Annotated in this window: 218 protein-coding genes, 14 tRNA genes and 1 riboswitch (2 of these 233 cut by a window edge); of the genes, 145 read left to right on the top strand and 87 right to left on the bottom strand. The window is 66.1% G+C overall.

The genetic code is table 11. The features are described 5' to 3' along the window. The 3 genes in view from nth to MRBLST15_RS06295 are tightly spaced (at most 4 nt apart) and all read right to left on the bottom strand, a layout consistent with a single transcriptional unit that may run on beyond the window. Positions 1-441, bottom strand: the 5' portion of a protein-coding gene (gene nth, locus MRBLST15_RS06305; RefSeq protein WP_099819987.1) for an endonuclease III. 249 nt of this gene lie to the left of the window's left edge; the window shows 441 of its 690 coding nt (coding positions 1-441); the start codon lies at positions 439-441; its stop codon lies beyond the left edge, outside the window. Then, positions 441-794: a hypothetical protein gene (locus MRBLST15_RS06300; protein ID WP_367785482.1), complete on the bottom strand. Its 354-nt coding sequence runs from the start codon at positions 792-794 to the stop codon at positions 441-443. Before MRBLST15_RS06300 ends, nth begins: the two co-directional genes overlap by 1 nt. Positions 795-798: 4 nt before the next feature. Next, complete coding sequence (locus tag MRBLST15_RS06295; RefSeq protein ID WP_367785481.1) at positions 799-1593, bottom strand: enoyl-CoA hydratase/isomerase family protein; 795 nt, start codon at positions 1591-1593, stop codon at positions 799-801. A gap of 166 nt (positions 1594-1759) precedes the next feature. On the opposite strand from MRBLST15_RS06295, the gene MRBLST15_RS06290 reads away from it, so the two are divergent. The 3 genes from MRBLST15_RS06290 to MRBLST15_RS06280 all read left to right on the top strand — a co-directional run bounded on the left by MRBLST15_RS06290 (position 1760) and on the right by MRBLST15_RS06280 (position 4292). Continuing rightward, positions 1760-2461, top strand: a complete 702-nt coding sequence (locus MRBLST15_RS06290; RefSeq protein WP_089239934.1) for an FKBP-type peptidyl-prolyl cis-trans isomerase N-terminal domain-containing protein — start codon at positions 1760-1762, stop codon at positions 2459-2461. 128 nt (positions 2462-2589) lie between these two features. Beyond that, positions 2590-3393 carry a CoA pyrophosphatase gene (locus MRBLST15_RS06285; RefSeq protein WP_099819990.1) on the top strand — a complete coding sequence of 268 codons (804 nt, stop codon included), beginning with the start codon at positions 2590-2592 and terminating at the stop codon, positions 3391-3393. Next, positions 3390-4292 carry a sulfurtransferase gene (locus tag MRBLST15_RS06280; RefSeq protein ID WP_367785480.1) on the top strand — a complete coding sequence of 301 codons (903 nt, stop codon included), beginning with the start codon at positions 3390-3392 and terminating at the stop codon, positions 4290-4292. The genes MRBLST15_RS06285 and MRBLST15_RS06280 overlap by 4 nt, the downstream gene beginning before the upstream one ends. Before the next feature lie 216 nt (positions 4293-4508). On the opposite strand, the gene MRBLST15_RS06275 is transcribed toward MRBLST15_RS06280, so the two are convergent. Further along, positions 4509-5075: an N-acetylmuramoyl-L-alanine amidase gene (locus MRBLST15_RS06275; protein ID WP_265953833.1), complete on the bottom strand. Its 567-nt coding sequence runs from the start codon at positions 5073-5075 to the stop codon at positions 4509-4511. 72 nt (positions 5076-5147) lie between these two features. Here MRBLST15_RS06275 and MRBLST15_RS06270 point away from each other — a divergent pair, with 72 nt between their 5' ends. Together MRBLST15_RS06270 and rlmKL are read left to right on the top strand one after the other, a co-directional pair. After that, a complete protein-coding gene (locus MRBLST15_RS06270) occupies positions 5148-5675 on the top strand; it encodes a hypothetical protein (RefSeq protein WP_100464402.1) in 528 nt (175 codons plus the stop codon). 144 nt (positions 5676-5819) lie between these two features. After that, positions 5820-7958 (top strand): bifunctional 23S rRNA (guanine(2069)-N(7))-methyltransferase RlmK/23S rRNA (guanine(2445)-N(2))-methyltransferase RlmL, encoded by a 2139-nt coding sequence (gene rlmKL, locus MRBLST15_RS06265; RefSeq protein WP_367785479.1) that lies wholly within the window; start codon positions 5820-5822, stop codon positions 7956-7958. Between the two features lie 62 nt (positions 7959-8020). Here the strand turns inward: rlmKL and MRBLST15_RS06260 are convergent, their stop codons facing one another. The 7 genes from MRBLST15_RS06260 to MRBLST15_RS06230 all read right to left on the bottom strand — a co-directional run bounded on the left by MRBLST15_RS06260 (position 8021) and on the right by MRBLST15_RS06230 (position 16803). Further along, a complete protein-coding gene (locus MRBLST15_RS06260; RefSeq protein WP_312705568.1) occupies positions 8021-8350 on the bottom strand; it encodes a DUF3325 domain-containing protein in 330 nt (109 codons plus the stop codon). Next, positions 8347-9975 carry a PepSY-associated TM helix domain-containing protein gene (locus MRBLST15_RS06255; protein ID WP_367785478.1) on the bottom strand — a complete coding sequence of 543 codons (1629 nt, stop codon included), beginning with the start codon at positions 9973-9975 and terminating at the stop codon, positions 8347-8349. Before MRBLST15_RS06255 ends, MRBLST15_RS06260 begins: the two co-directional genes overlap by 4 nt. After that, a complete protein-coding gene (locus MRBLST15_RS06250) occupies positions 9972-10292 on the bottom strand; it encodes a DUF3649 domain-containing protein (RefSeq protein WP_025875358.1) in 321 nt (106 codons plus the stop codon). The genes MRBLST15_RS06255 and MRBLST15_RS06250 overlap by 4 nt, the downstream gene beginning before the upstream one ends. A 106-nt stretch (positions 10293-10398) precedes the next feature. Beyond that, on the bottom strand, positions 10399-12627 hold the full coding sequence (locus MRBLST15_RS06245) for a TonB-dependent siderophore receptor (protein WP_367785477.1): 2229 nt from the start codon (positions 12625-12627) through the stop codon (positions 10399-10401). 505 nt (positions 12628-13132) lie between these two features. Continuing rightward, the gene (locus tag MRBLST15_RS06240) at positions 13133-14419 is read right to left on the bottom strand and encodes a DUF445 domain-containing protein (RefSeq protein ID WP_367785476.1); all 1287 of its coding nucleotides are present in this window, start codon (positions 14417-14419) and stop codon (positions 13133-13135) included. 83 nt (positions 14420-14502) lie between these two features. After that, entirely contained in the window at positions 14503-15387 is an 885-nt protein-coding gene (locus MRBLST15_RS06235; protein ID WP_099819997.1) for a plasmid replication/partition related protein, read from the bottom strand. Between the two features lie 63 nt (positions 15388-15450). Further along, entirely contained in the window at positions 15451-16803 is a 1353-nt protein-coding gene (locus MRBLST15_RS06230; protein WP_367785475.1) for an aspartate aminotransferase family protein, read from the bottom strand. A gap of 159 nt (positions 16804-16962) precedes the next feature. On the opposite strand from MRBLST15_RS06230, the gene MRBLST15_RS06225 reads away from it, so the two are divergent. Together MRBLST15_RS06225 and MRBLST15_RS06220 are read left to right on the top strand one after the other, a co-directional pair. Then, the gene (locus MRBLST15_RS06225) at positions 16963-18459 is read left to right on the top strand and encodes an aldehyde dehydrogenase (protein WP_367785474.1); all 1497 of its coding nucleotides are present in this window, start codon (positions 16963-16965) and stop codon (positions 18457-18459) included. A 215-nt stretch (positions 18460-18674) separates the two neighbouring features. Continuing rightward, positions 18675-19955: an MFS transporter gene (locus MRBLST15_RS06220; RefSeq protein ID WP_346558380.1), complete on the top strand. Its 1281-nt coding sequence runs from the start codon at positions 18675-18677 to the stop codon at positions 19953-19955. On the opposite strand, the gene MRBLST15_RS06215 is transcribed toward MRBLST15_RS06220, so the two are convergent. The 3 genes from MRBLST15_RS06215 to MRBLST15_RS06205 all read right to left on the bottom strand — a co-directional run bounded on the left by MRBLST15_RS06215 (position 19956) and on the right by MRBLST15_RS06205 (position 23478). Beyond that, the gene (locus tag MRBLST15_RS06215; protein ID WP_025875341.1) at positions 19956-20417 is read right to left on the bottom strand and encodes a bacteriohemerythrin; all 462 of its coding nucleotides are present in this window, start codon (positions 20415-20417) and stop codon (positions 19956-19958) included. 85 nt (positions 20418-20502) lie between these two features. Further along, positions 20503-21846: a diguanylate cyclase gene (locus MRBLST15_RS06210; RefSeq protein ID WP_265952115.1), complete on the bottom strand. Its 1344-nt coding sequence runs from the start codon at positions 21844-21846 to the stop codon at positions 20503-20505. A gap of 96 nt (positions 21847-21942) precedes the next feature. Further along, positions 21943-23478, bottom strand: a complete 1536-nt coding sequence (locus MRBLST15_RS06205) for an MASE1 domain-containing protein (RefSeq protein WP_414716138.1) — start codon at positions 23476-23478, stop codon at positions 21943-21945. Positions 23479-23747: 269 nt separating this feature from the next. Between MRBLST15_RS06205 and MRBLST15_RS06200 the strand changes: the two genes are divergently transcribed. Further along, positions 23748-24185: a hypothetical protein gene (locus tag MRBLST15_RS06200; RefSeq protein WP_265952114.1), complete on the top strand. Its 438-nt coding sequence runs from the start codon at positions 23748-23750 to the stop codon at positions 24183-24185. Between the two features lie 117 nt (positions 24186-24302). Here MRBLST15_RS06200 and MRBLST15_RS06195 read toward each other — a convergent pair whose 3' ends face one another. Together MRBLST15_RS06195 and MRBLST15_RS06190 are read right to left on the bottom strand one after the other, a co-directional pair. Beyond that, positions 24303-25913 (bottom strand): MASE1 domain-containing protein, encoded by a 1611-nt coding sequence (locus MRBLST15_RS06195; RefSeq protein WP_265952110.1) that lies wholly within the window; start codon positions 25911-25913, stop codon positions 24303-24305. 198 nt (positions 25914-26111) lie between these two features. Beyond that, positions 26112-27389, bottom strand: coding sequence for an NAD(P)/FAD-dependent oxidoreductase (locus MRBLST15_RS06190; protein ID WP_414716139.1), 1278 nt, complete (start codon positions 27387-27389; stop codon positions 26112-26114). 161 nt (positions 27390-27550) lie between these two features. On the opposite strand from MRBLST15_RS06190, the gene MRBLST15_RS06185 reads away from it, so the two are divergent. From MRBLST15_RS06185 to MRBLST15_RS06155, 7 genes are all read left to right on the top strand, one after another. Beyond that, positions 27551-28312 carry a gamma-glutamyl-gamma-aminobutyrate hydrolase family protein gene (locus tag MRBLST15_RS06185; protein ID WP_265952109.1) on the top strand — a complete coding sequence of 254 codons (762 nt, stop codon included), beginning with the start codon at positions 27551-27553 and terminating at the stop codon, positions 28310-28312. Then, positions 28309-29703, top strand: coding sequence for a glutamine synthetase family protein (locus MRBLST15_RS06180; RefSeq protein WP_265952108.1), 1395 nt, complete (start codon positions 28309-28311; stop codon positions 29701-29703). The genes MRBLST15_RS06185 and MRBLST15_RS06180 overlap by 4 nt, the downstream gene beginning before the upstream one ends. A 91-nt stretch (positions 29704-29794) precedes the next feature. Beyond that, positions 29795-30904 (top strand): polyamine ABC transporter substrate-binding protein, encoded by a 1110-nt coding sequence (locus MRBLST15_RS06175; RefSeq protein WP_367785472.1) that lies wholly within the window; start codon positions 29795-29797, stop codon positions 30902-30904. 188 nt (positions 30905-31092) lie between these two features. Next, positions 31093-32229, top strand: a complete 1137-nt coding sequence (locus MRBLST15_RS06170; RefSeq protein WP_265952106.1) for an ABC transporter ATP-binding protein — start codon at positions 31093-31095, stop codon at positions 32227-32229. Beyond that, complete coding sequence (locus tag MRBLST15_RS06165) at positions 32226-33158, top strand: ABC transporter permease subunit (protein ID WP_265952105.1); 933 nt, start codon at positions 32226-32228, stop codon at positions 33156-33158. Before MRBLST15_RS06170 ends, MRBLST15_RS06165 begins: the two co-directional genes overlap by 4 nt. Next, the gene (locus MRBLST15_RS06160; RefSeq protein WP_025875316.1) at positions 33155-33997 is read left to right on the top strand and encodes an ABC transporter permease subunit; all 843 of its coding nucleotides are present in this window, start codon (positions 33155-33157) and stop codon (positions 33995-33997) included. Before MRBLST15_RS06165 ends, MRBLST15_RS06160 begins: the two co-directional genes overlap by 4 nt. A 62-nt stretch (positions 33998-34059) precedes the next feature. Beyond that, positions 34060-35424, top strand: coding sequence for an NAD-dependent succinate-semialdehyde dehydrogenase (locus MRBLST15_RS06155; protein ID WP_312705579.1), 1365 nt, complete (start codon positions 34060-34062; stop codon positions 35422-35424). Between the two features lie 88 nt (positions 35425-35512). On the opposite strand, the gene MRBLST15_RS06150 is transcribed toward MRBLST15_RS06155, so the two are convergent. The 6 genes from MRBLST15_RS06150 to MRBLST15_RS06125 all read right to left on the bottom strand — a co-directional run bounded on the left by MRBLST15_RS06150 (position 35513) and on the right by MRBLST15_RS06125 (position 40875). Further along, positions 35513-36547 carry a magnesium and cobalt transport protein CorA gene (locus MRBLST15_RS06150; RefSeq protein WP_089239983.1) on the bottom strand — a complete coding sequence of 345 codons (1035 nt, stop codon included), beginning with the start codon at positions 36545-36547 and terminating at the stop codon, positions 35513-35515. Positions 36548-36553: 6 nt separating this feature from the next. Next, a complete protein-coding gene (locus MRBLST15_RS06145; protein ID WP_312705580.1) occupies positions 36554-37795 on the bottom strand; it encodes a DUF4105 domain-containing protein in 1242 nt (413 codons plus the stop codon). Beyond that, complete coding sequence (locus MRBLST15_RS06140; protein WP_265952102.1) at positions 37792-38673, bottom strand: HlyC/CorC family transporter; 882 nt, start codon at positions 38671-38673, stop codon at positions 37792-37794. Before MRBLST15_RS06140 ends, MRBLST15_RS06145 begins: the two co-directional genes overlap by 4 nt. Positions 38674-38737: 64 nt before the next feature. Continuing rightward, positions 38738-39289 carry a hypothetical protein gene (locus MRBLST15_RS06135; RefSeq protein ID WP_312705581.1) on the bottom strand — a complete coding sequence of 184 codons (552 nt, stop codon included), beginning with the start codon at positions 39287-39289 and terminating at the stop codon, positions 38738-38740. Between the two features lie 117 nt (positions 39290-39406). Beyond that, positions 39407-39892, bottom strand: coding sequence for an rRNA maturation RNase YbeY (gene ybeY / locus MRBLST15_RS06130; RefSeq protein ID WP_265952100.1), 486 nt, complete (start codon positions 39890-39892; stop codon positions 39407-39409). Continuing rightward, entirely contained in the window at positions 39889-40875 is a 987-nt protein-coding gene (locus MRBLST15_RS06125) for a PhoH family protein (RefSeq protein WP_100552067.1), read from the bottom strand. Before MRBLST15_RS06125 ends, ybeY begins: the two co-directional genes overlap by 4 nt. Before the next feature lie 364 nt (positions 40876-41239). Here MRBLST15_RS06125 and MRBLST15_RS06120 point away from each other — a divergent pair, with 364 nt between their 5' ends. The 3 genes from MRBLST15_RS06120 to MRBLST15_RS06110 are packed head-to-tail and all read left to right on the top strand — an operon-like array spanning position 41240 to position 44249. Continuing rightward, positions 41240-42196, top strand: coding sequence for an HlyD family secretion protein (locus MRBLST15_RS06120; protein ID WP_367785471.1), 957 nt, complete (start codon positions 41240-41242; stop codon positions 42194-42196). Between the two features lie 20 nt (positions 42197-42216). Further along, entirely contained in the window at positions 42217-43140 is a 924-nt protein-coding gene (locus MRBLST15_RS06115) for an ABC transporter ATP-binding protein (RefSeq protein WP_265952097.1), read from the top strand. Continuing rightward, positions 43137-44249: an ABC transporter permease gene (locus tag MRBLST15_RS06110; protein ID WP_367785470.1), complete on the top strand. Its 1113-nt coding sequence runs from the start codon at positions 43137-43139 to the stop codon at positions 44247-44249. The genes MRBLST15_RS06115 and MRBLST15_RS06110 overlap by 4 nt, the downstream gene beginning before the upstream one ends. A gap of 99 nt (positions 44250-44348) precedes the next feature. Here the strand turns inward: MRBLST15_RS06110 and miaB are convergent, their stop codons facing one another. After that, a complete protein-coding gene (gene miaB / locus MRBLST15_RS06105; protein ID WP_265952095.1) occupies positions 44349-45767 on the bottom strand; it encodes a tRNA (N6-isopentenyl adenosine(37)-C2)-methylthiotransferase MiaB in 1419 nt (472 codons plus the stop codon). Positions 45768-45924: 157 nt separating this feature from the next. After that, positions 45925-46545, bottom strand: coding sequence for a glutathione S-transferase family protein (locus MRBLST15_RS06100; protein ID WP_367785469.1), 621 nt, complete (start codon positions 46543-46545; stop codon positions 45925-45927). 80 nt (positions 46546-46625) lie between these two features. On the opposite strand from MRBLST15_RS06100, the gene MRBLST15_RS06095 reads away from it, so the two are divergent. From MRBLST15_RS06095 to MRBLST15_RS06065, 7 genes are all read left to right on the top strand, one after another. Continuing rightward, positions 46626-47594: a helix-turn-helix transcriptional regulator gene (locus MRBLST15_RS06095; RefSeq protein WP_367785468.1), complete on the top strand. Its 969-nt coding sequence runs from the start codon at positions 46626-46628 to the stop codon at positions 47592-47594. A gap of 46 nt (positions 47595-47640) precedes the next feature. After that, the gene (locus tag MRBLST15_RS06090; protein WP_265952091.1) at positions 47641-48576 is read left to right on the top strand and encodes a lytic transglycosylase domain-containing protein; all 936 of its coding nucleotides are present in this window, start codon (positions 47641-47643) and stop codon (positions 48574-48576) included. Between the two features lie 195 nt (positions 48577-48771). Beyond that, complete coding sequence (gene petA / locus MRBLST15_RS06085) at positions 48772-49392, top strand: ubiquinol-cytochrome c reductase iron-sulfur subunit (protein WP_025875286.1); 621 nt, start codon at positions 48772-48774, stop codon at positions 49390-49392. After that, positions 49392-50651: a cytochrome b gene (locus MRBLST15_RS06080; RefSeq protein ID WP_025875284.1), complete on the top strand. Its 1260-nt coding sequence runs from the start codon at positions 49392-49394 to the stop codon at positions 50649-50651. Before petA ends, MRBLST15_RS06080 begins: the two co-directional genes overlap by 1 nt. Beyond that, positions 50644-51393: a cytochrome c1 gene (locus tag MRBLST15_RS06075; protein ID WP_099820023.1), complete on the top strand. Its 750-nt coding sequence runs from the start codon at positions 50644-50646 to the stop codon at positions 51391-51393. Before MRBLST15_RS06080 ends, MRBLST15_RS06075 begins: the two co-directional genes overlap by 8 nt. Positions 51394-51527: 134 nt before the next feature. After that, positions 51528-52163 (top strand): glutathione S-transferase N-terminal domain-containing protein, encoded by a 636-nt coding sequence (locus MRBLST15_RS06070; protein WP_089240017.1) that lies wholly within the window; start codon positions 51528-51530, stop codon positions 52161-52163. 84 nt (positions 52164-52247) lie between these two features. Next, positions 52248-52703 carry a ClpXP protease specificity-enhancing factor gene (locus MRBLST15_RS06065; RefSeq protein ID WP_265952088.1) on the top strand — a complete coding sequence of 152 codons (456 nt, stop codon included), beginning with the start codon at positions 52248-52250 and terminating at the stop codon, positions 52701-52703. 38 nt (positions 52704-52741) lie between these two features. Here MRBLST15_RS06065 and MRBLST15_RS06060 read toward each other — a convergent pair whose 3' ends face one another. The 4 genes from MRBLST15_RS06060 to MRBLST15_RS06045 form a co-directional block, all read right to left on the bottom strand. Continuing rightward, a complete protein-coding gene (locus MRBLST15_RS06060; RefSeq protein WP_099820025.1) occupies positions 52742-53092 on the bottom strand; it encodes a DUF3301 domain-containing protein in 351 nt (116 codons plus the stop codon). Positions 53093-53161: 69 nt separating this feature from the next. After that, the gene (locus tag MRBLST15_RS06055; RefSeq protein ID WP_367785467.1) at positions 53162-54142 is read right to left on the bottom strand and encodes a DUF2272 domain-containing protein; all 981 of its coding nucleotides are present in this window, start codon (positions 54140-54142) and stop codon (positions 53162-53164) included. A 124-nt stretch (positions 54143-54266) separates the two neighbouring features. Then, positions 54267-55118, bottom strand: coding sequence for a carboxylating nicotinate-nucleotide diphosphorylase (gene nadC, locus MRBLST15_RS06050; RefSeq protein ID WP_265952085.1), 852 nt, complete (start codon positions 55116-55118; stop codon positions 54267-54269). Further along, positions 55115-55384: a Trm112 family protein gene (locus MRBLST15_RS06045; protein WP_089240025.1), complete on the bottom strand. Its 270-nt coding sequence runs from the start codon at positions 55382-55384 to the stop codon at positions 55115-55117. Before MRBLST15_RS06045 ends, nadC begins: the two co-directional genes overlap by 4 nt. Before the next feature lie 58 nt (positions 55385-55442). Here MRBLST15_RS06045 and purE point away from each other — a divergent pair, with 58 nt between their 5' ends. Continuing rightward, the gene (purE, locus tag MRBLST15_RS06040; RefSeq protein WP_025875268.1) at positions 55443-55946 is read left to right on the top strand and encodes a 5-(carboxyamino)imidazole ribonucleotide mutase; all 504 of its coding nucleotides are present in this window, start codon (positions 55443-55445) and stop codon (positions 55944-55946) included. Beyond that, entirely contained in the window at positions 55943-57091 is a 1149-nt protein-coding gene (locus MRBLST15_RS06035; protein ID WP_367785466.1) for a 5-(carboxyamino)imidazole ribonucleotide synthase, read from the top strand. The genes purE and MRBLST15_RS06035 overlap by 4 nt, the downstream gene beginning before the upstream one ends. 172 nt (positions 57092-57263) lie before the next feature. Here the strand turns inward: MRBLST15_RS06035 and MRBLST15_RS06030 are convergent, their stop codons facing one another. Beyond that, positions 57264-57842 (bottom strand): superoxide dismutase, encoded by a 579-nt coding sequence (locus MRBLST15_RS06030; RefSeq protein WP_312705713.1) that lies wholly within the window; start codon positions 57840-57842, stop codon positions 57264-57266. 119 nt (positions 57843-57961) lie between these two features. Between MRBLST15_RS06030 and grxD the strand changes: the two genes are divergently transcribed. The 11 genes from grxD (at position 57962) to MRBLST15_RS05975 (ending at position 71310) form a co-directional block, all read left to right on the top strand. Next, positions 57962-58282, top strand: a complete 321-nt coding sequence (gene grxD / locus MRBLST15_RS06025; RefSeq protein ID WP_025875264.1) for a Grx4 family monothiol glutaredoxin — start codon at positions 57962-57964, stop codon at positions 58280-58282. After that, positions 58279-59076 (top strand): SDR family NAD(P)-dependent oxidoreductase, encoded by a 798-nt coding sequence (locus MRBLST15_RS06020; RefSeq protein ID WP_265954329.1) that lies wholly within the window; start codon positions 58279-58281, stop codon positions 59074-59076. The genes grxD and MRBLST15_RS06020 overlap by 4 nt, the downstream gene beginning before the upstream one ends. A 225-nt stretch (positions 59077-59301) precedes the next feature. Next, a complete protein-coding gene (locus tag MRBLST15_RS06015; protein WP_265954327.1) occupies positions 59302-62496 on the top strand; it encodes a TonB-dependent receptor in 3195 nt (1064 codons plus the stop codon). A 255-nt stretch (positions 62497-62751) separates the two neighbouring features. Next, the gene (gene ppnN / locus MRBLST15_RS06010) at positions 62752-64140 is read left to right on the top strand and encodes a nucleotide 5'-monophosphate nucleosidase PpnN (RefSeq protein ID WP_367785465.1); all 1389 of its coding nucleotides are present in this window, start codon (positions 62752-62754) and stop codon (positions 64138-64140) included. A 173-nt stretch (positions 64141-64313) separates the two neighbouring features. Continuing rightward, on the top strand, positions 64314-64844 hold the full coding sequence (locus MRBLST15_RS06005) for a GspH/FimT family pseudopilin (RefSeq protein WP_265954334.1): 531 nt from the start codon (positions 64314-64316) through the stop codon (positions 64842-64844). Then, positions 64841-65320, top strand: coding sequence for a type IV pilus modification protein PilV (pilV, locus tag MRBLST15_RS06000; protein ID WP_265954324.1), 480 nt, complete (start codon positions 64841-64843; stop codon positions 65318-65320). The genes MRBLST15_RS06005 and pilV overlap by 4 nt, the downstream gene beginning before the upstream one ends. After that, complete coding sequence (locus tag MRBLST15_RS05995) at positions 65317-66468, top strand: PilW family protein (protein ID WP_367785464.1); 1152 nt, start codon at positions 65317-65319, stop codon at positions 66466-66468. Before pilV ends, MRBLST15_RS05995 begins: the two co-directional genes overlap by 4 nt. A gap of 2 nt (positions 66469-66470) precedes the next feature. Next, a complete protein-coding gene (locus MRBLST15_RS05990; RefSeq protein ID WP_367785463.1) occupies positions 66471-67004 on the top strand; it encodes a pilus assembly PilX family protein in 534 nt (177 codons plus the stop codon). 10 nt (positions 67005-67014) lie between these two features. Beyond that, positions 67015-70740: a pilus assembly protein gene (locus tag MRBLST15_RS05985; RefSeq protein ID WP_367785462.1), complete on the top strand. Its 3726-nt coding sequence runs from the start codon at positions 67015-67017 to the stop codon at positions 70738-70740. After that, positions 70737-71177, top strand: coding sequence for a type IV pilin protein (locus MRBLST15_RS05980; protein WP_367785461.1), 441 nt, complete (start codon positions 70737-70739; stop codon positions 71175-71177). The genes MRBLST15_RS05985 and MRBLST15_RS05980 overlap by 4 nt, the downstream gene beginning before the upstream one ends. 56 nt (positions 71178-71233) lie before the next feature. After that, a tRNA-Asn gene (locus tag MRBLST15_RS05975) sits at positions 71234-71310 on the top strand. 62 nt (positions 71311-71372) lie between these two features. Here the strand turns inward: MRBLST15_RS05975 and MRBLST15_RS05970 are convergent. Then, complete coding sequence (locus MRBLST15_RS05970) at positions 71373-71906, bottom strand: GspH/FimT family protein (protein WP_367785460.1); 534 nt, start codon at positions 71904-71906, stop codon at positions 71373-71375. A 150-nt stretch (positions 71907-72056) separates the two neighbouring features. On the opposite strand from MRBLST15_RS05970, the gene uvrB reads away from it, so the two are divergent. The 3 genes from uvrB to MRBLST15_RS05955 all read left to right on the top strand — a co-directional run bounded on the left by uvrB (position 72057) and on the right by MRBLST15_RS05955 (position 74435). Next, entirely contained in the window at positions 72057-74081 is a 2025-nt protein-coding gene (gene uvrB, locus MRBLST15_RS05965; protein WP_312705720.1) for an excinuclease ABC subunit UvrB, read from the top strand. A 107-nt stretch (positions 74082-74188) separates the two neighbouring features. After that, a tRNA-Val gene (locus MRBLST15_RS05960) sits at positions 74189-74263 on the top strand. Between the two features lie 97 nt (positions 74264-74360). Next, positions 74361-74435, top strand: a tRNA-Val gene (locus MRBLST15_RS05955). 112 nt (positions 74436-74547) lie between these two features. Here MRBLST15_RS05955 and MRBLST15_RS05950 read toward each other — a convergent pair. From MRBLST15_RS05950 to MRBLST15_RS05930, 5 genes are all read right to left on the bottom strand, one after another. Beyond that, complete coding sequence (locus tag MRBLST15_RS05950) at positions 74548-75075, bottom strand: hypothetical protein (RefSeq protein WP_367785459.1); 528 nt, start codon at positions 75073-75075, stop codon at positions 74548-74550. Positions 75076-75128: 53 nt separating this feature from the next. Then, a complete protein-coding gene (locus MRBLST15_RS05945; RefSeq protein ID WP_265951740.1) occupies positions 75129-75326 on the bottom strand; it encodes a hypothetical protein in 198 nt (65 codons plus the stop codon). A 31-nt stretch (positions 75327-75357) separates the two neighbouring features. After that, complete coding sequence (locus MRBLST15_RS05940; protein WP_312705721.1) at positions 75358-75549, bottom strand: hypothetical protein; 192 nt, start codon at positions 75547-75549, stop codon at positions 75358-75360. Between the two features lie 65 nt (positions 75550-75614). After that, a complete protein-coding gene (locus MRBLST15_RS05935; protein ID WP_025875233.1) occupies positions 75615-75809 on the bottom strand; it encodes a hypothetical protein in 195 nt (64 codons plus the stop codon). Positions 75810-75820: 11 nt separating this feature from the next. Beyond that, complete coding sequence (locus tag MRBLST15_RS05930) at positions 75821-76390, bottom strand: TlpA family protein disulfide reductase (RefSeq protein WP_265951744.1); 570 nt, start codon at positions 76388-76390, stop codon at positions 75821-75823. 107 nt (positions 76391-76497) lie between these two features. Between MRBLST15_RS05930 and MRBLST15_RS05925 the strand changes: the two genes are divergently transcribed. Next, positions 76498-76638: a hypothetical protein gene (locus tag MRBLST15_RS05925; RefSeq protein WP_165780968.1), complete on the top strand. Its 141-nt coding sequence runs from the start codon at positions 76498-76500 to the stop codon at positions 76636-76638. 8 nt (positions 76639-76646) lie between these two features. Here the strand turns inward: MRBLST15_RS05925 and MRBLST15_RS05920 are convergent, their stop codons facing one another. Next, a complete protein-coding gene (locus MRBLST15_RS05920; protein WP_265951746.1) occupies positions 76647-76934 on the bottom strand; it encodes a hypothetical protein in 288 nt (95 codons plus the stop codon). A 39-nt stretch (positions 76935-76973) separates the two neighbouring features. Then, complete coding sequence (locus MRBLST15_RS05915; RefSeq protein ID WP_089240063.1) at positions 76974-77741, bottom strand: MipA/OmpV family protein; 768 nt, start codon at positions 77739-77741, stop codon at positions 76974-76976. 144 nt (positions 77742-77885) lie between these two features. Here MRBLST15_RS05915 and MRBLST15_RS05910 point away from each other — a divergent pair, with 144 nt between their 5' ends. The 12 genes from MRBLST15_RS05910 to pgsA all read left to right on the top strand — a co-directional run bounded on the left by MRBLST15_RS05910 (position 77886) and on the right by pgsA (position 91480). Then, entirely contained in the window at positions 77886-78557 is a 672-nt protein-coding gene (locus tag MRBLST15_RS05910; protein ID WP_025875225.1) for a response regulator transcription factor, read from the top strand. 1 nt (position 78558) lies between these two features. Continuing rightward, complete coding sequence (locus MRBLST15_RS05905) at positions 78559-79902, top strand: sensor histidine kinase (RefSeq protein WP_089240065.1); 1344 nt, start codon at positions 78559-78561, stop codon at positions 79900-79902. A 70-nt stretch (positions 79903-79972) separates the two neighbouring features. Beyond that, positions 79973-82396, top strand: a complete 2424-nt coding sequence (locus MRBLST15_RS05900; protein ID WP_367785458.1) for a DNA internalization-related competence protein ComEC/Rec2 — start codon at positions 79973-79975, stop codon at positions 82394-82396. A gap of 3 nt (positions 82397-82399) precedes the next feature. After that, positions 82400-83062: a MotA/TolQ/ExbB proton channel family protein gene (locus MRBLST15_RS05895; RefSeq protein WP_367785457.1), complete on the top strand. Its 663-nt coding sequence runs from the start codon at positions 82400-82402 to the stop codon at positions 83060-83062. Positions 83063-83065: 3 nt separating this feature from the next. Further along, entirely contained in the window at positions 83066-83488 is a 423-nt protein-coding gene (locus MRBLST15_RS05890) for an ExbD/TolR family protein (RefSeq protein WP_025875217.1), read from the top strand. Beyond that, positions 83485-85233 (top strand): lipid A export permease/ATP-binding protein MsbA, encoded by a 1749-nt coding sequence (msbA, locus tag MRBLST15_RS05885; RefSeq protein ID WP_099820048.1) that lies wholly within the window; start codon positions 83485-83487, stop codon positions 85231-85233. Before MRBLST15_RS05890 ends, msbA begins: the two co-directional genes overlap by 4 nt. Next, positions 85233-86252, top strand: a complete 1020-nt coding sequence (lpxK, locus tag MRBLST15_RS05880; RefSeq protein WP_367785456.1) for a tetraacyldisaccharide 4'-kinase — start codon at positions 85233-85235, stop codon at positions 86250-86252. The genes msbA and lpxK overlap by 1 nt, the downstream gene beginning before the upstream one ends. Positions 86253-86327: 75 nt before the next feature. After that, positions 86328-87101: a 3-deoxy-manno-octulosonate cytidylyltransferase gene (kdsB, locus tag MRBLST15_RS05875; protein WP_367785455.1), complete on the top strand. Its 774-nt coding sequence runs from the start codon at positions 86328-86330 to the stop codon at positions 87099-87101. Next, positions 87098-87586, top strand: coding sequence for a low molecular weight protein-tyrosine-phosphatase (locus MRBLST15_RS05870; RefSeq protein ID WP_367785454.1), 489 nt, complete (start codon positions 87098-87100; stop codon positions 87584-87586). The genes kdsB and MRBLST15_RS05870 overlap by 4 nt, the downstream gene beginning before the upstream one ends. Then, positions 87583-88995: a hypothetical protein gene (locus tag MRBLST15_RS05865; RefSeq protein WP_367785453.1), complete on the top strand. Its 1413-nt coding sequence runs from the start codon at positions 87583-87585 to the stop codon at positions 88993-88995. The genes MRBLST15_RS05870 and MRBLST15_RS05865 overlap by 4 nt, the downstream gene beginning before the upstream one ends. Beyond that, positions 88992-90836, top strand: a complete 1845-nt coding sequence (gene uvrC / locus MRBLST15_RS05860) for an excinuclease ABC subunit UvrC (protein WP_367785452.1) — start codon at positions 88992-88994, stop codon at positions 90834-90836. The genes MRBLST15_RS05865 and uvrC overlap by 4 nt, the downstream gene beginning before the upstream one ends. A gap of 17 nt (positions 90837-90853) precedes the next feature. Continuing rightward, positions 90854-91480 (top strand): CDP-diacylglycerol--glycerol-3-phosphate 3-phosphatidyltransferase, encoded by a 627-nt coding sequence (gene pgsA, locus MRBLST15_RS05855; RefSeq protein WP_099820053.1) that lies wholly within the window; start codon positions 90854-90856, stop codon positions 91478-91480. A gap of 75 nt (positions 91481-91555) precedes the next feature. Here pgsA and MRBLST15_RS21085 read toward each other — a convergent pair whose 3' ends face one another. After that, the gene (locus MRBLST15_RS21085) at positions 91556-91879 is read right to left on the bottom strand and encodes a DUF7710 domain-containing protein (protein WP_422664275.1); all 324 of its coding nucleotides are present in this window, start codon (positions 91877-91879) and stop codon (positions 91556-91558) included. Between the two features lie 75 nt (positions 91880-91954). On the opposite strand from MRBLST15_RS21085, the gene MRBLST15_RS05850 reads away from it, so the two are divergent. The 3 genes from MRBLST15_RS05850 (at position 91955) to MRBLST15_RS05840 (ending at position 93456) form a co-directional block, all read left to right on the top strand. Beyond that, positions 91955-92030, top strand: a tRNA-Gly gene (locus MRBLST15_RS05850). 138 nt (positions 92031-92168) lie between these two features. Continuing rightward, on the top strand, positions 92169-93275 hold the full coding sequence (locus MRBLST15_RS05845; RefSeq protein WP_367785451.1) for an NAD(P)/FAD-dependent oxidoreductase: 1107 nt from the start codon (positions 92169-92171) through the stop codon (positions 93273-93275). A gap of 105 nt (positions 93276-93380) precedes the next feature. Further along, positions 93381-93456 (top strand) — tRNA-Gly (locus MRBLST15_RS05840). Positions 93457-93523: 67 nt separating this feature from the next. On the opposite strand, the gene MRBLST15_RS05835 is transcribed toward MRBLST15_RS05840, so the two are convergent. After that, on the bottom strand, positions 93524-93871 hold the full coding sequence (locus MRBLST15_RS05835; protein WP_367785450.1) for a hypothetical protein: 348 nt from the start codon (positions 93869-93871) through the stop codon (positions 93524-93526). A gap of 332 nt (positions 93872-94203) precedes the next feature. On the opposite strand from MRBLST15_RS05835, the gene MRBLST15_RS05830 reads away from it, so the two are divergent. The 4 genes from MRBLST15_RS05830 to MRBLST15_RS05815 are packed head-to-tail and all read left to right on the top strand — an operon-like array spanning position 94204 to position 98315. Then, positions 94204-95532 (top strand): TolC family protein, encoded by a 1329-nt coding sequence (locus MRBLST15_RS05830; protein WP_367785449.1) that lies wholly within the window; start codon positions 94204-94206, stop codon positions 95530-95532. After that, entirely contained in the window at positions 95529-96668 is a 1140-nt protein-coding gene (locus tag MRBLST15_RS05825; RefSeq protein WP_367785448.1) for an ABC transporter permease, read from the top strand. Before MRBLST15_RS05830 ends, MRBLST15_RS05825 begins: the two co-directional genes overlap by 4 nt. A 10-nt stretch (positions 96669-96678) precedes the next feature. Beyond that, entirely contained in the window at positions 96679-97407 is a 729-nt protein-coding gene (locus MRBLST15_RS05820; RefSeq protein ID WP_367785447.1) for an ABC transporter ATP-binding protein, read from the top strand. Then, positions 97404-98315 (top strand): HlyD family secretion protein, encoded by a 912-nt coding sequence (locus tag MRBLST15_RS05815; protein WP_367785446.1) that lies wholly within the window; start codon positions 97404-97406, stop codon positions 98313-98315. The genes MRBLST15_RS05820 and MRBLST15_RS05815 overlap by 4 nt, the downstream gene beginning before the upstream one ends. A 12-nt stretch (positions 98316-98327) precedes the next feature. On the opposite strand, the gene MRBLST15_RS05810 is transcribed toward MRBLST15_RS05815, so the two are convergent. Then, positions 98328-98783: a hypothetical protein gene (locus tag MRBLST15_RS05810; protein WP_265951760.1), complete on the bottom strand. Its 456-nt coding sequence runs from the start codon at positions 98781-98783 to the stop codon at positions 98328-98330. 74 nt (positions 98784-98857) lie between these two features. Between MRBLST15_RS05810 and MRBLST15_RS05805 the strand changes: the two genes are divergently transcribed. The 4 genes from MRBLST15_RS05805 to MRBLST15_RS05790 all read left to right on the top strand — a co-directional run bounded on the left by MRBLST15_RS05805 (position 98858) and on the right by MRBLST15_RS05790 (position 100002). Next, positions 98858-98933, top strand: a tRNA-Gly gene (locus MRBLST15_RS05805). Between the two features lie 154 nt (positions 98934-99087). Continuing rightward, positions 99088-99163: transfer RNA gene (locus tag MRBLST15_RS05800), tRNA-Gly, on the top strand. Between the two features lie 66 nt (positions 99164-99229). Next, positions 99230-99303, top strand: a tRNA-Cys gene (locus MRBLST15_RS05795). 165 nt (positions 99304-99468) lie between these two features. Further along, positions 99469-100002 carry a DUF998 domain-containing protein gene (locus MRBLST15_RS05790; RefSeq protein ID WP_367785445.1) on the top strand — a complete coding sequence of 178 codons (534 nt, stop codon included), beginning with the start codon at positions 99469-99471 and terminating at the stop codon, positions 100000-100002. Positions 100003-100048: 46 nt separating this feature from the next. On the opposite strand, the gene MRBLST15_RS05785 is transcribed toward MRBLST15_RS05790, so the two are convergent. Beyond that, the gene (locus MRBLST15_RS05785; RefSeq protein WP_414716140.1) at positions 100049-100690 is read right to left on the bottom strand and encodes a flavin reductase family protein; all 642 of its coding nucleotides are present in this window, start codon (positions 100688-100690) and stop codon (positions 100049-100051) included. 105 nt (positions 100691-100795) lie between these two features. Here MRBLST15_RS05785 and MRBLST15_RS05780 point away from each other — a divergent pair, with 105 nt between their 5' ends. After that, positions 100796-101500, top strand: coding sequence for an ArsR/SmtB family transcription factor (locus tag MRBLST15_RS05780; RefSeq protein WP_367785444.1), 705 nt, complete (start codon positions 100796-100798; stop codon positions 101498-101500). A 133-nt stretch (positions 101501-101633) separates the two neighbouring features. Continuing rightward, positions 101634-101903, top strand: a complete 270-nt coding sequence (locus tag MRBLST15_RS05775) for a hypothetical protein (RefSeq protein WP_089240177.1) — start codon at positions 101634-101636, stop codon at positions 101901-101903. A gap of 106 nt (positions 101904-102009) precedes the next feature. Here MRBLST15_RS05775 and MRBLST15_RS05770 read toward each other — a convergent pair whose 3' ends face one another. Both MRBLST15_RS05770 and MRBLST15_RS05765 read right to left on the bottom strand, forming a co-directional pair. Then, positions 102010-102210, bottom strand: coding sequence for a hypothetical protein (locus MRBLST15_RS05770; protein ID WP_265951764.1), 201 nt, complete (start codon positions 102208-102210; stop codon positions 102010-102012). Positions 102211-102299: 89 nt separating this feature from the next. Further along, positions 102300-103391 carry an alpha/beta hydrolase gene (locus tag MRBLST15_RS05765; protein WP_367785443.1) on the bottom strand — a complete coding sequence of 364 codons (1092 nt, stop codon included), beginning with the start codon at positions 103389-103391 and terminating at the stop codon, positions 102300-102302. Positions 103392-103573: 182 nt separating this feature from the next. On the opposite strand from MRBLST15_RS05765, the gene MRBLST15_RS05760 reads away from it, so the two are divergent. Continuing rightward, positions 103574-104407, top strand: coding sequence for an AraC family transcriptional regulator (locus MRBLST15_RS05760; RefSeq protein ID WP_367785442.1), 834 nt, complete (start codon positions 103574-103576; stop codon positions 104405-104407). 3 nt (positions 104408-104410) lie between these two features. Here MRBLST15_RS05760 and crcB read toward each other — a convergent pair whose 3' ends face one another. Together crcB and MRBLST15_RS05750 are read right to left on the bottom strand one after the other, a co-directional pair. Continuing rightward, positions 104411-104803 carry a fluoride efflux transporter CrcB gene (gene crcB, locus MRBLST15_RS05755; protein ID WP_367785441.1) on the bottom strand — a complete coding sequence of 131 codons (393 nt, stop codon included), beginning with the start codon at positions 104801-104803 and terminating at the stop codon, positions 104411-104413. 81 nt (positions 104804-104884) lie between these two features. Then, positions 104885-104948, bottom strand: a riboswitch (Fluoride riboswitch). A gap of 22 nt (positions 104949-104970) precedes the next feature. Beyond that, complete coding sequence (locus tag MRBLST15_RS05750; RefSeq protein ID WP_223880016.1) at positions 104971-105411, bottom strand: helix-turn-helix domain-containing protein; 441 nt, start codon at positions 105409-105411, stop codon at positions 104971-104973. A gap of 78 nt (positions 105412-105489) precedes the next feature. Between MRBLST15_RS05750 and MRBLST15_RS05745 the strand changes: the two genes are divergently transcribed. Further along, a complete protein-coding gene (locus MRBLST15_RS05745) occupies positions 105490-105699 on the top strand; it encodes a hypothetical protein (RefSeq protein WP_108266613.1) in 210 nt (69 codons plus the stop codon). Between the two features lie 351 nt (positions 105700-106050). Further along, entirely contained in the window at positions 106051-106287 is a 237-nt protein-coding gene (locus tag MRBLST15_RS05740) for a hypothetical protein (protein ID WP_025875165.1), read from the top strand. A gap of 1 nt (position 106288) precedes the next feature. Here the strand turns inward: MRBLST15_RS05740 and MRBLST15_RS05735 are convergent, their stop codons facing one another. Together MRBLST15_RS05735 and MRBLST15_RS05730 are read right to left on the bottom strand one after the other, a co-directional pair. After that, complete coding sequence (locus MRBLST15_RS05735; RefSeq protein WP_367785440.1) at positions 106289-107338, bottom strand: 4Fe-4S dicluster domain-containing protein; 1050 nt, start codon at positions 107336-107338, stop codon at positions 106289-106291. Further along, positions 107335-107619 carry a hypothetical protein gene (locus MRBLST15_RS05730; RefSeq protein WP_089240191.1) on the bottom strand — a complete coding sequence of 95 codons (285 nt, stop codon included), beginning with the start codon at positions 107617-107619 and terminating at the stop codon, positions 107335-107337. Before MRBLST15_RS05730 ends, MRBLST15_RS05735 begins: the two co-directional genes overlap by 4 nt. 180 nt (positions 107620-107799) lie before the next feature. On the opposite strand from MRBLST15_RS05730, the gene MRBLST15_RS05725 reads away from it, so the two are divergent. Next, on the top strand, positions 107800-108240 hold the full coding sequence (locus MRBLST15_RS05725) for a group III truncated hemoglobin (RefSeq protein WP_312705047.1): 441 nt from the start codon (positions 107800-107802) through the stop codon (positions 108238-108240). A 44-nt stretch (positions 108241-108284) separates the two neighbouring features. Then, entirely contained in the window at positions 108285-109694 is a 1410-nt protein-coding gene (gene hemN / locus MRBLST15_RS05720; RefSeq protein ID WP_312705048.1) for an oxygen-independent coproporphyrinogen III oxidase, read from the top strand. 9 nt (positions 109695-109703) lie between these two features. Here the strand turns inward: hemN and MRBLST15_RS05715 are convergent, their stop codons facing one another. Next, a complete protein-coding gene (locus MRBLST15_RS05715) occupies positions 109704-110183 on the bottom strand; it encodes a hypothetical protein (RefSeq protein ID WP_265951770.1) in 480 nt (159 codons plus the stop codon). Positions 110184-110362: 179 nt separating this feature from the next. After that, positions 110363-110449 (bottom strand) — tRNA-Leu (locus MRBLST15_RS05710). A 232-nt stretch (positions 110450-110681) separates the two neighbouring features. On the opposite strand from MRBLST15_RS05710, the gene MRBLST15_RS05705 reads away from it, so the two are divergent. The 5 genes from MRBLST15_RS05705 (at position 110682) to MRBLST15_RS05685 (ending at position 115672) form a co-directional block, all read left to right on the top strand. Further along, complete coding sequence (locus MRBLST15_RS05705; protein ID WP_367785439.1) at positions 110682-111590, top strand: TraB/GumN family protein; 909 nt, start codon at positions 110682-110684, stop codon at positions 111588-111590. A gap of 58 nt (positions 111591-111648) precedes the next feature. Continuing rightward, positions 111649-112101, top strand: a complete 453-nt coding sequence (locus MRBLST15_RS05700) for a BLUF domain-containing protein (RefSeq protein WP_265951772.1) — start codon at positions 111649-111651, stop codon at positions 112099-112101. Positions 112102-112212: 111 nt separating this feature from the next. Beyond that, positions 112213-113499, top strand: a complete 1287-nt coding sequence (locus MRBLST15_RS05695; RefSeq protein WP_265951773.1) for a nucleotide sugar dehydrogenase — start codon at positions 112213-112215, stop codon at positions 113497-113499. Positions 113500-113544: 45 nt separating this feature from the next. Then, a complete protein-coding gene (locus MRBLST15_RS05690; RefSeq protein ID WP_099820075.1) occupies positions 113545-115167 on the top strand; it encodes an FMN-binding glutamate synthase family protein in 1623 nt (540 codons plus the stop codon). A gap of 43 nt (positions 115168-115210) precedes the next feature. Beyond that, positions 115211-115672: a GNAT family N-acetyltransferase gene (locus MRBLST15_RS05685; RefSeq protein WP_180167596.1), complete on the top strand. Its 462-nt coding sequence runs from the start codon at positions 115211-115213 to the stop codon at positions 115670-115672. Between the two features lie 25 nt (positions 115673-115697). Here the strand turns inward: MRBLST15_RS05685 and MRBLST15_RS05680 are convergent, their stop codons facing one another. Beyond that, positions 115698-116945 (bottom strand): TIGR03862 family flavoprotein, encoded by a 1248-nt coding sequence (locus tag MRBLST15_RS05680; RefSeq protein ID WP_312705052.1) that lies wholly within the window; start codon positions 116943-116945, stop codon positions 115698-115700. Beyond that, positions 116932-117366 (bottom strand): FKBP-type peptidyl-prolyl cis-trans isomerase, encoded by a 435-nt coding sequence (locus tag MRBLST15_RS05675; RefSeq protein ID WP_099820078.1) that lies wholly within the window; start codon positions 117364-117366, stop codon positions 116932-116934. Before MRBLST15_RS05675 ends, MRBLST15_RS05680 begins: the two co-directional genes overlap by 14 nt. Before the next feature lie 68 nt (positions 117367-117434). On the opposite strand from MRBLST15_RS05675, the gene MRBLST15_RS05670 reads away from it, so the two are divergent. The 4 genes from MRBLST15_RS05670 (at position 117435) to MRBLST15_RS05655 (ending at position 120604) form a co-directional block, all read left to right on the top strand. Beyond that, positions 117435-117800: a DUF6164 family protein gene (locus MRBLST15_RS05670; RefSeq protein ID WP_312705053.1), complete on the top strand. Its 366-nt coding sequence runs from the start codon at positions 117435-117437 to the stop codon at positions 117798-117800. Positions 117801-118085: 285 nt separating this feature from the next. Then, on the top strand, positions 118086-118853 hold the full coding sequence (locus tag MRBLST15_RS05665; protein ID WP_367785438.1) for a sulfurtransferase: 768 nt from the start codon (positions 118086-118088) through the stop codon (positions 118851-118853). Between the two features lie 191 nt (positions 118854-119044). Continuing rightward, the gene (locus MRBLST15_RS05660; RefSeq protein ID WP_265953510.1) at positions 119045-120040 is read left to right on the top strand and encodes an LLM class flavin-dependent oxidoreductase; all 996 of its coding nucleotides are present in this window, start codon (positions 119045-119047) and stop codon (positions 120038-120040) included. A 66-nt stretch (positions 120041-120106) separates the two neighbouring features. Then, a complete protein-coding gene (locus tag MRBLST15_RS05655; protein WP_100464687.1) occupies positions 120107-120604 on the top strand; it encodes a pyridoxamine 5'-phosphate oxidase family protein in 498 nt (165 codons plus the stop codon). A gap of 127 nt (positions 120605-120731) precedes the next feature. On the opposite strand, the gene MRBLST15_RS05650 is transcribed toward MRBLST15_RS05655, so the two are convergent. Both MRBLST15_RS05650 and MRBLST15_RS05645 read right to left on the bottom strand, forming a co-directional pair. Continuing rightward, positions 120732-121385, bottom strand: a complete 654-nt coding sequence (locus MRBLST15_RS05650; protein WP_265953509.1) for an exopolysaccharide biosynthesis protein — start codon at positions 121383-121385, stop codon at positions 120732-120734. After that, a complete protein-coding gene (locus MRBLST15_RS05645) occupies positions 121369-122688 on the bottom strand; it encodes a hemolysin family protein (RefSeq protein WP_049464874.1) in 1320 nt (439 codons plus the stop codon). Before MRBLST15_RS05645 ends, MRBLST15_RS05650 begins: the two co-directional genes overlap by 17 nt. A gap of 277 nt (positions 122689-122965) precedes the next feature. Between MRBLST15_RS05645 and MRBLST15_RS05640 the strand changes: the two genes are divergently transcribed. Together MRBLST15_RS05640 and MRBLST15_RS05635 are read left to right on the top strand one after the other, a co-directional pair. Next, positions 122966-123592, top strand: coding sequence for a DUF47 domain-containing protein (locus tag MRBLST15_RS05640; RefSeq protein WP_025878890.1), 627 nt, complete (start codon positions 122966-122968; stop codon positions 123590-123592). Between the two features lie 13 nt (positions 123593-123605). Beyond that, positions 123606-124727 carry an inorganic phosphate transporter gene (locus tag MRBLST15_RS05635; RefSeq protein ID WP_265953508.1) on the top strand — a complete coding sequence of 374 codons (1122 nt, stop codon included), beginning with the start codon at positions 123606-123608 and terminating at the stop codon, positions 124725-124727. A gap of 403 nt (positions 124728-125130) precedes the next feature. On the opposite strand, the gene MRBLST15_RS05630 is transcribed toward MRBLST15_RS05635, so the two are convergent. From MRBLST15_RS05630 to parE, 3 genes are all read right to left on the bottom strand, one after another. Then, positions 125131-126627: a S10 family peptidase gene (locus MRBLST15_RS05630; RefSeq protein WP_367785437.1), complete on the bottom strand. Its 1497-nt coding sequence runs from the start codon at positions 126625-126627 to the stop codon at positions 125131-125133. A gap of 98 nt (positions 126628-126725) precedes the next feature. Next, entirely contained in the window at positions 126726-127304 is a 579-nt protein-coding gene (locus tag MRBLST15_RS05625) for a GNAT family N-acetyltransferase (RefSeq protein ID WP_367785436.1), read from the bottom strand. 200 nt (positions 127305-127504) lie between these two features. After that, positions 127505-129394, bottom strand: a complete 1890-nt coding sequence (gene parE / locus MRBLST15_RS05620; RefSeq protein WP_367785435.1) for a DNA topoisomerase IV subunit B — start codon at positions 129392-129394, stop codon at positions 127505-127507. Positions 129395-129554: 160 nt separating this feature from the next. On the opposite strand from parE, the gene MRBLST15_RS05615 reads away from it, so the two are divergent. The 10 genes from MRBLST15_RS05615 (at position 129555) to truD (ending at position 137449) form a co-directional block, all read left to right on the top strand. After that, complete coding sequence (locus MRBLST15_RS05615) at positions 129555-129788, top strand: hypothetical protein (protein WP_089240228.1); 234 nt, start codon at positions 129555-129557, stop codon at positions 129786-129788. Between the two features lie 401 nt (positions 129789-130189). After that, a complete protein-coding gene (locus MRBLST15_RS05610; protein WP_100464696.1) occupies positions 130190-131854 on the top strand; it encodes a CTP synthase in 1665 nt (554 codons plus the stop codon). An 88-nt stretch (positions 131855-131942) separates the two neighbouring features. Beyond that, positions 131943-132773 (top strand): 3-deoxy-8-phosphooctulonate synthase, encoded by an 831-nt coding sequence (kdsA, locus tag MRBLST15_RS05605; RefSeq protein ID WP_265953504.1) that lies wholly within the window; start codon positions 131943-131945, stop codon positions 132771-132773. Continuing rightward, the gene (locus tag MRBLST15_RS05600; protein WP_367785434.1) at positions 132770-133117 is read left to right on the top strand and encodes a hypothetical protein; all 348 of its coding nucleotides are present in this window, start codon (positions 132770-132772) and stop codon (positions 133115-133117) included. Before kdsA ends, MRBLST15_RS05600 begins: the two co-directional genes overlap by 4 nt. Then, positions 133117-133449, top strand: a complete 333-nt coding sequence (locus tag MRBLST15_RS05595; protein ID WP_367785433.1) for a hypothetical protein — start codon at positions 133117-133119, stop codon at positions 133447-133449. The genes MRBLST15_RS05600 and MRBLST15_RS05595 overlap by 1 nt, the downstream gene beginning before the upstream one ends. A gap of 97 nt (positions 133450-133546) precedes the next feature. Then, complete coding sequence (gene eno / locus MRBLST15_RS05590; protein ID WP_176021100.1) at positions 133547-134839, top strand: phosphopyruvate hydratase; 1293 nt, start codon at positions 133547-133549, stop codon at positions 134837-134839. A gap of 4 nt (positions 134840-134843) precedes the next feature. Then, the gene (gene ftsB, locus MRBLST15_RS05585) at positions 134844-135194 is read left to right on the top strand and encodes a cell division protein FtsB (RefSeq protein WP_099842249.1); all 351 of its coding nucleotides are present in this window, start codon (positions 134844-134846) and stop codon (positions 135192-135194) included. Then, entirely contained in the window at positions 135191-135889 is a 699-nt protein-coding gene (ispD, locus tag MRBLST15_RS05580) for a 2-C-methyl-D-erythritol 4-phosphate cytidylyltransferase (protein WP_100464707.1), read from the top strand. Before ftsB ends, ispD begins: the two co-directional genes overlap by 4 nt. A 34-nt stretch (positions 135890-135923) precedes the next feature. After that, entirely contained in the window at positions 135924-136421 is a 498-nt protein-coding gene (gene ispF, locus MRBLST15_RS05575; protein WP_265953501.1) for a 2-C-methyl-D-erythritol 2,4-cyclodiphosphate synthase, read from the top strand. Beyond that, a complete protein-coding gene (gene truD / locus MRBLST15_RS05570; RefSeq protein ID WP_367785432.1) occupies positions 136418-137449 on the top strand; it encodes a tRNA pseudouridine(13) synthase TruD in 1032 nt (343 codons plus the stop codon). The genes ispF and truD overlap by 4 nt, the downstream gene beginning before the upstream one ends. A gap of 143 nt (positions 137450-137592) precedes the next feature. On the opposite strand, the gene MRBLST15_RS05565 is transcribed toward truD, so the two are convergent. Next, entirely contained in the window at positions 137593-138132 is a 540-nt protein-coding gene (locus MRBLST15_RS05565; RefSeq protein ID WP_099820096.1) for a Smr/MutS family protein, read from the bottom strand. A gap of 209 nt (positions 138133-138341) precedes the next feature. On the opposite strand from MRBLST15_RS05565, the gene surE reads away from it, so the two are divergent. Genes surE through MRBLST15_RS05545 form a run of 4 tightly spaced genes read left to right on the top strand, consistent with a single transcriptional unit; the run spans position 138342 to position 141211 of the window. Further along, complete coding sequence (surE, locus tag MRBLST15_RS05560; protein WP_089240247.1) at positions 138342-139121, top strand: 5'/3'-nucleotidase SurE; 780 nt, start codon at positions 138342-138344, stop codon at positions 139119-139121. Continuing rightward, positions 139118-139795, top strand: coding sequence for a protein-L-isoaspartate(D-aspartate) O-methyltransferase (locus MRBLST15_RS05555; protein WP_367785431.1), 678 nt, complete (start codon positions 139118-139120; stop codon positions 139793-139795). The genes surE and MRBLST15_RS05555 overlap by 4 nt, the downstream gene beginning before the upstream one ends. Before the next feature lie 19 nt (positions 139796-139814). Further along, positions 139815-140429, top strand: coding sequence for a YqaA family protein (locus tag MRBLST15_RS05550; protein ID WP_180167583.1), 615 nt, complete (start codon positions 139815-139817; stop codon positions 140427-140429). Beyond that, positions 140426-141211 carry a peptidoglycan DD-metalloendopeptidase family protein gene (locus tag MRBLST15_RS05545; protein ID WP_312705064.1) on the top strand — a complete coding sequence of 262 codons (786 nt, stop codon included), beginning with the start codon at positions 140426-140428 and terminating at the stop codon, positions 141209-141211. The genes MRBLST15_RS05550 and MRBLST15_RS05545 overlap by 4 nt, the downstream gene beginning before the upstream one ends. 319 nt (positions 141212-141530) lie before the next feature. Here the strand turns inward: MRBLST15_RS05545 and MRBLST15_RS05540 are convergent, their stop codons facing one another. After that, positions 141531-141905: an Mth938-like domain-containing protein gene (locus MRBLST15_RS05540; RefSeq protein WP_265955983.1), complete on the bottom strand. Its 375-nt coding sequence runs from the start codon at positions 141903-141905 to the stop codon at positions 141531-141533. Between the two features lie 12 nt (positions 141906-141917). Beyond that, positions 141918-142223, bottom strand: a complete 306-nt coding sequence (gene yhbY, locus MRBLST15_RS05535; protein WP_025878910.1) for a ribosome assembly RNA-binding protein YhbY — start codon at positions 142221-142223, stop codon at positions 141918-141920. 64 nt (positions 142224-142287) lie between these two features. Here yhbY and rlmE point away from each other — a divergent pair, with 64 nt between their 5' ends. From rlmE to MRBLST15_RS05460, 15 genes are all read left to right on the top strand, one after another. Beyond that, positions 142288-142920, top strand: coding sequence for a 23S rRNA (uridine(2552)-2'-O)-methyltransferase RlmE (rlmE, locus tag MRBLST15_RS05530; protein ID WP_100464728.1), 633 nt, complete (start codon positions 142288-142290; stop codon positions 142918-142920). Between the two features lie 66 nt (positions 142921-142986). Beyond that, positions 142987-144924, top strand: a complete 1938-nt coding sequence (gene ftsH / locus MRBLST15_RS05525) for an ATP-dependent zinc metalloprotease FtsH (RefSeq protein ID WP_162292006.1) — start codon at positions 142987-142989, stop codon at positions 144922-144924. Positions 144925-145022: 98 nt separating this feature from the next. After that, positions 145023-145208: a hypothetical protein gene (locus tag MRBLST15_RS05520; protein WP_100464731.1), complete on the top strand. Its 186-nt coding sequence runs from the start codon at positions 145023-145025 to the stop codon at positions 145206-145208. A 643-nt stretch (positions 145209-145851) separates the two neighbouring features. Continuing rightward, positions 145852-146748 carry a dihydropteroate synthase gene (gene folP, locus MRBLST15_RS05515; protein WP_312705065.1) on the top strand — a complete coding sequence of 299 codons (897 nt, stop codon included), beginning with the start codon at positions 145852-145854 and terminating at the stop codon, positions 146746-146748. Next, entirely contained in the window at positions 146748-147701 is a 954-nt protein-coding gene (gene miaA / locus MRBLST15_RS05510; protein WP_367785430.1) for a tRNA (adenosine(37)-N6)-dimethylallyltransferase MiaA, read from the top strand. Before folP ends, miaA begins: the two co-directional genes overlap by 1 nt. A gap of 95 nt (positions 147702-147796) precedes the next feature. Then, positions 147797-148072: an RNA chaperone Hfq gene (hfq, locus tag MRBLST15_RS05505; RefSeq protein ID WP_025878916.1), complete on the top strand. Its 276-nt coding sequence runs from the start codon at positions 147797-147799 to the stop codon at positions 148070-148072. 14 nt (positions 148073-148086) lie between these two features. Next, on the top strand, positions 148087-149397 hold the full coding sequence (gene hflX / locus MRBLST15_RS05500; RefSeq protein WP_100464744.1) for a ribosome rescue GTPase HflX: 1311 nt from the start codon (positions 148087-148089) through the stop codon (positions 149395-149397). Between the two features lie 103 nt (positions 149398-149500). After that, positions 149501-149995: a CinA family protein gene (locus MRBLST15_RS05495; RefSeq protein WP_025878918.1), complete on the top strand. Its 495-nt coding sequence runs from the start codon at positions 149501-149503 to the stop codon at positions 149993-149995. Positions 149996-150030: 35 nt separating this feature from the next. Then, positions 150031-151713, top strand: coding sequence for a 2-polyprenylphenol 6-hydroxylase (gene ubiB / locus MRBLST15_RS05490; protein WP_205405303.1), 1683 nt, complete (start codon positions 150031-150033; stop codon positions 151711-151713). Between the two features lie 114 nt (positions 151714-151827). Beyond that, complete coding sequence (lexA, locus tag MRBLST15_RS05485; protein ID WP_089240271.1) at positions 151828-152463, top strand: transcriptional repressor LexA; 636 nt, start codon at positions 151828-151830, stop codon at positions 152461-152463. 201 nt (positions 152464-152664) lie between these two features. Then, complete coding sequence (gene recA, locus MRBLST15_RS05480; RefSeq protein ID WP_025878921.1) at positions 152665-153702, top strand: recombinase RecA; 1038 nt, start codon at positions 152665-152667, stop codon at positions 153700-153702. A 109-nt stretch (positions 153703-153811) separates the two neighbouring features. Then, positions 153812-154303 carry a recombination regulator RecX gene (gene recX / locus MRBLST15_RS05475; protein WP_265952285.1) on the top strand — a complete coding sequence of 164 codons (492 nt, stop codon included), beginning with the start codon at positions 153812-153814 and terminating at the stop codon, positions 154301-154303. A gap of 105 nt (positions 154304-154408) precedes the next feature. Further along, entirely contained in the window at positions 154409-157057 is a 2649-nt protein-coding gene (gene alaS / locus MRBLST15_RS05470; protein WP_367785429.1) for an alanine--tRNA ligase, read from the top strand. A gap of 148 nt (positions 157058-157205) precedes the next feature. Further along, positions 157206-157409, top strand: coding sequence for a carbon storage regulator CsrA (csrA, locus tag MRBLST15_RS05465; protein WP_025878924.1), 204 nt, complete (start codon positions 157206-157208; stop codon positions 157407-157409). Positions 157410-157487: 78 nt separating this feature from the next. Then, a tRNA-Ser gene (locus MRBLST15_RS05460) sits at positions 157488-157580 on the top strand. A gap of 57 nt (positions 157581-157637) precedes the next feature. Here the strand turns inward: MRBLST15_RS05460 and MRBLST15_RS05455 are convergent. Next, positions 157638-159968, bottom strand: a complete 2331-nt coding sequence (locus MRBLST15_RS05455) for a TonB-dependent receptor (RefSeq protein WP_367785428.1) — start codon at positions 159966-159968, stop codon at positions 157638-157640. A 178-nt stretch (positions 159969-160146) separates the two neighbouring features. Here MRBLST15_RS05455 and MRBLST15_RS05450 point away from each other — a divergent pair, with 178 nt between their 5' ends. Beyond that, positions 160147-160629, top strand: coding sequence for a LuxR family transcriptional regulator (locus MRBLST15_RS05450; RefSeq protein WP_367785427.1), 483 nt, complete (start codon positions 160147-160149; stop codon positions 160627-160629). Positions 160630-160686: 57 nt separating this feature from the next. On the opposite strand, the gene aceE is transcribed toward MRBLST15_RS05450, so the two are convergent. Next, positions 160687-163359, bottom strand: coding sequence for a pyruvate dehydrogenase (acetyl-transferring), homodimeric type (gene aceE, locus MRBLST15_RS05445; RefSeq protein WP_367785426.1), 2673 nt, complete (start codon positions 163357-163359; stop codon positions 160687-160689). A 271-nt stretch (positions 163360-163630) separates the two neighbouring features. Between aceE and MRBLST15_RS05440 the strand changes: the two genes are divergently transcribed. From MRBLST15_RS05440 to MRBLST15_RS05425, 4 genes are all read left to right on the top strand, one after another. Further along, complete coding sequence (locus tag MRBLST15_RS05440) at positions 163631-164146, top strand: RNA polymerase sigma factor (RefSeq protein ID WP_367785425.1); 516 nt, start codon at positions 163631-163633, stop codon at positions 164144-164146. Continuing rightward, positions 164143-165180 (top strand): FecR family protein, encoded by a 1038-nt coding sequence (locus tag MRBLST15_RS05435; protein ID WP_367785424.1) that lies wholly within the window; start codon positions 164143-164145, stop codon positions 165178-165180. The genes MRBLST15_RS05440 and MRBLST15_RS05435 overlap by 4 nt, the downstream gene beginning before the upstream one ends. Before the next feature lie 141 nt (positions 165181-165321). Further along, positions 165322-168255 (top strand): TonB-dependent receptor, encoded by a 2934-nt coding sequence (locus MRBLST15_RS05430; protein WP_367785423.1) that lies wholly within the window; start codon positions 165322-165324, stop codon positions 168253-168255. An 11-nt stretch (positions 168256-168266) separates the two neighbouring features. After that, entirely contained in the window at positions 168267-169862 is a 1596-nt protein-coding gene (locus MRBLST15_RS05425) for an alkaline phosphatase D family protein (RefSeq protein WP_367785422.1), read from the top strand. Between the two features lie 55 nt (positions 169863-169917). Here the strand turns inward: MRBLST15_RS05425 and MRBLST15_RS05420 are convergent, their stop codons facing one another. The 4 genes from MRBLST15_RS05420 to MRBLST15_RS05405 form a co-directional block, all read right to left on the bottom strand. Next, positions 169918-172026 (bottom strand): phosphocholine-specific phospholipase C, encoded by a 2109-nt coding sequence (locus MRBLST15_RS05420; RefSeq protein ID WP_367785421.1) that lies wholly within the window; start codon positions 172024-172026, stop codon positions 169918-169920. Positions 172027-172036: 10 nt separating this feature from the next. After that, positions 172037-174415: a TonB-dependent receptor domain-containing protein gene (locus tag MRBLST15_RS05415; protein WP_367785420.1), complete on the bottom strand. Its 2379-nt coding sequence runs from the start codon at positions 174413-174415 to the stop codon at positions 172037-172039. 118 nt (positions 174416-174533) lie between these two features. Then, the gene (locus MRBLST15_RS05410; RefSeq protein WP_312705078.1) at positions 174534-175460 is read right to left on the bottom strand and encodes a c-type cytochrome; all 927 of its coding nucleotides are present in this window, start codon (positions 175458-175460) and stop codon (positions 174534-174536) included. After that, positions 175457-176803 carry a c-type cytochrome gene (locus tag MRBLST15_RS05405; protein WP_367785419.1) on the bottom strand — a complete coding sequence of 449 codons (1347 nt, stop codon included), beginning with the start codon at positions 176801-176803 and terminating at the stop codon, positions 175457-175459. The genes MRBLST15_RS05410 and MRBLST15_RS05405 overlap by 4 nt, the downstream gene beginning before the upstream one ends. 183 nt (positions 176804-176986) lie before the next feature. Between MRBLST15_RS05405 and MRBLST15_RS05400 the strand changes: the two genes are divergently transcribed. After that, the gene (locus MRBLST15_RS05400; protein WP_346579841.1) at positions 176987-178138 is read left to right on the top strand and encodes an alpha/beta hydrolase; all 1152 of its coding nucleotides are present in this window, start codon (positions 176987-176989) and stop codon (positions 178136-178138) included. A gap of 4 nt (positions 178139-178142) precedes the next feature. Here the strand turns inward: MRBLST15_RS05400 and MRBLST15_RS05395 are convergent, their stop codons facing one another. After that, positions 178143-179282 (bottom strand): MFS transporter, encoded by a 1140-nt coding sequence (locus tag MRBLST15_RS05395; RefSeq protein WP_367785418.1) that lies wholly within the window; start codon positions 179280-179282, stop codon positions 178143-178145. Between the two features lie 186 nt (positions 179283-179468). Here MRBLST15_RS05395 and MRBLST15_RS05390 point away from each other — a divergent pair, with 186 nt between their 5' ends. Both MRBLST15_RS05390 and MRBLST15_RS05385 read left to right on the top strand, forming a co-directional pair. Then, positions 179469-180164 carry an alpha/beta hydrolase gene (locus tag MRBLST15_RS05390; protein WP_367785417.1) on the top strand — a complete coding sequence of 232 codons (696 nt, stop codon included), beginning with the start codon at positions 179469-179471 and terminating at the stop codon, positions 180162-180164. Positions 180165-180324: 160 nt separating this feature from the next. Then, on the top strand, positions 180325-182520 hold the full coding sequence (locus tag MRBLST15_RS05385) for a TonB-dependent siderophore receptor (protein ID WP_367785416.1): 2196 nt from the start codon (positions 180325-180327) through the stop codon (positions 182518-182520). A 54-nt stretch (positions 182521-182574) separates the two neighbouring features. On the opposite strand, the gene MRBLST15_RS05380 is transcribed toward MRBLST15_RS05385, so the two are convergent. Then, entirely contained in the window at positions 182575-183276 is a 702-nt protein-coding gene (locus MRBLST15_RS05380; RefSeq protein WP_089240307.1) for a pirin family protein, read from the bottom strand. 140 nt (positions 183277-183416) lie between these two features. On the opposite strand from MRBLST15_RS05380, the gene MRBLST15_RS05375 reads away from it, so the two are divergent. Further along, positions 183417-184337, top strand: a complete 921-nt coding sequence (locus MRBLST15_RS05375) for a LysR family transcriptional regulator (RefSeq protein ID WP_176021068.1) — start codon at positions 183417-183419, stop codon at positions 184335-184337. 599 nt (positions 184338-184936) lie between these two features. On the opposite strand, the gene MRBLST15_RS05370 is transcribed toward MRBLST15_RS05375, so the two are convergent. The 10 genes from MRBLST15_RS05370 to MRBLST15_RS05325 form a co-directional block, all read right to left on the bottom strand. Further along, a tRNA-Arg gene (locus MRBLST15_RS05370) sits at positions 184937-185013 on the bottom strand. A gap of 32 nt (positions 185014-185045) precedes the next feature. Beyond that, positions 185046-185122 (bottom strand) — tRNA-Arg (locus tag MRBLST15_RS05365). Positions 185123-185191: 69 nt separating this feature from the next. Then, positions 185192-185268, bottom strand: a tRNA-Arg gene (locus MRBLST15_RS05360). Continuing rightward, positions 185259-186185, bottom strand: coding sequence for an alpha/beta fold hydrolase (locus tag MRBLST15_RS05355; RefSeq protein WP_265953235.1), 927 nt, complete (start codon positions 186183-186185; stop codon positions 185259-185261). The genes MRBLST15_RS05360 and MRBLST15_RS05355 overlap by 10 nt, the downstream gene beginning before the upstream one ends. Continuing rightward, positions 186182-186991 carry a bifunctional hydroxymethylpyrimidine kinase/phosphomethylpyrimidine kinase gene (thiD, locus tag MRBLST15_RS05350; RefSeq protein ID WP_265953234.1) on the bottom strand — a complete coding sequence of 270 codons (810 nt, stop codon included), beginning with the start codon at positions 186989-186991 and terminating at the stop codon, positions 186182-186184. Before thiD ends, MRBLST15_RS05355 begins: the two co-directional genes overlap by 4 nt. A 324-nt stretch (positions 186992-187315) precedes the next feature. Continuing rightward, positions 187316-187984, bottom strand: coding sequence for a YoaK family protein (locus MRBLST15_RS05345; protein ID WP_367785415.1), 669 nt, complete (start codon positions 187982-187984; stop codon positions 187316-187318). Between the two features lie 9 nt (positions 187985-187993). After that, positions 187994-188500: a hypothetical protein gene (locus MRBLST15_RS05340; protein WP_312705859.1), complete on the bottom strand. Its 507-nt coding sequence runs from the start codon at positions 188498-188500 to the stop codon at positions 187994-187996. Further along, entirely contained in the window at positions 188497-189897 is a 1401-nt protein-coding gene (locus MRBLST15_RS05335) for a PhoH family protein (protein WP_025879446.1), read from the bottom strand. Before MRBLST15_RS05335 ends, MRBLST15_RS05340 begins: the two co-directional genes overlap by 4 nt. 84 nt (positions 189898-189981) lie before the next feature. Further along, complete coding sequence (locus tag MRBLST15_RS05330) at positions 189982-190461, bottom strand: peroxiredoxin (RefSeq protein ID WP_312705858.1); 480 nt, start codon at positions 190459-190461, stop codon at positions 189982-189984. 91 nt (positions 190462-190552) lie between these two features. Next, entirely contained in the window at positions 190553-191113 is a 561-nt protein-coding gene (locus MRBLST15_RS05325; protein WP_025879444.1) for a glycine cleavage system protein R, read from the bottom strand. A 164-nt stretch (positions 191114-191277) separates the two neighbouring features. On the opposite strand from MRBLST15_RS05325, the gene dapA reads away from it, so the two are divergent. Beyond that, the gene (gene dapA / locus MRBLST15_RS05320; RefSeq protein WP_100464829.1) at positions 191278-192171 is read left to right on the top strand and encodes a 4-hydroxy-tetrahydrodipicolinate synthase; all 894 of its coding nucleotides are present in this window, start codon (positions 191278-191280) and stop codon (positions 192169-192171) included. A gap of 32 nt (positions 192172-192203) precedes the next feature. Further along, the gene (locus MRBLST15_RS05315; RefSeq protein WP_100464832.1) at positions 192204-192719 is read left to right on the top strand and encodes a hypothetical protein; all 516 of its coding nucleotides are present in this window, start codon (positions 192204-192206) and stop codon (positions 192717-192719) included. Positions 192720-192948: 229 nt separating this feature from the next. Here MRBLST15_RS05315 and fdxA read toward each other — a convergent pair whose 3' ends face one another. Beyond that, a complete protein-coding gene (gene fdxA / locus MRBLST15_RS05310; RefSeq protein WP_005409054.1) occupies positions 192949-193272 on the bottom strand; it encodes a ferredoxin FdxA in 324 nt (107 codons plus the stop codon). Positions 193273-193458: 186 nt separating this feature from the next. On the opposite strand from fdxA, the gene MRBLST15_RS05305 reads away from it, so the two are divergent. Continuing rightward, the gene (locus MRBLST15_RS05305; protein WP_367785414.1) at positions 193459-194883 is read left to right on the top strand and encodes a sugar porter family MFS transporter; all 1425 of its coding nucleotides are present in this window, start codon (positions 193459-193461) and stop codon (positions 194881-194883) included. A gap of 531 nt (positions 194884-195414) precedes the next feature. Here MRBLST15_RS05305 and MRBLST15_RS05300 read toward each other — a convergent pair. Continuing rightward, positions 195415-195489, bottom strand: a tRNA-Glu gene (locus MRBLST15_RS05300). 49 nt (positions 195490-195538) lie between these two features. Here MRBLST15_RS05300 and pcnB point away from each other — a divergent pair. From pcnB to pgi, 7 genes are all read left to right on the top strand, one after another. After that, a complete protein-coding gene (pcnB, locus tag MRBLST15_RS05295) occupies positions 195539-196918 on the top strand; it encodes a polynucleotide adenylyltransferase PcnB (protein ID WP_100464839.1) in 1380 nt (459 codons plus the stop codon). Between the two features lie 3 nt (positions 196919-196921). Continuing rightward, positions 196922-197407, top strand: a complete 486-nt coding sequence (gene folK / locus MRBLST15_RS05290) for a 2-amino-4-hydroxy-6-hydroxymethyldihydropteridine diphosphokinase (RefSeq protein WP_312705856.1) — start codon at positions 196922-196924, stop codon at positions 197405-197407. Between the two features lie 34 nt (positions 197408-197441). Next, positions 197442-198257 (top strand): 3-methyl-2-oxobutanoate hydroxymethyltransferase, encoded by an 816-nt coding sequence (panB, locus tag MRBLST15_RS05285; protein ID WP_025878796.1) that lies wholly within the window; start codon positions 197442-197444, stop codon positions 198255-198257. After that, entirely contained in the window at positions 198254-199093 is an 840-nt protein-coding gene (panC, locus tag MRBLST15_RS05280) for a pantoate--beta-alanine ligase (protein WP_367785413.1), read from the top strand. Before panB ends, panC begins: the two co-directional genes overlap by 4 nt. Positions 199094-199159: 66 nt before the next feature. Next, complete coding sequence (locus MRBLST15_RS05275) at positions 199160-199654, top strand: hypothetical protein (protein ID WP_265953228.1); 495 nt, start codon at positions 199160-199162, stop codon at positions 199652-199654. Between the two features lie 87 nt (positions 199655-199741). Next, positions 199742-200122, top strand: coding sequence for an aspartate 1-decarboxylase (panD, locus tag MRBLST15_RS05270; protein ID WP_004153087.1), 381 nt, complete (start codon positions 199742-199744; stop codon positions 200120-200122). Then, positions 200119-201633, top strand: a complete 1515-nt coding sequence (gene pgi / locus MRBLST15_RS05265; protein WP_367785412.1) for a glucose-6-phosphate isomerase — start codon at positions 200119-200121, stop codon at positions 201631-201633. The genes panD and pgi overlap by 4 nt, the downstream gene beginning before the upstream one ends. A 90-nt stretch (positions 201634-201723) precedes the next feature. On the opposite strand, the gene MRBLST15_RS05260 is transcribed toward pgi, so the two are convergent. Then, complete coding sequence (locus MRBLST15_RS05260; protein ID WP_032952096.1) at positions 201724-202293, bottom strand: response regulator transcription factor; 570 nt, start codon at positions 202291-202293, stop codon at positions 201724-201726. Further along, positions 202290-203510, bottom strand: a complete 1221-nt coding sequence (locus MRBLST15_RS05255) for an ATP-binding protein (RefSeq protein ID WP_093819996.1) — start codon at positions 203508-203510, stop codon at positions 202290-202292. Before MRBLST15_RS05255 ends, MRBLST15_RS05260 begins: the two co-directional genes overlap by 4 nt. A gap of 114 nt (positions 203511-203624) precedes the next feature. Between MRBLST15_RS05255 and ispG the strand changes: the two genes are divergently transcribed. The 3 genes from ispG (at position 203625) to MRBLST15_RS05240 (ending at position 206470) form a co-directional block, all read left to right on the top strand. Further along, complete coding sequence (gene ispG, locus MRBLST15_RS05250) at positions 203625-204890, top strand: flavodoxin-dependent (E)-4-hydroxy-3-methylbut-2-enyl-diphosphate synthase (protein ID WP_099820139.1); 1266 nt, start codon at positions 203625-203627, stop codon at positions 204888-204890. Continuing rightward, positions 204871-205620 (top strand): phosphatase PAP2 family protein, encoded by a 750-nt coding sequence (locus tag MRBLST15_RS05245; RefSeq protein ID WP_312705852.1) that lies wholly within the window; start codon positions 204871-204873, stop codon positions 205618-205620. The genes ispG and MRBLST15_RS05245 overlap by 20 nt, the downstream gene beginning before the upstream one ends. Positions 205621-205822: 202 nt before the next feature. Beyond that, the gene (locus MRBLST15_RS05240; protein ID WP_025878804.1) at positions 205823-206470 is read left to right on the top strand and encodes a response regulator; all 648 of its coding nucleotides are present in this window, start codon (positions 205823-205825) and stop codon (positions 206468-206470) included. 283 nt (positions 206471-206753) lie between these two features. On the opposite strand, the gene MRBLST15_RS05235 is transcribed toward MRBLST15_RS05240, so the two are convergent. The 5 genes from MRBLST15_RS05235 to zwf form a co-directional block, all read right to left on the bottom strand. After that, the gene (locus tag MRBLST15_RS05235; RefSeq protein WP_099820140.1) at positions 206754-207413 is read right to left on the bottom strand and encodes a bifunctional 4-hydroxy-2-oxoglutarate aldolase/2-dehydro-3-deoxy-phosphogluconate aldolase; all 660 of its coding nucleotides are present in this window, start codon (positions 207411-207413) and stop codon (positions 206754-206756) included. Between the two features lie 235 nt (positions 207414-207648). Continuing rightward, positions 207649-209565: a phosphogluconate dehydratase gene (gene edd / locus MRBLST15_RS05230; RefSeq protein ID WP_100464861.1), complete on the bottom strand. Its 1917-nt coding sequence runs from the start codon at positions 209563-209565 to the stop codon at positions 207649-207651. Positions 209566-209623: 58 nt separating this feature from the next. Next, positions 209624-210346 (bottom strand): 6-phosphogluconolactonase, encoded by a 723-nt coding sequence (pgl, locus tag MRBLST15_RS05225; protein ID WP_265955935.1) that lies wholly within the window; start codon positions 210344-210346, stop codon positions 209624-209626. Then, on the bottom strand, positions 210343-211350 hold the full coding sequence (gene glk / locus MRBLST15_RS05220; protein ID WP_025878808.1) for a glucokinase: 1008 nt from the start codon (positions 211348-211350) through the stop codon (positions 210343-210345). The genes pgl and glk overlap by 4 nt, the downstream gene beginning before the upstream one ends. After that, on the bottom strand, positions 211347-212783 hold the full coding sequence (gene zwf / locus MRBLST15_RS05215) for a glucose-6-phosphate dehydrogenase (protein ID WP_089240355.1): 1437 nt from the start codon (positions 212781-212783) through the stop codon (positions 211347-211349). Before zwf ends, glk begins: the two co-directional genes overlap by 4 nt. Positions 212784-213135: 352 nt before the next feature. Here zwf and MRBLST15_RS05210 point away from each other — a divergent pair, with 352 nt between their 5' ends. Beyond that, on the top strand, positions 213136-214218 hold the full coding sequence (locus MRBLST15_RS05210; protein WP_367785411.1) for an ABC transporter ATP-binding protein: 1083 nt from the start codon (positions 213136-213138) through the stop codon (positions 214216-214218). A 127-nt stretch (positions 214219-214345) separates the two neighbouring features. Here MRBLST15_RS05210 and MRBLST15_RS05205 read toward each other — a convergent pair whose 3' ends face one another. Beyond that, positions 214346-215221, bottom strand: coding sequence for a YgfZ/GcvT domain-containing protein (locus MRBLST15_RS05205; protein WP_367785410.1), 876 nt, complete (start codon positions 215219-215221; stop codon positions 214346-214348). A 39-nt stretch (positions 215222-215260) separates the two neighbouring features. On the opposite strand from MRBLST15_RS05205, the gene MRBLST15_RS05200 reads away from it, so the two are divergent. From MRBLST15_RS05200 to MRBLST15_RS05155, 10 genes are all read left to right on the top strand, one after another. Continuing rightward, positions 215261-215434, top strand: a complete 174-nt coding sequence (locus tag MRBLST15_RS05200; RefSeq protein WP_080149151.1) for a DUF1674 domain-containing protein — start codon at positions 215261-215263, stop codon at positions 215432-215434. A gap of 56 nt (positions 215435-215490) precedes the next feature. Then, a complete protein-coding gene (gene sdhC / locus MRBLST15_RS05195) occupies positions 215491-215883 on the top strand; it encodes a succinate dehydrogenase, cytochrome b556 subunit (RefSeq protein ID WP_089240360.1) in 393 nt (130 codons plus the stop codon). Further along, entirely contained in the window at positions 215880-216266 is a 387-nt protein-coding gene (gene sdhD, locus MRBLST15_RS05190; RefSeq protein ID WP_025878813.1) for a succinate dehydrogenase, hydrophobic membrane anchor protein, read from the top strand. Before sdhC ends, sdhD begins: the two co-directional genes overlap by 4 nt. Before the next feature lie 31 nt (positions 216267-216297). Next, positions 216298-218088, top strand: coding sequence for a succinate dehydrogenase flavoprotein subunit (gene sdhA / locus MRBLST15_RS05185; protein ID WP_025878814.1), 1791 nt, complete (start codon positions 216298-216300; stop codon positions 218086-218088). Positions 218089-218154: 66 nt separating this feature from the next. After that, a complete protein-coding gene (locus MRBLST15_RS05180; protein WP_025878815.1) occupies positions 218155-218940 on the top strand; it encodes a succinate dehydrogenase iron-sulfur subunit in 786 nt (261 codons plus the stop codon). Between the two features lie 97 nt (positions 218941-219037). After that, positions 219038-219286 (top strand): succinate dehydrogenase assembly factor 2, encoded by a 249-nt coding sequence (locus MRBLST15_RS05175; RefSeq protein WP_089240366.1) that lies wholly within the window; start codon positions 219038-219040, stop codon positions 219284-219286. After that, positions 219237-219674, top strand: a complete 438-nt coding sequence (locus MRBLST15_RS05170; RefSeq protein WP_367785409.1) for a hypothetical protein — start codon at positions 219237-219239, stop codon at positions 219672-219674. The genes MRBLST15_RS05175 and MRBLST15_RS05170 overlap by 50 nt, the downstream gene beginning before the upstream one ends. A gap of 35 nt (positions 219675-219709) precedes the next feature. After that, the gene (locus tag MRBLST15_RS05165) at positions 219710-220951 is read left to right on the top strand and encodes a lipoprotein-releasing ABC transporter permease subunit (protein ID WP_025878818.1); all 1242 of its coding nucleotides are present in this window, start codon (positions 219710-219712) and stop codon (positions 220949-220951) included. Next, entirely contained in the window at positions 220944-221657 is a 714-nt protein-coding gene (gene lolD, locus MRBLST15_RS05160) for a lipoprotein-releasing ABC transporter ATP-binding protein LolD (protein ID WP_265954553.1), read from the top strand. Before MRBLST15_RS05165 ends, lolD begins: the two co-directional genes overlap by 8 nt. A 196-nt stretch (positions 221658-221853) precedes the next feature. Further along, positions 221854-222118, top strand: partial view of a DUF6491 family protein gene (locus MRBLST15_RS05155; protein ID WP_265954551.1) — the 5' portion only. It continues 185 nt past the right edge of the window; only the first 265 of its 450 coding nucleotides appear in the window; it begins with the start codon at positions 221854-221856; the stop codon falls past the right edge of the window.

The following is a 222118-nucleotide window of genomic DNA, read 5'->3' as shown; positions in this document are numbered from 1 at the left end:
GAAAGCGGTATTGAGCACCACGTTGGCGGTCTTGCGACCGACACCGGGTAGTGCTTCCAGTGCATCGCGATCACGTGGCACTTCGCCGCCGTGCTTCTCCAGCAGCAGCGCGCAGGTGGCGATCACGTTCTTTGCCTTTGCGTTGAACAGGCCGATGGTGGCGATGTACTTCTTCAGTCCCTCTTCGCCCAGGGCGAGGATCTTCGCCGGCGTGTTGGCAACCGGGAACAGGCGACGGGTGGCCTTGTTGACGCCGACGTCGGTGGCCTGCGCCGACAGTGCGACCGCCACCAGCAGTTCGAACGGCGAACTGTATTCAAGCTCGGTCTTCGGATGCGGGTTGAGTTCGCGCAGGCGGGTGAACATTTCCACCACGTCGGCGCGCGGCATCGTACCGCCGCGGCGCGCAGGTGCGCGCGCGGTCTTCTTCGCTGTCGCCATTACTGCTCCTTGCCGGCGGCGCGGGCCTTGGCCCGGGCGAGGATGGCGGCCGCTGCGGCGGGCAGGGCGGGTTTGGCGTCCGGCGCCGGCGCGGGCGTGCGACGTGCATCACGCTCGGCCTCGCGTCGGGCCAGGCGCACCGCACGTGCGCGGAAACGTTCGCGCGCGGCCCATGCACGCTGCAGTTGCAGCTGCATCTGGCAGAGGCGGTCCGGCAGGTCCGGATGGTCGGGCAGCAGCCGGTCATCGCCAGCGCGCACGAGGTAGTCCATCAGTCCAGCCTGCAGCGCGCCATCAGGATCGTCTGCCTGGACCCGGGCGAACAGCAGCACGGGGTTGGGTCGGGATGCCATGGCGTCAGCGGTTCTGGAAGGCGGGAGGACGGCGCTGCAGGAAGGCGCTGGTGCCCTCGCGCATGTCTTCGGTGGCGAACAGCAGGCCGAACTGCGCACTTTCGTATTCCAGGCCGGTCTCCAGGCTGCATTCGCCGCCCACGTGCACCGCGTCGAGCAGGCCACGCAACGCCAGCGGCGCCGACTGTGCCAGCTGCCGGGCGAGGGCCTGCACGCGGGCGTCGAGCTCGGCGGCGGGCACCACCTCGTTGACGATGCCCAGGGCCAGCGCACGCGCGGCGTCGATCGGGGTACCCAGCAGGCACAGCTCCAGCGTGGCCGCGCGTCCACACAGGCGCAGCAGGCGCTGGCTGCCGCCGAATCCGGGAATCAGGCCGAGATTGATCTCCGGCTGGCCGACCTTGGCCGAATCGGCCGCGATGCGCAGGTGGCAGGCCATGGCCAGCTCCAGCCCGCCGCCCAGCGCAAAACCGTTCACGCGGGCGATCACCGGCTTGGGCATGCGTTCGATGCGGCGCATCAGGGCCTGGCCGAGCAGGGAGAAGTCACGTCCCTGAACCGCGCTCAATGTGTTCATTTCCGCGATGTCGGCCCCGGCCACGAAGGCCTTGGGGCCGGCGCCGGTCAGTACCACCACCCGTACCGCCGGATCGGCGGCCGCGTCGCTGAACGCCCCGGCCAGAGCCTGCAGGGTCGCGGCATTGAGGGCGTTGAGCTTGTCCGGACGCTGCACGGTAATGGTGCGGATGGCGCCGTCGTCGCTGACGCCGACCGGGTGGGGAGTGAGGGCCTCGGCCACGGGAAACTCCTGGAACGTTAAAAAAAAGTGAGATTGAACTCTGTAAACGCAGACAGGTCATAGCCTGCGTGGTGAGTAGCGGTTACACGTTGTGGCCGTTATCCTAACCCGTCGCCTCAGGGCGGCGCAGAACGTCCCTGAGTTACCACCCCTGGAGAACTGTTTGATGAAGTTGCGTTCTATCGCGGTCGCCGTCGCGGCCCTGGCCCTGACGGGCAATGCCTTCGCCCAGGACATCGCGTCCGAGAAGGGCAAGCTGAGCTACTACTTCGGTTACGACTACGGCAACAACCTGGCGGAGCTGACCGGTCGCGGTGAGCAGCTGGACATCAACTCGGTGGTGAAGGGTCTGCAGGACGCCTACGCCAAGAAGCAGCCGGCGATCACCGCCGAGCAGCTGAAGCCGGCCGTTGAAGCGTTCCAGAAGCGCGAGCAGGGCCGTGCCCAGGCCGCCAAGGCCGAGTACGAAAAGGCTGCTGCCGACAACAAGACCAAGAGCGATCAGTTCATGGCGCAGAACAAGGCAAAGGCGGGCGTGCAGACCCTGCCGAGCGGCGTTCAGTACCGTGTGATCGAAGCCGGCAAGGGTGCCAAGCCGACCCAGGCCAGCACCGTGCAGCTTGAAGTGGCTGGTCCGTTCCCGTACGGCCAGCGTCCGACCGAGGCTCGTCCGGCCCAGCAGATTCCGTCGATCAAGGTCAGCGAAGTCGAAATGAAGGCCATGCGCGAGACCCTGCTGCAGATGCCGGCTGGTTCGAAGTGGGAAGTGTCCCTGCCGCCGGATCAGGCCTATGGCGCCGACCCGCGCACCCCGTTCCCGCCGAACGTGGCTGTGCAGTTCGAGATCAAGCTGATCAGCGTCAAGTAATAAGAAACAGCGTCAACATCAACGCGCCGGTGATCCCACCGGCGCGTTTTTGTTTCTGCGGTACGTAGCAGCCGTGCGGGCCCATCCCAAATCCGGCCCATTCGCGCTACTGTTGACCGGTGCAAATAATGGAAGAAACGGCGCGTGCTGTCGCAAGCCCCTGCATCAACGTGTGCAAGCTGGATCGCAACCGGCTGTGCGCCGGCTGCGGGCGGCATATCGACGAAATCGCAGGGTGGTCGTCGATGAGCGACAGCGAGCGCACCCACATCCTGCAGCGCGTGCTGCCATTGCGACAACAGCTGCAGCAGTCGCTGCGAGGCTCGTTGGCCGATCATGAGCGCCTGCTGCGCGCGCTGCATCCGCTGGCCGAACCGCCGGCAGGTGACGGCTGGAACCGCAGTGAACTGGATGATCTGCTGCCCCCGGGCCCACCGGTCGAGGCGGCGGTGCTGGCCGGCATCGTGCCGCGCGCCAATGGTGCGCAGGTGATCCTGACCCGGCGTACCGAAACCCTGCGGCAACATGGTGGCCAGGTCGGTTTTCCCGGTGGCCGTACCGAGCCGGATGATCGTGATGCGCTGGCCGCCGCACTGCGCGAAAGCCAGGAAGAAATCGCATTGGCGCCGACGCAGGTGCAGGCACTGGGTTATCTCGATCCGTTCGTGACCATCACCGGCTACCGCGTCACCCCGGTGGTGGCGGTGATCGATCCGGATTTCGTGGCGGTACCGCAGCCCAGCGAAGTGGCCGAGGTGTTCGAAGTGCCGCTGGACTATCTGATGGCCGCCGACAACCTGCGCCAGGTCGAAATCAACCATCGCGGCCGCGTCCGCCATGTCCTCGAATACGGCTGGCCCGGCCAGCGCATCTGGGGCGCCACTGCGGCCATCCTGTACAACCTGCGTCGCCGCCTGGAGCAAGTGCAATGAAGCCGATCGATCCGCCGTGGACCACCCTCGTCGATGTTGCGACCCTGGCTGCGGTGCTGGGCGATGGGGTACGCGTGGTCGATGCCCGCGCGACCGCAAGCACTGCCGTACGCGTGGTCGATGCACGTGCATCGCTCGCCGATCCGCAGGCGGGCAATGGCCTCCATGCGCAGGGACACATTCCCGGTGCGGTGCATGCCGATCTCAACCGCGACCTGTCCGACCTGACGCGGGTCGGACATGGGCGCCACCCGTTGCCGGACAGCGATGCGTTCGCCACACGGCTGGGGCAATGGGGCATCGGCCCCGACACGCAGGTGGTGGTGTATGACGGCAGCGATGGCAGCATGGCCGCTGCGCGACTGTGGTGGCTGCTGCGCCTGATCGGGCACACGAAGGTGGCCGTGCTCAATGGCGGCATCGCCGCCTGGCAGGCCGCCGGCCAACCGCTGGCGACCGGCAGCAGCGAAGCCGCGGGGTTGCCGGCGTACCCGGGACGTTTCGATACCAGCCAGGTTGCCAGCGCGGACGAGATCGAATCGCGCCTCAAGCATGCACAGGGCTGGCTGGTCGATGCCCGCGCAGGCGAGCGTTTCCGTGGCGAAGTGGAGCCGCTGGACCCGGTGGCCGGCCATGTGCCGGGGGCAGTCAATCGACCGTTCGCGCTGAACGTGCTGGACGGTCGCCTGCGTGATGCACAGGAACTGCGCGCCGAACTTCAGGGCGTGATCGGCAACCAGGATCCTGAGCGCGTGGTGCTGATGTGCGGTTCGGGCGTGACCGCCTGCCATCTGCTGCTGGCGATGGAAAGTGCTGGCCTGTCCGGTGCGCGCATCTACGCCGATTCCTGGAGTGGCTGGGTCAGCGACAGCAGCCGTCCGGTGGCTACCGGCGCCTGAGCGAAGCGGGCAGATCGATTTGACGTTCATCCACGCATGGCGTGGATCTACTGGCTACCGGTTCATATCCGGGGCAGAGCCCCCTGAGTCAGGGGGCGGCCGCGAAGCGGCGGGGGTGTGGGAGCTGGTAAGTGGGGCCCGCGGTTCGCGCAGCGAAGCGTGGGAGCGACAGCGCGCATGCGATGGCGTGTACCCAGGGCGCAGCCCTGCCGCCTCTCAACCCAGCGGCTGCAGCGGCACCTTGGCCAGGATCCGCTGCCACGGAAACAACGGGCCGGGGTCGCGCTTGCGGGCCACGGTCACGGCCGGGTCGTCACTGGCAGGCACCTGCTCCAGATCCAGCTGGTCGTGGCCGGCAATCTGCCGCAGCGACGGATACTGCAGCACCAGCGCCTGCAGCAACCGCTCCAACGCCAGCAGCTGCGCTTCGGCATACGGCTCGTCCATCGCCTGGTGGCGGCTGTCGAGCCAGTGCGGGTAGCGCCCCGAATTGACCAGTTCGATGCCCACCGAATCGGCATTCATGCCGCGCACGTGGTGGGCGATGCGCTCCGGCGCCACGTACTGCACCACGCTGCCGTCGCGGTCGATGTAGAAATGCCCGCTGTTGCCGGCGCCGCTGTCGTACAGCACGCGCTCGCCGTACTCCCGGGCAGTCGCCAGGTCGGGCAGTTCGGTGCAGTGGATCACCACCATCGCCAGGCTGGATGGGTCGCGCACGGGCAGGCGGTCGTGGTAGGGCAGCGGCTGCAGCTGCAGGCCGGGCAGGAGCGGGTTGGGCATGCGGCGATGCTAGCATTGCCGAATGAAACTGCCTTCCTTTCTGCTGTCGGTCCGCTCCGTGGGAGCGCACGCATGAGCCGCGGTCACTGCATCCTGTCGCACGGTTTCGAGAGCGGTCCGGAGGCGACCAAGGTCACCGCCCTGGCCGAGGTCGCCGAGCGCCTGGGCTGGACCCATGAGCGCCCCGATTACACCGACCTGGACGCGATGAGCGAGGTCAGCCGCGTTGGCGATGTACGCACCCGCCTGCAACGTCTGATCGAGCGCACGGCCGCTGCTGCCGCGCAGGGGCCGGTGGTGCTGGCCGGCTCCAGTCTGGGCGCCTACATCTCGGCCATCGCCTCGCTGCAGGTGCCGGTGGCCGGCCTGTTCCTGATGGTGCCGCCCACCACCATGGGCCCGATGCCGGCGCTGGATGCCGCGCCGGTGCCGACCACGGTGGTGCAGGCGTGGCATGACGAGGTGGTACCGGCCGCCGGGGTCATCGCCTGGGCGCAGGCGCGCTCGGCGCAGCTGCTGCTGGTGGACGACGGCCATCGCCTGGAACATCACGTGGAAGCCTCCGCGCAGGCCTTCGAGCGCCTGCTGCGGCAGCTGTGAAGCCCGGGCGCACGGCGCGCCCGCCCGCATTGACTACAATGGCAGCCCCGCCGCCCCCGGCGCGGGCCTGCCGGCCGTGCCTACGGCCCTCCCTTCCGAATGGCCCGGCTCCCTGCCGTGCCTGACCACCTGCGAACCGATCCCGTGAAATTTTTTGTCTCCTGCGCCAAGGGCCTGGAATACCTGCTTGCCGATGAGCTGTCGGCCCTCGGCCTGGAAAAGGCCACTGCCACCATCGCCGGCGTCAACGCCGAGGGCGAACTGGAGCAGGCGCTGCGGATCGTCATGTGGTCGCGGCTGGCCAGCCGCGTGCTGTGGCCGATCGACGAATTCGAATGCCCGGACGAGCAGGCGCTGTATGACGGCGTGCGCGCGCTGCCGTGGCACGAGCACATCAAGCCGGAGATGACCCTGGCGGTGGACGCGCACGTGTCCGGCGACAAGATCACCCATGCCCGTTTCGCCGCGCAGCGGATCAAGGACGCCATCGTCGATCGCATGCGTGACGAAGGGCTCGAGCGCCCCTCGGTCAACACCGATCTGCCGGACGTGCGCGTCAACCTGTCGCTGCGCAAGGGCCGCGCCTCGCTGTCGATCGACCTCGGTGGTGGCCCGCTGCACCGCCGCGGCTGGCGTGGTGCTGCCCATGACGCGCCGTTGAAGGAAAACCTGGCTGCCGCGCTGCTGATGCGCGCGCAGTGGCCGCGCCTGCACGCTGCCGGTGGCGGCCTGCTGGATCCGATGTGCGGCAGCGGTACCCTGCTGATCGAAGGCGCGCTGATGGCCGCCGACGTCGCTCCCGGACTGATGCGCCATGGCAGCCTGCCGCCGAGCCGCTGGCTGGGCTTCGACAAGGCGGCCTGGAAAACCATCCAGAGCGAAGCGCGTGATCGCGAAGCGGCCGGCCTGGCTGCGCTGAAGCCGGTCGTCCACGGTAGCGACATCGACCCGGTGGCGATCCAGGCGGCGCGCGAGAACGCGGAAGTTGCCGGCGTCGCCCATGCCATCCGCTTCACCCGCGCCGATGTGGCCGACCTGCCCACCCCGGAGCAGGAGATCGGCGCGGTGGTCTGCAACCCACCGTATGACGAACGCCTGGCCGCCGATCCGGCGCTGTACCGCAAGCTCGGCAATGCCCTGCAGAAGGCGGTGCCGCAGTGGCGCGCCAGCCTGCTGTGCGGCAATGACGAACTGGCCTTCGCTACCGGCCTGCGTGCGGGCAAGAAGTACCAGATGTTCAATGGCGCGCTGGAATGTGCACTGATCGTCTGCGATCCGATCGCGGTGCCGGGTCGCGATCCGGCACAGGTGCGCGAGCTGAGCGAAGGCGCGCAGATGGTGGCCAACCGCCTGCGCAAGAACCTGAAGAAGTTCAAGAGCTGGCGCGCACGCGAAGGCATCACCTGCTTCCGTGCCTACGATGCCGACCTGCCGGAATACGCAGCGGCCATCGACGTGTACGAAGAGGATGGCGGTCAGCGCCGCACCTTCCTGCACGTGCAGGAATACGCCGCACCGGCTGCGATTCCGGAAAACGACGTGCGCCGGCGTCGCAACGAACTGCTGGCTGCTGCGCGTGAAGTGTTCGGCGTGCCGCCGGAGCAGGTCTCGATGAAGTCGCGCGAACGTGGCAAGGGCGGCAGCAAGTACGGCCGTTTCGAGCAGCGTGATGAGTTCCTCGTGGTACGCGAGAACAACGCGCTGCTGCAGGTAAACCTGTTCGATTACCTCGATACCGGCCTGTTCCTCGACCATCGCCCGCTGCGTCGCCTGATGGCCGAGCAGGCGCGCGGCAAGCGCTTCCTCAACCTGTTCTGCTACACCGGCGTGGCCAGCGTGCAGGCGGCGGTGGCCGGTGCGGCCAGCACCACCAGCGTCGACCTGTCGGCGACCTACCTGCAGTGGTGCTACGACAACCTGGCCTTGAACGGGCAGGGCGGCAACCAGCACCTGCTGGTGCAGGCCGATGCGATGGCATGGCTGGAAGGCGATCGCGGGCAGTACGACGTGATCTTCTGCGACCCGCCGACGTTCTCCAACTCGGCCCGCGCCGAGGACTTCGACGTGCAGCGCGAACAGGTGAAGATGCTGCGTGCCGCCGTCGCGCGACTGGCGCCGGGTGGCGTGCTGTACTTCTCCAACAACTTCCGCCGCTTCAAGCTGGAAGAGAACGCCATCGCCGAATTCGCGCAGTGCCGCGAGATCAGCGCCAGCACCATCGGCCCTGATTTCGAGCGCAATGCACGCATCCATCGTGCGTGGGAGCTGAAGCGCCTGGCGTGAACCGACGTCCGGGGTCGGAGCCCTTGCGCTTCGCGCAAGGGCTCCGACCCCGGTGGCTTCGGCTACACCAACGCCACCACCAGCCCGATCACCGGCAGCGCGACCGCCAGCGGTGCGATCCATTTCGGCCGGTACGGATACAGCGCGAACGCCAGCACGATTCCACCCAGCGTAAGCGCGCCGAGCCACAGCACCGGGCCCATCGCCCATCCGTGGTCGACCACGCACAGCGCGAACGCTACGGTCAGCAGCAGCCAGCCCAGCACCCGCCATTGCGTGCGCCTTACCGGTGAAGCTGCTGCCTTGCCATGCAGTTCCTGCTGGTGCTTTTCCATCGCCATCGACAGCGCGGTGAACGCGGTGAACGACAACCCCAGTACCAGCAGCATCATGCGCTGGCCTCCGCTTCCACTGCATCGGCCGGTGTCTTGGTCGCTGCCGCGGCCGCCGCGCGCTTCTTCTTCTCGGCCGCAGTCAGCGGTGGCGTCCAGCGCTGCATGCGCCAGCCGCACAGGGCCAGCATCGCGCCGAAGGCGATCATCGACAGGTCGAAACCGGCCAATGCCCAGTCACCATTGAACAGGGTCACGCCCAGGTGCGCGTGGGTGGTCAGCGCGTTCACCAGCGGGATCAGCGCGAACGCAGCCGCGCCGATGTACAGCTGCCACGCCCACATCATCCGCTTGGGCCAGATGAAGGCCGCCAGCAACGAGGCGCCCCACGCGTAGAAGAACACGTTCGCCTCGGCGTTGGAGCGCTCGGCCAGGCCCAGCGGCAGCAGCCGGTTGCCCCAGAAGTAGGCGGCAAAGGCGATCGGCAGGCCCGCCACGGCGCCGATGTTCAGTGCATCGACCAGGCGCAGGCCAAAGCCGGTGCGACCGCTCTTGGCATGTTTCGGACGCTCCTTCACCGCCCACAGCACCACGCCGCTGGCCACCATCAGGCAGCCGGTCAGGCCAGACAGGAAGAACAGGGCGCGCACGCCCCAGTCGGCGAAGCGAGCCAGATGCAGGCCATACAGCACGCCACGGGTGGCGGTGGCGCCACCGGAAGGCGGGGTTTCCTGCAGCAGCGCGCCAGTGACCATGTCATAGCGCAGCGCGGGCGTGTCGATGGACAAGCGCTTGCCGTCGCGCTGGCGGATGTCGATCACCGCATTGGCGGCACCGGGATTGGCAACGCTGAAACCGGCGACCTCGGTGCCGTGCCAATGCGTGCGGGCACTGTCCAGCAGCTGCCGCAGCGGCAGCGGGGCTGCCTTGCCTTCGGCGGGCGCGGTGACCTCGGGCAGGCCACCAAAGGCCTCCGAATAGAACGCGTCCTGATCGGTGCCGTAGGCCACGTTCACTCCCCACGGCAGGTACATGATCATCAACGTGACGATGCCGGTGTAGGTGATCATTGCGTGGTAGGGCAGGGCCATCACCGCGCTGACGTTGTGTAAGTCCAGCCAGGAGCGCAGGCCCTTGTCCTTCCGGAAGGTGAAGAAGTCCTTGAAGATCTTCTTGTGGGTGATCACGCCGGTGATGATCGCCACCAGCATGAACATCGCGCAGAAGCCCACCAGGTAGCGCGCCCACAGCACGGGAATGTAGTGCAGGTCGAAATGCAGGCGGTAGAAGAAGTCGCCGCCACGGGTCTCGCGGGCCTTCAGTTCGGTGCCGGTGTTCGGGTCCAGGGTCGCATCACCGAAGGCGCCGCGTCGGCCTTTGGCGGGGTCCGCCAGCTCGGCTGGCAACCGCCAGAACATCTGCATGGCTGGATTGCGCGGCTGCGGCAGGGTGACGAACCAGCTCTCGGCCTGTGGTGCATTGGCCAGCAGGTAGTCGGCCGCACGCTGCGCCGCTTGGTCGGTGCTGACCGTGCTGCGCGGCAGTTCCGGGCGCATCCAGCGGCTGATTTCCTCGCGGTAGTAGCTGGCGGTGCCGGCCATGAAGATCAGCAGCAGCAGCCAGCCGACCAGCAGGCCGGTCCAGGTGTGCAGCCAGGCCATGGATTGGCGGAATCCATTCTTCATGCCCACGCTCCCAGCAGGCGCGAAATGCCGGCCATCAGCAGGGTGGGGGCGAGAATGCCGACCCAGGCGCGCAGCGCACTGCGGGTGGCGAACGCCCACAGCGCCGCGCAGGCGGCGACCAGGATCGCCAGCAGCATGCCGGTCAGCACGGCCTGGCCGCGCGCGCCCGGCAGCGCCAGCGCGCAGAACACGGTGGTCATCGAGGCAAGCGCGTAGCCGCCGAAGATGGCCGCAAGGGATCGGGACAGCACGCCCCATCGCGGGTTGGCGAAGAAGGTGCTGAGGCGGGGGCTGGCGGTTGCGGGCGAGCGGTCCACGGCGGTCCTGCAGGTTGAATGAAAGAGGACCGGCGCACCGAAGCGCGCCGGGGTTGGCCATCCGTGGCCGTGGCCGGTCGCAGAACCGGCGCCATCCATCAGATCGTCAGAGCTTCCAGCGCAGCGTCATCATCACGTTGCGCGGTTCGCCCCAGTACACGCCGTCGTAGAAACCGACGCGGTTGTAGTACTTCTTGTCCAGCAGGTTGTTCACGCTCACCTGGGCGCTGAAGTTCTCGTTGAAGCGATAGCCGGCCGACAGGTTGAGCAGGTAGATGTCACCCTGTTCGATCGCCACGCGGTCGCGCTTGCCGCTGACCAGGAAGTCCTCGCGCGGCTTGTTGCTCAGGCTCCAGATGCCGCTCTGCCAGGTTGCGCCGCCTCCGATCCAGAAGCGGCCTTCGGCACCACCCGGGCGCCAGCTGGCGTTGAGGCGGAACAGATCGACCGGAACGGTGGTGTTCTGGCGCACGCCCAGCGCATTGCGGCTGACGGTGTGGGTGAACCCGGTCGACAGGTTCCAGTGCTCGCCCAGGCTGCCCTGTGCTTCGATTTCCCAGCCCTTCACCTTGTTGCCCTTGCCGGTGGAGCGGTAAGCACTGATGCCACCGGGCAACGAGTTTTCCGGTACCGAATCATCGAGCTCGGCGACGTTGTCCTTCTCGCCCTTGAATACCGCGACCGAGGTGTTGAGCAGGCCATCGAAGAACTCGGCCTTGAGCCCGGCTTCCCACATGTCACCGACGACCGGTTCGAGATAGTTGTTGGCCTTGTCGCGGTAGTTCTGCGGTTGGAAGATGTCGGTGTAGCTGACGTAGCCGCTGAAGTAACGGTTGAAGTCGTAGATGAAGCCCGCGTACGGGGTGAGCGAGTCGTCCGGCTTGTAGCCACCGCGGGTGGTACCGGTCAGGCGGCCGGCGGCGTCGTGGGTGTAGTTCCAGCTGCGCGTTTCCCAGCTGCCGTAGCGGGCGCCGAGCACGGCGGTCAGCGGCTCGGCCAGCTGCAGGCGTGCGGCCAGGTAGGCGGCACGCTGGCGCAGTTCGTCTTCCGAGGCGAGATAGCCCAGGCGGGTGGCCTGCAGCGGCGCGACGTTGCCGTTCCAGCTGCGCCAGTCCGGCACACGTTCGTAGTTGGCCGGATAAGCGGCGGTTTCACTCGCAGGCACTTCGCCCTTGCGCACCGACTGGCCGAAGCCGAACACCAGTTCGTGTTCGCGGCCGAACAACTGGAACGGACCGCCGACGTTGAAGTCGAACACCTGCATGTCGCCGTTTTCACCGAAGCTGCCGACGAAGGCCGAGATGCCACTGCCGTCGGCACGCGGATAACCGGACGCGCCGTACCAGACCGCGCCGTCGGTCTCGCGCTTGGAGCGGGTGTAAGCGAATTTCGCGGCCCAGCCATGGCCCAGCTGCTGTTCGAGGCGGGCGAACGCGCTCTTTTCGACGATCGGCCAGCTGCTCCAGCGCGCCGACAGGTTGGTCGAGCGCGGGAGGTTGGCCGGCTTGCCATCGGCGCCCCAGTACGGCACCACGCCCCAGGTCACGCCGGTGGTGCGCGGCGACTGGTACTCGTAGCCGGCTTCCAGCAATGTGGTGTCGGTGATGTCGGCCTGGACGATGCCGTAGAAAACGTCCTTGTCCAGCTTGTAGACATCGCGGAAGGAATCGCTCTGCTGTTTGGCCGCGACCACGCGGGCACGGATGCGGCCATCCAGGGCGATCGGACCGCCGAGGTCGGCTTCCAGGCGCTGGTTGCCCCAGCGCCCGAGCGTAAGGTTGGCGCTCATCTGGAACGTATCGGTGGGGCGCTTGCGGACGAAGTTGATGGTGCCCGACGGATCGCCGGCACCGGTGGTCAGGCCGGTGGCGCCACGCACTACTTCGATGCGGTCGTAGATCACACTGTCGGTGTTGGTCTTGATGTAGCCACCGAAGGTGTTGAGCATGCCATCGACCTGGAAATTGGTGATGTTGTACCCGCGCGAGACGTAGTTGATGCGTTCGCTGTCGGTGACTGACACCGCCACGCCGGTGACCTGGCCCATCACGTCGGACAGCGAGAACAGGCCCATGTCGTCCAGCCGCTGCCGGGTCACCACGGTCATCGACTGCGGGGTGTGGCGCAGCGACAGGCCGAGCTTGGTTGCGGTGCTGGCCCGCTTGACGGTGTAGCTGTCGGCAATGTCGCCATCGGCGGTTACCTGGACGGTGTCCAGGGTGCGCGCGGACGGGTCGGCAGAACCTTCCTCAGCGTGTGCCAACGGTGCGATCAACAGTGCGGTCACGGCCAGGGCCAGCAGGGTTGGGCGGGGAGTAGTCAGGAGCGATGCCATCGGTGCGATTCCATGCAGGACAAAAAACAGGCGATGGCAAACGCACCCATGGCAGCCATGCGCTCCGCGCACGTCGCCCAGCGTGATTCCCATCGACGGTGCGCCACCTGCGGCAGGCAGGCGACCCAGTGGTCGGGGGATGTACACGGGCGAAGGGGCGGGTGGGCGCGTGCTTCCGTGCCCCGCTTGGCTAAGCGTACAACCGATCAGTAAATGATAGGCATTCGCATTTCGTTAAGCAAGTGTGACAGCCCATTCGTCCCCCGAATGATGTGGTTCCAATGCAGTTGGTGCCGTTGACCAGACAGCTGTCGGAGGCGGGGTGGGTCCGGTTGCGGGGGCGTGAGCTCCATGGATGGCGCGCCCGAGCCTACAAGGACGTATTCACGGCGTCCCCCGGCACCGGACCCACCCCGCCATCTCACGGAATCCGGCTGTTGCTGTTTGCTTCGGCTGTTGATGTTGCCGCTGCGGGTGCCGGGCGCAGCCCGGCCGGCAACCCATCTCAGAACCGGAACAGCACCGTGGCGGCATGCAGCAGCAGCCCGATCAATCCGCCCACCAGGGTGCCGTTGAAGCGGATGAACTGCAGGTCGCGGCCCACGCTCAGTTCCAGCTGCTCGACCAGGTGGCGCTCGTCCCAGCTCTTCACGGTCTGCGCGATGTGGGTGGTGACACCCTCGCGCAGGCGCCCGGTGAGGCGCTGTGCGCCTTCCAGCAGGTGCTGGTTCAACGCCTCGCGCAACGCCGGGTCCGATTGCAGGCTGTCGCCCAGCGAGGCCAGGCTGCGCTGCACATGGCCGACCAGGGCCGAATCCTCGCGCTGCAGATCGCCGCGCAGGCTGGCCTGGATGCGCGACCACAGGCCCTGTACGTACTCCTGCAGGGCAGGGTGGTCGATCATTTCCTGCTTGAGCTGCTCGATGCGCTCGGCCAGTGCCGGGTCTTCGCGCAGGCGCTGCACGTAGTTGCCCAGCCATTGCTCGTAATCCTGGCGCAGCGGATGCTGCGGCTCGGCCAATACCTGCTGCAGTTCTTCCAGCACCGCCCGGGCCAGGCGTTCGGCAAGGCTGTCGCCGATCTCATCGATCGGCTTGACCCAGTTCACCGTGCTCGACAGCGTCGGCCATTCGCGCTGGATGTAGCGCACGATCAGCTGCGAGGCGCGTTCCTTCACTTCCGGCTGCTCCAGCCAGCGCCCCAGGCGTTGCAGGCCCTCGTCCAGCACCCGCTGGTGGCGGCCATCGGCGGTCAGCAGGGCCAGCAGTTCGCCGGCGGTGGCCGCTGCGTTCCACTGTCGCAGCTGCTGCACCACGAAGGCGTGCAGCTGCCGCCGCACCGCAGCTTCATCGAAGAAGTCCAGCGCCTGCAGTGCCCAGCCGCGGGCCATGTCGGCCAGCATCCGGGAACGCGCGGGATCGGCCAGCCAGCTGCCGAGGCGGCTGGCCGGGTCGAACACCTGCAACTTGGCCAGCAGCACCGTCGGTTCCAGGAACTGGTCGCGCACGAACAGCGCCAGGCTGTCGCCGATGCGTTCCTTGCTGCGCGGAATGATCGCCGTATGTGGAATCGGCAGGCCCATCGGCCGCCGGAACAGGGCGACCACCGCGAACCAGTCCGCGAGTGCGCCGACTGCGGCGGCCTCGCAGAAGGCCGAGACCCAGGCCCAGATACCGCGCTCACCCTGCCAGTGGCTGACTGCGAAGCCAGCCAGCATGAACAGCAACAGGCCAAGGGCGAGGGCTTTCAGGCGCCGCAGCTGAGCGCGGCGCGGATCGATGGCAGACGTCATGCCCGGAGTCTACCCGCAGGCCGGTGACGCCTACCTGTAGAGCCGAGCCCATGCTCGGCTCTACAGCGGCGTGACGCGATCGGTTACAACGCTTCCAGCTGCTTGCGCAGGTGGGCCAGCTGTGCGCGCAGGGTGTCGTTCTCGCGGGTCAGGTTCACCACGCGACGGCGCAGCGCCGGGGCATCCTCGCCCAGCTGCTCCAGCGCAGCCAGTACCTCGGCATCGCGGCTGGCGATCTCATCCTCGTTGGCTTCTTCGAAGTCCATTTCCGGCGACTCCGTTTCCGGCTTCGGCGCGCGCGGCTTGCGCTTGGACTCACGCACGCGCTTTGCAGCCTGCTTCAATTCATCCTTGCCACCGGCGGCAGCGGCGCGCTGCTCTTCTTCCGGCAGGTCGGCCACGGCAGCGGCGGCGCTGATCGAGATCATGCCGGCCTTCACCGCTTCCACCACCTCGGCCGCGGCCTGGGCGTGGATGCGTTCGATCATGCCGACCTGGCTGGTGCTCAGCTTGGCTTCGCGGGCCAGTTCGGCACGGCTGATCTTCGGTGCCGGCTCCCACGGCGGGCTGTCCTCGCCGGCCTCGTCGGCAGGCTCAGCGGTGCCATCGCTTTCGCGCTGCAGCTGCGCCTGTTCGACCTGCTTGCGCGCGGACAGGATGTCGCGCTTGCGCAGGGCCAATACGCCGCGCTGGAAATCGGAGACGCTGCGCCGGCCCAGGTGCTGCTCGATCATCCACAGGTGCACGTCTTCCATGCTCTGGAAGCGGGTGTTCTGCACGGTATTGAACGGCAGGCCATGCTTCTGGCAGATGCCGTAACGGTTGTGTCCATCCACCAGCACCTCGCCCCACAGCACCAGCGCATCGCGGCAGCCTTCGGCGAGGATGCTGCGCTCCAGCGCCTCGTGTTCGTCCGCGGTGAGCGGGTCGATGTAGGCCTTGAGTTCTTCTTTGACGACGATGTTCATGGGCACGGCAACGGGCAGGAGCGGAACCGCCCATTGTACCCGCTCGCCACCGCCGCCCCGGCCTCAGGCGGTGGCCCGGATCATCTCGCCCAGGGTGCTGGTGATCTGGTCGATCTGTGCCTTGTCCACGATCAGCGGCGGTGACAACGCGATGATGTCGCCGGTGCAGCGCACCAGCAGGCGCCCGTCGTGGAAGCAGCGACGGAACACCTCGTAACCACGGCTGCCGGGGGCGTCCTTGCGCGGCGCCAGCTCCACCGCACCGACCAGGCCGAAGTTGCGGATGTCGATCACGTTCGGCAGCCCCTGCAGGGCATGCAGGCGCTCCTGCCAGTAGTCGCCCAGCTCGATCGCGCGCTCGAACAGGCGTTCCTCGGCGTAGACGTCCAGCGTGGCCAGCGCCGCCGCGCACGCCAACGGGTGGCCCGAATAGGTATAGCCATGGAACAGCTCGATGGCCTGTGGCGGACCCTGCATGAAGCTGGCATGCACGCTGTCGCCGACCAGTACGCCACCCAGCGGCACCGCGCCGTTGCTGGCGCCCTTGGCGAAGGTCAGCAGGTCCGGGATGACCCCGAAGCGTTGCGCGGCGAACGCCATGCCGACCCGGCCGAACCCGGTGATGACTTCATCGAACACCAGCAGGATGCCGTGCTGGTCGCAGATCTCGCGCAGGCGCTGCAGATACCCCGGTGCCGGCAGGATCACACCCGCCGATCCAGCGATGGGCTCGACGAACACGGCGGCAATGGTGGAGGGATCGTGCAGGGCGATCAGCCGTTCCAGATCGTCGGCCAGCTCGGCGCCCTGGCGCGGCAGGCCCTTGCTGAAGGCATTGCGTGACAGGTCCAGCGTATGCCGCAGGTAGTCCACGCCGCCCAGCTGCAGGCCGAACTGGCGGCGGTTGTTGGGCAGCCCGCCCAATGCCATGCCGCCGAAGCCGACCCCGTGGTAGGCCTTCTCGCGGCTGATGAAACGCGTGCGTTGGCCTTCGCCACGCAGGCGGTGGTGGGCCAGCACGATCTTCATCGCCGAATCCACTGCCTCCGAGCCGGAGCTGGTGAAGAACACGTGGTTGAGCCCCGCCGGGGCCAGCGCCGCCAGTCGCTGCGCCAGGGCGAAGGCCGGCGGCGAACCCATCTGGAAGGCGGGCGAGTAATCGAGCGTGGCGGCCTGCTCGGCGATTGCGTCGACGATGCGCCGGCGCGCGTGCCCTGCATTGCAGCACCACAGGCCCGCCGTGCCATCAAGGATGGCGCGTCCATCGACGTCCTCGTAGTGCATGCCCTCGGCACGTACCAGCATGCGCGGCGCGCCCTTGTACTGGCGGTTGGCAGTGAACGGCATCCAGTACGCGTCCAGTGAATCGGGGCGCTGGGTGGCCAGGTCGTACAGGTCGCTTGCAGGGGTTTTCATGCCGGCTCCGTCGGGTCCGATGGTTGTGACTCTAGCGCAGCCGCGTCACGGATCTGTCGGCAGGCATGGCCCGGCGCTACCGGGATATGGATATGCACGTCACGGCCCGGTAGCAGCCGCGTCGGTATAACGGCGGACAGTCGATACGCGGAGGACCCCATGACTCACTTCCCCGACCGCAGCCACTGGCAGGCCCTGTCCAGCCGCGTGGCGATTCCCGGGCAAGCGTTCATCGATGGCCGCTATGTGGATGCCGCCAGCGGCGCGCGCTTTGACTGCATCAGCCCGATCGACGGGCGCGTACTGGGCGCAGTGGCCGACTGTGATGCGCAGGACGTGGACCGTGCGGTGGCCTCGGCGCGCCGCGCGTTCGAGGCAGGCCACTGGTCGCAGGCCAGCCCCGCCCATCGCAAGCGCGTGCTGCTGGCACTGGCCGCGCTGGTGGAGACGCATGCCGATGAACTGGCCCTGCTGGAAACGCTGGACATGGGCAAGCCGATCCGCGATGCGCGCCGCATCGACCTGCCCGGCGTGGTGCGCTGCCTGACCTGGACCGCCGAGGCGGTGGACAAGCTGTACGGTGAAATCGCGCCGACCGGCCCGCACGAGCTGGGCCTGGTGACACGCGAGGCCGCGGGCGTGGTGGCGGCCATCGTGCCGTGGAATTTTCCGCTGCTGATGGCCTGCTGGAAGATCGCGCCGGCCTTGGCGATGGGAAATTCGGTGGTGCTCAAGCCCTCCGAGCGCTCGCCGCTGAGTGCGTTGCGGCTGGCCGCACTGGCGGCCGAAGCGGGATTGCCCGAGGGCGTACTGAACGTGCTGCCGGGCCACGGCTCACGCGTGGGTGAGCCGCTGGCCCTGCACATGGAGGTGGACGTGCTGGCCTTCACCGGCTCCACCGCGACCGGCGCGAAGCTGCTGGAGTACGCCGGTCGTTCCAACCTCAAGCGGGTGTGGCTGGAATGCGGTGGCAAGAGCCCGCACGTGGTGTTCGCCGATGCGCCGGACCTGGATGCGGCGGCCAAGGGCGTAGCGCAGGGCATCTTCTTCAACCAGGGGGAGGTCTGCACGGCCGGTTCGCGGTTGCTGGTGCAGCGTTCGATCCGCGATGACTTCGTGCACCAGGTGATCGCGTACGGCCAGCGCATGCAGCCCCGCCATCCGCTGGAGGCAGATGCACCGATGGGGGCGCTGGTCGATGCCGCGCACGTGGACAAGGTGCTGGCCGACATCGCCCGCGCCGAAGCCGATGGCGCGCGGCTGCTGCTGGGCGGCCAGCGTGCCGAGGTGGAGGCGGGCGGTTGTTATGTGCAGCCGACGGTGTTCGACCAGGTGCGGCCGGAGCAGGCGCTGGCCCGCGAGGAAGTGTTCGGCCCGGTGCTGGCCGTGCTTGGCTTCGACGACGAAGCCGAGGCCGTGCGCGTGGCCAACGACAGCCGCTACGGGCTGGCCGCCGGCCTGTGGACGCGGGATCTCGGTCGCGCCCATCGCGTGGCCCGCCAGCTGCGTGCGGGCAGCGTGTGGGTGAACGGCTGGGACGGCGGTGACATGACGGTGCCATTCGGTGGCTACAAGCAGTCCGGCAACGGCCGCGACAAATCGCTGCATGCCTTCGACAAGTATAGCGAGATGAAGGCCACCTGGATCCAGTTGTAGCGTCGAGCCGCGCCCGGCTGCCTTTGGTAGACGCCAACCTTGGTTGGCGCCGGGCAGATTCATCCACGCATGGCGTGGATCTACTGTAGAGGCGGCATGGTGGGATTCATCCACGCAGAAAGAATTCGTTGGCGTCGGTGTCGCCTGAAACCATTGCCCCGGGGGGACCGTCAAGCGTGGCAGAATCGGTCGATCCGCCGTTACCCGCCTTGCCGATGTCGACGATCGCCGCTGCCGCGCCACCCGTGAATTCTCCCCGCCGTGTCCTGCTGGCCAGCCTGATCGGCACCACCATCGAGTTCTTCGACTTCTACATCTACGCCACCGCCGCGGTGTTGGTGTTCCCGCACCTGTTCTTCCCGGAAAGCAGCGACCAGGCCGCATTGCTGCAGTCCCTGGCGACCTTCGCGGTGGCCTTCATCGCGCGCCCGGTCGGCTCGGCGGTGTTCGGCCACTTCGGTGACCGCATCGGCCGCAAGGCCACCCTGGTGGCCGCGCTGCTGACCATGGGCCTGTCCACGGTCGCCATCGGCCTGTTGCCGACCCACGCGCAGATCGGCCTGTGGGCGCCGGCGCTGCTGGCCCTGTGCCGCTTCGGTCAGGGTCTGGGCCTGGGAGGCGAGTGGGGTGGGGCGGTGCTGCTTGCCACCGAGAACGCGCCGCCGGGCAAGCGCGCCTGGTACGGCATGTTCCCGCAGTTGGGTGCACCGATCGGCTTCCTGCTGTCAGCAGGCATCTTCCTGCTGCTCGGTCGCTGCCTGGGCCAGGACGATTTCCTGCAATGGGGCTGGCGCATTCCGTTCGTGGCCAGCGCGTTGCTGGTCGGCCTGGGCCTGTGGGTGCGCCTGAACATCCACGAGACGCCGGATTTCAAGCGCGCGCTGGAGCGCAAGGCGCCGGTGCGGCTGCCAATGTGGACCGTGCTGCGCGATCATCCGCTGCCGATGCTGCTGGGCACGCTGGGCGCGTTCGCCACCTTCGTGCTGTTCTACCTGATGACGGTGTTCAGCCTCGGCCACGGCACCGCCGTGCTCGGCTACAGCCGCGAGCAGTTCCTGCTGATGCAGATGGTGGCGATGCTGTTCTTCGCCGCCGGCATCCCGTTGTCGGCACGTTACGGCGACCGCTGGGGAACGCGCCGCACGATGGCCATTGCCAGTCTGCTGATCATCGGCTTCGGTGTGCTGTTCGCCCCGTTGTTCCAGCCCGGCAGCCCGTGGCTGGTGCTGACATTCCTGTGCCTGGGCCTGTTCCTGATGGGGCTGACCTACGGCCCCTGCGGCACCTTCCTCGCCGAGATCTACCCGGTGGAAGTGCGCTACACCGGTGCTTCGCTGTCGTTCAACCTGGCGGGCATTCTTGGGGCCGCCCCGGCGCCGTACCTGGCCACCTGGCTGGCCGAGCGTTATGGGCTGGTCGCGGTCGGCTACTACCTGTGCCTGACCGCAGTGATCACCCTGTGCGCGCTGCTCGCCCTGCAGCGCCGCCAGCGCTGATCAGCCGAAGAAGCGCTTGAGCGTGCGGCCCAGCCAGCCGCCGCTCTGGTGTTCGCGGGCAAACTGGTTCAGATGCTGCTTGACCTGTTCGGCATAGGCCTGGTCGTCGCCGCGGATGTGGTTGAACAACCAGCGCGAGAGCATGGTGCGCAGCTCGTCGCTGATGTCCTCACCGGCCTGGAAGCGCATGCGGTATTCCGATACCCGCTTGATGAAGACCTCATGCACGCGCTTGTGCGCGGCGCAGAACGGATAGCCCGCTTCTTCCATCAGCTCTTCTTCGAATGCGAAGTGGGACATGGTGTAGTCCACCACCTCGTCGATCACTTCGCCCACCGCGGCCCGCTGCAGGCTGGTCTGCGCCACGTGCAGGTGGTTGAGCATTTCGATGATGCGGCGGTGTTGTTGATCGATCACATCGATGCCGATGTTCAGATCGTCCTGCCAGACCAGTAGTGCCATCCCCGGCTCCCCTTCATGCGTATGTCGGGGCCGACTGTAGAGCCGCCGCGCCGGGGCGGCGTTGATCTGGATCAAGGCATGCCGGTCAGGACAGCGCAGCCTCGCGCGGGCGCAGCGGGCTGGCCACGGTGGTGCAGCTGACCCGGTTGCGGCCTCCAGCCTTGGCCAGGTACAGCTGGCGATCGGCCTCGGAAATCAGCCGATGCAGGGCATCGCGCTGCGGCCGCAGGCAGCACAGGCCGATGCTGACCGTCATGCGCAGGGTGGCGCTGCCGATGTCCACTTCCAGCGCGGCGATGCGCTGGCGCAGCTCCTCGAAATAGAGCAGCGCTTCGTCCTGTTCCATGTCCGGCACCAGCAGGCAGAATTCCTCGCCGCCGAAGCGCGCGATCAGGTCCTGGCTGCGCGCGTGGTCGCCAACGGCACGGGCGACCGCGCGCAGTGCATCGTCACCGGCCTCGTGGCCGTGGGTGTCGTTGATGTGCTTGAAATGATCGATGTCGATCATCGCCACCGCCACGCACTGGCCGTGCAGCTGCAGCTGCGGCAGCTGGCGCTGGCTCTGTTCCAGGAAGCAGCGGCGGTTGGGCAGGCCGGTGAGGAAATCGCGGGTGGCCAGGTCCTGCAGCGTGCCGATCAGCTCCAGCTGGTCCACATTCTGCGACACACGGCAGAAGAACTCTTCGCGCGAGAAGGGCTTGCGCAGGAAGTCATTGGCGCCGTTCTTCAGGAAGCGCGGGATCAACGACGCATCGGTATTGCCGGAAATGCCGATCACCGCCACCTTGTCGCGCGAACGCAGGGTGCGCAGGCGGCGGGTGAACTCCACGCCCTGCATGCCCGGCATTTCCTGGTCGACCACGGCCAGGCGGATCGCCGGGTGCGCCTCGATCGCCGCCAGGCCTTCGCTGCCATCCGCTGCTTCGTACACCTCGTGACCGTACATGCGCAGCAGGGCGGCGGCATAGCCACGCGCGGACGGCGAGTCGTCCACAACAAGCGCGGCAATGCGCCGGTTGCGCTCCAGGCGCTGCACCAGCCAGACCAGATAGTCGATGCTGCCCGGGGTGTTCTTCAGTACGTAGTCGATGATCTGCTGCTGCAGCACGCGCTTGCGCAGATCCTCGTCATACACGCCGCTGACCACCACGGTCGGCAGGTCGCGCTTGAGGAAGAACTCGACCACCGCGTCGCGGTCGCCATCGGCCAGCACCAGCCCGGTCAGGACCAGGAACCAGCCGCCTTCTTCAGTGAGCAGGCGATCGGCTTCGGCCAGCGAGCTGGCCACCACCACCGGCAGCTCCAGTCGCTGTTCGATGGCTTCGCGCAGCATGCCGGTGAAGGCGCGCGAGTTTTCCACCAGCAGGATCCGCTGAGGCAGGGGATCGGTCAGGTCGCCTTCCAGAGCGGCCTGCGACAGGACGGGCATGATGCGGTGGCTCATGTGGGAAAGTCTTGGCACGGATAGCGGCGGTTTCGGGTGTAACTTTAGCCGGGCAGGGCACTTGGCCCGACGGACATCGGTTCAGGCCGGCTGTATGATCGCTGTTCGAAGCTGCGAGGAGGGTTCGTGCAGCACTAGACGAAGCCGGTTGCTGCGGCAATGCACCGAGCCACCATAGGCCAGTATCCGACCGGCCAGACGTTCGACGGCCTGGTGGGTTGTCCGGGTCGACAGCACGCAGCGCCGGTCGAGCAGCGAGACCACTACCACGATGCCACGGCGACTTCCTGAGTTGCCGCACCGGGCCGCTACGCAGACCTGCCCGGATTCCAGTTCCAGCAGCAGTGCGACCGCCTCGATCAGGGTGCGGTAGATGGCCAACTGCAGATCCACGGTCAGCAGGCAAGGGTTGCCCGCCAGTCTGGGCGGAGTCACGCGGTGCGTGTTGCTCCAGTTTTTGCATGCACCGCCGGCCTGCAGCGCGACATACAGCCCGACCTGTTCCAGCCCAGTGGGATAGACCAGGCTGGCCTGTTCACGGAACAGCCGTGAATGCACGGACGACGCATGTTGCAGGCTGTTTGCCACCGCATGGTGGCCTTGGGAGTTGAGCCAGTTGACCATCTCGTCGAGTGAACTGTCCATGCCCTCGCTCAGATGCTTGAGGTGGATGGCTCGTTCACGCAGCTCACGCTCGCTGGTCTGGTGGGAGCTGCGCGCCAAGCGCAACGTGGTTTCCTCTGCCAGACCACGGGATCTTGCGCGCTGATGGTGATAGCTGATGCTGGATCCCAGCGCGAGCAGGGCGACACTCATCACCGCCATGTTCTGTTGGGTAGCGAACGTGCCCAGGTCGAAGGAGGAGGGTAGGCCGGTGCTGGGCGTTGCGGCATGAAGCGGGAGGTTCAACAGCGGAATTGCGATGGCTGCACCGCGCCAGCCATGCATGAAGGTCAGGGCGATGGCGGGCAGGGCCGCTATCAGTACAAGGTGTGTGCGGGCGGTATGGGCGCTGGTGCCTGTCAGCTGCATACCCAGCCCCAGTATCAGCATCAACAGGATCGCTACAGAGGTAGGCGCGACAAAGCGGGGGCGCCAGCTGGGATCTGCGTGCCGCAGGGTCCACAGGAAGGCCAGCGGGACCAGGGTGATGATGGCTGCGAAGTGGCCGAAGATCGTTCGATCGACCGCGTCCAGCAGGTTGCTCGGCGGCGGATTGGACCAGAGGACATATGAAATGCCCAGATTGAGACCCGGGACCAACAGCGCTGTGCATAGCGACAACGACAGCAGCCAGAGGCCGGTGGCTGCCTCGGATGGTGTTCTCATCCGATGCAGATAGATCACCAGCATCGCCATCGGCATCAGCAGCGTCGACGCCAGGATGACCCAGTCCAGGCCGTAGGTATCGATCATGGGAAGGCGCAGCTTGGCGAAGTAGATGTACTCGCCGAGTAGTAGATAGGGCCACAGGCGCGTCGGGACGATCAGCAGCGCAGCCGCCCGGATACCCGCTGGCAGGAAGAACTGGTCCAGCGAGAACTGGCGTGAGATGAGGCAGCTGGCTGCGTAGACGGCGGCCAGCGCAAGTCCGACCGGCCGGAGGCGGAAGCTCATCTCGAAGGCATTCTTCAATCGGTCCAAAAACCCCACCTTGCCATCGCTCAGCTACCGCTGGCCCGGGAATTGACACTATCCACGGATGAGTGCGGACGCAATCGGCACCCCATGTTCTTCTGCAAAGGACATGGCACGCGGACATAGGGTGCACATATGGGACTAAATCGTCCGGATTATCCAGCCATCACTGCGTTGCTGCGGGAAGACGTTACTATCGTTGCGAAGTTGTTTGCTCTCACCCCGACCAGGAGGTCATTGTGCGATCCATGTTTTTTGGTGTTGTAACCACTGCAGCAGTGTTCGTCGCAGCTCCGGTATTCGCGAGTGATAGAGGAGGCGGTGACTACCACGGCAAGCCCTTGGCAAGCGCCGCAGTCTCGACCGCAGGGCTCGGTGAGACCGATCCCGCCGCTGCAGACATCAGCGCCGATCCCGCTTGGCAGGTGTACGCATTCCAGCGCGATGGCGTGGTCTATCTGCAGGTCAACGATTTGGCCGGGCAGGTAAAGGTGATCATCGGCAACGCCGGTGATGCTTACTTTGCGTTGCCCGCGGGCAAGTCTGCGGCGCGTGTTTCGCTTCCCGGTCAGCGACTCACTGTTCCGGCTTCGGCACGGCGTTTTGAGGTCTATCGTGCGCAGGATGTGGTACTGGTGCGCTACGCGAGCACCGATGGCGACATCTGGTCCGTTGAAGCACCGTAGTACTCGTGCTTCAGGATCCTGGACGTGCAGGCGGCTAAAGCCGCTTGCACGTTTCCGCTCCAATACCGGTGGCGGTACATGCCTGCTACGGAATCAGAAGCCGGAGGGTGCTGTCATTCACGCCTTCGCGCGTGAGGCATCCGCTTCGAATCCCGAAAGGCTGTTTCTTCCATTTGGCGAGAAAACATCCAGAGGGGCGGCCGTGCCCGTTTCCTTCATTGCCAGCACGATGCGATTCCGGGTGCATTTCAGCGCGCCCCCGTAGGCGAGCGTTCTCCCGGCCAAACGTTCCATGGCTGCGGCGACAGTCGCATCGGAGAGGGTTCGTTGTTGATCCAGCAGTGAAACCGTCATCAGGATTCCACGATGCGAACCGATCCGTCCGCAGCGTGCCCGTACGTGGATCTGCCCTGCTTCACCCTGGATCAGCAATGACACCGCGTCGATCACCGTGCGGTAGGCGGCCAGTTGCAGACCGACACTGAGTTGGCAGGGGTCGCCGAGCAACGCCGGATTGGCGACACGGGCCGTCTTCTCCCACGCTTCGCGAACTCCTCCTGCTCTCAAGGCAACGTAGAGTCCGAGGTGCTCCAGAGCAGTCGGGTAGATCATGCTTGTCTGCTCGCGGAGCTGGCGCGAATGGATCGATGCCACATGCACAAGGCTTTCCGCAATCGCAAGATGGCCCTGTGCTGATAGCCAGTTGATCACCTCGTCAAGCGCGTGATCAATGCCATCACCCAGCTTCCGTAGATGCAACGCACGTTCGCGAAGGTCAAGTTCACTGGCAACATGTGAGCTCCGCGCGAGTCTTATGGCATTTCTCTCCCCGACCTCCCGGAGTCGGTAGCGCCGATAATAGTGGGTGATCCGGGAGCCAAGTATGAGCAGCGCTGCGCCGGTGACGGCCATGATCTGCTGGGTAGCGAATGACGCAGGGTCGAACGACTCCGGGTGAGTGGCGGGCGTAGTCAGGCCGATGATCATGTTCAGGGTGGGCACGCCGATGGCGGCGCCCCGCCATCCATACACGCATGTCAGAAGGACCGCAGGAAGTGCCATGAGAAGTTGCAGAGACACTTTCGTCGTCACTGCATCAGCAGGCACATCCGCAGCTGACAGGCCGAACACGACCATCAGTGCAAGAGCCCCAGCCATCTGTGCGACGTCACGCTTCCGGACCTGCACTTCGGCCTTCCCTCGCGACCAGAGCAGCACAAGTGGTGCGAACGTCAGGATGCCGATGAAGTCTCCCACCACCAAGCGGACGATGCCGGTCAACAGCGGGAAATCAGGTGGTGTTGGCCAGAGGAAATTTGCAAGAAGAAGGTTGATCAGCGTGACGGATACTGCGGCGAATGCAGCAACCGATATGAGCCAGGCATTCTTTACTGCCGAGATCACGTTGCGGTGAAGATAGACGATCGTCATGACGACCGGCATCTGGAACGCCGAGCCAAGAATGACCCACGTCAACCCGTACCGATCAATCATCGGCACACGCATCTGCGCGAAATAGGCGTACTCACCGAGCAGCAGATAGGGCCAAAGCCGAGGCGGGCAGAGCAGTACCGCGGCAACACGTACGCCGGCGGGAAGATAGAACTGATCAAGCGAGAGCTGCCGTGTGGCCCAGCAGGCAATCGCGTACAGCACAGCCAAGGCAAGTCCTGCCGGATGGATGCGCAACTTCAGCTGCAGGCCTTCATTCCACCAGTTCAATCGCACTACCCCTTCACAGTACGTTCCCTGTCAGCATCCATTCGCCGCGGGACCCGGTTCTCACCGACGGTATCGACACGCGTTCCATTATGCAATCGCCTCAGCCTTCGGCCCGGCAAGTGAGGAAGTCATCACAGGAATACCGACGGCGACGAGTTTCACAGTTTTCGGGGGGCGGTAGATTCAGCTCGGTTTCCGATCAGCTCACCACAACGCATCGCGCAGCTTGTACCAGGACATCGCCGCCACCAGCAGCGGCATGCGCAGCAGCCGTCCGCCGGCGAAGGGCGCATGTTGCAGGCGCTGGAACACGTCCAGACGCTCGCTCTGGCCCGAAATCGCGGCGGCAATGACCTCGCCGGCCAGCCCGGCCGCTGCCACACCGTGGCCGGAGAAGCCCTGCGCGAAGTACAGATTTCCGTCCAGCCGGCCCCAATGCGGGGCACGGTTGCGGGTGATGTCCACATAACCGCCCCAGACCTGCTGCAGCGGGATGTCGGCCAACTGCGGGAACACCTGGTGCATGCGCCGCTGCATCACCCGCTGCAGGCCCGGCGGTGGCAGCGCGGAATAGCTGGCACGGCCGCCGAACAACAGGCGGTGGTCATGGCTGAGCCGGAAATAGTCCAGCGCCCAGGCGGTATCGGAGACCGCCATGTTGTTGCCGATCAGGGCCTGTGCGCGCGCGGCACCCAGCGGCGCGCTGGCGCCGATATAGGTGCCGACCGGCATGATGCGCCGTTCCAGTTCAGGCACCAGCCCCTGCAGCAGGGCGTTGCCGGCCACCACCAGCTGGGGCGCGCGCACGCTGCCATGGTCGGTATGCAGCACCGCGTGTACACCACGTTGGATGCGCGTCACCGGCGATGCTTCGTGGATGACCACTCCAGCCGCGCGCGCGGCATCGGCCAACCCGCGGGCGTAGGCCAGCGGATGCAGGTGCGCGCTGAGCGGGTCGAACATCGCTGCGCGGTAGCGCGGGCTGTCCAGCTGCGCGCGAAGGGTGTCGCGCTCCCACCACTGCATCGGGTAGTCGTAGTGCTGCTGCAGATGCTCGCAGTTGGCGCGCAGGTCCTGCTCGTGGCGTGCGCGGATGGCGACGCTGGCGTGGCCCTGCACCCAATGGCAATCGATGCCATGCCGGTCGATGCGCGCGCGCATCGCCTGTACCGCGTCACGCGACCAGTCGAACAGGTGGCGTGCATCGTCCCGGCCGAGCTGGCGTTCCAGCTCGTCCACTTCACATCCGTAGCCGACCAGTGCCTGGCCACCATTGCGGCCAGAGGCTCCCCAGCCGATCCGCTGCGCTTCCAGCACCACCACCCGCTGGCCGCGCCGGGCCAGTTCCAGTGCGGCGGTGAGGCCGGTGTAACCGGCGCCCAGTATCGCGACATCGGCCAGCAGTTCACCGCGCAGAGGCGGCAGCGCGGCCGGCTCGGGCAGGCTGCTGGCGTACCAGCTGGGCGGGAAGGCGGCGCTCACCGGCGGCCTCGCAGAAGCGGGAAAGGGCGTCGGAGCGGGGGAGGACGGTCGGGCTTCACGCCGATAGTCTGGCCCAAGCGAAGCGCCCGTGGTGTGACGGCAGCGGCTTGCCGTTGCCAGTGCAGGGCGGGTAACGTGATTGCACGCCAAGGAGTTTTCCCATGCGCCGCCTGCCCTGGGTGGGCCTGCCCACCGACAGCACCGTGCTCGGCCATCATCGTTTCGCGGTGGCCGGGGAAAAATATGTACGTGCATTGGTTGATGCTGCGCAGGTAACACCACTGGTGCTGCCGAGCCTGCAGCCGCCGCTGCCCGCACGCGACTGGTTGCAGGGCCTGGATGGCCTGCTGTTGACCGGCGCGGTCAGCAACATCGAGCCGCAGCACTACGAGGGCGGCCGCAGCTGGGAGGGCAACCTGCACGACCCGGCCCGCGATGCCACGGCGTTCGCCCTGCTGCACGATGCGCTGGCGATGGATCTGCCGGTGCTGGCGATCTGCCGCGGCTTCCAGGAATTGAACGTGGCGCTTGGCGGCACGCTTCATCCGCAGGTGCATGCTGTGCCTGGCCTGAGCGATCATCGCGAAGATCCGCAGGCGCCGGTGGAAGTCCAGTATGGGCCGGCGCATGGAATCACCCTGGCCGATGGTGGTTGGCTGGCACAGTGGTCTGCCGGCGATAGGGCGCAGGTCAATTCGGTGCACGGGCAGGGCATTGCGAGGTTGGCCGACGGCCTGCAGATCGAGGCCAGGGCCGATGATGGCCTGGTTGAAGCGGCACGCAGCCAGCGCCATCGATTCGTGCTCGGCGTACAGTGGCACCCGGAGTGGCGGGTCATGCAGACGCCGTTCTATCACGCTATTTTCCGTGCGTTCGGCCAAGCTTGCCGGCAGCACCAACAGAATCGACTGGAATCCCCATGAGTTCGCGAACGCGCCCGCGCAAGACGGCTACGCCCACGCCCCCGCAGGAAAGCAGCCTGCTGCGCTGGCTGAAGGAGCGGCGCATCACCGAGGTCGAATGCCTGGTTCCGGACATCACCGGCAATGCGCGCGGCAAGATCATCCCGGCCGACAAGTTCTCGCACGATTACGGCACGCGCCTGCCGGAGGGCATCTTCGCGACCACGGTCACCGGCGAATTCCCGGACGACTACTACGACCTGACTTCGCCGTCGGACTCGGACATGATCCTGCGCCCCGACCCGGACACCGTGCGCATGGTGCCGTGGGCAACCGACCCGACCGCACAGGTCATCCACGACTGCTACACCAAGAACGGCGAGCCGCACGAACTGGCGCCGCGCAACGTGCTGCGCCGGGTGCTGGATGCCTACACCGAGCTCGGACTGCGGCCGGTGGTCGCGCCCGAGCTGGAGTTCTTCCTGGTGCAGAAGAACACCGATCCGGATTTCCCGCTGCTGCCCCCTGCAGGCCGCTCGGGTCGCCCGGAAACGGCGCGGCAGTCGTACTCGATCGACGCGGTCAACGAGTTCGATCCGATCCTCGACCTGATGTACGACTACTGCGATGCGATGAAGCTGGACGTGGACACGCTGATCCACGAATCCGGCGCGGCGCAGCTGGAGGTCAACTTCACCCATGCCAATGCGATGGATCTGGCCGATCAGGTGTTCCTGTTCAAGCGCACCATGCGCGAGTCGGCGATGCGCCACGGGGTGTATGCCACCTTCCTGGCCAAGCCGATGGAGAACGAGCCGGGCAGTGCGATGCACATCCACCAGAGCCTGCTGCGCATCAGCGATGGTCAGAATGTTTTCACCGGCGAGCACGGTGGTGAGGATTTCAGCCCGCTGTTCGCCCACTACCTGGCCGGCCTGCAGAAGTACGTGCCGATGGCCATGGCGTTCTTCGCGCCGAACGTGAATTCCTACCGGCGCCTGGTGTTCGGCGAAGTCTCACCGAGCAACGTGCACTGGGGCTTCGACAACCGCACCTGCGGGCTGCGGGTGCCGCTGGATACGCCGGAGAACATGCGGGTGGAAAGCCGCTTTGCCGGTTCCGATGCCAACCCCTATCTGGCGATGGCCGCAACCCTGGCCTGTGGCCTGCTCGGCATCCGCGAGCGCCTGGCGCCGGACGCGCCGGTGACCGGCAGCGCCAAGGAGCTGGGCTATGACCTGCCGCGTTCGCTGGGTGAAGCACTGGACGGGCTGGAGCAGTGCAGCGAGCTGCAGGCACTGCTCGGCGAGCGCTTCTGCCGCGCCTACACCTCGGTCAAGCGCAAGGAATACGAGACCTTCTTCCGCGTGATCAGTTCGTGGGAACGCGAGTTCCTGCTGCTGAACGTGTGAAGGCCGCGAATAGAAAAATCCGCCGCCGGGGGGTAGGCTGGCACCCGTCGCCGGCCCGGCCGGCCCCCCTTTCCGCATTCTGGAGCACCCGATGAAGCTGCGTATCCTCACGCTCGGCCTGGCCTCCGCCATGCTTTCCGCCTGTGGCGGCGGCAACGGCGGCGGACAGGACAGCCAGGTCCTGAACGTCTACAACTACAGCGACTACATCGCCGAAGACACCATCCCGAACTTCGAAAAGCAGAGCGGGATCAAGGTCACCTACGATGTGTTCGACAGTGACGAGATGGTCGAGACCAAGCTGCTGGCCGGCAACAGCGGCTACGACGTGGTGGTGCCGACGCTGAACTTCTTCGGCCGGCAGATCCAGGCCGGTGTGTTCCTGCCGCTGGACAAGTCGAAGATCCCGAACCTGGCCAACCTCGACCCGGCGGTGATGAAGCGCATCGCCACCCAGGATCCGGACAACCAGTACGGCGTGCCGTACATGATCGGCACCACCGGCATCGGCTACAACGTGGACATGCTGAAGGAGCGTTTCGGTGGCAGCGCCGACATCGCCAACAGCTGGGACCTGGTGTTCAAGCCGGAAAACATCAGCAAGATGAAGGACTGCGGCGTAACCATCCTGGACACGCCGGCGGACATGATTCCGATCGCGCTGCACTACCTGGGCCTGGATCCGCACAGCGGCGATCCGGCCGACCTGCAGAAGGCGGCCGACCTGCTGAAGTCGGTCCGCCCCTACGTGCAGAACTTCCACTCCTCGCAGTACGTCGGCTCGCTGGCCAACGGTGGCACCTGCCTGGTGGTGGGCTGGTCGGGTGACATCATCCAGGCCCGCGACCGCGCGGCCGAAGCCAGCAATGGCGTGCACGTGGCCTATTCGATCCCCAAGGAAGGCGCGCCGCAGTGGTTCGACATGCTGGCGATTCCGAAGGATGCCAAGCATCCGGAAGCGGCCTACGCGTTCATCAACTACCTGCTTGAACCGAAGGTGGCTGCGGCCAACACCAACTTCATCCACTACGGTAACCCGGTACCGACCGCGACCCCGCTGGTGGACGAGGCGATCCGCACCGACCCGACCATCTACCCGCCGGCCGACGTGGCCGCGAAGATGTTCACCTATTCGATCAACACGCCGGAGACCGACAAGCTCTACACCCGGCTGTGGACCGAGGTGAAGACCGGCAGGTAAGGGCTGGCTGGCAGGTGGGTGCCGACCGTTGGTCGGCACGCTTTCCCGGCAGGGCCGACCAACGGTCGGCCCCCACCAGATCTGCAGATCCCCCGGCCCGGCGGGTGCCGCCCGTCGGCCGGCACGCACTTGCGGCCCCTGGCCGTTAGAATGGCGGCCGCTGTCCACCGCCCGCTCCCGGAGCCCCCATGCCCGTTGAAGCCCAGCCGGTAGCCACCGTCGTCGACACGACCGGTGTGCCCGGCTATCTCTCCATTCGTGATCTGCGCAAGGAATTCGACGGTTTTGTCGCCGTCGACGACGTCAATCTCGACGTCCGCAAGGGCGAGATATTCGCCCTGCTCGGCGGCTCGGGCAGCGGCAAATCAACCCTGTTGCGCTGCCTCGGTGGCTTCGAGACGCCCACCAAGGGCAGCATCACCGTCGATGGCCAGCGGATGGACGCGCTGCCGCCGTACCAGCGGCCGGTCAACATGATGTTCCAGTCCTACGCCCTGTTCCCGCACATGACGGTCGAGCAGAACATCGCCTTCGGCCTGAAGCAGGATGGGCTGGGCAAGGACGCGATCAGCAAGCGTGTCGGCGAGATGCTGGACCTGGTGCAGATGGGCCATCTGGGCAAGCGCAAGCCGCACCAGCTGTCCGGCGGCCAGCAGCAGCGCGTGGCGCTGGCGCGGTCGCTGGCCAAGGGGCCCAAGCTGCTGTTGCTGGACGAGCCGATGGGCGCGCTGGACAAGAAGCTGCGCTCGCAGATGCAGCTGGAGCTGGTCAGCATCATCGAATCCTCGGGCGTGACCTGCGTGATGGTTACCCACGACCAGGAAGAGGCGATGACCATGGCCACCCGCATCGCGGTGATGGACGCCGGCTGGATCCAGCAGGTCGGCAAGCCCGACGAGGTCTACGAGCAGCCGGCCAACCGCTTCGTCGCCGAGTTCATCGGTTCGGTCAACCTGTTCGACGGGGTGATCGACGAGGACCTGCCCGAATACGTGACCGTGCGCTCGCCGCTGTTCCCGGCGCCGGTCTACATCGCTCACGGCATCACCTGCTATGAAGGGCAGCCGGTCGCGTTCGCGCTGCGCCCGGAGAAGGTGATGATCGGCAAGGACGAGCCGGAAGGGCACACCAACAAGGCGCAGGGCGTGATCGAGGACATCGCCTACTTCGGCAGCCATTCGGTCTACCACGTGCGCCTGCCCAGCGGTGCCAAGGTGCTGGCCAATTTCGCCAACTCGCAGCGCTGGGCCAGCGATGGCCTGACCTGGGGCGACGAGGTGTGGGTGCACTGGCGTGACAACGACGGCGTGGTGCTGACCTCATGAGCACGGCGGGCCTGAAGCGCTGGCTGCCGGGCACGCGTGCCACGGTGATCGGCATTCCGTACCTGTGGCTGCTGCTGTTCTTCGCGGTGCCGTTCCTGATCGTGCTGATGATCAGTTTCTCGCACAGCCGGGTCGGCTCGCCGCCGTACACCTGGCTGCTGCAGTATGTCGATGGTGGGCTCTCGCTCAAGCTCAACCTCGAGAACTACCTGGCGCTGTTCCGTGATTCGATCTATGCCCAGGCGTTCCTGAGCTCGATCAAGATCGCCGCGATCTCGACCTTCCTCACGTTGCTGATCGGCTATCCGATGGCCTATGCCATCGCCCGCCTGTCGCCGGCCGCGCGCAACGTGGCGATGATGCTGGTGGTGCTGCCGTCGTGGACTTCGTTCCTGATCCGCGTCTATGCCTGGAAAGCGATCCTGGACCGCAACGGCCTGCTCGACCAGTTCCTGCAGTACACCGGCCTGCAGACGCTGATGACCAGCATGGGCCTGCCCAAGCTGCAGCTGATCGATACCCCGACCGCCGCCTATATCGGCATCGTGTACTGCTATCTGCCGTTCATGGTGCTGCCGCTGTACGCCAACCTGGTCAAGCATGACCACCGCCTGCTGGAAGCGGCCTACGACCTCGGTGCCAAGCCGTGGCAGGCGTTCCTGCGCATCACCCTGCCGCTGTCCAGGGCAGGCATCATCGCTGGCTGCATGCTGGTGATGATTCCAGCGATCGGCGAATTCGTGATCCCGGAAATGCTCGGTGGCTCGGAAACGCTGATGGTCGGTCGCCAGCTCTGGAACGAGTTCTTCAACAACCGCAACTGGCCGGGCGCCTCGGCGATGGCAGTGGCGATGATCCTGCTGCTGCTGGTGCCGATCCTGCTGTTCAACCGGTCCCAGCAGCGACTGCTGGAAGGGAAGCAGGCATGAGCCCGCGTTCTGCCAAGGGTCTGGGGCTGGGAGTGCTGCTGCTCGGCTTCGCCTTCCTGTACCTGCCGATCCTGCTGTTGATGTTCTATTCCTTCAACAGCTCGCGGTTGGCCATGGTCTGGGCCGGATTTTCCACCCGCGCCTACAGCGACCTGTTTGCCGATCGCGCGCTGATGGATGCGATGTGGACCAGCCTGGTGGTCGCGTTCTGGACCGCCTGTACCGCCACCGTGCTCGGCACGCTGGCGGCAATGGTGATGACCCGCTTCAAGCGCTTCCGCGGCAAGCCATTCTTCGGTGCGCTGGTGACCGCGCCGCTGGTGATGCCGGACGTGATCCTCGGCTTCTCGCTGATGGCACTGCTGGCCTCGATGGGCGCGATTCCGGGCTTCCCGGCGCGCGGCCTGGCCACCATCTGGATCGCCCACGTCACCTTCACCCTGTGCTTCGTCACCGTGGTGGTGTCCTCGCGCCTGCAGGAAATGGACCTGTCGCTGGAAGAAGCGGCGATGGATCTGGGCGCGAGCCGGCTGACCGTGTTCACCCGCATCACCCTGCCGATCATCGCCCCGGCGCTGGTGGCCGGCTGGCTGCTCGCCTTCACCCTGTCGCTGGACGACGTGGTGGTGGCCAGCTTCGTCGCCACGCCGGGCTCGACCACGCTGCCGATGAAGGTGTTCGCCTCGGTGCGCATGGGCATCAGCCCGAAGATCAATGCGCTGGCCACGCTGCTGGTGTCGGCGGTGTCGATTGCGGCGGTGATCGGCTGGTACATCAATGCGCGTGCCGAGAAGCGACGCCAGCGCGACCTGCAGCTGGCACGCCAGGACAACGGCTGAGCGGCAACATCCGGCTCACGGCCGCCGGCGCACAATGGGGGTCACCCTGATGGAGACCCCCAATGACCGTCGAGATCATCAACCCGGCGACTGGCCAGGTGACCTACCGCCATGAGCTGATGGACGCCGCTGCCATCGAGCAGCGCCTGCAGGCGGCAGCTGATGCGTTCCCGCGCTGGGCCGAGCGCTCGCTGCAGGAACGTGGCGCGATCCTCAAGCAGATCGCTGGCCAGCTGCGTGCGCGCCGCGACGATCTGCAGCAGGCCATGACCAGCGAAATGGGCAAGCTGAAGGCCGAGGCGCTGGCTGAGGTGGAAAAGTGCGCGAGCACCTGTGAGTTCTATGCCGACCACGCCGCCGACTACCTGAAGCCGCAACTGATCGATACCGAGGCACAGCGCAGCTATGTGCGCTATGAGCCGATCGGCTGCGTGTTCGCGGTGATGCCATGGAATTTCCCGATCTGGCAGGTGTTCCGCTTCCTTGCTCCGGCGTTCATGGCCGGCAACGTGGCGCTGCTCAAGCACGCCAGCAACGTGCCGCAGTGCGCCGACCTGATCCTGGCGGTGTGCCGCGATGGCGGCCTGCCTGATGGCGTGTTCGATGTGCTGCACATCGACAACGACCAGGCCGCCGAGGTGCTGCGCGATGCACGGGTGAAAGCCGTGACCCTGACCGGCAGCGAGCGGGCAGGGCGCTCGATCGCGTCCAACGCCGGCAGCCAGTTGAAAAAGTCGGTGATGGAGCTGGGCGGCAGCGACGCGTTCGTGGTGCTCGATGATGCCGACCTGGACAAGGCGGTGGCCGCCGCGGTGAAGTCGCGCTTCGACAACAGTGGCCAGACCTGCATTGCCGCCAAGCGGTTCATCGTGGTGGACGCGGTGGCCGATGAATTCACGCGGCGCTTCGTCGAGGCCGCAGGCGAGCGCCAGTACGGCGACCCCAACGAGCGCGGCACTACGTTGGCGCCGATGGCCCGCGCCGACCTGCGTGACGAACTGCACAAGCAGGTGCAGGCCAGCGTCGCCAAAGGCGCCCGCGTGCTGATCGGCGGCGAACCGGTGGCAGGCAGCCACGCCGGCTATCCGGCCAGCGTGCTCGACCAGGTGGGGCCGGGCATGCCGGCCTATGACGAAGAACTGTTCGGGCCGGTCGCCGCCGTCATCCGGGTCAAGGATGAAGCCGAGGCACTGCGCGTGGCCAACGACACCCGCTTCGGCCTCGGCGGCAGCGTGTGGACGCGCGACCCGGTACGCGGTGAGTCCTTCGCCCAGCGCATGGAATGCGGCGCGGCCTTCGTCAACGCCATCGTCAAGAGCGATGCGCGGCTGCCGTTCGGCGGCAGCAAGGAATCAGGTTTCGGCCGCGAACTGGCCGACCACGGCATCCATGAGTTCATGAACATCAAGACCATCTACGTGGCTTGATGCACCTGCCTGTGTAGAGCCGAGCCCATGCTCGGCTGCTCTTTGCCGGGAACAGCCGAGCGTGGGCTCGGCTCTACGAAAAAGCGGGTTACAGCCACTTCACCCGCTTGAACAGCCGGTACAGTCCCACGCAGATGCCGCCGACGCCGACGATCATCAGCGGGTAGGCCCACGGCTGGTTCAATTCCGGCATGTGGCTGAAATTCATGCCATACCAGCTGGTGATCAAGGTCGGCGCGGCCAGCAGCGCGGCCCATGCACCCAGCCGCTTCACCGTCTCGCCCTGCGCCAGCGTCACCAGTGACAGGTTCACGCTCAGGGCGGTGCCCAGCATCTCGCGCAGGGTGTCGATCACATCGCTGATGCGTACCGCATGGTCGTGCACGTCGCGGATATACAGCTTCACTTCGTCAGGGAACAGTTCGCCCTGGTAGCGGCGCAGCTGCGCCAGCACATCCTGCAGTGGCGCCACCGCCATCCGCATCTTGTTCAACTCGCGCTTGAGCTCATACAGGCGCACCACCGTGCTGCGCTTGTAGCTGTCGGCGAAGATGTCCTTCTCCAGCAGCTCCAGGGTGTCGCGGAAGCGGTTGGTGATGGGCAGGTAGTTGTCCACCACGAAGTCGGCCACGGCGTACAGGCAGTACGACGGCCCCATCTTCAGCAGTTGCGGCTCGCGCTCGACGCGCGCACGCACTGGCGCGTACGACAGCGAGGCGCCATGGCGCACGGTCACCAGGAACCGTGGGCCGAGGAAGGCATGGGTCTCGCCGTACTGGATGCGCTCGTCGACCATCTGCGCGGTGGTCACCACCACGAACAGCGAGTTGCCGTAGGCCTCCACCTTGGGGCGCTGGTGCGCGTTGCGCGCATCCTCGACCGCCAGGTCGTGCAGGCAGAATTCTTCCTGCAGCTTCAGCAGTACGTCTTCGTTCGGGTCGTACAGGCCGACCCAGACGAAACCGTTGTTGCTGGCGATGACATCGCTGATGGCATCCAAACTGATGTCGTGGCGTTTGCCGTCGTCATCGTAGTGGACGCAGTTGATGACGCAGGTGGGATTGGCTGCGGCGGAGGCGGCAGCAGGGGCGGGCAATGAGGCGGGCAATGACATGCCCGCCATCGTGCGTCAGTGCTGCGTTTCCGACAAGTGAGGACGGCGCCCCAGCACCCAGGCCAATGCAGCGTGGACCGGCAGCAGCAGCACGATCCACTGCACGTTGTACTGCGCCTGCAGGCTCAGCCAATGCAGCACCAGCGCGGCCACGGCCTGTACCGCCACCAGCCACAGCACGATCCTGAACATGCGGCCGGGCACGCGCCGCCGCAGCAGGCTGATCGCCCCCGGCAGCAACAGCAGGCACAGCGGCGAAAGCAGCAGCAGGTTGCGGTTGGCCCAGGCGGCGTAGTGCGTGCTGAAGCCCCACAGGAACACCAGCAGGCCACCGGCGATCGTGCACAGCAGCCACAGCGGCAAGGCCAGGCCGGCCAGCAGGCGAGGACGGTTGCGCAGCGCCAGCACGCCCGCCGCAATCACCAGGCCACACAGCAGCCACGGCCACCAGCGGCGCGCGAACTCCTTCGGCTCGGGATCGATACGGTGCGGCAGCAGTTCCTGCTCGGACTGCACCAGCGGGCGGCCGTCGCTGTTGCGGGCTTGGCGCAGGGCGTCGGCCAGGCGCATCGGAACGAAGGCTTCCTGCCAGCGCGACAGCGGCTGGTCGGCAAACGGCCCCAGCCCGATATCGAAGCCCAGCCACATCCACGGGGCCGGCGACGCCAAGCGCACCGACTCGCTGCGATAGGTGTTGCCGCGTGAGCGGCCCGACAGTTGTGAATGCAACCCGCCGCCCAGTGCCTTGTCCAGCGTGTCGCGCACCATCGTCGCGCAGTTGGCGGTGTAGTAATCGTAGTGGTAGCGCGCGTTTTCCGGCTTGGCCCGTTCGGCCAGGTCGGCGGCCAGCGAGCGTGCCTGGTCCGGGGTGATATCCAGCCACTGTACGCTGGCACCGCGGCCGGTCTCGTCGTAGTACGACAGGTCCTGCTGCAGTGGCAGCGCCACCAGGTAATACATCATGTCGCCACGTACGAAGCGGCCGATGAAATCCTGTTCGGACGGATCGAAGTAGCCGAAGTTGTACGAGATCGCCTCGCCGCTCACCGGGTCCAGCACGACGATGGCATCGTGGCCGAAGCGCTCGAAGAACACGGTGCCCGGCTGCATGGTGACCACGCCGACACGCGGGGCGGGGGCATCACTGGCCGTCGAAACGGTCGGCGCCGCCGCCTGCGCGAACGCAGCCAGTGGCAGGGCAGTGGCCAGCAGGCACAACGCCAGCCACAGGGTCAGGATCAGGCCACGGTGTTTCAAGCGTCGTCCTGCGCGTCCGGTGCCAGCACCGTTACATGGAAGGCCTGGACCCGGCGCGCATCGGCGCGGGCGACACGGAACATGAAACGGTCCAGCGCCAGTTCGTCACCGACTTCCGGCAGATGGCCGACGGCTTCGGTCACCAGGCCGCCGATGGTGTCGTAGTCCTCATCGGAGAAGGAGGCGCCGAAGCGCTCGTTGAAATCACCGATCGGCGTGAGGGCATCCACCACGTACTGGCCATCGGCCTGGATGGCGATCTGCGCCGAGAAATCCTCGGCTTCGTCGTGCTCGTCGTCGATGTCGCCGACGATCTGCTCCAGCACGTCTTCGATGGTGACCAGGCCGGCGACACCGCCGTACTCGTCCACCACGATCGCCATGTGGTTGCGCGACAGGCGGAACTCCTTCAACAGCACGTTGAGCTTCTTCGCTTCCGGAATCAGCACCGCCGGGCGCAGCAGTTCACGTACGTTGCCCGGCCCATTGTCGGCAACCACGCCGCGCAGCAGGTCCTTGGCCAGCAGCACGCCGAGGATGTCGTCCTTGTTCTCGCCATGCACCGGGAAGCGCGAATGGCCAGACTCGACCACCTGCTTCATCAGCTCCAGGAAGGGCGCCTCCACCGGCAGCGAGACCATCTGCGAACGCGAGATCATCACGTCGCCCACGGTCAGCTCGGCTACCGAAATGGCGCCTTCCATCATCTTCAGGGTATCGGCGGCGATCAACCCTTCTTCCTGCGCGGTGTGCAGGACAGCGACCAGCTCGTCGCGGGTGTGGGGTTCGCCGGAAAAAGCAGACGTCAGGCGTTCAAGCCAGCCGCGCTTCTTTTCACTGTGCTCCACGGAGGAGCTACTACTGTCGTCTTCTGACATCTCTGGAAAAAAGGCACCCGGCAGGCCGGGCGATGGCCCAAGTCTAGCAGGATGTGGGGGCCTGTCAGTGACCCTCGCCAGCCGGGGCGGCGGCCGGGCCTTCGTCCTCGGCTGGCAGGTCCAGGCTGTAGGTGCAGCCGGCCAGGGTCTTGCCAGGGTGGGTGGCGACGGTGGACACACTGAGGATGATCGACTCGATCTGCGCCTCCCCGGTCTTCGGGTCGGTCACATCGCGGCTGACCAGCTCGCGCCCGGCCATGAACTTGCCGTCCTGGTCGTAGCCGGTCTCCAGCGCCAGCTGCCTGGCCAGCGGCCGCGGGTCGGCCTGGTCGAGCACGGCCATGATGCTGGCGCCGGCCACGGCCACGCGCTCGGTCTGCTGGCCGAACACGGTGATCGGGCTGGCCAGGCGGTACTCGCTCATGAACTGGTTGCCCTGCGGCAGCGGCTGCAGGCCGTTGGCCACGGCCTTCAGCGGATCGGCCAGCAGGGGTGCCAGCGCGGCATGCTCGGCCACGCCCTGGCGGCACTCGATCAGTGCAGGCAGGTCCAGCGGCGCGGCGGAAGCGGTGGCGGCAAGCAGGAGCGGCAGGGGAAGGAAGGTGCGCAGCAGCACAAGCGAGGTTCCGTTGTAGAGCCGAGTCCGTGCTCGGCTGCTTTTGGGGCGGGTCTGCGGGGCGCAGGGCGTACCACGGCCGAGCGTGGGCTCGGTCACGCAGGGCTTGGCCCGGTGTCAGCGCTCGCCCGCGTACGGGTCGTCGATGCCGAGCTCGGCCAGGATCTCGCGCTCCAGCTGTTCCATCGCCTCGGCTTCCTTGTCGTCCTCGTGGTCCCAGCCCAGCAGGTGCAGCACGCCGTGCACGGTCAGGTGCGCGTAGTGGGCATTGAGTGCCTTGCCCTGCTCGTCGGCTTCACGCGCCACCACCGGCGCGCAGATCACCAGGTCGCCCAGCAGCGGGAACTTGACGCCCTTGGGCAGGCCCTCCGGCACGTCGGCCGGGAAGCTGAGCACGTTGGTGGCGTAGTCCTTGCCCCGGTAATGCCGGTTCAGGGATTGGCCTTCCTTGCTGTCGACCACGCGGATGGCGAGGTCGGCCTCGCGGATGCGGCCCTTCAACGCGGCCGCGACCCACTTGCGGAAGCTGACGGCCGAGGGCAGGCCGGCACGCGGCAGGGCATAGCTGACGGCGACATCCAGTCGCACGGGACCACGGGTCATGGAGTCGCTCCAGGTTGGATCTGATGCAGGTCGCGGCGGTCGTAGGCGCTGACGATGCGCGCCACCAGCGGGTGGCGGACCACGTCGCGGGCTTCGAAGAAGGTGAAGCTGACGCCCTCCACATCGCGCAGTACGTCGATCGCATCGCGCAGGCCGGACTTCACATGCTTGGGCAGGTCGGTCTGGGTCAGATCGCCGGTGACCACCGCAGTCGAGCCGAAGCCCAGTCGGGTCAGGAACATCTTCATCTGTTCGATGGTGGTGTTCTGCGCTTCATCCAGGATCACGAACGCATCGTTGAGCGTGCGGCCGCGCATGTAGGCCAGCGGCGCAATCTCGATGACGTTCTTTTCCAGCAGCTTGAGCACCTTCTCCACGCCCAGCATTTCATACAGGGCGTCGTACAGCGGTCGCAGGTACGGGTCGACCTTCTGGCTCAGGTCGCCGGGCAGGAAGCCCAGCTTCTCGCCGGCCTCGACCGCCGGACGCACCAGGATCAGGCGCTGCACGCGCGATTCGTTCAATGCTTCCACCGCGCTGGCCACGGCCAGGAAGGTCTTGCCGGTGCCGGCCGGGCCGATGCCGAAGTTGATGTCGTGGCTGACAATCTGGTGCAGATAGCGGCTCTGGTTGGAGCCTCGCCCGCGCACCGTTCCGCGCTTGACCTTGATTGCCACGTCCTGCGCTTCGTAGGAGCGATCGGCGATCTGTTCGATGTTGGCCGCGTTCAGGCGCAGGTGGATGCCGTGGCTGTCGAAGGTGGTCTCGGCGGCCTCTTCATACAGCGCTTCGATCAGCTTCTGCGCCTCTGCACTGGCTTCAGTCGGGCCGCTGATACGGAACACGAAGCCACGGTTGGCGATTTCCACGCCAAGCTTCAATTCGATCTGGCGAAGGTGTCCGTCGAACGGGCCGCACAGGTTGGCCAGCTGCGCGTTGTCTTCCGGCGACAGGGTGAAGTCTCGATGCTCGATGCTTTTCATTGCTTGGGGTGGGGCGGGGTCGCCGTCCACCGCGATGGCGTCAGGGACGACAAGGGTAACGCGCAAGGCGGCAGGACGACAGTTCTCCACACCGGGTGTGGACCGGCGCCGAAGAAACCTGTGGATAGTCCTTCGCAGCGCTTGTGCCACAAGGAACATGATGCGGTGGTGAAAATTGCGCCAGTGCCAGCAGGGTTCTCCACATGCGGTGTGGACGGTGTTGCCGTGAACCTGTGGATAGGTGGCAGCGAGCCTTGCGGCAGTGGCGTTGCCGGCGGGTGATCAATTATTGACCAGCCCTGTTCTGGATCATTGCGGGTGCACAGGCAGCATGGCACCGTGGCGCCATCGGAGGAGGTGGCGCATGGCCGTGGGTACGTGGATGCGCAGGATGGGGCTGCTGGGCAGCTGCCTGCTGGCGGGCTGCGGCGAAGCACCGCCGGCGGCACTGGGTACCCTTGAATGGGACCGGATCAGCGTGCCTGCACCGGCGGCGGAAGTGATCAGTGCCGTTGACGTGCGCGAGGGGCAGGCCGTCAAGGCGGGCGCGCTGCTGATGCGCTTGGACCCTGCCCGGGGCGCCGCCCAGTTCGATGCCGCGCAGGCCGAAACCGCACGCGCGCAGGCACAGCTCGAGGAACTGCAGGTGGGCCCGCGTCCGGAGCAGATCGCCCAGGCGCAGGCACAGCTCACCGCGTTGCGCGCGCAGGCGGCGGAAGCCACCGCGTACTATCGCAGGGTGCAACCGCTGGCCCGGCAGCGGCTGGTCGCTGCTGCCGACCTGGACCGGGCCCGCGCCGCCGCCGACAACGCCGTGGCCAGCGTGCGCGCTGCCGAACAGGCGTGGCTGGAGCTGCAGCGCGGCAACCGCCGTGAGGACATCGCCCAGGGCCAGGCCACCTCCCGGGCCACGCAGGCGCAGGAGGTGGTGCAGGCCGTAAACCTGCAGAAGCTGCAGCTGCGTGCGCCGCGCGATGGCGTGGTCGATGCGTTGCCGTACCGGCAGGGCGACCAGGCACCGATCGGTGCGCCGTTGGTGGTGATGCTGGTGGGCGAACGCCCGTATGCGCGCGTGTACCTGCCGCAGCCATTGCGCCTGCAGCTGAAGGTTGGGCAGGCGGCGCAGGTGCAGCTGGACGGCGCGACCACTGTATTGAAAGGGCACGTGCGGTCGATCCGCAGCGAACCTTCCTTTACCCCCTATTACGCGCTGACCGGTGATGACGTCTCCCGGCTGAGCTACCTGGCCGAGATCGAGATCGACGACAGTGCCGACATGCAGGCGCTGCCCGCCGGGCTGCCGGTGCAGGTGCGCTTCTGAATCCTGTCGATGACATTGCCGTGCGTGCGCAGGGCCTGAGCCGCCGCTTCGGCGATCTGCTGGCGGTGGACAACGTCGATCTGCAGGTGCCACGTGGGCAGGTGTATGGCTTCCTCGGCCCGAACGGCTCGGGCAAGTCGACCACCATCCGCATGCTGTGCGGGCTGCTGGAGCCGAGCGCGGGCGATATCGACGTGCTGGGCCTGGCGATTCCTGCACAGGCCGAAGCGCTGCGCCGCCGCATCGGCTACATGACCCAGCGCTTTTCGTTGTACGAAGACCTGTCGGTGCGGGAAAACCTGGAATTCCTGGCCGCCATCCAGGATCTGCCACGCGCTCAGGCGCGGCAACGGGTCGATGCGCTGCTGCGGCAGTACCGTCTGCAGGATCGCCAGGCGCAGTTGGCCGGCACCCTCAGCGGCGGGCAGAAGCAGCGGCTGGCGCTGGCCGGTGCGGTGATCCATGCGCCGGAACTGCTGTTCCTGGATGAGCCGACCAGTGCGGTCGATCCTGAGTCGCGTCGCGATTTCTGGGAGGCGCTGTTCGAACTCGCTGATGCCGGCACCACGGTGCTGGTGTCCACCCACTACATGGACGAGGCCGAACGCTGCCACCGGCTGGCGATCCTCGATCGCGGCGCCCTGGTGGCTGATGGCACCCCGGCCGAGCTGTGCGCGCAGCTGCAGGGTCGCACCCTGAAAGTCACCGCCTTGCAGCCGCGGCAGGCCAGCCGCGCGCTGGCGGCGTTGCCGGGCGTGCTCAGCGTGGCCCAGATCGGTACCGAACTGCGTGTGCTGTGCAGCGAGGGCGCGGCCGATACCACGGTGCTGACGCAGGCACTTGCCGCCGCCGATCCGCAGGCCAGCATCGAACCGGTGGCGCCCAACCTGGAAGATGTATTCGTCGCCGCCACCCGGGGCCGTGGTCGGGAGCCGGCCGCATGAGCGTGCGACGGCTATGGGCGATCATGCTCAAGGAGCTGCGGCAACTGCGCCGTGACCGCATCACCCTGGCGATGATCGTTGGCATCCCGGTGATGCAGCTGCTGCTGTTCGGCTATGCGATCAACCTCAACCTGCGGCATCTGGATGCCGGTATCGCCGACCAGGCCAACAGTGCGGCGTCGCGCGCGCTGGTGCAGGACATGGTCGCCACCGGCGTGATCACGCCGCGCGCGCAGGCCTATACGCCCGATCAACTGATGGAGGCGTTGCGACGGGGCCGGATCAGCGTAGGCATCGTCATTCCCTCCGATTTCGAGCGCCGCCGCTACGAAGGACGCGAAGCGGTGCAGGTGCTGGTCGACGGCAGCGACACGGTGGTGCAGAGTGCGGCGATCCAGCTGGCGCAGGTGCCGCTGGACACGCGCCCGACCAGCAACGTGCGGCCGCTGCGCGAAGGCAGCATCGCCAGCGGGCAGGTGAGCGTCATCAGCTTCTACAACCCGCAGCGGCGCTCGGCAGTGAACATCGTGCCCGGCCTGATCGGGGTGATCCTGACCATGACCCTGGTGATGTTCACCGCAGTGGCGGTGGTACGCGAACGCGAGCGCGGCAACATGGAACTGCTGATCGCCACGCCGGTATCGCGCAGCGAACTGATGGTCGGCAAGGTGTTGCCGTATGCGGCGATCGGTCTGCTGCAGACCACGCTGGTGCTGCTGCTGGGAACCTGGTTGTTCGAGGTCCCGATCCGCGGCAGCCTGCTGGATGTCTACCTGGCCGCGGTGCTGCTGGTGCTGGCCAACCTGGCGCTGGGCCTGCTGATTTCCACGCGCGCGCGCTCGCAGTTCCAGGCGATGCAGATGACCCTGTTCCTGTTCCTGCCGTCGATCCTGCTGTCGGGCTTCATGTTCCCGTTCGCCGGCATGCCCAGGCCGGTGCAGTGGCTGGCGGAAGTACTGCCGCTCACCCATTTCCTGCGCCTGGTGCGCGGCATCATGCTGCGCAGGGCCTCGCTGTGGGAGTTGTGGCCGGACGCGCTGGCACTGCTGGTGTTCATCGTGGCGATGATGACCCTGGCCATCCTGCGCTTCCGTAAACGCCTGGATTGAGGCATGCCGACCAACGGTCGGCATCCACCCCGGTAGGTGCCGACCGTTGGTCGGCACACCTCAATCCCTCGGTGGGTGCCGACCGTTGGTCGGCACACCTTATTCCGCCACCACGCGGCCGCGCAGCGAATTGGTCAACGCTTCAGTGATCACCACGTCCACGAACTGGCCGATCAGGCGCGGGTGCGCCGGGAAGTTCACTGAACGCATGTTCTCGGTCTTGCCGGTCAGCTCGTTCGGGTTCTTGCGCGAAGGGCCTTCCACCAGCACGGTCTGCACGCTGCCAACCATCTTCTCGGAGATGCCAGCAGCATGCGCGTTGATGCGTTCCTGCAGGCGCGACAGGCGCGCATGCTTTTCCGCATCGGTGATGGTGTCTTCCAGGTCCGCTGCCGGAGTGCCCGGGCGACGCGAATAGATGAAGGAGAAGCTGTGATCGAAGCCGATGTCCTCGATCAGTTTCATGGTCTTCTCGAAATCCGCATCGGTCTCGCCGGGGAAGCCGACGATGAAGTCCGAACTGATCGAGATGTCCGGGCGGACCGCACGCAGCTTGCGGATCTTCGACTTGAACTCCAGTGCGGTGTAACCGCGCTTCATCGCCGACAGCACGCGGTCGCTGCCCGCCTGCACCGGCAGGTGCAGGAAGTTGGCCAGCTGCGGCACATCGCGGAACGCGTCGATCAGCGAGTCGCTGAACTCCAGCGGGTGCGAGGTGGTGAAGCGGATGCGGCCAACGCCATCGATCTCGGCGATGGTGCGGATCAGCAGGCCCAGGTCGGCGAATTCGCCGTCGCCATAGGGACCGCGGTAGGCGTTGACGTTCTGGCCGAGCAGGTTGATCTCGCGCACGCCCTGCGCGGCGAGCTGTGCCACTTCCACCACTACGTCTTCGAACGGGCGGCTGACTTCGGTGCCGCGCGTGTAAGGCACCACGCAGAACGAGCAGTACTTGGAGCAGCCTTCCATGATCGACACGAACGCCGACGCGCCATCGGCACGTGGTTCAGGCATGCGATCGAACTTCTCGATTTCCGGGAAGCTGATGTCCACCTGTGGGCGCTGCTGTTCGCGACGGGCGCGGATCAGCTCCGGCAGGCGATGCAGCGTCTGCGGGCCGAACACCAGGTCGACGAACGGCGCACGCTTGATGATCGCCTCGCCCTCCTGCGACGCCACGCAGCCGCCGACGCCGATGATGACCTCGCGGCCCTGGTTCTTCAGGCTCTTCCAGATGCCCAGCTGGCTGAACACCTTCTCCTGCGCCTTTTCGCGGATCGAGCAGGTGTTGACCAGGATGACGTCGGCGTCCTCCGGGCGATCGGTCAGTTCCAGGCCATCGCTGGCGGCGAGCACGTCGGCCATCTTGGCCGAGTCGTACTCGTTCATCTGGCAACCGTGGGTCTTGATGTACAGCTTGCCTTTCACCTGGTCGGGCTTGCGCGGACCATAGGGCAGGGCAACGAGCGGAGTACCGCCCGGCGTGGCGGGCGGAAAGACGTCTGGCGTCCCGGTCATGGCGCTTAATCCATTCGGGTGGCGGGAAAGGGGGCGATTCTACCTGCATCCCGTACCGCCCGCCCGGCGCAACGCCAACGGCGCCGCGCTGCGCGCTCGCGGGGCCATGGACCCGCGCTACCCTTTGGTAGCGCCGGGCCGTGCCCGGCGCGTGCCCTTACGCCGCGATCAGCTCCGCATCGATCTGCCGCGAACGATCAAACGCGGTCATCGCGCTCATCCGTTCGATGTAGGCGGCCGTCGCCGGTGCTGGCTGAACGAGGCCGAACGCGCTGGTCCATGCCAGCGCATTGCCCCACAGCACGTCGGCCGCACTCATTACCTCGCCCAGCAGGTACTGCCCCTGCGCCAGCTGTGCTTCGATCACCTGCAGCACCGTATCGGCGTCGTTGTAGGGCGACATCGCATGCGGCGGCGGGTCACGGTGCATGGCCTTGTCGATCATCGCCGGCTCGAAACAGGCGCCATAGAAGGCCATCCAGCGCAGATAGGGGCCGCGCAGGGCGTCGCCGATCGGCGGCGCCAGCCCGGCTTCCGGGTACAGGTCGGCCAGGTACAGGTAGATGGCCACCTGCTCGGTCACCAGCGCACCGTTGTGGACGATGGCCGGCACCTTGCCCATCGGATTGATCGCCAGGTAGGCCGGGGCCAGGTTGGCGCCCGCCTTCAGGTCCAGCACCTGCATGCGGTAATCGGCGCCCAGCGCTTCAAGCAGGGCCACCGCGCCGCTCGAGCGTGAACGGGCGGCGTGGTAGAGGGTGATCTGGCGTGACGTCATGGCATTGCTCCTTGCAGGTGGTGGTGAAGTGGGGCCCATGCTGGGGCACAATTGCGGACGACTTCTGTCCGCGATCCGTCATGCGCCATACCGCCCATCGCCTGCTTCGCCTGATCTCCCTGCTGCAGGCTCGCCGCCACTGGTCCGGTGCCGAGCTGGCCGAGCGCATGGGGGTGGACCGGCGCAGCATCCGCCGCGATATCGAGCGCCTGCGCGAGCTGGGGTATCCGGTGCAGGCATCGGCCGGCGTTGGCGGGGGCTATCGGCTGGGCGCGGGTGCGCCGGTGCTGCCGATGCTGCTGGACGAGGAAGAGGCCACCACACTGGCGATTGCCCTACGCGCAGCGTCGGCCACGGTCTCCGGCATCGACGACACCGCGCGCGGCCTGCTGTCCAAGCTCGACCCGCTGGTGCCGGCGCGTCGCCGCCAGCAGGCCGGCGAGGTGCATGCCGCCACCGCCACCCTGTCCGACTTGCCATCCACCGATGCGCGCCTGCTCGGGCGGCTGGCCCAGCACTGCCGGCAGGCCGCGCGGCTGGCCTTCGAATACCGCAGCGCGCAGGACGCGGTGACGCAACGGCAAGTCGAGGCCCAGCACCTGGTCAACTACGGCCGGCGCTGGTATCTGCTGGCCTGGGACCTGGGCCGGCAGGACTGGCGCACGCTGCGCGTGGACCGGATGGGTACGGTGCGGCAGCTACCCGAGCCTGGCCTGCACCGGCGCACTCCCGCGCCGCCGGATGTGATGGTGAGGCAGGCGGTCAGCCAGGCGCCATTCGCGCTGCAGGCCATCCTGCGCCTGGCCGGCAGTGAAACTGAGCTGGCCGGTCACATTCCGCCCTGGTGCGGCGTGCTGGAGGCCGATGGGCCAGATCATTGCCTGTTGCGGATGGGCGCGGAAAGCCGCGGCATGATGCTGGCGCAGATCCTCAGCCTGGACCGCCTGCCGGTGGAGGTGTGGACCACGCCGGCCGAGCTGCGCGAGGAGCTGGCCCAGCGGCTGACCGGGCTTGGCCAGGTCCTGGCCGTGCCCACCGTCACGGTCTGAGCCGACGGCCTTGGCAAGCCGCAGCGAAGCTGGGACACTCGCGGCCATGAAGGGGAGACTGGGGATAACGGCGATCATCATCGCTGCGCTGACCGCTGCGCCGGCCAGCGCCGGCACCCTGTACAAGTGCCTTGGCGCCGACGGGGTCACCAGCTATGTCAGCAAGCGGGTGGCCGGTGCCCAATGCAGCACCATCAGCTACACCCGCAGCGCGGGCAGGGCAGTGCGCGCGCCGGTCGCCACCTCGGTGACGGCGCCGGTGCAAGCACCTGCAGCAGTGGTGGCCAGCGCCGAGCGCAATCCGGTCGCGGTTGCCGCCAGCGCTGCCAGTCCCGCTATCGCACCGGCTCCCGCGCCCGCGCCCGCGGCAGCCTCCACGCCGGCCAGTCCACGCGGCGGCAAGATGGTCAGCGGACAGGTCTATTCGTACATGCAGGACGGGGTGCGCCACTACACCAGTGCACGCCCGACCCAGGTCGCCAACCTCGGCCCGGTGCGGACCATCCGCTACAGCTTCATGGAGCGCTGCTACGCCTGCGGGGTCAATCCGCGCGTCGATTTCGGCAGCGTGCGCCTGAACACCACGGCCTTCCAGAGCGAAATCACCTCGGCCGCACGCGAATTCGGGGTGGAAGAGGCCGTGGTGCGCGCGATCATCCACGCCGAATCGGCCTACAACCCGACCGCGCTCAGCCGCGCCGGCGCGCAGGGCCTGATGCAGTTGATGCCGCCAACCGCCGCACGCTTCGGCGTCAGTGATTCCTACGACGCAGGGCAGAACATCCGTGGCGGTGTGCAGTACCTGGCGTGGTTGTTGAAGCGTTTCAAAGGTGATCTGACCCTGGCCGCGGCCGGTTACAACGCTGGTGAAGGCGCGGTCGATCGCCATGGAGGCGTGCCACCCTACAGCGAGACCCAGTATTACGTACGCCGGGTCGGCCAGTTGGCCGAGCGCTACCGCACTGCCCTGACCCATCAGTAGGTGCCGACCGTTGGTCGGCACATCTTCAAGCGGGTAGGTGCCAACTGTCAGTCGGCACACCTTGAAAAGAGTTTTTGCAATGCGTTGTGTGGCGCGCGACGGTTCCGCTACACTCGACCGAGATTCAATGCGGCTCTGGCCCCCACCGGAACCGCTGGCAGCCTTAAAGCTACCTAATCAATATCGGAGTGCCGGATGGCCAACGATGGGGTACACGATCCAGTCAACACCGGACGTCGGCGTTTTCTTACTGCCACCACAGCCGTGGTGGGCGCCGTCGGCGTCGGATTCACCGCAGTTCCTTTCATCAAATCCTGGAACCCCAGTGCCCGCGCCAAGCTTGCCGGCGCACCGGTGGTGGCCGACATCAGCGCCCTGCAGGAAGGCCAACGCCTGATCGTGGAATGGCGTGGCCAGCCGATCTGGATCGTCAAACGGTCCAAGGCGATCCTTGATGCGCTGCATGGGCTGGATGGCCGCTTGAAGGACCCCGAGTCCGGCGAGAAGGACCAGCAGCCGGAGTACGTGCTCAAGCAGAACCCCGAGCTGCGCTCGATCAAGCCCGAGATCTCGGTGCTGGTCGGTCTCTGCACGCACCTGGGCTGCTCGCCGGAAATGGTGGGTGAAATACGCCCTGAGCCCTACGACCCACAATGGAAGGGCGGCTATTTCTGCCCCTGCCACAAGTCGCGCTTCGACATGTCCGGCCGCGTCTTCAAGGACGTGCCCGCACCCATCAACCTGAAGGTGCCCGCGCACCACTATCAGGACGACAACACCATCATCATCGGTGTCGATCCGCAGGGGGCTGCCTGATGTCCAACATCCTCAGCCGTACCGCCACCGGCGTGGCCGACTGGGTCAATGCCCGCGCGCCGGGGTTGATGCCGATCTACCGCAAGCATGTCAGCGAGTACTACGCGCCGAAGAACTTCAACATCTGGTACTACTTCGGCTCGCTGGCGCTGCTGGTGCTGGTCAACCAGATCGTCACCGGCATCTTCCTGACCATGCACTACAAGACGAATGCCGCCGAAGCATTCGCCTCCATTGAATACATCATGCGTGACGTGGAGTGGGGCTGGCTGATCCGCTACATGCACTCCACCGGTGCCTCGCTGTTCTTCATCGTGGTCTACCTGCACATGTTCCGCGGGCTGCTGTATGGCAGCTACCAGAAGCCGCGCGAGCTGGTGTGGATCCTGGGCATGCTGATCTACCTGGTGCTGATGGCCGAAGCCTTCATGGGCTACGTGTTGCCGTGGGGCCAGATGTCGTTCTGGGGCGCCAAGGTGATCATCTCGCTGTTCGGCGCCATTCCGGTCATTGGTAACGGCCTCACCGAATGGATCATGGGCGATTACCTGCCCAGCGACGCCACGCTCAACCGCTTCTTCGCACTGCACGTGATCGCGCTGCCGCTGGTGCTGTTGCTGCTGGTGGTGCTGCACCTGGGTGCGCTGCATGAAGTGGGATCGAACAACCCCGATGGCGTGGAGATCAAGAAGGGGCCGAAGGGCAACCGCTGGTCACCGAACGCGCCGACCGACGGTATTCCGTTCCATCCCTACTACACGCTCAAGGATGGCGTCGGTGCGGGCTTCCTGCTGATCATCGCGGCCTTCATCATCTTCTTCGCGCCGGCCTTCGGCGGCCTGTTCCTGGAACACGACAACTTCACCGAAGCCAACCGCCTGGTCACCCCCGAGCACATCAAGCCGGTCTGGTACTACACGCCGTACTACGCGATGTTGCGGGTGGTGCCGAACAAGCTGGGCGGCGTGATCGTGATGTTCTCGGCCATCGCCATCCTGTTCCTGGTGCCCTGGCTCGACCGCGCCAAGGTCAAGTCCTACCGCTACCGCGGCTGGCTGTCGCGCGGCCTGCTGGGCATGTTCGTGGTGTGCTTCGCGTGGTTGATGGTGATCGGCTCCGGTCCTGGTACCGATGCGCACGAGACCTATGTCGGGCGGGTGCTGACCTTCCTGTACTTCGCCTTCTTCATCACCATGCCGATATGGACAAGGCTGGACAAGACCAAGCCGGTACCGGAGAGGGTGACCACGCATGACTGAGCGCTGGATGGTCCGGCTGGCCCTGGCGGCCGCCCTGATGCTGGGCAGTACCCTGGCCATGGCCGCCGAGGGCGGCACCAAGCTGCTGCAGGCCGGCAACGACCTGGGTGACCGGGCGTCGCTGCAGCGCGGCGCCCAGTTGTACATGAACTACTGCAGCGGCTGCCATGCACTGAAGTATCTGCGCTACTCGCGGATGGGCGAGGACCTGGGGCTGAGCGAGGAAGAGGTGATGAACAACCTCAACTTCACCGGCTCGGCGATCGGCGACCCGGTGCCGGTGGCAATGCCCAAGGAGCAGGCCGAGAAGTGGTTCGGCAAGATGCCGCCGGACCTGAGCCTGATTTCGCGGGTGCGCGGCAGCGACTGGATCTACACCTACCTGAAGTCGTTCTACCTGGACAGCAGCCGCCCGCTGGGCTGGAACAACGCGCTGTTCGCCAATGCATCCATGCCCAATCCGTTGTGGGAGATGCAGGGCCTGCAGCACGCAGTGCATGGCAAGGCCGAAGCGCCGGGCATGGACCCGCCGGTGACCGGCCTGCGCATTGAAAGCCCGGGCTCGGTCGATGCGGGCCAGTACGACCAGGCCGTGCGCGACATCACCAACTTCCTCGAATACGCCGGCGAACCGGCCGCGCTGAAGCGGCAGCAGCTCGGTGTCTGGGTGATCCTGTTCCTGGCCCTGCTGACCTTCCTGGTGTACCTGTTGAAGAAGGAATACTGGAAGGACGTGCACTGATCCGGAGCCGGCCATTGCATCGGGCCTATTGGCTTTTGTGATGGTCGGTTGCACACTCGGGGAGGAGTCGACCGCCAGCACGGTGCTGGCGGCGCCGATGCGGCAGGCGGTCTCCTGTCGTAGGAGAGCCTTTGATGGCGGCGAGCGTACGCATGCGCAATACACTGACGCTGTTTTCCTCGAACGACGATGTACTGTGCCACCGTGTGCGCCTGGTGCTGGCGGCCAAGGGCGTGAGTTTCGACTTTGTTCCGGTCGATCCACAGAACCCGCCGGAAGATCTGATCGATCTCAATCCGTACCATTCGGTGCCGACCCTGGTCGAGCGCGAGCTGGTGCTGTATGCCGCCTCGGTGGTCAGCGAGTATCTGGACGAGCGCTATCCGCATCCGCCGCTGATGCCGGTCGACCCGCTGTCGCGCGCGCGCATCCGCCTGGCCATGCTGCGTATCGAGCACGACTGGGTGCCGCAGGTGCAGGCGATCCAGTTGGGCAACAAGACCCAGGCCGAGGCAGGGCGCAAGCGGCTGAAGGAACTGCTGACGGCCTCGCTGCCGTTGTTCAAAGCCAGCAAGTTCTTCCTCAATCCGGAAATGAGCCTGGCCGACTGCGCGATGGCGCCGATCATCTGGCGCCTGCAATCGCTGGATGTGCCGTTGCCGAAGGACAGCAAGGCCATCGAGGACTATGGCAACCGGATCTTCCGCCACCCCGGTTTCGTCCGCAGCCTGACCGATCAGGAAAAGAAACTGCGCGATCTGCCGGGCTGATCCGGCATCCGCTTTCCCGTCTGCACGCCGACCGGCGTGCAGGCGATCCGCCCCGGTAGGGGCGTCGGGCGCTACACTTCACGCATGACCGAAGACTTCTTCCACATGACCAGCCACCGCCCGTACCTGTTGCGGGCACTGGTGGAATGGATCAACGACAACCAGCTGACTCCGCACATCCTGGTCGACGCCGGCGTTCCCGGCGTGCAGGTTCCGCCCTCGGCCGTCAAGGACGGCCGGGTGGTGCTCAACATCGCCGAGCGCGCCGTCGTGCGGCTGGTGATCGACAACGAGTCGGTGAGCTTCTCGGCGCGCTTCTCCGGCACCAGCTATCCGGTGCAGGTGCCGATCAGCGCAGTGCTCGCGGTGTACGCCCGTGAGACCGGGCAGGGCATGGCGCTGCCGGACGACATCCCGGGTGGCGAACCGGCACAGGCCGGCGACGAGCTGCTGCACGACGATGAGCAGACGCCGCCGGACGACACGCCGCCCGCCGGTCCGCCGCCGAAAGGCCGTCCGACCCTGCGCGTGGTCAAGTAACGGTGTGTGCCGACCGTTGGTCGGCACACCTTCAGCGGTTACACATCCTCGGCATCTTCGTTGTCCGCACGGATCTGGCTGATCCGCGCCGCGCCCGGGCCAGTGAAGGACACCAGCTGGTCCCCGCGCAGCACCATGCGGCCGACATGGCGATCGATGCCGTCGTAGGAATACTCGAACTTGAAGGTGCGCTCGAAACCGAGTCGCCCGTCTTCTCCGCGCGACAGCCGTAGACCCGTGGCGTGCACCGCCTGGTCAAGCCACTGCACATCGGCGGCGCGGCAGGCATTGCGGCCCAGTTCGATCGCACGTTCGGCGGCCGAGCGCGCGGCGTTCCAGAAGAAGTAGACGATACCGCCGGCAATCAGCAGGAACAGCAGGGTGGGCATGGCTTCAGCCGTCAGGTGTCGATCCGCCAAAGATGGCGACGAATGGCGAGCGGATCAAGCGGCATCTGCTCAGCGATTGCTGCCAGGCTCCGTTGCCGGTTGCGGCGGCATCTGTGTCGGCGTGATGGGTACCGCCGATGGAACCGGTGCAAGCCGCGGCGCAGTGGCATTCAACTGCAGCAGTGCGGCCCAATCCTGCCGGTTGAAGCTGCATTCGTCCTCGCGCCCCGGCGTGCAGGTCGGGTCGATGCCGGTGGCGTCGCGCTCGCGCGGCGGTGGCAGCTTGATCGTGCCGGTGCGATCAAGCAGCAGCAGGCGCATCGCCACGGTGTTCATGACATTGCCGCCCACCAGGTAAAGCGTCTGGTCGCCACCGAGGTTGGCCGCCACCACCACTTCGCAATGCGACTTCCAATGGCCGACCGAGCCGTTGCCCAAGGCCTGCACCAGCCCGCTGTAGCTGAGTGTGCTGCTGCGGTCGCGCAGGAAGCACAGCAGGTCGCCCGGTGCTGGCTTTGCGGTGGCCGGGTCCACCAGACGGTAGGGCACGCCGGAAGGGCCTGCCTGGTAGGCGGCGCGGATGTAGTCGATATGGCGTGGGGAGGTAGTGAAGCCGGGTACGCCGGCACGCACCATCACCCAGGAAATGAAGGCGGCCGACCAAGGATTGTCAATCAGGAACGCGCGGCAATCGCTGTCGGTGTAGCGGGTTCCCAGCGGGGCCAGGCAGCTGCTGGCGCCGGGTTGGCTGCCCAGTGCATTGAGCGTGCCGCTTTCGCGCCAGTAGCTGGTGACCCGTTGCCAGGCGATCAGACCGTTGTCGGCCAGATGATCGCCTTCGGCCTCGGTGACACTGAGGCTGGCGGCGCGGCCATCACGGTCGATGAAGGGGCGGAACCAGAGGCGATGCTCGTTGCAGGCAGTGTTGCGGATGGCGATCGCCAAGGGGCTCAGGCCGAAACGCGGGGGTACATCGCAGGCTTCGACGGCGGCGGCCGAGAAGGGCGTCGCGGCCAGCAGCAGGCAGGCGGGCAAGAGCATCCGGCGCATGCGCGGCTCCTGTGGGGGATGGACCCAGCCTCGCAGTGGCGTCGTGAACGCCGGGTGTGAGAATGGGGTCAGATCCCCTTTCCAAGGCAAAAGGGATCTGACCCCGAGGGCCGTGTACCCGGCATCAAGCCGGCGGCGGACCCAGTTTCAGTGACAGATCGATGGCCTGCACGTGCTTGGTCAGGCCGCCGATGGAAATGCAGTCCACGCCATCCTCGGCGATCGAGCGCAGGCCGCCGAGGCCGACGCTGCCGGACACTTCCAGTGGAATGCGGCCTTCGGTGATGCGCACCGCTTCGCGCCGCAGTTCGGGGCTGAAGTCGTCCAGCAGGATGCGTTCACAGCCGGCCTGCAGTGCCTGCCGCAGCTGTTCCAGGTCCTCGACCTCGACCACCAGCGGCAGGTGCGGCCATTGCCGGCGGGCAGCCGACACTGCGGCAGCCAAGGAGCCGGCGGCGCGGATGTGGTTCTCCTTCAGCATCACCGTGTCGTACAGGCCGAAACGGTGGTTGTCGCCGCCGCCGCAACGCACCGCGTATTTCTGCGCCAGACGCAGGCCGGGCAGGGTCTTGCGGGTATCGAGGATGCGCGTGCCTGTACCTTCCACCGCAGCCACATAGCGGGCAGTGGTGGTGGCGGTGCCGGACAGGGTCTGCAGGAAATTCAGCGAGGTGCGTTCGGCGCTGACCAGGCTGCGGCTGCGCCCATGCAGCAGCGCCAGCACGGTACCGGCGCTGACATGGTCGCCTTCGGCTACCCGCCACTCGATCTGCACGTCGGCATCGAGCGCGCGATGGGTGGCATCGAACCACGGGCGGCCCGCGATCACCGCATCCTGCTTGCACAGCAGGTAGGCGCTGTCGGGCTGGTCGGGCAGCAGGGCGGCGGTGACGTCACCGCTGCCCAGGTCCTCGGCCAACGCGCGGGCGACATCGGCCGCGACGACGGCTGGATCCGGCGTCGGCAGCGCGTTCATGCGGTCGGGAAGTCGGCGATCTGCGCGGTCGGGATGGCTTCTTCGGCCAGCAGCACTGGAATTCCGTCGTCGACGCGGAATACCTGCTTGCGGTCGCGGGTGACCAGGGCTTCGCGCAGCGGCTGCGCCAGCGGGTTGCCATCGGCGCGGTTGACGGTACCGGCGGCGATCGCCCGGTTGAGGGCTTCCAGGCCCTTGCCATCCAGCAGGGACAGGGGCTGGCGGGTGTCGGGCGATACCAGCAGGTCGAGCAGCTTGCGATCCATGGTTCTTCGTCTTGCGTGGAAGATGGCTAGAATACGTCTTTAAGGCAGGTGACGGCCAATGACCCCCAACCCGATCGCGCCGCTTGTCGGCATCGTCATGGGTTCCCGTTCCGACTGGGAAACCATGCAGCACGCCGCCCAGAAGCTTGAAGCTCTGGGTGTTCCGTTCGAAGTGAAGGTGGTGTCCGCGCATCGGACGCCGGATGTGTTGTTCAGTTATGCCGAGCAGGCCGGTTCGCGCGGGCTGCGCGCGATCATTGCCGGCGCCGGCGGTGCCGCGCATCTGCCGGGCATGATCGCGGCCAAGACCGCGGTGCCGGTGCTGGGCGTGCCGGTGCAGTCCAAGGCCCTCAACGGCATGGATTCGCTGCTGTCGATCGTGCAGATGCCGGCCGGCATCCCGGTCGCCACCTTCGCCATCGGCAATGCCGGCGCCTCCAATGCCGCGCTGTTCGCCGCGGCGATGCTGGCCAGCGACCAGCCGGCCATCGGCCAGGCGCTGGACAGCTTCCGCGCGCGCCAGACCGAAGACGTGATGGCCCACGACGATCCGCGCCAATGAGCCTGACCGTCGGCATCCTCGGCGGCGGTCAGCTCGCCCGCATGATGGTCCTGGCCGGTGCGCCGCTGGGACTGCGCTTCCAACTGTATGATCCGGCGGCCGACGCCTGCAGTGGCCCACTGGCGCCGCTCACCGTAGGCGCCTTCGATGATCGCCAGGCACTGGCGGACTTCGCCGCCAAAGTCGACGTGATCACCTTCGACTTCGAGAACGTGCCGGCTGACAGCGCGCAATGGCTGGCCGACCGCGTGCCGGTCTATCCGCCGCCTTCGGCGCTGGCCGTGGCCCAGGACCGGTTGAGCGAGAAGACCCTGTTCCAGCAGCTGGGCATTCCGCTGCCGGCGTTCGCCGATATCCGCAGCCGTGACGAACTGGCGGCCAAGGCGGCCGAATTCGGCCTGCCGTGCATCCTCAAGACCCGCCGCCTGGGCTACGACGGCAAGGGCCAGTTCCGCCTGCGCAGCGAAGCGGACATCGATGCGGCTTGGCAGGCGCTGGGTGCGCAGGTCGAGCGCACCGGCCTGATCCTCGAGGGCTTCGTCGCCTTCCAGCGCGAAGTCAGCGTGGTGGCCGTGCGCGGCCGCGATGGCAGCTTCCAGGCCTGGCCGGTCACCGGCAACTGGCATGTCGACGGTGTGCTGTCGGCCAGCGTGGCACCGGCGGTGCTGTCCGCTGCCGAGCACGAAGCGGCGATCGGCTATGCCCAGCGTGTCGCCGAACACCTGCAGTACGTGGGCGTGTTCGCGCTGGAACTGTTCTGCCGCGACGGCGAACTGCTGGCCAACGAGATGGCGCCGCGTGTGCACAACTCCGGTCACTGGACCATCGAAGGCAGCGAAACCTCGCAGTTCGAGAACCACCTGCGCGCGGTGCTCGGTCTGCCGCTGGGCAGTACCCGCATGCTTGGCCATGCCTGCATGCTGAACTGGCTTGGAGCGATGCCTGACCCGACGCCGGTGCTGCAGCAGGCCAGCGGCCATTGGCACGACTACGGCAAGGAATCGCGTGACGGCCGCAAGGTCGGCCATGCGACCCTGCGCGACGATGATGCCGGTGCACTGGCGGATGCGTTGGTGCAGGTCGGGCTGGAACTGGACCGCCAGGCCCAGGTGGCCCCGGCCGTGCACGCGTTGCGCAACGGCTGATCAAACGGGTGCCGGCCGGCGGACGCCGCTGATCCCGGTAGTGCCGGCCGCTGGCCGGCAATGCCCACCAAGGTGGGCAGCTACCAGAGCGGTGCCGACCAAGATGAGCATCCACCACGGCCTGGCGTGATACCGGTAGCGCCGGGCCATGCCCGGCGGATGCCCGTCCGTATCAGCGCAGCTGGCTCTCGGCGAATTCCCAGTTCACCAGTTGCCAGAACGCTTCCAGATAACGCGCGCGATCATTCTGGTAGTCGGTGTAGTACGCGTGTTCCCAGACATCACAGCACAGCAGCGGGGTGCTGTCGCCGGTCAGCGGCGTGCCCGCATTGCGCGTGGCCTGCAGGCCCAGCTGCCCACCCGGGTGCTGTACCAGCCACACCCAGCCGGAACCGAACAAGCCCAACGCGGCGCGGTTGAACTCTTCGCGAAGACGCTGGCCGTCGCCGAACTGGCGCTTGACCAGTTCGCCCAAGCGGCCCTGCGGTTCGCCGCCGCCACGCGGGCGCAGGCATTGCCAGTAGAAGCCATGGTTCCAGGCCTGGGCGGCGGCATCGAACAGTGCGCCCTGGGCGTGGCAGACGATGTCCTCCAGGGTGGCTTCTTCCCATTCGGTGCCGACGATGGCGGCATTGACCGCGTCGACATAGGCGCGATGGTGGCGGCCGTGGTGCAGTTCCACGGTCTGTGCCGAGAGGTGCGGCTGCAGGGACGAGGGCAGATAGGGCAGGGCGGGCAATTCGACGGGCATGGACGGGTTCGTGGCCAGAGGGCGGCGGCAGCCGGTACCATCGGCTTACAATGGCGGCTACCGTGGGCAGTCTAGCCGACCATCGCGGTTGGTTCGTCCGGCGAAGCAAGGAGTGAGGTGTGGCGGTAATGCAGCAAATCCAGGCCGAGGTGGATCGTTACCCGCTCGTGCTGTTCATGAAGGGCACCCCGCAGTACCCCATGTGCGGCTATTCCAGCCGCGCCGTGCAGGCCTTGATGGCCGCAGGCGCGGTGGCGCTGCGCACGGTCAATGTGCTGGAAGAGCCCGAGATCCGCGCCAACCTGCCGCGTTTCTCCAATCTCCCCACCTTCCCGCAGTTGTTCATCAACGGCGAGTTGATCGGCGGCTGCGACATCGTCATGGAACTGTTCGAAGCCGGCGAGCTCAAGCGTATCGTCGAAGAGGCCGCGCAGGGATGAGCGCCTGGCCATCGACGTCACCGGCAGACGGGGCGCTCGATGGCCGTCTGTTGCAGGATCGCGTGGTCCTGGTTGCCGGCGCCGGTGGCGGGCTGGGGAGCGCTGCCGCGGTTGCAGCGGCGGAAGCGGGGGCGACCGTGGTCCTGCTGGGGCGCAAGCCACGCCGGCTGGACCGGGTCTATGCCCAGGTGCAGGCGGTCGGGCCGGAACCCCTGTTGTACCCGTTGGACCTGGAAGGTGCGGGTCCTGACGACTATGCCGAACTGGCCCAGGCCGTGGCGCAGGAGCTGGGACGTCTTGATGGCCTGCTGGTCTGTGCAGCGCACTTTCCCGGCCTGACCCCGTTCGAGCTGGCCGACCCGGCCAGTTTCGCCCGAGCGGTGCACGTCACCCTGACCGCGCCGGCCTGGCTGGCCCAGGCCTGCCTGCCGTTGCTGCGCCAGCGTGAGGACGCGGCGCTGGTATTCACCGTGGATGCTCCTGAGCGGGTCGGGCAGGCGTACTGGGGCGGCTATGGCGCCGCCCAGCATGGCCTGCGCGGGCTGATCGGCAGCCTGCATGACGAGCTGGCCCGCAGCCCGGTGCGGGTAAGTGGTCTTTACCCCGGCCCCTTGCGCACTGCCCTGCGGGCGCGGGCCTATTCGATCGATCAGGACCCGGCCGCACGTGGCCCGGAGGCTGCCGCTGCGGCGGCCGTGACCCTGTTGTCCGCCGCTGGACAGGCGTGGCGGGGGCAGGTGCTCGATGCGGGCAATCCGCCATCGACGGGTGAAGACGTACGTAAAGCGGAATGAAGATTCCGTCACGATAGCGTTGCGATCCGGTGCCGTTTGTCGCACAACCGTCACATTGAAAGCGTAGCGTGTTAATCTAGTGTTAACCGTAGCGGCAGCTGCTGTTCACGGTAGGGAACCCCAGATAAATGTCCGAACAGCCGCCCGCAAGGCTGCTTGGATGCGCTTTTTTCCGCCATCGCCAACTCGCATCGAGGCTACCGAACAATGACTCACCCATTCCGGATGTCCAAGCTCACCCTTGGTCTCGTGGCTGCGCTCGCCGCCGCTCCCGCCTTCGCCCAGAGCACCTCTGCCGGTGTCGGTGGCCAGGTCGTGTCCCGCGCCGGCCAGCCCGTCGCCGGTGCTGAAGTCACCATCACCCACACCGAGTCGGGCACCGTTTCGCGTGCGACCACCGATGCGGCGGGTCGCTACAACGCGCGCGGCCTGCGCGTGGGTGGTCCGTACTCGATCACCATCACCAAGCCGGGTGAAGGCACCAAGACCGAAGATGGCGTCTACCTGGGCGTGAACCAGACCGGCACCATCAACGCCACCCTGGCCGGCGACCTCGCCGCGACCAACCTGGACACCGTGCAGGTCACCGCTGTCGGCGGCGGCTCGGAAGTGTTCAGCGCCACCAAGATGGGTTCGGGCACCAACATCAGCCAGCAGCAGATCGAAGTTGCGCCGTCCATCGGCGGCAACATCCAGGATCTGATGCGTCTGGATCCGCGCGTGACCTTCATTGATCGCGCCTCGGGCTCGATCTCGGCCGGCGGCCAGAACCCGCGCTTCAACTCGATCAGCATCGACGGCGTTTCGGCCAGCGATACCTTCGGCCTGGAAGGCAACAACATGCCGACCCGCCGCCAGCCGGTCGCGATGGAAGCCATCGAAGCGCTGGACATCAACCTGTCCAACTACGACGTCAGCATCGCTGCCGCTGCCGGCGCTACCGTCAACGCGGTGACCAAGTCGGGTACCAATGAATTCCACGGTTCGGTGTACGGCACCTACCGTGACGGCGACTGGTTCGGTGACAACCCGGAAGGCCAGCCGTTCAATGGCTTCACCAAGGAAAAGACCTACGGCATGACCGTCGGTGGTCCGATCGTCAAGGACAAGCTGTTCTTCTTCGCCAACTACGAGAAGTTCGAGCAGTCCGCTCCGGGTGCCGACCTGTCGACCACCCCGCTGGGCAAGGCCAATGGCCAGTTCAACCTGGCTGACGTGACCCGTGCGCAGCAGATCGCGCAGGGCTACGGCATCGACGCCGGTGGCATCGAAAGCAACGGCGACACCAGCATGGAAGAGTACGCGCTGAAGCTGGACTGGAACATCAGCGACAACCACCGTGCCAACATCCGCTACAGCAAGATCGACCAGAGCAAGCTGCGCATCAACGGCATGACCACGAGCTCGGCGTCGCTGAACTCGTACTGGTACCAGCACAACAAGACCAACGAGAGCTACGTCGCCCAGCTGTTCAGCGACTGGACCGACACCTTCTCCACCGAGTTCAAGGCCTCGTACCGCGAGTTCTCGGCGATCCGCGCGGTCAATACCAACGCCCCGAGCGTGCGCATCTATTTCGATGGCACCACGGCTGCACCGTCGGGTGACTCGCTGTACCTCGGTACCGAAGTCAACTCGCAGGACAACATCCTGACCACCAAGGCGTGGAACTACTACGGTGCAGGTACCCTGACCCTGGGTAACCACGACGTGAAGTTCGGTGCCTCGTACGACACCAACGACATCTACAACTACTACGGTGCCAACTCGTGGGGTGCCTACACCTTCTACGGTCTGGACAATTTCGCTGCCGGCCGCTGGAGCACCTACGATTACGCCCCGGAGCGCACCCCGGGTTCGATCGCCGCTGATTACAAGTACAGCAACCTGGCCCTGTTCGTGCAGGACACCTGGTACGTCAACAGCAACCTGACCCTGACCCTGGGTCTGCGCGCCGACCGTCCGGACACCAGCCCGAACCCGACCTACAACGCTGCTGCGTCGAACTTCTTCGGCTACAACAACAGCAAGGTCTTCGAGAGCAAGTTCCTGGTGCAGCCGCGCTTCGGCTTCAACTACACCTTCGACACCGAGCGTCCGACCCAGCTGCGCGGTGGCGTGGGCCTGTTCCAGGGTGATTCCCCGCAGGTGTGGCTGAGCAACAGCTACTCGGCGACCGGCTTCAACACCACCGTCTACAGCCTGCGCTCCGACGCCTACAACGCTGGTCTGAAGTTCAACGGCGACAAGGACAGCCAGCCGGTACCGACCGGCCCGGGCTCGACCCAGCAGAACGTCAACTTCGTCGGCAATGACTTCAAGCTGCCGTCGATCTACAAGGCCAACCTGGCCTTCGACCATGAAACCCCGTGGTACGGTATCGTGGCCTCGGCCGAACTGCTGGTCACCAAGGTCAAGGACGGCCTGTTCTACCAGAACCTGAACCTGGGTCCGGTGCAGTACCAGGGTCCGGACGGCCGTGACATGTACTACGCGCAGAACAAGGTCGGCGCGTGGGCCAACGGCGACGCGCGCGTGCAGCGCAACAAGAACTACAACAACGTCTACCTGATCAACAACACCGACAAGGGCCGCACTTCGCAGTTCACCGCGTCGCTGTCCAAGCCGTGGAGCGACACCAGTGACTGGTCCTGGAACATCGGCTACACCTACACCGATGCCACCGAAGTCGGCTCGCTGACCAGCTCCACCGCCAGCTCGGGCTGGAACTACCAGTACGCCTTCGACGCCAACAGCCCGGTCGAGAACACCTCGCGCTACCAGATCCGCGATCGCCTGTCGGGCTCGCTGAACTGGAAGCACAAGTTCTTCGGTGACTACGAGACCAAGATCGGCCTGGTGTACGAAGGCCGCAGCGGCCGTCCGTACAGCTACGTGTACGCCAACGACGCCAATGGCGATGGCCGTTCGGCCAACGACCTGTTCTACGTGCCGAAGGGCCCGGGCGACGTGCTGTTCGGTAACCTGGCTGCCAATGGCCAGTTCACCGCCAACGCGCAGATGGAGAAGGACTTCTTCACCTGGCTGGCCGCCAATCCGGACCTGGCCAAGTACGCCGGCAGTGCAGCCCCGGCCAACGGCTTCCGTAGTGGCTGGATCAATACCTTCGATATCCGTATCAGCCAGCAGCTGCCGGGCTTCATGAAGGGGCACAAGTCGGAGATCTGGCTGGATATCCAGAACGTCGGCAACATGATCAACAAGGACTGGGGCAACATCTACGACTACGGCTTCTTCGCCGACAGCCGCGTTGCCACCCTGCAGGGCATGTACCAGGGCAAGTACGTATACAACTACCGCGGTGCGGATACCCCGACCGTCGCCAACGCCGACGCCGATGGCTTCGACGTGGGTGTGTCGCAGTGGTCGCTGCAGCTGGGCTTCCGCTACCAGTTCTGATGAACTGACGTAGCAACAGCTGTGCACGGAAACGGCCGGGGAAACCCGGCCGTTTTCCGTTCAGGCGAAAGTCCTTGCGGGGGTGCCTGCATCGGCGTAGCATCCGGACACGTGCGCGGCGCAGATGCCGCCGAAGCGGTCCCGGAGCGGCGAACGCGGGACGCACCTATCCAACGGTCGGGCTTCCCGGCCGTTTTGCTTTTTAAGGGGGCGGCAGTACAGTCGGACACCTTAAAGGAAGCAGAAAAAGTGGATATGACAACGAATGAAAAGGCAGCGCGGACGCTGCCGGTGCAGGACGCGCGGATCTATCCGCGTGGTGGCCTGGATGTGCTGTCGCGGGCCGAGGTTGCGCGCCTGCGCGACGCCTCCAGTGGTGGCATGCACGAGCTGCTGCGCCGCTGCGCGCTGGCCGTACTGACCAGTGGCAGCGCTTCCGATGATCCGCGCGCGGCGCGCGATCTGTATCCCGACTTCGACATCCAGGTGGCGCAGCAGGATCGCGGCGTACGCATCGACCTGGCCAATGCGCCGGCGATGGCGTTCGTCGACGGCGAAATCATCCGCGGTGTCGCCGAACTGCTGTTTGCGGTAGTTCGCGACCTGGCCTACATGGCCATCGAGATGGGTCCGGCCTACGCGGCCGAGCTGGAGTCATCCGAAGGCATCACCAACGCGGTGTTCGGGCTGCTGCGCAACGCGCGCATCCTCAACCCGGGTGACCCGAACCTGGTGGTGTGCTGGGGCGGCCACTCGATCTCGCGCGACGAGTACCTGTATACCAAGCAGGTCGGTTACGAGCTGGGCCTGCGCGGCCTGGACATCTGCACCGGCTGCGGCCCGGGCGCCATGAAGGGTCCGATGAAGGGCGCCACCATCGCCCACGCCAAACAGCGCCGGACGCTGACGCGCTACATCGGCCTGACCGAGCCGGGCATCATCGCCGCCGAGTCGCCGAACCCGATCGTCAACCACCTGGTGATCATGCCGGACATCGAGAAGCGCCTTGAGGCCTTCGTCCGCATCGGCCACGGCATCATCGTGTTCGCCGGTGGCGTGGGTACTGCCGAGGAGATCCTGTACCTGCTCGGCATCCTGCTGCGCGAGGAGAACAAGGATCTGCCGTTCCCGCTGATCCTGACCGGCCCGACCGTGGCTGCGCCGTACTTCGAGCAGATCGACCGCTTCATCCGCCTGACCCTGGGCGACGCTGCGGCAGAGCGCTACGAAATCGTCATCGGCGATCCGGTGGCGGTGGCCAAGAAGATGTCGGCCGGCATCAAGCGCGTGCGCGAGCATCGCCTGGCGCAGAAGGATTCGTTCTTCTTCAACTGGTCCATCGAGATTCCGTGGGAGTACCAGCAGCCGTTCGTACCGACCCACGAAGCGATGGCGGCGCTGGACCTGCACCACGGCCGTGCACCGCACGCGCTGGCAGCCGACCTGCGCCGGGCCTTCTCGGGCATCGTCGCCGGCAACGTGAAGGAAGACGGCATGCGCCGCATCGAGGAGTTCGGGCCGTTCCAGATCCATGGCGACCCCGACATGATGCAGGCCCTGGACGCGCTGCTGCGTGCCTTCGTCGAGCAGCGCCGGATGAAGATCTCCGGCGAGTACCAGCCCTGCTACCAGGTGCTGGCGTAAGCGAGGCGAGGGCAGCTGGACGGCGCGGCGGGGACCGTGCCGGACCGGCTGGGGCAGGGCGGGTCGTCAAGCCTTTGACGCCCGTCGCCCGGATCTGACCGTTCATCCTGCCGCCGCTTGCCGGCGGCAGGCCGGTGCGCCATCGTGGCCACCAACACGCTGGGGAGCGTCCAATGTTCTTTCGCCGGTCCAACGGCTTCACGCTGGTCGAGTTGGTGGTCACCATTGCCGTGCTGGCAATTCTGGTGACCACGGCATTTCCTGCCTTCCAGGGCCTGATCCGTTCCAACCGGGTCGCCGCTGGTCACAACGAAGTGATCGGACTGATAAACCTGGCGCGAAGCGACGCGGTGCGCAACAACCAGGGCGGTGGGGTCTGTGGCAGCAGCAACGGAACCAGCTGCGATGGCAACTGGTCGGCTGGCATGCTGGCTTTCAGTGACGCCTCCAGCAACAGTGCGACCTCGGGTAACGGCCAGTTCGACACGGGTGAGACCGTCCTGCGCTTCACCCAGGTCAGCCCCGGCATGGTCGCGACCGGCCCACTGGCATTGATCGCCTTCGACGCCCGTGGCCGCCGCCGCGCCGCCGGCGACCAGGCCATCACTCTGCGGCCGGAGAAATGCGGCAAGGACCCATTGATGAGCACGGTCACCATCAACGCCTCCGGCCAGGCAAGCAGCAGCAAGGGACCCTGCCCATGAACAACCGCTCCCCGTTCAATGCCCGGCGCCACCAGGGTGGCTTCAGCCTGCTGGAAGTGCTGATCGCGATGGTCGTGCTGGCCTTCGGCCTGCTGGGCTTCGCCCTGCTGCAGACCATGAATGTGCGCTACGTGCAGAGCTCCAACTACCGCACCCAGGCGACCAACCTGGCGTACGACCTGACCGAGCAGATGCGCAGCAACCGCTACCAGGCCGCGTGGTACTCCACCGCAACCTTCTCCGCCGGCAGCAAGAGTGCCACCGGCGTCTGCGCCCGGCCGGTCGCTGCGGTCACCATCGCGCAGAACGTGGCCGCCTGGCAGTGCAAGGTGGTCAAGGCGCTGGGCGACAATGCCGCCGCGACGGTCACCGTCAACAATGGTGTGGCCACCGTGGCGATCACCTGGGCCGATGAGCGCTGGAATGCCAAGAGCCCGGATACGCCGACCACCTTCGCCCTGGAGACCCAGCTATGAGTCTCCCGTACTCCTCCCGGTTCCGGCAGGCAGGGCTGTCGCTGATCGAGTTGATGGTGTCCATGGTCATCGGCCTGTTGCTGATGCTGGGCGTCATCCAGATATTCATTGCCTCGCAGGCGGCGTCACGGCTGTCGGAGGGCGTGGCGCGCGCGCAGGAGAATGGTCGCTTCGCACTCGACTTCCTCGAGCGCGACATCCGCATGGCGGGCCACACCGGTTGCGTCAACGACCAGGCCCACCTGACGCTGGGGCTGGGTGAGCCGCACTACAACCTCGGCGCCGCCACCGGCAGCGGCAGCCCGTTGGACTTCAGCGTGGCGGTGCAGGGGTACGAAGCACCCAATACCGGGCCGACGGCGACGCTGGCGGTGGGCAAGGGCAGCGTGCCCACTGGTCTGCCAGCAGCGATTGCCGGCCTCAATCCGGCACCGATGCCAGGCAGTGACATCCTGGTGCTGCGTTTTCTCGCCCCGGAAGGGGTGCCGGTACTCGGCGTGGCCGGCTCGAAACTGACTGTGGACGCGACCCGCTGGCAGCGCCTTACCGGTGGCGGCGTGGCGTCACCGACGCTGTTCGGCGTGGCCAACTGCGAGTCGGTGGACTTCTTCGGCGGCACCACCAGCGCCGGCACCATCACCGCGTCCGGCGTGGACCTGTCGCGCTATGCGCCGCAGCCCGAGCCTACGGTGGTCTATCGCGCTGAATCGCTGGTCTACTACATCGGCAATGGCGCCAGCGGTCCCGGTCTGCGCCGTGCACGGGCCAATTCGGCCGGCGCCTACGCCATCAACGAAGAGCTGGTGGAAGGCATCGAGAACATGCAGGTACTGTTCGGCCTGGATACCACCACCAACATCTCCACCTCGACGCCGCCGGTGGGCAACATCACCACCCTCAATACGGCCTCGGCGGTTACCACCCAGGCCAACGCGACCGGTGCCAATCAATGGCGACGGGTTGGCCAGGTACAGGTAGGGCTGATCGCCCGAAGCCCGTCTTCGGCATCGGCGTCCAAGCCGAAGGACGCCGCCGCCAGGCTGGGCGTGTTGGGGATGACCTACGACCAGGACGGTGTCACCGATGGGCGCTACCGCACTTCCTATGAAGTGAGCATCGCCTTGCGCAATCGACTGTTCGGAAACTGACCATGCGCCCTATCCCGACCGTGCGCCGCCCAGGCCGCCGCCCGCCACAGTTGCCGCAGCAGCAGCGTGGCGTGGTGCTGTACGTGGCCCTGATCATGCTCCTGCTGCTTGCCCTGATCGGCATCGCCGGCATGCAGGTGGCGGGGATGCAGGAAAAGATGGCCTCCAACTATCGCGCCGCCAATCGATCCTTCCAGAACTCCGAGGCGGTGGTGCGCAACGCCGAACGCGCAGCCGAGGCGATCCTCGACCGCAAGGACCTGCCCTCGGGAAGCCTCATCAGCTCGAGTTCGATCAGCTACGACTGCGAAGATCAGTTCGACGCGATTGCCTGGGCGCAGAAGCAGACGGTGACCTCGGTGCCCAGCGTCAACGTGCGTCGCATCGACAAGTGTGGTGGTCCCGGTGGCAATTCCATCGATGAAGGGCTGCCGGACGACCAGGCGACCGGTACCTACCAGATCACGGCATTCGCCGCCGACGACCCGGCCAATCCGACGTCGTCGTCGGTGGTCGATACCATTTTCAAGCTCTGAGGACGCGGCGATGGCTACGCGTAGAACGCAATGGATGGCTGCCGGTTCGGCGGTCGTGGTCGCCGGTCTGGCGGTGGTTGCCTACAACCTGACGGCCGCACAGGCGCAGGGCGTGCTGGCACAGGCGCCGCTCAACAACCAGGTGCAGACGCCGCCGGCCTTCATCATGGCGGTGGACGATTCCGGTTCGATGACCTTCCAGACCCAGTTCCCGGGCCAGGATGGCGAAGGCTGCTGGGATACCAGCCGGCAGAGCTTCTTCGACCGCAACGGCAACATCAATACGTCGGGCAGCTGTGACTATTTCTACGTCCTGCCGGGCCCCCGGATCAACAACTACTACGGGATCCCGCCGCTCGATTCGCTCGGATTCGCGCGATCTTCCGCGTACAACCCGACCTACTTCAACCCGGCGGTGAACTACGGCCCGTGGGTCGACGGTACCGGTGCGCCGTATCCGAACGCAGCGCTGGGTGCGACGAAGATCGATCCACGCAACGCCGATACCGTGGCGCTGGCGGGGAACTACTACACCACGGTTGCCAGCAACAGCTTCCGCATGCAGAACGGCATGGTGATTCCCGCCAATACCCCGTTCCGCTATGGCAACAGCAACTACAACCTCAACTACGACTACATCTGGAACAACGGTGCGGCGACGGTCTACATGCAGTACTGGCCGGCAACGTTCTTCACCCCCTGGTCCTCCAATAGTGACCCCTACCCGCAACTGGACGGCACGACGAATGCCTATTCCGGGGTCGACCGCACAAAGGTGAACGACGCCTGCGGCAGTGGCTGTGCGCTGTGGAAGTACACGATCAAGCCGGGCAACACCGCGGCACTGCAGAATTTCGCGAACTGGTATTCCTACTACGGAAACCGCAATCGGGCGATGATCGCTGGCATGACGCGCTCCCTGGCCGACGTCAACAATCTCCGCGTGGGTTATTTCCGTATCAATCAGTACAGCAGTTACAACAGTGGCACCGACAACAACAAGCGCCTGGCGATGCGTGACATGGCGGTGCCCAACGACAAGGCCGCGCTGTATACGGACATGATCGCGCTTACCGCCAGTGGTGGTACGCCCAACCGTTTCGCCGTCGATGCCGCTGCCCTGCAGTTCACCCGGACCGATTCGACCGCGCCGGTGCAACTGGCGTGCCAGAAGAACGCCGTGATGCTGTTCACCGACGGCTTCAGCAACCAGGGCGGACCGAATACCGCCGGCAACGCCGATGGCACCATGGGTGTTCCGTTCAGCGACAGCAACTTCAACACCATGGCCGATATCGTCAGCCAGTACTACAACAACCAATCTGGGCAGCCGCCGCTGCGCGCGGACCTCCTGGCCGGCCAAGTGCCGGTGGTAAACGCGTGCAAGGCCGGAAATCCGGACAAGCGCCTGGACTGCCAGACCAATCTGCACCTGAATTTCTACGGCGTTACCCTGGGCGCACGCGGCAACCTGTTCAATCCTGACCTGAAACAGGATGCCTACACAGACGCCTCGATCTACAACAACTGGCCGGCTCGCCAGGACGATAACCGCAGCACCGTCGACGATATCTGGCATGCAGCGGTCAATACCCGTGGTGAGTACATCAACGCGCGCACGCCGGAGGAAATCACAACGGCGATGCGTCGTGTTCTGTCGGCGGTGACCAGCGGTGCCTCGCCGTCCGGCGGCGTTGGTTCCAGTGGTGCGCGCATCGGTGCCGGCTCGATCTCGGTGGCACCCAGCTATGAGATCGCCAATGAAGGTACCGACTGGTTCAGCCGGCTGACTGCCAGCACGTTGTCGGTGGATCAGAAGACGCGCGCGGTGATCGCCACCCCCATATGGGAAGCCAGCGCGCAGCTGCCGGCAGCGACGTCACGTTCGGTGTATTTCACCAGGAACGGCGCCACCAACAAGTTCAGCGGTGAGAACGTCACCTTGGACGACCTCTGCACCAAGCCCGCCACGCTGTATGCGGGCATGTCCCGCTGCAACAAGGCCGAACTGGAGAAGCTTGGCGCAGATGCCGCGTCGGCAGTGAACTACCTGCTGGGCGACACCGCCGGCGAAAAGCGCAGTGGCGGCAAGCTGCGCGACCGCACCACACGACTGGGTGACATCGTGACCTCCAGCCCAGTGGTCAGCGCGCCGATCGACGATTACGGCTACCGGCGCTTCAGCGGCAGCCTGGGCACCAGTTACGGCCTGTATCTGGATGGCAAAGCCAAGTCAGCCAAGTACATGGTCTACGTGGGTGCCAACGATGGCATGCTGCATGCCTTCAATGGTGGCATCAACGCCAAGGGCGAGGTTCTTGGTGGTGGTGGCAGTGAAGAATTCGCCTACATCCCGGCCACCGCGCTGGGGCACATGGGCAACCTGCTGTTCCCGTACAACGCAACTGATCTCAACGACCAGAAGTTCGATCATCGCTACTACGTCGATGGCCAGATTGCGGTGGGTGACAGCTACTACGCCCGCGATTGGCATACCACCCTGGTCGGCGCAGCGGGCGCCGGCGGACGCAGTGTGTTCGCGCTTGATGTGACGGCGGGAACCACTTTCGGGGCCGGCAACAAGCTGTGGGAAATCAGTGATCTGGACAACAGCCTGCCGGAGGCCGTGCGCAAGAACATCGGCCACGTGCTCGGCAAGCCGGTGATCGTGCCGGTGCTGGAGAATGGCGCGCCGGTGTGGAAGGCGATCTTCGGCAATGGTTTCAACAGTGCCAACCAGAAGGCAGTGCTGTTCATGGTGGACATCGGCACGGGTACGCCGCGGGTGACCATGATCGAAGCGGTGGAGGCGGCGGCACCGGCTGGCAACAATGGCCTGGGCAGCATCGTGGTGGTTGACCGCTGGGGCGGCAGCAAGCAGAACGAACGGCGTCGTGATGGCTATTCCGATACCGTCTACGGCACCGACCAGAAGGGCGCCGTGTGGAAGTTCGACTTGCGCGATACCTCCACCAGCCTGACCACGCCGCTGTTCACCACGCGCTCCTATACCGAAGGTGGTCGTACCCTGCGGCAGCCGATCACCGGCGGCATCACCGCAGGCAATGGCCCCACCGGCGGTGTGATGCTGTACTTTGGCAGTGGCAGCTTCTCCTTCGTTGGTGATCCGACCGATACCTCGCTGCAGAGCCTGTATGCCGTCAATGACACGGTGAACGGCCCTGTCACCGGTACCTTGAGCCGCGCCAGCCTGACCTCTGGTGCAGTGACTACCACCGGTGATCAGCGCATGTTGTCGCAGGGCACTCCGCCGGGCAATGCTCGCGGTTGGTACATCGATCTACCGACTGGCGAGCGCTTCGTCGGCAATCCGACGCTTTCCAATGGCATTGTCTACATGCCGACCTACGTGCCGATGGTGGGCAGCACAGGCTGTGCTTCGTCGGGTAACAATTGGTTGTTCGGCCTGCAGGCGTTGACCGGCAGCGGTGCGCTGGGCCGTGCGACGATCAATTCACCCGACGGTGCGCAGGTGACATCCGGTACGGCCGCGCTGAAGATCAACTCGACCGGCGCCAGTGGCGGTGTCGTGCGCGACATCAAGGCCGGCGCGTTGTCACGTGACACGCCGCCGAACATGGTGCCGGGCGCACCGGGAGGAGAGAATCCGCCCGCGCCGCCGACTCCGGCCTGCGTACAGCCCATCAACAAGGGCGATGAAACGCTCTACGTTCCCTATCCGTGCGGCCGCCAATCGTGGAGACAGATCCAGTGAGCAAGCCTTCTTTTTCCCCTAGCTCGCTGCGGTCGGCTGCCCAGGGCTTCACCCTGATCGAACTGATGATCGTGGTCATCGTCGTCGGTATCCTGGCCGCCGTCGCCTACCCAAACTACTCCGAGCACGTGCGCAAGTCGCGCCGTGCAGCAGCGAAGGCGGAGATGGTGGAGTACGCGCAGCGCGCCGAGCGTCATCACACGCTGAACAACAGCTACGCTTCGTTCACTTTTGGCGAGACCAACAGCACCAAGATCAATTCACCCCGGGAGGGCGGGACCACGATGTATGCGGTAACCATCGTGCCGACCGCCACTGCCTATACCATCACGGCGGTGCCGCAGGGCAATCAGGCCAAGGACAAGTGTGGCACGCTCACCCTCAACCAGGCGGGCGTGAAGACCCCGGCCAACTCCGGCAGCCTGACCTGCTGGTGAGCAGTTTCAACGGAGGCTTGCATCGTCGCTGGTGAGCATCTAGAATGCGCCTCCCCGCCCGAATAGCTCAGCCGGTTAGAGCACTTGACTGTTAATCAGGGGGTCGTTGGTTCGAGTCCAACTTCGGGCGCCAGATCCTGCAGAAGCCGCGAGAAATCGCGGCTTCTGTTTTTTCTGCGTCCGTGCCACCACAGTTCAGAATGGGCAAGCGGCCGGCGTTCGTTGGCGGACCGAGCGGGTACGGCCGACGTTGTTGACGATCACCTCGCTGTGCAGCTGTACTCCCACGCAGATGCGTACAGTCATTGTGTTGCCACCACTACGGCCGTCGGCCTGGAATCGCAGGTAACTACGGCCTTCGTTGCTGCTGACGCGTATTCGCGTAGATTTCGTTCCATCCATGAACTGACGCGGCCCAGCCTCTTCGGTCGAGTTCGGTGATTGGCCCGTCTGAATCAACCAGCCGCGGGCCCAGTCGGCATCACAGCCGGTTCCATCAATGCTCGGACATACGGTGACCGCGCGGCGATGGGTGATGGCCATGGCGCGGGCGGTATTGAACACCGATACCAGCCGCATGCGGGTCGTGTCCGCCCGGCTGCGTTCCAGGGGCTGCATCAGCGCAGGCAATCCCACGGCGACCAGTAGTGCCAGCAACGCCAAGGCGGCGGCGAGCTCGACAAGGGTGAGACCCGCAAGGTGCGTGCGGCAGGGGGGCGGGAGACTCATGGGATGGGCTTCGATGGTGGAGGCACCAACCTGCGCCTCGATGCCCGGTTGCAACCATCAGCCTGACCCCCATCTTTGAGGCGGGCTTCCCCTCAGCCGACCGTCACCGGACGCCCCCTATACTTACCTTCCCCGAGACCTGGCAGCACCATGAGCGACAGTTTTCAGCTTGTCTCGCCGTATTCGCCGGCGGGCGACCAACCCGATGCCATCGCCAAGCTGACCAGCAATTTCGAGGCTGGCGTGGCCAAGCAGACCCTGCTGGGTGTGACCGGCTCGGGCAAGACCTACACCATCGCCAACGTCATCCAGCAGATCCAGAAGCCGACGCTGATCATGGCGCCGAACAAGACCCTGGCCGCGCAGCTGTATGGTGAGTTCAAGGCGTTCTTCCCGCACAACGCGGTGGAGTACTTCGTCAGCTATTACGATTACTACCAGCCGGAAGCCTACGTGCCGTCGTCGGACACCTTCATCGAGAAGGACAGTTCGATCAACGAGCACATCGAACAGATGCGGCTGGCGGCGACCAAGACCCTGCTGTCGCGGCCGGATGCGATCGTGGTGGCGACCGTGTCGGCCATCTATGGCCTGGGTGCGCCGGAAGACTATCTGTCGCTGCGCCTGATCCTGTCCAAGGGCGAGCGCATCGACCAGCGCGACCTGATCAATCACCTGACCCAGCTGCAGTACACCCGCAATGAGTACGAGCTGCAGCGCGGTACTTTCCGCGTGCGTGGCGAAGTGATCGACGTGTTCCCGGCAGAATCGGACAGTGAGGCCCTGCGCATCGAACTGTTCGACGGGGAGGTGGAAAAGATCACGATGTTCGATCCGCTCACCGGTGAGACCATGCGCAACTTGATGCGCTTCACGGTGTACCCGAAGACCCACTATGCGACCACGCGTGAGCGGGTGCTGGCAGCGGTGGAGACCATCAAGGTCGAGCTGAAGGAACGATTGGAGCAGCTCTACGCGCAGAACAAGCTGGTCGAGGCGCAGCGTCTGGCCCAGCGCACCCAGTTCGACCTCGAAATGATGGCCGAAGTGGGCTTCTGCAATGGCATCGAAAACTACTCACGGCACTTGACCGGCAAGAACGCGGGCGAGCCGCCGCCGACCCTGTTCGATTACCTGCCGGCCGATGCGTTGCTGGTGATCGACGAATCGCACGTGACCATTCCGCAGATCGGCGCCATGTTCAAGGGCGACCGTTCGCGCAAGGAAACCCTGGTCGAGTTCGGCTTCCGCCTGCCGTCGGCGCTGGACAACCGTCCGCTGCGCTTCGAGGAATGGGAGGCGCGCTGCCCGCGTAGCATCTATGTGTCGGCGACGCCGGGCCCTTACGAATTCCGTGAGGCTGGCGAGGACATGGCCGAGCTGGTGGTGCGCCCGACTGGTCTGATCGATCCGGTGGTGGAAATCCGCCCGGTTGGCACCCAGGTCGATGACCTGATGAGCGAGGCCAACGAGCGGATCAAGGCCGGTGACCGCGTGCTGGTCACCACCCTGACCAAGCGCATGGCCGAGAACCTCACCGAGTATCTGACCGAGCACGGCATCCGCGTGCGCTACCTGCACTCGGACATCGATACCGTCGAGCGGGTGGAGATCATCCGCGATCTGCGCCTGGGGAAGTTCGATGTGCTGGTGGGCATCAACCTGCTGCGCGAAGGGCTGGACATGCCCGAGGTCTCGCTGGTGGCGATCCTGGATGCGGACAAGGAGGGCTTCCTGCGCTCGACTGGTTCATTGATCCAGACCATCGGTCGTGCGGCCCGCAACGTGCGCGGCAAGGCGATCCTGTACGCAGACAGGATCACCCGTTCGATGCAGGCAGCGATCGACGAGACCGACCGCCGACGTACCAAGCAGGTCGAGTACAACCAGGAGCACGGCATCATTCCGCGCTCGGTCTTGCGGCCGATCGTCGACGTCCTGGAGGGTGCGCGCTCGGATGCTGCCGAGAAGGAAGCCAAGAAGGGCAAGGGCAGGGGGCGGGCGGGTGTGGCCGAAGAGGCGGCCGACTATCGTTCGCTGTCGCCGGCGCAGCTGGCGGCCCGCCTCAAGGCCCTGGAGCAGCGGATGTACCAGCATGCCAAGGATCTGGAATTCGAGGATGCGGCCCGGGTCCGCGACCAGATCAGGCAGCTGAAGGAAGCCAGCCTGGGCTGAACGCGGTAACGCGGCTTTTCTTCACAAAAGTATTGCGCTTGCCGGCCGTCGTCCGTAATATACGCGGCCTGCACCGACGCAATCGCGGCGCTGCAGAAGCAACACACGGGCGGTTAGCTCAGCGGTAGAGCACTACCTTGACATGGTAGGGGTCACAGGTTCGAACCCTGTACCGCCCACCACGAAGTCCCCCAAGGGGCTGTCGTGAGCATGAAAAGCCCGGCCCTGGCGCCGGGTTTTTACGTAGAAGCACCAGTCTGCGGGCTGTACGGAATTTTCGGGCGGTTAGCTCAGCGGTAGAGCACTACCTTGACATGGTAGGGGTCACAGGTTCGAACCCTGTACCGCCCACCACCGGTTCCCGGCATCGCCGGAGCAACGGTGGACACGATGAAAGCCGGCCCTGAGCCGGTTTTTTTGTGCCTGCGATTCGTGGTCGTTTCCGCCTGGCCGGTTGCTGCCACCGTCAACTGTGTTGCTCGACACTGGCGCTGCGCTGCAACTGCCAATGACCATCCACGCGCTGCCACAGCTGCATGAGGCCCCGGGAGTGCGTTTGCCCCCGCTGTCCCGCAGGCACTTCAGTGTGCACGCGACCATGGGCTACCTGCAGCACGCGATCCGCACTTAGGCGCAGGATCTGCACGTTCTGGTGCTCCGCCTGCCCGTGCGTGGCCGGCTCGCCGGCGGCGCGTTGGGCATCGGCCTGCAGGATCTGCATCCGCAGCGAATCGCTTCCGGTGCCGGCGCCGGCGTCGCCGTTGCATAGACCGGCCATCAACAGCAGCAAGGCAAGCATCGGCATGGCACGGTGCTCCGGAGAAGGGAGCCCAGCGTTGCACTGTGGCCTGCGCTGTGAAACCGGCATGCGACGAAGACCGGAAAAGCGCGTGCCAAGCGCCGTCTGCAAGGATGAATCCGGGCCGCAGAAAAAAGGGCCGCCCAATCGGACGGCCCGGTGCAACGCCCAGTGCAGACGGGGCGCGTCGTCCATGCAGGAACTGTGGCCGGGAAGCCGAAGTCAGGTCCTGCGCTGGATGGGGAGGATCAGGGAACCTGGCAGCAGACGCGTCCGCCGCTCCAGCGGCCGTTGCCGCCGTACGGACAGCCCGGCGTGTACTCACAGCCCGGTGCGAACCCGGCCTTGGCCTGGGTGGTCGCGAAGGCCTGCGCAGCACCGAATGACATCGCGGCAACCACGACGATGCCGGCAATGGACGAGAGCAGCTTCTTCTTTCCGATCATCTCTATCTCCTTTGCAGCGCTTCGAGGTGGATCACATGGGATCGCAGCAGACCAGCAGGCCGTGGGAGCCAGCATTGCCGTACGGGCAGCTGGGATGTTCCTTGCAGCCCGGTGCGAAGCCGCTTTTCACCGGCGTGGCGAAGGCCTGCGCAGCGCCGAACGACATCGCGGCAACCACGACGATGCCGGCAATGGACGAGAACAGTTTCTTCTTTCCGATCATGTGTATCTCCTTGCAGTGGCGATGGAACATGAGGTCACCGCTTGCGGGGCGGTGTCGAAGCGGAATCAGTTGGCGACGCAGCAGATGCGCGTGCCGCCGGCGCGGCCATTGCCGCCGAACATGCACCCGGGGGTGTCCACACAACCCGGTGCAAAGCCGGTCTTCACCGGTGTGGCGAAGGCCTGTGCGGCACCAAATGACATTGCAGCAACGATGACGATACCGGCGACGGACGAGAACAGCGTTTTCTTCCCGATCATGTGTATCTCCTTCAGTTGGTGTGGCTTCCCGGATTCATTGCCTTGGCGACGGCCTGCACCGTCTCTGTGTCGAGCTGGCCGACGTGCTTGTAGACGATGCTGCCATCTGCGGCGAGCACCATCAGCATTGGTGTCAGCGTGGCGCGGTAGCGCCTGGAGGCTTCGCCCTGATCGTCGACGGCGATCGGAAACGCCAGCGCGTGTTTGCCGGCGTATCCGGCAAGCTGGTCATACGGTGGCAGGCCGAGGCCCACCAGTTCGGCGCTGCCACGTGCGGCCGCGATCTGCTGCAGTTGCGGCAACGAGGCCAGGCAGTAGCGGCAGGCAGTGGAGAAGAAATAAAGGATCTGGGGTACGGCGCGGGCGCCACCGATATCGACATGGGTCTGCTGCGTCGTCCGCAGCGTCATCAGTTCAGGTCGGGTGCCGATTGCAGGACCATGTGCATCCAGCTGGGTCTGCTGCAGCTGCGCCGCCATCTGTTCGTTGACCTGCCGCAACTGGCGGTTCTGCCAGGAGAGCATGATGACCAGTGCGGCCAGCAGCAGGGCGACTACGGGAAACAGTGCACGCTTGAGCATCGATCATCCTTGAACGCCGCGTTGCATCGACCATACCGGAAACAGCAACAGGAATGTCAAGCTTTTGTATCATCGGTGACGCAGTTCCCAAACCACAGGACGCCACCATGAGTGACCATGCTCCCGTTTCACGGCCGAACCCGATCATCGATCTGCTGTTCGGCGGTAACATGCTGGAAGGCACCTTCAAAGCGGTGGTGTGGGTCGCGCTGCTGTCCGCGGTCCTGGCCTGGACAACTTTCCGCTGACGCAATGCTCAGGCAGCAGTGAAGGCCTGCCGCAGGCTGCGCAGCGTTGCCTGCCGATACTGGGCCGCACACGGCTCGCCCATCTCCAGTTCCTGCAGTCGCAGGCCGACCAGTGTCATCGACAGCGCATAGCCGTGCGCCGCATCTGCAGCGCGCGACAGCCCAAGCGCACGGCGGGTCAGCGCATCGACATGATCCATGTCCGGCAGCAGGCCCAGGTAGGCGCGCTCGGCGCTGTCCAGATCCGGTGCGCGCAGGATCGCGTTGGCATCGGCGGTGGGGGTGACGGCGGCCATGCGGGATCCTTGTTGTCCGTGGGGTGGATGCAGGTTCGGTCAGAACGCGCGCATCAGCGAGATGAAAGCGGATGTCTGGCTGCTGCGCCGTGCCATCGGGCTGTCCTCGACGGCATCACCGAACCACTGGTTGGCGACCACGCCGGTCGCGCGCCATTTCGTGCCCAGCGGCGTGCTGACTGCGATCTGCAGGCTCGGCGAGGTGGCACTGCCGGGCTTGTAGGCTGCCAGCCCGGAGCGCAGGGCTTCCTCGTCGCTGATGCCGTAGTAGTAGTCAAGCAGGCGGGCGCTGGAATGCACCACGCCCACGCGCGGCACCCAGGTGAAGCGACCGGCCTGGATCGGATAGCTGTAATGCAGGCTGGACTCAACACCGCCGCCATGCCCGCTTACTTCGCGCTTCACGCTGGCCGCCACCGCACCCCAGTCCGCACTGTAGTCGGCGTTGATGCCGACCATCGCCGACATCTGCCGGCTGTGCAGGCGGCGCAGCTGCGGATCGTTCACGTCGTCGGTCTTGAAGCGCAGCGTGTAGGGCGTCGCCACGGCCGACACGCGCAGGCCATCAGCCTTGTAGAGGTTCATGCCAAGCGAGCCGGGGCTGGCGAAGAAGCGCTTGCCCTGCCAGGACAGCGCCGGCAGCACCAGCGGCTTGTCGTCATAGTGCGCGTATGCACCGGTGGTCGCGCCGAAGGTGATGCCGGCCTGCACGCCCGGAGCCTGTTCCTGCGCGTTTGCCAGCAGCGGCGTGGAGAGAGCGACGGTGCACAGCAGGGGGCGCAGCAGGGCGGGGGGCAGCGAGGTCATCAACGTACTACTTTGCGGGGATGGCGATGCATGCTGCGCGCACAACATTGTCGGAACATTGCGCAGGCGCAATCTGCTGGAATCGCCGCCACGTGCACGCTGAAGGCACTATGATCGGCACCGTTTCCGGTCGCCGAGCCCCCGATGCGCATTCTCCTGGTCGAAGATGATCCCGATCTCTCCCGAGCGCTGCAGTCCGGGCTTGAGCGCCAAGGGGTGGTCGCCGACGTGGTCGGCAGCCTGGCCGAGGCGGCGCTCGCCCTGCGTGAACCGGTGCACCAGCTCATGCTGCTCGATCGGCAGCTGCCGGACGGTGACGGCGTGGGTTTCGTGGCGACCGCCCGTGCGCTGCGGCCGAACCTGGCGGTGATCATGCTCACCGCCAAGGGCGGGCTGTCGGACAAGGTGGAGGGGCTGGATGTCGGCGCCGATGACTACCTGGTCAAGCCGGTGGCGATCGAAGAGCTGATGGCACGTATCCGCGCCGTGTCGCGTCGACCGTCGGCCATGGTGACCCCCCGATTGCGGCTGGGCCGGCTGGAGTTTGATTTCGAATCGCTGCAGGCGCAGGTGGATGGACAGCCGGTGGCACTGCCACGGCGGCAGGTGCTGGTGCTGCAGGCGCTGGCGATGCGGCAGGGTCGCACGGTCACCCGCAGTGCGCTGGAAGCGGCGGTGTACGGGTTCGATGATGAGATCCAGTCCAATGCGCTCGACGCGCATATCTCCAAGCTGCGCAAGGCGCTGCAGCAGGCCGGCGCAGGCGTGGAGATCCACGTGATCCGTGGCGTCGGCTACCTGCTGGCGGAGGCCTGAGATGGCGCGACCGATCCGTTCGATCACCCTGGGTCTGGCATGGCGGTTGTTCCTGGCGCAGGCCTTCACGGTGTTGTTCGCCGTTGTCGCGCTGATCCTGACCTGGGGCGACAAGGACACCTGGGGCATGGACATGTTCATGGCCGAGAGTGCGGCCAACGCCGTGCACAGCGAAGGCGGCCGGCTGGTGCTGGATGAAGCGCGCTGGCAGAAGCTCGATGCGCGTGCCGGTGGCAACCTGTGGTTCGCGGCGGTCGACGATCGCGGCGCATGGCTGCAGCGCGGCACGCTGCCTGCCATCCACGCGCCGCTGCTGGCCCGCCTGCCGACACTGGGCGCCACCGAGCTGGGGTCGCTGGTACCTCCGTACCTGGACGTGGCCCGGGTGATGATCCGCAACGAAGACGGCCGCCGCATCACGGTGATGGTGGGCGGGGCGCCAAAGGGCGGCCTGCTGGATGGCGCATTGATGGTGCTGCGGTTGATCGGCCTGTGGTTCTTCCTGCCGTTGATCGTGGTCACGCTGCTGGTGATGCCGACAGTGATCCATCGGGCCATGCGTGGCGTGCGCCGGTCGGCGCAGCAGGCCAAGGAGCTGGATATCGGCCAGCCCGGTGCGCGCCTGGACGCGCAGCTGGTGTCGACCGAGGTCGCGCCTCTGGTCGAAGCGTTCAACGATGCGATCGACAAGGTGCAGCAGGGCTACGCAGCACGCGACAAGTTCCTGGCCGATGCGGCACATGAACTGCGGGTGCCGATTGCGGTGGTGCAGGCGCGCTTGTCGCAGTTGCCGCAGGGGGAGCTCAAATCGCAGTTGCTGACCGATGTCGCCCGCCTTGGCAACGTCGCCGAGCATCTGCTCGACCTGCAGCGCCTTGACCGGAACATCGCCGCGTTGCAGCGCCTGGACCTGGCGCATGTCGTTCGCGAAGCGGCCGCAGACCTCGCTCCGTTGGTCGTTGGCGCCGGCTATGGTTTCGAGGTTGATGCGCCGGAGACGCCGGTCTGGATCCACGGCGATGGCCTGGCCCTGGGCCGGGTGATCGCCAACCTGGTGCACAACGCCATCGTCCACGGCGGCGGGCGCGGCACCATCTGCGTGCGTCTGGACCGGCAGGGCCTGCTGGAAGTCAGCGACCAGGGTGCCGGTGTGCCGGTCGGTGACCGCGAGGCGATCTTCGAGCCGTTCCACCGCCTACGCGCCGCTGGCAGTGGCAGCGGCCTCGGCCTGCATCTGGTCAAGGAGATCGTGCAGCACCACGGCGGCACGGTCAGTGTGGGCGAGGCCGTTGGCGGCGGCGCCAGTTTCCGGGTCAACTTCCACCGAGGTAGTGTGCGCCGCTAGTGGGGCGCTGACAGACCCACACGGCGTTGCCTGATGGCCGTGTGCGGCCTCATCCCGGCACGCTGTGGCGATGGATGCCGATCGGACCTTGTCGCCCTTGCTGGGCCCTGCGTGCGCGGCCGCTCTGGTCATCGGCGCGTTGGCCTGCGTGCTGTTGCCGGCGCTGCCACCGCTATGGGCTTCTGCTCCGGCAGCCGCCGTGGCCGCATTGGGCTGGGGGTTGCGCTGGCGCGGACGCACGGCGGCAGCGTTGCTGTTCGGCCTGGCCTGGACGTCCTGTCATGGGCATTGGGCACTGCAGGTGCAGCTGCCAGCCGGTGCGACTGCGCAGGATGTGCTCGTCCGGGGGCAGGTCGTCGACCTGCCGAAGGAAGCGGCTGGATACACCCGGTTCCAGTTCCGGGTCGATGCGTCCGATGCGATGCCAATGCTGCGTGGCAAGCGGCTGCAGGTGCTCTGGCACGCCCCCCGGGGCGGGCCCCGGCGCGGCCCGGTCGGCGCTGGGGCTGATCAACGACATCGCCTGCACGCTGGCGCGGACTGGCAGTTGTCGCTGCGCGTGCGGGCGCCACGCTCACGCATCAACCCGGGCGGCTTCGATGGCGAACGGCATGCACTGCTGCACGGGCTAGCCGGGAACGGCAGCGTGCGTGATGTGGGAGACACGCGGCAGCTGCGCCCTGCGCATGGATTGTCCGCTTGGCGCGAGCGCACCAGTGCGGCGATCGCCAGGCAGATCGCACATCCCTCGGCGCGGTTCATCCAGGCCCTGGCGCTGGGCGATACGCGTGGCCTGTCCGATGTCGACTGGGCACAGCTGCGCGCGCTGGGCCTCACCCACCTGATCGCCATCTCCGGCTTCCATGTCGGTCTGGTGGCGGGCTTGGCCGCGTTGCTGTGTTCCGCGCTCTGGCGATTTTGGCCGGGGTTTGCCGGGTTCTGGCCACGACCGCAGGCGTCGGCCTGCGCGGCGGCGGTGGCAGCGGCCGGCTATGCCGTTGTTGCAGGCAGCGAGCTGCCGACCGTGCGCACCGCGTTGATGATCGCGGTGGTGGCCCTGGCGCGCGTCGTCCGCCGTCCGGTGACGGTGGCACAGGGCTTAGCGCTTGCCGCGCTGGCGATGCTGTTGCCGGCCCCGCTGTCGGTGCTGTCTGCGGGCTTCTGGCTCAGTTTCGGCGGCGTCCTGTGGTTGTTGTGGTGCCTGCCGCAGGGACGGCCGAAGGGGTTCGCCGCAATGCTGCGCGGCGCTCTGGCAGGACAGGGGGTGGCCAGCGCCGCTCTGCTGCCGCTGGCAGTGGCGCTGTTTGGCGGCACCGCACGGCTGGGGCCGCTGGTGAACCTGCCGGTCATTCCGCTGTGGAGCCTGCTGGTAGTGCCTTTGGCTCTGCTGGGAACGGCTCTGGAGGCCCTGCGCAGCGGAGCAGGGCAGTGGCCTTGGCGCGCGGCAGCCTGGGTGTTCGATGCCAGTTGGCAGCTGATGCAGCCGTTGGCCGAACACCCGCAGGCGATGTGGTGGCTGGCGCAGGGCCCAGCCTGGGCGTTGCCGGCGGCGTTGCTGGGGGTGTTCTGGTGGCTGTTGCCACGCGGTGCGGGTGCGGTGCTTGCCGGGTCATTGCTGTGCCTGCCGTTGCTGTGGCCGGCACGCTCGGCGCCGCAGCAAGGGGAGTTGGAACTGGTGGTGCACGATGTCGGCCAGGGCACGGCGGTGCTGCTGCGGACCGCCCACCACGCACTCTGGTACGACGTCGGGCCGCCCGCAGGCAGCGAAGGCGAGGAGCGGATACTGCTGCCGACGTTGCGCGCGTTGGGGCAGGTGCCGCCGGCGCGGGTGATGATCAGTCACGACCACCTGGACCACAGCGGCAACCTTGCAGCGCTGCGCCGGCAACTGCCGGGTCTGGAGGTGCTGGCGCCGCGCGGCAGTGCGATCGCCACAGCCGGCACCTGCGAAGCGGGGCTGCGCTGGCAATGGGATGGGGTCGATTTCCAGGTGCTGCACCCGCTTGCCGCCCTCACGGCCGCGGGCATGAAGGGCGCCGACAACGAAGCCAGTTGCGTGCTGCGGGTCGCCAGCGCACACGGGGCGGTGCTGCTGCCCGGCGACATTGGCCGGCAGGGCGAGCAGGCCCTGCTGCAGGGCGCTGCCGATGCCCTGCGTGCGGACGTGGTGCTGGTGCCCCATCACGGCAGCGGAGGCAGCTCCACTCCGGGCTGGGTGAAGGCGGTGGCGCCGCAGCTGGCGGTGGTCTCGGCCGGGCACCAGAACCGCTTTGGCCACCCGAAGCGTGATGTGGTGCAGCGCTGGCAGGCGGCCGGCGCCGAAGTGCTGTCCACCGCCGAGTCCGGCGCGATCCGCGTATGGCTTGGCGCACAAGGCCTGCAGCTGCGTGAACAGCGTATCCACGCAGCCCGGTGGTGGGATGCCGCTGGGCGGGCACGGTCGGCTGCTATCCTATCGCCGATCGAACAAGCGGCCGTTGGGCCGGAGGGTTGAAACGTGTGGGAACTGGTCAAGGCCGGTGGCTGGCCGATGGTGCCGCTGCTGCTGTTGGGCGTACTGGCTTTGGCGATCGTCCTGGAGCGTTTCTGGTCCTTGCGGCGTAACGAGGTGCTGCCGCCTGGCCTGGGCCAGGAAGTGCGCAACTGGGCCGCGCGCGGCAAGCTCGACCCGGCGCACCTGCAGACCCTGCGGGCCAATTCACCGTTGGGCGCCCTGCTGGCCGCCGCACTGGAAGCGCGCAACCGCCCGCGCGACCAGATCCGCGAGCGCATCGAAGACACCGGTCGCCACCTGGTGCACCGCATGGAGCGTTTCCTCAACGCGCTGGGCACCATCGCTTCGGCCGGCCCGCTGCTGGGCCTTCTCGGCACCGTGGTCGGCATGATCCAGATGTTCCTGGGCATCCTCGACCACGGCGTGGGCGATGTGAACCAGCTTGCCGGCGGTATCGGCAAGGCGCTGGTGTGCACCGCCACCGGCATGATCGTGGCGATCCCGGCGCTGATGTTCCACCGCTTCTTCAAGGGCCGCATCCACGGCTACGTAGTGGAGATGGAGCAGGAAGCCAGTGCATTGCTGGATACGCTGGATGGTCGCCCCGGGGTGATGACCCCTGCGCCTGTCGCGCGTGCATCCTCCGCCGCCACGGCGAAGGCCTGATCGATGCGTATCGGCAACGACCGGTCCCAGGATGAACCGCATATCGATCTGGTGCCGTTGATCGACGTCATTCTGGTGCTGATCATCTTCTTCGTGGTCACCACCACCTTCGATGCGCGATCAACCCTGCAGGTGCAGCTGCCGACCGCCAGCCAGCAGCAGACCAACGAGCCGCCGCGCTCGCTGAGCGTGCTGATCAATGCGGACGGTCGCTACTTCGTCAACGATCAGGAAGTACTGCGCAGCGACGTCGAGTCGGTCAAGCAGACGATTGCCGCCGTCGCTGGCAGCGACCGCGAACAGACCGTACTGCTGCGTGCCGACGCGCGCACTCCCTACCAGGCCGTGGTCACAGCGCAGGATGCGCTGGGCCAGCTCGGCTTCCGTCGTATCGCCATTGCAACAGCGCCAGAGGTGCGTCCATGAGTTCCCATCACGCGCCAGTGTGGCCGATCTACAAACGTCTGCTGGGCTATACCCGCACCTACTGGGTGTTCATGATCGGCGCGGTCATCGCGATGGTGGTCGAAGCGCTGGCTGGCTATCACTTCACCAAGCTGATGGAGCCGCTGGTCAACCGCGGCTTCGTCAACCCTGAGCCGCGCATGGCGGTGATCCTGCCGCTGACCATCCTCGGCCTGTTCCTGATGCGCAGCGTGGCCACCTGGGTCAGCGATTACACGCTGGCCAAGACCGGCCGCAGCGTGGTCCGCGACCTGCGCGAACAGGTGCTGCAGAAGTACCTGCACCTCCCGTCCTCGCACTTCGACGCCGAGGCGACGCCGGTGATGGTCAGCCGGCTGAACTTCGATACCGAACAGGTCACCCAGGCCAGTGCCGATGCGCTCAAGACCGTGGTGGCCGACACCCTGACCATCATCGCCATGCTGGCGGTGATGCTGCAGATGAGCGTCAAGGTGACCCTGGCGATGCTGGTGGTGGTGCCGCTGATCGGCGTGATCGTCTCCTACGTGGGCAAGCGCTACCGGCGTATCAGCCGCGGCATCCAGGACGGCATGGGCACCATGGCGCAGACCGCCGAGCAGTCGCTGGCCGCGCAGCAGGAAGTGAAGGTGCACGGCACCCAGCAGCACGAGATCTCGCGCTACTCGCGCCTGGCCAATCGCATGCTGGCGTTGAACATGAAGGTGGAAGTGACCCGTGCGGCGGCCTCCAGCGTGGTCCAGTTCCTGGCGGCGCTGGCGCTGGCGGTGATCGTGTGGGTGTCCACCCGCGAAGCGCTGGCCGGCAAGCTCAATGCGGGCCAGTTCATGGGCCTGATGACCTCGATGATGGCCATCATTCCGTCGCTGCGCCGGCTGACCAGCGTGCAGACCTCGATCTCGCGCGGCGTGGCCGCTGCCGAGCGCCTGTTCGGCATCATCGACATGCCGGTCGAGCGCGACGAGGGCAAGCACACGGTGCAGCGCGTGCGTGGCGAACTGGCGTTCGAGCACGTCATGCTGCGTTACCGCGAAGACAGCGGCATCGCCCTGGACGACATCAGCTTCGTTGCCAGGCCGGGTACGGTCACCGCCATCGTTGGTCGTTCCGGCAGCGGCAAGACCAGCCTGATCAGGCTGGTGCCGCGCTTCTACGAACCCAACGGCGGCCGCATCCTGCTCGACGGCGTTGCTCTGGATGACTATCCGTTGGCCGATCTGCGCAGGCAGGTGGCCATCGTCGGCCAGAAGGTGATGCTGTTCGACGACACCATCGCGGCCAACATCGCCTACGGCATGGATGCAACCGACGAGCAGATCCGTGCAGCTGCCGAGGCAGCCAATGCCTGGGAGTTCATCGCACGCATGCCGCAGCAGCTGCAGACGCCGGTAGGCGAGAATGGCGCGCTGCTGTCCGGCGGCCAGCGCCAGCGCCTGGCGATCGCCCGGGCGATCCTGCGTGATGCGCCGATCCTGATCCTGGACGAGGCCACCGCGGCGCTGGACAACGAATCCGAGCGCCTGGTGCAGGATGCGCTGCAGCGTTTGATGCCCGAACGTACCACGCTGGTGATCGCGCACCGCCTGTCGACCATCGAGCATGCCGACCAGGTGCTGGTGATGGACCATGGCCGCATCGTTGAGCGCGGCACCCATCAGGAACTGCTGTCGATGGGTGGCCTGTACCAGCACCTGCACAACATGCAGTTCCGCGAAAGGCAGGACTGATGGCGGGCAAAGGTACCCAGACCCCGCCGTACTGGTATGACGGCAGCCCGGTTCCGTGGCCGATGCGATTGCTGGCACCGCTGTATGCGGGCGTCACCGCGCTGCGCCGGCGCCTGTACCGCCGTGGCTGGCGCAAGCGCCAAGCGCTTGCGGTGCCGGTCATCGTGGTCGGCAACATCACTGCCGGAGGCACCGGCAAGACGCCGCTGACCATCGCCCTGGTCGAGCGCCTGCGCGCCGCCGGTTGGAAGCCAGGCGTGGCCAGTCGCGGCTATGGCCGCGAAGAAGCGGACAAGGCCCGTTGGGTGGAAGCCGATACGCCGACCGCCCTCGGTGGCGACGAACCGGTGCTGATCGCCTGGAAAACCGGCGTGCCGGTACGCGTGGACGGTGATCGCGTGGCGGCGGGCAAGGCGCTGATCGCCGCCGGCTGCGACGTGATCGTCTGCGATGACGGCCTGCAGCACTATCGGCTGGCGCGCGACATCGAGATCGAGGTGGTCGATGCCCAGCGTCGCTATGGCAATGGCCGGATGATCCCGGCCGGCCCGCTGCGCGAGCCGGTCAGCCGCGCCGCCGAATGCGATTTCCGGGTGGTCAACCTCGGCCAGGCGGATGAAGCGACGGCTGCCCAGGCCTGCGGCTTCGGCCAATGGCCGATGGCCCTGCACATCGACAGTGCACAACCGCTGGCTGGTGGACGGGCGCGCCCGCTGGCGTACTTCGCGGGACAGCGCGTGCATGCCGTGGCCGGCATCGCCCATCCACAACGCTTTTTCGACATGCTGCGCGCGCGCGCGATCGGGGTGGTGCCGCACGCCTTCGCCGACCATCACGCCTACCAGCCGCAGGATCTGTCCTTTGGCAGCCAGTTGCCGGTGCTGATGACCGAAAAGGATGCCGTGAAGTGCCGCGCGTTCGCCAACGACTGGCAGTACGCCGTGCCGCTGCGTGCCGAGCTGCCCGCTGCTTTCTGGATCGCGTTGACTGATCGCCTGGACAAGCTGCGACCGAACTGAGGAGCCGTGCGGCGCTTGCAAATGCACGCCTCCGGCCGCATTCCTGCTGTATCGCGCCTGCCGAGTACCGCCCGCATGACCGACTTCGTTGTTGCCATCCCCGCCCGCTATGCCGCTTCGCGGCTGCCGGGCAAGCCGCTGCGCCTGCTGGGCGGAGAGCCCATGGTGCTGCATGTGGCCCGCCGCGCGCTGCAGGCCGGCGCGGGTGAGGTATGGGTTGCCACTGACGACCAGCGCATTGCTGACGCCTTGTCAGGCCTGGGGGAAGTGAAGGTGGCGATGACCGCTGCGTCGCATGCCTCCGGCACTGATCGTCTGGCCGAATGCGCCCGTATCGCTGGCTGGGCTGATGACACCGTGGTGGTCAACCTGCAGGGCGATGAACCGTTCGCACCGGCCGCCGGCATCCGCGCCGTCGCCGCGGCACTGGTGGAAGGCAACGCGCCGATGTCGACCCTGGCTACGCCGGTCGAGGATGCACACACGCTGTTCGACCCCAACGTGGTCAAGCTCGTGCGCAACGTGCGCAACGAGGCCCTGTACTTCAGCCGTGCGCCCATCGCCTGGCATCGTGATGGCTTCGCCCGCAGCCGCGAGATCCTGCCCGAGGGCCACCAGTGGCTGCGTCACATCGGCATCTATGGCTACCGTGCCGGCTTCCTGCAGCAGTTCGCCTCGATGCCCTCGGGCACGTTGGAACAGGTGGAATCGCTGGAGCAGTTGCGCGTGCTGGAAGCGGGCTACCCGATCGCCGTGGCGCTCTCGTCCGAACCCTTCCCGCCGGGCATCGACACCTCTGAAGACCTGCAGCGCGCCGAAACGCTGCTGCAGGCGATGGCCGCGCGATGAAGCTGCTGGTCGTCTGCCTCGGCAACATCTGCCGCTCGCCGATGGCCGAGGGCGCGCTGCGCGCCCGCCTGGATGCCTCGGGGCTGGCGGGACGGGTGCAGGTCGACTCGGCCGGTACCGGCGACTGGCATGTGGGCCAGCCACCCGACCGGCGAGCCATCGCGTGCGCGGCCGGGCATGGCGTGGACCTTGGCAGCCTGCGCGCGCGGCAGCTGCGGCCGCAGGACTTCGACACCTTCGACTGGATACTGTGCGCCGACGAGGCCAATCTGCGTGACGCCGCGCGCCTTGCCAGCGCGGCCCAGCGCGAGCGCCTGGCGCTGTACCTGCCGTGGTCGGGCGGGCAGGGCGAACGCGCTATTCCCGATCCCTATACCGGTGGCCGCGATCATTTCGAACAGGTCTGGTCGCTGGTCGACGCCGCTGCCGAACGTACCGTGGCACGCCTGTTGCATCACGCCGACTCCGGCATAATCGGGCCATGAACATCCAGCCCGTCCCGGACCTGCCCGAGTTCGCCGCCTGGCTCAATGCCGCGCCCTGCACCCTGACCGAACTGCGTGGCCGGCCGGTCGCCCTCTTGTTCGTCAACGCGGCCTCCGCGTGGAGCGCGCAACGGCTGGCCGAGTTCAGCCAGTGGCTGTCACGCCACCCCGGCAAGCTGCAACCCCTGGTGCTGCAGGTACCGCGTTTCGATTTCGAGCGTGATGCCACGGCTGCATTGAAACTGCTGCGCCGCCAGGGCCTGACCATGCCGGTGCTGCTCGATGCCGATTGGGATGGCTGGCGCCGCTTCGGCATCAGCGCCTGGCCGACCATGGTGTTGCTGGACGCGCAGGGCCGCGAACAGCAGCGCTTGATCGGACAGGGCGCGCCCGGCGAACTGGAGCGGGCCCTGAATGCCCTCTGCGAGGGTGCGCCGTCGGCCCCTTCGCGCGGCGGCAGCGAACTGCACCCCGAGCCGCGCCAGGCGCTGCGATTCCCGATGGGTCTGGCGGTGAACCAGGAACGGCTGTACATCGCCGACAGTGGCCACCACCGCATCCTGGAATGCAGTCACGGCGGCCGCGTGCTGCGTCAGTTCGGCCTCGGCACCGCCGACTTCATGGATGGCAACCTCGCCGAAGCCGCCTTCCACCGGCCGCAGGCGCTGGCGCTGGAGCGCGAGTCGCTGTACGTGGCCGACACCGGCAACCACGCCGTGCGCCGCATCAACCTGCTGACCGGCCTGGTCGACACCCTGTGCGGCAACGGGCGCCCGGGCGCTCCCGAGGAAGGGCCCGTGGCGCAGCCACGGCAGGTGTCGCTGGATCATCCGGTCGGCCTGGCCATCGCCGAAAACCAGCTGCACATCGCCATGGCCGGCGACAACCGCATCTGGAGCTATCACCTCGGCCAGCGCAGCCTGCAGTGGCGCGCCGGCAGCGGCGCCATCGACGAGCGCGACGGCAGCGGCCACCTGGCCGCGTTCGCCCAGCCCACCGCCGTGGCCGTGGTCCAGCAGGTGCTGTACGTGGCCGACGCACTGGGTTCTTCGGTCCGTTCGCTGCAGCTGCGCGGCGATCTGGTGCAGACCCTGGTCGGGCAGGGCACCTGGCGTTTCGGTGAAGACGATGGCCCGCGCGCGCAGGCCAGCCTGCAGTTCCCGCAGGCGATCGCGTTGAGCCCGGATGCGCCGTTGCTGTGGATCGCCGATACCGGCAATGGCCGCCTGCGCACGTTGCGCCTGGGCGGCGGCGAACTGACCACCCAGCCCTTGCCGCGGCGCCTGCACGGCCCGGCCGGCCTGGCCGTCGGTGCCGGTGCCGTGTGGATCGCCGAAACCGATTCCCACACCGTACTGCGTCTGGACCCTGACAGCGGCGTGCTCAGCGAAGTGCCGATCAGCGAATGACCGTTGTTCCCGTCCCGTCCTTCGATGGCAAGGCATTCGCGGCCCAGCTGAGTACCGCCCCGGGCGTGTACCGCATGTACGCGGCCGACGACACGCTGTTGTACGTCGGCAAGGCCCGTGCGCTGCGCAACCGCGTGGGCAGCTATTTCAACGGCAGTCCGAAGAACGCGCGCATCATGTCGATGCTCTCGCAGATCGTGCGCATGGACGTGACCGTGACGCGCTCGGAAGCCGAAGCGCTGCTGCTGGAAAACCAGCTGATCAAATCACTGTCGCCGCGCTACAACGTGTCCCTGCGCGACGACAAGACCTATCCGCATGTGCTGCTGACCCGCGAGGACTGGCCGCGCATCGCCCTGCATCGTGGCCCGCGCGCCATTCCCGGGCGCTATTTCGGGCCGTATCCCGGCGTCACCGCGGTGCGCGAAACGCTGAACCTGATGCACAAGCTGTTCAAACTGCGCAGCTGCGAAGACAGCGTGTTCCGCAACCGCTCGCGGCCCTGCCTGCAGTATCAGATCGGGCGCTGCAGCGCGCCGTGCGTGGAGCTGGTGCCAGCCGCGGACTACGCCGAGTCGGTGCGCCGCGCGGCGATGTTCCTGGAAGGCAAGAGCGATGAGCTGACCCGCGAGCTGGGCGAGCAGATGCAGGCCGCCAGCGAGGCGCTGGAATTCGAGCAGGCCGCGCGCCTGCGCGATCTGATCACCTCGTTGCGCAGCATGCAGACCCGCCAGTACGTGGACGGCCGCGCGGCCGACCTGGACGTGCTGGCGGTGGCCATGCAGGGCTCGCAGGCCTGCGTGATGCTGCTGGCCTTCCGTGACGGCCGCAACCTGGGCACCCGACCGTTCTTTCCCCGCACCAACGGCGAGGAAAGCGCGGATGAAGTGCTGGCGGCCTTTGTCTCGCAGTACTACATCGAATTCGAACCACCGCGCGAGATCCTGCTCGACCGCGAAATTCCCGATGCCGATCTGATCGGTTCGGCGCTGTCGGCCTCGGCCGAGCGCAAGGTGCAGCTGAAGTGGAACGTCCGAGGCGAGCGCGCCGGCTACCTGGAACTGGCCAGCCGCAACGCGCAGTTGACCCTGGCGACCGAGATCAACAGTCGCACCGCGCAGCACGCGCGCAGCGAAGCGCTGCGGGTGATGCTGGGGCTGGCCGAACCGGTGAAGCGGGTGGAGTGCTTCGACATCAGCCACACCATGGGCGAAGCCACCGTGGCCTCGTGCGTGGTGTTTGATGCTGCCGGCCCGGTGCGTGCGCAGTATCGCCGTTTCAACATCAGTGGCATCGAGCCAGGCGATGATTACGCCGCGATGCGCCAGGCCATCGACCGCCGCTTCCGCCGCGCGGTGGAAGAGCAGGGCGTGCTGCCGGACGTGCTGCTGATCGACGGTGGCGCTGGCCAGCTGGCGCAGGCGCAGGCGGCGTTGGCCGATCTGGGCGTGGAAGGCGTGCTGCTGGTGGGTGTGGCCAAGGGCGTGGAACGCCGTGCCGGCCATGAAGCCCTGGTGATGCCCGATGGCCGCGAACTGCGCCCGGGTGCGGCTGATCCCGCCCTGCAGTTCATCCAGCAGGTGCGCGATGAAGCGCACCGCTTTGCCATTACCGGCCATCGCGGGCGCCGGCAGAAGGCCCGGATGACCAGCAAACTGGAAGATATCCCCGGCATCGGGCCGCGCAGGCGCGCCAGCCTGCTGAAGCATTTCGGCGGCCTGGTCGGCCTGAAAGCCGCCGGAGAAGCGGAAATCGCCAAGGTGGAAGGCATCAATGACGCCCTCGCAGCGCGCATCTACGCTAACCTGCACGGGTTGGCCGCGCCTGATCCGGCCGAGTAGAGAGAGAACCAAGCCGCATGACGTTGACCCTGCCCACCTGGCTGACCCTGTTGCGGATCGTGATGATCCCGGTGCTGGTGCTGGTGTTCTACCTGCCCTACACCTGGACCAACTTCGCATCGGCGGCGATCTTCGGCTTGGCTGCGATCACCGACTGGCTTGATGGCTGGATAGCGCGTCGCTACGGCCTGGAATCGGCGTTCGGCGCCTTCCTCGATCCGGTCGCGGACAAGCTGATGGTGGCAGTGGCGTTGTTCCTGATCGTGCAGGGTCATCCGACCCCGTGGATGGCGTTCTGGGCGGCGGTGATCGTTGGCCGCGAGATCGCGGTGTCGGCGCTGCGCGAGTGGATGGCCGAACTCGGCCAGCGTGCCAAGGTACGCGTGGCGATGATCGGCAAGGTCAAGACCACCGCGCAGATGGTCGCGCTGCTGTGCCTGTTGTACTCGGTGGCACCCAACGTGCCGGTCAACGACATCTGGATGGGCCCGCCGGTATTCCATATCGGTGACTGGACCCTGGCCATCGCCGCCGTGCTGACTCTGTGGTCGGGCCTGCAGTACCTGCACGCCGCCTGGCCCAGCCTGCGTGACGACGAACGCGCCGCGCGCGAGCGTGCGCGGCAGAAAAAGCTGGGCAACTGAGCACCGGGGTCGGATCCCTTTCCACAGGAAAGGGCTCTGACCCCCTGATTGCAGCCATCCACGCATAGCGTGGATCTACTGGGGTATGCCGTCTTCGACGTGCACATGGTCCATTGATGCGGACGTAAATCCGCCAATGAAGTGCGCTTCGCGATGCTCTGGGCGCTTGGGTGTAAAGGCGCCTGATCGAAGCGCCCAGTCGTACGCGCCTTCATTCAACGGATAGCAGGTGAGCACACCCGTCAGCGCGTGTTTGGCCGCCCATGACAAGCCTGCCTCACGATTGCCGAAGACGCCCCCGACGAAGCGCGCGCCTGCGCCGTGGAAGACCCAGATCTCAGTTGGTTCGGTGTTGATGTTCGAGCCTCGGCTGGATGTACACCGGCATGGATACAACATGTCGGTCGCTTCGCGAAACCCCCTGAAAAAACCGCTTGACGCCATTCCCAGAATAGGTAAAATTTCGCCTCCCAAGCGGGAATAGCTCAGTTGGTAGAGCGCAACCTTGCCAAGGTTGAGGTCGCGAGTTCGAGTCTCGTTTCCCGCTCCAGATTCAAGAAAAACGCTCCCGCAAGGGGGCGTTTTTCGTTTGCGTCCAGCGCGCTTCATACCCACTTCACCGCCACTCCATCGCCCCACCATGCGGAGGCTCGATGCTGCATCTCCCTTCTCAAGTGGTGATGCCGCGATGCCTCACACTCCACCAGCCTACGATTACGACGTGGTCATCGTCGGCGCCAGTTTTGCCGGTGCCGCCTGCGCGCTCGCCGCCGCCCAGTACGGCCTGCGCGTCTGCGTGCTCGAACGCAAGGCCGACCCCGGCGAGCGCCTGCACACCACCGGCATCGTGGTGAAAGAGGCGATGGAACAGACCTGGCTGGGGCGCATGCCCGAACACCTTGTGCAGCGTGTAGCGCGCGTGCGCCTGTACGCACCGAACCTGCGCAACGTGTTGTTGGCCGCACCGGGCTACTACTTCCTCACCACCGATACACCGAACCTGATGCGCTGGCTGGCCAGCGAACTGCGCGCCAGTGGCGTGGACCTGCGCCTGCAGCAGTCGTTCACCGGGGCCTGTCGCGATGGCGATGCGTGGCTGGTCGAAGGAGTGGGGCGCACCGGCTATCTGGTCGGCGCTGACGGCGCGCGTTCGCGTGTCGCGCAGCGCACCGGCCTCGGTCAGGTGCGCGACAACCTGTACGGCGTCGAGCGTGAGTTTGCCGGCGTGCAGCTGCCGGAAGGCGATGCCTTGCACTGCTTTGTCAGCCGCCGCTTCGCACCCGGCTACATCGGCTGGGCCGCGCAGAATCCCACCGGTGTACAGGTGGGGCTGGCGCTGCGTCACGATCCCGAACATGTCCGTTCGCCGGATATCGAGGGTTTCCTTGAACATGTGCGCGACGTGGTCGGCCTTCCGCTCTCGGCCGAGGCTGCTGGCACCCGCGCGGGGCTGGTGCCCTGCGGGTTGCCGGATGGCTCGATCACCGCGCCAGGCGTGATCCTTACCGGTGATGCGGCGGGTGTCGTCTCGCCGCTGTCGGCCGGCGGCATCCACTCGTCATGGCGGCATGGCTGGGCGGTCGGCGATGCCATCGGCCTGCACCGGCGTGGCAAGGGACCCGCCGCCGAGCAGGTGGCACGGCAGGCGGCGCCCACTTTTCACCGCAAGCGCGTGCTGCGCTGGGCCATGGACCACCTGCAGCGGGACTGGCCGGTCGACGCCCTGCTACGTACCGGCCCGGTGCGCCGGCTGGCCGAGCAGATCTACTTCCATCGGCGGGGCGTGCGGGTGTGATCCGGAAGCTGAACGCTGCTTCATGATGGGAAGGCAGAATCCTGTTGACGCCGTGCAGCAATCCCGACACAATAGCGCTCCTTCGACGCAGGTCGAACGGAATATGCGGGAATAGCTCAGTTGGTAGAGCGCAACCTTGCCAAGGTTGAGGTCGCGAGTTCGAGTCTCGTTTCCCGCTCCAGATTCAAGAAAAACGCTCCCGCGAGGGGGCGTTTTTCGTTTGCGCGCCGCTCTGCAGGTGCAGCCCGCTAGCGCAGGATGCCCTGGCTCGCGCTGCACCAGGTACGCACGTCCGCACGGTTGAAACCGGCGCAGGCGTTCTTCCGCGGGATGTACAGATAGGGCGCGTCGGCCTGGTACGTGAAGTGGTAGTAGTAGGTGCGGTCCTGGCCATACAGCCAGTAGTTCGACGAGCCGTCATTGATCACGTACGGCTCGAAGGAGAAGATCGACGACTGCGCGGGAATGAAGTTGCTGCGGTCCATCAGCAGCATGACCGCGTTCGATGCCAGTGGCGTCGCCAGGCAGATCGCCATCGTGCCCACGATAAGCACGGCCATGAAGATGCCGAGCGTGCGGCGAGAGCTGGATTTCAAGCGTATTGCCTGCCGGTATAAGCGTTGCGGCCAATGTGCCCCAGCGCCCGCGGACAGTCCAGCGTTCAGCTTGGCGGCGCCGATGAAAGGCTGTGGAAAGGCCGAGGGTTCGCAATGCATGCACCGCACACGCGCTGTAACGCAGCTCCGACCGATTCTCCATGTCCACTCCACAATCGCGGCGTAGCCTCCTCGGCTTCTCTCTCCACGAAGGCGGGCGGGTGGCCAAACGTTTCACTTCCCCAGCAATGTCCGCTCAAAGGTATGTCCCCCTCCCGCGCATCGTACTGGCTGCCGGGGCGCTCCTGGCCAGCATGATGCTGGCAGGCTGCATGTCGGTGCCGGTTCCGGATCTGCCCGATCGCACTCCAGCGGTCTGGAATCAACCCGCTCCTGTGCAGCGGGGCGTGGCGGTCGATGCGCGGCAGTGGTGGAAGGTGCTGGCCGATGCGCGCTTGAACGCGCTGGTGGAAGAGGCCATCGCCGGCAATCTGGACCTGCAGCAGGCCACCCTGCGGCTGCAGGCGGTACGCCTGGTGTCGGGCACCGCCGATGCGCGCTTCCGTCCGGAGATAACGGCCAGTGCAAAGCAGGTGCAGGACGCCGCCGCGGTCGACACCTACTTCCACGCCGGCGTCGAAGCGATCTGGGATCTCGGCCTGTTTGGTGCAGCGGAAAGTGCGCGGCTGAGCGCGCAGGCGGCCAACGGAAATGCTGAAGCACTGCGCAATGCCGCACAGGTGGCGGTCATCGCTGATGTAGTGCGCAGCTATCTGGATCTTTCCGTCGCGCAGGCGCAGGCGGATCTGTTGGGTAAGCAACAGGCCGTTGACGCACGCGGCGAGCAACTTGGGCTGGTGCGGCAGCGCCTGCATCTGGACGAGCCTGGCGAACTGGATCGTCTGCGCGCGCGGCAGGCCGCCACACGCGCTGCCATTGCACTGGCGGATGAGAACGCAGGCAACGCCGCGCGTGCGCTGGCGCTGCTGCTGGGGCGCGATGGGCCGGATCCGGCCTGGAATGCCTACCGCACGCCGCCGCAATTGAGCGCCTTCACCCTGCAGCAGGTGCCGGCCGATCTGCTGCGCCATCGCCCGCAGATCCTGCTGGCCGAGGCCGATGTACTGCAGGCCACCGCCGAAAAGGGCAGCGCACGCGCGGCGATGTTCCCGAAACTGAGCCTGGGCGGCTCCATCCTCTACGCCTACAACCTCACCCAGAACGCACGCTCCAACTCCGATTCCAGCCCATCGATCGGTCCCTACATCGACATTCCGCTGTGGGATTGGGGCCAGCGCCGCGCGCGCTACCAGTCCGACGACAAGCAACTGGATGCGGCATTGCTGGGCTACCGCAAGGCCGTGCTGCAAGGCGTGGCTGAAGTGGAAGGTGCATTGGGCAGCCTGGCCCGCCAGAACAGCAGCATCCAATCGCTGCAGGTGGCCGACGACGCTGCCCGGCAGCAGGTCGCGCGACAGGCCCGGCAGGTGCAGCTTGGCCTCTCCAGTGAGTTCGACGGGCTGGAAGGCCAGCGTGCGGCGTTGTCCGCGCAGGCCGATCTGATCGGCGCGCAGGGGGCGCGCGTGCTCGCCTTTGCATCGCTGTACCGCGCCGTGGGCGGCGCACCTTTACCGGTCGAGCCAGAAGGCGACGCGCAATGATCGCGCTTGCCCGCAAAACGCTGGTCTACGAGTGGCGCAGGTTCCTGCCGGTCGTGCTGGCCATGTGTTTCGCCGGTGTGCTGCTGATCGTGCAGGCCGCGCTGGTGCTGGGCATCTTCGGCACTGCTGCGATCTATGTGAAGGCGTCCAGCGCCGATGTCTGGGCTGGCTTTGCCGGCACGCAGAGCGTGAACTACGGCCATGCGATCAGCGCGGATGTCGAAAACCGGCTGCGCATGGACCCGGATGTCACCCGCGTCGAGCCCTACGAATGGGTCGACGGCGAGTGGCGCTCCAGCGCGCAGGGCACAGGCAACGTGTCGGTGTACCTGTCCGGCATCTCCACCGCGGACCACGCGATGATGTTCTCGCGCATCCTGTCGCCTGGGCTGCGTGCGCAGTTGCGTGAACCTGGCGCGGTGATCGTCGACAGCGCCGACCTGGACACACTGGGCGTTGATCTACGCAGCAACCGTGCGTGGATCAACGGCAAGGCGGTGCGTGTGGTCGCCGCACAACCCGGCCTGCGTGGTCTCGGCGGCGTCAACGTACTGGCGTCCCTGGATACCGCGCGTGCCATCGCCGGAACCGACCCGCATGAAGGCAGTACCTATTTCGTGGCGGGCACGCGTTCGCCGGAATTGGCAGGTCGCGTGCGCGACCGCCTCAACGATTCAACGGGCCGCGCCACGCCTGTCGAATTCTGGACAGCACCGGAGTTCGCCAGCCGCTCACAGCAGTACTGGCTGTTCGACACCGGAGCCGGCATCGCGGTGCTGTTCATGGCGGTCATCGTCTGCTTCGTCGGCGCGGTGATCACCAACCAGTCGTTCGCGGCGGTGGTGGCCGGGTCGGTACGCGAGTACGCCACCCTCAACGCGCTCGGAGCAGGCCGCTATGCACTGGCGCGGGTGGTGTTCGAACAGGCCGTGTTGATCGGCGGTGTCGGCATGCTGCTGGCCGCAGCCTTCAGCACGGTGGTGCTGTTGGCGGCGCAGACCCAGCGCGTGCCGGTACAGCTCACGCCGATGGTGGTTCTCGGCTGCGTTGCGCTGGTCGCGGTGATGGCAATGCTGTCGAGCATCATGGCGGTGCGCAGCGTCGTCCGTTCTGATCCATCGTTGCTGTTGCGTTGAAGGGCGACTGATGACGAACGCCTCCCTCACTTCCCCGACGCTGCGTGCCGACGCACTGGAGAAGGGCTTCGTTTCCGGCGATGTGCACGTTCCCGTGCTGCGTGGCCTGTCACTGGACATCTATCCCGGCGAACTGACCCTGGTGTCGGGCCCGTCCGGCTGCGGCAAAAGCACGCTGCTGTCGCTGATGTCCGGGCTCTCCACGCCCGATGGCGGTCGCGTGCACGCGCTGGGGCAGGACGTCAGCCACATGACGCGCAGCGAGGTGGAGCGCTTCCGCCTGCATCATGTCGGTTTCGTGTTCCAGGGCTTCAATCTGTTCCCGGCATTGACCGCGCTGGAGCAGGTGCAGCTGCCGTTGGGCTATCGCGGCATGCGCAACCGCGACAGTGAGCCGTTGGCGCGACAAGCGTTGGAAGACGTCGGCCTCTCGCACCGCAGCCACATGCGCCCGGCGCAGTTGTCCGGCGGTGAGAAGCAGCGTGTGGCGGTAGCCCGGGCCTTCGCCAAGTCACCCACGTTGATCTTTGCCGATGAGCCCACCAGCGCACTGGACGCCGAGAACGGCCAGCGCGTGATCGACATCCTGCATCGCTATGCGCGCGCACATCAGGCCACGGTGCTGTGTGTAAGTCACGATCCACGCCTGATCCGCCATGCGGACCGGGTGATCGCCATGGAAGACGGCACGGTCCGCGATGACCGTCGCCAGAACGAAACCGTAGGGCCCAGCCGATGACCAGAATGCCGCCGTTGTTCTCCCTCAGCATCTCCTTTGGCGCGGCCTTGCTGCTGGGTGCCTGCAGCAAGGATGCACCCGTACCCGCACAGCCGGCCGCATCCACGTCCACCAGCGTGGACAAGGTGGCCGTCGCCCGCGGCGTCATCGATGTGGAGGGCGGGCTGATCGCACTGGTGCCATCGATGGATGGTTCGGTCAGCATCGCGCCGGTGAAGGAAGGGGCGGTGGTCCGCAAGGGCGATGTCCTGCTCACCCTGGATGGTGCACTGCTTGAACAGGAAGTAGGCATGGCCAACGCCGAGCTCGCGCTGGCCACCGACCGGTTGAAGGGCACGCAGGCGCAACTGCGCGAGCTGGAGCGCAACGCCACCCGGTTGGCCACTGGTGCAAGCGAGGGCGTCTCTTCCAGCCAGCAGGCCGACGCGGCCAGGCAGCAGTTGGCTGGCGTTCGCGCCGATGTCGATGTGGCTGGAGCGCAGGTCGAGATGGCCCAGCACAAGCTGGAGCACGCCAAGCTCAAGCTGCGGCAGATGTCGCTGACTGCGCCGGATGCCGGCACCGTGGTCGGCCAGGTGCCCGGCGTGGGTGCGTTCGTGCAGGCCGGCAAGCCGGCGATGTCATTGCTGCCGGCGCGGCCGCTGCAGGTGCGCGCCGAACTGAGTGCGTCCTATGCCGATGCAGTGCAGGTGGGCATGCGCGCGACGGTGGTGATCGATAGCGATGGCAACGAGGGAAAACCGCTGCCGGAGGCACGCGTGGTCCGCATCAGCCCGGTGTTCGCGACGGCGCGGTTGCCGGAGGATGCAGGGCGCGGCGTGGCCAAAGTGGTTGAGTGCGTACTGGAGTTCGAGAGTGCGGCAAAGGCGCGCGTCGGCCAGCACGTGCGGGTGGAGTTCCGGAAGTAACGGCGTTGCTCTCTATGGGCGCGCGCGGCCTGCTTGTTTCCTTTTGGCAAACGCCCGCCACGCACTGACCAGCGACGCCAGGCACAGCGCCAGCAACAGTCCCACATCCAGAAGCAGCAGCCACAGCAGGTGCATTCCCTGTACCGGTGGCTGGTGCATCATCGATGCCAGCCACGGGAAGGTCCACGCCAGCAGCAACACGCAGGCGATCAACAGTCGCAGCCACAAGCGACCGAACTTCCAGGGGCGCACGATCAGCGCAGCGATCACCATCTCGACCGTACTCAACAGCGCGAACACGACAACGCTGCTGGTCGGGTAGGGCAGGGTTCCGCCTTCGAAGTGCCGCAACATCCAGTAGTCCGGGGTGAAGCCCGCATTGACCAATGCGGCGATCACCGCCAGCCAGGTGAGGGCGACAAGGAGCCAGAACAGGCGGGCGTAGCGAGGTCTCGTGGGCGGGTTCATCGGTGCTGCGGGCTGTTGACGGCGTGAAGGAATTTGGACACAATAGCGCTCCTTCGACGCAGGTCGGAGAATCTGCGGGAATAGCTCAGTTGGTAGAGCGCAACCTTGCCAAGGTTGAGGTCGCGAGTTCGAGTCTCGTTTCCCGCTCCAGATTGCACAGGGCCCCGGTTGGGGCCTTGTTTTTCTCCCGCCACGGCAAGGCGGGGCACGTTGAGCCACAAGGCTTTGCGCGCAGTCAGAAAAGTGAAAAGAGTTGTGAAATGGCTGGTGTGTGTCCCGGGCTTCCGGTACCATGACGGCTTATGCGGGAATAGCTCAGTTGGTAGAGCGCAACCTTGCCAAGGTTGAGGTCGCGAGTTCGAGTCTCGTTTCCCGCTCCATGTTCCGACAGGCCCCATCGCGGGGTTTTGTCATGTCAGGGGCGTCGTTCCTGATCGCAGTACGTTGGCCTCATGGCAGAGTGGCTATGCACCGGATTGCAAATCCGTTTACAGCGGTTCGATTCCGCTTGAGGCCTCCAATTGAAAAGCCCTGACCTCGGTCAGGGCTTTTTCTTTGCGCGCAGTCCGGCGCCGGCAGGCTGTACCAAAATGCACATGCGACCCGCCAGGGCCGGCTGCTAACGTCGCCGCTCTCCTCTTCTGCAGTGGTGGCCGCAGTGCGAAACCTGGCGATCCAGCAGGCCGTGTACATCCCCCTCGGCGCGATGCTGACACTGATCGCCTTTGCATTCACCGTGCCCGGCTACCACTCGCTCTCGCAGCACCTCAGCGAGCTTGGCCTGCTGCCGGGGCTGCCAGCCGAGGTGGTGCAGGCCGGCCCGGTGGCCAGTGGCTCGGCCATCATCCTCTTCAGCCTCGCGTTGCTCGCCCAGGGCCGCCGTTTCGCGCTCACTGCGCTCACCTCCACCCTGTTCGGGGTGTCCATGGTCAGCAATGGCGTCTTCACCATCGGCAGCCCCATGCATGGCCTCTATGGCATCGGCATCTTCTCGATCCTCACCCCGCTGCTGTTCCTTGCAGAGCTGGGCCCACAGGCGTCAACGCGGATGGCATGGTTTGCGCCCGCCAGCTCGCTGCTGGGCATGGCTTATCTGTGGCTGATGATGTCCGGCTTCGATCCGGAGCCCTATCGCGGCCTCACCCAGCGCCTTGCGCTGCTGCCGGCGTTCGGCTGGTACACCCTCGCGGCGCTGGAGCTGCGTCGATTCCGCGGTTGAGCCAAGCGCTTCCTGCAGCAAGCGCTGGCAGTCTGCGGCCAGACATTCAGGCCGCCGCTGGCGCCGGGTCGTCAGCACGAAAATTACGCGCCACCGGCGTGGTGGTGCCCACGTAATGACGGAACAGGTAGATCAACGGTGCCCAGCGCTGCACGTCGATGTGCTGGGTACCTGCAATGGTGATCGCCTCGTGTGCATGCACCCGGCAGATCCGTCCTTCGACGATCATGAAGCCCTGATCCTGCGTTCCGCTGGGTCGATGCGAGGCGAGCAGCGCGACCTCCACCTGCAGCGGGCATTCGGCGATCGCCGGCGGTGCCACCAGCACCGAGTCGACGCGGCTGAAGCCGCCCAGTGCGAACTTGTCACGCACATGCACGTAACCCATATCACGCTTCGAATCCGGCACAGGGGTGCGCGCGGTGGCGCGGGCGATGGCTTCAACCTGCGTCGCCTGCGTCGCATCTGCGAAGTTCAGTACGCATTCGCCGCGTGCCAGAAGATTGCTGCAGCCTTGGCCCTGCTCGCCGATGCCGAGCACCACGCGGTCGCCCAGCGCCCAGAATGAGGAAAGCGGGCTGATGTTCGCGCTGCCGTCTTCGTTCAGCGTGGTCATCAGCACCACCGGCGTTCCCGGATAGAGCACGGAGGGGGTGATGCAACGACGTTGGATATCTTCCGGTGGCATGCTTGAACTCGTTGGTTGCGGGCGATCACTGTGCCCTGTGCAAGGACGCGGACGCTTCGATCCAGGTCGAATGATGCGTGGCAGGGGGCGTGCCACAATGCGGCCATGGCCCAGACCTCCCGCGCTTTCATCAATGTCGGCACCTTGGTCGGGGACCACGCACGCGCGGCCATGCTGTTGACGTTGATGGATGGCCGCGCGCACACGGCATCCGAGCTGGCTGGCGTAGCGGGCATCTCGCCACAGACGGCAAGCAGTCATCTGCGGCGGTTGCTCGATGGGGGCATCCTGGCCGTGGCGGTGCAGGGACGCCACCGTTATCACCGGCTTGCCTCGACCGAGGTCGCCGACATGCTGGAAGGCATCCTGCGTTTCAGTGATCAACGCCCATCGCTCTCTCCGCGAACCATCCGGGTCGATGCCGGCTTCCGTCGGGCACGCAGCTGCTATCAGCACCTGGCAGGTGAATACGCCGTCGCCATCTCCGACCACCTGCTGGGCACCGGGGCGATCACCGCATCAGCAGACCACTGGCAGCTGACGGCTCATGGCGCCGACGTCCTGCGCGCCGTGGGCGAGCCACTGGCAGAGCTGATGGCGCGATCACCGAAGGTGAAGCCCGAGCGCTACTGCCGCGGCTGCCTGGACTGCACCGAACGTCGCCCGCACATGGCGGGCATGGTCGGCGAAGCCATGCTGCAGAGTTTCCTGCTGAACCGCTGGCTGCATCGCCTCGAGGGGCGGCGCGAACTGCGGGTCACGCCAGCCGGGCAGGCGGCGTTCCGCAGGTTGTTCGACGTGGGCGACTGAGACCCGCCACGCGCCCCTGCCAGTCTCAGCCGGTCACGACATGGCGACGGGGTATGGTCGAGTTCTGGTCTTCGGGAGCAGCAATGGCAGGCAAGGACATGAGGGGCTGCATGCATGATGCAGCTGGCGGGCAATGAGCAGATCCACCGCAGATGTGCGCTGGCTCACATTCCGGCTGAAGAACGGGCAGTCCATCGGCCCCGATCAACTGAAGGACGGCTGGGTCCTCGCCTCGGAGAGCCGGCATTGTGACGTGCGCCGCGAGCGCATCGAGGGCGCAGGCGTGGTCTATGCGCTGTATGGCCCGCCGGATCTTCCGTCGCCCCGCCGCGCCGAACTGCGCATGCGCGACTTCCTCATGCGCTCCGGCTATACCTTCACCATGGGTACGCTCGGCCACTGATCCGGTGGGCCATTGCCACGCTCGGCTCTGCCGCCGGTGAGGACGGCAGCGACAGCAACGGAAAGCGCGAACCGGCTCCCGGGCTGGGAGCCGGCCGGAGTGCAGGTCAGGGCGACGGGCAATCCATTTCCCTGCAGAGGCGATACGCGAGGTCGCACTGTGCAGAAGTGGGGCCACCCGGATTATGGGTGGCACGAAGGCACTGCTGATACTTCAGGTCGCAGAACTCGCAGGGGCCGGCAGCGAATGCGAAACCTGAAACTGCGACAGCAAGGAACATCATGGTCTTCAAGGTCGTCTTGATCATCACGTCAGTCCTTTGTTTGCCCTTCAATGGGCGAGGCAACAATAGCAGTGGTTTCCCGGCACGCCTGGTGCGCTGCCGCAAGGTGCGGATCACAACGAAGTTCTTGCTGCCCTGAGCGCCTCGACCACCTGTGAATCTGTAAAGCCGCAGTGTCCTTCGCCCACCGCAGGCAGTACGTGTGGCAATGGCGCGGCGCCAGCGTGCTCGGCCAGTTGCGGATACACCGCCTGCATGCGCGGCACGATGCTCGGGTCGTTGTTGTTGAACTGGATCACCAGCGGTCGCTTGAGCGCGCCGGTCAACGCCAGCTTTTCGCGCACGTATAGCTGTGCCGGCGCAGCAGGTGCCAGCCGCTGCACGCCCGCGTTGAACGCCTTGTCGTCACCGAATCCGCGGTAGGCGGTTCTCACGTTGCCGACCGGCATGCCGCCAGCGCGCGCGGCCAGTTCGTGCAGGATCATCGCGTGCAGGCTGATCGTGCCCGGCAATGCCTCCACACTTACTTCCAGCCGTGTGGCCAGTTGCGCAGCCACGGCCGGGCGGGTCTGAAGCGCGGCAGCGATGCCTTGATAGAGCGCCATCTGCGATAGCGCCGCAGCTTCTGCCGAAGCCAGGCCCTGGCGGGGCAGCCCTTCGGCCTCAGGGAAGAAATAATCGAACGCCACCAGTGTGGTCAGCAGGTCGTTGGCCAGTTGTTCGCCGGGCAGGTTGGCGCCACACAGCGAAACTCCGCCGTCGTAATGCTGCGGCAGGCGTTCGAGGGTGGCGACGGCCACCGCACCGCCCATCGAAAAGCCGAGAATCCAGGTGCGACGCACGTCCTTCAACTCGGACAGGGCGTGCGCGCGCAGGCGTTCCATGTCGCCGATCGCATCTGCTACCGCCCAGCCCTGGCTGGCATAGGCGCTCTGGGCCACGGCGTAACCTGCCGCCAGCAGGCTGGCAGTGCTTTCGTTGGCCGGCATCGGTGATGGCTGCGGCACACCGACCGGCTCGTAGCCATGCGCCAGCATCACCAGTTCGCCATTCCAGCCGGCGGGCACATCCAGGCGCCAGCGTGCGCCCTGCAACTCGCCGCTGGAGGTGCGCGGCGTGGCTGCGGGTGCGGCGGACAGCGGGGTGTGTGGCAGCAGCAGGGCAAATGCCAGGGCCAGCCGGTGGAGCGTGCGTGTCCTGGGCATCGCTGGGGCGGGTGTGGTTGGCATTGGCTTTGCCCCTCGGTGCGATCAATTGCCGGCTTGCCGGCAGGATGTGTCGCTTGTATAGCGCCGCCCCGGCACGGCGGCCAGTGCCGCGCACAGCAGGGTCGAATCCGATACGATCTGACGTATCTGCCTTCCTTTGCTTGACCTGGAGTCCCGTCATGGCTGATCGTCTTGCCATCCTGCTCGAACGCTTCGCGGTCACCGCCTCGGTGTTCCATGCTGGCGCGCTGTGTGGCATCAACAGCCTCGAAGGAGAGGGCGAGGCTGGCCAGTTGCATCTGGTGCGGCGCGGCCCGTTGCAGGTCAGTCATGGTGCGCAGACGGTGCAGGTCGACGTTCCCAGTCTGCTGTTGTACCCGCGACCGCTGCCGCACCGCTTCCACACCGATCCACAGCTCGGCGCCGACATGGCCTGCGCCAATCTCCATTTCGAAGGTGGCAGGCTCAACCCGATCAGTGCGGCGCTGCCCGACTTCATCTGCCTGCCGTTGGCCGAGCTGTACGGCGGCCATGGCGCCCTGGAACTGCTGTTCGAGGAGGCATTCGAGCAACGCTGCGGCCGCGCGGTGATGGTCAACCGCCTGTTCGAGGTGGTGATGATCCAGGTGCTGCGGCAGCTGATGGAGGGGGGAGGGATGCGCGGTGGCCTGTTCGCCGGGCTCGGCCATCCACGACTGCGGTTGGCGCTGGTGGCGATGCATGAGGCGCCGGCCCAGGCGTGGACACTGGAGGATCTGGCCGACGTTGCAGGCATGTCGCGCAGCGTGTTCGCCGCCAGTTTCCGCGAGGCCATGGGAACCACGCCCGGGCATTATCTGCAGGGGTGGCGGGTAGGCCTGGCGCAGCAGGCGCTGCGCCAGGGCCGACCGTTGAAACGGATCGCCGACGAGGTCGGCTATGGCAGCGAGGCGGCGTTGTCGCGGGCGTTCAAGGCGCACACCGGGCAATCGCCACGGCAGTGGCGGGGACAGGCGCGCGTTGCCGCCGGCTGAGCGTCAACCCAGCGCGAGCCGGGTCAGCTTCATGCCGGCGAACAGCCCGGCCAGGCCAAGGGCGACCGAGCCGCCCGCGTAGAGTGCGGCCAGCCCATGCTGGCCCCGCTGCAGCAGCAGGCCGGTTTCCAGCGAGAAGGTGGAGAAGGTGGTGTAGCCGCCAAGAATGCCGGTGGCCAACAGCAGGCGCAGTTGCGGCGACGCACCGTTGCGCAGGGCAAATGCCTCCACCACCACGCCCATCAGCAAGGCGCCGCTGATGTTGACCAGAAAGGTCGACCACGGCCAGGAACTGCCGACGGCGGCGCGGGTGCCGATCAGGTTGCAGGCGTGGCGCAGGCAGGCGCCGACACCGCCGCCCAGGAACACCAGCACATAGTTGTTCAATGTCTGCATTGTTTGCCTCGAGTGCGTGTTCGCAGGTTCGACGGCGTACGCAATGGCGGGCACGGCCTGCCATCGACGAACGCCGGGTTCGTCGCAGCAGGAGCCATCAGCCATCTCAGGCGGTTATCGGGGGAGCCCCATCCCCATCGACCACCATGCTACCAGCCCGCGATGGGTCAGGGCAGGGCCGTCATCACCACGCGTGCAACCTTGCCGCGGCTGACGCCCTCCATCAGCAGGTCATGGGCCATCAGCCCCAGCGTGGCCTCGCGGCGGTAGCCAACCTCCAGACCGCGCTCGGCAAGGATGTGGGCAACCAGCTCATAAGCCGCTTGCCAGACATCCAGATGGGCTTCGCTGGGCATGTGCATGTAGGCCGTGCCGCGCTCGCCGACTCCCCGTCCCAGCGGGCCGAACAGCAGCTCCCGCGGGTCCAGCTTCACCGCATCGGCGATGCGGAACAGCTGTTCGGCTTTCACGTGGTTGGCCTTGACGTGGTCGTTGAGCCAGTTGCTCACCGTTGCCGTCGTCGTTTCGGCGGCACGTGCCAGGTCGGCCGGGCGTGCATGCCCGGCGTCCTTCATGGCGACCGCGAGTCGTTGTCCAAGAGTATTCATCTATGCAAGCCAGCTTAACGCGTGGAATCGAAAGAGGCCTTGGCGCAAGAATAAGTTTGATGATGAAAGGGATCGAAAATGGACGAATTCTGGAGCAAGCGGCAGGTCCGCACGCGGCTGGGCTTTTCCACCGACGCAGAGCTCGCCAGACTGTTTGGAATCAGCAGATCCGCTGTCTCGCAATGGCCCAGAGGCTTTCCCATCCCGCCGCTGAGGCGCTACATCCTGCAGCAGCGGTACCCCGCGCTGTTCCCTCTGGATCAGGACCCGAACGATGAAACTGCATGAGATGCGACCAACACTGTCGCAGATAGACCGCTAAGATCAATTTGCTAAGCATGCTTAGCAACATAGGCAGAATCGATTGCCCCGCCCGCAGCGATGGGCTGAACTGTGATGGGCATCAGGGATCATCACCGACCAATGTCGACATCGGCACGGAGACTCTCGATCCTCTTCGTCACGCCGCTTCATGAACGATTAATAATTTCAATCGCGAAAGTCGCGCTCTGTAATTGACGTGTCGTGAAATCTATGACTAATTGGCATCAACCGGTTGTGAAGGCCGGGAGTCTTTCAGTAGCTCGCAAGTGAATCGGTCGACCGTCAACGATGCAGAACAAGTCCAACGGAGGTCGTATGGAATACGGCATGCATGGCTTGGCTGAACGGGTACGCCGCGAACTGGAAGCCAGTTATCACAAACACGGATGCGGTCCGGCGTTCTGGGATACCTACCAGCAGGTGCTTGACCGTCTGGTTCCGCAGGGGACCGGGCGGACCGATGTCACCAACGAAATGGCGCTGATCATCGAGCAACTGGGCATCGTCCGTCGCGCCCAGCTGGTACCGCCGCGCCCGGGCGACCCGGGCTGACTCAGAGCAGGCGCCAGGCGCCACAGGCCAGCAGGGCCAGCAGCATCGATGCCAAGGCGGTGGTGCGGGGGCGCCACCACCGACGTGGCTGGCCGGCCATCACCTGCGGGCTGCAATAGCTGATCAGGCCGGGCCCGAAGCCCGCCTGCTGCTGTTGCCGGGTGCACGCTTCCAGACAGGCCCCACAGGCCAGGCAGTCGGCCTGTGGGCCATGGCGGATGTCCAGCTGCATCGGGCAGGCGCTTACGCAGGCCATGCAATCGATGCAGTCGCCCAGCCGATCTGCATTGAAGGTCGGCATCGGTCCGGCCAGCAGTGGATGTGCGGCACGGAAAACGTAGTCCTGCGCGGTGGTCGGGTCAAGCAGGCCACGACCGCGGCCGAGCACGCCGCCCAATGCCGGCGGGCGGGCGCCGCGCGGTTCGCCACGGCGTGCGTCATACAACATGCGCGGGGTGTGCGGGTCGGTCAGCAACGGCTGCATGCGCGCGAATGGACAGAGCGATCGGCACACCTGTTCGCGCAGGAACCCGGCGTTGCCCCAGGTGGCGGCGGCATAGAACAGCACCCAGAAGGTCTCCCAGCCGCTCCAGCTGCCATCGAATGCGTCGGCGACCAGTTCGTGGATCGGACTGAAAAATCCCACGAAGGTGATCCCGGTCCACAGCGACAGCAGCAGCCAGGCCAGCTGGGTCGCCGGTCGCGCCAGCTGCGCTGGCATGGCGCGGGACAGTGCCTGCGCGATCCCGTCGAAGGCCCGTGTCCACAGCGTCTGCGGGCAGGCATGTCCGCACCACACGCGACCGGCCAGATGGGTGAGCAGGGCCAGGCCCACCGCCATCGCCGCCAACAGGCCCAGCAGCACGCCGACGTCATTCGGCCACAGGGTCCACGCGAACAGGTCGAAGCGGCGCGCGTCGAGGTCCAGCAGCAGGGCCTGCCGGCCATCCCACTGCAGCCACGGCAGCCCGTGGAACAGGGCCAGCAGCGCAAGGCCCAGGGTGCGGCGCCAATGCCACGGGCGCGCTGGCGGGGAAGCGACGATGCTCATCCCAGCGGCAGCTCCTCGTCCTCGTCGTTCGGCATCGGCCGCAGCAGGTAGCCGGTCACCGCGCTGGAAAGTGCGGTGACGGCCCAGAACATGAAGAACCCTGCGGTGTAGCCCAGCTCACGGCTGATGGCCGTACCCGGGAAGCTGATTGCCTGCAGCCGCAGTGGATCGACGAACGCAAAGAACACCACGCAGGCCAGGCCGGCGGCGATGAAGCTGGGCCACAGGACTGCGCCCCAGTGCTGGATCAGCCGCTGGCGGCTGGAAGACGGTGTGTTCATGCGGGTTCGGGTCGAAGAAGAGGGCGGCGCGTATACTTCGCCGTAGTTGGCGCAGCATCCGCAGGGCATGCTTCCTGCAAGCGTGTCAGCCTAGGTGCGCCGCAGTGCGCTGACATTGATCTGGATCAACAGGAGTGTTGGCGGCCTGCGGCACACTGCCGATCCGCATTTGGTGCCCTGATGAACGCAACGCCCACGACCGATATTCCCGTTGCTTCACCAGAGCTGTGCAGCGAGGAGGAAGTGACCCGGCTGGTTCACGATTTCTACGCGCGCGTGCGTGACGAGGAGCGTCTGGGGCCGGTGTTCGAAGGTCACGTGAAAGACTGGCCCGAACACCTCGCCCAGCTCGTGGATTTCTGGTCGGCGATGCTGCGCGGGACGCGCCGGTTCAAGGGCTCGCCGATGTCCAAGCACATGGCAATCGATCTGGAAAAGGATCTGTTCGACCGCTGGCTGGTGCTGTTCCACATCACCACGGCCGAATGCAACAACCCGCCGATGCAGGCGCTGGCCGACGATGTGGCCGCCCGCATCGCAGAGACCTTCTGGCGCCGCTACCAGATGCTGCGCTGGCCGCAGGTCATGCTGCCGGTGCTGGGCGTCCCCGCCAAGGATTGATCTGGGTCAAGGCGCTGCGCCTGGACTGGCGCGATGCTGGCGGCATGGACACGTTCTCTCCCGCTGCCGGTGGCCTGGCCTGGACCTTCGATCCCGATCTGCTGCGCCGGCATGACCGGCCCGGGCCGCGCTACACCTCCTATCCCACCGCGCCGCACTTCCATGACGGCTTCGATGCACCGGCGCTGCGCCAGGCGATCGCCGACAGCAACCCGCTGGCGCGCGCGCTGTCGTTGTACGTCCATGTGCCGTTCTGCTCCAGCCCCTGCTTCTACTGTGGCTGCAACCGGGTGATCACCCGCGACCGCGGGCGTGGCCACAGCTACGTGTCACGCGTGCTGGCCGAGGCGGATCTGCTGGCACCGCAGTTCGCCGACGGCCGTGAAGTGATCCAGCTGCACCTCGGCGGCGGCACACCGAATTTCCTGGATGCCGATGCGATGACCGCACTGGTCGAGGGCCTGCGCCGACGCTTCGATTTCAGCAGTTCGTCGCAGCGTGATTTTTCCATCGAACTGGACCCGCGCTTCATCGACACCAGCGACGTGGCGATGCTGGCCAGGCTCGGTTTCAACCGCGCCAGCCTGGGTGTGCAGGATTTCGACCCGCAGGTGCAGGAATCGATCAACCGCTTGCAGGGTGTGCGGCAGACGCTGGACATTCTGCGCGCGTGCCGCGACAGCGGCATGCGCTCGGTCAATGTCGATCTGATCTACGGCCTGCCCGGGCAGAGCCTGGAGGGCTTCGGCCGCACCCTGGAACTGGTGCTGGCGCTGCGCCCGGATCGACTGGCGGTGTACGGCTATGCGCACCTGCCACACCTGTTCCGCGCGCAGCGGCAGATTGACGAAAGCCGCATGCCGTCGCCGGAAGACAAGCTCGCGCTGCTCGGCCTGGCGGTGGAGCGCCTGTCCGCGGCCGGCTACCAGTACATCGGCATGGACCACTTCGCATTGCCGGAAGAAGATCTGTCGCGTGCCCAGCGCGCCGGCCAGCTGCATCGCAACTTCATGGGCTACACCACCCATGCCGACACCGATCTGATCGGCCTTGGCGTAAGTGCGATCAGCCATGTGGGTGCCACGTACAGCCAGAACCCGCGTGACCTGCCGTCATGGGAAAACGCGGTGGACCAGGGACAGTTGCCGGTCTGGCGCGGCGTCGCGCTCAGTGCCGACGACGAGCTGCGCGCCGAGTTGATACAGCAGTTGATGTGCCAGGGTGAAGTGGATGGCACGTCACTGGCCCAGCGCCATGGCGTCGACTTCGAAACCTATTTCGCCGAAGACCTGCAGGCCGTGCAGCGCCTGCAGCAGGATGGCCTGGCCGAGTACCGCGATGGGGTGGTGCGCACCAGCGAGCCGGGGCGGCCGCTGCTGCGCCTGCTGGCGATGTGTTTCGATCCCTATCTGCGTACCGCCCAGGAGCAGCCTCGCTACTCGCGGGCGATCTGAGCGCAGGCCTCAGCGCTTGCCGACGCCGCGTTCGGGATGGCGGGCTGCCATGCCACCGCTGGAGGTGGTGGTCCAGTTGCCGTTGAGATCGCGCACGCTGGTCGAGTAGGAGCCATCGCTGTACTCGGTGCGCCACCTGCCGCTCAGGTCACGCTTGCTGACCGAGTAGGCCCCGTTGCTGTACTGGGTGCGGATGTTGCCGTTGAGGTCTGTGCTGCTGTTGGAATAGCTGCCATCGCTGTGGGTGGTGCGTTTGCGGCCACTCAGATCGGTGGTGGTGGTCGAGCGGCTGCCGTTGCTGTGTTCGGCGATCTCGCGTCCAGACAGGTCGCGCCTGATGCGGCTGGACGAGCCGTCGCTGTTACGGATATCCCGGCTTCCGTCGAGGTTGCGGTGGCTGTTCGAACGGCTCTGCGCCGATGCGGGTGCGGTGGCCTGGGCGAGCAGCGTGACCAGTGCCAGCGATGATGCGAGCCATATCCATTTCACGGGTGATCTCCTTATGCGTCGTTCGGCGGCCGGGGCGGCGCGTCCGATTCTGCCATGCCGGCCTGAAGCCGTCCTGATCGCGGAAACGGTATGCGAATGGCCGCATTCCGTTCAGTAGGGTGCTGTGCGGAACCAGCGGTGCGCGGGCCCTTTGCGGGGAGTGTCGATGCGTGATTGGGTGGTGCCCGGAGCCGGGATCGAACCGGCATGGGGTTGCCCCCGGCGGATTTTAAGTCCGATGCGTCTACCAGTTTCGCCATCCGGGCCTGCAGCGCGCGCCGATTGTAACGGAATCGCCGCCGCTGCCACCGGCTAACGCTGCTTTTACGCAGTCGGGCGCGGGGCTGGGTACAGTCCGCCAACGTTTCCGGGAATGGCGATATGCGTGCACGTGGTGGCAGGCGATGGATCGGATGCAGTGCCGTCCTGGGGCTGATGCTGGCGATAGGCCCGGCCGCCGCGCAGCAGGCACCAGCACCCGCGGGCCCGGTGGTGGACATGGATACGGTGCAGGTGACCGGCGAACAACCCGGCCCCGGCCTCTGGAAGGTCACCGCTCCACAGGGGCATGTGCTGTGGATACTGGGAACGGTCTCGCCGTTGCCAAGCGGCGTGCAATGGCGCTCGGATGAAGTCGAACGGGCCATCGCCGGTGTCGACCATGTGCTGGGCGATCCGGGTTTCAGCCTCGATGCGAAGATCGGTGTGTTCAAGGGCTTGACCCTGCTTCCGCTGGCGATGAAGACCGCGCGCGATCCGCAGGGGCGCACGCTGGATCAGATCCTGCCGGCGGCAACGTACGCACGCTGGCTGGGGCTGAAACAGACCTACATGGGCAATGACCGTGGCGTGGAAAAGGATCGTCCGCTGGTGGCCTCCGGTCGCCTGTACCAGGCGTTCCTCAAGCGCAACGGCCTGCGCGACGGCAAGCAGGTGAAGGAAGCACTCGGGCGTGCCTACAAGGCCCGCGATCTGAAGCCGGAAGATGTGCAGGTGAAGCTGAAGGTCGACGACATCCGTGGCACGTTGAAGGAACTTCAGGCCACCGAAGTCGATGACCGCGCATGCTTCGAACGCACGCTCGATACAGTGGAATTCCAGGCGCCGGTGTTGCGTGAGCGTGCCAATGCCTGGGCGCTCGGCGATGTCGCTGCACTGCGTCGGCTGTCGGGCTCGGCGATGGCGCAGACCTGCCGCGAACTGCTGCAGGACTCGGCCTTCGTACGCCGGCGTGGCTGGAGCGACATGCCGCAGCAGGTACGCACGCGTTGGCTGCAGGGCGTGGATGCGGCGCTGACCCATCACGCTGGCACCTTCGCGACGGTGCCGGTCAGCCTGCTGCTGGGTGAAGGTTATCTGGACGCGCTGACGCAACGCGGCTATCAGATCGAGGCGCCGCCGGAATAGTCAACGCTTGAACTCCTCGCGCTTCCTGTCATATTCCTCTGCACTCAGGAGGGGAGTGATGGACATGCCGTTGCATGCGTACGCCTATGTCAGCACGGCCAGGGAGGGACTGGACGTGCCCGAGCTCGATGCGTTGCTGGCCGATGCGACCGCGTTCAATCGCATGGCCGGGGTGACCGGGGCGTTGATGTTCGATGGCAGCCGTTTCCTGCAGTACATCGAAGGCCCACGGGATGGACTGGCGTCGGTGCACGCGCGAATCGGTAACGCGCGACGCCACGGCAGCATCATCCAGCTGGCTGCAGGCCCGATCCCGAGCCGTTGGTTCCCGCGCTGGACGATGGCCAACCGGCAGGTGGATCCGGCGACGCTGGACAGCATCGTGGCGGCGCCGTGGCAGGGTTTCAGCCTGGAACTGGATCCCCCGGACCATGGTTTCGGCCTGTTGCTGCGGGCCTGGACCGGCAGCCACGGCGAACTGGAGCCGGCCGCCGTCAGCCTCGGATCCTGATCAGGACGTGGTCTGGCGCTGCTGCCGCGGTTAACCTTGTCGGCATGTTTGCCTGCACCAGGACCCTCGCATGACCCACTGGACACCGTCGCCAGCTGCCGGACGCCGCGCATGAGCGCGCCAATCGGCGCAGCCCGGATGCCGTCCCCGGCCATCATCGGCCTGGGCTATGTCGGGCTGCCGTTGGCGGTGGCTTTCGGCCGCCAGCTGCCCACTCTGGGGTACGACATCGACGCCGCACGAATCGCCGAACTGGCCGGCGGGCAGGACCACACACTGGAGATGGAGCCGGACGAACTGGCCAGCGCGTCGCTGCTGCGCTACAGCAGCGATCCGGCACAGCTCGACGCCTGCAACGTCTATATCGTCACCGTGCCCACGCCGATCGATGCGTACGAGCAGCCCGATCTGGAGCCGCTGCGCTCGGCGACGCGGCTGATCGCCAGCCATCTTCGCGCCGGTGACCTGGTGATCTACGAATCCACCGTCTATCCGGGCACCACCGAAGAAGTCTGCGTGCCATTGCTGGAGCAGGGCTCGGGCCTGCGCTTCAACGACGATTTCTACTGCGGCTACAGCCCCGAGCGGGTCAGCCCCGGCGACCGCAAGCGGCGCCTGGCCGACATCCGCAAGATCACATCCGGTTCGACGCCGGAAGTGGCGGCGGTGGTCGATGGCCTGTACCAGCGGATCATCACCGCCGGCACCTTCCCGGTACCGTCGATGCGGGTCGCCGAAGCGGCCAAGGTGGTGGAGAACATCCAGCGCGACGTCAACATCGCGCTGGTCAACGAGCTGGCCCTGATCTTCGATCGCCTCGGCATCGACACCCAGGATGTGCTCGACGCCGCAGGCAGCAAATGGAACTTCCTGCCGTTCCGGCCGGGGCTGGTGGGAGGCCACTGCATCGGCGTGGACCCGTACTACCTGCTGCACAAGTCCGAAAGCATGGGCTACCACCCCGACCTCATCCATACCGCGCGTCAGGTCAACAACCGGGTGGGCGAACATGTGGCTACCCGTGTCTTGGCGATGCTCGCCGAACGTGGTCGTGCGCCGGCGCAATCGCGCGTCCTGGTACTGGGCGTGACCTTCAAGGAGGACTGCCCGGACCTGCGCAACAGCCGCGCGCTGGAACTGGCCCAGCGGCTGGCCGACAGCGGTGCGCAGGTGGACGTCAGCGATCCATGGGTGGGGCCGGCGGCACTGGCGGACGAGGGTGTGAACTGGCTGGCCGAGCCGGTGGCCGGCAGCTACGACGCAGTGGTGCTGGCGGTGGCGCATGAGAGCTTCAAGGCGATGGACGATGACCATATCCGCAGCCTGCTGGCACCCGGTGGACTGGTCTACGATGTGAAGTCCGCCTGGCCGCGCAGCGTGGTCGACGATCGCCTGTAGGTGCTCGCGCGGTAGACTCGGGGGCAGTTGCAACCGAGGAACGCCATGCACCGGTATATCGTCTACCTGCTCGCCATCCTGATGTTTCCGATCTGCCTGTGGCTGGCCACGATCTGGCCGGCCTGGTATTGGGGCGTCGGCCTTACGGCCGCGATGGTGGCGCTGGGGACCTGGGACCTGCTGCAGAAGCGCAGCACCCTGCGCCGCAATTATCCGGTGATGGCGCACTTCCGTTACGGACTGGAGTCCATCGGCCCGGAGATCCGCCAGTACTTCGTGCAGAGCGATCTGGAAGACGTGCCGTTCTCGCGGCAGCAGCGCGCGCTGATCTACCAGCGGGCCAAGAACCAGATGGACACGGTGCCCTTCGGCACCCTGCGCAGCACGTACGCGGTGGACTACGAATGGATCAACCATTCGCTGGCGCCGACCACCATCGCCAAGCACGACTTCCGCGTGCTGATCGGTGCGAACTGCGCCAAACCCTATTCGGCGAGCGTGTTCAACATCTCGGCGATGAGTTTCGGCTCGCTGTCGGCCAACGCGATCCGTGCGTTGAACGAAGGCGCGCGCCGGGGTGGTTTCTACCACGACACCGGCGAAGGCTCGATTTCGCCGTATCACCGTGAGATGGGCGGTGACCTGGTCTGGGAGATCGGCTCGGGCTACTTCGGTTGCCGCGACGACAAGGGCGGCTTCAGCGAGGAACGCTTCGTTGCCAATGCCAACCACGATCAGGTCAAGATGATCGAGATCAAGCTCTCGCAGGGTGCCAAGCCCGGCCACGGCGGCGTGTTGCCGGCGCCGAAGGTGACGGCCGAGATCTCGGTGACGCGTGGCGTGCCGATGGGCGTGGACTGCGTGTCACCTTCGCGCCATTCGGCGTTCTCCACGCCGGTTGAACTGCTGCAGTTCGTCGCCCGCCTGCGTGAACTGTCCGGTGGCAAGCCGGTGGGATTCAAGCTGGCCATCGGCCACCCGTGGGAATGGTTCGGCATCGCCAAGGCGATGCACGAAACCGGTCTGTTGCCTGACTTCATCGTCGTCGATGGCGCCGAAGGCGGTACCGGTGCGGCACCCGCTGAGTTCGTCGATCACGTGGGTGTGCCGATGCACGAGGCACTGCTGCTGGTGCACAACACCCTGGTGGGCCTGGACCTGCGCGAGCACATCCGTATCGGCGCGGCCGGCAAGATCACCAGCGCGTTCGACATCGCCCGCACCATTGCGATGGGCGCGGACTGGTGCAATGCCGGGCGCGGTTTCATGTTCGCGCTGGGCTGCATCCAGTCGCTCAGCTGCCATACCGACAAGTGCCCGACCGGCATCGCTACCCAGGATCCGGCGCGCTGGAAGCATCTGGATGCACCGGACAAGGCCACGCGTGTGTACAGCTTCCACGAGCACACCCTGCATGCGTTGAAGGAGTTGCTGTGCGCGGCGGGCTTGAACGATCCGGCCGAACTTGGCCCGGAACACATCCTGCGCCGGGTGTCGCCGGTCGAGATCCGTTCGTTGGCCTCGTTGTACCGTTACCTGGAGCCGGGCGAGCTGCTGCACAAGGTGCCCGACCACGCGGTGTTCCATTCGTTCTGGGCCGATGCGCGCAGTGATTCCTTCCAGCCGCCGCCGAAGATCCAGGCGCTGCGGGCCAGCAAGTCGCGATGAGTCGCGTTGCAGGACATGAAAAGCAGACGCATACGGAGATTGCATGCAGTTCAGGACCGGCACCAACGATGATGTGAGCACGCTGTGGGCATTGCGTACGCGCTGCGTACGCGAGCTGTGCAGCAGCCACTATCCGCCAGAGGTGATCGCGCCGTGGTCGGCATCGCCACCGCCGGTGCAGTACTCGCGGTTGCTGGGGCAGGGTGGCTGTGTCGTCGCCGAGGATGATCGGGGCGACGTGCTGGGTTTCGGTGTGCTCGATGCCGAGGGCAACGAGATCGACGCGCTGTTCGTCGATCCGGCTCAGGGCGGGCAGGGGGTTGGCCAGGCGCTGATGCAGCGGCTGCTGGCCATGGCCGATCCAACGCGCGAGGTGGTGTTGTCGGCGTCGCTCAATGCCGTGCCGTTCTACCAGCGGCAGGGCTTTGTCGCCGAACGCGAGGAACTGTATCCGCACCCCAGTGGCGTAGCGTTGGCGTCGGTGAAGATGCGCCGGCCGGCCTGATGCCTCCGGCGCCACTGTGGCTGGATCAGCGTGTGGCCAACCACGCGGTCACGCCCTCTGCCGCACGCAGTCCGCTGGCATAGCAGGCCGTCAACAGGTAGCCACCCGTCGGCGCTTCCCAGTCCAGCATTTCTCCCGCGCAGAACACGCCCGGCAAGGCACGCAGCATCAATCCATCGGTCAGCGCATCCAGGCGCACTCCACCGGCCGTGCTGATCACCTCGGCCATCGGCCGCGGGCGCATCAGGCGCAGCGGCAGGCGCTTCAATGTGGTGACTACGGCGGCCAGATCGTTGCCGGCATCCTTGCCCAGCGTTTCAAATACCAATGCAGTCTTTACTGCATCCAGCCCAGCCTGGCGTCGCAGGTGTTCGCCGAAGCTGCGACCCTTGCGCGGCTGCGAGAGATCGGCCTGCAGGCGTGCCTCGTCGCGGCCCGGAACCAGGTCGAGCCACAGCGTGGCGTGGCCATCGCGGTTGATGGTGTCGCGCAGGTCGGCCGACAGCGCGTAGATCAGGCTGCCTTCGATACCGTACTCGCTGGCCACGCACTCGCCCTGCAGTGAGCGGGGCTCGCCGTCCAGGCCATGCCAATGTGCAACGACGGGCTTCAATGGCGCTCCCGCGTGGCGCTGCGCGAAGAACGGTGTCCACGCAACGTCGAATCCGCAGTTGGCTGATTGCAGCGGCGCGACATCCACGGCGTGGGCCTGCAACACCGGAACCCATGCGCCGTCGCTGCCGAGCTGTGGCCAGCTTCCGCCACCCAGCGCCAACACGGTCGCGTCGGCGCGCACGTCCAGTGCACCACTCTCGGTGGCAAAGCGCAGTGCGCCGTCTTCGCCCCAGCCTTGCCAGCGATGGTTGACGTGCAGGCGCACGCCCTGTTCCTTCAGCCGGCGAACCCAGCCGCGCAGCAGCGGTGCGGCCTTGCGGTCGATCGGGAACACGCGGCCGGAACTGCCGACGTAGGTGTCCACGCCGAATCCCGCCGCCCAGTCGCGCAGCGCCTGTGCATCGAAGCCGTCCAGCCAAAGACCGACGTTGGCGGCCTGCTCGCGATAGCGGCCGTCGAACAGTGGACGTGGGTCGGAATGGGTGAGGTTGAGCCCCCCCTTGCCGGCGATCAGGAACTTGCGGCCCGGCGAGCCCTTGGCCTCGTAAAGATCAACGTCCAGCCCGGCCGCGCGCAGCCGCTCGGCGGCAAACAGCCCCGCCGGGCCGCCGCCGATGACGGCGACGCGACGCGGCGGGTGTACTTCACTGTTGGACATTGAGCAGCTCGACGTCGAATACCAGCGACGAACCTGCCGGGATCGGGCCCACCTGGCGATCGCCATAGCCGAACTCCGGCGGAATCATCAGCGTGCGCTTGCCGCCGACCTTCATGCCGGCCACGCCTTCATCCCAGCCACGGATGACCTGGCCGGCGCCCAGCGTGAAGGTGAACGGCTCGCCGCGTTCGACCGAACTGTCGAAGGTCTTGCCGTGCTTGTTGTCGGCGCGCTCGTCGTAGATCCAGCCGGTGTAATGCACGCTGACCTTCTGGCCCGGCACGGCCTCGGCGCCGCTGCCGGGCTGGGTGTCGATGCGCTCGAAAGCGGCGATGGTGCCTCCCGGCGGCGGGCCAGGCGGTTCCGACGAGCAACCAACGGCGGCGAGGGACAGCAGCAGGGGAAGCAGCAGGCGGCGCATCGGCGTCTCCGTGGGTGATGAGTCAAGGGCGGCAAGGTTAGCGCATCGGCGCCGGGTATCATGGGCGCATGGCAAAACTCCTGCTCAATCTGCGCAATGTCGGCAACGACGAATATGCCGATGTCTGCACGCTGCTCGACCAGCATGGCATCGCCTGGTACCGCACCGAACCCAGCCCCTGGGGCATCTCCAATGGTGGCCTGTGGCTGCGCGAGGATACCGACCAGCCGCGAGCCAAGGCGCTGATGGCCGAGTACCAGGCAGCCCGCGGCGTGCGGGTCCGCGCCGAGCGTGAGCAGGCCCTGCGCGATGGCACTGCCGAGACCTTTGGCAGCCTGTTCCGGCGCCGCCCTGGGTTCGTGGTGCTGGTCATGCTGGGCATGGCGGTGGCGGCGGCACTGGTGCTGCTGCCGTTCATGCTGCTGCGGGGGTAAGGGTGTTCGGCCGGGTTGCACCCGGCGCCTGCAGAGGCAACGGCAACAGCAACAGCAACAGCGGGCGTTCCGTGGTGGGCGGGGCGGTGTGGGCAGGCGGGGGACGGCAAAAGCTGCTCCTGCGTGCCTCGTAGAGCGCCATCCATGGCGCTCTGCGCCCCCGTCTGCCCACACCGCCCCGCCTCTGACAGTTCCCGCGATCTGCGGGGTCGGAGCCCTCTGCTGCGCAGAGGGCTCCGACCCGTGAATCTGTCGATGGGGGCGGTCAGGCGGTAAAATGGCAGGATGATCGCCAATACCGCTGCTTATCATTTCGCCGTCATCGACGCTCCGCAGGCCCTGTGCGACCAGCTGCAGGCTCGTGCCGAGGCGTCCGGTCTGCAGGGCACGATCCTGGTGGCGGGCGAGGGGCTGAACCTGTTCCTGGCCGGGGCGCCGGCCGGTATCGATGGCTTCTACGCGGAACTGCGTGCGGATGCGCGCTTCGCCGACATGCGGGTCAAGACCAGCTTCAGCAAGCACCAGCCTTTCGCGCGGCTGAAGGCCAAGGTCAAGGACGAGATCATCAGCTTCCGCCGGGATGATGGCCAGCCGCTGGACTATCCGCGCGCGCCGGCGATCGATCCCGCCACCGTGCAGCGTTGGCTGCGGCAGGGGCACGATGATGCCGGCAAGCCGGTGGTGATGCTCGATACGCGCAACCTGCAGGAAATCGAGTACGGCACCTTCAAGGATGCGCTGGTTCTGCCCATCCACAAGTTCACCGATCTGCCCGAAGCACTGGCACCCCATCGCGAGGCGCTGAAGGACAGCACCGTGGTCAGTTTCTGCACCGGCGGTATCCGTTGCGAGAAGGCGGCGCTGTGGATGCTCAACGACGGCATGGACAACGTGGTGCAGCTTGATGGCGGCATCCTCGGTTACTTCGAGGACGTGGGCGGCGAGGGCTATGAAGGCCGCTGCTTCGTGTTCGACGAACGGGTGGCGCTGGACGCCGAACTGAAGCCGCTGGTGGACGAACCGTTGCCCGAGCCACGCCCCAGCGCGTTCTGACCCGCCTTGTGTAGCGCCGAGCCCACGCTCGGCTGCTGTGCATCGGGGAAATGCAGCCGAGCGTGGGCTCGGCTCTACACAGGCCGGTGGCGCTGAATCCGTCCCACAGGAATCAGCGTCCCGCCACCGGCACTGGCCGCCGGGGCAGGGCGACCCCATCAACAGGGGATCCTGTAACGGAAAACCGCCTGATGATCCCGTTGTCGATCCTCGACCTGGCCCCGGTCTGCGAGGGCAGCGATACCACTGCTGCCTTCGCCAACATGCTCGAACTGGCCCAGCATGCCGATGCGCTGGGCTACCGCCGCTATTGGCTGGCCGAACACCACAACATGCCCGGCATCGCCAGCGCCGCCACCGCGGTGCTGATCGGCCACGTCGCCGGTGGCACCAAACGCATCCGTGTCGGCGCCGGCGGCATCATGCTGCCCAACCATGCACCGCTGCAGGTGGCCGAGCAGTTCGGCACGCTGGCCTCGCTGTACCCGGACCGTATCGACCTGGGCCTGGGCCGAGCACCGGGTACCGACCAGCCGACCGCGCGCGCCCTGCGCCGCTATTTCGACAGCGCGGACCAGTTCCCGCAGGACGTGCGCGAACTGCTGCACTACTTCGAACCGGTGCAGCCGGGGCAGGCGGTGCAGGCCGTACCGGGTGGCGGCCTGCGGGTGCCGACCTGGATCCTCGGTTCCAGCCTGTTCGGCGCGCGCATGGCCGCCTCGATGGGCCTGCCGTATGCCTTCGCCTCGCACTTCGCGCCCGATTCCATGGATGAAGCGCTTGCGGTGTATCGCCGCGAATTCCGCCCTTCGGCCACGCTCAAGCAGCCGCACGCGATGCTGGCGTTGAACGTGGTGGCCAGTGACAGCGAAGCAGAATCGCGCCGGCTGTTCACCAGCCAGCAGCAGAGCTTCGTCAATCTGCGTCGCGGCCGTCCGGGCAAGATCCCGGCGCCGATCGACGACATCGAATCGTTCTGGGAGCCGCACGAGAAGCTGGGCGTGGAGCGGGCGCTGGCGTGCACGGTGCTGGGTGATCCGCAGCAGGTGGCCGACGGCATTGCAGCTTTCGTCGAACGCCACCAGCCCGACGAACTGATGCTTACCGCCAACCTGTACGACCACCGCGCGCGCCTGCGCTCGTTCGAGCTGGCGATGCAGGCCTGGCACGCCCGCCACGCGGGCTGAACAATTGCGTCACGGCAATTTGCGGCGCGAACGCGTCTGATGGGGTTCCCCTCTCTGGAGTCCCCCATGGACGAGTCCCGCACCGAACACATTGCCCAGCTGGCCGAACTGATCAAGGACGTGGAGGTGGCGATGTTCACCACCCGCGGCGTCGACGGGCGTCTCTACAGCCGCCCGCTCGGCACCCAGCAGGTCGCCTTCGATGGTGACCTGTGGTTCGCCACCGCTGCCGACAGCCCGAAGGTGGCCGAGATCGCGCTCGACCCACGGGTCAACGTGGCCTATGCCTCACCGTCGAAGAATACCTATGTCTCGGTGGCCGGTGTGGCGCGCATCGTCGATGACCGCGCCAAGGTCGAAGAGCTGTGGTCGCCGGCGATGAAACTGTTCTTTCCCGGTGGCCCCGATGATCCGAAGTTGCGGTTGATCCATGTGCGTGCGGAGACCGCCGAATACTGGGACGGGCCGGGCACGCTGCTGGGCTCGGCCCTCAGTTTCGTGTTGTCGGCCGTGCAGGACGAGCCGGCCCAGTTGGGTGACAACGGTTTCATCGACCTGCGTTGAGGTGCCGCATCCACGCATGGCGTGGATCTACTGGGTTCAAGGTAGATCCGCGCCAGTCGTGGATGCGCGCGATCCAAAGTAGATCCACGCAATGCGTGGATGGGAAGCGCCCGGAAATTGCCTGCGCTCAGAACCAGCGCTGGAACAGTTCGACGGTGTAACCCACCAGTTGCCCGGAACTGAAACCAAAGAACGCGATCGCCACCACGGCAGCCACCCAGTTGAACAACATCAGCGCACCGTCGCGCTCCAGCAGCGCCAGCGCGAACAGCAGCAGCTGGAAACCAAACAGATAGTTGGTGAACGGAATCGGCAGCGACAGCAGCAGGCCCAGCAGCACCAGCAGCAGGCCACTGAAGGCGTGGGCCGGGGCAGGCGTCAGCATCTGTGGCATGCGCGGCTTGAGCATGCGGTCGAGGCGGCGCAGCGCACCGTCGATGCGGTCCAGGAACCGGTGCATGGTGCCGCGCTTGGGCCCGCGACGCGCGATGAACCCGGGCAGCCAGGGCCGGCGCATGCAGAACAGCATCTGCAGGCCGATCAGGATCACCAGCGGCCCACTGACCGCGCCGCCCAGCCCGGGGATGGGGATGAAGGCCGGCAGGATGGCGACGAACAGGAACACACCGAAGGCACTCTGCTGCAGATCCTGCAGGATCTGCCCCAGCTTCATGTGTTGGGCCGGGTCACCGAAGGCGAACATCGCCAGCAGGGTGCGGATGCCCTCGTTGCGGTACTCCGGCGGCGCCGCGCCGGGGCCGGACTCAGGCGGTGAGCTCATCGGCCTGCTCGTCGGACAGGGTGCGAAGCAGCAGCTTGTCCACGCGCGCACCGTCCAGATCGACCACCTCGAAGCGCCAGCCGGCCCAGTCGAAGTACTCGCCCGCGTGCGGGATGCGGCCGAAGAAGTGGATGCACATGCCGGCCAGGGTGTAGTAGTCGCCATCCTCGGCGTCGGGCAGATCGTTGCTGCCGATCAACTCGCGCAGGTCCTCGATCGGCAGCGAGCCGTCCACCAGCAGCGACCCGTCTTCACGGGTCACGACCAGTGCGTCTTCGTCGGCGTTCTCCGTTGCCTGCAGGCGGCCGACCACTGCGCCCATCAGATCGCTGATGGTCACCAGGCCCTGGATCTCGCCGTACTCGTCCACCACCAGCGCCATCGACTGCTGTTCTTCGCGGAAGATCTCCAGCAGCTTCATCGCGTGGGTGGATTCGGAGACATACAGCGGCTCGCGCAGGGTCTGGAACAGCGCGTTGTCGCCGCGCGCCATGCGCGTGGCCAGCGATTTCAGCTCAAGCACGCCGACCACGTCCATGTCGTTGTCGCGGTACACCGGGTACCGCGAGAACTCATGCTCGGCCATGATCTCCAGGTTCTTGTCCAGGCCACCCAGCGTATCCAGCCAGGCGATCCGGTTGCGCGGGGTCATCAGGCTGTCGGCGGTGCGGTCGCCCAGGCGCATCACGCGGTTCATCATGTCGCGTTCGTGGCTGTCGATCACGCCGGCCTCGTGGCTCTCGGCCACCAGCATGCGGATCTCTTCTTCAGTGACCGAGGCGACCTCGTCCTTGCCCAGGCCGAACAGGCGCAGCACCAGCTGGGTGGTCTTGGACAGCAGCCAGACGAAGGGGAAGGCCAGCTTGGCCAGCCAGCTCATCGGCAGCGCCACCAGTCCGGCGATGTCCTCCGAGCGCGTCAGGGCCAGGCGCTTGGGTACCAGTTCGCCGAAGATCAGCGTGATGAAGGTGATGAAGGTGACGGCAAGGGCCTTGCCGATGCCGCCAGCGTAGGCGAAGCCGGGCATCAGGCCCTGGATCCATCCGCCGATGGCTTCACCCAGCGCCTCGCCGCCGAGGAAGCCGGTCAGCACGCCGATCACGGTGATGCCGATCTGTACGGTAGACAGGAACGCTTCGGGCTTCTCCGACAGCTCAAGCGCCTTGGCCGCGCGCTTGGAGGTGCCGGCCAGCTGCTTCAGCCGGCTCTTGCGCGAGGTCATGACCGACATCTCGGACATGGCAAAGAAGCCATTCAGCAGAACGAGCGCGAAAACAATCAGGATCATTTCAAACACGGGCATCGTCCCCGGTTGGTGACAGGGAGGGCGGGTGCTTGCGATGGCGGCAGGCGCTCAGGAACGGGGTCCGGCGCGGCGCTGGGGGATAAGGGTCGTCGTCCATAAGGTGCGCCCGAGGGCGCGCTGGCATCTTAGCAAAGGGCCGTGGCCGGGTGGCAAATGCCTGTTCAGTTTTGGGCCTCCCAGCCCCGAAAAGGGGGCAGGGATACCCGTGATGGTCATCTAGCCGTCATAATTCGCTCTGGTGCCGTCCTTCCCGCGACGGCTGACAGGTTTCTCAATGTTCTCTCTGCAGACCATTTTCGGTTCCGGCAAACAGTTCTACACCCTGCTTGATGAGGCTGCCGTCGCGGCTTCCGATGCCGCCAAGGCACTGCATTCGATGCTGCGCGACGCCGATCGCCAGCCCGCCCTGGATGCCTTCAAGCTGGCCCGACTGCGCGAACGCGCGGCCTCGGACAAGATCAGCCAAGCGCTGGTGGACAGCTTCATGACCCCGATCGAGCGCGAAGACATCGAAGCGCTGGGCTCGGCCTTGTACAAGATTCCCAAGCAGATCGAGAAGTTCGCCGATCGCTATTCGCTGGCCACGACCCACCTGGAGCACATCGACTTCGCGCCGCGCGCGGCGATGCTCGAGCAGGCCGCTGGCGTAGTGGTGGAGATGGTCGCCGACCTGCGCCACATGAACCTGGACCGGATGACTGCGCTCAACGAGCGCCTGCGTTCGCTGGAAAACGAAGCCGACCGCCTGATGCTCGAGCTGTACCGCGACATCTACTCCGGTCGCCTGGACAACCTGCAGATGTTCCTGCTGAAGGAATTCTTCGAGATCCTGGAAAAGGCCATCGACCGCTGCCGCGAAGCGGGCGTGGTGGCGTACCAGATCGTGTTGAAGAACAGCTGACGGACGCCACAGCATGCTGACCCTCGTCCTGGTGGTGATCCTGGCCGCGCTCGTTTTCGAGTTCATCAACGGCTTCCACGACACCGCCAACTCCATCGCCACCGTGGTGGCGACCAAGGTGCTCTCGCCCGGTTGGGCGGTGATGCTCGCCGCGTTCATGAACCTGCTGGGCGCACTGACCGGCACCGCCGTAGCCCTGACCATCGCATCGGGCCTGCTCAACACCAACGTGGTCGAGGTGACCCCACAGGTGATCCTGTGCGCGCTGCTGGGCGGCATCATCTGGAACCTGATCACGTGGTGGAAGGGCCTGCCGTCCTCGTCCTCGCACGCGCTGATCGGCGGCCTGTGTGGTGCCGGCCTGGCCGCGGCCCACAACAACTGGGATGCGCTGATCTGGTCGGAACGCTTCGGCAGCTGGGTGCAGAACAAGGGCCTGCTGTGGAAGGTGTTCGTGCCGATGATCACCTCGCCGATCGCCGGCTTCCTGCTCGGCATCGTGGTGATGGTGCTGCTGTGGGCATTGATCGCAGGCCTGGCCAAGATCGGCGGCGCGATCGGTCGGCTGGCACGCCCGCGCATCGTCAATGCGTTCTTCGGCAAGGCACAGATCGCCTCGGCGGCCTACATGGGCTTTGCCCACGGCCACAACGATGCGCAGAAGACCATGGGCATCATCGCCATGACCCTGATCGGTGCCGAAGCGACCGGCGCGTTGAACGACCTGCCGTCGTGGCTGGCCTTCATGCATCCGGACGCGCACGCCGGTGATGGCATCGCCATGTGGATCGTGCTGACCTGCGCGGTGGTGATGGCCGCCGGTACCGCCTCGGGCGGCTGGAAGATCATCAAGACCCTCGGTCACAAGATGGTCAAGCTGCATCCGATCCACGGTTTCGCCGCCGAAACCAGCTCGGCAACGGTGCTGACCGTGGCTGCCCATTTCGGCATGCCGGTGTCGACCACCCACAGCATCTCGACCGCGATCATGGGCGTCGGCTTTGCCAAGAACCCGCGTTCGCTGCGCCTGGGCGTGATCGAGCGCATCGTCTGGGCCTGGATCCTGACCATCCCGGCGGCAGGCGGCTGCGCCTACCTGATCCTGAAGCTGTTCGAGCTGTTCGGCTGGGCCTGAAGCCCGAGGCATTGGGGTCAGAGCCCTTTCCCTACGGGAAAAGGATCTGACCCCGGCAAATCAAAAAGCCCGCCGGATTCCGGCGGGCTTTTTTCATGGGCAGATCATTTTCCGGTATCCACGCATGGCGTGGATCTACCGTGTCGACCAAGGTCGACACCCACCAACAGCAGCAGGAAGTCGGCACCCACCAACAGCAGCATGAACCTGTCGAAGGCGGGGTGGGTCCGGTTGCGGGGGTGTCCGCGGCATGGATGCCGCGGCCAAGCCCCCAAGGATGGGTTTACGGCGTCCCCCGCAACCGGACCCACCCCGCCATCCCTCGGATCGTGGCTTTGGACGTTGTCGTTGCCGTTGCCGTTGATTCTGCGGGTGCCGGGCCGCAGGCCCGGCCGACAACCCTTCAATTACGCTGGAACAACGCCTGCACATCCCGGCGGAACGCCGCCTGGCTGTCCGCCCGGCTGTAGAACATGTGCCCGCCTGGATAGCTGCGCACCTGCACGCGGTCCGGATTGCTGCCCATCGTCGGCATCTGGTCCACCGTCAGGATCGAGCCCATGAACGGGCACGACAGGTCATTCCAGCCATGCACGATCAGCACCTGCAGATGCGGGTCGATCGCCACCGCCTGGCGCAGCTGGGTCACTGCGCCCTCGCGCAGGTCGCCATTGCGATCCCACAGGCGGTTCACGTCGTAGTTCAGCGCCTGGTAGCGCGCATCCACCTTCCAGCCGACCTCACGGGTGACGAAGTCGACCATCGCGGTGGTGGTCGGCGCGATGATGCTGTCCAGCAGCGGATCGTTGGCGCGCTGCTCCGGATCGTTCGGGAACGGATCGAATGCCGTGACGTTGGAGTCGTAGCGGCTGCCCAGCGTGCCCTTGTCGCGGAACACCTCGCGCAGGTAGGCCTGGGTCTCCAGGCGGCCACCGGCGCGGCGCACGAACTGCGGGTCCAGGCCGGTCAACTCGGCCACCCGGCGCAGCATCGCCTCGGTTGCTTGCGGATCGCTGCGGCCCTTCATCAGCGCGGTGGCGTAGTCGCCGCGGGTGTACTCGACCACCTCGCGCATCGCCGCGTCGGTCAGCTTGCCCTGGCGCTCCAGGTGCGCGGCCGCGATCGAGGGCAGGGTCTGCATCCACGCCATCGGCGAAACATCGGCGTTGTCTTCCAGCGTCGGGCTCAGGTAAGGCGACACCAGCACCAGGCCGTTCATCGCCACGCCCAGGCGGGTCTGCAGGAAGTGGGTGATGCGCGGGCCGCGATAACCGCCATAGCTCTCGCCGGTCAGGTACTTGCGCGACGCCATGCGCTGGTTGCGCAGCAGCCAGTCATAGATCGAGCGCGACAGGTACTCGATGTCGGCGCTGGGGGTGTAAAGCTGTTTCTTCGCTTCGTCATCGCCGATGCGCGCGCGGCTGAAACCGGTGCCGATCGGGTCGATGAACACCAGGTCGGTGAAGTCCAGCCAGGTGCCCGGGTTGTCGTGCAGCTTCGCCGGCGCCGATGCGCTGTCGCCTTCCGAGCCGAAGGTCACCACCTTCGGGCCGATGGCGCCCAGGTTGAGGTACACCGACGACGCGCCGGGGCCGCCATTGAGCGCGAAGGTCACCGGCCGGTCCTTGCCAGGCATCGTGTAGGCGGTGAACACCACATCGGCGATCACCTTGCCCTTCGCATCGCGCACAGGCAGGGTGCCGACGGTGGCGGTGTAGTCGAGGGTGCGGCCCGCCAGGCGCATGCTTTGCCGAGCCGACGCATCGGCCGGCAGCGGTGCGGCTTCGGTCTTTTCTTCTTTTGTTTCGGAGGCGCTGTCAGCAGCAGGAGCGGCCAGCACGCAGGCAGGGGCGATCAGCAGGCCGACGCAGAGCGCGGCAGAGTGCAGCAGGAACTTCATGGCACCGGAACGGCAGCGGAAGGGACCCCGATGCTAGGACGGGGTGCCGCCTGCCGTATGTGTCCAAAGGCATGGGCCAGCGTTGCGGCCTGATCCGGTCAAGCCGAGGTGGCAGCTCGCGCAGCGTCGTTGGCCAGCAGCCCATACACGGCCGAGTCCGCCAGTTCACCGCGGATGCGCCAGCGCTGCCGCAGCAGGCCTTCGCGGTGGAAACCCAGGCGCTCGAGTACATGTGCCGAAGCCTGGTTGCGTGGGTCGATCTCGGCTTCCACCCGATGCAGTTGCAGGGTGTTGAACAGATAGTCCAGCACCCGCTGCAGCGCTTCATGCATGTAGCCATGGCCCTGCCTGCCAGGTGCCAGCAGATAGCCTATTTCGGCGCGGGCGGCGTCGCGATCCAGCGCAAACACCACGCAGATGCCCAGCAGTGGGCCGTCCACCGATTCGCGCAGGGCCAGCTTCAATTGCGTGCCGGTCGCCTGTGCGGCGAGGTCGTCGTCGATCTGCGCGCGTGCTTCGGAGGGACGCGTCCAAGCCGGGTGGTTCCACCAGTGCATCACGTCCGGGTCGGACTGCAGGGCGAACAGGGCCGCGGCGTCATCGCGGCGGATGGGGCTCAGCACCAGGCGCGCGCTGTGCAGCGGCAGCCCGGGAAACAGCAGCGAGTTGGCGGGCAATGGGGTCGTCCACGCGGATGAGCGCGCATTATGGACCCGCAGGGTTTGCCGATGGGGGCGTGATGCCCCGGGGTGCGGAAGCACCAGGGTCGGATCCCTTTCCTCCGGAAAGGGCTCTGACCCTGGTGCCGACCGCATTGCCGGATGTCCGGGGTCAGAGCCGTTTCCCGGTGGGAAACGGATCCGATCCCGCACCGGAATCAGACTTCCAGCGAAGCCAGATCGCCCTTGCTCTCCAGCCAGCCCTTGCGATCCGACGCACGCTTCTTGGCCAGCAGCATGTCCATCAGCGAGCGGGTCTGCTCACCATCATCAATGGTCAGCTGCACCAGGCGACGGGTGTCCGGGTGGATGGTGGACTCGCGCAGCTGCGGCGGATTCATCTCGCCCAGGCCCTTGAAGCGGGTCACGTTGATGGCGCCCTTGATCTTCTCGCGTTCGATCTTGTCCAGCATCGAGCGCTTTTCTTCCTCGTCCAGGGCGTAGAACACCTGCTTGCCCACGTCGATGCGGAACAACGGCGGCATCGCCACGAACACGTGGCCGGCATCGACCAGCGCCGGGAAGTGCTTCAGGAACAGTGCGGTCAACAGGGTGGCGATATGCAGGCCGTCCGAGTCGGCGTCGGCGAGGATGATCACCTTGCCGTAGCGCAGGCCGCCGATGTCGTCCTTGCCCGGGTCGCAGCCGATGGCCACCGCCAGGTTGTGTACTTCCTCCGAGGCCAGCACGCTGTTGGAGGACACTTCCCAGGTGTTGAGGATCTTGCCGCGCAGCGGCAGGATCGCCTGGAAGTCCTTGTCGCGGGCCTGCTTGGCGCTGCCGCCTGCCGAGTCGCCCTCGACCAGGAACAGTTCGGTGCGCGACAGGTCCTGGCTGATGCAGTCGGCCAGCTTGCCAGGCAGGGCAGGGCCCTGGGTGACCTTCTTGCGGACAACCAGCTTCTCGGTCTTCAGGCGCGCGCTGGCGCGCTCGATGGCGATCTGCGCGATCTTTTCGCCCAGCTCCACGTTCTGGTTCAGCAGCAGGCTGAACGCATCGTGCGCGGCGCCTTCGACGAAACCGGCGGCCTGGCGCGAAGACAGGCGTTCCTTGGTCTGGCCGCTGAACTGCGGGTCGGTCATCTTCAGTGACAGCACGAACGACACGCGGTCCCACACGTCTTCCGGGGCCAGCTTGACGCCACGCGGCAGCAGGTTGCGGAAGTCGCAGAACTCGCGCAGCGCTTCGGTCAGGCCGGTGCGCAGGCCGTTGGCGTGGGTGCCGTGCTGTGCGGTCGGAATCAGGTTGACGTAGCTTTCCTGCACCAGCTCGCCTTCCGGCAGCCAGGCCACGGCCCAGTCCACGATCTCGGTGTCTTTCTTCAGGTTGCCGACGAACAGCTCGGCCGGCAGCATCTCGCGATCGCCCAGCTCCACCTTCAGGTAATCGCGCAGGCCGTCCTCGTAGTACCAGGTATCGACTTCACCGGTGGCTTCGTCGGTCAGCTTGACGGTCAGGCCCGGGCACAGCACGGCCTTGGCGCGCAGCAGGTGCTTGAGCGCACGCACGGCGAACTTGGGCGTATCGAAGTACTTCGGGTCCGGCCAGAAACGCAGGCGGGTACCGGTGTTCTTCTTGCCGACGGTGCCGACCACTTCCAGCGGCGAGGCGCGGTCGCCGTTGCGGAAGGTGATGCGGTGTTCGGCACCTTCGCGCTTGATGTGGATTTCCACCAGGGTCGACAGCGCATTGACCACGCTGACGCCGACGCCATGCAGGCCGCCGGAGAAGGTGTAGTTGTTGTTGTTGAACTTGCCGCCGGCATGCAGGCGGGTAAGGATCAGCTCGACGCCCGGGATCTTCTCTTCCGGATGGATGTCCACCGGCATGCCGCGGCCGTCATCGCTGACCTCCACGCTGCCGTCCTTGAACAGGGTGATCTCGATCGAGCGGGCATGGCCGGCGAGGGCCTCGTCCACCGAGTTGTCGATCACTTCCTGCGCCAGGTGGTTCGGGCGCGCGGTGTCGGTATACATGCCGGGGCGGCGCTTGACCGGGTCAAGGCCGGACAGGACTTCAATATCGGCGGCGTTATAGCGGGCGTTCATCTGTCTTCGAAAGCGTGGAGCGACGGGCAAGTGTGCGGTCTGGACCGGGAATTTGCACGCCTGCGGTTCAGCCTCGTTGGCGGGGAGGGGGTAAAATGGCAGCCGCTGGAACCGAACACCGGCGCCCCCCACATCCGAGCCATACCGCGAGGAGGACTCCATGAAGAAGTTGCTGACCATTGCGATCCTGGCTGCCGCCGCTGTTGCAGTGCCGATGGTGCTGGCGCAGAACGCCGGCCAGCCTGCTCCGCAGCAGGGTGACCAGGCCGACAAGGCGCAGTCCGAAGCCGACGCCAAGGCCAAGCGCCGCGCGCAGGCCAATGCCGAGATGAAGGCCAAGGGCCAGCCGGTGCCTCAGCAGGAAGAAGAGGAAGAGGCGAGGAAGAAGAAGTAATTCTTCTGCCCCTCCGAAACCCTTGCCACAAGGGTTTCCCCCTTGAACGCCCCGCCCAGCGGGGCGTTTCTTTTTGCCGATGGCGCCATCTGCCCCTTGGGTTGGCGGCCATCTATCTGTAAACTATGGCTTTCCGGGAGTAAGTGCGTGTCCACCATTTGCGAATGGGCTGGCACGGCCAAGCGTGGCCTCCAGCAAAGCGGGTCGCAGGTGACGGTCGAAGTGACCGGCACGGCCGCCCCGACCTCGCAGGGTGGTTCCCCGTTGGCGCCTGGCGCCGTCCGGGCCCGCACCTCCCTCGCTGCTCCAGCGAACCGGAAAACCCCCTTTCTGCTCCACGCCCGCCCCCCGGGCAGGCGTGGCGCTGCCGTTTTCCATTTCCAGACAGGATGCTTGCAGCCATGACTCCCTTGATTTTCGTAACCGGCGGCGTGGTGTCCTCGCTCGGCAAAGGTATTGCCGCCGCGTCACTGGCCGCCATTCTCGAAGCGCGTGGCCTGAAGGTCACGATGATGAAGCTCGATCCGTACATCAACGTCGACCCGGGCACCATGAGCCCGTTCCAGCACGGTGAGGTGTACGTCACCGACGACGGCGCCGAAACCGATCTCGACCTGGGCCACTACGAGCGCTTCGTGCGCACCCGCCTGAGTCGCAAGAACTCGGTCACCACCGGTCGCATCTACGAAGAGGTGATCCGCAAGGAGCGCCGCGGCGACTACCTGGGTGCGACCGTGCAGGTCATTCCGCACATCACCGATGAGATCCGTCGCTGCATGGACGAAGCCACCGAGGGCTTCGATGTGGCCCTGGTGGAGATCGGCGGCACCGTCGGTGACATCGAGTCGCTGCCGTTCCTGGAGGCGATCCGCCAGGTGCGCACCGAGCGTGGCCCGGAAAAGGCACTGTTCATGCACCTCACCCTGGTGCCGTACATCGCCGCTGCTGGTGAGCTGAAGACCAAGCCGACCCAGCACTCGGTGAAGGAACTGCGCTCGATCGGCATCCAGCCGGACGTGCTGCTGTGCCGCTCGGAACAGCCGGTGCCGGATTCGGAGCGTCGCAAGATCGCCCAGTTCACCAACGTCTCCGAGCGCGCGGTGATCAGCGTCCCCGACGTCGATGTGCTGTACCGCATTCCGATGGGCCTGCACGCACAGGGCCTGGACGAGATCGTCATCAACCAGCTGAAGCTGGCCGACAAGGCCGGCCCGGCCGACCTGTCGATGTGGGAAGACGCCGTCGATGCCACCCTGCATCCGCTGGATGCGGTGACCATCGCGGTGGTCGGCAAGTACATCGACCACCAGGACGCCTACAAGTCGGTCGGCGAGGCGCTCAAGCACGGTGGCCTGCGCCAGCGCACCAAGGTCACCCTGAAGTGGCTGGAAGCGCAGGACCTGGAAGGCAGCGACATGTCCGCGCTGGCTGATGTCGACGGCATCCTGGTGCCGGGTGGTTTCGGCGACCGTGGCTTCGAAGGCAAGGTGCTCACCTCGCAGTACGCCCGTGAGCAGAAGGTGCCGTACTTCGGCATCTGCTACGGCATGCAGGCTGCCGTGGTCGACTACGCGCGCCACGTGGTGGGCCTGGAAGACGCCAACAGCACCGAAAACGATCGCCAGTCGCCGAACCCGGTGATCGGCCTGATCACCGAGTGGCGCACCGCCACCGGCGACGTGGAAAAGCGTGACGACAAGAGCGACCTCGGCGGCACCATGCGCCTGGGCCTGCAGGAACAGCGCCTGAAGCCGGGCACGCTGGCCCGCGAGCTGTACGGCAAGGACGTGGTCGCCGAGCGCCACCGCCATCGTTACGAGTTCAACAACCGCTACCGCACCCAGCTGGAAGATGCGGGTCTGGTGATCGCCGGCAAGTCGATGGATGACACCCTGGTGGAAGTGGTTGAGCTGCCGCGCGACCAGCATCCGTGGTTCCTGGCCTGCCAGGCGCATCCGGAATTCCTGTCCACCCCGCGTGATGGCCATCCGCTGTTCATCGGCTTCATCCGTGCCGCGCGCGAGCGCAAGGCCGGTGGCAAGCTGCTGCAGGAAGTGCGCGCCTGACTTGTCATGGGGGCCGCTGGCCCCCATCTTGCTCGCTTCAACCCCAGCGCACCGGTACTGCCGGTGTAGCGGACAACAAGGAAACGCCATGAAACTGTGTGGATTCGAGGTCGGGCTGGACCAGCCCCTGTTCCTGATCGCCGGCCCCTGCGTGATCGAGTCGATGCAGCTGCAGCTGGATACCGCCGGCAAGCTGAAGGAAGTGACCGACAGGCTCGGTGTGAACTTCATCTTCAAGTCCAGCTTCGACAAGGCCAACCGCACCTCCGGCACCGCCTTCCGTGGCCCGGGCATGGAAGAGGGCCTCAAGGTGCTGGCCGAGGTCAAGAAGCAGATCGGCGTGCCGGTGCTGACCGACGTGCACGAGTACACCCCGATGGACGAAGTGGCCTCGGTGGTGGACGTGCTGCAGACCCCGGCGTTCCTGGTCCGCCAGACCGACTTCATCCGCAAGGTGTGCGCGGCCGGCAAGCCGGTCAACATCAAGAAGGGCCAGTTCCTTGCGCCGTGGGACATGAAGCCTGTCGTGGAGAAGGCCAAGGCCACCGGCAACGAGCAGATCATGGTCTGCGAGCGTGGCGCCAGCTTCGGCTACAACAACCTGGTCAGCGACATGCGTTCGCTGGCGGTGATGCGCGATACCGGCTGCCCGGTGGTGTTCGATGCCACCCATTCGGTACAGCTGCCGGGCGGGCAGGGCACCAGTTCCGGTGGCCAGCGCGAGCATGTGCCGGTACTGGCGCGCGCCGCGGTTGCCGTGGGCATCTCCGGCCTGTTCGCCGAGACCCATCCGGACCCGTCCAAGGCGCTGTCCGATGGCCCCAACGCGTGGCCGCTGGATCAGATGGAAGCCCTGCTCGAGACCCTGATGGAGCTCGATGCGGTGACCAAGAAGCACGGCTTCTCGCGCTTCGCGTGAGTCAGCACCCGCAGGCGGCGCTGGAACTCCAGCGTCGTCGCCGGCACTGGCGGCAGTGGCCATGGGGCCCGATCGCACTCGGTCTGGCCTTGCTCTCGGTATCCGGCGTATTCGCCATCGGCATGCTGTTCGGTGCCGGCATGCGTCCGTCCAGTGCAGGCGGCCCGGTAGTGAACCTGCTGCCTTTCGTCATCGCGCTGGCGGTGGCCGAAGTGCTGACCATTTCCGCAGGGCTTTTCGCCGCGGTGCTCGGCTGGCGCCTGAACCGGGGCAGGGTCACCGCTGCACTGGCGATGGTCCTGCTGTCGCTGTGGGTGGGCATCCTGCTGCACGATCTGCTTTGATGAATACGATGCCTGAAGCCTCGCGCAGCTGGCCCTGGGGCCTGTTCGCCCTGTTGCTGTCGGTGCTCGCCTGGGGCGCGTTGCTGCTGGGCGTGCTGGCCTTTGCCGCCAGCTTCCGGCCGCCGGGGGATGGAAGCAGCGGCGTACAGGCCATGCAGTACTGGATGCTGGGCGCGCTGATCACGCTGGTGCTGTCTTTCGTGGGCAGCCTGGTGGCGATGGTGATGGCCTGGCGACGGCGGCGCGGACCGGTGTGCGCGGCCATTGCCGGTGCGCTGCTGGTGATGCTGGTGTCGCTGGTGATGATCGTGATCGGGTCCAGCTGGGGCTGATGCCACTCAGGCCATTTGGCAAGTGAGGGGTAGCCGGGGATAATCACGCGGCATTCGTTTTTGTCGCCCCCTCTCCATACAGGTAACCGGCCCGACCATGAGTACGATCCGCAGCATCCATGCCCGTGAAATCCTCGACAGCCGTGGCAACCCCACGCTGGAAGCCGAAGTCACCCTGGAGGACGGTTCGTTCGGTCGCGCCGCGGTTCCCTCCGGCGCATCGACCGGCACCAAGGAGGCGGTGGAGCTGCGTGACGGCGACAAGACCCGTTACCTCGGCAAGGGCGTGCGCAAGGCCGTCGACAACGTCAACGGCGCCATTGCCAACGCACTGAAGGGCTTCGAGGCCACCGACCAGGCCGGCCTGGACCGTCGCCTGATCGATCTGGATGGCACCGAGAACAAGGGCCGCCTGGGCGCCAACGCACTGCTGGGTGTTTCCATGGCCGCCGCACACGCCGCTGCTGCCTCCAGCAAGCAGGCACTGTGGCAGTACCTGGCCGGCAAGACCGGCGCGACCCCGTCGCTGCCGGTACCGATGATGAACATCATCAACGGCGGCGCGCACGCCGACAACAACGTCGATTTCCAGGAGTTCATGGTGCTGCCGGTCGGCTTCACCTCGTTCTCCGAAGCGCTGCGTGCCGGCACCGAAATCTTCCATTCGCTGAAGTCGGTGCTGAAGGGCCACGGTCTGAGCACGGCGGTGGGCGACGAAGGCGGCTTCGCGCCGGACTTCCGCAGCAACGTCGAAGCGCTGGACACCATCCTCGAAGCCATCGGCAAGGCCGGCTACACCGCCGGTGAAGACGTGCTGCTGGGCCTGGACGTGGCCTCCAGCGAGTTCTTCGAGAACGGCAAGTACAACCTGGTCGGCGAGAACAAGCGCCTTACCTCCGAACAGTTCGTCGACTTCCTCGCCGACTGGGCCGCGCAGTACCCGATCATCACGATCGAAGACGGCCTGGCCGAGAACGACTGGGCGGGCTGGAAGCTGCTGACCGATCGCATCGGCAAGAAGGTACAGCTGGTCGGCGACGATCTGTTCGTCACCAATCCGAAGATCTTCCAGGAAGGCATCGATTCGGGCACCGCCAACGCGATCCTGATCAAGGTCAACCAGATCGGCACCCTCAGCGAAACCCTGGAAGCGATCGCCATGGCCGACCGTGCCGGGTATGCCGCCGTGGTCTCGCACCGTTCGGGTGAAACCGAAGACACCACCATCGCCGACATCTCGGTGGCCACCACCGCCACCCAGATCAAGACCGGCTCGCTGTGCCGCAGCGATCGCGTGGCCAAGTACAACCAGCTGCTGCGCATCGAGGAAGCCCTCGGTGCCGGCGCGCGTTACGCGGGTCGTGACGCGTTCGTGTCGCTGAAGCGCTGAGCCGATGCGCGACTGGCGCTGGCTGCTGTTGTTGCTGGCCCTGCTGCTGGCATGGCTGCAGTACCGTTTCTGGTTCGGCCCGGGCAATTCGGGTGAAGTGATGATGCTCGAAGCCCAGGTCGCCAACCAGGAGCGGGACAATGACGGTCTGCAGCAGCGCAACGATGCGCTTGCTGCCGAAGTGAAGGACCTCAAGGAAGGCCAGTCCGCCATCGAAGAACGCGCGCGCAGCGAGCTGGGCATGATCAAGCCCGGCGAGAAGTTCTATCGCGTCGTGGAAGATGCACCAACGCGTCCGGCGCAGCCTGCGCCGGTCACGGCCCCGGCAGGTGACCATCCGGCGGACGTGCCATGAGCGCGGCGATCTGGGTGGTTGTTCCGGCGGCGGGGCGCGGCACGCGTTTTGGCGCGCCGTTGCCCAAGCAGTACCTGCAGGCGGGCGGGCAGACCCTGCTCGCCCATACCCTGGACACGCTGCTGGCACACCCGGCCGTGGCCGGGGCGATGGTGGTGATCGGTGCGGACGATGCCGATTGGCCCGGCTGGACCGAATGGGCCGGCAAGCCGGTGCTGACCTGCACCGGCGGCGCCACCCGCGCTGCCTCGGTGCTGGCGGGGCTGCAGGCCCTGCCGGACAGTGTACGTGCCGATGAATTCGTGCTGGTGCACGACGCGGCGCGTCCGAACCTGTCGCAGGCCGATCTTGGCCGCCTGCTGGAAGTGGGGCGCACCGATCCGGTCGGCGCCATCCTCGCCGCCCCCGTGCGCGACACCCTCAAGCGCGCCGGTGACGATGGCGGTATCGATGGCACCGAGCCGCGTGAGCGCCTGTGGCGCGCACTGACGCCGCAGCTGTTCCGCCGTCACCAGCTGATCCGCGCCTTGTCCGAAGCGGCTGCTGCCGGCGTCGACGTCACCGACGACGCCATGGCCATGGAGCGCCAGGGCCAGCGCCCGCTGCTGGTGGAAGGCAGCGAGGACAACTTCAAGGTCACCACCCCGGCCGATCTCGATCGTTTCGAATTCGTACTCTCCCGCCGCGCCGGCTGACCGCCCGCGCGGCCCTGCTGCAAGGGCTGCATCCATGAGCACCTCCCCGTTCCCGCCCGTCCGTATCGGTCAGGGCTACGACGTCCATGCCTTCGGTGAAGGCGACCACATCATGCTCGGCGGCATCGCGGTACCGCACAGTTGCGGCGTGCTCGCGCACAGCGACGGCGACGTCATCCTGCACGCGCTGTGCGACGCCATGCTCGGGGCGATCGCGCTGGGTGACATCGGCCAGCACTTCCCGCCCAGCGATGACCGCTGGAAGGGCGCGGACAGCAGCGAGTTCGTGCGCCACTGCGACAGCCTGCTGCGCGAGCGCGGCTGGCGTGTCGGCAACACCGACATCACCGTGATCTGCGAGCGGCCCAAGGTCGGCCCGCATGCCCAGGCCATGCGTGAGCGCATTGGTGAACTGCTGCAGCTGCCGCTGGATGCGGTGAGCGTCAAGGCCACTACGTCCGAGAAGCTGGGCTTCACCGGGCGGGGCGAAGGTATCGCTGCGCAGGCCGTCGTTCTGCTGGTGGCGGCATGATTCCGTTGCCGCTCGCGTTCGGCGCGCCGCTGCTGCAGGCGCGCATCCGCACCACGCCGGAAGACTTCCAGGTCGATGAGCTGCCCGCTTTCGAGGCGACGGGTGAAGGCGAGCACCTGCTGCTGCATATCCGCAAGCGCGGCGCGAACACGGTGCACGTGGCCAAGGTGCTGGCCAAGTGGGCGGGCCTGCCGGAAATGGCGGTCAGCTATGCCGGCATGAAGGATCGCAACGCGGTCACTACCCAGCGTTTCAGCGTGCATCTGCCCAAGCGCGTCGCGCCGGACCTGGCCGAACTGGCCAGTGACGAGATCGAGGTGATCGAGTCCACCTGGCACAACCGCAAGCTGCAGCGCGGTGCGCTGGCGGGCAACCGCTTCAAGCTGGTGCTGCGCGATGTGCAGGGTGACGCCGCGGCAATCGACGAGCGCCTGCAGCAGATCGCCATGCGCGGCCTGCCGAACTGGTTCGGCGAGCAGCGCTTCGGTCGTGATGGTGGCAATGTGCCGGCGGCGCTGGCGATGTTCGGTGGCCGCCGCATGCGCAAGGACCAGCGTTCGCTGCTGTTGTCGGCCGCCCGTTCGGCGCTGTTCAACAGGGTCCTGGCCGCGCGCGTGGAGCAGGGCAGTTGGGACCAGCCGCTGCAGGGTGAAGTGTGGATGCTGGACGGCAGCCGCAGCGTGTTCGGTCCCGAGCCGTACAGCGACGTGCTGGCCGAGCGCCTGGCGCGCTTCGACATCCACCCCAGCGCCCCGCTGTGGGGCGAGGGTGAGCTGCGCAGCACTGACGTGGCCCGCGAGCTGGAACTGGCGGCGCTGGACGATGACGAATCCAAGGCGCTGCGTGTCGGCCTGGAAGAGGCGCGGCTGAAGCAGGAGCGGCGCGCGCTGCGACTGCGTCCGGCGCTGCTGCAGCATCAGTGGCTGGCCGCTGACGTGCTGGAGCTGTCCTTCGCACTGCCGCCGGGCTGCTACGCCACGGCGGTCCTGCACGAACTCGGGCCGGTCGAAGACGCGTCGCAGGCCTGACAGAAAAAGGGGGGCGGAGGCGAAGTGCATCCACGCATGGCGTGGATCTACTTGCCTCCGCTCGCCCCAGTAGATCCCCGCCATGCGTGGATGGGCCGTCAATAGATCCACGCCATGCGTGGATGAATCCAGCCGCCAGAACGTCAGCGCCGCGCCAGCAGCACCAGCACTGCGCCGGTTCCGCCTTGCCCGGTCGGGGCGGAATGGAACGCCAACACGTCGTTGCGCAGGCGCAGCAGTCGATCCACCAGGTTCTTCAACACGGGCGCACTGCCATCGGACTGCAGGCCCTTGCCGTGGATGATGCGCACGCAGCCGTACTCGTGGGCATGCGCCTCCAGCAGGAACTGGCGCAGCATCGCCTCGGCCTGCGCGGCAGTGGCGCCATGCAGGTCCAGTTCGTCCTGCACCGAGTACTGCCCGCGCTTCAAGCGCTGGAACAGACGTGGCGGCAGGTTGTCGCGCCGATAGCTGGCAACGTCGCCCGCTTCCAGCGGCGCGTTGTCGCGCAGCAGCCGGGCGAACTCACCGGCGGCTTCGGCGTCGTCGCGCTCGGCCATGCGCGCGCGCGGCTTGGGGCGCGGCGCGGCAGGTGCGGGCTCCACTTCCTTGCGCAGCGGCGTCACTTCGCCGATGGCTGCACGGAACAATGCAGCCGGATCTTCGTCTTCAGGGTGCGACATGCGCACAGGTTAAACCGGCTGCGCGGGTCTGCCTATGACCGTTTGATGTCGGCCGTGACCGCAGACAGGGTAGGACCCAGCGCCCGCTTGCGGCACAATAGTCGGCGCACTTGCGGAGCTGCCACCTCCCTGGAGGAGACGGGCCGGTTTCGCCCACGATGCAAGGTGACGGGATCGAATTCTTGGAAAATCAAGCGGTTAAATCGAAGATGCGCATCCTGGTCAGCAATGATGACGGTGTCGACGCGGCAGGCATCCGCATGCTTGCATCCGTGCTGCGCGAGGCCGGGCATGAAGTCACGGTGGTCGCACCGGACCGCGATCGTTCCGGCGCCAGCAATTCGCTGACCCTGGATCTGCCGATCCGGCTCAAGCGCATCGACCACTACACCGTGTCGGTGGCCGGCACCCCCACCGACTGCGTGCACCTTGCGCTGACCGGCCTGCTGGAGTTCGAGCCTGACATTGTCGTGTCCGGTATCAACAATGCCGCCAACCTCGGTGACGACGTGATCTATTCCGGCACCGTCTCGGCGGCGATGGAAGGTCGTTTCCTCGGCCTGCCCGCGGTCGCGGTGTCGCTGGTGACCCGCAACCACGATCCGAAGCATTTCGAAACGGCGGCGCGTGCCGCGGTGGAGATCGTTGCCCGCCTGAAGGCCGATCCGCTGCCGGCCGACACCATTCTCAACGTCAATGTGCCGGACCTGCCGTGGAGCGAGGTCAAGGGCTTCGAAGTCACCCGCCTGGGCAACCGCCATCGCGCCGAAGGCTGCATCGCGCAGAAGGATCCGCGCGGCAACGAGGTGTACTGGATCGGTCCGGCCGGCCGCGAGCAGGACTCCGGCCCCGGTACCGATTTCCATGCGGTGCGCACCGGCCACATTTCGATCACCCCGATCCAGGTCGACCTGACCCGCTACCAGGCGCTGGAAAAGGTCGCCAGCTGGGTCGGCGGCCTTACCGCCGCGCTGGACCAGCCGGCATGAGCCCACGCCTGCGCCTGCAGCCGGAAGCGGTCGGCATCGGCATGACTTCGCAACGCGTGCGCGACCGCCTGGTCGACCGCCTGCGCGAAGCCGGCATCGTCGACGAGTCGACGCTGAACGCGATCCGGGTGGTGCCACGTCATCTGTTCATCGACGAGGCCCTGGCCTCGCGCGCGTATGAAGACACCGCGCTGCCGATCGGCCACGGCCAGACCATTTCGCAGCCGTGGGTGGTGGCGCGGATGACCGAGGCCGTGCTGCAGGTGGCGCCGAAGAAGGTGCTCGAAGTGGGCACCGGCTCGGGCTACCAGGCGGCGGTGCTCGGCGCGCTGGGGCTGGAGGTCTATACCGTCGAGCGCATCGGCGATCTGCTGCGGCAGGCGCGCAAGCGTTTCCGTGCGCTGGGCATGAACATTCGCACCAAGCACGACGACGGCCGCGTTGGCTGGGCCGAGCATGGTCCGTTCGACGCCATCGTGGTCACCGCCGCCGCACCGGCGCTGGTCGATGCCCTGGTCGAGCAGCTGGCCGGGGGTGGCCGCCTGGTCGCCCCGGTCGGTGGCGCAGGCGCACAGTCGCTGGTGCAGCTCGACCGCAAGGACGACGGCAGCATCGAACAGCGCGTGCTGGCGCCGGTCACCTTCGTGCCGCTGCTGTCTGGCATGCTCGATTGAATCCACGGAGCAGGGTTGCATGAAGATTTTCGGGCCGCTGTACGAGCGGGCGATGAAGTGGGCCGCGCACGAGCGTGCGCCGACCTACCTGATGGTGCTGAGCTTTTTCGAGGCCATCATCTTCCCGGTGATGCCGGAAGTGATGCTGGCGCCGATGTGCGTGGCCCAGCCCAAGCGCGGCTGGTGGTTCGCCACCCTCAGCCTGGCCGGCTCGATGGTTGGCGCGGTGGTCGGTTACGCGCTTGGCCACTACGCGTTCGAGGCGGTCAAGCCGCTGTTCGAGGCGCTGGGCATGCTGCCGGCGATCGAGCAGGGCATCGCTACCGTGCAGGCCAAGATGGTGGAGTCGCCGTGGGCGGTGTTCACCTTCCTGGTGCTGGGTGGCTTCATGCCGATTCCGATGAAGGTCTTCACGTGGGCATCGGGTATCGTCGGTGTGCCGATGCCGCAGTACCTGTTGAGCATGTTGATCGGTCGTGGCAAGCGCGTGTTCGTGCTGGCCGCGGTCATCCGTATCGGTGGTGCGCGCGCCGAAGCAGTGCTGCGCCGATGGATTGAACCGCTGGGCTGGATCGCCACCGCGTTGGTGGTGGTGCTGATCGCCTGGCTTGTATGGAGGTCGAAGTTCGCATGAGTGCAGATCGTCTGAGCAAGGGAGTGCGCATCGGCGCACTGGCGTTGCTGGTATCCACCCTGGCCGCCTGTGGCACCGCCACCGTGGTCCGGCCCAGTGGCAGTGGCGGCAGTGGCGTCAGCACGCCGAAGACGTCGGTGCCCAAGCCAGGGCAGAACGTGGTCGTGCGCAAGGGCGACACCATCTATGCGCTGGCACGCATCCACGACATCACCCCGGCCGACCTGATCGCCTGGAACAACCTGGACAATCCGTCGACCATTTACCCGGGGCAGGTGATCCGCCTGTATCCGGCCGGCTCCAGTGGCGGCCGTGCGCCGACCACCGTGGTGACCGCGCCGCGCCCGAGTGGCAGCACGTCCGGTGGCAGTACCGCGCCGACGCCGGGTCCGGCCGGTCCGGTCAAGAGCAACATCGCCTGGCGCTGGCCGGCCGATGGCGCAGTCGTGGGCCGCTACGTGGCCGGCGACGCGACCAAGCAGGGTGTGGACATCGCCGGCACCAGCGGCGCACCGGTGAAAGCCACCGCTAATGGCGTTGTGGTGTATTCCGGCGCCGGCCTGGTCGGCTACGGCGAGCTGATCATCATCAAGCACAGCGACCAGTGGCTGTCGGCCTATGGCCACAACCGCAAGCGCCTGGTCAATGAAGGGCAGAGCGTGAAGGCCGGCGAGCAGATCGCCGAGATGGGCCGTACCGGTGCCAACCGGGACATGCTGCACTTCGAGATCCGCTACAACGGCAAGCCGGTCGACCCGCAGCAATACCTGCCGGCGAAGTGATCGGACATCCGCCTTTCGGGCGGATCCCCGGCCCGGCGCCGCGCGCCGGGCGTTCGCCGAGGGCGCGGCCCATGGGCCGCAAGCACCCTCGGCTCACCCGCTACAACGGCAAGCCGGTCGACCCGCAGCAATACCTGCCGGCGCGCTAGCGCGGGCAGATACGGTAGCGCCGGGCCATGCCCGGCGTGACTCATCTGTAGCGCCGAGCCATGCTCGGCTGATCTTTGCTGCGATACGGCACCGCCAGAGCATGGGCTCGGGCATTACACGCAACGTGTGATCCAGGGTGGCGCCAGGCCATGCCCGGCGGCTTCAGGCCTCAGCCTTCCAGAATGAAGGCGGCCGCCACCTTGCGGCCTTCGCCGGCAAGAATGTTGAAGGTGCGCGCGGCGGCCGGATTGTTCATCACTTCCAGGCCGATACCGCGCGACAGGCAGGCGGCCATCACAACCGCCGGCGGGAACGCTTGGCGCTCTCCGGTGCCGAGGAGTATCAACGCCGGCTTCAGTGCCAGGATCGGCTCAAGGTCGGTCACCTGCAGCGCCGCGACGTCGGTCACCGGCCACTGCTCGACCAGCTGATCCGGCGTCAGGAAGAAGCTGTTGCCCAGAACGCGATCATTCACCCGCGCCGAGCGACCGTCAGCGGCGCGCAGGCTGTAGGCGTAGTCGGGCTGTTCGTGGTTCAGCTGCATGGCAGGGACCGATCAGCCGCGCGGCAGCACGATCTGGCGGTGTTCCTTGCTCGGGCGGTACAGCACGGCCACATGGCCGATACGCTGCACCAGCGCGCTGTCGGTAGCCTGCACGATCTCGCCGATCATCACGTCTCGGGCGTCACGGTCTTCGGCGGCAACCTTCACCTTGACCAGTTCGTGGCGCTCCAGCACTTCGTTCAGCTCGGTCAGGAAGGCCGGCGTGACGCCCTTGCCGCCGGTCTGCAGCAAGGCCTTCAGGTCGTGGGCTTGGCCGCGCAGGAAACGGGTCTGGGAAGGGGTCAAGGCAGTGGGCATGCAGAAAACACGGTTGAATGGGACGATCAGGGTATCATGGCGACCCCATCAGCCCCTATTTCCAATGGCTACCCGCAGCAAAAGCAGCCAGCGCTGGCTCAAGGAACATTTCTCCGATCCCTTCGTGAAGAAGGCCCAGGCCGAAGGCATGCGCTCCCGTGCGGCCTACAAGCTCGAAGAACTGCTCGAACGTGACCGGTTGCTGAAGCCGCACATGGTGGTGGTCGACCTCGGGGCGGCGCCGGGTGGCTGGTCTCAGCAGGTTCGGAGACAGATCGGCGATACCGGCCGCGTGCTGGCCCTGGACATCCTGGACATGCCGCCACTGGCCGGCGTGGAGTTCCTTCATGGTGACTTCAGGGAAGAAACCGTCCTATCAGAGTTTGAAGCCATGCTCGGGGATCAGCCGGTAGACCTTGTGCTGTCGGACATGGCCCCCAATAAGAGTGGTGTGGGCGCGGTCGACCAGCCGCGGATGATGCACCTGGCGGAGCTGGCGCTGGATTTTGCCGACAACCACCTCAAGACCGGTGGGGCATTCCTGATCAAGCTGTTCCAGGGCGAAGGCTTTGACGACTACGTGCGCGACATGCGCCGCCGGTACGACAAGGTCTCCATCCGCAAGCCGGAAGCCTCGCGCAAGCGCTCTCCCGAGGTGTATGCCTTGGGTCAGGGAAAACGCGCCCACATGAAGTAAGCTCGACCCCGTAAGTTCGACCCCAACGCAACGCCAGCACTGAGAGGAACACCGGAGCCAATGAGGATGAACGACTTGACCAAGAACCTCCTGCTATGGGTGGTCGTCGCCGTCGTGCTGATGGTGGTCTTCCAGAGCTTCTCGCCCAAGACCTCGGGGGCCGGGGCGCAGGGCGCTTCGTACTCGCAGTTCCTGGACCAGGTGGACACCGGCAACGTGCAGAAGGTCGCCTTCGGCGGCGATACGCGCGGCGGTACCAGCCAGATCACCTACACCACCCGTGGTGGACAGTCGTCCACCATCACCGCGCCGTTCGATCGCGACCTGATCAACGTGCTGCGCACCAAGAACGTCGAGATCGTGCAGGAAGAGCCGTCCAGCGGCATCTCCCTCGGCGCGATCCTGATGAATTTCCTGCCGGTCATCCTGATCATCGGCTTCTGGTTGTTCATCATGCGGCAGATGCAGGGCGGTGGCGGCGGTGCCAAGGGCGCGATGTCCTTCGGCAAGTCGCGCGCCAAGCTGCAGGGCGAAGACCAGATCAAGGTCACCTTCGCCGACGTTGCCGGCTGCGACGAGGCCAAGGAAGAAGTCGGCGAACTGGTCGACTTCCTGCGTGACCCGTCCAAGTTCACCAAGCTCGGCGGCAAGATCCCGCGCGGCGTGCTGATGGTCGGCCCGCCGGGTACCGGCAAGACGCTGCTGGCCAAGGCCATCGCAGGCGAAGCCAAGGTGCCGTTCTTCTCGATCTCCGGTTCGGACTTCGTGGAAATGTTCGTCGGCGTCGGCGCCAGCCGTGTGCGCGACATGTTCGAGCAGGCCAAGAAGCATGCGCCGTGCATCATCTTCATCGATGAAATCGACGCCGTCGGCCGCCACCGTGGTGCCGGCCTGGGCGGCGGTCATGACGAGCGCGAGCAGACCCTGAACCAACTGCTGGTCGAAATGGACGGTTTTGAAGGCGGCGAAGGCGTGATCGTGATCGCTGCGACCAACCGTCCGGACGTGCTGGACCCGGCGCTGCTGCGTCCGGGCCGCTTCGACCGCCAGGTGGTGGTCGGTCTGCCGGACGTGAAGGGCCGCGAGCACATCCTCAAGGTGCACATGCGCAAGCTGCCGCTGGCCGACGACGTCGTGCCGATGGTGATCGCGCGTGGTACCCCGGGCTTCTCCGGTGCCGACCTGGCCAACCTCTGCAACGAGGCCGCCCTGTTCGCCGCCCGTGGCAACGAGAAGGAGGTCCGCATGGACCACTTCGATCGTGCCCGCGACAAGATCCTGATGGGCGCCGAGCGCCGCTCGATGGCCATGAGCGAGGAGGAGAAGACCCTCACCGCTTATCACGAAGCCGGTCACGCCATCGTCGGTCGCCTGGTGCCCGAGCACGATCCGGTCTACAAGGTCACCATCATTCCGCGCGGCCGTGCGCTGGGTGTGACCATGTACCTGCCGGAAGGCGACAAGTACTCGATCAACCGCGTGGCGATCAACTCGCAGCTGTGCTCGCTGTATGGCGGTCGCGTCGCCGAAGAACTGATCTTCGGGCCGGACAAGGTCACCACCGGTGCGTCCAACGACATCGAGCGTGCCACTAAGATGGCCCGCAACATGGTCACCAAGTGGGGCCTGTCGGAGACCCTTGGCCCGATCGCCTACGGTGAAGAGGACGATGAAGTGTTCCTCGGCCGTTCGGTCACCCAGCACAAGAGCGTGTCCAACGACACGGCGCGCCGCATCGATGAGGAAGTGCGCAGCATCCTGGACAAGGCCTATGCCCGGACCACCGAGCTGCTGACCGCCAACGTCGACAAGCTGCATGCGATGACCCAGTTGCTGCTGCAGTACGAAACCATCGACGCGCCGCAGATCGACGCCATCATGGAAGGCCGCGATCCGCCGCCGCCGATGGGTTGGACCAAGTCGAGCAAGGATGATGGCGGCAATGACAAGGGTGGCGACGCCCGTCCGCTGCCGCCGATCGCCGGTCCGGCCGAATCGATCTGACGGCCTGCCGTACGCAATGCAAGACGAGGCCGGGGCAACCCGGCCTTGTTGTTTCCGGGCCCCGGCCCATCCGATCCCGACCGTCCGCTGGAGTCCGCATGTCCGCCCCCAAGCCTGAACCGATTTCCCACACTGCCGAAATGGTGATCGCCACCGTGGTCGGCGTCGCTGTTGGCCTGACCGTGGACAATCTGCTGCTGGGCTGTGGCGTGGGTATCGCGGTGGGCATCCTGCTGAGCATCATCAAGACGCTGTACGTGGACCGGAAGCGTCGGCGCAAGTAGGGTTCTGCGGCAGGGCTGCGCCCTGCACCCGCAGAGGCCACAGCGACCACCGAAGCAACGGCAACGGCTGGGGTTCCGTGGCATGGCGGGGCGGTGTCGGATTGCGGGGACGCCGTGAACCCATCCCTGGGGGCTTGGCCGCGGCATCCATGCGGCTGACACCCCGCAATCCGACACCGCCCCGCCTTCGACGATTCCCCGCTGCTGTTGGGCTGCTGTTGGTAGGTGTCGACCTTGGTCGACACGTAGATCCACGCCATGCGTGGATGCTCTTCGTTCAATTGTCGACATATTCGATTCCGATGGAGATTCATCCACGCATGGCGTGGATCTACTGGCCACCGGAAAACTGTCGAAGGCGGGGTGGGTCCGGTTGCGGGGGTGTCCGCGGCATGGGCCCGAGGCATGCCTCGGGCGGGTTGGGCAGGACGCCCAACCCCGGTCTTGCCGTGTGCGCAGGACAGCGCACACGAGCAAGCCGCGGCCAAGCCCCCAAGGACGGGTTCACGGCGTCCCCCGCAACCGGACCCACCCCGCCATCCCACGGAAACCCGCTGTTGCTGTTGCTCCAGCCCTGGCCTCTGCGGGTGCAGGGCGCAGCGCTGCCGCCGTAAACTACCCTTCGTTGCCCGCAGGATCTGCCATGTTCGATATCTCTCCCCAGCTCGATTGCGCCGGCCGCATCCTGCGCCTGGACCGTGCCCGGGTCATGGGGATCGTCAACGTCACCCCCGATTCGTTCTCCGACGGCGGTGCCCATGACACCACCGAAGCGGCGGTCGCGCATGGCCTGAAGCTGGTGGAGGAGGGCGCCGACCTGCTCGACATCGGCGGCGAATCCACCCGCCCGGGCGCGGCGCCGGTGTCGATCGACGAGGAACTGCGTCGGGTCGTGCCGGTCATCGAGCAGCTGGCGGCACGCACGGCGGTGCCGATCAGCATCGACACCTTCAAGCCGGAGGTGATGCGTGCTGCAGTGGCCGCAGGGGCCGGGATGATCAACGACATCTTCGGCCTGCGTCAGGAGGGCGCGCTGGAGGCAGCGGCAGACGCAGGCGTTCCGGTGGTGCTGATGCACATGCAGGGCGAGCCGGGCCACATGCAGGCCGATCCGCAGTACGACGATGTCGTCACCGAGGTCCATGGCTTCCTGGTGCAGCGCTTGTTCGCCGCCGAGATGGCCGGCATCGCCAAGAAGAATCTGCTGATCGACCTCGGCTTCGGCTTCGGCAAGACCACTGCGCACAACATCACCCTGCTGGCCCGTTCCGAGCGTTTTCTCGAGCTGGGTGTGCCGATGCTGGCCGGACTGTCGCGCAAACGCAGCCTGGGCGAGCTGACCGGTCGCGAGTCACCGGCAGAGCGTGTCGCTGCGTCAGTGGCCGCACACCTCATCGCCGTCCAGCGCGGTGCCCGTATCGTGCGCGTGCATGACGTTGCAGCCACGGTCGATACGTTGAAGATCTGGCAGGCGGTCGATGCGGTGCCCGCCCTCCGGGTGGATGCCAAGCCGAGCCTCCGTTGGCCGGACGAAGACTGATGGCTGTCGATCAACGGCCGCTGGCGATCGCCGTGATGGGGCCGACCGCCAGTGGCAAGACAGCGACCGCGATCGCGCTGGCGCAGCAGCTGGACGGCGAAATCGTCAGCGTCGATTCGGCGCTGGTCTATCGCGGGCTGGATATCGGTTCGGCCAAGCCTGATGCCGGCGAACGCGCGCAGGCACCGCACCACCTGCTGGACCTGCGCGATCCCTGGCAGACCTATTCGGCCGCCGAGTTCGCCGCCGATGCCGGCCGCGTGGTGGCCGACATCGTTGCCCGGGGCAAGACGCCGATCCTGGCCGGCGGCACCGGCCTGTACTTCCGTGCGCTGCTGCAGGGGCTGTCGCCGATGCCGGAGGCAGACCCGGCGATGCGCGATGCGTTGAGCGCCGAGGCCGCCGAGCGTGGCTGGGCCGCCCTGCACGCCGAACTGGCCACCGTCGATCCCGTCGCCGCAGCACGCATCCATGCCACCGACCCGCAACGCATCCAGCGGGCGCTGGAGGTCTACCGCCTGACCGGCACGCCGATCAGTGAATGGCAGCGCCGGCCTGGCGTGGCACCGTTGCCGGTGCGCACATTGAAGCTGATTCTGGCGCCGCGCGACCGCGCCGTGCTGCACCAGCGCATCGAGGCCCGCTTCGATGCCATGCTCGCCCACGGCTTTCTCGACGAAGTGCGCGCCCTGCGTTCGTTGCCGGAAATGCGGGCGGTGGCTGCGCCGCTGGACCTGCCGGCCGTCCGCGCGGTGGGGTACCGCCAGGCCTGGGAGTACCTGGACGGCGAGCGGGACGAGGCCCGCTTCCGTGACAAGTCCATTTTCGCCACCCGGCAACTGGCCAAGCGCCAGCTGACCTGGCTGCGTGGCGAGCTTGATGCACGCTGGTTCGACCCCCATATGGATGGGGAGCGCCTGGCAGGCGCGGTGTCGACCTTCGTTGCACGCTGAACCGACGCTGGCCGTGTACCATCATGGGCCGGCAAGCGGCTCGGGGGCCGCGGCAACCGCCGGCTACCAATAAGAACAATAATCAGGAGTGTGCAATGTCCAAGGGGCAATCGCTGCAGGATCCTTTCTTGAATGCACTGCGGCGCGAGCGCGTGCCGGTTTCGGTGTACCTGGTCAACGGCATCAAGCTGCAGGGCACGATCGAATCGTTCGATCAGTTCGTGGTCCTGCTGCGCAACACCGTCAGCCAAATGGTCTACAAGCACGCCATTTCCACCGTGGTGCCGGCGCGCAACGTCAAGGTCGGCCCGGGTGGTGGGTACGTGCAATCAGGTGAGGATGGTCAGGCGGGTGATGAAGCAGACGAATGATGTTGGAGCGGTGAATGTTTGACCGCTCGAAAAAGGGTGAACACGCCCTGTTGATCCAGCCGCATTTCGGCAAGCTGGAAGACGATGTGCTGGAAGAATTCGGTGATCTGGCCCGCTCGGCTGGGGCCAGCATCGCGGTGACCATCACCGCGCGCCTGGATCGTCCCAATCCATCGACCCTGCTCGGCAGCGGCAAGCTGGATGAGATCAAGGCCGCCGCCGAAGCAACCGGCGCCGACCTGATCCTGGTCAACCACGCGTTGAGCCCCGGCCAGGAACGCAATCTGGAACGTTTCCTGGAGCGCCGGGTGATCGACCGTACCGGTCTGATCCTGGACATCTTCGCCCAGCGTGCGCGAAGCCATGAAGGCAAGCTGCAGGTCGAGCTGGCCCAGCTGCGCCATATGGCGACACGCCTGGTGCGCGGCTGGACCCATCTGGAGCGTCAGCGTGGCGGTTCCATCGGTCTGCGCGGCCCGGGTGAAACCCAGCTGGAAACCGATCGTCGCCTGCTGCAGAAGCGGGTTGAACAACTGCAGAAGCGGCTGGAAAAAGTCGAAGTACAGCGCACCCAGATGCGCCGTGCGCGTGTGCGCAGCGAGTTGCCGCGCGTGGCCCTGGTGGGCTACACCAATGCCGGCAAATCGACCTTGTTCAACGCGATGACCGGCGCCGAGGCCTATGCGGCTGACCAGTTGTTCGCCACCCTGGATCCGACCGTGCGCCGGATCGCCGTGCCCGGTGGCAACGTCGTGCTGGCCGATACGGTGGGTTTCGTGCGCGACCTGCCGCATGACCTGGTAGCAGCCTTCCGCTCGACCCTGTCTGAAGCGCGGGAAGCGGATTTCCTGCTGCACCTTGTCGATGCCGCCGATCCGCACCGCGAGGAGCGCATCGCCCAGGTCGACGAAGTGCTGACCGCCGTCGGTGCCGGCGACCTGCCGCAGTTGCTGGTGTTCAACAAGATCGACCGCATCGAGGGTGCCGACGTGCGCCACGATGGCCAGGATGGCGTGCCGGACGAATCGCGGCGTGAGCGGGTGTGGATTTCCGCACGTGACGGGCAGGGCATCGAGCTGTTGCAGGCCGTGCTTGGCAAGCGCTTGGGTCTGCAGCACGTCACCGGCGAGCTGCGCCTGCCGCCCAGTGCCGGCCGCCTGCGCGCGCGCCTGCACCAGCTGGAAGTGGTCCGCAGTGAACAGGCTGATGAAGACGGCTGGCTGTTGCAGGTCGATCTTCCCATCGCCGAGGCCGAGAAGCTGGCGGCCAGCGCCGATGGCGAGCCGATCCGGGCCCTGCTGCCGGAAAAGCTGCCCGAATGGTGAGGTAGTGCCGGCCGCTGGCCGGCAGTTCCTGCGGCCCCGTGCCGCGACACCACCTTACGATCTGCGGTACAACGTGCAGGTTCTTCACCTTTCAGCTACCCCGATGGCCTTCCCGACCGACGCCGAACTCAACGCCCAGGCCGCTGCGCTGGGCCAGCGCCTGCAGCAGGCTTCACTGCAGCTGGTGACTGCTGAAAGCTGCAGCGGTGGCTGGATCGCCAAGTGCATGACCGACATCGCCGGTTCCTCGGCGTTCTTCGACTGCGGCATGGTGGTTTACAGCTACGAAGCCAAGCAGCGCCTGCTCGGCGTGCGCGCGCAGACGTTGGAGCAGTTCGGTGCGGTCAGCCGCGAAGCCGTGCTGGAGATGGTGTCCGGGGCGCTGGTCAATTCCGGTGCCGGCATCGCGGTGGCCGTGACCGGTATCGCTGGGCCGGGCGGTGGCAGCCCGGACAAGCCGGTCGGCAGTGTCTGGATCGGCTGGAAGCGCCGCGGCGGCTATGCCCGTGCCGAATTGTTCCAGTTCGACGGTGACCGTGAAGCCATCCGCCGGCAAACCGTAGCGGCGGCATTGCACGGTATCGACGCCCAGCTGTGACATGCTGCTCCGGCAATCAACCGGAGTAGGCAACGATGTGGGAGACGCTGGGCACCGTCCGTGACCTTGGCCGGCTGCAGGAAATCGCCGCTGTCCTGATCCGCTACGGCTTCGGCGACGTCGTGCGGCGCATCGGCTTGGCCACGGTGCTGGAACGTACCGGCCGCCTGCTGCACTGGAACGAGGAGCGGCAGGAAATGCTGCGGATGACTGCGCCGGTACGCGTGCGCAGCGCCCTGCAGGATCTCGGTCCGACCTTCGTGAAGCTGGGCCAGGTGCTCGCCACCCGCGTCGATCTGCTGCCGCCGGACTGGATCGCCGAACTCTCCGAGTTGCAGAACGCGGTCCCTGCATTGCCCTACGAGAAGATCCGCGACCAGCTGGAGGCCGACCTCGGTGCGCCGCCGTCGCAGGTGTTCGCCTTCCTTGATGAAACCCCGATGGCGGCTGCTTCATTGGCCCAGGCCCACCGTGCGCGGCTGCGGGACGGCCGCGAAGTGGTGTTGAAGGTGCGCCGCCCCGGTATCCGTGACGTGGTTGAAGCCGATCTGCGATTGCTGGCACGGCTGGCCGAGATCGTCGAAGCACGCCTGCCGGACCTGCGCCGCTACCGGCCTGCCGAGGTGGTGCAGCAGTTCACCGTATCGCTGCGGCGCGAGCTGGATTTCGCCGCGGAGTGCCGCAACGCCGAGCGCATCGCGCGCAACTTCGAGGGCCGTGACGACATTCTGATTCCGGCGGTGCACTGGCAATGGACCTGCGAAAGCCTGAATGTCCAGGATTTCGTCGACGGCATCGCGGGGCGTGATCTGGCCGGTGTCGATGCAGCCGGCCTCGACCGCCGTGAACTGGCCCGCCGTGGTGCCGACATCGTATTGAAGATGGTGCTGGAGGACGGCAGCTTCCACGCCGATCCGCACCCGGGCAACATCATCTACCTGCGCGACGGCCGCATCGGCGTGATCGATTTCGGCATGGTCGGTGCCTTGTCGGAGGTGCGCCGTTTCCAGGTCGCGCAGCTGCTGCATGGTCTGGTGGAACAGGACCCGCAGGGGGTGGCCGATGTGCTGCTGGACTGGGCGGGGGGCGTGGAGGTGGACGAGAACCGGTTGCAGCACGACATCAGCCTGTTCGTCGACCAGTACCGTGGCGTGCCGCTGAAGGACCTGCGCATCGGCCTGATGCTGGGCGATATCACCCAGCTGCTGCGCAGCTACAACCTGACCCTGCCGGCGGATCTGGCATTGATGATCAAGGCCTTCCTGACCCTGGAGGGCATGGGCCGCCAGTTGGATCCGGATTTCGACATGGCCAGCGCCGCGCGCCCGTTCCTGGAGCGGGTGGTACTGCAGCGCTATGCACCGCGGGCGTTGTTCAAGCGTGGCCGACGCAGTCTGCTGGGCATGATCGACTTTGCCGGTGAGTTGCCGCGGGATCTGCGCAAGCTGGTCCAGGCTGCGCGCCGTGGCCGCCTGCAGCTGAAGGTCGAGACCAGCGCGCTGCAGGGCTTCGGCGACCAGGTCAATCGCGCCGCGAACCGGCTGGTGATGGGCATCGTCACTGCGGCCCTGATCATCGGCTCTTCGATCGTGATGCACAGCGTAGGGGGCGTCTCCAGTCGCTGGCTGCTGGCGCTGGGCGTGTGCGGGTTCATCGGCGCAGGATTCTGCGGGGTGTGGATCCTGTTCTCGATCTGGCGCAGCGGTAAACACACCTAGATATGACGGCGGAATCGCGCAGGGATTCCTGTAGAGCCGACCGCTGACCGGCTGCTTTCACCTTGTCGGCCCCGGCACTTGCAGTCCCGGGAGTTAGTAGTAATACTACTAACCATGGACCTGACCGACACCCAGCAGGCGATCCTGCAGTTGATCGCCGAGCGTATCGAGAGCGAAGGGGCACCCCCTTCGCAGACTGAAATCGCACGTGCCTTCGGCTTCAAGGGGGTGCGAGCAGCGCAGTACCACCTGGAGGCGCTGGAGCAGGCCGGGGCGATCCGCCGCGTACCGGGCCAGGCACGCGGCATCCGCTTGGTGCAGGCACCACCGGTGGAGAAGGTTGCCGAGCCGGGCCTGCCCGACAGCGTCCTGCGCCTGCCGATCCTGGGACGGGTCGCGGCGGGTCTGCCGATCGGCGCCGACATCGGCTCGGATGATTTCGTGGTGCTGGACCGGGTGTTCTTCTCGCCGGCGCCGGACTACCTGCTGAAGGTGCAGGGCGACTCGATGATCGACGAAGGCATCTTCGATGGCGACCTGATCGGTGTGCACCGCACCCGTGACGCCCATTCGGGGCAGATCGTGGTGGCCCGCATCGATGACGAGATCACCGTCAAGCTGTTGAAGATCGCCAAGGACCGGATCCGGTTGCTGCCGCGCAATCCCGATTACAAACCGATCGACGTGCTTCCTGACCAGGATTTCTCGATCGAGGGCCTGTACTGCGGGCTGCTGCGACCGAACCGTTGACGATTCACCCTGCAATTCCCGCGGTCTTTTGTGGCGATTCTCTGGTTCTGCTGAGGTTGGTACGGATGTCCGATAATTTTTTTCCGAACGCCGGGCAGAATCTCAGCCTGTGCGATACGCCAGCCTTAAAGTGAACCCATGGCCAAGAAGACTTCCAAAGACAGCACCTCCAACGACGTGACCTCTGCAAGGACCAATCCGATGGACGAGAACAAGAAGCGCGCCCTCGCTGCAGCTCTGGGCCAGATCGAAAAGCAGTTCGGCAAGGGCTCGGTGATGCGCATGGGCGACCGTGTGGTCGAGCCCGTCGAGGCGATTCCGACCGGTTCTCTGATGCTGGATATCGCATTGGGCATTGGTGGCCTGCCCAAGGGCCGCGTGGTGGAAATCTACGGACCGGAATCCTCCGGCAAGACCACCTTGACCCTGCAGGCCATCGCCGAGTGCCAGAAGCTGGGCGGTACGGCGGCCTTCATCGATGCCGAACACGCACTGGACCCGATCTACGCTGGCAAGCTGGGTGTCAACGTCGACGATCTGCTGCTGTCGCAGCCGGATACCGGTGAGCAGGCGCTTGAAATCGCCGACATGCTGGTCCGCTCCGGCTCGGTGGACATCCTGGTGGTCGACTCGGTCGCCGCGTTGACCCCGAAGGCCGAAATCGAAGGCGAGATGGGCGACCAGCTGCCGGGCCTGCAGGCTCGCCTGATGAGCCAGGCGCTGCGCAAGCTGACCGGCAACATCAAGCGTTCGAACACCCTGGTGGTGTTCATCAACCAGTTGCGCATGAAGATCGGTGTGATGATGCCGGGCCAGAGTCCGGAAGTGACCACCGGCGGTAACGCGCTGAAGTTCTATGCCTCGGTCCGCCTGGACATCCGCCGTATCGGTGCGATCAAGAAGGGCGACGAGATCATCGGCAACCAGACCAAGATCAAGGTCGTCAAGAACAAGCTGGCGCCGCCGTTCAAGCAGGTCATCACCGAGATCCTGTATGGCGAAGGCATCAGCCGCGAAGGCGAACTGATCGATATGGGCGTGGAGGCCAAGCTGGTCGAGAAGGCCGGTGCCTGGTACAGCTACGGTGAAGAGCGCATTGGCCAGGGCAAGGACAACGCTCGTGGCTATCTGCGCGACAACCCGCAGGTTGCCGCGAAGCTCGAGGCCGAGCTGCGCGAAAAGTTCCAGCCGACCGAAGCCGTCCGTGAGGAAGGCGAAGACGAAGGCGACGACGAGTAAGGCTTGCTGTGGGGCAGGGCGGCGCCGTCAGTGACGTCGCCCTGTCCTGCAGATTCGGTTTCCCCGACGGGGGACGCGCCAGGGACGGCGCATTTGATTGAAGGCGAGCATGAACGATTCCGACGCCCCGGAACCCGGCCGCAAGCGCCGTGTACGCGAACAGACCCCCGTCCAGCGTGCCCTGGGGTTGCTGGTACGGCGGGAGCATTCGCGCAAGGAGTTGACCCGCAAGCTGACCTCCCGGGGTATCGAGGGCGAGGCGGCGCAGGCCGCGGTCGACAAGCTGACCGAGGCTGGCTGGCAGGACGACACCCGGTTTGCCGAAAATCTGGTGCGCATGCGCGCCAATACCGGCTACGGCCCCATCCATGTGCGTGCCGAACTGGGCACCCATGGACTGGACAGCGAGCAGATCGCTGCCGCCATGGAGACCTTTGAAGGCGACTGGACGGAGAACGCCCGGGATCTGGTCCGTCGCCGCTTCGGTGAGGCTGGCCCGCAGGACCTCGCACAGCGTCGCAAGGCAGCCGATCTGCTGGCTCGCCGGGGCTTTGAGGGCGACAGCATCCGCCGTGCGACCCGTTACGATCCGGACGACTGAGACTGATGGCGCCGGGCCTGATACCCTTTGGGGTTTCGGCGGTCCGTTCGACCCTGGCCACTGCGGCCGGCGGCACGGGCCCCGGCCCGCAGACTGCCAGCCCCCATGAACGCATCCGCCAAATTCACGACATCCCAGATCCGCAGCGACTTCCTTGAGTTCTTCAAGGGCAAAGGCCACACCATCGTGCCGTCGGCGCCGCTGGTGCCGGGCAACGATCCGACCCTGCTGTTCACCAACTCCGGCATGGTGCAGTTCAAGGACGTGTTCCTGGGCGCGGAAAAGCGCAGCTACGTGCGCGCGGCCGACGTCCAGCGCTGCCTTCGCGCCGGTGGCAAGCACAACGATCTCGACCAGGTGGGCTACACCGCCCGCCATCACACCTTCTTCGAAATGCTGGGCAACTGGTCCTTCGGCGATTACTTCAAGAAGGATGCGATCGCCTGGGCCTGGGAGCTGCTGACCCAGGTCTGGAAGCTGCCCGCCGAGCGCCTGCTGGTCACGGTCTACCAGACCGACGACGAGGCCTACGCGCTGTGGCGCGACATGATCGGCATTCCGGAAGAGCGCATCGTGCGCATCGGCGACAACAAGGGTGCGCCGTTCGCCTCGGACAACTTCTGGCAGATGGCCGATACCGGTCCGTGCGGTCCGTGCACCGAGATCTTCTACGACCATGGCGACCATATCGCCGGTGGCCCGCCGGGCTCGCCGGACGAGGATGGCGACCGCTTCATCGAGATCTGGAACCTGGTGTTCATGCAGTTCGATCGCCAGCAGGACGGCACGCTGATGCCGCTGCCGGCGCCGTGCGTGGATACCGGCATGGGTCTGGAACGCCTGGCGGCGATCCTGCAGCACGTGCATACCAACTATGAGATCGACCTGTTCCAGGCGCTGATCCGCAAGGCATCGGAGTTGACCGGCACCGCCGATCTGGAGAACAAGTCGCTGCGGGTGATCGCCGACCACATCCGCGCCTGTTCGTTCCTGATCGTCGATGGCGTGCTGCCGTCCAACGAAGGCCGCGGCTACGTGCTGCGCCGGATCATCCGCCGCGCACTGCGGCACGGCTGGATGCTGGGCGTGCGCCAGCCGTTCTTCAGCAAGCTGGTGCCGACCCTGGTCGAGCAGATGGGCGAGGCCTACCCGGAACTGCCGGCGCAGGCCGATACCGTCGTGCGTGCACTGCAGGCCGAAGAAGAGCGTTTCGCCGAAACCCTCGACTCGGGCATGAAGATCTTCGACGACGTTGCGGCCAAGGTCAGCAATGGTGTGATCCCGGGTGTGGACGCCTTCCGCCTGTACGACACCTACGGCTTCCCGCTCGACCTGACCCAGGACATCGCCCGCGAGCGCGACCTGACCGTTGACATCGACGGCTTCAACGCCGCGATGGAAACGCAGCGCGAGACTGCGCGTGCGGCTGGCAAGTTCGGTGGTGGCGTGACCCTGTCGGCCGACCTGGTCGCCACGCTCAAGCCGACCGTCTTCCTCGGCTATGACCGCCTGCAGGCCGACGGCCTCAACGTGGTCGCGATCCTCAAGGATGGCCGCCCGGTGGACGCTGCCCAGGCCGGTGACCAGGTCATCGTGCTGACCAGCCAGACCCCGTTCTACGCCGAGTCCGGCGGCCAGGTCGGCGACACCGGCACCTTGTCCGGCGCCGGCGTGCAGATGCAGGTGAGTGACACCCAGAAGTTCGCGGGCCAGTTCCATGGCCACGTCGGCAAGCTCACCCAGGGCAGCCTGAAGATCGGTGATGTGCTGTCCGGCCAGGTCGATGGCGAGCGCCGTGGCGCCACCATCCTCAACCACTCGGCCACCCACCTGCTGCATGCTGCCCTGCGCGAAGTGCTGGGCACCCACGTGCAGCAGAAGGGCTCGCTGGTGGCGCCGGACCGCCTGCGCTTCGACTTCTCGCATTTCCAGCCGATCAGCGCCGAGGAACTGGCGATCATCGAGCGCAAGGTCAACCAGCAGGTGCGCGCCAACAACGCCGCCGAAGTGCACAACATGGGCATGCAGGAAGCGCTGGACTTCGGCGCGATGGCCCTGTTCGGCGAGAAGTACGGCGAGAACGTACGTGTGCTGAAGATGGGTGACTACTCCACCGAGCTGTGCGGTGGTACCCACGTCAACCGGACCGGTGACATCGGTCTGTTCAAGATCACCTCCGAGGGCGGCGTATCGGCCGGCGTGCGTCGTATCGAGGCCGTCACCGGCCAGGGCGCGCTGGACTACGTGGATGCCGAGGAGGCGCGCCTGGCCGAGGCCGCGGAACTGCTGGGTGGCAGCGCTGCCGATGTGGTCGAAAAGATCCGTGCGCTGGGCCTGCGCCAGAAGCAGCTGGAGCGCGAACTGGAGGCTGTGAAGGCCAAGGTCGCCGCCGGCGCCACGGCTGATCTGTCCGGGCAGGCCGTCGAGGTCGCCGGTGTGAAGGTGCTGGCCGTCCGCCTGGAAGGCTTCGATGCCAAGGCCCTGCGCGATGCCATGGACCGCCTGAAGCAGCAACTGGGCGATGCGGTGATCGTGCTGGCCGGTGCCCAGGACGGCAAGGCAGCCCTGGTCGCGGGCGTGAACGGCAGTGCAATGGGCAAGGTCAAGGCCGGGGAACTGTTGTCCCATATCGCCGGTCAGATCGGGGGCAAGGGCGGCGGACGCCCGGACCTCGCCCAGGGTGGTGGCGAGGACGGGCCCGCCCTTGCCACCGCGCTGTCTGCGGTCGTCGAATGGGTCAGCCCCCGCCTGTGATGAACCCTTGCCGTCCCCCTCCTTGTAGGAGCGGGACGGCTGACGGTACCATTGCGAATCTTTTCCCTTTGTCGTGGGCGCGCTTCTTGACGGAGCGTCAAGCCGGTGGGGGATACCCTTCCACACGGTTCCATGGAGACTTAAAAAAATGTTGATCCTGACTCGCCGCGTCGGCGAAACCCTGATGATCGGTGACTCGGTGAGCGTCACCGTGCTTGGCGTCAAGGGTAACCAGGTGCGTATCGGCATCACCGCGCCGAAGGACGTCGCTGTGCATCGCGAAGAGATCTACCAGCGCATCCAGCGTGGTGACGAAGCCGGCAGCACCGGTGGTGAAAATTCTGCGGAATAACGCTTTACCTTCGCGCGTGATTAACGTTATGATTCACGCCCCGCTGAGGTGCAACGCACCAGACGCGGAGAAAACCCCGGAGCGATGCCCGAGTGGCTGAAGGGGCTCCCCTGCTAAGGGAGTATAGGGTCAAAAGCTCTATCGAGGGTTCGAATCCCTCTCGCTCCGCCAGATACAAAGAAGCGCCTGCAGATCCTCGATCTGCAGGCGTTTTTCTTTTCCGCTCGCTTAAAGCCTTACGGTCACGCCGACCTGGAACCCGCGACCGGGCAGCGGTGCGATGTACTTCAACGGCGAGTTGTGTGGACGCGCGTCGTCATCCAGAAGGTTGCTGCCATTGACGAACACCTCCATCCCCGCGATGTAGGCATTGCGCACCGGTAGTTCGCGGCTGACCTGCAGATCGACCAAGTTGAATGCGTCCAGCGGAATCTCTTCGCTGACGTTGCGGCCCAGGTACTTCTGCTTGTCGTAGTAGGTGCTGGACAGTTGTACCTTCCAGCCGTCGCGCTGCCATTGCAGGTTGGCACCGTAGCGGTTGGTCGGCATGTTCGGCAGGTACTCGCCGTCGTTGTGCGCGCGCAGCGTGTCCGGACGATCGGCCTGGTTCCTGACCAGATCGGCAAAGGCGGACAGATTCAATTTCCCGTAGCCGCCAAGGTCGAGCGCCTGCGAGGCATCGATCTCGAATCCCTTCACCGTGGTGTCGGTCTGCTTCCAGTACTTCAGCGGCAGGCGGTTGGCCATCTGCATGCCGGAGTGGCCCTGGTAGAGGTAGTTCTCGTACTTCATCCGGTAGGCGGTGGCCGACAGCGCGAAGCCACCGAGGTGGAACAGTCCGGTCAGCTCCAGGTTCTTCGCGCGTTCCGGCTGCAGGTTCTGATTGCCTTCTTCCTGGGTCATCACCGAGTAATGCGCGTTGCTGGCATACAGCTCGTTGATCTCCGGTGCGCGCTGCGAAGACGAATAGCGCACCTTGGCGGCGAACAGCGGGCCGAGTTCGACATACGAACCCAGGCTGTAACTGTTGAGGCGATAGGAGCGGTCCTGCAGCGTGGTGTTGGCAGCATTGCGTGAGGTCTTGAAGCGGCTGGGCTGCAGGTCATGGTCCACGCGTTCATGGCGGACGCCGGCATCGAAGGACGCCCAGCCGACGTCGAGGGTTTCCTTCAGGAACACGGCGTTGCTGCGGGTTTCCACATCAGGCAGGTAGCGCAGCGCGCCGCTGCCGGTAACGTCGCGCGCCTGATGGCTCAGGCCCAGCACGCCACTGAGTGGCCCGACAGGTTGATGCGCAAGCAGCAGTTCGGCCTGGGTGCTCTGGAAGTCGTAGTCGTTGGCCCTGGTCGAGCCCAGGCGCTCGCCCGAGGTGTTGTCCAGTGTTGAAACCCGCAGTTCGGCACGTTCGACGTACGGCAGCGGGTCCCGCAGCAGTGCTTCCAGGGCGTAGCGCTGCTGTTTGATCACCACGCCTACCGGCACGCTGTCGGCAGGGTTCGCGCCGAAGGACAGGTTCTGCATCGAGAAGCCCGGCACACCGTATTCGCTGTCCTTGGCATCGATGCTGACGCCGACGTAACCGCGATCGAAGAACCAGGTCGAGCCGAGTGCCACCTGCGAACTGCGTGAGTAGCTGTTACCCAGCCGATGGTGGTAATCGGGGGTTACATCGTTGTTGATCTGCTTCTGTACGTACGACGGCGTGCCGGCGACATAGGCCGGATTGACCGGATTGATGTAGGTGCGGCGCTGCCAGACCGAGGTCGGACTGTTGGTGTAGAAGGAAAAATCACCATCGGCCCAATCGGGGTTCTCGGTCATGAACTGGTCGATGTACGGTTGCGAGGCCTTGTTGTAGAGCTGCTGGACGCGCGCTTCCTTCTGGCAGCTGTCGGCCAGCGCCGAATTGACACCGCCGGTGGCCGGGAACAGGCGCGTGTTGCAGACGCTCGCCTTGCTGTTGCCGGGAATGTCGTAGTACGAGATGCGTTGCCGCGAGACCTGCAGGTTCGTCGACACATTGCGCTGGTTGTTGAAGTTCATGCGGAAGCCCTGCGCATCGGCCGCGTTGAAACCTTTTCGCAGGACAAGCTCCATCGACTGGTCCTTGTCCTCCATCGCGCGCGAGATCAGGCCGGAGTCGATGTCGACGCTACCGCCGATCGCGTTGCCGCCGTAGCGGACGGTATCGGAGGATTTGTTGACGGTGACGCTGCGCACGAACAGCGGATCGAAAGGAATGTTGATGTCGCCGCTGAAGGCGTTCATGCCGAGGATGGACTGGCCGTCTTCCAGGATCTGCACGCGGTTGCCGCTGAGGCTGCGGATGACCGGTGCGCCGGCGTTGGGCCCGAAGGCGCTGTTCTGCACGCCGGAGACATGTTCAAGCATGCCGCCGAGGGTGCGGTTCTGGGCCTGCGAGGCTTCGACAGTGACGATGCTGTCGGTCCGGGAAGGCTTGCTTGCCTCGACCTGGACGGCGGGCAGGGTGGGGTCGTCGCTGGCATGGGCGTTGTGGACGACGAACAGGATGGCTGCAGCAAGCAGGTGACGACGCATGACACACTCCGTGAAAAGAATGTGAAATGTTATAACGTAACTATTCAGCGTCACAAGACGGAGGGGAGCGGGGGCATCGGCCAGCGCTTGCACGACCGGACGTTGGCGCGCAGCATCCGCTTTTGCGGGTACCCCACAACGCGCCTGCAGCACCTCCCTCACTCGAAAGGAGCCTCGCATGAAGCTGTTGTCCGCCGCGTTGCTGTCCGTGGCCCTGCTGCAGGCGATGCCTGCCCTGGCTGAAAGCTCGAAGTCCTCGCCGCTGCTCGGCCGCTGGTCGCTGGATATCGCCACGTCCGCACTGCCTGAAGCACAGCGTCCGCAACAGGTCGTGCTGGAATTCAAGGACGCCGGTGCGGGCAGGTGGAGCTCGCACGTGGACATCGTCCTGCAAGATGGCAAGACGATGAAATCCGACGGCACGCTGTCCTTGGATGGCACGCCCGCGGCGTTGATCGGCAGCTACGGCGCCAACCAGGCGACGCTGAAACTGCCGGCGCCGAACACGCTGGTGATGCAGCTGGTCGATCACGGTGCGCCGGCGTCCACCCGTGTGTATACGGTGGCCGCCGACCGCTCAACGATGACCGAAACCAAGGCGTTCTTCGGTCATGACGGCACGCCGATCCTGCAGACCAACCTGTTCAAGCGCTTGCCGTAGCGGTGTGATGCAACGACACCCGCAGAAACCTGCTCTGCGGATGCCGTTGTTGCGCTGTCATGCGGCGGCGGGGTCGCGCTTGCCGGTATCGATCCCGTACCGGTCGATCGCCTGCTGCAGCAGGCTCCGTTCGACATGCCCGTCATCGGCCAGGGCCTTCAGTGCCGCCAGTGCGATGAAGTGGCGATCGACCTCGAAGAACGTCCGCAGCGATTCGCGTGTATCCGAGCGGCCGAAACCATCGGTGCCGAGTGCGATGAAGCGACGATCGTTGATGAAGGGACGGATCTGGTCGCCGACGATCTTCATGTAGTCGGTTGCCACCACCACAGGGCCGGCATGGTCCTGCAGGCACTGCTGGACGTAGGATATGCGCGGCTCGTCAGCCGGGTGCAGCAGATTCCAGCGCTCGACGGCCAGGCCGTCGCGGCGCAGTTCGGTCAGGCTGGTGGCGCTCCAGACGTCGCTGCTGATACCGAAATCCTGCTGCAGAAGATCGGCAGCGGCCAGCACCTCGCGCAGGATCGAGCCACTGCCCATCAACTGCACGCGAGGCTGTGCAATGGTGTCGGCAGCGGCGGGGCGCAGCAGATACAGGCCCTTCAGGATGCCGGCTTCGGCGCCGTCGGGCAGGGCCGGGTGCGGGTAGTTCTCGTTGAGCAGGGTGATGTAGTAGTAGATGTCTTCCTGCTCCACATACATGCGGCGCAGGCCGTCGTGGATGATCACCGCCAGCTCGAAATTGTAGGTCGGGTCATAGGACACGCAGCTGGGAATCACCGAAGACAGCACGTGGCTGTGGCCATCGTCGTGCTGCAGGCCTTCGCCCATCAGCGTGGTGCGGCCCGAGGTGGCGCCAAGCAGGAAGCCACGGGTGCGCGCGTCGGCCGCTGCCCAGGCCAGGTCGCCGACGCGCTGCAGGCCGAACATCGAATAGAAGATGTAGAACGGAATCGTGGCGAGGCCGTGGTTGGCATACGCGGTACCGGCGGCGATCCACGAACAGATCGCGCCGGATTCGTTGATGCCTTCCTGCAGGATCTGGCCATCCTTGGCTTCTTTGTAATAGCTCAGCTGGCCTGCATCCTGCGGCGTGTACAGCTGGCCGAGGTAAGAGTGGATGCCGATCTGGCGAAACAGGCCTTCCATGCCGAAGGTGCGCGATTCATCGGGCACGATCGGGATCACCAGCCTGCCCAGCTCGGGGTCCTTGAGCAGGGTGGTGAGGATGCGCACGAAACCCATGGTGGTGGACTGGCCGCGATCACCACTGCCCTGCAGCTGGGCGTTGAACGTGGACAGCGCTGGCAGCGGTAGCGGATCGACCTGTGCCAGTCGTGCCGGCAGCTGGCCACCCTGCGCCTGGCGACGCTGCGCGAAGTAGATCGCCTCCGGGCTGCCCGGTTGCGGGCGCAGGTACGGCATTTCTTCCAGCTGTTCATCGCTGACCGGCAGATCGAAGCGGTCGCGGAACGCGCGAACCGCATCGGTGCTCATCTTCTTCAACTGGTGATTGATGTTCTGGCCTTCGCCTGCTTCGCCCATGCCGAAGCCCTTGACCGTCTTGGCCAGCACCACCGTGGGCCTGCCCGTGGTGTTCACTGCCTGCCGGTAGGCGGCGTACACCTTCTGCGGATCGTGGCCGCCACGTGCCAGCGCCCAGATCTCGTCGTCGCTCATGTGCGCGACCAGCGCCAGCAGTTCCGGGTAGCGCCCGAAGAAGTGTTCGCGTACATAGGCGCCGCTCTGCGACTTGAAGGTCTGGTAGTCGCCATCCACGCACTCCATCATGCGCTGGCGCAGCAGCCCGCCGTGATCGCGTGCCAGCAGCTCGTCCCAGCCACCGCCCCAGATCACCTTGATCACGTTCCAGCCGGCGGCACGGAAGGTGCCTTCCAGTTCCTGTATCACTTTGGCGTTGCCGCGCACTGGTCCGTCCAGGCGCTGCAGGTTGCAGTTGACCACGAATACCAGGTTGTCCAGTCGCTCGCGCCCGGCCAGCGAAATGGCCGCCAGCGATTCGGGCTGGTCCATTTCACCATCACCGAGGAAGGCCCAGACCTTGCGGCCCTGGTGCTGCTTCAGCCCGCGGTATTCCAGATAGCGCATGTAACGGGCCTGATAGGCCGCGGTCAGCGGGCCCAGCCCCATCGATACGGTGGGGAACTGCCAGAACTCCGGCATCAATCGCGGGTGCGGGTACGATGACAAGCCCTCGCGCCCAGCCTCGCGGCGGAAGTTGTCCATGCGCTCGGCACTGATGCGGCCTTCCACGAACGCACGGCCATAGATGCCCGGCGCGGAATGGCCCTGGATGTAGATCATGTCGCCGTCGAAGGTGTCGGTGCGGCCACGGAAGAAGTGATCGAAGCCCACGTCATACATGACCGCGGCGGATTGGTAGGTGGCGATGTGGCCGCCGACATTGGAATGCTTGCCGGCGCGCAGCACCATCACCATGGCGTTCCAGCGGATCATCGCGTTCAACCGACGCTCGATGGCCAGGTCGCCCGGGTAGGCGGGCTGGCGCTCGGGTGGAATCGTGTTGGTGTAAGCGGTCCATGCGCGGGTATGCAGGTCGCCATGCTGCTGCACGTCGAGGTCATCGAGCTGGTCCAGCAGATAGTGCGCGCGCGGCCTGCCGCCGGCCTGGATCACCGCGTGCAGGGACTCGCGCCATTCGCGGGTTTCCTGCGGATCGGTGTCGAGAGGGAAGTGTGCCTGGTTCATGCTGCGTCTCCAGAGAGCGCCGGCCGGCATCTGCGCGACACCGCCGGCAGGGCGACAGCTCTGGAGCGGAGTCGCGCCGGCAGGGCCGTGGCGCGGGGGCGGCCTTGATGGCTGCCGGGGAGACAAGCGTAGGCGGCGCATGGGTTGGCCGGTAGACAGGTGAGGGTTGGGTCTGCGCGAACCTGCGCTTTGCCCGGCGGCGCTGCAATGCGGCTGTCATCGTCGGTGTGCACCCTGCTGGGTTTTCCAGCCTCGGGGTGGTTGGTCGGTTGTGAACAGCGTCAGGATCTGGGAGAAGAGCTACGCCTTGCGGCGCCGCCTGCTGCGTGGCTTCTTCCTTCGGCGTGGTTCACAGGCTGCCGATGCCGAGGATCTGGCGCAGGAGGTCTACCTGCGCCTGCTGCGCAGCACAGGCGGAGACGCCGCGGCGATCGAGAACCCTGAAGCCTATCTGTTCGCGGTGGCAGCCAACCTGGCCCGTGAGCAGGCACGCACGCGCTCCGGCCTGCCGCAGATCGAGGACGTCGACCTGCTGGCCGAGGTACTTCGCAGCGAGGAGGACATCGAAGCTGATTTCGAGCGGGCGCAGCGCTGGAGTGGGATCCGTGGCGCCATCGCGCAACTGCCACCCACGACGCGGCGGGTGATGGAACTGCACTACCGCGAAGGGCTGGATTGCCAACAGGTGGGGGCGCAGCTGGACGTGTCGGTGCACATGGTGCGCAAGCACATCGGCAAGGGGCTTGAAGCCTGCAGGAAGGCGCTGGGCGCCGGGAAGGACGGATGAACCAGCAGGAGCCTGCAGCGATGGATGACGAGGTGGCCGAACAGGCTGCGCACTGGTTCCTGTGCAACCGAGAGGGTGACCTGAGCGCTGCGCAGCGCGCCGGGTTCATGGCGTGGATGAAGGGCTCGCCCGAGCACGTGCGCGCATACCTGCACGCCCTGCATCTACACCGGCAGGTGGGCGCGGCGATGTCGGTGCACCCGCAGGAACAGGCAAGCAGGACAGTGCTGCCGATGCTGCCGGCAACGGCGAAAGTGGTGCCGTTGTTTGCCGCGCCCGTGCCCGCGCCGCGCGCCGTGGTTGCAACACGAACGCGCCGGCCGCTCTGGAGGCGGGTGGCTGCGGTGGCGTGCGGACTGTTGCTGGTGGCCGGTCTGCTGCCGTGGCTGATGCCGCGCGAACAGATGCTGGTCGCTGGGCACGGGCAACTGCGTGAGGTGCTGCTGGCTGACCAGACGCAGGTGCGGCTGAATGCAGACAGCCGTCTGCGGGTGAAGATTGGCTGGTTCAGCCGCCGCGTCGAACTGCTGCAGGGCGAGGCCACATTTGATATCGCAGCGGATCGCCGGCCCTTCCAGGTACGGGTCGGTGATCTGCAGATCCGTGACATCGGCACCGTGTTCGATGTGTCGCGCCGGTTGCAGAGCACGCGTATCGGCGTGGTATCCGGGGAGGTGGAGGTCTGGACCGCCGGTGATGGGCAACGCCGGCTGGCGCAGCTGCCCGCCGGGCGGGTGGTGCAGGTCGATCATCTCAGCCATGCGGTGCAGCCGCTGGAAATACCGATGTCCATGCTGCTGGACTGGCAGCAGCGCCGGGTGTCGTTCCGTGATGAGCGGCTGGACGAGGTGGTTGCTGCGTTCAACCGGCACAACCAGGTGCAGGTACGGGTGACCGATGACGTGGCGCGGGCGGCGCGCCTGTCGGGCAGCCTGGAGGCGCACCGGGTCGCAGCACTGCAGGCATTCCTGCAGCGGGACGCGCGCTTCGTCATCCGTCGCGAACAGGACACGGTATGGGTCTCCAGCCGCTGATCCCGGTTGGGCGATGTGCTGTCAGAAAAAATTCATCGAATCGGCGTTCTCCACTTCCGCCGATGCCGGCTCTTACTTGGGAGAAGCCGCTGTCGAATGCCGACGCGGCAGCAGCAATCCTCTCTCCTGCAAGGAACCGTGATGCGCAAGAAGCTCTATCTGTCGGTGGTACTGGCCTTGTCTCCCTGTCTGGGCGCACATGCGCAGGCGGCGTCGTCCAACGGGCTTGAGACCAAGGTCACTGCAGCGATCGCCGCGCAGCCATTGAGCCAGGCACTGGAGCAGCTGTCACGCAGCTCCGGCGTGCAGTTCCTGTACGCCGGCGCGGGCAATGCACCCATGGCGGGCGCGGTACCGCGGGGGGCCACCGTCAAGCAGGCGCTGGACACGCTGCTGGCCGGCACCGGCCTGCGCTACACGGTGCTGGATGGCAACGTGATCGCCATCGATGCGGCACCGGCACAGCGGGAGAACAGGCCGGCCGCACCGGCACCGCAGCAGCCGCAAGCCGTGGTCGCTCCGACCCTGGGAACGATCAAGGTGATCGCCGCCCATGAGGTGATCGATCAGAAGAAAACCTCGCCGGTGATCAAGGATTCGGTGATCTACGATGAGATGGACAGCTACGGCGATGAGACGTTGGCCGAGAGCCTGATGGCCGCGCCCGGGCTGAGTGCGGTGGAAGATGCGGGAGAGCCGCGCTATGTGACCGTCCGCGGTGTGCAGGCCAATCTCAACTACACGACCATCGACGGCATCGCGATCGCAAGCGTGGGCGGCAGTGGCTCCGGCGAGCGCATGAACAACCTTCAGCTGATTCCCAGCGACATCGGCACCCGCACGGACATCTACAAGAGTTTCAGCGCCGAGCAGGCGCCGGATGCCATTGGTGGTGTGATCGACATCATCAGCCGCAGTGCCTTTGACCGCTCCGGCAAGTATGTGTTCGCCGACGTGGCCGGCATCTATTCCACGGCCGAGACCAACGTGGGGCGCAGCGCGGGTGGTGACCACAAGACCCTGGGACACTTCGGCAAGAGCGCCAAAGCGGTGTTCTCCAATCAGTTCGGTGCCGATGATCAGTTCGGCATCGTCGCTGTCGCGCGCTATGAACAGCGTTCGCGCAACAGCGTCAAGCGCTGGGTCGAATCGAACTATTACTACAACGATGCCGGCAAGTACCTCACCGATGGCACCACCGGCCCGGACGAGGCGAAAGGCTGGAACGGCCTGCGCGCGCCGGGCAACTTCAGCACCGGCACCTACACCAACTACATCACCAACTTCGGTGGTTCGGCCAAGCTGGAATGGAAACCGTCGGACGATCCGTTCTATGCCTCGCTGCTGCTGTACTCGTACCGGTTCTACGAGAACTCGACGATGAACAAGACCGATCTGTATGGCAACGCCAAGTTCCCGATACGCAACCAGACCGAGGACGGCGGCACCACCCAGATCAACAGCATCTACATCAAGAACCGCCATGACCGCTGGGACCGCAGCAACCGCGGTGCGATCGCCAGCTTCAACTGGGATATCGGCGACCTTTCGCGGCTGACCCTGCGCGCCGGCCACACCGAAGAGACCTTCCACAACACCCAGGTCTACTGGGGCGTACGCGCGTACCCGAGCAACCTGTTCGTCGACTATGCCAACGACAGCCATGGCTTTCCGAACGCGGTGGGCGTCTCGGACTCCAGCCTGCTGACCAGCTCGGCGTTCAAGCTCAATCCCGCGCAGGCCTACATCTCGCCGCGCGACGCCAAGGAGAGCATCGACAACCTGCGTGCCGACTTCAGCTACAACATCGATGCCGATGCGCGCGGCTTCGGTCTCGCTGCTGGTGCCGAGTATCGCCACCTGAAGATCTGGCAGGACATCGATTTCGACTACTACAAGACCAGCGCGACCCTGAACGACTATCTGTATCCCGGTTCGACGCTGCTTGGCAGCGTCCCCGGCTTCCCGCTGATCGACAACCGCAAGTGGCATGACGAGCTGTACCCGAAGCTGGGCAACAACGATGCGGCCTACCCGAATGCGGATTTCACCAGCGACTACAAGTACGTGGAAGACGTCGCCAACGCCTACGTGTCGGCGCATTACGCCTGGGACCGGCTGCTGCTGATCGGCGGCCTGCGCTATGACCACACCTCCTTCGATGCGTTCAGCCCGTTCAGTGATGATGGCGGTACCACCTACACCTCGGCATTCCGCAAGAGCAGCGGCGGCTACAACAACCTGCTGCCGTCATTGAATGCGACCTTCAAGCTGAGCGAGAACCAGCGTCTGCGTTTTTCCGCCAGCCGCACGCTGGGCCGGCCGACACCCAGCAACATCGCCCAGGCCACCAGCACCAGCTGTGGCGATGACGAGCTGGGTGGAGGCTTCTGCACCATCAAGCAGGGCAATGCCTCGCTGAAGCCGCGCCGCTCGACCAATCTCGACCTGGCGTGGGACCTGTACTTCAACGGCAACAATGGCCTGGTGTCGGTCGCGTTGTTCGACAAGGTGATCAAGGACGACATCTATACCCTGACCACGTTCGAGAACATCGGCGACGTCCGCTATCGCGTCACGCAGCCGATGAACACCGATGAGTCCACGCTGCGCGGTGTCGAGTTCGCGGTGGCAAACCGCAATCTGCAGTGGGGCCGCCAGCGCTTCGACATGTACCTCAATGCCACCCGACTGGACGGGCAGACCAACTACCGCATCAGTGATGGCAGCGAGCGCCGGCTGGACCGCCTGCTGTACCAGCCGGACTGGTCGGTGAACGGCTCGGTGATCTGGCGCATGCCGTGGAAGAGCTCGCAGCTGCGCGTGTCCGGTACCTACCGCAGCCGCATGCTGGTCGACTTCGGCGATACCCAGTGGCTGGACTCGTACTACGACCCGTACATGACCTTCAACCTGGCCTTCAGCCACAAGGTCAGCAAGCACGTGACGCTGAAGTACGAGGCGAAGAACCTGTTCAATACCCAGCCGACCTACAGCACCGGTCCGAACGGGCGCTTCCGCACCGAGATCGATGACTACGGTCGCTTCTTCTACTTCCACATCATCTACAACTGAGGGCGGCCGTCTTGGATACGATCAATCGCAGGCGCTTCCTTGCCCTGTCGGGACTTTCCGCGCTGGGTGCGTGGGCCGGGACTGCCCGCGCGCTGGCTGCGCAGAGCGATGCGGCAGCACTGAATCCGCGCAATCTGCTGGCCTCGCCGCGCTTTGCCAGTACGCCCTTCACCCTCGGCGTGGCGTCGGGTGATCCGTCGGCCGATGGCATGGTGCTGTGGACGCGGCTGGCCACCGCGCCCCTGGTGTTCGGTGGCGGCATGCCTACCCGGCCGATGGTGGTGGGATGGCAGGTGGCCGCGGACGAGACCATGCGCACCGTGGTGCGGCAGGGAACCTCGCTGGCCCACCCCGAACTTGGCCATGCGCTGCACGTGGAACTGGACGGTCTGCTGCCTGGGCGGCCGTACTGGTACCGCTTCACCGTGGGAGGCCATGCCAGTGCGATCGGACGCACCCACACCCTGCCTGCCGCGAACGCGCCGATCAAGCGCGTGCGCTTCGTGGTGGCCGGTTGCCAGCATTACGAGGAGGGCCACTACACGGCCTGGCGGCACATTGCCGAGGAACCACTCGATTTCGTGTTCCATTACGGCGACTACATCTACGAGGGCGAAAGCCAGATCGGCGTGCGCAGGATGAACGGTCAGCCGTTCACCAACCTGCGCAACCATGTCGGCCCGCAGACCTACACCCTCGACGACTATCGCCGCCGCTACGCGCAGTACAAGACCGATACGGACCTGCAGGCGGCGCACGCTGCGTCACCGTGGTTCATGACGTTCGACGACCATGAAGTGGACAACAACTGGGCGGGTGCCGAAGACCAGGACGGTACGCCCAGCGAACTGTTCCTGCTGCGCCGCGCACAGGCGTTCCAGGCGTACTACGAGAACATGCCGTTGCGCGCTTCGTCGTTCCCGCGCGATGGTCATATGCAGATGTTCCGTCGCGCACGCTACGGCACGCTGCTGGACCTGCACCTGCTCGATACCCGCCAGTACCGCAGCAAGCAGGTGGACATGGCACAGCGCGGACAGGTGGAATCTGCCGAGCGCAGCATTGTTGGTGCGAAGCAGGAGCAATGGCTGTTCGATGGCCTGGCCGATGCCGCGCCGCGTTGGCACGCGATCGCGCACCAGGTCTCACTGGGCAATTACATGCGCGAGAAGGACGGCGTGGTGCAGTCTTCCGATGACCAGTGGTCCGGCTATCTGTCCAGCCGCCGGCGCCTGCTTGATCACATACAGAAGGTGGGCTTCGGCAACGTGGTGACCGCCTGTGGCGATGCGCACCGTCACTATGCCAGCGATCTGGTGCAGGACAACACCGATTCCGGGGTGATCTCCAGCGAGTTCCTGGCGACCTCGATCAGCTCGGGCGCCGACGGGCAGGGCGTGGATGCGTATGCAGAGAATCAGCTGCGGCACAGCCCCCACCTGAAGGCGACGACGGACAAGCGCGGTTACGTGCTGTGTGATGTCACCCGCGATACCTGGATCGGTGACATGAAGACCCTTGATACGGTCATGCGGCCGAACGGCACGCTGCAGAGCTGGAAGCGCTATGCAGTGGAGCACGGCCGGCCGGGGTTGCAGGAGGCCTGAGCCGACTGTCCTGCCCTGTAGAGCCGGGCAGGCGCCCGGCTCTACAGAAGAACGTTCAGCCGTGTTCGAAGCGCAACGGTGCGGTGCCCATGGCAGGGTCGCTCGTACCAGGGCGGCCATCTTCGGCACGACCGGCCAGGCGTTGCTCGACGCCCTCCGAATGCACGATCAGGTCGTACCAGCCTGCGGTCGGTGTCGGGTCCCAGGCCAGTACGGTTTCCGCGCCTGCCACCAGCTGCAGTTCCTGTGCGGGCATGTGGCCCGCGTAGGCGCCGCCCTGCACCTGGACCTTCCGAGCTGAAGGCGAAGGATTGCGCAGCACCAGCCGCAGCTGGCCGTCCGCGCGTTCCACCTGTGCATGCAGCGGCGCAAGCATGCCGGCGCCGCGATAGTGGCGATGGAATCCATTCGGCCCCAGCAGCCAGAGGTCGTAACGACCCTGTGCATCCAGCGGCCAGCGATCCTGCAACGGGCTACCGGGTACCACGGTGTAGCGGCGCGGCACGGCGTCCAGGCGCAGGCGGTCGTAGACATGCAGTACGGCCGTGGCGCCATCACTGGCCAGCTGCAGGGTGATGCCGTCGCCATCCACCGACGTGGCCTGCACCTGCGGTCGATAGGGCAGCGCCCGCGCAGGACGCACGCCCGGCTCCTGGCGGGCCGGATGCAGGCCATCGGGCAACGCAGGCACGGTGCGGCCGGGCAGGGCGGCAGCGCGCGCGGCGACGGCGGTGACATCCGGCAGCGCCTTGACGAAGGGGCGCGTGTCGCGCTGGGCGAAGTCGAAGGCGTTGCTGAGATCACCGCAGACCGCACGCCGCCACGGTGAGATGTCCGGCGCGGCCACGCCGAAGCGTCGCTCGATCAGACGCAGCACCGAAGTGTGGTCGTACACCTGCGAGTCGACCCAGCCGCCACGGCTCCACGGTGAAATCACATACAACGGGACGCGCGGGCCGAGACCATAGGGACGACCGCGCAGCCCGGCGGCATCGTATTTCCCGTCGCCCGGTGCCGGGTTGCGGTGGTATTCGCCCTCGGTGCTGACCGCCGACGCACCGGCCCAGCCATCGCCAAGCGGGGAGGGCGGTGCTGGTGGCGGCACATGGTCGAAGAAGCCATCGTTCTCATCGAACATCAACAGCAGGGCGGTGCGGCTCCACACCTCCGGGTCGGCGGTCAGTGCATCCAGCAGGCGTGCGGTGTAGGCGGCGCCCTGCGCGGGGCTGGACGGCCCCGGGTGCTCGCTGCCGGCCGCATCGGCGATGATGAAACTGACCTGCGGCAGGCGGCCGCTGACCGCGTCCTCGCGCAGCTGCGCCAGGCCACGTGTACTGACGCCGCGTGCACGCAGCTCCGGGTCATGCCCCGGGTCGCCGCGGTGCGCCTGGCGGAAGGCCTCGAACCCGGCCAGCGGGTTGTCGGTGAAGTTGTCGGCCATGTCCTGGTAGATCTGCCAGGACACGCCGGCCTGCTGCAGTCGCTCGACATAGCTGGTCCAGCGGTACGAGTCCGGATGGCCGCCCTGCTCGGGGAAATTGTCGTGCGAGTTGGCGATCACCGGGCCGCCTGCGCGGGCCTGGGCATCGTTGTGGCCGGTCCACAGGAACACGCGGTTCGGGTTGGTACCGGCCTGCATCGCGCAGTGGTAGGCATCGCAGAGGGTGAACGCATCGGCCAGGGCGAACTGGAACGGCATGTCGCTGCGCTGGAAGTAGCCCATCGAATGGTTCTGCTTGGCCTTGGGCCAGTGCGCCATGCGTCCGTGGTCCCACGCCTGCTGTGCGTCAGGCCAGGTGTGGGGCGTACCCTCCACCCGCATGTAGCCGAAGTGCGCAGCGGTATCCAACGGGAAAGGAGCGATCGCGCGCTGGCCGCTGGCATCGGGCTGCAGCCACAGGCTGCGTGGGCGGTCGCTGCCAGGCAGGGGCGACGCTGGGGCCACGAAGCGGTCGCCGAAACCACGTACGCCCGGCAGGGTGCCGAAGTAGTGGTCGAACGAACGGTTCTCCTGCATGAACACCACGATGTGCTGCAGGTCCTGCAGGCTGCGCGTGCGCGAAGCAGGGGCGATCGCTGCTGCCCGGGCGATGCTGGGCAGCAGCGGCGAGAGGCCGGCGGCGACGCCGGCCTGCAACAGTCGGCGTCGGCCGGTATCGGTCACAGGGTCACACTCACAAGTCCACGCGGAAGGAGATGCCGACGGTGCGCGGGGCGCCGATGAAGGCGTTGTCGCGGCCGTCCACCCCTGCAAGATAGCGCTTGTCGGTCAGGTTGCTCACCACCAGGTTGGCGCCCATGCCCTTCAGGCGCGGCGACAGGCCCTGCAGGTCGAAGCCGATGTTGGCGTTGAACACGGTGGCCGAAGGCAGCTTGTTGACGTTGGCCGCATCCAGATAGCGCTCGCCGAGGTAGCGACCGGACAGGCCGAAGTTCCAGTTCTCACCCTGCCAGTCGGCCGACACCACCAGGATCTGCTCTGGCTGGCCGATCACCTTGGCGCCGTCGACGATGCCCAGCTGCTTGTCGCGCGCGTCGTTGCCGCTGCCCAGGTACTTGGAGCGGTTGTAGGTGTAGGCGGCATTGATGCGCCAGCCATTGTCCCAGCCGTAGCCGAAGGCCGCTTCCAGGCCGTTGCTCTCCACGCCGCCGAAGTTCTCGTAGACGCCATCGGTTTCGCCGAGGTAGTCGATGCCGCTGACCAGGCCGGCCGGCAGGTAGACGATGCGGTTGTCGAACTTGATGTTGTACAGGGTGACCGAAGCGGTCAGCGGCCAGCGGCTGATGCGCATGCCCAGTTCGATGTTGTCGGCGGTTTCCGGTTCGACGTTGCGGAAGCGCTGCGGATCGGTTTCACCCAGCACGCCGGAGGGGATCGCGGCGAAGTTCTGCGAGTAGCCGGCGAACAGCTCCATGCCCTCCACACCCGGAGCCCAGGTGAAGCCGGTGGACAGCAGCGGATCGGACTTCGAATCGGACTTCACATTCTCGGCGGCGCCGATCACACGGCGACGGGACTGGTCGACGAAGAACTGCTTTACGCCGAGGCGCGCGCTGAACGGGCCGAAGCGGGCCACGTCCTCGACGTAGTACATCTGCTCATCGACCTTGTACTTGTCCTCGAACTGCACCCAGTAGGGCTGGTGGTCGAAGGCGATGTCCTGGCCGACGTTGAGCAGGCGGTGCCAGTCGCGGCGCACGGAACGGTCGAGCTTCTCGACCCACAGGCCACCGCGGATCGTGTTGTCGATCGCGCCGAAGGTCTGCCGCCATTCGACGTCGGCGGTGACGCCCACTCGATCGTTGTCGTAGTGGGAGTGGCGGTAGGACTGCGCGCCCTGCACATTGCCGGCGTAGCAGTTGGGGTCGTACTCGGCGCTGAAGCCGAGTCGCGGCGTGCAGTTGGCCAGACGCTGGGCGGAACTGCCATCGGGGTTCACGAAGTAGATCTGGCCGCGGTTGCTGCCGCCGTAGACCGTCCTGCCGCCGAGGTATTCCGACTGCGGGCGACCGGCGCCATCGTCGCTGATATCGGCCAGGTACGGCGGCAGCCAGTCACCGCGGCCCTGCATGCGGTGACCGTAGGCAGCCATCGAGGCTTTGAAACCGTTGCCGCCATCAAAGGCCGCGCGCAGGTAGCCGAAGGTGTTCTCGCGCAGTGCGCGTGAACCGGAGCGGTAGTTCTGGTCCAGATACGGAATGCCGGTCAGGGTGCCGACCAGACCATCGCGGTCCGGGTTGGTGGCGAAGCCCTTCGGTGAAACGCTGGTGTATTCCGGCTCGTCGGCATCGTTGTAGGACAGGTAGCCGGTCAGGGTCCAGCGGTCCAGTTCGGTGATGAATTTTCCGGCGATGTTGTCGTTGCTGGTGTGGCCGGTGCCATCGATCCAGTCATGCACGCGCGCCGACGATGCGCTGATCCACGCGCGGGTGTGTCCGCCCAGCAGGCCGGTGTCGTAGCGCACGTAGTACTTGCGCGCTTCATTGTCACCGACACCCACCACCATGCGCAGGCGCTGCTCCTGCAGTGGATCGCTGGTGAGGAAGTTCAGGGTGCCGCCCAGCGCCTCGTTCGAGCGCGAAGAGATATCGGCCGTGCCCTGGCTCACTTCCACCGTTTCCAGGTCGAGCGTGTCGATGTAGCGATTGGCCAGCGAGCCGCCGCCATAACCGGAACCGCCATTGGGCAGGCCGTCGATGGTGGTGCCGATCTGCTGGGTGTCGCGGTTGGTGACGAAGCCGCGCATGCTGATCTGCGTGCCCCAGACCGACGAGCCGGTGGCATCGGCTTCGCTGACGACCACGCCGGGCACTTCGTTGAGCGCGCCATTGACGCTGCTCAGCACGGTCTGCCGGTTCAAGGTTTCCTGGCGCACCGAAGTCTTGGCATAGCTGGTGGCCTGGCCGATCACCTGCACCTGGTCCAGGGTCCGCGCGTCGGCGCTTCGCGTATCGGCGGCATCGCCCTGCGGTGCTTCAGCCAGGGCATCCAGTGCGGGAGCAATCAGCAGGGCAAGCAGCGAGATACGGGGAAAGCGCGCAATCGTTCGCATCGAAACCGGACCTTCAGGGGAGGAAAGTCCGGGAGTGTCGGCAGCGCCGATGACATGGCGGTGACGCGCAGATGCAGGGAGTGTGTTGTGTGACGGCCGGCAACACCGGCGGCGTCCCTCAGTAGCGTGCGTCCTTCGGTTTCGGGTCGCGTGGCCAGTCCTTGGCCTTGCCGGCAAAGTCCGGGCGCGGCTGGTTGATGAAGTAACTGGCGATATCCACCGCATCCTGGTCGGGCATCACCTGCTGGCCCAGAGGCGGTTCACGGGTCACTGCCGGCGGCATGTTGTGCTTGACGAAGCCAGCGGCCTTGTACAACCGCGCCATGCCGGCACCGATGTTGAAGCTGCGTTCGCCCCACAACGGCGGGAATGCGATATCGCCACTGGCATCGCGCTGGCCCTCTCCGTTGTTGCCGTGGCAGGCAGCGCACTGCGCGGCATACAGCGCCTGCCCACGTATCGGGTCCGGCGTCAGCGTGCTGTCGATCGGCCCTTCGCTGGGCGCGGCTACGCGTGCACCCTCCGGTACCGGGCGGCTCAGCCATGCCATGTATTCCAGCATCGCGCGCATCTCCGGTGCATCCTTGGCCAGCGGTTTGCCGTTCATCGAACGCTGCAGGCAGCCGTTGATGCGCTCGGCCAGGCCGATTTCCCTGCCCGGGCGCGGCATGTAGCGCGGGTAGCTGCCACCGCCGGTGTTGAAGTAGTGATTGCCGAACGGTCGCTTGCCTTCGGCCATGTGGCAGGAATTGCAGTTCAGATCGTTGCCGACGTTGTCCGGCAGCAGGCGTGCGGTCTCGTTGAGCAGGCGACGGCCGAACATCACCGCGTCTGCGTTGCCGAGGCTGGCGATCTCTTCGGCACTGGGCACGTGGTACTGGCCCACCACCTGGCCGTGACCGTCGAGGATATCCAGGGTCCTCGCCACCTCCGCGTCCAGGTCCGGGTACAGATGCTGGTACAGCAGCGTGCCGGCGCCGGCCAGCAGCACCGCAACCACTGCGCTGGCGATCATCGCTCTGGAACGCTTCTTCGAACGCCTCATTGCGCCGTCTCCTGCGGGACCACATGCACCGGCTTGTCACGCACTACCCGGCGCATGCGCGCCACGTCCAGTTCACTGACCGCACTGGCCTGGTTGCCCCAGCTGTTGCGGATGAAGGTGAGGATGTCGGCGAGCTGCGCATTGGGCAGTTGCTCGAAGCCCGGCATGGTGAATGCCATCCGGTCATGCGGCGTGTGCGGCGTGCGTCCACCGATCAGGGTTACCTGCACCAGCGAGCTGGGATCGTCGGCGAACACGATGGAGTTGCCGGCCAGGGCAGGGTAGACCCGTGGCATGCCACGGCCATCTGCACGATGGCAGGCCTGGCAGTGTTCGGCGTAGGCCAGCGAACCGGCCACCCGGTAGTCGCCGCCGCGCAGTGCGGCGGTGGTGGTGTCGCTGCCCGGTGTCCACTGTGAGCTGCGACCTTCGCGTGCTGGCAGCTGTTTCAGATACCGCGTCATCGCCAGCAGATCGGCGTCGGACAGGTACTGCGTGCTGTGCTCGACCACATCGGCCATGCCACCGAAGGCCGCGGAACGATCGGTGCGGCCGGTACGCAGGAACTCGACGATCTCGGCTTCGCTCCAGCTGGCCAGGCCGGTAGCCTCGTTGCGCAGGTTCTTCGCATACCAGCCTTCCAGCACCGAGCCGGACAGGAACTGGCTGCTGCCGTCATCGGCCATCGCCTTTTCCTGGAAGGCCAGCCCGCGCGGGGTGTGGCAGGCGCCGCAGTGGGCGAGGCCTTCAACCAGTTCGGCGCCGCGTTGCTGGCCGGCATCCAGGGTTGGATCCGCGGTGAAGCTGCGCGGGCGTGCGAACAGCAGCTGCCACCAGGCAAGCGGCCAGCGCATGTTGGCCGGCCACGGAATCGTACTGTCGGCGTTGTCCTGCCGGACCGGCAGCACTGCGCCCATGAAGTAGGCATACAGCGCCTTGATCTCGGCATCGCTGGCGATCACGTACGAGGCGTAGGGCATTGCCGGATACAGCGGCTGGCCGTCATGGCGGATGCCACGCCGCACCGCGCGCTCGAAATCCGCGTAGTCGTACGCGCCGATCCCGGTATCCGGGTCCGGGGTGATGTTGGTCGAGTACAGCGTGCCCATCGGCGTCTGCATGCCAAGCCCACCGGCGAAGGGCTTGCCGCCCGGTGCGGTGTGGCAGGCGGCGCAGTCGGCGGCACGTGACAGATACCGGCCCTGCTCGATCAGGGTCGGGTCGTGGATATCGACCTCGGCCTGTTGCCGCGGGGCCAACCAGTACGGTGTGCTGCGGGCGATGCCGTAGGCGGCGGCCAATGTGGCGGCCAGGGCAATGGCGAGCTTGAACGAGGTGCGCATGCCGGCACTGTGGCCATTCGTGCGATGGCGTTCATTGATCCGGATCAATGCTTTGGCCGGTCGCGACATTGTGACAAGCTGAATCGATCCTGCGCTGTCATCAACCCGTCATCCAGCTGCGATAGATGACGTCGGGCGTGACCGCTAACCTGCCACGCTGTCGCACTTTTCCCCTGACTGCCCATGAAGCGCCTGCTGCTGCTTTTGCTGGCGTGCGCCGGCCTGTGGCTGGCTGCATGCTCTTCTTCGATGACGGCCTCGTCCACCTCGCTCAGCGACCGCCTGATCGCGCCCGGTGGCGTTTCGACCCTGCTTGATCAGCCGCGTATCGCCGCCGCCGTGGCTGCGCTGCCGAACCGGCATGGCTTTGCCGCGGGCCGTGATGGCGTGCCGATCTTCTGGCGTGCTTTCGATCCGGGCGACTATGGCGCGCGCTACCACTACCTGCCGCAGCAGCACCAGAACGGCCTGCCGCTGGATACCGGGCTGAGCCTGGCGGTACCGCAGCCGTTCCGCGCGCAGGCGCCGCGTGGCACCGTGGTGCTGCTGCACGGCTGGATGATGAACGGCGATTCGATGCTGCCGTGGTCGCTGCAGCTGGCCGAGTCGGGCTACCGCGTGGTCACGCTGGACCTGCGCAACCATGGCCAGTCCGGCGCCGGTCCTTCCGGTTACGGCACCTATGAATCGGACGATGTGGTGGATGTCATCGCTGAGCTGCGCGCGCGCGGCGAAGTGACTGGCCCGCTGTACCTGTTCGGCGTTTCCTATGGCGCTGCCACCGCACTGTTCACCGCCGACAAGCTGGGCGACCAGGTGGCCGGCGTGGTGGCGATGGAATCGTTCGCCAATGCCGGCGTAGCGATCCGCACCATGATTCCGCATCTGATGGCCCTGCAGCCGGAAGGCTTGAAGGCGCAGGCGATCGCTTCGTATGCACGCTGGCGCTACGGCAGCCAGGACATCAATCAGGTGGTGGCCGCCGCCAGCCGCCGCATCGACGTGGACCTGGACAAGGTGGATGTTGCCCGCGCGCTGGCCGATACCCGTGCCTGCGTGCTGCTGCTGCACGGGCAGGGCGACCAGCACATTCCGGTCAGCCAGGGGCGTGCGCTGGCACAGGCCAACCCGCGTGCGCACTACATCGAGATGCGCGGCGAAGATCACATCACCCTGCCGCTGCGGTTGGACCTGCTGGCCGGGGTGGTCGATGACTGGATGGCGCGCGACGAACACCACCCGAAGTCCGCGTGCCCAGCGCCGCAGTTGCCGGCCCAGGCCGAATGGCTGGTACACGGCGTCGATGCACCGGCGAAGACCCCAGCGCGCAGCTGAGCTTTCAGGGCAGGCGGCGCGCCAGCGAACGCGCCGATGCCGCCACGCCCAGCAGCATCGCTGCCACGCACAGGAAGGCAAAGCCCAGGCTGGTGGCATGGGCGAGCGCGCCGATCGCTGCGGGGCCTGCAAGGATGCCGGCGTAGCCCAGCGTGGTGACTGCGGTGATCGCAATGCTCTCCGGCATCGCGCGCTGCTGGCCGGCCATCGAGAACAGGGCGGGCACGATGTTGGCGCAGCCCAGGCCCACCAGCACGTAGCCGACCAGCGCCATCGCAAAGGAGGGCACCAGCGTGGCCAGCGCGAAACCCGCCGCCGCGGTGATGCCGCCGGTGACGATGGTGCGGGTGCGGCCAAGACGCTCGACGATGCCATCGCCGAACAGGCGCATCGCGGTCATCGCCAGCGTGAACACGGCAAAGCCGGCACCGGCCTGGTCGCGCGGCACCTGCCGCACCTCGGCCAGAAACACCGCGCTCCAGTCAAGCATCGAGCCCTCGGCCAGGAACACCACGAAGGCCAGCACGCTGATGAAGAGCACGACGCCGTGCGGAACGGCCAGCATCGGGCCGTCATGCAGGATGCGCTGCGGGCGCCAGTGCGGGGCCGACAGCACGGCTACCAGCAGCATTGCGGCTACGGCGACCACTGACGCCAGCCACAGCGGCGTGCCCAGAACCAGCAGGCCGGTCATGCATCCGGCGCCGACGAAGCCGCCGATGCTATAGAACGCGTGGAAACCGGACATCATCGGTCGCCCTGCATCGCGCTCGACGGCCACCGCCTGCATGTTCATCGTGCAGTCCATGGCCCCCACGCCCGCACCGAACACGAACAGCGTCGCACCCAGTGCCAGCGGCGTGGGAGCGAGCGTCAGCAACGGCAGGGCGAGCAGAATCAAGGCCGTGGTGGCGATCATCAAGCGGCGTGAGCCCAGCCGCGCGGTCAACGCACCTGCCAGCGGCATCGCCAGCAATGAGCCCAGTCCCAGGCACAGCAGCAGCCCGCCGAGGCTGGCATCGGACAACCCGGCCTTGGCCTTGGCGAACGGCACCATCGGTGCCCAGGCAGCAGTGGCAAAGCCGGGAATGAAGAAGGCAGCGCGGGTCGCGTGCTGCTGGGCGCGGGGAGAAGAAGGCGTCATGCGCGAGGAAGGCTCCAGAGGATCGCCCCATGAAAACGTTTTCAGGCGCGCCGGGCAAGTGCCATGCATGACATCGGGCGACGCATACGATTGCAGTGGTCCGGATGCGTCACCGTTGATTAACGCCATCGGTGGACAGTAGCCCGACGGTCGGCATTCCGCCCGGCCGCTGCCGGAGATCAGCGCATGAGCACCACACCGACCATCCTCCTCGTCCATGGGTTCTGGGGCGGGGCCGCACACTGGGCCAAGGTGATCCTGGAACTGCACCGCAAGGGCCACGACCAGGTGAAGGCGGTCGAGCTGCCGCTGACCTCGCTGGTCAACGACGCCGAGCGGACGCGGCGGATGATTCGCCAGATCGATGGCCCGGTGGTGCTGGTCGGGCACTCCTACGGGGGCGCGGTGATCACCGAAGCCGGCAACCAGCCCAACGTGAAGGGCTTGGTCTACATCGCTGCATTTGCGCCGGACAGCGGTGAGAGCCCGGGCGGCATTACCCAGCAGCACCTGCCCGAAGCGGCACCGAACCTCGCTCCGGACAGCGACGGCTATCTGTGGCTGCGCGCGGACAAGTTCCATGAGAGCTTCTGCCAGGACCTCAGCGCCGACGAAGGCTGGGTGATGGCGGTGACCCAGAAGGCGCCGCTGGCCAGCACCTTCGGCGATGCGATCAGCGACCCGGCGTGGAAGCACAAGCCGAGCTGGTACCAGCTTTCCAGCCAGGACCGGATGATCGCGCCACAGAACCAGAAGGCCATGGCCGAAAGGATGCAGCCCAAGCGCCTGCTGCAGCTGGAGGCGAGCCATGCCTCGCTGGCCTCCCATCCGGCCGAGGTGGCGGCATTGATCCTGGAGGCGGTGGCGGCCGTCGACGGCTGACATTTGCCACGGGGCAGCGCCTGCTCAGGCCCGGGCGCCACCCACGACATCGGAAGCGCAGGAGAGTAAACTCCTGCGCCTGCGGCCCTTGGCCGCCCGCCATTCCCCCTTTCCCTCGAGCCGCCGCCAGAGGATCCCACCCCTTCGTGGAGGTCCCGTCGTGTCGTCCGTGCCTGTTCGTTTTTCCGTCCTCTCCCTGCGTCGTCGCCCGTTGGCGAGGGCTCTTGCCCATGGTCTTCTGCTGACCTCAGTGGCCGCTGCCGGCGCCGCCTCGGCGCAATCCGCACCGGCTGAAGAAGAGGGCAGGACGACTTCGCAGACCCTGCAGACCGTGCAGGTCACCGCCAACCAGCTGGGCACCATCACCGAAGGCAGCGGCGCCTACACACCGGGCACCATCGCCACCGCCACCCGCCTGGTACTGACGCCGCGGCAGACCCCGCAGACCATCAGCGTGATCACCCGTGCGCAGATGGATGACTTCGGCCTGGACGGCATCGATGATGTGATGCGGGTGACCCCGGGCATCAGCATCGTTACCTACGACAGTGAGCGTACCGAGTACTACGCACGTGGTTTTGCCGTGCAGAACTTCCAGTACGACGGTATTCCGATGTCGCGTGACTCGGCTTATTCGGCGGGCAATACGCTCAGCGATACCGCGATCTACGACCGCATCGAAGTGCTCAAGGGCGCCACCGGCCTGCTGACCGGCATGGGCGATCCCGGCGCGACCATCAACCTGGTGCGCAAGAAACCGGGCAAGGAATTTGCCGGCAGTGCGACGCTCGGCGTCGGCCGCTGGGACGACTACCGCGCCGAAGTCGATGTCGGCGGACCGCTGACCGCTGATGGCCGCGTGCGTGGTCGCGCGGTAGGTGCCTGGCAGGACAAGCATTCCAATCTGGATTTCTACCAGCGCACCAGCAAGGTCGGCTATGCCGTGCTGGAAGCCGATCTGGGCGAACGCACGCTGCTGACCGTGGGCGGCGACGTGCTGGAGAGCGATCCCAAGGGCTCGACGTGGGGCGGCATTCCGTTGCTGGACAGCCAGGGCAATTTCAATGACATGCCGCGCTCGTTCAACAACGGTACCCACTGGAGTGGCTGGCGCCAGTACGTGCGCACCGGTTTTGCCACGCTGGAACACACCTTCGACAACGACTGGGTGGCCAAGCTGCAGCTCAACCACCAGGTCAACGGCTACGATGCAGCGCTGGCGGGTGCGGCCGGTGGCAACCCCGATCCGGTCACCGGCGAAGGCGTTTCGTTGTGGCTGGGCAAGTATGTCGGCAAGACCGTCAGCAACGCTGCCGACTTCTACCTGAGCGGCAACTTCGGCCTGTTCGGTCGTCAGCATGAACTGGTGGTCGGCGGCAGTGCGTCGCGCAAGCGCTGGACCAACACCGGGTATTCGCCGCAGCCCGGCTATCCGACCGCCGTTGCCGACTACAACAGCTGGAAGGGGGATATCCCGGAACCGGAATGGCAGCGCGGTTATGGCAACAATGAAGTGACCCGCGAGAACGGCCTGTACGTGGTCGGTCGCTTCGATGTGGCCGACCCGTTGAAGGTGATCGTCGGCAGCCGCCTGGCCAGCTACCGTTCGCCGCAGACGCGCGAGACCGGCGTGTTCGTACCGTATGCGGGCGTGGTCTACGACCTGGGCGAGCACTATTCGGTCTATGCCAGCTACAGCACCATCTTCAAACCGCAGGGTGAGCGCGACGAACAGGGCAAGGCACTGGATCCGCTGGAAGGCCGCAGCTATGAAATGGGTCTGAAGGCGGAGTTCTTCGACGGCCGCTTCAATGCCAGCGCGGCGCTGTTCCAGCTTGACCAGGACAACTTCGCCCAGCCAACCGGTGGCAAGACGCCGACCGGCGATATCGCCTATCGCGGATTGATGGGCGTGCGCACCAAGGGATACGAACTGGAGTTGTCCGGACAGCTGGCCGAGGGCTGGCAGGTGCAGGGCGGCTTTGCGCACAAGATCGCCCGCCAGGCCGGGACCAAGGTGTCCACGCTGGAGCCGGAAAACCAGTTCAGCCTGCACACCAGCTACCGCCTGCGCGGCGACTGGCAGGGCCTGACCGTCGGTGGTGGCGCGCGCTGGCAGGATTCCACGTTCGGCAACATCACCAACCCGGCCAGCGGTGCGTCGGTGGTTCATCGCACCCAGCCGTACTGGCTGCTGGATGCCATGGCGCGCTACCAGTTCAACGATCGCCTGTCGGCCACGGTCAACGTCAACAACCTGCTGGACAAGCGCTATTACACGATCTTCAGCTGGTACAGCACCTACACCTGGGGCGAGCCGCGCAACGTGCGGCTGGCGGTGACGTACAAGTTCTGATCGCGTAGCGACATGACATGCCCGCGATGCCGGACGGCATCGCGGGCGTGTTGGTTACAGCGGCAGGTCGAACACCAGCACTTCGGCGTCGTTGCCGTTTTCCAGGGTCAGCTGTGCCTCGTCGCTGACCTGCAGGGCGTCACCCGCTTCCAGGGTGATGCCGTTGACCTGCAGCTGGCCCCGCGCCACCTGCACATACGCGCCACGGCCGGCAGCCAGGGCGTGATGCAGCTTCTGCTCGCCATCGAGGATGGTGGCGAAGATGCGCGCATCCTGGTGGATGTGCAGCGAGCCATCGGCGCCATCCGGCGAGGCGATCAGGCGCAGCTGGCCGCGCTTGCTCTCCGGCGTGAAGTGGGTCTCCTCATAAGACGGCGTGATGTTCTCGGTCTGAGGGAAGATCCAGATCTGCAGGAAATGCACCGGATCGGTGGCCGAATGGTTGAACTCGCTGTGGCTGACGCCGCTGCCGGCGCTCATGCGCTGCACGTCGCCATAGCGCAGCACCGAACCGGTGCCCATCGAGTCCTTGTGTTCCAGTGCGCCGCCCAGCACGTAGGAAACGATCTCCATGTTGCTGTGGCTGTGGGTGCCGAAACCCTGGCCGCCGATCACCTTGTCTTCGTTGATGACCCGCAGCGGGCCGAAGCTCACATAGCGGGGGTCGTAGTAGCTGGCGAACGAGAAGGTATGGCGCGAGGACAGCCAGCCATGCTCGGCCAGGCCACGGGTAGCGCTCTTGCGGATCTGCAGCATGATGGAATCTCCTTGTTCGATGGTTTCGATGGGGCGGGGTGGGCGGGTAGCCGCTGTGTTTCCCCGTTGAGGAGAAGTATCCGCTTGCACCTTGGGTTTGAAAAACGGATAGTTTTGACAGCCATCATCGAAAATTTCGAATGCTCAAGCTCAGCCTCGATGCCCTGCAGATCCTGGATGCGATCGACCGCCGGGGCTCCTTTGCCGGCGCCGGCAAGGCCCTGCACAAGGTGCCTTCGACCATTTCCTACACCGTGGCCAAGCTGGAAGAGGATCTGGGGGTGCAGCTGTTCGACCGGATCGGCCCGCGTGCGGAGCCGACCGAGGCCGGACGCGCGTTGCTTGAGGAGGGCAGGCACCTGCTGCGTGCGGCCCGGGAGCTGGAACTGCGGGTACGGCGCGTAGCCTCGGGCTGGGAGGCGGAATTGACCCTGGCGGTGGATTCGGTGTTCCCGACCTGGCTGCTGGGGCCGGATATTGCTGCATTCCGTGAGGTGGCGGCGCCCACCCGATTGCGCTTGTTTGGCGAGGCGTTGTCCGGCACCTGGGAAGCGCTGCTGGACCGGCGCGCCGATTTGCTGGTGGGCGCGCCTGGTGAGGGTCCCAGTGGCGGTGGCTACGTGGTCGAGCCGCTGGGCAGCGTTGGTTTCGTGTTTGCGGTGGCGCCGGGGCATCCGCTGGCGACGGTACCGGGTGTGCTGGGCCGCGAGCAGTTGGCGCCGTATTGCGCGATCGCGGTATCCGATTCGGCACGACGGCTGCTGCCACGCACCGTGGGCCTGTTGATGGGGCAGGAGACGTTGACCGTGCCGGACATGGCCAGCAAGTTGAAGCTGCAGTGCCAGGGGCTGGGATTCGGTTTCCTGCCCGAGCCCTGCGCGCGCGCGGCGGTGGCACGCGGCCAGCTGGTGATCCGCGAGGTCGAGGAGCACAAGCCGGAAGAGACCTTCTGGCTGGCGTGGCGCACCGGCGAAGATGGCGCGGCCCTGCGCTGGTGGCGCGAGCGCCTGCGACGGCCGGAGCTGCTGGCGCAATGGTGGCAGGCGATGGCGGAGGGGTAGGGTTCGGCAGGGCTGCGCCCTGCACCTGCCGAATCTACGGCAACAGCCAAAGCCAAAGCCAAAGCAACAGCGGGCATTCCGTGGGATGGCGGGGTGGGTCCGGTTGCGGGGGACGCTGCAAGTACGTCCATGTAAGCTCGGTCGCCGCATCCATGCGGCTCACGCCCCCGCAACCGGACCCACCCCGCCTTCGACAGATCTCCGCGATCTGTTGGAATGGTATTGCCTGCTCTTGGCCTGCTTTTGGTGGGTGTCGACCTTGGTCGACACGTAGATCCATGCCATGCGTGGATGCTCTTCGTTCCGAATTCGAAATGTTCGATTTCGATGGAGATTCATCCACGCATGGCGTGGATCTACCCGATCGCGGAAATCTGTCAGAGGTGGGGCGGTGTGGGTAGGCAGGACCGTTGGCGCCATGGATGGCGCCATCAAGCCCCCATGGATGGGTTTACGGCGTGTCCTGCCTACCCATGCCGCCCCGCCACCCCACGGAATGCCAGCTTCTGCAGTTGCTGTTGCCTCTGCAGGTGCAGGGCGCAGCCCTGCCAAAAACCACAAAAAAAAACAGCAGGCCGAGGCCTGCTGTTTCGGTGTAATGGTGCGCCCGGAGAGATTCGAACTCCCGACCGCCTGGTTCGTAGCCAGGTACTCTATCCAACTGAGCTACGGGCGCCAATTACATAAACTTGTTGTGCTGATCGTGTGTGGTGCGCCCGGAGAGATTCGAACTCCCGACCGCCTGGTTCGTAGCCAGGTACTCTATCCAACTGAGCTACGGGCGCGCGGTACACAATCAACTTACTTCTCTATTTTACTGCACTTCCAGCGGCGGATGCTGAAGGTCTGTCGAGTGGTGCGCCCGGAGAGATTCGAACTCCCGACCGCCTGGTTCGTAGCCAGGTACTCTATCCAACTGAGCTACGGGCGCCCTGCGACAGGAGCGGAATTATGCGGATGTCGGCGCGAGTCGTCAACGCTTTTGTGAAAATTTTCACCCAACTGAATGAAAAACGCCGCTGCGACAGCCTCCGGGTGTTTCATCCACGCGAAGTGGTCGGCTCGCGTACCCAGCTCCTGCGCAGAAAGCACGCGCAGCTGTGAGGCGACATTCGGCAGTTTCGCCAGCAGCGCCTGCATTGAGCCGATAGGCGCCAGCCAATCGTTTTCCATCAGCACCGCTTGCGCACTGCCATGCACGCGCGCCATCTGCGCGTCCAGATCCTCGTCCATGCCCACAGCCGCGTAGTGATTGTTCAGCCCTACGCGCGCCCAGTCGGCGATCAGCCCGCGTGCTTCGGTGCCGCCGAAGCCCAGCCGGCGCCCGTGCAGCACGCCCTGGCGTCGCGCGATCCATGGCAGGAAGCGATAGATCAGCGGCAGCAGCCAGCCGCGTGGTGGTGGGAACGTACGCCAGAACGGGGTGCCACTGGCGGCCAGCCACAATCGATCGAATGCCTGCGGCTGGCGCCCGGCGTGTACGCAGGCCAGCTGACCGCCCAGGCTGTGACCACCGATGATCCAGGGCAGCACGTCCTGCACGTTGTCGTCAGCGGAGAGCAGCGCCTGGCTGGCCGGCAGGTCATGGTCGAGAATCTGTTTGTAGCCCCAATCCTGGGTGCGTGACGGGCGCAGCGAACTGCTGCCATTGCCGCGCCATTCGTGCAGGTAGACCGCCACGCCCCTGGCGGCCAGTGCCTGCGCAAGGGGCAGGTAATGGCGCGCGGCCACACCCAGCGCCGGCAGCCACAACAACCGCGTAAGTGGCTGTGCAGGCGCGCAGGCGATGACCTCGTAACGATGGCCATCGCCGCTGTCCACGGCGAGCGCGCGTGGCGAATCGCTCATGCGTGCGGTGCCGCGCCGAAGTGGTCGAGTACCAGCACCTCACTGCGGCCGGGCGCATAGCCCTGCTGCAGCCCGCGCGCCACGTAATCGATGCCGGCTTCGCAGGCATTGGCCAGGCTCAGTCCGTTGCAAAGCTGCGCGGCGATGGCCGAGGCCAGCGTGCAGCCCGTGCCGTGCGCATCCAATGGCAGGCGGGCATGGATGAACTCTTCGCTGCTGACGCCATCGAAGTAACGGTCGACCACGCGGTTGCCTTCGTGCAGGTGACCGCCCTTCAGCAGCACCGCACCGGCACCCAGATCAAGGAGCGAGGCGGCGGCCTGCTCTGCGTCGTTGCCATTGGCAATGCTGCGGCCGACCAGCAGTTCCGCTTCCGGTGCATTGGGGGTGACCAGGGTGGCCAGTGGCAGCAGCCGTTCGCGCATTGCCTGCAGCGCGCTGTCCTCCAGCAGGCGAGCGCCGCTGGTGGCGACCATCACCGGGTCCAGCACTACGTGCGGTGGTCGATGTCGTTCCAGGGCATCGGCCACGGCGTGGATCACCTCGGCGTTGGCCAGCATGCCCAGCTTCACTGCGTGGATGTCGAAGTCGTCGAAGCAGGCTTCGATCTGCGCGCGCAGGAAGTCGATCGGTGGTACGTGCACGGCGCTGACGCCGCGGGTGTTCTGCGCGGTCAGTGCGGCGATCACCGACAGGCCGTGCACGCGATGCGCGGCGAAGGCCTTCAGGTCTGCCTGGATGCCGGCGCCTCCGCCGGAATCGGAGCCGGCGATGGTCAGGGCGGAAACGGGGGTGGTCGGGCTCATGCGGTGATTGTGCCGTGCTGCCCAGTGTGGGGGTAGTGCCGGCCGGGCGGCGCCCGGCACCCGCAGAAGCCGGGGCAACAGCAACAGCAACAGCGGCTCTGGATTTCTGCGCGGGAGGCGGGGCGGTGTCGGATTGCGGGGACGCCGCAAGTACGTCTCTGTAGACTTGGCCGCGCCATCCATGGCGCGGACACCCCACAATCCGACACCGCCCCGCCTTCGACAGCTTCCCGATGACGGTCAGTAGATCCACGCCATGCGTGGATATGCGGAAATGATCGGAGGGACAACGTAGATTCACGCCATGCGTGGATGACGTATCGCTCAGCGCCGCCAGCGTGTCCACTGCTGGTAGGACACATAGCCGAGGCCGGTGAGTCCGGTCAGCAGGGCAGGGGCGAACAGGGCGTCGTACTGCCAGCGCACGAACAACCAGGCGCCGATGACGCCACCGGCGAGGAAGCCGCTGATGATCAGGCCGCTCAGGGTCAGGCGCCGTACCTGCAGCGGCAGTCCGCGCAGCAGGTGGCCGAGGCCGATGCCGAGATCGGTGAACATGCCGCTGAGATGGGTGGTGCGTACGACGGCGCCACTGAAGGTAGTGGCCATCGCATTCTGCAGTCCGCAGGCCATCGCGGCCGCCAGTGCGCCCCATATCTGATGCTGCTTGAACAGCGGAATGGCCACCAGCAGCAACAGTGATTCCAGCGCCAACGCTACGCCGTAGCGGCGGCCGAGCTGCAGTGCGCTGTCCTGGATCAGCAGTCCGCTGACCATCGCGCCCAATGAAAACGCGATCAGCAGACCCCACAGGTGCCCGACCGCGCGCCAATCCGCCTGCGCCAGCGCCATGCCGAGCTGGCTGGTGCTGCCGGTCATATGGCTGACCGCCTGGTGTTCAAAACCCAGGAAGCCGACCACATTGACCATGCCGGCCACGCACGACAGCGCGACCGCGCCGATCCAGACCCAGGCGGGCAGGCGGATTCCCATGGCAGGCCCTCAGGGCCCGCCGAAGCCGCCGTTGAACTGCAGCTCGTTGAAGGTGCCGCTGGCCGGATCGAAGACCGCGCCCCAGAACTGCGCGCCACCATCGCAGACCCGCACCGCTTCGCGGGCGGGTCGCAGACTGTTGTCTTCAGGCAGATGGAACGCGTTGATGTAGATCACCTGCTTTCCGTCCAGCTCGATGCCGACGTATTGGCGGTCGAAATCCATGACATGCGGCACCTGGGTTTCCAGCGTTGCCAGCTTCGCTTCCAGCTGGTCCACCTGCTGCCGGCTCGGTGCCCAGTAGCCGCTGACCCGCCCGGCCTCGCGGCCGGGGCTGGGTCGCGAGCAGGTGTCGAGCACCTGCGCGGCGATGATCGGGCGGGTGACCACCCAGGATTGGCCACTGCGTTCGGTGGTCGGCACGCTGGCCGGTCCCTGCGTGGTCGCGCAGGCACCGAGCAGCGTGGTGATGGCGACCGCCACCGATGGCAGCAGCAGACGGGTGCAACGGTTCACAACACCTCCGACGCGTAATCGGCCAGCCGCGAACGTTCACCGCGACGCAGCGTGATGTGCGCGCTGTGCGGCCAGTTCTTGAAGCGGTCCACCGCATAGGTCAGGCCCGACGTGGTTTCGGTCAGGTACGGGGTGTCGATCTGTTCGACGTTGCCCAGGCAGACGATCTTGGTGCCGGGGCCGGCACGGGTGATGAGCGTCTTCATCTGCTTGGGCGTCAGGTTCTGCGCCTCGTCCAGGATCAGGTAACGCGACAGGAACGTACGGCCGCGCATGAAGTTCATCGAACGGATCTTGATGCGGCTGGCGAGCAGGTCGTTGGTGGCCTGGCGGCCCCAGGTGCCGCCCTCCTGGTTGTGCGTCAGCACTTCCAGGTTGTCGGTCAATGCGCCCATCCACGGCGTCATCTTCTCTTCCTCGGTACCGGGCAGGAAGCCGATGTCCTCGCCGACGCTGACCGTGGCGCGGGTCATGATGATCTCGCGGTAGCGCTGCTGGTCCATCGTCTGCGCCAGGCCGGCGGCCAGCGCCAGCAGGGTCTTGCCGGTGCCGGCGGTGCCGAGCAGGGTGACGAAGTCGATCTCCGGGTCCATCAGTGCGTTGAGCGCGAAGTTCTGCTCGCGGTTGCGCGCGCTGATGCCCCACACGGCATGGCTGCCGTGGCGGAAGTCATCGACCAGGGACAGCACCACCTTGCCATCGCCGACGATCCTGCTGACGCGCAGTTCGACTTCGTCTTCGCCCGGCAGGTAGACGTACTGGTTCGGGTACCACTCTTCGCCGTCCTGGGCGAGGATTTCGTAGTGGGTGCGGCCTTTGTCACTCCAGCTGCGCAGATCCTCGCCGTGGCGCTTCCAGAAGTCCTCCGGAAGCTCGGTGGCGCCGGTGTAGAGCAGGCTGAAATCGTCCAGCGCACGGTCGTTCTCGTAATCCTCCGAAACGATGCCGGCGATGGCCGCCTTGATCCGCAGGTTGATGTCCTTGGAGACGAACACCACCGGGATTTCCGGCGTTTCTTCCTTCAGGGCCAGGATCGCGCCGAGGATGGCGTTGTCCGGGATGACCTTGCCAAAACTCTTGCCCGCGTCGAAATGGCTGGTCTGGAAGCGCAGCAGGCCTACGCTCTGCTTGCCGCGCAGCTGCAGGCCCTGCGGCCGCTGCAGCGGAATACCCTCGGCCAGGTTGTCCAGGCCCGAAGCCTGCACCAGCTCGTTGAGGAAGCGGCTGACCTGGCGCGCATTGCGGCTCGCTTCGGTCGTGCCCTTCTTGCCGTTGTCCAGCTCCTCGATCACCTGCATGGGCAGGTAGACATCGTGCTCCTCGAATTTGAACAGCGCGGTGGGATCGTGCATCAGCACGTTGGTATCCAGCACGTAGATGCGCTTGCCTCGGGTCATCATCGGTTCCTGGTTACGGACAGGGAAAAACCACCACGACCTGCTGCAGGGCAGGGTGGTGGCGGACAAAGTGGGCGATGGGACTCACTTGGACGGATTGGCCTTCAGTTCGGCAAGCACGGCGTCGGCATGGCCGGCGACCTTGACCTTGCGCCATGACTGCACGATGCGGCTGTCGGGGGAAATCAGGAAGGTACTGCGCTCGATGCCACGTACCTGCTTGCCGTACATGTTCTTCATCTTGATGACGTCGAAGGCGGTGCACAGCGCTTCGTCGGTATCACTGACCAGCGGGAACGCGAAGCCCTGCTTGGCACAGAAGTTGTCGTGGGACTTCACCGAGTCGCGGGAGACGCCAAGCACGACCGCGCCCGCCTTCCTGAAGTCGGGCAGCAGTGCGTTGAAGTCGATGCCCTCGGTGGTGCAGCCCGGGGTGCTGTCCTTTGGGTAGAAGTACAGCACCAGCCACTGGCCGGCGTAATCGCCGAGGGTGGCCTGGGCGCCGCCGGACAGCGCCAGCGGCAGGGAGAGGGTGGTGCTGTCCAGGGTATCGCCGTTGTTCATGAGGTCCTTCTGTCGAGCCTGGGTTCTTTCTACGACAATTGCATGAAACGCCACGCGCCCGTGAGGAGCGCGCGAAAAATCCGGGTTTCAATCAGAACTTCATCGGGTCCATGATCGCGTCCAGGTTCAAGTGGTCGCAGAACTCGAGGAAATCGTCGCGCAGGGCGGCGATGTGCATGTTGGCCGGCACGCCGATGGTGACCTGTGCGCTGAACATTTCCGCACCGGTCTGCATCGCGCGGTAGCGCGTGCTCTGCAGGGTCTCGATGGTGATGCCCTGTCGATCGAAGAAATCGGCCAGCTGGAACAGGATGCCCGGCTTGTCGGCAGCGATCACCTCGACGATGTACGGCAGCAGGTTGGACTGCGCCTGCTTGGCTTCGGTGCGGTACCAGACCAGCTTCAGGCCTTCCTCGCGCTCAAGCCGGGTCAGCATCGCTTCAAGCTTGGCGACCGAATCCCAGGAGCCGGTGGCCAGTGCGGTCACCGAGACATCGCGGCCCACGGTGGCCAGGCGTGCATCCACCAGATTGCATCCGCTGTCGGCGATGCGGCGGGTGACGGACAACAGGGGGGACTCCGGATGCGTCGTATAGGCGTTGATCAGGAGGTGGTTTTCGCTCGGCGCTGGGCGCGGGGTGGTGTCGGTCAAGGCGATTCCGGGTAATGCATGCGTTAGTCTGAATGCCCGCCAGAGGCGGGGATCCACCGGTGTCCAGCATACTTGCCCGTGCTTTCGCGCCGCAAGTAACATTCAGATCGCCCCCGCCCTTTCGTGGCGGGCGTTTTCCCTTCCCAGCCAAGAGCAGCACGTCCTTGTCCCTTTCCGGCCTCATCACCGCGCTGGCGACCCCCTTCCGGGCCGACGGCGCACTCGACCCCGACGGTTGGCAGCGCCTGCTGCACCTGCAGCTGGAGGGCGGCGTCCAAGGCGTTGTCGTTGCCGGCTCCACCGGCGAGGCAGCCACCCTGTCCGATGCGGAATACGACCAGCTGCTGGCCAGCGCCGTCGAGCGCATCGCCGGCCGCGTTCCGGTCCTGGCCGGCACCGGCCTGTCCGGCACCGCCAAGACCATCGAGCAGACCCGCCGCGCCGCCGCGCTCGGTGCCACCCACGCGCTGGTGGTCACCCCGCCGTACGTGCGGCCGACCCAGGCCGGCCTGATCGCGCATTACCGCGCGGTGGCTGACCAGGCCGGATTGCCGGTGGTGCTGTACAACGTGCCCGGCCGTACCGGCTGCGACATGCTGCCGGAGACCGTGGCCGAGCTCGCCAGCCATCCGAACATCGTCGGCATCAAGGAAGCGGTGGGTGATACCGGCCGCGTGCGCGCGCTGCTGGACCTGCGCAGCGCCACCTTCGCCGTGCTCACCGGTGATGACGGCACTGCCGCACGTTCGATCCAGGCCGGCATGGACGGCCTGATCTCTGTCGGCTCCAACGTGCTGCCCGGCGCCTACCGCCGGATGTGCGACCTGGCCGCTGCCCATGACCATGAAGCCGTTGAATCCTGGGATGCGCGCCTGCAGCCGTTCCACGACTTCTGCGGTGTCGAATCCAACCCGATTCCGGTCAAGGCGCTGTTGCGTCGGATCGGCATCGGTCACGATCTGCGCCTGCCGCTGCTGCCGCTTTCGGCTGCACACACGCCTGCCGCCGACCATCTCGCCGGCGATATCGCCGCTCTCGAAGCCCTTTCCAGCCACTGACCTTCCGTCTTGGTCTGATCCAGGAGATTCACATGCGCCAATCCGTTTCCGCCGTCCGCGTGCTGTCCTTCGCGCTCCTTGCCGTCGCCACTGTTGCGGGTACCACCGGTTGCTTCAAGCGTGGCGTCAAGGGCGACTACGCCCTGGCCCCGGAAATGCGTCCGCTGGAAGTGCCGCCGGACCTGAACCTGCCGGCAGGCGCCGGCAACAACCAGGTGCCGACCCTGAGCTCGGCGACCAAGCCAGCCACGCCGGCCGCCGCCGCTCCGGCGGTCAGCGCCACCGGCTTCACCGTTGCCGGCAGCAAGGATGAAGCCTTCGCCAAGGTCGGTACCGCGCTGGAAGGCGTGGAAGGCCTGACCATCGCCACCCGCGCGCAGCTGCTGGGCTCGTACGACGTGGCCTATGAAGGCAGCAACTTCCTGGTCCGCGTGGTCGCCGTCGACGCCGGTGCGTATATCTCCGCAGTCGACCCGCGTGGCCTGCCGGCCACCGCCGCAGCGCCGGTGAAGCTGATTGCCGCGCTGAAGGCGAAGCTGGCCCCGTAATGGCCGGTCCGGCGGGTGCGGACCTGCGGGTTCGTACCTGCCGTGGTAAAGGCCGATCTTGGCCGGCGTGCCAACCAAGGTTGGCACCTACCAAGGCCAGAACGGAAAAGGGCGCCCTGGGCGCCCTTTTTATTGCCTGCTGGTTGTACCTGTCGTGGTAGAGGCCGACCTTGGTCGGCGCTTTGTGCCAGCCAAGGTTGGCAGCTACCAAAGCAGCGCTGCCGGCGCCTCAGCGCTCCAGCAGCTTCAGCTTGTCCGGCTTGCCGTCCCACTCGCCCGCGTCGGCCGGCGGGTCCTTGCGTACGGTCAGTACCGGCCACTCCTTCGCCAGCTCGGCGTTGAGGGCGACGAAGCCTTCCTGGCCAGCGGGAACATCGTCTTCCGGGAAGATCGCGTTGACCGGGCACTCGGGTTCGCAGAGGGTGCAGTCAATGCACTCGTCCGGGTCGATCACCAGGAAGTTCGGGCCTTCGTGGAAGCAATCCACGGGGCACACTTCCACGCAATCGGTGTGTTTGCACTTGATGCAGTTTTCGGTGACGACAAAGGGCATGGGTAGGGGGCGGATCGCTTTCTGAACCTGCCAATTCTAGAACAGGTTGGCCCCCGCTGCCGGTTGCCGTGTGAAAGTGGGGCGGATTGGTGTCCGGAATGCCCATTTCGCGGCATGCCCGCCCTGTGCGACGCTGCCAGGGCCGCCGGCCCGCTTCGGTCGGCTCCCTTCCTTGCAGGATCCTTCATGTCGCCAGTCCAGCCCGGTGCCGCCTCAAATGGCGGTGAGAACACCGCCTTCATCGTCCTGATCAGTTGCGCAGCCACCTTGGGTGGTTTCCTGTTCGGTTTCGACAGTGGCGTCATCAATGGCACCGTCGACGGCCTGCGCCAGGCCTTCAACTCCAGCGAGGCCGCGCTCGGCTTCGAGGTCGCCTCGATGCTGCTGGGGTGCGCGATCGGCGCGTTCGCGGCCGGCTGGCTGGGCGACCGGCTGGGACGTCGCGGCGTGTTGATCGTGGCGGCCGTGATGTTTCTGGTGTCGGCGCTGGGCGCCGGCGCTGCACACGCGTCCTGGCTGTTCGTCTGCGCACGCGTGCTCGGCGGATTCGCCGTCGGTGCGGCCAGCGTGATGTCGCCGGCCTACATCGCCGAAGTCGCGTCGGCGCGCTATCGCGGCCGGCTGGCGACCGTGCAGCAGATGGCGATCATCTGCGGCCTGTTCGCGGCGTTCCTCAGCAATTATCTGCTGGCCCGGGCGGCGGGCGCCTCCACCGAGCCGCTCTGGCTGGGGCAGGAGGCGTGGCGCTGGATGTTCTGGATGCAGGCGCTGCCGTCGCTGTTGTTCCTGCTGTTGCTGCTGGTGATCCCGGAAAGCCCGCGCTTTCTTGTGATGAAGGGCCGGCAGGCGCAGGCGAGGGCGGTGCTTGGCCGTTTGTACGGTGAGCGTGCCGCGGCGAACAAGCAGACCGAGATCGAAGCGAGCCTGGCCCAGGACCAGCACAAACCGCGATTCGGCGACCTGCTCAGCAAGGCTACCGGCAAGCTGCGCCCGATCGTCTGGGTCGGCATCGGCCTGGCGATGTTCCAGCAGCTGGTCGGCATCAATGTGGTTTTCTATTACGGTGCCGTGCTCTGGCAGGCGGTGGGGTTCTCCGAAAGCGACGCGCTGCTGATCAACGTATTGTCCGGTGCGCTGAGCATCGGAGCGTGCCTGCTGACGGTGGTGCTGATCGATCGCATCGGCCGCAGGCCGCTGCTGTGGGTCGGTTCGGTCGGCATGTCGGTGGCGCTGGTGCTGATGGTGGTTGCCTTCGCCAGTGGCAGCCTGGCCGATGGTCGCCTGCAGCTGTCCGACGGCATGGGCCGGCTGGCGCTGGTGGCGGCAAATGTCTACGTGGTGTTTTTCAACATGTCCTGGGGCCCGGTGATGTGGGTGATGCTGGGCGAGATGTTCCCGAACCAGATCCGCGGCCCGGCGTTGGCGGTGGCCGGTGCGGCGCAGTGGACGTCGAATTTCGCGATCACCGTGACCTTCCCGATGCTGCTGGCCGGCATCGGCCTGGCCGGTGCGTACGGCATCTACACCGTCGCGGCGATCCTCTCGATCATCTTCGTCATCCGCTACGTGCGCGAGACCAAGGGCAAAGAGCTGGAGCAGATGGAAGGCTGACGTGTGCCTGGCTTCGGTTGCATTTCGTCGGCGCCTGATTGTCGTCGATAGCGAAGGCGGGGCAGCCCAAGCCGGGACACGCCGTAAACCCATCCCTGGGGGCTCGATGGCGCCATCCATGGCGCCAACGGTCCCGGCTCGGACTGCCCCGCCTTCGCGCCCGGCCATACGGCTTCGGCGGATGCTTCAAAGCCTGGTGCCGAGTCTGTTGCGGCCGCCGTCGCGGGAAATTGTCAGGAGGGGGCGGGCCGCCCTTTCCTGGACCGTTGGCGCCAAGGGTTCGGCGCATGCGCCGGACGGGCTGGGCAGGACGCCCAGCCCAGGTCTTGCCGAGTGCGCAGGACAGCGCACGCGAGCAAGGCGCCATCGAGACCCCATGGATGGGTTCACGGCGTGTCCTGCCCTGGGTGACCCCGCCGGCTCAAGCCGATAGCAGGGAGGCGCTCAAGCGACCAGCCCCGTCGATGACACGATTCCGGAAAACAGAAAAGCCCGCTCAAGGCGGGCTTTTTCGGTTCCTGCTGCGGCGACTGGTGCTCCCTAGGGGACTCGAACCCCTGTTTTAGCCTTGAGAGGGCCACGTCCTAACCACTAGACGAAGGGAGCAGTGTGTCGCTGCCGGTGCAGGAGCGCTAGTATATGCACCTCGATGCCATTGGGCAATCCCGAAACTTCAACCGGAAGCGCCAACATCATTTCCTCTGCTACATCACCGTTCAGCCTGCGCGTCATCCCGCGCGACCAGCACACGATCTCCCGCAAGGACATCAGCCCGAACGCTTTGCGCGTGCTTTATCGACTGCGCGATGCCGGCTTCGGCGCCTACCTTGTCGGCGGCGCGGTGCGCGATCTGCTGGTCAATGGCCAACCCAAGGATTTCGACGTGGCCACCGATGCCACGCCCGAACAGGTCAAGCAGTTGTTCCGCAACTGCCGCCTGATCGGCCGCCGTTTCCGCCTGGCCCATGTTGTGTTCGGCCGCGAGATCATCGAAGTCGCCACCTTCCGTGCCAACATCGATGACGGTAGCGGCGACCGCGAGATGGAAAACGGCATGCTCGTGCGCGACAACGTGTACGGCAGCATCGAAGACGACGCCATCCGCCGCGACTTCACCTGCAATGCCCTGTACTACGCCATCGAGGATTTCTCGGTGCGTGACTACACCGGTGGCTTCGAAGACGTGCAGGCACGCCTGATGAAGCTGATCGGCGATCCGGTGCAGCGCTACCAGGAAGACCCGGTGCGCATGCTGCGTGCGGTCCGCCTGGCGGCCAAGCTCGGCTTCCAGATCGAAGAGGGCACCGCCGCACCGATCCCGCAGCTGGCCGGCCTGCTCAATGAAGCCGCACCGGCGCGCCTGTTCGAGGAAGTCCTGAAGCTGTTCCTGTCCGGGCACGGCGTGGCCAGCTTCGAAGGACTGGAGCGCTATGGCCTGTTCGACGTGTTGTTCCCGGAAAGCGCCAAGGCGCTGAAGTCGAACCGTACCGGTGCGCTGCGCCGCATGGTGGTCGAGGGCCTGGCCAACACCGATGCACGCGTGGCCAATGACGAGCCCGTGTCGCCGGCGTTCCTGTTCGCGCTGTTGCTGTGGCCGGCCTATTGCCGCGCGCAGGCAACCCTGCTCAAGCAGGGCGTGGCGCCGGAAGAGGCGCAGCGTCGCGCCGCAGACCGCGTCACCGTGCAGCAGTTGAGCACCATCGCATTGCCGCGCCGATTCTCGCTGCCGATGCAGGAAATCTGGCTGCTGCAGGCGCGCTTCAGTTCGCGTCAGCGCAAGCGCGTCATGCGCACGCTCAGCCACCCCCGTTTCCGTGCCGCCTTCGATTTCCTGTCCCTGCGCCAGGTGGCCTCGGCAGAGCACGAAGCCGACGTCGCGTTCTGGCGCGAAGCGCAGGCGCAGTCCGGACATGAGCTGGATTCGTCGCTGGATTCGCTGCACAGCGAGGCCGGCGATGAGGAAGGTGGGGCGCCGCGCAAGCGTCGTCGTCGCCGTCGTCGTCCTGATGGCGCCGCTGCCGGTGCTGCCGAGTAATCGATGACCGCTGCCTGGATCGGGCTGGGCGCCAATCTTGGCGACGCAGCCAACACCGTCCGCGCGGCCATCGCCGCGCTGGGCGACCTGCCCGGAACCCGGCTGACGCAGGCGTCGCGGTTGTACGCGACGCCTGCATGGGGAAACGAGGACCAGCCGCCCTTCGTCAATGCGGTGGCCTCGGTCGACACTGACCTGTCCGCTGTCGCACTGCTGCAGGCCATGCTCGCGCTGGAGCAGCGCTTCGGCCGCGTACGCGACCCTGCCGTGCACTGGGGCCCGCGTGCGCTGGATCTGGACCTGCTGCTGTTCGGCGAGCAGGTGCTGGACCTGCCCGAGCTGAAAGTGCCGCATCCCTACCTGCACGAGCGGGCGTTCGTGTTGGTGCCGTTGGCCGAAATCGCCGCCGATCTGGCCATTCCCGGCCATGGCCGCGTGCGGGATGCAGTGATGCGGGTGGATGCCTGCGGGATCGCGCCGTTAGGGTGATAATGCCCGGGTTATCTCCCCCGGTTATCAGCACATGAGCACCCACGCAGACAGCAAGCCCTGGACCGTTCCCGCCTTGGCCGAGGCCAAGCGCAATGGCCAGAAGCTGGTCATGTTGACCGCCTACGATGCAGGCTTCGCCCGCACCTTCGATGCCAATGGCGTCGACCTGATCCTGATCGGCGATTCGCTGGGCATGGTCGTGCAGGGCCACGATTCGACCCTGCCGGTGACCGTCGCCGACATGGTCTATCACACCCGCGCAGTGGCGCGCGTGCTGCAGCGCGCGCTGCTGATCGCCGACCTGCCGTTCGGTGCCGACGCCACCCCGGAACGCGCGCTGGATGCTTCGCTGCAACTGCTGCAGGCAGGCGCGGAGATGGTCAAGATCGAAGGCGCCGGCTTCAAGGTCGACATCATCCGTTACCTGGTCGAGCGTGAGATTCCGGTCTGTTCGCACCTGGGCCTGACCCCGCAGTCGGTGCTGCGCCTGGGTGGCTTCAAGATCCAGGGCCGTGGCGATGCCGCGCGCCAGCTGGTGGACGACGCCAAGGCCGTTGCCGAGGCGGGCGCCAGCATCATGGTGCTCGAATGCGTGCCGACGCCGGTTGCCGCTGCCGTCACCGCGGCCGTTCCCGTGCCGACCATCGGCATCGGTGCTGGCCCGCAGTGCGACGGCCAGGTGCTGGTGCTGCACGACTTCCTCGGCCTGGACAGTGGTCACCGTCGTCCGAAGTTCGTCAAGGACTTCCTGGCCGAAGGTGGCTCGGTGGCCGGTGCCACCCGTGCCTACGCCGATGCCGTGCGCGATGGCAGCTTCCCCGACGAAGAGCACGCGTACGCCCAATGATCCAGACCTTCAACGAACTCGGTGCATTGCGCGCGCAGATCGCGCAGTGGAAGGGCGAGGGCCTGCGCGTGGCGCTGGTGCCGACCATGGGCAATCTGCATGGCGGGCACCATGCGCTGATCACCCTGGCAAAGCAGTACGCCGACAAGGTGGTGGCCAGCATCTTCGTCAACCCGACGCAGTTCGGGCCGAACGAGGATTTCAGCCGCTATCCGCGCACCCCCGAAGCCGATGTGGCCGGGCTGGAGCAGGTGGGCTGCGATGCGGTGTGGCTGCCCAGCGTCGAAGCGATGTACCCGCTGGGCGTGGACAAGACCACGCAGATGCATGCGCCCGGCGTCAGTGAAGTGCTGGAAGGCGCCAGCCGCCCGGGCCATTTCGATGGCGTGTGCACGGTGGTGGCGCGGCTGTTCCTGCAGGTGCAGCCGGACGTGGCCGTGTTCGGCCGCAAGGACTACCAGCAGTTGGCAGTCATCAAGCAGATGGTGGCCGAGTTGTCGTTCCCGATCCAGATCGTCGGTGCCGAGATCGTGCGGGATGAGGATGGCCTGGCCAAGAGCTCGCGCAACCAGTACCTCAGCGCCGAGCAGCGTCCCTTGGCGACCACGCTTCATCGCACCCTGCTGGGCATGCGCGAAGGTTATGTCGTCGGGCACGGCCGTGAACGCATCGAGGCCGACGCCGTCGCTGCGCTGCAGGCGGCCGGTTTCCAGGTCGACTACGCGGTGCTGCGCACCCCGGAACTGGCCGAACCGACCTTTGATGGCGGTGGCCGCGTGGCCCTGATCGCCGCCCGCTTGGGCACCACCCGGTTGATCGACAACCTGGAGTTCTGAGCCGCATGCGGCTCAGGGGCGCCCGCAGCGGGCGCCTCTCACCTTCCCATGGACGGGAGACTGGAAATGAATACCCCCACCACTACCGGCCGTCTTGCCCGGGCCTCGATCCTGGCGGTACTGGCCGCCGGCATGGTGCCGGCCCAGCTGATGGGCGGCCTGTTGTTCGCGCTCGACTTCGCGCGTACGCCCGTACCGGCACTCACCGGCGGTGCGCTGATGTTCGTGCTGTGCGTGTGCAACGCCATCGCGGTGTTGCTGCCGATGGCGCTGATCCTGCGGTCGCAGGGGCGCCTGCGCCGGACTGCCTTCCTGATCGTGGGGTTCGGGCTGGGCGCGCTGGCCATGGCGACCTGCGCCTGGCCGGGTGCGGACAATGGTCCGCTGCTGCAGCGCCTGCGCTATGTCGATACCTTCGACGTGATCAGCTACGGTCTGTCGGTGCTGGCCGCGGGCGGTTTCGGCCTGGTCGCCGGGCTGGCCTTCCATACGGTGTTCGGCCTGTCGCTGCAGGGCGCCTGCGGGCATGCCCCGGCAGCGCTACCGGAAGAGGGCGCCTGAACGGTCTTCAGCGTCCCGTCCCAGCCCCCTGATGACGGCCAAGCGGGTGCTAGAATCCGCTCTTTCCTTTGCCGTTGCAGCGCCCCCATGCACCTGTCCCTGCTCAAGACCAAGATCCACCGCGCCACCGTCACCCATTCCGAGCTGAACTACGAAGGCTCGATCGCCATCGATGACAACCTGCTGGCTGCCACCGGCATCCGTGAATTCGAGCAGGTGCACATCTGGGACGTGACCAACGGTGCGCGCTTCTCGACCTACGCGATCCGCGCCGAAGCCGGCAGCGGCGTCGTCTCGCTCAATGGGGGCGCCGCGCGCCACGTGCAGGTCGGTGACATCATCATCATTGCCGCCTTCGCCAGCATGACCGAGCAGGAAGCCGACAGCTTCAAGCCGAAGCTGGTGTACGTGGATGGCAACAACCAGATCTCCCACACCAACGACACGATCCCGACCCAGGCCGCATGACAACGAACAACGGATTCGACTCGCTGCATTCCCACGCCCAGCGCCTGAAGGGCGCAAGCATCCCCAGCCTGCTCGCCGCCGAACCCGGCCGCGTACAGGACCTGGCGCTGCGGGTCGGTCCGTTGTATGTCAACTTCGCCCGGCAGAAATACGATGCCGCGGCGTTGCAGGCACTGTTGGCGCTGGCTGCCGAACGTGATGTCGGCGGCGCCATCACGCGCCTGTTCCGTGGCGAGCAGGTCAATCTGACCGAAGGCCGCGCCGCACTGCACACCGCACTGCGCGGCGACGTGGTCGATGCGCCGGTTGCCGCCGAGGCCTATGCCACGGCCCGCGAAATCCGCCAGCGCATGGGCGTGCTGGTGCGCGCACTGGAAGACAGTGGCGTGACCGATGTGGTCAGTGTCGGCATCGGCGGTTCCGATCTCGGTCCGCGTCTGGTCGCCGACGCACTGCGTCCAGTCACTGGCGCTCGCCTGCGCGTGCATTTCGTGTCTAACGTGGACGGCGCTGCCATGCAGCGCACGCTGGCCACGCTGGATCCGGCGAAGACCGCCGGCATCCTCATTTCCAAGACCTTCGGTACCCAGGAAACCCTGCTCAACGGCCAGATCCTGCACGATTGGCTGGGTGGCAGCGAGCGCCTGTACGCGGTCAGCGCCAATCCGGAACGCGCCGCCAAGGCCTTCGCCATCGCCGCCGAGCGCGTGCTGCCGATGTGGGACTGGGTAGGGGGGCGCTATTCGCTGTGGTCGGCCGTCGGTTTCCCGATCGCACTGGCCATCGGCTTCGAGCGTTTCGAGCAGTTGCTGGAAGGCGCCGCGCAGATGGATGCGCATGCGCTGGACGCGCCGCTGGAGCGCAACCTGCCGGTGCTGCACGGCCTGACCGACATCTGGAACCGCAATCTGCTGGGCTCTGCCACGCATGCGGTGATGACCTACGACCAGCGCTTGGCGCTGCTGCCGGCCTACCTGCAGCAGCTGGTGATGGAAAGCCTGGGCAAGCGCGTGCAGCGCGATGGCCAGCCGGTCACCACCGACACCGTGCCGGTGTGGTGGGGCGGTGCCGGCACCGATGTGCAGCACAGCTTCTTCCAGGCCCTGCACCAGGGCACCAGCATCATCCCGGCCGATTTCATCGGCTGCGTGCACAACGATGATCCGTATACGGTCAATCACCAGGCGCTGATGGCCAACCTGCTGGCGCAGACCGAAGCGCTGGCCAACGGCCAGGGCAGTGACGATCCGCACCGCGATTACCCGGGTGGCCGCCCGAGCACGATGATCCTGCTCGACGCGCTCACCCCGCAGGCGCTGGGCGCCTTGATCGCGATGTACGAACACGCGGTGTACGTGCAGTCGGTGATCTGGAACATCAACGCTTTCGACCAGTTCGGTGTCGAACTGGGCAAGCAGCTGGCCAGCGGCCTGCTGCCCGCTCTGCAGGGTGAGGATGTCGAGGTCAACGACCCGCTGACCCGTGCGCTGCTGGCCCAGCTGAAGGGCTGACGCGGGCGGGGAATGCCGCCGGGCATGGCCCGGCGCTACCCTTCGTTACGCCGGTAGCTCCGGGCCATGCCCGGCGGATATGACGCCGCGTTACCGGCTCGGATCGCGCTCCGGGCTCGGCCGCTTGGCCAGCTTTCGCTGCAGCGAACGCCGGTGCATGCCGAGCAGGCGCGCGGCGGCCGACACGTTGCCGCCGGTTTCGTGCATCGCCTGCTGGATGTGCTCCCACTGCAGGCGGCTGATCGGGGTCATCGCATCGGGCACTTCCATCTCGCCGTCATCAGCGGGGCCGTCGTCTTCCTCGCCCAGCGCGCGCAGGATCATCGGCACTGTGGAGGGCTTGGGCAGGTAGTCGTCCGCACCCAGCTTGATCGCTTCCACTGCGGTGGCGATGCTGGCATAGCCGGTCACCAGCAGGATCCGCATGTCCGCACGCAGCGCGCGCAGCGGCTGGATCAGCGCCAGGCCGGAATCGCTGCCCAGCTTCAGATCGATCAGTGCGAACGCTGGCGGATGCTGGCGCGCCAGTGCCAGTGCGCTGGCGGCATCCTGTGCGGTCTGCGTCTCCAGCCCTTTGCGGGCCAGGCTGCGCTGCAGCGTGCGCAGGTAGAGTTCGTCGTCGTCGACCAGCAGGCCAAGGGTGGAAGCAGTCATGGTCATTCCTCGCGGGGGGCCAGCGGCAGGCGGAAGCCGACGCGGCTACCGGCCCCTTGGGCCGGGCGCATCCACATCTCGCCGTCCAGGCGTTCGATGGTGGCATGGGACAGCGCAAGACCGACGCCCATGCCTTCACTCTTGCTGCTGCCGAACAGCTTGCCCGGCAGCACGGCGGCGCGGGCGTTGAAGCCATGGCCGTAGTCGCGCACTTCGCCGATCAGGTCGTCGCCTTCGATGCGCAGGCTGAGGTCGACGCGCGGTCGTCCGGCCTGCTCGCCGGCGTCGGCGGCGTTGTTCAGCAGCACCATCAGCAGGTGGCCGACGCCGGGGTCCAGTGGCAGGCGCAGCGGTGCGTCGTCGTTGCGGTGCAGGTCGATGGTCGGGCGCACCAGCCGCCATTGCTCCAGCACCTGCTGGGCCGTGGAGTGGGCGCGCCCGGGGCGGTCGTTGGAGGCCGGCGCGGCCAGTGCCAGCACACGCTCGCGGCACTGCACCAGCAGCTCGCGCAGGGTTTCCATGTCCTCGCGCACTTCCGGTTCTTCGCTGCGCTCGGCCACGTCGTCGGCAAGCAGGGTCATCGTCGCCAGCGGCGTGTTCAGTTCGTGCGCCACCGAGGCCGCATGCGTGGCCAGGGCGACGATGCCTTCGTTGCGCGCGAAGCGTTCGCGCAGCGCCGACAGTTCCAGCTCGCGCTCGCGCAGGGCGATCGCCAGCCGGGTGGAGAAGATCAGCACCACCGCAGCGGACAGCAGGAAGGTGGCGATCACGCCCCAGCGATTGAGGTCCAGTGCGTTGAAGTAGCCGGCCGGCAGCGGTTGCCCAAACAGTCCGCTGGCGGCATAGCCCAGCAGGCAGGCGCTGGCCACGGCCAGGGCCCAGCGCAGGGGCAGGGCGAACGCGGCCAGGGCGATCAGGATCAGGAACAGCGAGCCGAACGGATTGGCGATGCCGCCGCTCCAGCTGACCATCCAGGTGAGGATGATCACGTCCACCAGGATGTGGCCGAAGGCGGTCAGCGGCGCGGTATCGGCCGGTTCCGGGCGCAGTTGCGTATACAGGTTGAATACGGCAAGCACGGCCACGCCCGACCACAACGGCAGTTGCGGCAACGGCAGTCCCAGCACCCAGGTGGCGACCAGGATGGTGGCCGCCTGGCCAGCCACGGCCAGCCAGCGCAGGCTGCACAGGGTTCGGAGAAACGGGGCGTCGGGACCAGTCATTCGCGCCCATCGTATGCGTTCGCGGGGATGCCTGCCTGCGACAATCGGCCGCAGCCGCACTGTCGCCTGAATGCGACACACCCGCAAGGTCGGGGCGGGCGTTAGAATGCCCGCATGCATGACGCCGTCACCCGCCCTACAGCCCCCTCCGATGCCACTGCCTGGCCCCGTCGCCTGACCCAATCGGTCCAGATCGGTGGAGTCACCGTGGGCGGTGGCAAGCCGGTGGTGGTGCAGTCGATGACCAACACCGACACCTCCGACGTGGCGTCCAGCGTGAAGCAGGTCGCCGAGCTCTGGCGCGCCGGCTCGGAAATGGTGCGCCTGACCGTCAACACCGTCGAAGCGGCCGCGGCGATCCCGCGCATCGTCGACAAGCTGGCGATGATGGGCATCGATGTCCCGCTGATCGGCGACTTCCACTACAACGGCCATCAGCTGCTGACGGCCGAACCGGCCTGTGCCGAAGCGCTGGCCAAGTACCGCATCAACCCGGGCAACGTGGGCTTCGGCAAGAAGAAGGACCTGCAGTTCGCCCAGCTGATCGAGTTCGCCATCCGCTACAACAAGCCGGTGCGCATCGGCGCCAACTGGGGCTCGCTGGACCAGGCCCTGGCGGCGAAGCTGATGGACGAGAACAACCATCGCGAACAGCCCTGGGACGCCGGCCGCGTGCTGCGCGAGGCGCTGATCCGTTCGGCGCTGGATTCGGCAGAGCAGGCCGTGGACATCGGTCTGCCGCGCGATCGCATCATCCTTTCGGCCAAGGTCAGCGGCGTGCAGGAACTGATCGCGGTCTACCGCGACCTGGCCCAGCGTTCGGACTTCGCCCTGCATCTGGGCCTGACCGAAGCCGGTATCGGCAGCAAGGGCATCGTCGCCTCGGCGGCGGCGCTGAGCGTGCTGCTGCAGGAAGGCATCGGCGACACCATCCGCATTTCGCTGACGCCCGAACCGGGCCAGTCGCGTACGCAGGAAGTGATCGTTGCCCAGGAACTGCTGCAGACCACCGGGCAGCGCGCGTTCACCCCGCTGGTCACGGCCTGCCCGGGCTGCGGCCGTACCACTTCGGAGTTCTTCCAGGAACTGGCCAAGGTGGTGCAGAACCACGTGCGCGAAAAGATGCCGCTGTGGAAGATCCAGCACCCGGGTGCGGAGAACATGACCCTGGCGGTGATGGGCTGCGTGGTCAACGGGCCCGGTGAGTCGCGGCATGCCAACATCGGCATCTCGCTGCCGGGTACCGGCGAAGCGCCGTCGGCACCGGTGTTCGTCGATGGCGAGAAGAAGGTGACCCTGCGTGGCGAGAACATCGCGCAGGAATTCGTCGCCCTGATCGATGATTACGTTGAACGCACCTATGTCCGAAGCGCCGGGTAAGCCGACGATCCTCGCTGCACCGGAGCCAGCCTCCGGTTTCCGCCACTGGATGGCGCGCAATGCCTGGCGGCTGCTGTTGCTGTTTGCCGGTGTGCTGCTGCCGCTGGCCGGATTCGTCGCATTGGCCGACGAAGTGCATGAGTTCGAGTCCTTCCATTTCGATGCGCCGCTGCTGTGGCAGATGCACGGCCTGCATTCGCCGTGGCTGGACCGCATCTTCGTGCTGCTGTCGAAACTGGGTTACGAGTGGTTCCTGATCCCGGCCGATGTGCTGATTGTCGGCGCACTGGCCTGGCACCGGCGGTGGCGCGAAGCGACCTTCGTGGCCGTGAGCTTTGTAGGGTCCGCGCTGCTGAACATGGGCAGCAAGCACTTCTTCCAGCGTGACCGGCCCAGCCTGTGGGAATCGATTGCGCCGGAATCCACGTTCAGTTTCCCCAGCGGCCACGCGATGGGCTCGATGACCCTGGCGGTCACCCTGATGCTGCTGGCCTGGAATACCCGCTGGCGCTGGCCGGTGCTGCTGCTGGCGCCGTCGTTCAGCCTGCTGGTAAGCGTTTCCCGGGTGTATCTGGGGGTGCATTACCCCTCGGACATCCTGGCCGGATGGTGTGCCGCGCTGGTTTGGGTGGTAGGGTGCTATCTGGTCATGTTCAGCCGCCGTCATCCATGGCGACGGCACGGTTCGCCGCCAGCGACGGCCAGCGAAGCGATCACGCAAGGGGAGTGACGTGGATGCCCTCCCAAGGGCGTCTACCTGAGGGACGGGTTGTTTCGTTGTAACGGGTTCTGCAGGGTCAGGGGCACGATCAGTGCGTGAAGAATGTGATGCGCAAGGCAGAACGCCGGAATTGCGCAACATCCGCGCTTGCAGTGGTCAGGTGCTCCTGCCTAGGTTGACCCGTATTGGCCGCATTCGAAGAGGTACGTGAATGACGATTCGAGTCTACCTGGTGGATGACCACGCGTTGGTCCGCACCGGGATGAAGATGATACTGTCGAGTGAAACCGACATTGAAGTGGTGGGCGAGGCCGAGACCGGCGAAGACGCGCTGCCCGCGATCCGCCAGCTGCAACCGGACGTGGTGCTGTGTGATCTGCACCTGCCCGGGGTGAGCGGAATGGAAGTGACCGAGCGCATCGTCCGTGGCCACCGCAGCACGCGGGTGGTGATCGTGTCGGTGCTGGAGGATGGTCCGCTGCCCAAGCGCCTGCTCGAGGCCGGCGCTGCCGGTTACATCGGCAAGGGCTGCGATGCGCAGGAACTGCTGCGCGCGGTGCGTGACGTGGCCGCCGGACGGCGTTACCTGGGCACGAGCATCGCGCAGAATCTGGCGTTGTCGACCGTGGAGGGCAATGGCTCGCCGTTCGACAACCTGTCGCCGCGTGAGCTGGAAGTGGCATTGCTGCTGACCCAGGGCCTGCGCCAGGAAGACATCGCCCGCCGCCTGAGCCTGAGCGCGAAGACGGTCAACACGCACAAGGCGCGGTTGTTCGAGAAGATGGGAATCCACGACAACATCGCGTTGGCGCGGATGGCCAGCCAGTACGGGTTGGTGGATCCGGCACGGCCGCTGTAAGGGTTTCGGCCAACGGCTGGGCCCCTCGCGGTGTATTGCCGCTGACATCGGTGGCATGGCCGGGCAGGTTGGGTTCGCGGGCGACGCCGTGAACCCATCCATGGGGGCTTGGTCGCCGCATCCATGCGGCTCACACCCCCGCGAACCCAACCTGCCCGACCTTGGACAGTTTCCTGTGGCATCCACCGCAGAATGAAGAAGGAAGAGCAGGAGCGGGTCGCGCGCTCGTAGCCCGGGGTCGGATCCCTTTCCCGGCGGGAAAGGGCTCTGACCCCGTAGTGCGTCAGTGACCGCGTACGCGCTTGACGATCTTCGCGGCCTGCGCCGCGCTTTCGCGCACCTTGTCCCACTGGCCGGCGTCGATCCAGTTGCCCGGCACCATCCACGAGCCGCCAATGCAGACCACGTTCTTCTGCTCGAGGTATTCGGCCGCCGTGTTCTCGGTGATGCCACCGGTCGGGCACAGCTTGAGGTCGGCGATCGGGCCGGCCACACCCTTGATCATCGCAAGGCCACCCACGGCCGTGGCCGGGAACAGCTTGCACACCCGGAAACCGCGCGCGTAGAGCGACAGCAGCTCGGTCGGCGTCGCCGCACCCGGTACTACCGGCAGCGGTGCCGCAGCCAGCGCATCGGCCAGCACCGGCGGCGTGCCCGGGGTCACCAGGAAATCCGCGCCCGCATCGATGGACTGCTGCATCTGTTCCACCGTCAGCACCGTGCCGGCGCCGACCACCACATCCGGCAACTCGCGCTTGAGCATCGCCAGCGCTTCCATCGCCACCGGCGTCCGCAGCGTCAGCTCGATCGCCGGCAATCCGCCCTCCAGCAGCGCTGCACTGACCGCACGTGCCTGGTCCAGCGTATGAATCGTCACCACCGGCAGGATGCCGGCCGCATGCAGCAACTCCGCCGCCCGCACCTGATGTTGTTCGATACCCATAGCTCTGCTTCTGCCTTTGCTTTCGCTCTTGTTGTGCTTTCAATGATCACTTCGCGGCGTTGACGCGCCGGAGAGTGTCAGGAGGGCGCGGTCAGCCCCAGACGGGACCGTGAGCGGCATGGATGCCGCGACCGAGCCCCCATGGATGGGTTTACGGCGTGTCCCGGCTGGGGCTGACCGCGCCCTCAGCCAGGAAATTTACCGCTGCGACAAACCCGCAACGCTCTTCAATCCCTCAGGCGTCCTTCGCCTCATGTGGCGCCGCCGCCGCAGCAGCATCGTGCCCCAGCTCATACTCCGCGTCGTAATCCCACGGCCCACCGTCAGCCGCCGCCGGACCGCACGAAATCGAGATCGCACCCTGATCCGCCGGACCCACCACGCGCCGGTTGATCGCGAACAGGTTGCGGCCCAGGTCATTGGCGGCCGGCGCCGTGTTCGGCGCATGTGTACGCGCGGCCCATTCGGCTGCGTCCACCAGTACTTCCAGCGTGCCGGCCTCACCATCCAGGCGGATGATGTCGCCCTCGCGCACCTTGCCCAGCGGACCACCGCGTGCAGCTTCCGGCGTCACGTGGATCGCGGCCGGAATCTTGCCCGACGCGCCCGACAGGCGACCATCGGTGACCAGCGCCACGCGCCGGCCCTGGTTCTGCAGCAGGCCCAGCAGCGGTGCCAGCGAATGCAGTTCGGGCATGCCGTTCGCACGCGGGCCCTGGTAGCGCACCACCGCCACGAAATGCTCGGGCAGCAGGCCGCCGGCGTGCAGCTTGTTCAGCACCTGCGGTGCATCAACCACCACGGCCGGCGCTTCGATGGTGCGGTACTGCGGCTTCACCGCCGACAGCTTGATCAGCGACTTGCCCAGGTTGCCGCGCAACAGGCGCAGGCCGCCCTGGCTCTCGAACGGGTTGTCGACACCGCGCACCACTTCTTCATCTGCGCTGCGTTCCAGACCAGGCAGATACACCAGCTTGCCCTCGCGCAGCTGCGGTTCGCGGGCGTAGTCGGCCATGCCGCCACGGGCCACGCTGACCAGGTCGCCATGCATCAGGCCGGCCTTGATCAGTTCGCCGAACACGAACGCCGGGCCACCCGCAGCGGCAAAGCGGTTCACGTCGGCCTCGCCGTTCGGATAGACGCGCGCCAGCAGCGGAATCAGCTGCGACAGCTCGTCGAAATCGTCCCAGGTCAGCACGATGCCGGCCGCGCGCGCCACGGCGATCCAGTGGATGGTGTGGTTGGTCGATCCACCGGTAGCCATCAGCGCGATGATCGCGTTGATGATCGCGCGCTCGTCGATGATCCGGCCCAGCGGGCGGAAGTCGTCGCCCAGCGCAGTGATGTCCAGTGCGCGCTCGGTGGCTTCGCGGGTCAGTGCATCGCGCAGCGCGGTGTCCGGGTTGACGAACGACGCGCCCGGCAGCTGCACGCCCATCGCTTCCAGCAGCACCTGGTTGGAATTGGCAGTGCCGTAGAAGGTGCAGGTGCCCGCGCCGTGGTAGGACGCCGATTCGGCTTCCAGCAGTTCTTCGCGGGTGGCTTCGCCGGCGGCGTAGCGCTCGCGCACTTCGGCCTTCTGCTTGTTGGGAATGCCCGGCGTCATCGGGCCGGCCGGCACGAACACCGCCGGCAGATGGCCGAAGGCGAGGGCGCCGATCAGCAGGCCCGGCACGATCTTGTCGCACACACCGAGGTACACGGTGGTATCGAACATGTCGTGGCTGAGCCCGATCGCGGTGGCCTGGGCAATGACATCGCGCGAGAACAGCGACAGCTCCATGCCGCCGCGGCCCTGGGTGACGCCGTCGCACATCGCCGGCACAGCGCCGGCCACCTGTGCCGTCGCGCCCAGTTCGCGGGCCACCGCACGGATCTGTTCGGGATAGGTCTCGAACGGCTGGTGCGCCGACAGCATGTCGTTGTAGGCGGTGATGATGCCCAGGTTGGCCGTCACGCCGCCGCGCAGGCGGCTCTTGTCGGTGCCACCGCAGGCGGCGAAACCGTGGGCGAGGTTGCCGCAGCTGAGGCGGCTGCGGAACGGGCCATCGCGCAGGGAGGCGTCGATCGCTGCCAGATAGGCGGCGCGCGAGGCGGCGCTGCGGCGGATGACGCGCTCAGTGATGGCTTGCAGTTGCGGATGGAGGCTCATTGGCTACCGGCGTTCGAGGTGGCGAGAGGCTGGCGACGGCAGGGCGCCGCCGCCGACATCAATCAGCCCAGTGGACGCGCAGGCGCGCGCCGTCCAGGTTGATCGCGTTGAGGATCGGATACTGCTGGGGATCGTTGCTGTCCAATGCCTGGCGCAGCACCTGCAGCTTCTGCTTGCCGCGCAGCAGCAGCAGACGCTGGCGGCATTGGCCAAGGCCGCGCGGGGTGAGGGTGATGCGCAGCGGCCACTGGTTGGCACCGGGGCAGCCGGTGGCATCCAGCGCGGCATACGGCAGGGTGCTTTCGAGCGCGCGGGTCAGGTCCTTCGAGCCCGGGAACAGCGAGGCGGTATGGCCGTCATTGCCCATGCCCAGTGCGACCAGGCTCGGCGCCTGGCTGTGCTGGGCCTGCAGGTTGGCGGTGTACACGCACTCGGGCAGCGGCTTGCCGATCCGCACCAGCGGATCGAAGTGCGCGCCTTCGGCACGTGTGAGCAGGTTCTCGCGTACCAGCCATGCATTGCTGTCGCGATCCTGGGGCGACAGCCAGCGCTCGTCGGCCAGGCTCACTTCAACGCGGTCCCAATGCACATCCAGTTCGGCCAGCGCCTGGTATACCGGAGCCGGCGTGGTACCGCCGGACAACAGGATGCGTGCACGGCCCAGCTCGGTGATGTCGTGGTTGATCGCCTGTGCCATTTCGGCAGCGACCGCTTCGATCCAGCCATCGGCATCACCGTGGTCGATGAAGTCGATGCGGTCGTCATGGAAGGTGGGGCTCATGCGGCAACTCCTGGTGCGTCACGTTCGGCGTCGGCCGCGTAGGCAGCAGCGCCCAGCAGTCCGGCGTGGGGATGCATCACGGCCAGCGACGGCACCCGCGCCATGATCGAAGAGAACCGGCCCTTGTGTTCGAAGCGCTGGCGGAAACCGGAGTGCTGCAATGAATCGAGCATCTTCGGAGTCAGCCCACCGGTCAGGAACACACCATCCCAGGCGCCCTGGGTCAGCACCAGATCACCGGCAATGGCGCCGAACACCGCGCAGAACACATCCACGGTACGCATCGCCTGTGGATCGCCGTGCAGGGCGCGGGCGGTCACGTCCACCGGTTGCAGTTGGCCCGGGTCGATACCCGCCATCTCGCAGATTGCGCGATGGATGTTGACCAGGCCGGGGCCGCAGATCAGCCGCTCGTTGGAGACGCGCCCGAACTGCTCGGACAGGATCTCCAGGATGCGGATCTCTTCCGGCGTTCCCGGCGGGAAGCTGACATGGCCGCCCTCGGTTTCCAGCGGGTAACAGCGGCCGTGGCGAAGGATCAGGCCGCCGACGCCGAGGCCGGTCCCCGGCCCGATCACTGCGTAGTTGCGCGGCTGACCCGGCTTGCCCGGAACCCAGGCGGCACCGCCGACCTGGACCACGTCATCGGGTTGCAGCAGCGAAATCGCCATCGCCTGCGCGGCGAAGTCGTTGATCAGGTGCAGTTCGTTGAAACCAAGCATCGCGGCCGTGCGGCTGCGCGAGATCACCCACGGATGGTTGGTGATGCGGGCTTCGTCACCATCGACACGACCGGCGACTGCGAACACGCCACGGCTTGCGGTGGCGCCGATCTGCTCCAGATGGTGGCGCGCGGCATCACCCAGCGACGGGAACTCCGCCACGGCGTACTCGCGGATGCTCTCTTTCAGCAGCGGGGCGTCCTGCGAGGTGTCGGCAAGGGCGAAGCGGGCATTGGTGCCACCGATGTCGGCGACAAGCACCGGCTGCGAGCTGGCACTCATTCCGACGCTCCGCTATCCGGCGCATCCACGCCCTGCGGCAGGAAGTCGACCGCGTTGGCCGGGCCCCACTGGCCGGCAGGGTAGGGTTCCAGCGGCAGGTCGGCCGCCTTCCAGGCATCGGCGACGCTGTCGATCCAGGCCCAGGCGGCGCGCACTTCGTCATCGCGCACGAACAGGGTGTGGTTGCCATTGAAGGCGTCCAGGAACAAGCGTTCGTAAGCGATACGGCGATGCAGGCCAGTCGGCACCGACAGTTCCAGCTCCAGCGGCTGCAGTTCCAGCGCGCCCCATTCCGGGCCGGCCAGGCTGCTCATGAGGCCCAGTTCGATGTTCTCCTGCGGCTGCAGCTGGAACACTAGGCGGTTCGGTGCGGCCTGCGCACGCTGCGGGCGTTCGAACAACCAGTGCGTGACCGGCTTGAGGGTCACCACCACGCGGGTGGTGCGCTCGGGCAGGCGCTTGCCGGTGACCAGGTGGAATGGCACGCCGCTCCAGCGCCAGTTGTCGATGTGCGCGGTGACGCCGGCGAAGGTCTCCACGTCGCTGCCTTCCGGCGGTTGGTAGGCCTGTGCGGGCTGGCCGTTGATGCTGCCAGCGGTATAGCGGCCACGCACGCTGTCACGCGCGGCGTGCTTGGCATCCAGCGGGCGCAGCGCGCGCAGCACCTTGACCTTCTCATCGCGGATGCGGTCGGCTTCCAGCGACGCCGGCGGCTCCATCGCCACCATGCACAGCAGCTGCAGGATGTGGCTCTGCACCATGTCGCGCAGGGCGCCGGAGCGCGCGTAGTAGGCATCGCGGCCATCCACGCCTTCGCTTTCGGCGACCAGGATGTGCACCGATTCGATGTAGTTGCGGTTCCACACCGCTTCCAGCAGCGTGTTGCCGAAGCGCAGCGCGATCAGGTTCTGCACTGCCGCCTTGCCCAGGTAGTGGTCGAGTCGGAACACGCGGTCTTCGTCGATCCACTGGCCGATGGTGGTGATGATCTCCTCGGCGCTTTCGCTGTCGCTGCCGATCGGCTTCTCCAGCATCAGGCGCGCGGGTGCAGCCAGCGCACCGCCCTTGGCCAGGCCTTCGCAGGTGGAGATGTACAGGCCCGGCGGGATTGCCAGGTAGCTCACGCAGCGACGGTCGACCAGGTCGGACACCGCGGCGGCGACCGAGTCGACGTCACGCAGGTCGACCGAGCGGTAGTCGATGCGACGCAGCAGGGAGGCGATGTCCTCCTGGCTGGCCATCGGCATTGCCTGCTGCAGTCGCGGGCGCAGGATGTCATGGAAGGCTTCGGTGTCATGGCCCGACAGGGCAAGCGCACGGATGCGGAAATCCTCCGGCAGCAGGCCGTCGCCGAGCAGGCGCAGCAGCGAAGGGAACAGGTAGCGCTGGGCCAGATCACCTGTGGCACCAAACAGGAAGAGTGTGTCGTGCATCGCTCGAGTTTCAGATCCGGGTGACATCGTTGTCAATCGCTTCATGGCTGGGTTCGGGGGACATCCGCGCAACTGCCTGTCCGAGGCTCATCTGGGCCGGCTTTCCGGGTTGCCGGAGCACCGTTCCAATCGAAACCACTACAGCGGCAACCCTTCGTTCGGTCGACGATGCAGGTCGGCGCGCACCGACGTTCGGATAGTGCCACGTGAAAACGTTTACATGGCAGAATGGGCAACTGTATTCGATTGCAGTGGTCGCCGTCATGCGGCAACCGCGCAATCATCACTGCCATCGGGAGGGCCGAGGCAGTCCCAAAAGACAGCCCGGCGTCGGGCGGACTGGATGAGTGAAATGGCAAAAGTGCAGTTGCAGGGTGTGCGCAAGGTCTACGACAACGGCCAGGTCGCAGTGAAGGACGCCACCTTCGAGGTCGCCGACGGCGAACTGATGGTGCTGGTCGGCCCGTCGGGGTGTGGCAAGTCGACCCTGCTGCGGATGGTGGCCGGGTTGGAAGAGATCAGCGGCGGCACGTTGACCATCGGTGAGCGCGTGGTCAACGACGTGGCGCCCAAGGATCGCGACATCGCGATGGTGTTCCAGAGTTACGCGTTGTACCCGCACATGACCGTGGCCGAGAACCTGGCCTTTGGCCTGAAGCTGCGCGGGCATGACAAGGCGACCATCGACAAGCGCATCAGCGAAGCCGCGCAGACGCTGGGCCTGACCGAGATGATGGACAAGCTGCCCAAGGCGATGTCCGGTGGCCAGCGCCAGCGTGTTGCACTGGGCCGTGCGCTGGTGCGCGAGCCGGCGGTGTTCCTGCTCGACGAGCCGCTGTCCAACCTCGATGCCAAGCTGCGCCACAGCGTGCGCACCGAGATCGCGCAGCTGCACCGCAAGCTGGGCACCACCATGATCTACGTGACGCACGACCAGGTTGAAGCGATGACCCTCGGCCAGCGCATCGTGGTGCTGAAGGACGGTGTCATCCAGCAGATCGATACGCCGATGGCGCTGTACGACCGTCCGGCCAACCTGTTCGTGGCCGGTTTCCTCGGCAGCCCGGCGATGAACGTGCTGCGCGGCACGCTGCAGGGCGACGCCGGTGGCGTGACCGTGGTTGATGGCACGTGGCAGGCTCCGCTGGGGCAGGCGACGATCGATCCGGCGTGGCTGCAGAAGCCGATCGCGGTGGGCGTGCGTCCCGAACACCTGCAGCCGGCAGGCAGCGAAGACACGCATGCGTTCACCGCGCGCATCGAAGGCATCGAGCCGGTCGGCAACGAGATCTTCGTCAACATGAGCAGCGGCCCGCACGCGCTGACCATGCGCGTTGCGCCGCAGTCGCTGCCGGGCGTGGGCGAGGACATCCGGGTGGCGATCCACCCGCAGGGCCTGCACTTCTTCAACCCGGAAACCGGCGAGCGCCTATAGTCCTGTAGAGCCGAGCCCACGCTCGGCTGCTTCATCGCAGTGCGGACCAAGGGTCCGCACCCACCGGAACAGGGTCTCGGGCTCGGTAGATCCACGCCATGCGTGGATGACGTACCGGATCGGCGCCTCAGCGCGCCAACCCGTCCAGCAGTGGCATCCGCTGCGCGGGCGCATCACCCACCTGCAGTTCGCCGTCGCTGGTCTCCAGCGGCAGCACGGCCAGTGCCAGATCGCCGGCCACGCTGGCCAGGGTGCCGAGCGCGACGCCGTCCTGCTGCACGCCATCGCCTGCCTGCGCCGGTGCTGCGGTATGCAGCAGCTGCACCGCGCGCTTGGCCTTGCCGAGGAAATGGGTGCGCGCGACGATTTCCTGACCGGGGTAACAGCCCTTCTTCACGCTGTAGCCGTTGAGGCGGTCCAGGCCCAGCTGCTGCGGGGTCCACACCTCGCGCTGGCTCGCTTCCAGGCGTGGCAGGCCAAAGCGCAGGTCCGCCTGGCGCCAGGCGAGAGCGAAGGCGGCGTCCCCGGCCTGGTCGCTGGCCGGGAAGGCCTCGCCCGGGCCGATGCGCAGCGTGCGGGGAAGTGCATCGCTGCCAAGGTCCAGCTCCCAGCCGTGGCTGCCGGCCAGCGCGATGGCAGCGCCGGTAGCCGCTTCCGGCGCAGTAAAGGCCCCGGCCACTGCCAGGTCGGCATGCACCTGCACTTTCACTTTTCGGCGGAACACGAAACGCTGCAGTTGCGACGCAATCGCATCGGCATCGCCGTCGGCGAGGACCAGCAGCACATGGTCATCGGCCAGCCGCAGCAGCTGAAACACCGCCAGGGTGCGGCCTTTGGCGCTCAGCCACGCGCTCCACTGCCAGTGCAGCAGGGGCAGGGCGGTCACATCGCTGCTGAACTGGGCATGGGCAAAAGCCACTGCATCCACGCCCTGCAGGCTCAGCAATTGATGGCCGGGCAGGCGCGGATATGCGACGAAAGCAGGGGGAAGGTTGTCAGGCACGTGAACGAGGTCTAAAATTTGTGCGTTGCGAGACCCATCATGATAGGCCAAACAACCCCCACTCCCGACGCCGAAGCTGAAGCCCCGCTGGTTCCCCCGGTCCCTGTGCCCGTGGAACAACCAGAGGTGGAAGAAGAATTCGGTGGCCGCGGCGGACTCGATCCGGTGCGGTATGGCGATTGGGAAAAAAACGGACGCTGCATCGATTTTTGATCAGCATTGAGCCAACGCGGCCTTATGCCGCCCAGCCGAGACAACGAGCCCAGCGAATGGCGACCAGACAACGTCCCCTTTCTCCGCACCTTCAGGTGTATCGCTGGCAGATTCAGATGGCCACCTCGATCCTGCATCGAGCCACTGGCGTCTTTCTGTCTGTTGGTGCCCTCATCATCGCCGGAGGCCTGTTGGCTCTGATGATGGGGCCCGAATCCTGGAACTGCTTCACCGGCCATGCCGGGGCCTGGTATGGCCGCGTGTTCCTGTTCGCGTGGACATGGTCGTTCGCCTATCACCTGTGCAATGGCATCCGCCATATCGTGCAGGACTTCGCGATCGGATTCCGTATTGCCACCTTCATCCGCAGCAGCTGGATGTCGGTGATCGGCAGCCTGCTGATCACCCTGGCGGTGTGGGCCTATGTGATGTTCGGAGGTGCCGCGTGAGCAAGTTCCGTACCCCGTTGAAGGGCGTGCGCGGCCTCGGTTCGGCCAAGACCGGCACCGAGCACTTCGTGCATCAGCGCCTGACCGCCGCCGCACTGGTGGTGCTGGGCATCTGGTTCCTGGTGTTCGTGCTGGGCCTGTTGGGCTCGGATTACGTGACCGCCACTGCCGCGATCGCCAAGCCGTGGAACGCCGTTCCGCTGATCGGCCTGCTCATCGCCATGTTCTGGCACGCCCAGCTCGGCCTGCAGGTCGTGCTGGAGGACTACATCCACGAATCGCTGCTGGCCCTGGTGCTGCAGACCGCGGTGAAGTTCGTCGCCGTGCTCGGCATGATCGTCAGTGTGTTTGCGGTGGGCCGCATCGCCCTCGGCGTTGCCTGAGCCCAGGCGCCAAGACAGGAATCCAGACTAGATGTCCGCTTACAAGATTACCGAACACAAGTACGACATGGTCGTGGTGGGCGCCGGCGGCGCCGGCCTGCGTGCCACGTTCGGCCTGGCCGCCAAGGGCCTGCAGACCGTGTGCCTGACCAAGGTCTTCCCGACCCGGTCGCACACCGTCGCCGCCCAGGGCGGTATCTCCGCTGCGCTCGGCAACATGGGCGAGGACGACTGGCGTTACCACTTCTTCGACACCATCAAGGGTTCGGACTGGCTGGGCGACCAGGACGCCATCGAGTACATGTGCCGTGAAGCGATTCCGGCGATCATCGAGCTCGAGCACTACGGCGTGCCGTTCAGCCGCACCGCCGAAGGCAAGATCTACCAGCGTCCGTTCGGTGGCATGACCACCCAGTACGGCGAAGGCCCGGCGGCGCAGCGTACCTGCGCGGCGGCCGACCGTACCGGCCACGCGATGCTGCACACGCTGTACCAGCAGTCGCTGAAGCACGACGCACGCTTCATGATCGAGTACTTCGCACTCGACCTGATCTTCGATGACGAAGGTGCCTGCCGCGGCGTGCTGGCGTTGGACATGTCCGACGGCACGCTGCACCTGTTCCGCGCCCAGGGCGTGGTGCTGGCCACCGGCGGCTACGGCCGTGCCTACTTCAGCGCCACCTCGGCGCACACCTGCACCGGCGACGGTGGCGGCCTGGCCATGCGCGCCGGCATCGCCATGCAGGACATGGAGTTCGTGCAGTTCCATCCGACCGGCATCTACGGCGCCGGCTGCCTGATCACCGAGGGTGTCCGCGGTGAAGGTGGCATCCTGCGCAACAGCAGCGGCGAGCGCTTCATGGAGCGCTACGCACCGCACTACAAGGATCTGGCGTCGCGTGACGTGGTCAGCCGTTCGATGACCATCGAAATCCGCGAAGGTCGTGGCGTCGGCGAGCACAAGGACCACATCCTGCTCGACCTGACCCACCTCGGCCCGGGCGTGATCGACGACAAGCTGCCGGGCATCGCCGAGAGCGCCCGCATCTTCGCTGGCGTCGACGTGCACAAGCAGCCGATCCCGGTGATCCCGACCGTGCACTACAACATGGGCGGCATTCCGACCAACTACCACGGCGAAGTGGTGCGCAAGGACGGCGAGAACCCCGATGCGGTCGTGCCGGGCCTGTACGCCATCGGCGAAGCGGCCTGCGTTTCGGTGCACGGTGCCAACCGCCTGGGCTCGAACTCGCTGCTCGATCTGGTGGTGTTCGGGCGTGCGGTGGCCAATCGTTGCGCTGCGACGATCACCCCGGGCGCGGCGCACAAGACCCTGCCGGCCGACGCCTGCGACAAGGCGCTGGGCCTGCTGGACAAGCTGCGCCACGCCAACGGTGATACCCCGACGTCGGTCATCCGCGATCGCATGCAGCGCACCATGCAGGCCGACGCGGCGGTCTTCCGTACCAGCCAGACGCTGAAGGAAGGCTGCGAGAAGATGGACAAGATCTTCGACTCGTTCCAGGACGTGAAGGTCTCCGACCGTTCGCTGGTGTGGAACTCGGACCTGATCGAGACCTACGAGCTGAACAACCTGCTGCTGAACGCGGTGGCGACGATCAACTCGGCCGAGCAGCGCAAGGAAAGCCGTGGCGCACATGCGCACGAGGACTTCCCGGACCGCGACGACGTCAATTGGCAGAAGCACACCCTGGTCAGCGTGGACGAGAAGGGCAAGTGCAGCTTCGACTACCGTCCGGTGCACATGTACACGTTGACCGATGACGTGTCCGTGGTGCCGCCGAAGCCGCGCGTGTACTGATCCGACCCCGCCTAACATGCAATCCGCGCCCTCGGGCGCGGGCCGCCTGAGCCAACGAGAGCAGCCATGGCCGAGTTTTCACTCCCCAAGAATTCCAAGATCACGAAGGGCAAGCACTTCCCCGCCAAGACTGGCGGCAAGAACGTGCGCACCTTCAAGATCTACCGCTGGAGTCCGGACGACGACAGCAATCCGCGCACCGACACCTATGACGTCGATCTGGACGCCTGCGGCCCGATGGTCCTGGACGCGCTGATCAAGATCAAGAACGAGATCGACCCGACCCTGACCTTCCGCCGCTCCTGCCGCGAAGGCATCTGTGGTTCGTGCGCGATGAACATCGACGGCACCAACACCCTGGCCTGCACCCGAGCCATCTCGGACTGCGGCAAGAAGGAAGTGCCGATCTACCCGCTGCCGCACATGAACGTGGTCAAGGATCTGGTTCCGGACCTGACCCACTTCTATGCGCAGTACGCCTCGATCAAGCCCTGGATCCGCACCCAGACCCCGGCACCGCCGGACCGTGAGCGCCTGCAGTCGCCGGAAGACCGCAAGAAGCTCGATGGTCTGTACGAGTGCATCCTGTGCGCGTGCTGCTCGACCAGTTGCCCGAGCTACTGGTGGAACGGCGAGCGTTACCTGGGCCCGGCGATCCTGCTGCAGGCCTACCGCTGGATCATCGATTCGCGCGACGAGGACACCGGTGCGCGCCTGGACGATCTGGAAGATCCGTTCAAGCTGTACCGCTGCCACACCATCATGAACTGCGCCCGGACCTGCCCGAAGGGCCTGAACCCGGCATTGGCGATCGCCGAGATCAAGAAGCTGATGATGGAACGCCGCGCCTGATACGGCCCGGCCGTACCCGGTAGAGCCACGCCATGCGCGGCTGCACCTCCCAGCAGAGCCACGCCATGCGTGGCTTTGCTGTATCTGGAGAGACACGATGGAAGAAGATGTTCTGCTGAAGAAGCTGCGTTGGCGTTGCCGACGCGGCATGCGCGAACTGGACCAGTTGTTCGGTCGCTACCTGGATCGCGAATGGAGCAGTGCGCCGACCGAAGAGCGCGAGGTTTTCCTGTTCCTGCTCGACTGCGAGGACGATAAGTTGTGGCGCTGGTTCATGGGCTACGAGGCCTGCCCACATGCGCACGCCGTCCCCCTCATGCACAAGATCCTCGCCCTCAAGCCTTGAGTGGCGCCCGTCGCGGCTGCAGGCCGGTGCTCAGTTGGCCGTACTGCTCGCCGCGCCGTGGCTGCTGCGCGCCTCGGATCTGCCGCCGGAGCACCTCGTTCCCGTACTGATCGGGGTCTGGGTGCTGGGCCTGGCCGAACTGGCCTGGCGCCTGCGGCGTCCCCGCGCGTTGCTGCAGCTGCCGCCCCTGCCTGGGCCGCTGCGCGTGGACGGGCAGGACATTCCCGAGCCGCGACTGGTGGTGCGCGGGCCCTGGCTGCTGCTGCAGTGGCGCGAAGGCTGGCGCCGCCGACGGCTGTTGTTCTGGCCGGATGTGCTCGATCGCGGGCAGCGACGTGAACTGCGACTGGCCGTATCCGCACGCGCCGTTTCCCGTAAGCCCCGGTAGGTGGCACCATAGGCTGAATCGACTGGCGTGCCTGCATGTTCAAACCCATTCCCGTGGCCATTGGCCTGCGCTACCTGCGCGCCAAGCGCCGCAACGGCTTCATCTCCTTCATTTCGATGGCATCGATCCTGGGCATCGCGCTCGGGGTGACGGTGCTGATCACCACGTTGGCGGTAATGAGCGGTTTCCAGAAGGAGATCCGCAGCCGCCTGCTGCAGATGACCGCACACACCACCATCAGCCGCGACGGCGAACCGATGCCGGACTGGATGCGCGTGGTCGACGTGGCCAACAAGGATCCGCGCGTGGCCGGTGCTGCGCCGTATATCGAGATCCAGTCGATGATCAGCGGCCCGCGCGTGCAGGGTGCGATCATCCAGGGCATCGACCCGGCGCTGGAGCCCAAGGTGTCGGTGATCGACAAGAAGGTCACCAAGGGCAGCTACGGCAGCCTGACCCCGGGCAGCTTCAACCTGCTGCTGGGCAAGGAACTGGCCGTCTGGCTGGGCGTGGATGTCGGCGACCAGGTGCTGGTGACCTTCGCGGAAGTGCAGGGCACGCCCGCCGGCGCGGTGCCGCGGATGAAACGCTTCACCGTCAGTGGCATCTTCGAGGCCGGTTACAACGAAGTCGATCGCGGTGTGGGTTTTGCCAACATGAAGGACCTGGAGCGCGTGTTGCGTTCCGATGGCGCCACCGGCGTGCGCCTGAAACTGCATGACATGGACCGCTCGCTGGAGGTGGGCGTGGACCTGGCGCAGAACCTCGGCGGCGCCTATCGGGTCAGCGACTGGACCCAGCAGAATGCCAACCTGTACCACTCGCTGCGCATGGAAAAAGTGGTGATGGGCATCCTGCTCTCGCTGATCATCGCCATGGGCGCGTTCAACCTGGTGTCATCGCAGGTGATGCTGGTGACCGACAAGCAGGCCGACATTGCGATCCTGCGCACCCTCGGCCTGACCCCGGGCGGGGTGATGCAGGTGTTCATGGTGCAGGGCTCGCTGATCGGCATCTTCGGCACCCTCGCTGGCCTGATCGGCGGCATTACCTTGACCTTGAATCTGGAACGCATCCTCGGCGCCATCGAGTCGGTGTTCAACGTCAAGCTGCTGCCGGAGGACGTGTACTACATCACCGGCCTGCCCACCGACATGCAGACCAGCGACATCGTGGTGATCACCCTGGTCGCACTGCTGATGAGTTTCCTGGCCACTCTGTATCCCGCCTGGCGGGCAGCACGCACCCAGCCGGCGGAGGCCCTGCGTTATGAATAAGGTCTTCAATCGCGGTGATGAAGTGATCCGTGCAGAAGCGTTGGGCAAGACCTACGCCGAAGGACGCATGCAGACCCCGGTGTTCGATGGCCTGGACCTGACGGTGACCGCCGGCGAGACGGTTGCGATCATTGGCGCCTCCGGTGCCGGCAAGAGCACGCTGCTGCACCTGCTGGGCGGGCTGGACACGCCCACCGCGGGCGAGGTCTACGTCACCGGCCAGCGCATGTCGGCGCTGTCGGACACCTCGCGCGGCCTGCTGCGCAACCAGGCACTGGGTTTTGTCTATCAGTTCCACCACCTGCTGCCGGAATTCACTGCGCTGGAAAACGTGATGATGCCGGTGATGCTGGCCGGTACCGCGGCGGCGGAAGCCAGCACGCGTGCGACCGCGCTGCTCGAATCGGTCGGCCTCGGCCATCGCCTGGACCACAAGCCCGGCGAATTGTCCGGTGGCGAACGCCAGCGTGCCGCGGTGGCGCGCGCGCTGGTCAATCACCCGGCCTGCGTGCTGGGCGACGAGCCGACCGGCAACCTGGATGACCGCACGGCGGCGACCGTGTTCGAGTTGATGCTCGAGCTTAACCGTGCCCGCCACACCAGCCTGGTGCTGGTCACCCATGACCGCTCGCTGGCGCGCCGCCTGGATCGGGTGCTTGAGCTGCGCGAAGGGCGCCTGCACGCGCTGGCCCATGCCGACGTCTGAGCGGGCTGGGCCCGCTTTGGTAGATGCCGACCTTGGTCGGCTGCTCCTGCAGGCCAAGCGCCAACCAAGGTTGGCGGCTACCGCGGTTGCAAGCGACCTGGGACCACCGACCAACGGCTGAACTGGGCTGCCGGCCGTTGCGCCGGCACCACCCCGGCGGGTGCATGATCGCCACAGTTCCCCCGTGGAGATCGCCATGAAGACCCCGTTGTTGATCGCCGGGCTGTGCCTGGCCCTGGCTGGCTGCGCAACCACTGGCCGTTTGGGCAGTGCCGAGAAGCTGGAGCTGTATCGCGCCCACGCCGGGGCACCGCAGAAGGACATGCAGTTCTTCGGCAGCCTCAACGGCTGGACCGAACTGGGCGACAGCGCACTGGCGGTCTGGACCAAGCCCGGCGAGGCCTACCTGCTGGAACTGAGCGGGCCGTGCCCGGATCTGTCCTACGCACCGGCGATCGGCC

The sequence above is a fragment of the Stenotrophomonas sp. LST15-1-1.1 genome, from assembly GCF_040815575.1.
Taxonomy (GTDB): Bacteria; Pseudomonadota; Gammaproteobacteria; order Xanthomonadales; family Xanthomonadaceae; genus Stenotrophomonas; species Stenotrophomonas lactitubi_B.
The sequence above is the reverse complement of the archived record's forward strand: the minus strand, read 5'-3'. Positions and strand labels throughout refer to the sequence as shown.

Coding starts and splice junctions, on each gene's coding strand:
- MRBLST15_RS06300 (WP_367785482.1), bottom strand. CDS start 794: ATGGCATCCCGACCCAACCCCGTGCTGCTGTTCGCCCGGGTCCAGGCA.
- MRBLST15_RS06290 (WP_089239934.1), top strand. CDS start 1,760: ATGAAGTTGCGTTCTATCGCGGTCGCCGTCGCGGCCCTGGCCCTGACG.
- MRBLST15_RS06285 (WP_099819990.1), top strand. CDS start 2,590: ATGGAAGAAACGGCGCGTGCTGTCGCAAGCCCCTGCATCAACGTGTGC.
- MRBLST15_RS06280 (WP_367785480.1), top strand. CDS start 3,390: ATGAAGCCGATCGATCCGCCGTGGACCACCCTCGTCGATGTTGCGACC.
- MRBLST15_RS06275 (WP_265953833.1), bottom strand. CDS start 5,075: ATGCCCAACCCGCTCCTGCCCGGCCTGCAGCTGCAGCCGCTGCCCTAC.
- MRBLST15_RS06270 (WP_100464402.1), top strand. CDS start 5,148: ATGAGCCGCGGTCACTGCATCCTGTCGCACGGTTTCGAGAGCGGTCCG.
- MRBLST15_RS06260 (WP_312705568.1), bottom strand. CDS start 8,350: ATGATGCTGCTGGTACTGGGGTTGTCGTTCACCGCGTTCACCGCGCTG.
- MRBLST15_RS06255 (WP_367785478.1), bottom strand. CDS start 9,975: ATGAAGAATGGATTCCGCCAATCCATGGCCTGGCTGCACACCTGGACC.
- MRBLST15_RS06245 (WP_367785477.1), bottom strand. CDS start 12,627: ATGGCATCGCTCCTGACTACTCCCCGCCCAACCCTGCTGGCCCTGGCC.
- MRBLST15_RS06240 (WP_367785476.1), bottom strand. CDS start 14,419: ATGACGTCTGCCATCGATCCGCGCCGCGCTCAGCTGCGGCGCCTGAAA.
- MRBLST15_RS06235 (WP_099819997.1), bottom strand. CDS start 15,387: ATGAACATCGTCGTCAAAGAAGAACTCAAGGCCTACATCGACCCGCTC.
- MRBLST15_RS06230 (WP_367785475.1), bottom strand. CDS start 16,803: ATGAAAACCCCTGCAAGCGACCTGTACGACCTGGCCACCCAGCGCCCC.
- MRBLST15_RS06225 (WP_367785474.1), top strand. CDS start 16,963: ATGACTCACTTCCCCGACCGCAGCCACTGGCAGGCCCTGTCCAGCCGC.
- MRBLST15_RS06220 (WP_346558380.1), top strand. CDS start 18,675: ATGTCGACGATCGCCGCTGCCGCGCCACCCGTGAATTCTCCCCGCCGT.
- MRBLST15_RS06215 (WP_025875341.1), bottom strand. CDS start 20,417: ATGGCACTACTGGTCTGGCAGGACGATCTGAACATCGGCATCGATGTG.
- MRBLST15_RS06210 (WP_265952115.1), bottom strand. CDS start 21,846: ATGCCCGTCCTGTCGCAGGCCGCTCTGGAAGGCGACCTGACCGATCCC.
- MRBLST15_RS06205 (WP_414716138.1), bottom strand. CDS start 23,478: ATGAGCTTCCGCCTCCGGCCGGTCGGACTTGCGCTGGCCGCCGTCTAC.
- MRBLST15_RS06200 (WP_265952114.1), top strand. CDS start 23,748: ATGTTTTTTGGTGTTGTAACCACTGCAGCAGTGTTCGTCGCAGCTCCG.
- MRBLST15_RS06185 (WP_265952109.1), top strand. CDS start 27,551: ATGCGCCGCCTGCCCTGGGTGGGCCTGCCCACCGACAGCACCGTGCTC.
- MRBLST15_RS06180 (WP_265952108.1), top strand. CDS start 28,309: ATGAGTTCGCGAACGCGCCCGCGCAAGACGGCTACGCCCACGCCCCCG.
- MRBLST15_RS06175 (WP_367785472.1), top strand. CDS start 29,795: ATGAAGCTGCGTATCCTCACGCTCGGCCTGGCCTCCGCCATGCTTTCC.
- MRBLST15_RS06170 (WP_265952106.1), top strand. CDS start 31,093: ATGCCCGTTGAAGCCCAGCCGGTAGCCACCGTCGTCGACACGACCGGT.
- MRBLST15_RS06165 (WP_265952105.1), top strand. CDS start 32,226: ATGAGCACGGCGGGCCTGAAGCGCTGGCTGCCGGGCACGCGTGCCACG.
- MRBLST15_RS06160 (WP_025875316.1), top strand. CDS start 33,155: ATGAGCCCGCGTTCTGCCAAGGGTCTGGGGCTGGGAGTGCTGCTGCTC.
- MRBLST15_RS06155 (WP_312705579.1), top strand. CDS start 34,060: ATGACCGTCGAGATCATCAACCCGGCGACTGGCCAGGTGACCTACCGC.
- MRBLST15_RS06150 (WP_089239983.1), bottom strand. CDS start 36,547: ATGGCGGGCATGTCATTGCCCGCCTCATTGCCCGCCCCTGCTGCCGCC.
- MRBLST15_RS06140 (WP_265952102.1), bottom strand. CDS start 38,673: ATGTCAGAAGACGACAGTAGTAGCTCCTCCGTGGAGCACAGTGAAAAG.
- ybeY (WP_265952100.1), bottom strand. CDS start 39,892: ATGACCCGTGGTCCCGTGCGACTGGATGTCGCCGTCAGCTATGCCCTG.
- MRBLST15_RS06125 (WP_100552067.1), bottom strand. CDS start 40,875: ATGAAAAGCATCGAGCATCGAGACTTCACCCTGTCGCCGGAAGACAAC.
- MRBLST15_RS06120 (WP_367785471.1), top strand. CDS start 41,240: ATGGCCGTGGGTACGTGGATGCGCAGGATGGGGCTGCTGGGCAGCTGC.
- MRBLST15_RS06110 (WP_367785470.1), top strand. CDS start 43,137: ATGAGCGTGCGACGGCTATGGGCGATCATGCTCAAGGAGCTGCGGCAA.
- miaB (WP_265952095.1), bottom strand. CDS start 45,767: ATGACCGGGACGCCAGACGTCTTTCCGCCCGCCACGCCGGGCGGTACT.
- MRBLST15_RS06100 (WP_367785469.1), bottom strand. CDS start 46,545: ATGACGTCACGCCAGATCACCCTCTACCACGCCGCCCGTTCACGCTCG.
- MRBLST15_RS06095 (WP_367785468.1), top strand. CDS start 46,626: ATGCGCCATACCGCCCATCGCCTGCTTCGCCTGATCTCCCTGCTGCAG.
- MRBLST15_RS06090 (WP_265952091.1), top strand. CDS start 47,641: ATGAAGGGGAGACTGGGGATAACGGCGATCATCATCGCTGCGCTGACC.
- petA (WP_025875286.1), top strand. CDS start 48,772: ATGGCCAACGATGGGGTACACGATCCAGTCAACACCGGACGTCGGCGT.
- MRBLST15_RS06080 (WP_025875284.1), top strand. CDS start 49,392: ATGTCCAACATCCTCAGCCGTACCGCCACCGGCGTGGCCGACTGGGTC.
- MRBLST15_RS06075 (WP_099820023.1), top strand. CDS start 50,644: ATGACTGAGCGCTGGATGGTCCGGCTGGCCCTGGCGGCCGCCCTGATG.
- MRBLST15_RS06070 (WP_089240017.1), top strand. CDS start 51,528: ATGGCGGCGAGCGTACGCATGCGCAATACACTGACGCTGTTTTCCTCG.
- MRBLST15_RS06065 (WP_265952088.1), top strand. CDS start 52,248: ATGACCGAAGACTTCTTCCACATGACCAGCCACCGCCCGTACCTGTTG.
- MRBLST15_RS06060 (WP_099820025.1), bottom strand. CDS start 53,092: ATGCCCACCCTGCTGTTCCTGCTGATTGCCGGCGGTATCGTCTACTTC.
- MRBLST15_RS06055 (WP_367785467.1), bottom strand. CDS start 54,142: ATGCGCCGGATGCTCTTGCCCGCCTGCCTGCTGCTGGCCGCGACGCCC.
- nadC (WP_265952085.1), bottom strand. CDS start 55,118: ATGAACGCGCTGCCGACGCCGGATCCAGCCGTCGTCGCGGCCGATGTC.
- MRBLST15_RS06045 (WP_089240025.1), bottom strand. CDS start 55,384: ATGGATCGCAAGCTGCTCGACCTGCTGGTATCGCCCGACACCCGCCAG.
- purE (WP_025875268.1), top strand. CDS start 55,443: ATGACCCCCAACCCGATCGCGCCGCTTGTCGGCATCGTCATGGGTTCC.
- MRBLST15_RS06035 (WP_367785466.1), top strand. CDS start 55,943: ATGAGCCTGACCGTCGGCATCCTCGGCGGCGGTCAGCTCGCCCGCATG.
- MRBLST15_RS06030 (WP_312705713.1), bottom strand. CDS start 57,842: ATGCCCGTCGAATTGCCCGCCCTGCCCTATCTGCCCTCGTCCCTGCAG.
- MRBLST15_RS06020 (WP_265954329.1), top strand. CDS start 58,279: ATGAGCGCCTGGCCATCGACGTCACCGGCAGACGGGGCGCTCGATGGC.
- MRBLST15_RS06015 (WP_265954327.1), top strand. CDS start 59,302: ATGTCCAAGCTCACCCTTGGTCTCGTGGCTGCGCTCGCCGCCGCTCCC.
- ppnN (WP_367785465.1), top strand. CDS start 62,752: ATGACAACGAATGAAAAGGCAGCGCGGACGCTGCCGGTGCAGGACGCG.
- MRBLST15_RS06005 (WP_265954334.1), top strand. CDS start 64,314: ATGTTCTTTCGCCGGTCCAACGGCTTCACGCTGGTCGAGTTGGTGGTC.
- pilV (WP_265954324.1), top strand. CDS start 64,841: ATGAACAACCGCTCCCCGTTCAATGCCCGGCGCCACCAGGGTGGCTTC.
- MRBLST15_RS05995 (WP_367785464.1), top strand. CDS start 65,317: ATGAGTCTCCCGTACTCCTCCCGGTTCCGGCAGGCAGGGCTGTCGCTG.
- MRBLST15_RS05990 (WP_367785463.1), top strand. CDS start 66,471: ATGCGCCCTATCCCGACCGTGCGCCGCCCAGGCCGCCGCCCGCCACAG.
- MRBLST15_RS05985 (WP_367785462.1), top strand. CDS start 67,015: ATGGCTACGCGTAGAACGCAATGGATGGCTGCCGGTTCGGCGGTCGTG.
- MRBLST15_RS05970 (WP_367785460.1), bottom strand. CDS start 71,906: ATGAGTCTCCCGCCCCCCTGCCGCACGCACCTTGCGGGTCTCACCCTT.
- uvrB (WP_312705720.1), top strand. CDS start 72,057: ATGAGCGACAGTTTTCAGCTTGTCTCGCCGTATTCGCCGGCGGGCGAC.
- MRBLST15_RS05950 (WP_367785459.1), bottom strand. CDS start 75,075: ATGGACGACGCGCCCCGTCTGCACTGGGCGTTGCACCGGGCCGTCCGA.
- MRBLST15_RS05945 (WP_265951740.1), bottom strand. CDS start 75,326: ATGATCGGAAAGAAGAAGCTGCTCTCGTCCATTGCCGGCATCGTCGTG.
- MRBLST15_RS05940 (WP_312705721.1), bottom strand. CDS start 75,549: ATGATCGGAAAGAAGAAACTGTTCTCGTCCATTGCCGGCATCGTCGTG.
- MRBLST15_RS05935 (WP_025875233.1), bottom strand. CDS start 75,809: ATGATCGGGAAGAAAACGCTGTTCTCGTCCGTCGCCGGTATCGTCATC.
- MRBLST15_RS05930 (WP_265951744.1), bottom strand. CDS start 76,390: ATGCTCAAGCGTGCACTGTTTCCCGTAGTCGCCCTGCTGCTGGCCGCA.
- MRBLST15_RS05925 (WP_165780968.1), top strand. CDS start 76,498: ATGAGTGACCATGCTCCCGTTTCACGGCCGAACCCGATCATCGATCTG.
- MRBLST15_RS05920 (WP_265951746.1), bottom strand. CDS start 76,934: ATGGCCGCCGTCACCCCCACCGCCGATGCCAACGCGATCCTGCGCGCA.
- MRBLST15_RS05915 (WP_089240063.1), bottom strand. CDS start 77,741: ATGACCTCGCTGCCCCCCGCCCTGCTGCGCCCCCTGCTGTGCACCGTC.
- MRBLST15_RS05910 (WP_025875225.1), top strand. CDS start 77,886: ATGCGCATTCTCCTGGTCGAAGATGATCCCGATCTCTCCCGAGCGCTG.
- MRBLST15_RS05905 (WP_089240065.1), top strand. CDS start 78,559: ATGGCGCGACCGATCCGTTCGATCACCCTGGGTCTGGCATGGCGGTTG.
- MRBLST15_RS05900 (WP_367785458.1), top strand. CDS start 79,973: ATGGATGCCGATCGGACCTTGTCGCCCTTGCTGGGCCCTGCGTGCGCG.
- MRBLST15_RS05890 (WP_025875217.1), top strand. CDS start 83,066: ATGCGTATCGGCAACGACCGGTCCCAGGATGAACCGCATATCGATCTG.
- msbA (WP_099820048.1), top strand. CDS start 83,485: ATGAGTTCCCATCACGCGCCAGTGTGGCCGATCTACAAACGTCTGCTG.
- lpxK (WP_367785456.1), top strand. CDS start 85,233: ATGGCGGGCAAAGGTACCCAGACCCCGCCGTACTGGTATGACGGCAGC.
- kdsB (WP_367785455.1), top strand. CDS start 86,328: ATGACCGACTTCGTTGTTGCCATCCCCGCCCGCTATGCCGCTTCGCGG.
- MRBLST15_RS05870 (WP_367785454.1), top strand. CDS start 87,098: ATGAAGCTGCTGGTCGTCTGCCTCGGCAACATCTGCCGCTCGCCGATG.
- MRBLST15_RS05865 (WP_367785453.1), top strand. CDS start 87,583: ATGAACATCCAGCCCGTCCCGGACCTGCCCGAGTTCGCCGCCTGGCTC.
- uvrC (WP_367785452.1), top strand. CDS start 88,992: ATGACCGTTGTTCCCGTCCCGTCCTTCGATGGCAAGGCATTCGCGGCC.
- pgsA (WP_099820053.1), top strand. CDS start 90,854: ATGACGTTGACCCTGCCCACCTGGCTGACCCTGTTGCGGATCGTGATG.
- MRBLST15_RS21085 (WP_422664275.1), bottom strand. CDS start 91,879: ATGTTGTATCCATGCCGGTGTACATCCAGCCGAGGCTCGAACATCAAC.
- MRBLST15_RS05845 (WP_367785451.1), top strand. CDS start 92,169: ATGCCTCACACTCCACCAGCCTACGATTACGACGTGGTCATCGTCGGC.
- MRBLST15_RS05830 (WP_367785449.1), top strand. CDS start 94,204: ATGTCGGTGCCGGTTCCGGATCTGCCCGATCGCACTCCAGCGGTCTGG.
- MRBLST15_RS05825 (WP_367785448.1), top strand. CDS start 95,529: ATGATCGCGCTTGCCCGCAAAACGCTGGTCTACGAGTGGCGCAGGTTC.
- MRBLST15_RS05820 (WP_367785447.1), top strand. CDS start 96,679: ATGACGAACGCCTCCCTCACTTCCCCGACGCTGCGTGCCGACGCACTG.
- MRBLST15_RS05815 (WP_367785446.1), top strand. CDS start 97,404: ATGACCAGAATGCCGCCGTTGTTCTCCCTCAGCATCTCCTTTGGCGCG.
- MRBLST15_RS05810 (WP_265951760.1), bottom strand. CDS start 98,783: ATGAACCCGCCCACGAGACCTCGCTACGCCCGCCTGTTCTGGCTCCTT.
- MRBLST15_RS05785 (WP_414716140.1), bottom strand. CDS start 100,690: ATGCCACCGGAAGATATCCAACGTCGTTGCATCACCCCCTCCGTGCTC.
- MRBLST15_RS05780 (WP_367785444.1), top strand. CDS start 100,796: ATGGCCCAGACCTCCCGCGCTTTCATCAATGTCGGCACCTTGGTCGGG.
- MRBLST15_RS05775 (WP_089240177.1), top strand. CDS start 101,634: ATGAGCAGATCCACCGCAGATGTGCGCTGGCTCACATTCCGGCTGAAG.
- MRBLST15_RS05770 (WP_265951764.1), bottom strand. CDS start 102,210: ATGATCAAGACGACCTTGAAGACCATGATGTTCCTTGCTGTCGCAGTT.
- MRBLST15_RS05765 (WP_367785443.1), bottom strand. CDS start 103,391: ATGCCCAGGACACGCACGCTCCACCGGCTGGCCCTGGCATTTGCCCTG.
- MRBLST15_RS05760 (WP_367785442.1), top strand. CDS start 103,574: ATGGCTGATCGTCTTGCCATCCTGCTCGAACGCTTCGCGGTCACCGCC.
- crcB (WP_367785441.1), bottom strand. CDS start 104,803: ATGCAGACATTGAACAACTATGTGCTGGTGTTCCTGGGCGGCGGTGTC.
- MRBLST15_RS05750 (WP_223880016.1), bottom strand. CDS start 105,411: ATGAATACTCTTGGACAACGACTCGCGGTCGCCATGAAGGACGCCGGG.
- MRBLST15_RS05745 (WP_108266613.1), top strand. CDS start 105,490: ATGGACGAATTCTGGAGCAAGCGGCAGGTCCGCACGCGGCTGGGCTTT.
- MRBLST15_RS05740 (WP_025875165.1), top strand. CDS start 106,051: ATGGAATACGGCATGCATGGCTTGGCTGAACGGGTACGCCGCGAACTG.
- MRBLST15_RS05735 (WP_367785440.1), bottom strand. CDS start 107,338: ATGAGCATCGTCGCTTCCCCGCCAGCGCGCCCGTGGCATTGGCGCCGC.
- MRBLST15_RS05730 (WP_089240191.1), bottom strand. CDS start 107,619: ATGAACACACCGTCTTCCAGCCGCCAGCGGCTGATCCAGCACTGGGGC.
- MRBLST15_RS05725 (WP_312705047.1), top strand. CDS start 107,800: ATGAACGCAACGCCCACGACCGATATTCCCGTTGCTTCACCAGAGCTG.
- hemN (WP_312705048.1), top strand. CDS start 108,285: ATGGACACGTTCTCTCCCGCTGCCGGTGGCCTGGCCTGGACCTTCGAT.
- MRBLST15_RS05705 (WP_367785439.1), top strand. CDS start 110,682: ATGGATACGGTGCAGGTGACCGGCGAACAACCCGGCCCCGGCCTCTGG.
- MRBLST15_RS05700 (WP_265951772.1), top strand. CDS start 111,649: ATGGACATGCCGTTGCATGCGTACGCCTATGTCAGCACGGCCAGGGAG.
- MRBLST15_RS05695 (WP_265951773.1), top strand. CDS start 112,213: ATGAGCGCGCCAATCGGCGCAGCCCGGATGCCGTCCCCGGCCATCATC.
- MRBLST15_RS05690 (WP_099820075.1), top strand. CDS start 113,545: ATGCACCGGTATATCGTCTACCTGCTCGCCATCCTGATGTTTCCGATC.
- MRBLST15_RS05685 (WP_180167596.1), top strand. CDS start 115,211: ATGCAGTTCAGGACCGGCACCAACGATGATGTGAGCACGCTGTGGGCA.
- MRBLST15_RS05680 (WP_312705052.1), bottom strand. CDS start 116,945: ATGTCCAACAGTGAAGTACACCCGCCGCGTCGCGTCGCCGTCATCGGC.
- MRBLST15_RS05675 (WP_099820078.1), bottom strand. CDS start 117,366: ATGCGCCGCCTGCTGCTTCCCCTGCTGCTGTCCCTCGCCGCCGTTGGT.
- MRBLST15_RS05670 (WP_312705053.1), top strand. CDS start 117,435: ATGGCAAAACTCCTGCTCAATCTGCGCAATGTCGGCAACGACGAATAT.
- MRBLST15_RS05665 (WP_367785438.1), top strand. CDS start 118,086: ATGATCGCCAATACCGCTGCTTATCATTTCGCCGTCATCGACGCTCCG.
- MRBLST15_RS05660 (WP_265953510.1), top strand. CDS start 119,045: ATGATCCCGTTGTCGATCCTCGACCTGGCCCCGGTCTGCGAGGGCAGC.
- MRBLST15_RS05655 (WP_100464687.1), top strand. CDS start 120,107: ATGGACGAGTCCCGCACCGAACACATTGCCCAGCTGGCCGAACTGATC.
- MRBLST15_RS05650 (WP_265953509.1), bottom strand. CDS start 121,385: ATGAGCTCACCGCCTGAGTCCGGCCCCGGCGCGGCGCCGCCGGAGTAC.
- MRBLST15_RS05645 (WP_049464874.1), bottom strand. CDS start 122,688: ATGCCCGTGTTTGAAATGATCCTGATTGTTTTCGCGCTCGTTCTGCTG.
- MRBLST15_RS05640 (WP_025878890.1), top strand. CDS start 122,966: ATGTTCTCTCTGCAGACCATTTTCGGTTCCGGCAAACAGTTCTACACC.
- MRBLST15_RS05635 (WP_265953508.1), top strand. CDS start 123,606: ATGCTGACCCTCGTCCTGGTGGTGATCCTGGCCGCGCTCGTTTTCGAG.
- MRBLST15_RS05630 (WP_367785437.1), bottom strand. CDS start 126,627: ATGAAGTTCCTGCTGCACTCTGCCGCGCTCTGCGTCGGCCTGCTGATC.
- parE (WP_367785435.1), bottom strand. CDS start 129,394: ATGAACGCCCGCTATAACGCCGCCGATATTGAAGTCCTGTCCGGCCTT.
- MRBLST15_RS05615 (WP_089240228.1), top strand. CDS start 129,555: ATGAAGAAGTTGCTGACCATTGCGATCCTGGCTGCCGCCGCTGTTGCA.
- MRBLST15_RS05610 (WP_100464696.1), top strand. CDS start 130,190: ATGACTCCCTTGATTTTCGTAACCGGCGGCGTGGTGTCCTCGCTCGGC.
- kdsA (WP_265953504.1), top strand. CDS start 131,943: ATGAAACTGTGTGGATTCGAGGTCGGGCTGGACCAGCCCCTGTTCCTG.
- MRBLST15_RS05595 (WP_367785433.1), top strand. CDS start 133,117: ATGAATACGATGCCTGAAGCCTCGCGCAGCTGGCCCTGGGGCCTGTTC.
- eno (WP_176021100.1), top strand. CDS start 133,547: ATGAGTACGATCCGCAGCATCCATGCCCGTGAAATCCTCGACAGCCGT.
- ftsB (WP_099842249.1), top strand. CDS start 134,844: ATGCGCGACTGGCGCTGGCTGCTGTTGTTGCTGGCCCTGCTGCTGGCA.
- ispD (WP_100464707.1), top strand. CDS start 135,191: ATGAGCGCGGCGATCTGGGTGGTTGTTCCGGCGGCGGGGCGCGGCACG.
- ispF (WP_265953501.1), top strand. CDS start 135,924: ATGAGCACCTCCCCGTTCCCGCCCGTCCGTATCGGTCAGGGCTACGAC.
- truD (WP_367785432.1), top strand. CDS start 136,418: ATGATTCCGTTGCCGCTCGCGTTCGGCGCGCCGCTGCTGCAGGCGCGC.
- MRBLST15_RS05565 (WP_099820096.1), bottom strand. CDS start 138,132: ATGTCGCACCCTGAAGACGAAGATCCGGCTGCATTGTTCCGTGCAGCC.
- surE (WP_089240247.1), top strand. CDS start 138,342: ATGCGCATCCTGGTCAGCAATGATGACGGTGTCGACGCGGCAGGCATC.
- MRBLST15_RS05555 (WP_367785431.1), top strand. CDS start 139,118: ATGAGCCCACGCCTGCGCCTGCAGCCGGAAGCGGTCGGCATCGGCATG.
- MRBLST15_RS05550 (WP_180167583.1), top strand. CDS start 139,815: ATGAAGATTTTCGGGCCGCTGTACGAGCGGGCGATGAAGTGGGCCGCG.
- MRBLST15_RS05545 (WP_312705064.1), top strand. CDS start 140,426: ATGAGTGCAGATCGTCTGAGCAAGGGAGTGCGCATCGGCGCACTGGCG.
- MRBLST15_RS05540 (WP_265955983.1), bottom strand. CDS start 141,905: ATGCAGCTGAACCACGAACAGCCCGACTACGCCTACAGCCTGCGCGCC.
- yhbY (WP_025878910.1), bottom strand. CDS start 142,223: ATGCCCACTGCCTTGACCCCTTCCCAGACCCGTTTCCTGCGCGGCCAA.
- rlmE (WP_100464728.1), top strand. CDS start 142,288: ATGGCTACCCGCAGCAAAAGCAGCCAGCGCTGGCTCAAGGAACATTTC.
- ftsH (WP_162292006.1), top strand. CDS start 142,987: ATGAACGACTTGACCAAGAACCTCCTGCTATGGGTGGTCGTCGCCGTC.
- MRBLST15_RS05520 (WP_100464731.1), top strand. CDS start 145,023: ATGTCCGCCCCCAAGCCTGAACCGATTTCCCACACTGCCGAAATGGTG.
- folP (WP_312705065.1), top strand. CDS start 145,852: ATGTTCGATATCTCTCCCCAGCTCGATTGCGCCGGCCGCATCCTGCGC.
- miaA (WP_367785430.1), top strand. CDS start 146,748: ATGGCTGTCGATCAACGGCCGCTGGCGATCGCCGTGATGGGGCCGACC.
- hfq (WP_025878916.1), top strand. CDS start 147,797: ATGTCCAAGGGGCAATCGCTGCAGGATCCTTTCTTGAATGCACTGCGG.
- hflX (WP_100464744.1), top strand. CDS start 148,087: ATGTTTGACCGCTCGAAAAAGGGTGAACACGCCCTGTTGATCCAGCCG.
- MRBLST15_RS05495 (WP_025878918.1), top strand. CDS start 149,501: ATGGCCTTCCCGACCGACGCCGAACTCAACGCCCAGGCCGCTGCGCTG.
- ubiB (WP_205405303.1), top strand. CDS start 150,031: ATGTGGGAGACGCTGGGCACCGTCCGTGACCTTGGCCGGCTGCAGGAA.
- lexA (WP_089240271.1), top strand. CDS start 151,828: ATGGACCTGACCGACACCCAGCAGGCGATCCTGCAGTTGATCGCCGAG.
- recA (WP_025878921.1), top strand. CDS start 152,665: ATGGACGAGAACAAGAAGCGCGCCCTCGCTGCAGCTCTGGGCCAGATC.
- recX (WP_265952285.1), top strand. CDS start 153,812: ATGAACGATTCCGACGCCCCGGAACCCGGCCGCAAGCGCCGTGTACGC.
- alaS (WP_367785429.1), top strand. CDS start 154,409: ATGAACGCATCCGCCAAATTCACGACATCCCAGATCCGCAGCGACTTC.
- csrA (WP_025878924.1), top strand. CDS start 157,206: ATGTTGATCCTGACTCGCCGCGTCGGCGAAACCCTGATGATCGGTGAC.
- MRBLST15_RS05455 (WP_367785428.1), bottom strand. CDS start 159,968: ATGCGTCGTCACCTGCTTGCTGCAGCCATCCTGTTCGTCGTCCACAAC.
- MRBLST15_RS05450 (WP_367785427.1), top strand. CDS start 160,147: ATGAAGCTGTTGTCCGCCGCGTTGCTGTCCGTGGCCCTGCTGCAGGCG.
- aceE (WP_367785426.1), bottom strand. CDS start 163,359: ATGAACCAGGCACACTTCCCTCTCGACACCGATCCGCAGGAAACCCGC.
- MRBLST15_RS05435 (WP_367785424.1), top strand. CDS start 164,143: ATGAACCAGCAGGAGCCTGCAGCGATGGATGACGAGGTGGCCGAACAG.
- MRBLST15_RS05430 (WP_367785423.1), top strand. CDS start 165,322: ATGCGCAAGAAGCTCTATCTGTCGGTGGTACTGGCCTTGTCTCCCTGT.
- MRBLST15_RS05415 (WP_367785420.1), bottom strand. CDS start 174,415: ATGCGAACGATTGCGCGCTTTCCCCGTATCTCGCTGCTTGCCCTGCTG.
- MRBLST15_RS05410 (WP_312705078.1), bottom strand. CDS start 175,460: ATGAGGCGTTCGAAGAAGCGTTCCAGAGCGATGATCGCCAGCGCAGTG.
- MRBLST15_RS05405 (WP_367785419.1), bottom strand. CDS start 176,803: ATGCGCACCTCGTTCAAGCTCGCCATTGCCCTGGCCGCCACATTGGCC.
- MRBLST15_RS05400 (WP_346579841.1), top strand. CDS start 176,987: ATGAAGCGCCTGCTGCTGCTTTTGCTGGCGTGCGCCGGCCTGTGGCTG.
- MRBLST15_RS05395 (WP_367785418.1), bottom strand. CDS start 179,282: ATGACGCCTTCTTCTCCCCGCGCCCAGCAGCACGCGACCCGCGCTGCC.
- MRBLST15_RS05390 (WP_367785417.1), top strand. CDS start 179,469: ATGAGCACCACACCGACCATCCTCCTCGTCCATGGGTTCTGGGGCGGG.
- MRBLST15_RS05380 (WP_089240307.1), bottom strand. CDS start 183,276: ATGCTGCAGATCCGCAAGAGCGCTACCCGTGGCCTGGCCGAGCATGGC.
- MRBLST15_RS05375 (WP_176021068.1), top strand. CDS start 183,417: ATGCTCAAGCTCAGCCTCGATGCCCTGCAGATCCTGGATGCGATCGAC.
- MRBLST15_RS05355 (WP_265953235.1), bottom strand. CDS start 186,185: ATGAGCGATTCGCCACGCGCGCTCGCCGTGGACAGCGGCGATGGCCAT.
- thiD (WP_265953234.1), bottom strand. CDS start 186,991: ATGAGCCCGACCACCCCCGTTTCCGCCCTGACCATCGCCGGCTCCGAT.
- MRBLST15_RS05345 (WP_367785415.1), bottom strand. CDS start 187,984: ATGGGAATCCGCCTGCCCGCCTGGGTCTGGATCGGCGCGGTCGCGCTG.
- MRBLST15_RS05335 (WP_025879446.1), bottom strand. CDS start 189,897: ATGACCCGAGGCAAGCGCATCTACGTGCTGGATACCAACGTGCTGATG.
- MRBLST15_RS05330 (WP_312705858.1), bottom strand. CDS start 190,461: ATGAACAACGGCGATACCCTGGACAGCACCACCCTCTCCCTGCCGCTG.
- MRBLST15_RS05315 (WP_100464832.1), top strand. CDS start 192,204: ATGCGCCAATCCGTTTCCGCCGTCCGCGTGCTGTCCTTCGCGCTCCTT.
- fdxA (WP_005409054.1), bottom strand. CDS start 193,272: ATGCCCTTTGTCGTCACCGAAAACTGCATCAAGTGCAAACACACCGAT.
- MRBLST15_RS05305 (WP_367785414.1), top strand. CDS start 193,459: ATGTCGCCAGTCCAGCCCGGTGCCGCCTCAAATGGCGGTGAGAACACC.
- folK (WP_312705856.1), top strand. CDS start 196,922: ATGACCGCTGCCTGGATCGGGCTGGGCGCCAATCTTGGCGACGCAGCC.
- panB (WP_025878796.1), top strand. CDS start 197,442: ATGAGCACCCACGCAGACAGCAAGCCCTGGACCGTTCCCGCCTTGGCC.
- panC (WP_367785413.1), top strand. CDS start 198,254: ATGATCCAGACCTTCAACGAACTCGGTGCATTGCGCGCGCAGATCGCG.
- MRBLST15_RS05275 (WP_265953228.1), top strand. CDS start 199,160: ATGAATACCCCCACCACTACCGGCCGTCTTGCCCGGGCCTCGATCCTG.
- panD (WP_004153087.1), top strand. CDS start 199,742: ATGCACCTGTCCCTGCTCAAGACCAAGATCCACCGCGCCACCGTCACC.
- pgi (WP_367785412.1), top strand. CDS start 200,119: ATGACAACGAACAACGGATTCGACTCGCTGCATTCCCACGCCCAGCGC.
- MRBLST15_RS05260 (WP_032952096.1), bottom strand. CDS start 202,293: ATGACCATGACTGCTTCCACCCTTGGCCTGCTGGTCGACGACGACGAA.
- MRBLST15_RS05255 (WP_093819996.1), bottom strand. CDS start 203,510: ATGACTGGTCCCGACGCCCCGTTTCTCCGAACCCTGTGCAGCCTGCGC.
- ispG (WP_099820139.1), top strand. CDS start 203,625: ATGCATGACGCCGTCACCCGCCCTACAGCCCCCTCCGATGCCACTGCC.
- MRBLST15_RS05245 (WP_312705852.1), top strand. CDS start 204,871: ATGTCCGAAGCGCCGGGTAAGCCGACGATCCTCGCTGCACCGGAGCCA.
- MRBLST15_RS05240 (WP_025878804.1), top strand. CDS start 205,823: ATGACGATTCGAGTCTACCTGGTGGATGACCACGCGTTGGTCCGCACC.
- MRBLST15_RS05235 (WP_099820140.1), bottom strand. CDS start 207,413: ATGGGTATCGAACAACATCAGGTGCGGGCGGCGGAGTTGCTGCATGCG.
- edd (WP_100464861.1), bottom strand. CDS start 209,565: ATGAGCCTCCATCCGCAACTGCAAGCCATCACTGAGCGCGTCATCCGC.
- pgl (WP_265955935.1), bottom strand. CDS start 210,346: ATGAGCCCCACCTTCCATGACGACCGCATCGACTTCATCGACCACGGT.
- glk (WP_025878808.1), bottom strand. CDS start 211,350: ATGAGTGCCAGCTCGCAGCCGGTGCTTGTCGCCGACATCGGTGGCACC.
- zwf (WP_089240355.1), bottom strand. CDS start 212,783: ATGCACGACACACTCTTCCTGTTTGGTGCCACAGGTGATCTGGCCCAG.
- MRBLST15_RS05210 (WP_367785411.1), top strand. CDS start 213,136: ATGGCAAAAGTGCAGTTGCAGGGTGTGCGCAAGGTCTACGACAACGGC.
- MRBLST15_RS05200 (WP_080149151.1), top strand. CDS start 215,261: ATGATAGGCCAAACAACCCCCACTCCCGACGCCGAAGCTGAAGCCCCG.
- sdhC (WP_089240360.1), top strand. CDS start 215,491: ATGGCGACCAGACAACGTCCCCTTTCTCCGCACCTTCAGGTGTATCGC.
- sdhA (WP_025878814.1), top strand. CDS start 216,298: ATGTCCGCTTACAAGATTACCGAACACAAGTACGACATGGTCGTGGTG.
- MRBLST15_RS05180 (WP_025878815.1), top strand. CDS start 218,155: ATGGCCGAGTTTTCACTCCCCAAGAATTCCAAGATCACGAAGGGCAAG.
- MRBLST15_RS05175 (WP_089240366.1), top strand. CDS start 219,038: ATGGAAGAAGATGTTCTGCTGAAGAAGCTGCGTTGGCGTTGCCGACGC.
- MRBLST15_RS05170 (WP_367785409.1), top strand. CDS start 219,237: ATGCGCACGCCGTCCCCCTCATGCACAAGATCCTCGCCCTCAAGCCTT.
- MRBLST15_RS05165 (WP_025878818.1), top strand. CDS start 219,710: ATGTTCAAACCCATTCCCGTGGCCATTGGCCTGCGCTACCTGCGCGCC.
- lolD (WP_265954553.1), top strand. CDS start 220,944: ATGAATAAGGTCTTCAATCGCGGTGATGAAGTGATCCGTGCAGAAGCG.